We start from the raw sequence: 222,922 nt of genomic DNA, 5'->3' as shown, positions 1-222,922 counted from the left end.
GCTGCTTGCTTGAATATCTCGTTGAGCGCCTCCGTGCTCAGTAGCTCAAGACAGCCGAAGACGGCCTTTGTGAGGTCGTCTTCCTTCGAGACGTCTATGAACTCATTTACAAGCTCAAATTGAGTCATTTCCCATCTTCCAGAGTAGTCATCAAATCCTGGAAGTATAACTTCGATGGCGGCTTCATAGTGCCAAGTGGAGATGGAATTTTGAGTATTGGATCTTGGCAGCGAGATGATTCCGTGAGTCAAGTCGGTCTATGTTGGTTTGAAACGATCCGATCCATTTTTCTGATTAACGGCCAGTCTACTTTTCTGGAATCTTTGCAACTCGAGAGAGTGCAACCTTTGGTAGAACTTCGTCTAGGCTACTATTCCCGTCGAAATTATGTTTCTTTGTGCAGTCCTCGCAGAATCCGATTTTTAACGACCAGGCCTTCCCAGCCTCTCTCTTTGTCTTGTCACTCCCTTTCATCTTCCGCGCTTGATCGGATGATACCATCCTCTCGATTCCTTCTTTTGGCCCAGAGGGCACCGGTTTCTCAAGTAATCCTTTTCCGCAAATTCCACACTCAATCGGTTCGTTTTCTCGCATGACGCCCTGAGATTCAGGATGCTTCATTGTGAAGTTGCCCCTCTACATCAATTAACAGTAGATAACGAAGTCTGGTTTGCACGCAACTAGAGAATTGACCAGTGGATATGATGGTTCACAACTACCATCTTTCGTCTGTATGTGTTGCTTCTTTACATCGGGTCACAAATTCGTTGCAGGCAGCTTTGAACTGTTGAAGATTACCGTCAAGTGCGATGATTTCGATCGATGCTGTGTTCCCGTCAAGATTCCCCTCAAGTCTGGAGAATGCTTCTTGGTACTCTTCGTAAGCCTCTCGCGACCATGCGACATCTGAAGATTCACCCTCCTCATCGGGAAGAGGGTTGCTCGCCTGCCATATCTGGAGATTTGTATTAATATTGGCTGAAAACACTCCAGGATTCCCACCAGCATGCCCTTGATGTTCATCTACCAGTAGTTTGAACGAGGCATTCTGTGCCCTGTTGATCTGGACATTTCCTTGTTCTTGAGCAAAATCATACAGCTCACGATATGCCTCAGCCAGTTTCGACGTCACTTTGCCTTGCTGTAGTTTGGAATCAATGTCTGCGAAAAACTCCTCTTCGTTCTCGATTGCCCCATCGTAGCGCGAGGTTTTCTTTGTTCCACGCGCTTCCTCTGTTTGACCGTAGAGCCTAGGAACAAATGCTTTCATACCCTCCCCTTTGTACTGGGCAACCTCTACCGCGAAAACCTCGGCGTCTGAGAAGCCTTCATTGAGAAATTCAACGACACGCTTGAGCTCACTCGGGATCTGGTCTGCAACAAAAAGGATGCGAACACGTTTTGCTCGAAGATTCGACTGTGCTTGTTCCCAGAACTGGCTCGGAGAGTCGTCAACGAGCAGTTCACCAAGAACTTGATCAGGATCATGGCCCTGTTGCTCCCAAGTTTGACCAAAGTGTGTTTCCAGGGTGTCGGCATCCCAGTGGATGCAAGCATGTGATATGTAGTCAAGGGCTTGTCCAACCACTTCTCGACGAATTCTGGTGTCTGAGGCGCGCTTCACTTCAACAAGTGTCGGAATGGCATCTTGGTCAATAAATAGATGGTCAGCTGACCAACGGCCACCACCGCCCTCGTGATCCGGAATACCGGCTTCTCGAGCAATAAGTGCCCAGTTTCGGGGGGTCTCTGGGTTCATTTGATTACCAGCAAGAAGCCGGGGGAATTCAGCAAGGCGTTCTTGGAGGACGTCTTCTTCTGGATAAGAATGTTCAGTCATTTCGACGAGTTCGCCATCTTGTTCGAGGTAGATTCCACCATCCATCTTGTTCATCTCGCTACTACCACTCAGGACACAAATATTCGCGGGGCGATATGTGCTGCTACACAAGAATCGAGCTGCTATGGGAGTGGATAGTCCGATAGAACAGCGGGGAGTGAATTCAGTCAGTCGAATTAGTCACCAAAGGCCTCTCGATATACTTGAAGCCGACGTCGAGCGATCTCGTATGAATTTGCGATACCAGCATAGGCATTTGCCCAGAACACTTGCCAAATTACAAGAAACCTCCTCCAACCGTGTGCAAGAATTATCCCGGTCTCAGCTATTGCCAACCCTGTGAAAGCAAGCAATCGAAGTGCCTCGTCAATCGCTTGAATGTATCCTTCTCCATAAAGCCGGCTGAAAACACCTCCATGCTGGTAATTAGCCCATGCTCGGAGCATCAATAACGCGTCATAGAAGGTGTTTAGACCACCCTCGTTTGTCCAGTCAAATTCTTCGAGTTGACCATAGAGATTCTCCAGAGAATCTCGCGCATTCTGCTGGAGGATATCCTCTTGCCGGTCGAAATTCTGATCAGGGATTGGGAATGGTACTGTCCAGTCGAACCAGTTCGAAGAGTCGGAACCAGTCGTTGCTTGAGGGAAGAACATAAACGGGTAGGCATACAACGAATTCCCGAGTTGCGGCATCATTTCACGTCTATGCTTCTTCCACATCCGGACATGAGACCCACCAGAATCGTTTGATCTAATCTCATCAAAATTAGCGTGCATTAACGCACTTTGGGCCTTAAAAATCGCGTAGTAACACTGTGCAATTCTCCACTCTGTCGTCCTCATGCGATCCTCTCCAACGCCTTCAACAGGATCATTCAACGCAAATTCATCACGCCAAGCATTCGTGATGTTTCGAGCAATCTCATCATGCTTCTCCTGTGGGATACTATCTCGAAAGAATGATTCTATTGTGATTCTGTTATTTTTGGCATTTTGAACAACATGATAGAGAACATGATTTTGGATATCTTCGAGATTTGTTCCCCAAGTACCGGAATTACAACGAATGCGAGAGAGATCAAGTCCGAATTCGCTCCTGGAGGCACTGGGCCGCCCGAACCGGTCTTCTACTCGTGGATGATAGTCATGCCGATCCCATTCATAAGCAAGCTCGTATCCTTTATTCACGGATCGGAAGAACTCACCGACTGGGGCACCCTGCTGCATGAAATCGTTCGATGAATACGGCATCAGTTATCTTCCTCCAAGGCGTTGACAGTGCATTTGTTGCATCCAGAGTTCAATATTTTTATAATTGTATAATCATTCTTATATCCAAGGAGGCTTACCATCCAGCCCCGTCCCCGGTAAGCCTCTCATAGTAGTATGATGTCCGTTTACTGTAAACAGGACTATGTCCTTGTATTTCTACCACCTGAATAATGGTCAATCACTTTCCCGCTCCAAGCAGGAAAGAACTCGCAAATGTCCTTCATTCGCACTCCACGGTAACAGATGTCAATTTCTGTGAGGAACATTGGCTTCGAGTCACAGATTCAGAGCAATCCTTGCTCATCTGTACAAACGCCATGGCTGTTGGAGGGGCCGATCAACTAATACGAGGTGCAGAGCTACTAGAAGAAACCGATTCTGGGGTGGTTTTCGTTTCAGTACCAGCTCTGTATGCACTAGGTATTGGCGACCCCAATCGAGGAACTGTGGAGGGGTTAATGGCCCTGACTGCGGGTGCGATTGTTGAAGAAATAGTTGAGTTTACTGTCCATCTCCTAAGTGAAGGATTTGCTGGATATCCAGAACTCCATTTCTCTGACTTGGCTAAGTTCTTCGCGAGTATGTTGTCCTCCGACGAAGATGAAAACGAGCAACGACAGCAGGTGCAGTCAAATTCGCATCAAGGAGAATTCCCTGCAACTTGGCCGGCAGAAATCGAGGAAGGGGTTGTCGATCTCATCACTCGGTGGGTGTTACGAGAAAATCCACGTAATGTAGTTGACTTTTGTTCCGATGGATGGCCACTGGTACCGCGTCTAACTGAGTACTGCAACACGCGAGACAAGAATACCCAAATACAGGTCGTGGACCTGCCTACGCATACTGCACGTGTTGGCCGATTGGTTACGGCATACGGCTACCCACAGCAATACTCAGACCAGATTTCGAAGTTGAATCTCGATACTGTTCTCAGTGACTTGGATGAACAAACGGAACTGGAGGTATTCAATGACATAAACACCCCAGAAAGGCCCCACCCGCCGGATGTTGTCACTTCGGGTATTTGCTCATCAAATACTCCTGATATAATTCCCGCCCTTCGAGAGCGGGCATCAAAGTTGGGCCTTGGTATCCCACCAAGAGTTAGCCCATCAATATATCTGGCTGTAGAGGGAATGAAATCGTTAGCAGATGGCGGGTTCGGAGCATTCGTTCTTCCATTCGCACAATTATCGCGTTCTTCGTTTCTCCAATATGCTTTCGACGAAGGGCGAATCCATGCGATAATGATGTTGGAAAATTCTGAGGACGACCTTAGTGTGAATCACCGTCCAGTGCTGGAGCCTGCTCTCGTACTGTTCAAGAAAGAAGATTCCGATGTCAACTCGAACAGAGTTCGTCTAATCAAAACCAAGCCCACTGAGTTCGACCATCGCATCCATCGGTTGGTGAATGCACCAGATGATCAGGTATCTAACACCGATACTGAAGAGATTGAGGGAGTTTCGCTCGAATTGGTGTCCCCATCTGACCTCTTAGCTCTGAATCCCCGATTCATATTCAAGGAGCCCCAGCTCGCGGCCTTCCTTCGTGATGAAGACACGTATCAATTCGGAGATGTAGTAGACAAAGTGAGGAGAGGGGTTCGAACGGGTGCCAACGATTTCTTTTATTTCGCATCAGACGAACTCCCTGAAGTTGACATCCCGGATCGCTTCTTAACGCCAGCGTTGAAACGGAATCCCGATTTCACGGGAGAAGAATCATACACGATTACGACAAAACGGTCAGATTATTCTGTCCTTGATCTTCGAGAATTTCTAAGGGATTTTGATAACCCAACAGAAGAAGAAGTCTTGAAGGAATTACAAGAACAGGGTTATAATAATTTAGTCTCTTATATCCAAGACCATTCAGACCTGGCAGACCACGCGGGTTTTCAGCACTTTGATGTTTGGTTCTGCCCGTTTAACCAACCAGAAAACAAACCTCCAGACCTGGTGATCGGCCAGTTTTCAGATGGGAAGTGGTACCGATATAGAGCGGAAGGTATGATCATCGACCAGAGTTGGTACGGTGTTTGGTGCGGTGATACTGACCCCAACGCGCTTCAGAAACTGCTGAATTCAGAACCGTATCAACAACTTCTCAGCTAACTTGGCCGGACTATGTCTCCAGTTCATTCTCGATATACTGTGCGAGACCTCGAACAGCTTCCAATCAATATAGGGCCACTGAATGACGGACTGGATGATATTGTTTTCCCCCCAGATCGACGCCGAGACCAAAGGAAACTTGACCGTGCTGTAATTGAGCGCTGTAACAACAAAGCAGCGCAAGAGGCTTTCCAAACCCTTCTTGAACCAGATGACCACTTTGCGTGGGCATGGTTCCTTTCTCCGGAAGAATACGAACAGTTCCAGGGACAGTATGAAGATAGTGAGAAAGAAGCCCGTGAATTTGTGGCAGAGCGTCTCAACGAAGAGGAAATCGGAGAGATGCTTGACGATATCTCGCGGAGTCCGCTCCATGTCGAACGATGGGAGACAATAGAAGAGTTAGCTGATGAGTATCGTGATGGGCGTTATCGCCTCTTTCTGTATGGAGCTACTCCTCAGTTTGAGGGTTTCATTATGGATTGGGCGTTGAAAAACGGACATGAGGTAACGAAACGTGATGGGCGTCCATATGTCCGTATAAGTGGACAAACTAGAGAGGAGGATGACGAGTTCCCGAAGGGGCTTGGTAAGTTAATCGAGAAATTCATCCCTCGAGGATTCGGTGATTTTCTGCAAGACGATATCACAAATCTTAGGAACACAATCACTCATGGTGAAATCATCGAGGTTTCCCATGAGCGTGCAGCGGTCTGCTTACTTGCACTCCACACCTTGGCTCTTCAAGTTTCGGAAGGCCGGCTCGGTGTTTATAATCAGGAGAGGGAGATTTGAACCGGGATTATACTTCCTCAACTACTCATCAAGCGTGTCTGCTGCCTCGTCGAGGGTCGTCTCGTTCAACCACAATTCCACATCCTCGTTGGCCTCCATCGCCTCTACAGCCTCTCGGAGATTTTTCTCATCCCGCTCGAATCGGTATTTTCCCCGTATTGGAAGCTACCGTCTTCACCTCCCTCTACGAGGTCATAGCATTCTGGGCAGAAGCCTCGACAAGACGTGGTACAGCTTCTCCGATAAGAACTGCTACAATTAGCGCCCCGACAACCATCGAAATTTACCGGTCGTACCCGTGTTCGATGCCAGGCATATATCAGACGAATAAACTGGCATGAATAAGTGTATTCCCAGTAGTACCCAGTGAAGATCAGAACACTTCACCGTCCTCCCACAGAGGCTCCTTCACTACCACAAAACGACCTGGTTCTCAAGATGACTGTCGACGAGCTATTCGATTCAGGGAACCTGCTGAACTGGAAGACTGCACCAAACACGCCTACCGTGCGGCTCGCCGACCAAGGACAAACACCAACAAGGCAATCAATATTGCACCGAATGCAGTATTGACTGTGACCAACACTTGTCCGAGAATTTCTAAGGGTAGTTCACGGCGGACCGCAAACCGCTGAACTCTATTGTTTATGTACGGTGTCGGGTTACCGACTCAACCTGTCGTATTCAAGGGTTTCAGATTCGAAATAGGACTTTCTTTCGTTCGAATGTGGATCGGATTTCGGCTATCTGAACAAGGTGGAGCAACGGGAGAGCAGGTAACCGAAATCAAACAACTCCAACAGCAATGGATCGAACTCGGCGACCACCCAAACCCCCAAACGAGTCCGATGACACCGGAATAGATCCTGACCTCGAAGACCTGCAAGAAGACACGCCGAAAGGGAAAATCTGCTGTTCACAATGTGGCCACTACACCGACAGGGGAACTCAAGGATGCCCGACGTGTCGAAGCAACTCGTTCACTGACCGAGGACACTAACCTCGCTCACGCCTCACATTCACACTACACAAGTGAGTCTCACAGCACACACTCACAATCCACAATCTCTTGCAACAACCTCTTGCTAGGTAGGTTTAGACAATAGGCCTGTACTTCCTTTCTGCCTCCGCCTTATCCTCCCCCTTGAACCGAAGATACATCTCGGTATGCTCAATATCGCTATGCCCCATCAACTCCTTCAAGAACGGGATCGGCATCCCTTTTTTGACACGATGCACCGCATAGCTGTGTCTAAACGTGTGTGCCGTCACAGCACGCCGCTGCTCCCCCGCCGCATTCGGCGGACCCAAAGGCTCCTGCACACCCGCCATCTCCGCATACTCATCCACGATTTCCGTCGGGCGCCGTGGATTCAACTGCATACTCTGCCTCCCAACGAGAATATACGGTGACTCACTTGCCGACAAGAACCCATCTCGCGCACCGCCCTCAATCCACTCCCTGAGATACCGCTCCGTTTTCGGCGTGAAATACACTGTCCGATCCGTATCCTCATCGTCAATCTCTCGCCACTCACTCTCACCCTCCTGTTTCACCGTTACCGTCTCAATCGCACGTTCTTCCCAGATGATTTTGTCGAGACGCAGCGACACCAATTCCCGCGCCCGCACCCCCGTGTCCCACAACAATCTCAAAAGCACGAGATCTCTCAACTTTTCAACCACCTCGAGGATTTTTTTGTAATCTTCTATTTCGATGTACCGCGGGTCCTTATTGTCCTCTCGTTCCACGAGCAACTCCCACCCGGCTTCATCCATCGGGTTCTTGATTCCTTCAAGCTCTGGCGGTACTGTCTCGTTCGGGTCTTCGGCCCGATCCTGGAACGTCCGGAACATCTTCGACAAGTCATACACTCGATTCGAGATCGTTGAGTCGCTGTACCCATGTTTTCGCTGCTCGATTTGGAATTTCCGAATTGCGTACTTCCCGGGCGCCAGTAAATCCCGACCTGTCTCCGCACAGAACACTGCGTAGTGCCGAATACTCGACTTCCGGTTCAAATACCCGCGTTTCGACACAGTGTATTTGCTGTCCTCAATGTACTCCTGTGCCGGATCGGGTAGGGTTTCGACGTCCGGAAGCGACGCGTATGGCCCGCGTGGATCATCATCGGTGTCGTTGTTGGTGTTACTCATCCGACTCTGATTCCCCGGTTTCGTTCGAGTCGTCCATTTCTTCGAGGACGGACTGGATTTTGCTGGTGTGGAAGGCGATGGTGTCCTCGATGTCATCTTGCGTGACGTGCTGGTTCTCAAGGGATTCGAGTGAATGGTTCGCTGACATCATTAACGACTCTAAGCGTTCGTATTGACTCTCGATGTCGTAGAACATGTTCTTGATACCGTCCGGAACATCTCTGGCATCCTCGCTTTTGTCTCTCGCAATTTGCTTGCTAACGGCGGTCCGGACGAGATCGCTTAGGTGGTCGTACTGAGCATTTTGTTCTGCATGGTGTTTCCAATCGGCTTTAACACCCGCGTCCACTACTACCTCGACAGTGACGGAGTCACCCATGGAGCATCGAGATACGCTAAAATGTTGTAAAGGTATCGGGAGGGTATCCGGATAATATGACTGACTGGACAGAGAAGTATCGCCCTCGGTCGCTGTCGGCGATACGCGGCAACAACAAAGCCCGCGACCAGTTCCGCGAGTGGGCGCAGACGTGGGACGACCACGGCGACGCCGTCATCATCTACGGCAGTCCCGGCGTCGGCAAGACCTCCGCGGCGCACGCGCTGGCCAACGACATGGGGTGGGAAACCGTCGAGTTGAACGCCTCCGACCAGCGGACCGCCGCCGTCATCGAACGCTTCGCGGGTCGCGCGGCGATGAACGAGACGCTCGGCGGGTCGAGCAGAGGCGAGTCGGGGCGACAGCTAATCGTCCTCGACGAGGCGGACAACATCCACGGTAACTACGACCGCGGCGGCGCGCGCGCCATCACGAAACTCGTCAAGGAGGCGGGTCAGCCGATGGTGCTCATCGCCAACGAGTTCTACGAGATGAGCCGCGGTCTGCGTAACGCCTGCGAGTCGATCGAGTTCCGCGACGTGAGCGCGCGCTCTATCGTTCCCGTCCTCCGCGACATCTGCCGTCAGGAAGGTGTCGAGTACGAGTCTGAGGCGCTCCAGCGAATCGCCGACGTCAACAGCGGCGACCTCCGCGGCGCGGTCAACGACCTCCAGGCCGCCGCCGAGGGCCGAGACAGCATCACCGAGGAGTCCGTCGCAACGAGCGACCGGGACCGCTCCGTGGGCATCTTCGAGTTTCTGGATCAGGTGCTCAAAGAGGAGTCGCCGCGGGAGGCGCTGTACACCTCCTACGACGTAGACGAGACGCCCGACGACCTGACGAAGTGGGTCGAGGACAACATGCTCGACGTGTACGAGGGCGAAGAGGTCGCCCGCGCCTACGAGTTCCTCGCCAACGCCGACCGCTGGCTGGGTCGCGTGCGTGCGAGTCAGGATTACAGTTACTGGCGCTACGCGGGCGACAACCTCGCCGCGGGCGTCGCCGCCGCCCGCGACGGCACGAAGGGAGGGTGGACGCGCTACGGCCGCCCGCAGTTCTGGCGCTCGAAGGATAAGACCGGCGACGAGGTGGCCCGCCGCGTCGCCGAATCCAGCGGGACGAGCATGAGCATCGCCCGGCGACGCATCGTCCCGTACCTCTCGGTGATGTCCCACCACTGCAAGCCGCGCGACCTCACCGTCGAAATGGCGGCGTACTACGAATTCGAGGAGAAACACGTCGCCCACGTCACCGGCAGCGGCGAGTCGACGAAGAAGGTCCAGTCCATCGTCGAGGACGCCCAGCAACTCCGCGGGGAGGCGATGGAGGCACACTCCGGCGGCGCGTTCGCTGGCTCGCCGAGCGGGACTTCCGAGGGCGGAAGCGACGGCGACGACGACCCGAGAGAAGACGACCCGGCCGCCGTCTCGGAGACGGCCGAAGAAGACGACCCGGCCGAGTCAGCGGCCGACGGCGGCAACGAAAGCAGCGCCGGCGGTGACGACGAGGACGAGAGCGACGACGGTCAGTCGGGGCTCACCGACTTCTTCTGATCGCGGTTATCGGTTCGTCGGCCCGCCGGACTCGACCGGCAGGTCGAAGTACCGGTTCTCGTCGACGGTTCCGAGGTCCGGGTCCGACGCCAGCGCTTCGAGCGTCCGTCGGAACGCCGCCCGCGAGACGGCGACTTTTCGGGCGTAGTCGATACTGTCGCGCTCGTCGGACTGCCCGGCGACTTCGTACAGCATCCCGGCGGCGTTCGTCCTCGGAGAGAGCGCGTCGAGGTACGACCCCCAGAGCGGTTCGTAGCCGTAGCGCGTCACTCTCCCGAACCCACCCACGGACGAGAGTTGATGGGCGACGAACGAGTTGAGTCGGAGCGAGCGCCGACTCGTCTCGGCGTCGATGAACGGGTTGACGATGGTTTCGGGGGGTTCGTCCGGCTCGTAGGCGGGTGCTCGTTCGAGATACGACGGTCCGAACGGAGCCATGACGCTCAGAAGCGAGGACGTCTCGCTGCCGCGCCCCTCGGCCTCGACGCTCTTGTGGTGGTGCGCTATCGCCACGTCGGGGTTCGCACGTCGGTACGAGTCGGCGACGGCGGCGGTTTCAGGCGCGAGTTCGAGGCCGCATCCGCGGAGAGTGTACCCCCGGTAGGTCCGGTCGTGTCGCCACCGCGTCTCGCCGTCTTCGTCGTACCGCGTCCATTCGCTGGGCGCCCGAGTCTGCGACGAGCCGTCGGCATCCGGCGTCTCGGCAGTCGGGTCGAAATCGCGGTTCAGGTCGTAGCCGGGCGGTCCGTCTGCGGTGTGGTAGTCGGGTTCGTGTCGGGAGTCGCGCTCTCGCCACTGCTGGGTGTTCTCGCGACGGGTGACGCGCTCTTCGGTCCCGTCGTCGTCCTCGTCGCGGGCGAACATCGCCCCGTCGGGGTTCGCCCGGGGAACGACGGTGAGTGTGAGTCGACTCAGGAGGTCCCTGTTGGCCTCGGGGTTCGAGACCATCTCGCGGACGAGGGCGAGTATCGCTTCGGTTCCGGCGGGTTCGTCGCCGTGCAGTTGCGTCACGAGGTGGACGTTCGTCTCACCCCGCCCGACTCGAAGCTCCCAGAGAGGATCGTTTCGACCGGCGGAGCGGCCGATTCGGCGGAGCGTGACGTGCGAGGAACGGGCGAGCGCGCGGAGTTCCGCCGCGAGTTGTCGGTTCGTGAGCGACGCGGCGGAGTCCGACTGCCGAGCGCGTCGAGTGTCGGTCGCGCCGATCGCCGATTCGACGGCGCTAGGTGCCGAAATCGCCGCCAGTCCGACCGTCGCCAGATACTGCCGTCGGGTCGCCTTCGGGGAACGGTCTTGAGGGAAGATAGTTCACCCAAGGTGCGAGTCGGTGCTAAACGTTTTTCGGCCTGGGATAGAACGTACGGCTTACCGGAGTGTCGGTGGTGACGACCCGTCGTCACAGCGAAGGACACCGGCACTCCGGGACGTGTACGCGCGGCTTTTTGTGATGGCTTCGCATACCGGGGCGTGATGCGCGCCGCAGTCCTGCACGAGTACGGAGAACCGCTTGTCGTCGAAAACGTAGACGCCCCCGACCCCGACCCACACGGCGTCGTCGTCGACGTGGAAGCCTGCGGCATCTGCCGGAGCGACTGGCACGCGTGGCAAGGACACGGCGAGTGGGCCGGCGACCAGGTGCCGAAAGGCCAGATTCTCGGCCACGAACCCGCGGGTCACGTCGTCGCCGTCGGCGAGCGCGTCGACCATCTCCGCGAGGGCGACCGAATCGCCGTCCCGTTCAACCTCGGCGACGGCACCTGCCCGTACTGCCGCAACGGGCACGGGAACGTCTGCGCGGACGGCCTCTCGCTGGGCTTCCAGTCGGAAGCGCCCGGCGCGTTCGCCGAGCAGGTCCACGTCCCCTACGCCGACTACAACGCGATGCCGCTCCCAGAGGGCGTCGCCGCCCGCGACGTGGCCGCGCTCGGCTGCCGGTTCATGACCGCCTTCCACGGGCTCGCCCACCGCGCCGACCTCCGGACGGGCGACTGGGTGGCCGTCCACGGCTGCGGGGGCGTCGGCCTCTCGGCCGTTCAGGTGGCGAACGCGGTCGGCGCGCGAGTAATCGCCGTCGACATCGATAGCCAGAAACTGGACCTCGCGCGGAAGGCCGGCGCGGACGCCACCGTCGACGCCAGCGACCTCGACGGCCGCGGCGTCACGAGCGCGATTCGGGCGGAGACCGACGGCGGCGCGCACGTCTCCGTGGATGCGCTCGGCCTCGAAGAGACGTGCCGGAACTCCGTCTTTTCGCTCCGAAAGCGCGGCACGCACGTCCAACTCGGTCTGACGACCGAGAAGGAGCGCGGCGAGGTGTCGCTACCGACGGACAGGATGACGATGCAGGAGATTTCCTTCTTGGGCTCTCGCGGGATGCCGCCGACGCGCTACGAGGAACTGTTGGGGCTGCTGGCGACCGGCGACGTGGACCCCGGCGCGCTCGTGAGCCGCGAGGTGGCGCTGTCGGACGTCCCGGAGCGACTGGCGGCGATGACGAACTACGAGACGGAGGGTATCGAGGTCGTGACGGAGTTCTAGCTCGGTAGTTCGGACGAGTCCCGCTCTTCGGACCACCGCACTAACACTCGAAGAAAACCGAACCCCGAGAACGCGAGACAGAGCACGAACCCGATGCTGAACAGCACACCGTCGAGTCCGTGCATCGGGGCGATTTCGTACAGTATCAGCAGCAACCCGACTCTGTAGCCGTTCGTGATAACCTCGCTCGCACTGGAGGGCGACATGTCGTATCCCCGTCCGGACAGCCACGGTATAGTTTCGACTATCGATCGACAGAAGGGAAAAGAACCGGGCGGAGAGCGCGAATCAGAACGCCTTCTACCGCCCGCTCCCCGAGCCGAGACCCGGAATCGACGTCCGGTCTTCGACGTAGTTCATCAGCCGCGACGCCGTGATGACGAGCGCCAGGTACAGAATTGCGGTGATGGTGAACATCGCCGTGTAGCGGAAGTTCGAGGAGGCGATGTCGTTGGCGCGCTTGAACAGCTCGGGGACGGTGATAAACGCCGCCAGCGAGGAGTACTTGATGAGGTAGATGAGTTCGTTCGTCCACCCGGGGATGGCGAAGCGGAGCCCCTGCGGGAGGACGACGTACCGAATCGCGTCCACTTTCGAGAGACCGATGGCGCGGCCCGCCGTGAGCTGTCCGGTGTCGACGCTCTGGAGCGCCGAGCGGATGTACTCCGCCTGGTAGGCGGCGCTGTTGAGGATGAACCCGACGAGCGCGGCCCACGCGGCGTTGTTGGCGAACACGCCGTCGAGGAAGCCGGGGACGAGCCCCGAGAAGTTCAGCCCGTAGTAGAGCACGAACAACTGCGCGAGAAGCGGCGTCCCGCGCAGGAGTTCGGTGTAGACGAGCGAGACGTACTTCGTGACGTCGCCGTAGACGCGGGCGACGCTCAGCGGCACGGCGATGAAGAAGCCGAAGAAGATCCCCAAGACAGTGAGTACGAGCGTGAGCCACAGCCCCTCCGAGAGTATCGGTAGATACTCGGCAGCGAACGCGAGCGACTCGAACGCGCCCGCGAGAAACGGAATTCCGGTGCCGAACGACTCGATGGTCGCGGGCGCGACGAACGGCTGTCCGACCGGTACGAACAGGCCGCCGAGCCAGTCGTTGGCCCACCGCAGCAGCAGCCAGCCCCAGAACAGGACGCCGGCGGCGACGAGCAGCGCTCGTCCGACCGCGCCGGTCGAGATGCGGGTCTCGCCCTCTCCCTCCCGGGCGGCGTCGACGACGGGCTCGCTCATGAGTGCATCTCGGTGATGCGCCGGAGGAACGACGCCGTGCGGTCCTGTTCGGGGCGATCGAACAGCTGTTCGGGGGGGCCGCGCTCGACGATTTTCCCGCCGTCGAGAAACAGCATCTCGGAGGCGACCTCGCGCGCGAAGCTCATCTCGTGAGTGACGACGAGCATCGTCATCCCGCGCTCGGCGAGGTCGCGCATCACCTCCAGCACTTCCCCGATGAGCTCGGGGTCGAGCGCGCTCGTCGGTTCGTCGAACAGCATCAGTTTCGGCTCCATCACCAGCGCGCGGGCGATGCCGACGCGCTGCTGCTGCCCGCCGGAGAGTTCGCCGGGGTAGGAGTCCGCTTGCGGCGTGAGTCCGACCATCTCCAGATGCTCGTCGGCGCGTTTGCGCGCCTCCTCCTTGCTCAGGCCGAGCACGCGGCGCGGCCCGAGCATGATGTTCTGCCGCGCCGTGAGGTGCGCGAAGAGGTTGAAGTCCTGAAACACCATGCCGACCTCCTTGCGGAGTTCGTTGACGTCGACGTCCGGGCCAGTGACGCGCTCGCCGTCGAGGTAGATGTCCCCGCTGTCGACTTCGGTGAGTCGGTTGACGCACCGGAGCATCGTCGACTTCCCCGACCCGCTCGGGCCGACGAGCACCGTCACGTCGCCGCGGTCCATCTCGAAACTGATGTCGCGGAGCACTTTCTCGGTCCCGTAGCTCTGGGAGACGCGGTCCACCGTCAGTAGATGTGTCGTGTCACTCATGTGCGTCGACCTCCGTCGAACTGCCTCAAACCCGCCGTCACGCCTGCTCACCGCTCGGTATCTCGTAGTACGACCCGACGAAGTCCAGTCCCCGATTCGTCACGAACGTCAGCACGAAGTAGATGGCGCTGACGAACAGCACGACTTCTAACACCGCCGTCGTCTGGCGGACGAACAGGTCGTAGCTCCGCGTCAGCAGCTCCGCGAGGCCGATGGCGAAGACGACGCTGGTGTCCTTGAGGACGATCGTCACTTCGTTCTGGAAGCCCGGAATGGACCGTCGAAGCGCCTGCGGAACGACGACGTGGCGGATGGCCGCGAACTTGCTCATCCCGACCGAGCGTGCCGCCTCCAACTGCCCCTCGTCGACGCTTTGAATCGCGCCGCGGAAAATCTGCGACTGGTATGCCGCGCTGCGCAGTCCAAGACCCAACGCGCCCGCGATGAACGCGTCCGAGAGCGTCACGGACATATCGAACAGTCCGAGCGTGAGACTCGGCGTCGAGAAGACGAAGTACATGAAGATGAGGATGACGACGATGGGCGTGCCTCGAAGGACGATGCCGACGACTTCGACGACGAACCGGCTCACCCGGCCGCCGTACACCTCCACGATACCCGCGGGGAACCCGACGAGAAAGCCGAGAAGCATGCTGACGACGGTGAGAACCACCGTCAGCACTGCACCGACCAGAAGATACGGGGCGTTGTCGAGGACGAACGCCCAGTCGCCCGTGGCCTGTGCGACGACTGTCGGGTCCATCCGTTACTCCCCGACTGCGGACGAGTTCGAGCTGGTGCCCGTGGCGTTGCCGGAGGAGTCGTTTCCGGTCGACTCGTTGCCCGACGCCCCCTCGCCGGAGCCGCCGAACCACTCGTTGCGAATCTCCTCGTACCGGCCGCTGTCGCGGACCGCCTGCAGTCCTTCGTTGAGCGCCGACTGCACGTCGCTCTCGTTCTGGCGGAGACCGAAGCCGTAGCGCTCGCCCGTTTCGTAAACGAACGCGATTTCGACGTTGCGCTGGTCGGCGAACGTCTGCGCGACCGGCTGGTCGATGACCAACGCGTCGACGTTGCCGTTTTCGAGGTCCTGGACGGCGAGAACGTAGTTGCCGTAGGTGCGGAAGTTCGACTGTTGGATGTCGCCGTCGGCGACGAGCTCGTTCTCGATGACGCCCGCGCCGGTCGTCCCCTCTTGGGCACCGACGGTCTGCCCGGCGAGGTCGTCGAGCGACTGCGGATTGAAGTCGCCTCCTCCGGCGACCAGAATCGCCTGGTCAGCGTTGTAGTAGGGGTCCGAGAACGCGATGGTCTGTTGGCGGTCCTCGGTGATGGTCATCGCGGCGGCGATGACGTCGATGCGGTCGTTCTGCAGCGCCGGGATGAGCGAGTCGAACTCGAACTCCTGCCAGTCGCCGAGCGTGTAGTCGGTCTCTTCGACGACCGCCTCCAGCAGGTCGATGTCGAAGCCGACCAACTCGCCGGATTCGTCTTTGAACTCGAACGGCGGGAACCCTGGCGCAGTGCCGGGGACGATTTCCATGCTCCCCGCGCTGTCTCCGCCCTCGGTTCCGGTGTCGTTACCGGAGCCGCCACTGCCGCCGTCGCCGCCGTTGCCACCGTCTCCACCGCCGTCTCCGCCGGTGTCGACGCTGCATCCGGCGGTTACGGTGAGTCCCGCGACGCTCCCTGCTCCGGCCAACTTCAGATACGTCCGACGACTGACGCCAGACTGACGGTTTGACTTCATATCGATAGACGAGGCTAAGCAGACGCTTCAACTTTTCTTCCTGACCGTAAATCACCACGGGCAGTGATGTGTTTATTATACTATTGATAAAGAAGTGCAGAGAAGAATCAGGCCAGCGGTCGTCTCAATCGCCGCTGACGCTGTGCGTGGTCGCCTGTTCGGCGGCGTCGACCCGCCGTGCGAGCCACGTCGCGGCGGCGATGCTGAGCGCCGCAAGGGCGAACAGCAGCGCGTTCAGGTCGCGGATGAGCGGCGTGTAAATGACGAGATCACGACCGAGCAAGGCGATGAGGACGAGCAGACCGACGGCGGTGACGACGAGCGGACGGAGACGCGTCAGCGACGTCTGCGTCTCCGACGCCTGCGTAACCCACACCAGTGCCGCGACGAGCGCCGCGATGGCGGCGAGCGTCGACCCGATGAAAAGCGGTTGGGTCGTCGAACCGTACGGGAAGAGGTCCCAGACCCGACTCGTCAGCGCCGCGAAGACGACGAGCACCAGCGCCGCCGGAAGCGCGAGGTTCACTCGTTCGAGCGCCGACCGCCGGAACTGCCCGTCGTACGCGCGGAGCGTACCGAACGTCAGCGCGGTGAAGATGGTCAGCGCGACGACGAAGTGCGCCGCCTGCGTCGGCACCGAGTAGCCGTTCGGAATCAGTCCCGAGAGCGTCACCGTCACCGCGCCGATGCTCACCTGGAGGGGGAGGACGACGAGCGCGAGCGTCATCGGGAGTTTGACGCTCCGCTTCGCGCCGCGTCTCCACGCCCAGACGGTCGTTCCGAGGATTTGGAAGCCGACGATCATCGCGACGAGGCGGTGGAACCACTCGATGAAACTCGGAATCGTCTGCGGCAGCAGTCCGTTGTCGCACAGCGGCCACTGCGCCGAACAGGCGAGTCCGGACCCGGTCGCGGCGGTGTAGATGCCCAACATCATGAGTAGCGCCGTCGACGCGGTGGTGAAGGCCGCAAAGCGCCGGAACGAAAACCAGTTCGGGCGGGTGCGTGTTCTCAGCATAATCCCTAGCGCAGGGTCGGGGGCGGGCGTACTTAGACCTGTCCGAACGCCCGTCTGGTCCACTCTTCGAACGCTGAACCGCCGAATCGAGCGAGTCCGATCAGGCCGGGTGAATCGCGCCGAAACGAGCGCGCCGAAACGAGCGTCGAACCGGCCGAGCCGGACGAGCCGAAACGGACGGCCGACGGCGTGGCCGACCGCCTTCGACCGGTTGAAGTACGTCCCGCCGGTGTATTCGAACGTGACCGACCACACCGACGATACCGGGATTAGCGTCAGCGGAACCGCGGAGGCGGTAGATTCCAATCGACTCGACGACCGGCGACGCCGGCTCGGCGAGTATCTCGCCGACACCGGTCTCGACGCCGTCTGGTTCGCCCGCCCGAACTCCTTTGCGTGGCTCACCGGCGGCGACAACGTCGTCAGCGCGACGGCCGACCTCGGCGTCGCCGCCGCGGGCTACGTCGCTCCCGAGAACGGAGACGCCAACGCCGGCGAGTTCCGCGTCGTCACCGACAACATCGAAGCGCCGCGCCTCGTCGACGAGGAACTCCCCGACGAGTTCTCGGTCGAGACGGGACAGTGGTACGAGTCGTCGCTCGCGGACTCGGTCGCCGACCACTCGCCGGAGAACGCGGCGGCGGACTTCGACGTGCCGGGGTTCGAATCGGTCGACGCCTCGGCGCTGCGACAACCGCTCTCCAAGGCGGACGTCGAGGCGTATCGAAGCCTCGGCCGCGACACCGCCGCGGCCGTCGAGCAGGTCTGTCGCCAGCTGGAATCCGGCGACACCGAGCACGAGGCGGCGTCGGCGCTGCGCGTGACGCTCTCGGCGCGCGGCATCAACGCGCCCGTCGTCCTCGTCGGCGGGGCCGAGCGCGCGCAGTCGTATCGCCACTACACGCCGAAACTCGCCGAACTCGGCGACTACGCGCTCGTCTCGGTGACGGCCGAACGGGGCGGCTTGCACGCCAGCACGACCCGAACCGTCGCGTTCGACCCGCCGGAGTGGCTGGCGGAGCGACACGAGAAGGCGACGCGAGTCGAAGCGACGGCGCTGGCGGCGACGCGAGCAGTCGGACGCGAGAAGGGACCGGCCTCGGACGTCTTCGGTGCGGTTCGAGAGGCGTACGACGGCGTCGGCTTCCCCGACGAGTGGCAAAAACACCACCAAGGAGGCGCGGCGGGCTACGACGGACGCGAGTGGTTCGGGTCGCCGACGGCCGACGACGAGGTCCATCTCCCGATGGGGTACGCCTGGAACCCGACGATTCAGGGCGCGAAAAGCGAGGACACCGTACTCGTCACCGACGACGGGTTCGAGGTGCTCACGAGCACCGGACAGTGGCCGACCCGGGAGGTCGAGGCCGTGGGGTACGACGCGACGGTCGAACGGCCCGACGTCTTGTCGCTGTAGTCGCGCCGCGAAACCGTGTGACTGCGCAGTCGCCGCAACTCGTCCTTTTAAGGGCAACGTATTTGTCGTTTGGGTGAAATCATGCGACCGTGCCCTGGTACGCAATCGATTCAATCGACGACGCGATAGATTCGACTCGTCGGTTCCTGTTCCCGTTCAGTCTCGGTCGGTGGCTCCGACTCGCAGTGATCGTGTTCTTCCTCGGTGCGTTGAGCACCGGCGGCACGCCGCCGAACTTCGGCGGCTTCGGCAACGCCGGCGACACGCCGACGCAGCCGCAGCCGACGCCCTCGCCGGACCCGACGACCGGAGTCGACCCCGGGACGCTCGGCCAGATAGCCCTTCTCGTCGCCGGGCTCTTCGTGCTACTCGTCGTTCTCGCCCTCCTGTTCGGTCTCGTCGGCGACGTGATGCGCTTCGTCTTCCTCGACGCCCTCCGCACCGACGACGTGCGCATCCGCGGCCCGTTCCGCCGCCGACTCGGTAAGGGGGTTCGGCTGTTCGCGTTCAAGTTGCTCCTCACGCTCGCGGTGAACGTCCCGATTATCGCCGGCGTGTTGCTCTTCGTCCTCGCGTTCGCCGCACCCGAGCTCCTATCGGGGGTCGGCGTCGCTCCGGGCATCGTCACCGGACTCGGCGCTATCGGATTCGTCGCAGTGTTCGCCCTCCTCGCGGTTGTAAGCATCGTTCTCGGCCTCGTCGTGGGGTTGACGAACACGTTCGTCACCGCCGTGATGCTCGTCGACGACGTCGGCGTCGTCGAAGGGTGGCGGCGCTTCTGGCCGACGCTGCGCGGCGAGTGGAAACAGTATCTCGTCTACCTCGTCATGCGAGCCATCCTCGGCATCGGTGTCGGTATCGTCACCAGTATCGTCGTCGCCATCCCCGGACTCGTCATCGGTGCGATCACCGTGGTCGTCGTCATCGCAATCGTGAGCGTGTTCGGTGCGACGCTCTCTCCGGCCACCGTCGTTCTGGGCGGACTGACGCTTCTGGCGGCGTTTGTGGCTTTCCTGATCGTTGCACTTCCGGTCGGAATCGTCGTCCAGACGTACTTCCGGATGTACGAACTCATCGTTCTCGGGCGCTCGAACCCGTCGTTCGCCCTCGTCACGATTCCGGACGACGACAGCGACGAAAACACCGGAGACGAGTTCGGCGGCGGAGACGGACCCGGCGGCCCCGGCGGAGTCGGCGACGACCGAACCGACGACGGGCGGTCCGCCGGCGACTCCACGGACGAACCCACAGGTTACACCACGGACGAATCCACAGGTCGCTCCACGGGCGACTCGTCGTCGCGGCGGTCGACGACCGACGAGACGCCGTCTGCGGGCGGCGACGAGGCCGACGCCGACGAGGAGGAGCGCGACGACGACTCGGGGTTCAGATTCGGTCCCGATAAACGCTGATATTCGTCGTTCGTCGAACCTCGGTATCGACGCTATCCATAGTTTTTTGCTGACGGAGGGAGTCGCCGCAGCCATGGGGCTGGATGACGACGCACGGGAGTACCACCGGCAATCGCCTCCCGGCAAAATCGAAATTTCGACGACAAAGCCGACGAACACCCAACGCGACCTGAGCCTGGCGTACTCGCCGGGGGTCGCCGCGCCGTGTCTGGACATCGCTGAGGACTCGAACGAGGCGTACAACTACACGGCAAAGGGGAACCTCGTCGGCGTCGTCTCGAACGGCTCGGCCGTCCTCGGTCTCGGCAACATCGGCGCGCAGGCGTCGAAACCCGTTATGGAGGGCAAGGGCGTACTGTTCAAGCGCTTCGCCGACATCGACGTGTTCGACATCGAACTCGACCGCGCCGACCCCGACGAGATAATCGAGTGCGTCTCCGCGATGGAGCCGACGTTCGGCGGTATCAACCTCGAAGACATCAAAGCGCCGGAGTGCTTCGAGATCGAGGAGCGCCTCCGCGAGCAGATGTCGATCCCCGTCTTCCACGACGACCAGCACGGGACGGCCATCATCTCGGGGGCGGCGCTTCTGAACGCCGCGGAGATCGTCGAGAAAGACCTCTCCGAGCTCGACATCGTCTTCTCCGGGGCGGGCGCGAGCGCCATCGCCACCGCCCGCTTCTACGTCTCGCTCGGCGCGAAGCGCGAGAACATCACGATGTGTGACTCCTCGGGCATCATCACCGTCGACCGCTCCGACGAGGTCAACGAGTTCAAGCGCGAGTTCGCCGCCGACCGCCCGAACGGCGACCTCGCCGACGCGATGGAGGACGCAGACGTGTTCGTCGGCCTCTCGGTCGCCGACATCGTCTCTCAGGAGATGGTCCGGTCGATGGCCGACAACCCCGTCATCTTCGCGATGGCGAACCCCGACCCCGAGATCACCTACGAGGCGGCCAAAGACGCCCGCGACGACACCGTCATCATGGCGACGGGACGCTCCGACTACCCGAATCAGGTGAACAACGTGCTCGGCTTCCCGTTCATCTTCCGCGGCGCGCTCGACGTGCGGGCCACCGAGATCAACGAGGAGATGAAAGTCGCCGCCGCCGACGCGCTCGCGGAGCTGGCTCGACAGGACGTCCCCGACGCCGTGGTGAAGGCGTACGGCGACCAACCGCTGCAGTTCGGCTCGGAGTACATCATCCCGAAACCGCTCGACCCCCGCGTGCTGTTCGAGGTCGCCCCCGCCGTCGCGCAGGCCGCGATGACCAGCGGCGCGGCGCGGAAAGATATCGACGTGACCGACTACGAGGAGCGTCTCGAAGCCCGTCTCGGCAAGTCCCGGGAGATGATGCGCGTCGTGCTCAACAAGGCGAAATCGAACCCGAAGCGCGTCGCCCTCGCGGAGGGCACCGACGAGAAGATGATTCGCGCGGCGTACCAGATACAGGAGCAGGGAATCGCCGAACCCATCCTCCTCGGTGACGCCGACACCATCCGCGCGACCGCCGCGGACCTCGGCTTGGAGTTCGACACCACCATCGTCGACCCGGCGGGCGAGGACCACGAACAGTACGGCGACCGACTCCACGAACTCCGCAGACGCAAGGGTATCACCCGGAGCGAGGCGGGCGAACTCATTCGCCGTGACAGCAACTACTTCGGCAGCGTGATGGTCGAACAGGGCGACGCGGACGCGCTGCTCACCGGGCTCACGCACCACTACCCGAGTGCGCTGCGGCCGCCGCTGCAGGTTATCGGCACCGCCGAGGACGCCGACTACGCCGCCGGCGTGTACATGCTGACGTTCAAGAACCGCGTCATCTTCGCCGCCGACACGACAGTGAACCTCGACCCGACAGCGGACGTGCTCGCGGAGGTGACGAAACACACCGCGAGCCTCGCGCGGCGGTTCAACGTCGAACCGCGCGCAGCGATGCTGTCGTACTCGAACTTCGGCAGCGTCGAGAACGAAGGGACCCGAAAACCGCGCAACGCGGTGGACATGCTCCACGACGACCCCGAGGTCGATTTCCCCGTCGACGGCGAGATGCAGGCCGACACGGCCGTCGTCGAGGACATCCTCGAAGGCACTTACGACTTCACGGAGCTCGACGAGCCGGCGAACGTGCTCATCTTCCCGAACCTCGAAGCCGGGAACATCGGTTACAAACTGCTACAGCGCCTCGGCGGCGCGGAGGCCATCGGCCCGATGCTCGTCGGCATGGACAAACCTGTCCACGTGCTCCAGCGCGGTGACGAGGTAAAGGACATCGTGAACTTGGCTGGCGTGGCGGTCGTGGACGCGCAGGAAGAGTAACGCGAGCGAGCGCTTTTTTAGTCCAGATTTTTGCGCGAGCGGGTCGCGGAACGGTCCCGAGCGGAAAATCTGGAACTGATATCGTGAATCGGGCGGGCGTGGCGGTCGTGGACACGCAGGGAGCGTAGTACGCTACGGTGGCGAGTCATCCGAAGGTTTCGCTGTCAAGCAGCAGAGGCTTATGGACAGGGCCCCTACCTTTCGGTGAGGAAATCATAATGAGCGACCGCAACAGAGACAACGAGTACAGTCAGCGCGAAAGAACAGAGACGACCGACCCCGACCCGAACCCGAACGAACGCGGTAAGTGGATCTCGGCACTTATCGCCCTCCTCGGGCTCTGGATGCTCGTCGAGTCGGCTCTATTCGAGCTCGCGCCGGGACAGCTTTGGAACGACGTCATCGTCGGGGTCCTCCTGATCGCCGTCGGCGGTTACAACTACTACCGTCGGGGTGACGAGCAACTTGGAAACATCGCCGCGGCCTCCGTCGCCGCGGTGCTCGGGCTGTGGCTCGTCGCAGCGCCGTTCGTCCTCGGGGTCGACGCGGGCGCGACCGAAACCGCGAACGATCTCGGATTCTGGAACGACATCGTCGTCGGCTTGCTCGCGCTCGGTCTCGGTGCCTACAGCGCGTACAAAGCACGGGACCGACGCCAGAACGTTCACAGAACGGCGGGCTAACGCCCGATATCGCCCTGGCGTTCGAATTGTTATTTTACCGCGTCCACCGCCACGCGAGCTTCCTGCGTCGATACGTCGCGACGTGATACCGCGTGAGCGTCGCCGAGTACGCCACCGCGAGCCCCGCGAACGCGACGATGTAGAGGAGCTGCCCCTCGTGGACCACGCCGTTTATCAGCTGGAGTAGTGCAAACACCGGCAGGCCGAACGTGAATATCGCGGTACGCGCCGGAAATTCGCGGGCCATCTCGAAGAACGCTTCCCTGTCGTCCGTTGTGTCGCTCCGCATCGGTTTTCGTTGGCTGGCTTCGGAGGACGCATTATAGGCCCTTCGGTGTCCGCGCGGAGGCCATCGGCTCGCACACGGATAACAGCCGACGCCGAGCGAGGGAGGGCATCGTCTCGTACCGTCTAAGCCGCAGTATATGCGCTTTCCGGGGTGTAAACGAGCCACCGGCAGTTCTCTTCCTATCTCCCGCTCCCCTCTATGCACTCCCGCGTTCGTGCGACCGACCCGTCCGCCGCCGACGTGTCCCGAGAGCGAAACACCCGATAGGTCGAAACCAGCGAGTCGACGGCCGTAGCGACCTCTCCGTACACGCGGCGGAAGGAGGCGCGGTCACCGCCGTAGGGGTCGGAAATCTCGAACTCGCGGGTATTACCGAAGGCGCCGAGGCAGTAGACGCCCTCCCGCGTCCCGTGTCGTCGGCGGAGTCGCGTGACGTTCGAGACGTCCATCACGAACACCGCGTCGCTTTCGGCCAGCAGGTCCTCGTCGACGACGGTCGACCGGTGGTCGGTGAGGTCGATGCCGTACTCCCGGGCGACTTCGACGGCCGTCTCCGGACTCGGACGACCGCCGTGGTCGACGAGTCCTGCGGATTCGATCGACAGATCGGTGAGTCCCGCTTCGGCGGCGCGTCGTTCGAGATATCGTTCCGCCATCGGACTGCGGCAGATGTTCCCCAGACAGAGAAACAGGAACGTCGGCGACGCCGGAAGGTCGGCTATCGACTGCGGCCCGTTCAGCGGTTCCGGCGACCGGGCGAACCGCAGTCGTCGTCGCCGGGTAGCAGTCTCGATACGGCGCGTTCCGCAGTCGACACAGCTAACCAGCGTTTCGAGGAGTGTTTTGGTCATCGTCGTGAGAGCGGGTCGGCGAGTCGTTCTCGTCCGGACGAGCTCGCACGTCCGCTTACGGTCTACCGTCGCTGTCTCGATAAAAAGAATTGCTAATAGCACTATATAGTCTCGGGGAGCGAACCCCATCGGGACAGACGACACACGCCACTCCGTACTAGGTCATCGTACTCTCTGCTCGGAGAAGCCCCCGCGTCGCGAGCACTCACCCGAACGTCAACACGGCCAACCCGGCGACGTAGCCGCCGAGAAGCACGCCGCCGTAGACGACGAACGTCACCGAGTCCGGCGGCGAGTACAGCGAGGCGTAGCCGAGTACGCCGAGGAGGACGAACCCCCAGTCTCTGTGGAGTACCGTCGAAGAGACGATGCCGTCGCTCACGAGTGCGACCATCAGCGGCGGTAGCGAGAGGGCGACGCCGACGGCGATGGGTAGAAACAGCGCCACCTCCGCCAGCCAGTACGGGCGGTACGCCGGGACGAACCCGCTTCTGAGGACGCCGAACTTGAGCAGTTCCAGCAGTGCGGGAACGACGAGCACCGCGCCGAGGACGACGCCGAGCAGACAGAGTCCCGCTGACAGGAGATACAACCGTCTCGTCCGCGCGCCGTGCGGACGAGTCTCAGCGCGTGCTCGCCAGAGAAGCGCCGCCCCGGAAACGCCGACGCCCGCGAGCGCTGCGACCTGTAGTTCGACGCCGAGCGAGACCAACGAGTCGGTCGGGAGCGTCGTTCCGGCGGATGCGTAGACGCCGAGTGCGGCCTTCTGGAGGTCGACGCCGGTGGCTCGAAACGCGGCGAGTGTCAGCGCGACGGCGACGGAAAACAGGAGGGCGAGTTCGCGTGCCTGCGCGCGGGCAATCCGCAGAAGGACGCCACTCCCTCTGGGTCCAAGCTCCCGCGCGTGATCTGTTTCGAGGACCATGGGACCGGTATGACAAACCGTGCTATCAATCTTCTCCCCGTGACCCCCGCTCGGTTAGCGACCGTCGACGTCGTCGACGTCCGTGGCCGTCCCCGAGCCTCGGCTGTCGTCGGTGTCCGCCCCATCTCCCAGCGCTCGGGCGGGGTTCCCGGCGACGGACGTCTCGGGGGGGACGTCGTCGACGACGACGGAACCGGCCCCGACGCGGGCGTTCTCACCGACGGTGAGCGGCCCGATGAGCGTCGCGTTCGCGCCCAAGACGGCACCGTCCTCGACGGTCGGGTGGCGTTTCGTCCGGCGCATCGAGTTGCCGCCGAGCGTGACGCCGTGGTAGAGCACGACGTCGTCGCCGATTTCGGCCGTCTCGCCGACGACGACGCCCATCCCGTGGTCGATGAACACCCGCCGACCGATCGTCGCCGCCGGGTGGAGTTCGACGCCGGTGAGAAACCGCGAGAGATGCGAGAGCAGACGAGCAGGAAGGTGTAGGTGTGCGTTCCACAGCGCGTGCGCGAGCCGGTGCATCCACAGCGCGTGGACTCCGGAGTACGTCAGTAGCACTTCCGTGCGACTCAGCGCAGCGGGGTCGTTCTCAAGTGCGGCGCGTAGGTCTTCCCGGAGTCGTGTCCACGGTGACGGCATCGCTCGAACTGTCGTCGTCGCGGACGGATAGCTGTGTGCGTTTCATTCCGAGCCGGGCGTCTCAGTCGCCGGCGGGGCGCTCGGCCCGCGACGGCGGCAGGACCCCGTCGCCGACGGCGTTCGAGGTCTCCAGCGGTTCGGGGAGCACGCACCGGTCGGGTTCGTGGTTCACGTGTACGTACTCGGTGGGTGTGTTCGCCAGCACATGGGCGGGATTCTCGCGGCTGTCGATGCGCGCCGCGCGGAGGTCGGCGAACCCCGAGATGCGCGCGAGGATGCCGCGCCAGTGGTTCTCGCTCCCGTCCGGAATCGGCGGCGTCCCGGCGGGGTTCCACGACGGGTCGGCGGCGGCGAGCGTCGCGGCGTTGACGTTCGCCGCCAGGTCGTCGTGGTCGATGAGTACGCCGACGCTCGCGGTCTTGGGTGCGCGAGCGGCCAACACGTCCAAGCCGAGGTGGAGTGCGCGATACTCGGCGACGTTGTTGTTGGGGACGACGTCGGGGAGCGAAACGCGGGCGACCCGCACGCCGTCGCGCGTCTCGATGACGGCCCCGAGTCCGCCGCCGTCGGGACGATACGACCCGTCGGTCGCAACGTAGAACTCACGGTGGTGGGTCCGCGGGGGATGCGCGATGTGCGGGGTGGGTGACTGGTCGAACAGATTCCTGAGCGATGACCGACGGTGTGCGGCCATGTCGCATGCTTGGTAAGTCTCGTACTTAAATGTATGCCTGGAGTATCACGATATATACAGACCAACGGCGTACTGCGATTGGAGATACCATAGCATATATATTGGGGTAACTCCCATGTGGTTCCATGACTGAAGACAGGCAGTCACGTGTTAGCAGACGCCGATACCTCCAGCTAGCGGGCGGGGCTGCAGCGACGGCCGCGGTGGCCGGATGTTCGGGCAACTCCGACGAACTGGACACCGAGACCCCGACGGGGGACGGTGGCGGAAACCAGTCCGGCGACGACACGGGCTCCGGCGGCGACCAGGGGAACCAGGGCGACGGCGAGTTCGCCGTCACCATCACGCAGGGACAGATGGACGCGGGGTTAGACCCCCACGACCACCGGGAGACGAACACCGACATCATCCTCATGCAGATTTACGAGGGGACGCTCAACCGGAACCCGGATGGCCAAGTCACCGAGGGCCTCGCGGAGAACTACGATCAGGCGGAGCCGAACCGCGTCCGCCTCACGCTCCGTGAGGGCGTGACGTTCCACAGCGGCGACGAACTCACCCCCGAGGACGTCGCGTTCAGCATCAACCGCATCGTCAACGAGGACGTGGGGGACCTGGCCAGTCCGCAGAGCGACCAGTTGGCGGGCATCACCGAAGCGCGGCCCGTCGACGGAGAACGGGCGGTCGACGTCATCTCCGACGGCGTCAACCCGATGGCCATCGGTCTGCTCGCCAGCTACGGCGACATCATGCAGAAGTCGTGGGTCGAGTCGAGAGGTTCGAACGAGATCAACAGCGACGCGAACGGTACCGGTCCGTTCCAGCTGTCGAACTACGTCCAAGACGAGCGCATCGAGTACACGAAGTACGAAGAGTACTGGCGCGAACCGGCGGAAGTCGACACGCTCACCATCAACGCGGCGGCGGAGTCGAGCACCCGGGTCAACCAACTCGTCAGCGGCGAGACGGACATCGTCGAGAACGTCCCGCCTCAGGAAGTCAGTCGCATCAACAGCAACGACAACACGAGCGTCGAAGCGGTTCCGAGTACGCGCGTCATCTACAACGGGATGCGCTACGACGTCGAGCCGTTCTCGAGCCTGCAGTTCCGTCAGGCGATGAACTACGCTATCGACCTCGAGACCATCGTCTCGGAGGTGCTGGCGGACTTCTCGGACCCGACGGGCCAACCGACGCTCGAAGGGTTCGTCGGCTACAATCCCGACATCGACCCGTACCCGTACGACGTCGAACAGGCCGAACAGCTGGTCGAAGAGAGCGGCTTCGCCGGTGCGACCATCGAACTGCACACGCCGGTGGGTCGCTACCTCAAAGACCTCGAAATCGCACAGGCGGTCGTCGGCTACATCAACGAACTCTCGAACGTCGATGCGAGCGTGAACCAGCGCGACTTCGGTGAGCTCGCCGGACAACTGACCACGGGCAACATCGAGGATATGCCCCACTGGTACCTCATCGGCTGGGGCAACATGGCGTTCGACGCGAGCCAGACGCTCATTCCGCTGCTGTCGACGGGCGGCGCGCTGTCGAGTTGGAGCAACGAGGAGTTCGACAATCTGATGAACGAGGCGGGGGGGACGGCCGACGCTGAGCAGCGCGAACAGCTGCTTCAGGAAGCGAACCAACTCGCCCACGACGAAGCGCCGTGGATCTTCCTCAACCGGCAGTACAGCGTTTACGGTGCGAGTTCGCGTATCGACTGGCAACCACGCCGCGACGAGTCCATTAAAGCGTACGAAATCTCGCAGCCGTAACGGACGGCTCCGGACTCTCTTTCAACTCAATCATGTCATTTGCACGATTCATAATCAAGCGGAGCCTACAGGGAATCTTCGTCGTCTGGGGTGTGGTGACGGTGGTGTTTCTCCTGCGGTTCTCTACGCCGGGCGATCCAATCACGTTCATCGCCCCGTTAGACGCCAGTCCCGCACTCCGACAGCGTATCGCCGAAGAACTGGGACTGAATCAACCGCTGTACGTCCAGTACCTCGACTATCTCGCGGGATTGCTCACCGGCGACATGGGCTACTCGTACATCTCCGGAACGGAGGCGGCTACACGCATCTTCGCGCGCGTTCCGGCCACCGTCGAGCTCGCCGTCGCCGCCACCGTCGTCGCGATTCTCATCTCGATACCGCTCGGTGTCATCAGCGCGACCCGGCGGCACGAACCGGCGGACTACGCCGCGACGACGTTCTCGCTGGCGGGTATCAGCACGCCGAACTTCTGGCTCGGAATCATGCTCGTGCTCGTGTTCGCGGTGCAGCTGAACTTCCTGCCGACGAGTCGCCGTCCCATCGGATTCACCCCGGCGATGGGATATCTGGTCGCGGGCAACCCGGCCGGAATCATCCTCTGGCTGCAGCACATCACGCTTCCGGCCATCACGCTCGGGACGTACTTCACGGCGCTCGTGACGCGCCTGACGCGCAGCGGGATGCTCGACGAACTCGGCAAGGGCTACGTCGACGCCGCCCGCTCGAAGGGGCTTCCGGAGACCCTCGTACGCTACAAGCACGCGCTCCGGAACACGCTCATTCCGGTCATCACCGTCCTCGGCCTCCAGTTGGGGACGCTCATCGGCGGCGCGGTCATCACCGAGGCGGTGTTCGCGTGGCCCGGACTGGGAACGCTCGTCATCAACAGCATCAACACCCGTGACTGGCCGCTCATCCAGGGCTGTCTCATCGTCATCGGGTCGAGTTTCGTCTTCGTGAACACCGTCGTCGACGCGCTGTACGCGTACGTCAACCCGCAGGTGGTGTACGACTGATGGTCTCCCCGCGCACCTGGCGGAATCTTCGCCGCGAACTCAGAGGCAGCGCACTCGCCAAAATCGGCATCGTACTGGTTCTGGCCATCATCTTCGTGGCGATGTTCGCGCCGTTTCTCGCGCCGTACGACCCGTACCAACAGGATTTGGCGAACTCGCAAGTGCCGCCGCTCGGGTTCAGTACGACCGAAAACGAGACGCGCTCGGAGATGGTCAACGGCAGCATCGAAGTCGTCGAGGAGGAAGTGACGGTCAACGCGACGTTCGCGCACCCGCTCGGCACCGACGCACTCGGTCGCGACATGCTCTCGCGGACCATCTACGGCGCGCGCACCTCGCTTTTGGTCGGCATCTTCGGGACGCTGTTGGCGGTCATCATCGGCGTCACCGTCGGCCTCACCGCCGGTTACTACGGCGGCCGCGTCGACGACGGCCTGATGCGGATGTCCGACATCATGTTAGCGTTCCCGTCGCTCGTCCTGGCTATCACGCTCATCGGCCTGTTCGGCGGGGTGACGATACGGATACCCGACCCGTTCGTCGCGCTCGGACTCGCGCCCGAGATGCCGCCGAACATCGTGTTACCGGGCACCGTCGTGCTCGTCGTGGCGCTGGTGAACTGGGTGTGGTTCGCCCGCATCGCCCGCGGCGAGGCGCTCAGCCTCCGCAACGAGGAGTACGTGAAAGCCGCCCGTGCGCTCGGCGCGAGCGACGGGTCTATCGTGGCGCGACACATCCTCCCGAACAGCATCACCCCCATCTTGGTGTTGGCGACGATTCAGGTCGCCGCCATCATCCTCCTCGAGAGTTCGCTGTCGTACCTCGGCTTCTCGGGGGCGAACCTCTCGTGGGGACTCGACATCGCACAGGGTCGTGACTACCTGGCGTCGGCGTGGTGGATCGCGTCGATTCCCGGCGTCGCCATCGTCTTCGCCGTCATCGGGGTCAACCTCGTCGGCGACTGGCTGCGCGACGCGCTCGACCCCGGCATCGAAGGGGAAGGAGGCGTTTAGATGGACGAGATACTCAAAGTCAGAGATCTGAAGACACGGTTCTTCACCGAAGAGGGACAGATCAACGCCGTCGAGGGCGTCAGTTTCGACGTCCGCGACGGCGAGATATTCGGCATCGTCGGCGAATCGGGAAGCGGGAAATCCGTCACCGCACTGTCGGTCATCGACCTCATCGAGTCGCCCGGAAAGGTGACCGCCGGCGAGGTGTGGTACCGAAACGAGGCGCTCGCCGACGAGTTCCGCGAGAAGAACCCCGACGCCGTCGACGGCGCGTTCGTCGACTTACGGCGACTGCCCAAAGGCGTCCGTCGGTCGCTCCGGGGCCCTTCGTTCAGCATGGTGTTTCAGGACCCGATGAGCAGTCTCAACCCGTCCATCACGGTGGGCGAACAGATCGCGGAAGCGGTCGAGGTCCAGCGTCGCGCCCGCGCGAACCCGCGAAGAACTCGCTCGCGGACCCAGGGGTACGGCCTCGCGCAGTACTTCGTCGACAGCATCGTTCCCGGCCGCGAGTACACGAGCGACGAGAGCAAAGCGCACGCGATAGAACTACTCGAACAGGTCGGCATCCCCGACCCGGAGGCGCGCGCCGACGAGTACCCCCACCAGTTCTCCGGCGGGATGCTCCAGCGGGCGATGATCGCGCAGGCGCTCGCCGGCGAACCGGACGTCCTCGTCGCCGACGAACCGACGACGGCGCTCGACGTGACGATTCAGGCGCAGATTCTGAATCTGCTTCGGGACCTACAGCAGGAACAGGACATGAGCATCATCATGATCACGCACGACCTCGGCGTCATCGCGCGCATGTGCGACCGCGTCGGCGTCATGTACGCCGGGCAGGTCGTCGAACGCGGCACGCTCGAAGATATCTTCGAGCATCCCGTGCATCCGTACACCGAGGGCCTGTTGGGGTCGATTCCGGACCTCGAAGACCCCTCGCCGCGGCTCTCGCCCATCGAAGGCAACGTACCGAGTCTGCTCGACTCGGAGATGGGCGACCGCTGTTACTTCGCGGACCGCTGCCCGAAGGCGATGGAGACGTGTCTCAACCCCATCCCCGAGTACGACACCGACAGCGGCGAGGTGGTCGGCGACGGCGCGAACGCGGGGGCGGTCCACACCGCCCGCTGCGTGCTCGCCACCCGCGAGTTCGACCCCGCGGAGGCGCTCGGCGACGATTACTTCGGCGACGAAGACGAGGCGACGGAGCCGGAGACGCCTGCGGACGCCGCCGAGCAGGAGGTGGTGAGCGATGACTGACGGCCACCAGTCCGCGACGGCTGGCCGCGATCCGCTCCTTCGCGTCACCGAACTGAAGAAGTACTACGGCGAAGGGAGTTCGCTGTTCGAGACGTTGTTGGGCCGCGAGTCCGAGAGCGTCAAAGCCGTCGACGGCATCAGTTTCGACGTCCACCGGGGCGAGACGCTCGGACTCGTCGGCGAGTCCGGGTGCGGCAAGTCGACGACCGGCGAAACGCTGCTTCGTCTGCGAGAGGCGACCGACGGCCGCGTCGAGTTCGGCGGCGAGGACGTCTACGAGATGGGCGGCGACGAGCTGACCGAGTTCCGCCGTCGCGCCCAGATCGTCTTCCAGGACCCCTTCTCCAGTCTCGACCCGCGGATGACCATCGGAGAGATCATCTCCGAGCCGTACCGCATCCACGGACTGCCCGAGGAGTCGCCCGACGACGGGCGCTCGAAGCGCGAGTGGCGCATCGACCGGGCCGCCGAACTGCTCGAACGGGTCGGTCTCTCGGCGAACCACGTCGAGCGCTACCCCCACGAGTTCTCCGGCGGCCAGCGCCAGCGCGTCGGCATCGCCCGCGCGCTCGCGCTCGAACCGGAGTTCATCGTGCTCGACGAACCCGTCTCCGCGCTCGACGTGAGCGTGCAGGCGCAGGTGCTGAACCTGCTGGACGACCTCCAGGAGGAGTTCGGCCTCACCTATCTGTTCATCGCCCACGACCTCTCGGTGGTTCGCCACATCTGCGACCGGGTGGCCGTGATGTACCTCGGCAACATCGTCGAACTCGGCCCGACCGACGACCTGTTCGACGACCCCCAGCACCCGTACACGCGGGCGCTTCTGGAGAGCGTCCCCCGGGCGGCGGTGGCCGAGAGCGGCCGTCACGTCGAACCGCTGGCCGGCGACGTGCCGAGTCCGCGGAACCCGCCGAGCGGCTGTCGGTTCCGCACGCGCTGTCCGCAGGTCATCCCCCCGGCGGACGTGTCGCTCGACCAGGAGGCGTACCGAGAGGTGATGGACCTCAGAGACCGCCTCGAACGCGGTGAGTTCGAAGCGGAGGCGGTCTGGAGTCAGGTCGACGACGAGTCGGACAAACCGAAGTTCAAACAGCACCTCCGCGAGGAGTTCTTCACGCACGAGCTGACCGGCGAGGACGAAGCCACCGTCGAGCAGGCGCTGGAGGCGTTGTCGACCGACGACACCGAGGAGGCCATCGCCATCCTCCGCGAGCGGTTCGAGAGCGTCTGCGAGACGACCCGGCCGGTGCTCCAAGAGCGTGCGCACCCGTCGGCGTGCCACCTCTACGACCAACCTGCGGACGCGCCCGTCGACCGCGACCCGGTGCGTGCGCACCCGGAGACCGGCGTCGTCGGCGACGAGGAGACGGGCGCGGAGGCGGACTGAGTCTACCGGTGAGTCACCGACTGGTCACGCAGTCGGCCTCACAACCGGTCCCCTGCGCCGCAAACGAAAACTACACACTGCCCGGCCGACCAGTTTCGACGTGACTCAAACTCGGAACGCACTGCTGTTTCTCCTCTTGGCCGCCGTCTGGGGGTCGGCGTTCATGGCCATCAAGGCGGGTCTGGACGCGTTTCCACCCGTTCTCTTCGCCGCGCTTCGCTACGATATCGCGGGCGTGGTGATGCTGGCGTACGCGGCCTACGTCGTCGACGACCCGATTCCGCGAACCCGCCAGCAGTGGATCGTCGTCGCAATCGGCGCGGTGTTTCTCATCGCGCTCTACCACATACTGCTGTTCATCGGCGAGAACGGCCCCGTGACGAGCGCCGCCGCGTCGGTCATTGTCAGCCTCAGCCCCGTCCTCACGACGGTGTTCGCGCGGATGTTCCTTCCGAGCGACCGACTGACCGCCGTCGGCGTCGTCGGCCTCCTACTCGGCCTCGTCGGCGTCGTCGTGCTCTCGAATCCCGACCCGGACGCGCTGTTGACGGGGGCGACGCTGTCGAAACTGCTCGTCTTCGGCGCGGCGACGGCGTTCGCGCTCGGGAGCGTCCTCACGCAGCGCATCGACGACGGCCTCCCCATCGAGACGATGGAGGCGTGGGCGATGCTCGGCGGCGCGGTGCTGATGCACGTCGTTTCGCTGGGGATGGGTGAGACGTTCACCGAAATCACCTGGACGACGCGGGGCATCGCGGCGCTTCTGTACCTGTCGCTGGCGGCGAGCGCACTCGGCTTCCTCGTCTACTTCGATCTCCTGGACCGGCTGGGTGCCATCGAGATCAATCTCGTTTCCTACGTCGCGCCCATCTTTGCCGCGATCTCGGGGTTCCTCGTCCTGCAGGAACCGTTGAGCACGGAGACAGCGCTCGGCTTTCTGCTCATCTTCGGCGGATTCGTCCTGCTGAAACGCGACGCGATACGCGAGCAGTTGGTCGGCCGTCCGGTCGAGATGTCGTAATCGTCGCTCGTTCGCGGGTCGGTGTTACTCCGCTCGCTCGGCTTCGGTCACTTCGCCGACCATCGACCAGCCGTCGTCGTCCGGCCCTTTCCGACCGAGTAGCACCGACTCGTTGTCCTCGCTCGTGATGAGGCGGTACTCCGCGTCGTCGTTCTCGCGCGTGCCCTCGCCCTGAAACTCCCGCTGGAAGAACTGCGTCCCCGAGAACTGGTAGACGGCGCTCGACCCGTCCGAGAGCGTCAGTCGGACCGGCTTCGGCGAGACGTTGTGGATACGCTTTGCGATGGGGTTGAGGTCGGCCATCTCGCCCGAACGGTCGGCGTCACGGGGTAAAGAATCGGTCGGACGAGCGCGGAGAGCGAACGTCGGCGGAGCGGCCTCCGTCCACACGTTCGGCGGCCGATACGTGAGTCGAAACCTCAGTCGAACAGCGCCGCGAGTTCGTCGCCCTCGATGCCCGCAGAGAGCGCCAAGAGAAGTAGGATTCGGGCCTTCGACGTCGGGAGGTCGCCCGAGAACAGCGCGCCGTGTTCGCGGAGCGTGACGCCGCCGCCGCGGGTGCCGTATACCTGATCGGTCGGGCCGACGTGACAGCGCGAACTGACGACGACGGGAACCGACTCGACTGCGCGCGCGACGGCGTCGCCGAGGCTACAGGAGACGTTACCGAGACCGGTCCCCTCGACGACGACGCCGTCGGCCCCGGCATCGACCGCTCTGCTGAGTTCGTCGCCGGAGACACCGATACCCGAGTGGACGACCGGAACGGTGGTCGAGATGTCGCTGGCGGCGGCGGCCGGAAGCGAGGCTGCTCCCGAGGCCGTGCTCTCGGCGGTGCGGTGCACGTACGTCTCCGACCGAGTGAACGTCGCAACGGGACCCTTGCCGGGCGATTTGAACGTCGACAGCGCGTTCGTGTGCGTCTTCTCCACGTCGCGGGCGGCGTGGAGTTCGTCGTCGAACGCGACGAACACGCCCGAAAAGCGGGGCGAGGCGGCCGCCCTGACGGCCGTGAGGAGATTCGCCGGCGCGTCGGTTCCGACCTCGTCGAAGCGGCGCTGCGACCCCGTGACGACGACCGGAACGTCGGCGTCGAGGAGAATCGAGAGCGCGTACGCCGTGTCCGCGAGCGTGTCGGTGCCGTGGGTGACGACGAAGCCGTCGGCTTCGGACGCTTCCACCGCCTCGGCGACGGCGGCGATGGCGTCGAACTGCATGTCGAACCCCGGATAGGAGGCGATTTCCTCGGCGGTGACCGTCGCGTACTCGTCGAGTTCCGGCACCGCCTCGACCAGTTCCGCGCCCCGTTTCGCCGGGGCGGCCCCCGTCTCGCTCGGTTCACTGGCGATCGTCCCGCCGCAACTCAGCACGCGCACGTCTGGCATACTTGACTCTCACGCGCCCGCAGGTTGACTGTTTTGCCGGCGGTGGTTTTTCTGCTTCACCGGCTTCTGGCGCAGTCTCGGCGTAGTCTCGGCGTGGTTCTGGTGCGGTGTTGGTGCGGTTTTCTTGTCGTCTTGGTGCGGTGTTGGTGCGATCTCGACGCAGCTCCAGCGTAGGCTCACCGTCGCTGCCACGCCCAACCATCGTCGCGCACGAGAGCCGTCACGGTTGTTGATAGGTCAGATCGAACAGGTTACGCGCTCCAGTTCGTTCAAACGGAGGGGAACCTCCACTCTGTGAGACACTCTTTTCGGATTGGAGAAGAAGGATGAGAGAGCTCGATAAACTTTTATCTCTTCTCTCAGGCCGTCGTGAAGAGTCAATTAGGAAACTAGTCAATGCTAAAACTGACCGAACTCGGCTCAACACTCTCCCCCCTATATGACCCCGTAAGTTATACGAAAAGGTGAGAGGTCCCATGTCCAACTCCTCCCCACTCAAGAACGAACGCCCCCGCCAATCGAACAGCCTCGTCGACGAGTTCTCGGACAGTCTCGGCGGCCGCATCCTCACGCGTCCGGTGCAGTTCACCGCCTTCTGGGCCGCGATCGCGCTGCCGTTCTTCTACATCCCGCTCATCGCCCGAGGGGACTTCTTCGGCGTCGGGATGGAGCTGCTTCCGGTGCTCTTCGTCGCCAACATCGTCGCGCTCGTCGTCGGACACGGTCACAAGCAGTAGCCCTCCCACCACGGCCACGGCCTCCCGGCGCCTCCCCGCGCCTCTTGGGACCTACGGCCCTCCAGACGCAATACTCCTCTCTGCGGTTCTCGGCCTCTTTTCTCGCAGTACCCGCGGCTTCGGTCACGGGCCCGCGCCGACTCGCAATTGGTTCTCGTCGTCCAAGTAGCTCTCATTGTCCAATTAGTTCTCGTCGCCCAACCGGTTCTCGTCGTCTCCGCCGTTCTAACTCGTCGCCCGACGGTACGCGAATCGGGGTACTTTAGCGCCCGCTCGCCCCACGTTTTCGCATGTCTCTCGACACGGTTCCGCTCGGTCGCACCGGCACGAAGGTGAGCGAGCTCGCGTTCGGCACGTGGCGATTCGGGCGGAGAAACGACGACGGAGACCTGGAAGTCGGGCGCGAGCGGGCCCACGAGTTGCTCGACGCGTACGCCGACGCCGGCGGCACTTTCATCGACACCGCCGACATGTACGGCGAAGGGCGGAGCGAGGAGTACATCGGTGATTGGTTGGCCGACCGCGACCGCGAGGAGTTCGTCGTCGCCTCGAAGATCTACTGGCCGACGAGCGACCACCCGAACGGTCGAGGCCTCAACCGCAAACACCTCCGAAACAACGTCGACGAGATTCTCGACCGACTGGGGACCGACTACGTCGACGTGCTCTACGTCCACCGCTGGGACGACGACACGCCCGCCCGGGAGTTCATGCGGACGCTCGACGAGTTCGTCCGCGACGGGAAGGTGAACTACCTCGGCGCGTCGACGCTCGAACCGAACGCCTGGAAGGTGGCGATGGCGAACGAACTGGCGGACAAGCGCGGCTACGAGCCGTTCTCGCTGTCGCAACCGCGGTACAACGTGGCGAACCGCGAGATCGAGGGGAACTACCTGGAGATGTGTGACCACTACGACGTCGGCGTCGTCCCGTGGTCGCCGCTGGCCGGCGGCTTCCTCACGGGCAAGTACAGCCGAAACGAGGCCCCGCCCGCCGAGTCGCGGGCGGCCACCGACCAGCAGTTCGCCGACTCCTACCTGACGCCGGAGAACTTCGACGCGCTCGAAGCCGTCGAAGCCGTCGCCGAGGCGGTCGGCGCGACGCCCGCGCAGGTGAGTCTCGCGTGGTTGCTGCACCACGAGCAGGTGACCGCGCCCATCGTCGGCGCGCGGACCACAGCGCAGTTGGAGGAGAACCTCGTCGCGAGCGACATCACGCTCACCGACGCGCAGTTCCAGCGTCTCGCGGACGCGAAGTCGGGGAAGTAGCGAAACTCAGGCGAGGGAATCGAGAGAGCGGGCATGCGGCGCGGGCCGCCGCCACGGTACTCGCCTCGGTCCCAATCGACTTGTATCGGCGCGGGCAACGGAGTTCCATGAGCGACAGTGAGCGCGGACCCCGACTCGACGTCGACGAGTGGCGAGCGGAGGTCGAACGGCAGCGCGAACAGAAAGACGAGTTCTTCGCTGACCACCCGCAGTCACCGATTCCGCCGGAGGAACGCGAGGCGTTCGACGCCCTCGACTACTTCGACCCGGACCCAGAGTACCGCGTCGAAGCGACGGTGACGACGTACGACGAACCCGACCCCGTCGAGATGGAGACGACGAACGGTCCGAACGTCCGCTACCTCCGCGTGGTGACGTTCGAGTTCGAGGCCAGCGGCGAGACGCAGACGCTCGCGGGCTACCGCCAGGAGTCCGACGAATCGACCTCGCTTTTCGTCCCGTTCCGCGACAAGACGACCGGCCAGCAGACGTACCGCGGCGGCCGATACATGGAGTTCGAACCCAGTCGAGAGCTCGAAGACGGCGACGAAGTCGTACTCGATTTCAACCTCGCGTACAGCCCGTTTTGCGCCTACAGCGAGACGTTCGCCTGTCCGCTACCGCCCGAGGAGAACTGGCTGGACGTGGTGATTCCGGCGGGCGAGCGGTTCGAGGAGTAACGACCGAGGAGTGACCCCGGCGAAGTCAACTACAGCGTCGTCTCGTCCCGTGAGACGACGGCAGAGCGAGGGCCGTCGCCGAGCGCCGACGCGTACCCGCGTCCGTATATCCGGGCGGTAACGGTGCCGACGTAGAAGCCGACGAGCGGGGTTAGCGGCACCACCAGCACCGTGAGAATCGGGATCGCGGCGACGACGCCGACGAGGGCGTTGACGCCCACCGAGAGGACGAACGCGTAGAGCCACTGGACCACGTACTCGCGGTCGAACGCCACGCGTCTGATTCGGTCGACGTCGAACCCCGAGCGGACCGTCCCCTCGCGGGCGACGGTGAGGGTGGCAATGAGACCGACGTAGCCGAACGCGAGCGTCAGGAGCGTCGAGACGAGCAGTCCGGCGACGACGCCGAGTACGCTCACGCCCAGCGCCACGTCGCCGTTGCTCAACACCGGGATGAGCACGAAAACCGCCGTGAGCCCGAAGGCCAGAAGCGGAACGAGTTGGTAGGCCAAGAGGACGACGCCGGCTTTCGCCCCCTCGACGAGCAGCGTCCCCCACTCGGTGAACGACGGCGGCGTCTCGTCGCCCCCCATGGTCCGCCGGGCGACGCGGAGATAGTACCCCAGGACGAAGAGCAGCGGAAAGAACAACAGCAACCCGACGAAGGTGACGAGTCCGCCGAGAAGCTGCGCCATCACCCAGTCATCGCCGTTCGTCGGATACCGGAGGTCGGCCTCGATGTCGATGCCCATCGTTCTGTCTCGTGCGTGGTGGAGTGACGACATAATCGTTCCCGTCGTTCACACGACAGAGACGTCGGAACGTCGTGGTTGCCGACACGACGCCCCGCCGCGCTCGCGGAACGAAAACGAAATTCATTATGTGGCCGGCGATAGAGCCAGCGTATGGACGTAACACGCAACGGAACACTCGGCCTCGGGATGATGGTCGTCGGAACGCTCGGCTTCGTGCCGACCGCACTCCCCTCGTCGACGTTCGCCGGGGTCGTCGGCGGCATCGTCCTGGTCGTCGCCGCCGCACTGCTCACCGCTGGAACCTACCTCGTCGGCACCGACGTGACCGGCCGCGCCGTCTGAGGCCGCACCCCCACCCCGCTTTCTATCGACCGCAACACCCGCGAGAGCCGTCCGTGCTCAGTACGACCGCCGGACGACGACCGACCCTTCGTCGTTTCGGACGACCACCTCGTCGCCGTCGTTGTTCCACACCGGGCCGTTCGCTCCCCAGTACAGCGTCTCGTCGGTGTCCTCGCCGTCACCGGTCCGCAACGTCACCGTCGCGTCGGGTTCGAGTGTGAACCCGTCCGGAAACCGATACTGCTTGCCCGCCTCGTCCGTCGCGGTCCACCCCGACAGGTCGAGCGTCTCGTCGCCGTCGTTTCGGAAGACGACGTACTCGTCGGCGAGGTTCTCTCTGTCGTCGCCCGCCGCGTCGGCGTGCACCTCGGCGACGACGAGCGACGAGTCACCGCCGTCGGTCCTCGCCGTCTCCGAGTCGTCGGCGGTTCCGGCGGGCGAGTCTCCGGTGTCTGTCGCGCACTCCCACAGACCGCTCCCCTCGGCTCGGGCGGCCGCCTCGGCGTCGTCGTACCGCTCGCGGGCGGTGAACCGGCTGTCGTAGACGCGAGCGTAGCCGTCAGCGACGAGACCGTAGTTGAAGTCGGTTCCGTCCACCACCACGTAGACGAGCAGGCGGTCGTAGTAGCCGCGACGCGGTTCGTTCGCGTCGAACCGGAGCGTCACCTCGCGGTCGAGCAGCGTCTCCGTCGTGTACTCGCTGGCGCGTTCGCCGTGTTCGTCCAGACACGCGCGGCCCGCCGCGGTGTCGGAGACGCCCTCGAAGTCGGCGGGGTCGCTCTCGCCGTACGTCTCCGGCGTGTCGACGCCGAGCAGGCGGGCGGTGTCGCGGGTGCCGTTGGGGTAGGCGATTCGTATCGTGTCGCCGTCGACGACGTCGACGACGGTCGCGGATCGACCCGGTCCCTCGCCGGGCACCGGTACGTCACCAGCAGGCGCACCGTCGCTCGGCGATGGCAGCGGCGCGCCGACGCAACCGGCAGTGAAAAGCAGCGCACCGACGACGAAGACGACCGCTGGTCGGCGAAACGTGTCCACGGCTCGGACAACGAAGCGGGGCTATATCACTCCCACGTCAGTGCGGCGTCGGTGCGGCGTCACGAGAGTCTACTGTACCAGAAGCGAAGCCACTCCGACAGCGGTCCGCGCGTCCCGTCGACGTGGATACGGACCGTCCCGTCGAGTCGCCATCGGGCGATTTCGGCGTCCGGCTCCATCCGCAGGGGGACGTCCACCTCGAGTTGCTCGAACCGACACTCGATAGTCTCCTGACGGTCGATTTCGGTGTCGATAACGTCCTCTATGACGTCGAACCAGGTCTGTCCGGCCGTCGGCCGACCTGCGGGCGTTCGTTCGGCGTCCGTCGCGGTGTTCGGACCCATCGAGTACAGATAGCCCGTACCAGGGCTTGTAACTTCGCCCGAAATTCCGAGCGCCGAGGACCGCTTAGCCGGCGACAACGGGTCAGGTCTTCCCGACTCCGAGCGGCACGTTCTCGAATGCGGCAGCGAGGACGGTCTCAGACACAGCGACAGGATGAGACTGTGACTGGCGAGCTGTGACTGTCACGCACTCGCGGGAGAACGCTGGAGCTAGTCGCGGGCGTTGCCGCCGGGTCGGAGTGCGCGGTCTGTCTCGGACGCGTCGACGGTTCTGCCACCGACGAAACCCGTCGACGAACCAGTATCCGAACTCAGCAACGAAAACGTTCATACCGCACCCTGAGAGTTCGCCTACACAGTATGAGGACCGTTCTTGCGAGAATCGGAATCGGCTCCGCTACCGTCGATACTGTTCTCCCCTCCGCAGAGGTGGTGCCCGGCGACTCGGTGAACGCGGAGGTGCACATCCACGGCGGCGCGAGCGAACAACGGATCGGTCGGATGGTGTTCGCGGTGAAAACCCGCTATCGAGCCGAGGAAGGACACGAGACGACGACCATCGACCGACTGACGCTCGCGGAGGATCTGACCATCACCCCGAACCAGGACGAGGTTCGGCCGGTGACGCTCGATATCCCCTACGAGACGCCGGTCACCGTCGGCGGCGTCGAGGTGTGGATCGAGACGGAGCTCGACATCGATTGGGCGGTCGACCCCGGAGACAGAGACATCCTCGAAGTGCTACCGACGCCGCAGATGGCCGCGGTCTTCGACGCGATGGAGCGACTCGGGTTCACGCTTCGCGCCGCCGACTGCGAGGCGGACCCCTACGGACGGTACGCGACGGGACGGCGATTCGTCCAGGAGTTCGAGTTCAGACCGTCGAAGGGAGCGTTCGCCGACTCGCTCGACGAAGTCGAACTCGTCTGCCTGCCCGGCGACGACGGCCTCACCGTCTACGCGGAGGTCGACCGTCGCGCCGGCCTGCTGAGCGAACTCGCCGATACGGACGAGCGAACCACCCAGTTCACCGTGACGAGCGACGACCCCGACGCGATCTTCGAACAGATTCGTTCCGCCATCGAAGACCGGGCGTAACTCGACCCGTTCTTCACCGCCGGTCGAGAGTGACACTGGACCCGGTTCTGCACCTGATGCCAGTTTAGTGGCCTCCAAATCCCGTTTAACCGGTGGTTCGGCGTTTTCGGCCGTTCGGTATGGAGTTCAATACTATGGGGGTAACGTCGGTATGAACTATCAGAGTCGCCGTCCGGACGTGTAGTCTCACGCTACCGGGCGGCGCTCGATGGCGACCCTGAACCGGTCGCCGTGGTGTGTCAGAGTCCGGGGGCCGTGTCAGCGCCCGGCTGTTTTGTGCTAGTGGGGAGGCGGTTTCGACGCCGTCGACGCCGTTTTTTTGGAACGAATCACTCGCCGCGAGTCACGGACTCGTCTTCGGAGAGGAGCTGACGGCTCGAGATTGAAGTCGAAAGGGCAGAAATGCCCGGGGTGGGCTCCGAACCCACGATCTCCGCATATCCCAGGTCAGAGGCTCGGCAGGCCCCATGGGGCGGAGGCTTCCAAGGCGATACCGCACCGAATCTCAGAACCCTATGAGTGCGGCGCTATGTCCAGCTAAGCCACCCGGGCTCACTCGCATCTTGTCCGATGAGACTCTTGAAGCTTCCCATATCAGTCCACCGTGCGGCGGTTTCACACCGAGATTCGCGTTCGCCGCCGCACCCCCTGAATTTATCACGTGTGACCGGGACACCCCTGCCATGAGTCTGCCGGAACTCGTCCAGACCGAACTGGACGACGAACCAGTCGCTGCCCGGGTGAGCCTCAGCGGCGAAGATGGACTGTTCGTCACGCCGACCCGAACGCTCATCTACCGCTCCGAGGGCTTGCTCTCGGACGAATCCGTCGAACAGTATCCGCACGACGCCGAACGCATCTCCGTCTCCGAGGGCGGCCGCACCTCGCGGAAAGCGAAGGTGACCCTCGACTACGGCCTCGACGGCGAGCGGTCCTTCTCGATTCCGTCGAAACGCCTCCAAGAGTCGCTGCATCCCGTTCTGGCCGGCATCCTCAGCGCCGCCGGTATCACCGACCCCGGTGAGACGGTGAAACAGACGTTTCGGTTCAGTGATCTCACGCTCGTTGTCACGAGCGACCGAGTCGTCAAACACATCGGCGCGCCCGTCTGGGACGAGGACTACGAGGAGTACCACTACGCCGACGTGACCGACCTCACGTTCGAGGACGGCAGCGTCGCCACCTCCGTCGTCCTCACGCACGGCAGCCGTCAGGAGCGCTTCAAAGCGCCGAACGACGACGCGCGCGCGGTCCGCGAGACGTTGACCGACGCGCTCTGTACCTATCACGAGGTCCCGTCGCTCGACGCCTTCCGGAAGGCGAAGGCCCGAGAGTCCGAAGCCGAACCGACGCAGGACCGTAAGAACGTCTCCTTCGGCGACGGCCCCACGCCGCTGAAGGCCGACCCCGCGGAGTTGACCGAGAAGCCGAAGAACGCGACGCGGCCGGACGACCCAGTGGACCTCAACAACGGTAGCGGGGACGTGCCAAACGGAGTCGCCGCCGAAGCAGCGGTGGAGTCGAAGTCGGCCGCGTCGAGCGCGCAGGTGGAGTCAGCGGAGTCGAAATCGACGACGTTCGAGGGGTCGGGCTTCGAATCCGCCAGCGACGACACATCCGACGCCGCCGAGACGTCGGCACCGGCGTCTCCGGCGACGCCGGTTCCGGAACCGTCGGACGCGCCGACGTCGTCCGGCGCGGGCGACGACGTCGCGGAGCTACGAACGCAGCTGGCGACGCTGACGGCGACCGTCGAACGACAGAACGAAGAGCTGCGGCGGCAGGCCGAACTCATCGAGCGACTCATCGACGAACTCAGTCGCGGTCGGTAACGCCACACCTCGCCTCGGCGCATCCGCACTCGGCCTCCGACTGCGCCTCACTCCCGACCGGTGACTTTTCGGATACACGAGGAGCCGAACGGCCCCAACTCGCCGGCCTCGAATCGGATGAAGTGACCCGTCGAAATCGACGCTCCGCAGCGCCGACAGTCGAACTCGCCCTCGCGCGTGACGACCTGGCTCTCGAAGCGGACGAACGTGCCACCGCGGCGCGTTCGAATGCGTGCGCCATCGCGTTCGAGAATGCCTCGTTTCTCGGCTTCGTCGAGGATATCGCGGGTCGTCGCCGGGTCCGTCGTCACCGTCTCGATGCGGTCGATGACAGCCGGCAGCTCCAACTCGTCGTGTTCGAGATGTGCGAGCAGTTCGAGGGCGAGTTCGACGCGCTCGCTGCGGGTCGCCGCGAGACCATCCCCCTCGTTGGTCGGTCCGTCGGGCACGCTCTGCGGGTTCCGCGCCGTCGGAGTTAATGGTTCCGTGGCGGTGCGGTCGTCTGCGACGCGTCGGGCGCAAGGGGTTTGACGACGGGCGGCGAATGTTTTTGAGTGTCGCGCCGCACCTTCCTCGCTTCGACAGCCGCCGTCGTCGTCGTTGCCGCGCTCGCCGCGTGGCTCGTCTCCCCCGAAACGCTGTTCGAACGGCTTCGATGGGTCGCCGCCGACCCGATCCGCTTCGTCGCGGTTCTGACGCTCGTCGCGCTCGTCCGTCCGCTGTTGGCGTGGCCGACGACGCTTCTGGCCGTCATCGTCGGCTACACCCAGTCGCTCACCTGGGCCCCCGTCGCGCTCGCGCTCGTCGTCGTCAGCAGCGTCCCGCCGTACTTCTTCGGCCGGCACATCCGCGGCGACAGCGGCCGGTTCGCGGCCGCCGGCGAGCGGTTCGTCGACACGGCCGGCGACGTTCGCAGCGTCGCCGCGAGCCGACTGTTTCCGGCACCCTCCGACATCGTCTCCGTCGGGGCGGGAATCGCCGACGTCCGGTTCCGGTCGTACGTGCTCGGCACCGCAGTCGGCGAGACGCCGTGGGTGATCGGCGGTATTCTCGTCGGCGGCTCGCTGGGCGCGCTGACCGCCGACTCGTTGACCGGTCTGTTCGACGTTCGCCTCGTCGCGGCGGCGGCGGCAGTCGGCGTGTTGCTTCTCGCCGGGCCGCTGTACCGCTACGTGTCGAAGCGTAACGTCGAGCTCCGATAACCCACCGCCTGAACCTTATAACGGAGAACGCGGCCAGACGTCTCGTGCGCTGAGAGCGGCCGTGACCCGAACGAGGCGAGAGTGCGACGACCCGGTCACGGAGCGGTTCGAGGAGTCGTTCGTCGCCTGCTCGCCAGTCACTCCAAAAGTGACTCGCCGGTCAACTCCAGCGGTTGGTCGACGCCGATGAGCGACAGCAGCGTCGGCGCGAGGTCGCAGAGCGACCCGCCCGCGCGAACACTCTTCCCGCCGTCGTCGCCGGCCGGAGAGAGGTAGACGAGCGGTACCGGGTTGTAAGTGTGTGCCGTGTGCGGTGCCTCCGGCGTGCCCATGTCGTCGGCGTTGCCGTGGTCGGCCGTAACGAGCGCGTGTCCGCCGGCGGCGAACACGCCGTCGAGCAGTCGGCCGAGTTGCTCGTCGACGGCTTCGACGGCCGCGACGGCGGCGTCGAAGTCGCCGGTGTGACCGACCATGTCGGGGTTCGCGTAGTTGAGCACGAGCACGTCCGGGTCGTCGGACTCGATGATCGCCAACGCAGTGTCCGTCACCTCCTCGGCGCTCATCGCGGGCGTCGCGTCGTACGTCGGCACGTCGGGGCTCCGGACGATGCGTCGAATCTCGCCGTCGAACTCCACCTCGCGGCCGCCGTTGAGGAAGTAGGTGACGTGGGCGTACTTCTCGGACTCCGCGAGCCGAAGCTGCGTGAGGCCGTTGTCCGCGAGCACCTCGCCGAGCGTGTTCTGCGGTTGGTTCGGCGGGAACGCCACCGGGAACTCGAACGTCTTGTCGTACTGGGTCATCGTCGCCAGGTGAATCTCCGGCGGCGTCGTCTCGAACGCCCACTCCGGGCGAACGTCGCCGAGCATCCGGACGAGTTGCCGCGCGCGGTCCGAGCGGAAGTTGAAGAAGAACACCGCGTCGCCGTCTTCGAGCGCCGGGCCGCCGGCGACGAGCGTCGGTTCGACGAACTCGTCGGTGTCGCTGCGTTCGTAGGAGCTCTCGACCGCCCCGACTGCCGAGAGCGCTTCGTGATCGGCCTCGCGGTCGACGATGGCGTCGTAGGCGCGCTTCGTGCGCTCCCAGTTCTGGTCGCGGTCCATCGCGTAGTACCGGCCCGAGACCGTCGCTACCTCGCCGGTCCCGCAGTCGGCGACGACGCTTTCGAGCGACGCTAGGTAGTCCGCACCGGCCGTGGGGGCGGTGTCGCGGCCGTCGGTGAAGGCGTGGGTCACCGCCTCGACGCCGTAGTCGGCCGCCGCCTCGACGAGCGCGTACAGATGCTCCTGGTCGGAGTGGACGCCGCCGTCGCTGACGAGTCCCATGAAGTGGACGCGGCCGTCGTGCTCGGCGGCGTAGTCGAACGCGTCGGTGAGAACGCGGTTCTCGTAGAACGAGCCGTCGGTGACGCGGTCGTTGATTCGGGTGTACGCCTGTTTGACCACGCGGCCGCTGCCGATGTTGAGGTGGCCGACTTCGCTGTTACCCATCTGCCCCTCGGGCAGGCCGACTCGCCGGCCGCTCACGTCGAGCGTCCCGTACGCACCGCTCTCGCGGAACCGGTCGAAGTTCGGCGTCTTCGCGGCTTTTACGGCGTCTCTGCGGTCGTGGTCTCCGAGTCCCCAGCCGTCGAGAATAACGAGTGCGGCCTGCATACTCTCCGGTTCACTTTCGACGGTAACTAGCCTTTGCATCCGGACAGTCCGCCGTCGTCTCTCGTGTGACCAACAAAGTCATAACGAGCGGTCGGAAAGGCGGACCAAACCGAGGGCCATGTCCGACGACGACCGTACCGACGACGCAGACGAGGAACCGACGACGAACGAGAGACAGCCAGTCTCGGAGTCGGACGCCGAGAGACGACCGGCTACCGAGAGTTACAACGACGGCGTCACACGAGCAGAGGCCACGGAGTCGACGACCGGTGAGCGGTCCGCGGGCCACGAGAGACGAACGGACTCACGACCGGCCGCCGACGAGACGGCCGAGAGCGACGGCGTCGAACGACGCGACCTCCTGAAACTCGGCGCGCTCACGCTCGCCGTCGGCGGGGGAACCGCCGCCGGTGCGGTGCTCACCTCCGACGAGAACCGAGAGGGACTGGGCCCTGTCGACCCCTCTGCGTCGTCCGACCCCACCGCGGCGTCCGAACACCGCGCGCTCGCCGAACAGTTCGCACCGGTGGTCCACTTCGACCGCCGGGAGCTGTGGTATCCGACTGACCCGCGGCGCTACGAGAGCGAACGCGGCGGCGAGACCGTCGTCGACGGCTTTGACGTGCTCGACGGCTACACGAGCGAGCGCCGGGCGTCCGGAGCGCCACCGGCACCGACGATATTCTACAACGTCGTGGAGTACCGGGATTCGTCGCTGTCGGCCGTCCAGTACTGGCTGTACTCGGCGTTCGACCAGTTCACCACCAACTTCCACTGGCACGACTGGGAGCTGTTTCAGGTGTTCGTTGACGGCGAGACGGGCGAGCCGGTGCTGTACACCGCCAGTGCACACTCGGAGTCGGTGCCGAACAACGAGTTCGTCGACCCGGAGAACAGTCGCCCGAGCGTGCTCTCGGAAATCGGCTCTCACGCCAGCGCGCTCGGAGTCAACGGCCGTCCGCGGACGTTCCAGCGATTCGCGGGCGACGGCCTCATTGCCGACATCACGAACGAGGCGGTGGAGGTCGGCGACCGAACCGTCGGCGTTCCGGCGGCGTACGGCCTCCCGCGCGACGAGGGGCTTCGGCTTCCGTATCTCGTCCCGGAACTTGACGGCGCGCCGCTATACGACCACGAGAACCTCCCGAACGTCTCGGCCGACGACCTGCTGTCGGGGTCGCTGGTCGTGCACAGTTTCGCGGAGCTGGCGAACCCGCCGGAGGGCGTCCCCCTCCGGGAGACGGGGCTCACGTTCGGGTTCACCGCCGAGAGCCGAGGCGAGTCCGACCCGGTGGACATCGAGTACGACCTCGTCTCCGTCGAGGAACTCCGCCACATCGACGGCTTCACCGGACCGCAGCTGAGCTTCGAGTTCACGGTCCCGCAGTTCGTCGAAGACGGGTTCGCCCACCACCTCACCGCCACGACGGCCCCGTGGACGCAGCCGCGCTTCTCGGATCCGACACAGGATATCACCGACCCCCAGCACCGAAAGACGCTCGGCGAGCGCTACGGCGGCGTCGAAGCCGAGGCCAGCGACGACCGCGTTGTCGCCGTCGTCCGCGAGTTGACGACGCGGCCGCCGGAGGACGACGGTGGCGACGAGGCGGACGCGAGCGAGTCGACGCCGGCCGACGAGACGCCGGCGGAGGACGGACCGCCGACCCCGCCGAGGCATCGAGAACCGACTGTCGAGAGCGTCGCACTCCTCGAAAGCGAGAACCCGACGGCCGTCCCGACGTGGCGCGGAATCGTCTCGCTGTCGGGCGTCACGCACGAGTCGCATCGCCTCACCGTCAACGGGGCCGGACGCGCCCCCTACGCCGAGACGTTCGAGTTCGACGGCGGCACCTACACCGCGGGCGTCGACGGCGTCGTCACCGTCGTCCCGAACGAGGAGGCGGTGAAAGTCCGGGCGGACGCCTCCGAGGGGGCGGGCGTCGCCAACGTCCGGTTCGAAGAGGACGTCGCCGGAGCGGTGTACGACGGTAAACCCGACGGCGAGGGCCGCTTCGGCATCTACGTCAACCGCCACGGAACGTACACCGCCGAAATCACCGACGAGAAGGGAGAAGTCGGCGTGTTTCGCGTCACGCCCCAAGCGGACGGTGCCTCGGGCGACGAGCCGCTCACCATCGACGCGCCCGAGACGGGCAAACGCTCGTTCGTCACGTTTCTGCAGTCGCTCGTCGACGAGATTCTGGCGGGCGTGCGAGACGCCGTCGACGAGCTCGGGCCGCTGCGGGAACTGCTGTTGGCGCTCTTACGGCACGCCCGACGACTCGCCGACGACGCCCTCGAACTCGTCGAACGCGGCGACGTGGCGAGTGCGGGCGACGAACTCGGCACACTCGTCGACCTGCTGGGGGTCGCAGAGGAGGCGCTCGGGCCGCTCGGCTGGGCGCTCTCGGAGCCGACGGAGGCGCGTCTCGGCGGCCAGTTGGCGCAGGCGCGGCGGCGCGCCGAACAGGCAGTCGACGTGCCCGCCTGAGCGCGGCGGCCGCCTACGGTCCGGAGAGCCAGAGCCGAAGGAGGCGGCGAGAACGGAGCTATTCGGACGGGTGCAGACGACTCGTCCTGCCGTCGGAGCCGACTCGGAGATACGTGGCGAACAGGTCCGTCGCGCGCGTGTACGTGTACTACCACGTCTCGCTGCCACTACCACGTCTCGCTGACCGAACCGTGCGGTTCGCCGTCTCGACAACTTTTACCGCACACCCTCCCTCTCTCCGACGAATGGCGAGCGCGCGCCTCATCCCGGACCGATACGTCGAGTACTACCTCGGCAACGCGCCGAGTCTCGTCTGGTTACTCGTCGTCAACGCGGCGGCGTTTCTGGTCGGCGTGCGCTACTACGTCGAGACGATGCCCGCGATATCGACGTTCCTGTGGCCGCTGTACGGCGACTCGCCGACCGCGCTGGCGCTCGGGACGCTCTCGTTGGCGACGCTGCTGCCGAATCTCGGCCGAGGCATCGACGACGCGCCGTTGAACCGGCCGCTGGTCTACCTCCACACGCTCTCGGTCGTCTGGCTGGTGAAGTTCGGGCTCTGGACGGCCGTCGCCTTGAATCTCCGGCCCGACCTCTACTTCGGGTTCGGCCTCTCGTCGCTGTGGAGTTACTGGGGAATCCTCGTCACACATCTCGGTTTCGTCGTCGAGGCGGTGCTCATCGCGCGCATCGGGGCGACGACTCGCGGGGCGCTCGCGTTCGCACTCGTGTTAGCGTTTGCGAACGACGTGTTCGACTACGTGTTCGGCTACCATCCGCCGCTTCGGTACGACCCCGGGGCGACACTTACCGCGGCTAGCGTGGCGATTTCGGTCGTCTCGGTCGGTCTCGCGGCAGTTATGCTCGATCGGTATCGGGACCCGACGGTCCGGAAGTAAGAGGTGATTACTGTCTGGTTGCACCGCTGCGGGCCGATACGGATTCCGACTGCTCGGTTCGAAACACACTGAACAGAACGAACCCGAAGGTGAACGAAACGAACGGAGGTTCGTGTTTATGGGCGCACGCGGAGTTAGCGAAAAGCGATGAAAGCCGTCTACGTCCTCCTCGTCGCGGTGTTCGTCGTCGTCTCGTCCGTTCCCGCCGCCGCCTCCGTTTCGACGCCGTCGACGGCCGACAGCTCGTCACAAGTCGACACCGACGAGAGTCGACTCGGCGACGACGTGACGACGTTCGTCCAGTCGACCGCCGCGGAAACCCGCGGCGTCGTCGCCAACGAGAAGTGGGAAGCGGAGTTCGATCGAAACGGCGACAGAGCCGCCGTCGAACGTCGAATCGACCGCCTCGAAGCCGAACTCGCCGACCTCCGTCAGCGCCGCGACGCGCTGGCGGCGGCGGCCGAGAACGACACCATCTCGGGACCGCAGTACCACGGCCGGCTGGGCGAACTCGACGGTGAACTGAGCGCGCTGGCGGTCTCCATCGACGCGACCGAGCAAGCGGCGGAGCGAGTCGGTGCGAACACCAGTCGTCTGTCGACGCTCCGCACCGAGACGAGAGAGACTCACGCGAACGTCGCCGGCCCGACGGCGACGACGGCGCCGCTCGGAGCGCCATCGAACCGCGCCAACAGCACCGACGAGGGCGACGGCAGCGCCGAAAGTAGCCGGTTCGTCCGTACCAGCGTCGGACCGGCCGGTGAAGGCGCCGACGCGTTCGACGGTGCCGGCGGAGGCGAAGACACCCCGACCGACTCGGACCACCGCGAGACGAACGGCGGAGGCGACGAATCGCCTGTCGAACGCAAGTTCACCGCGGACGTCACCCAACCGAACGGCGAAGCGCCTGGGAAAGAGGACGTCCAGGGACTTCGCTCGTAGCGTCCCCTCCGGAGGAGCGACGATCCGTCGGCGGTAAAGCGGACGTGCCCGCTGAGCGAGGACCCGCTGAGCGAGCGAATCGGAGGTGTCCGGCGGTAGTCAGCCTTTTCAGTTCTGCCGGCCTACCAGTCGGCATGGACTCTGCGGTACTTTTAGATCTCCTCGGCAACGAGAACAGGCGACGTATCCTCCGCCTGCTCTCCCATAAGCCCTGCTACGTCACCGAGATCTCCGAGTACCTCAACGTCAGTCCGAAGGCCGTCATCGACCACCTCCGGAGACTGGAGGAGGCGGGTCTCGTCGAGAGTCGAACCGACGACCAGCGCCGGAAGTACTTCCACATCGCCCAGAACGTCCGCTTAGAGGTGAACGTCTCACCGTACGGATTCGGCACGAAGAGCGCGTATCCGGCGAGTCCGACGCTCGAACTGACGGGTCGCTGTTCGCATCTGAGCATCGACGCGGAACCCCGCCAGAACGGCGACGACCTCGAATCGCTGGCGCGGGAGTTCGGCCGCCTCGAAACCATCGAGAACGAACTCTCGCTCGCCCAGCGGTGGGTTCACGGTCGCATGACTGACGTGCTCGACCGCCTGAACGAGCGCATCGGTACCGACGCAGACAGCCGATTCTACGCGAAGGTACTCGCGGCCGTCGCCGGCGGCGCGACGAGCACGCTCGCCGTCGCCAAGGAGGTTAGCGCCCCGCCGGAGGTCGTCGAACAGGTGTTGGACGCGCTGTACGAGCGCGGACTGCTCGCTCGGAAGAATGACCAGTGGACCGTGCGGTGAGTCCGACGACGGGCCTCCTCACAGTTCTCGGGTGACGCCGTCGCGCAAGTCGCGGCCGAAGTAGTGACCGACGAGCGTGACGAACGCGCCAACGGCAGCGCCGACCCCGCCGAGTTCGACGCCGTACTGCGAGATGACGTTCACAGCGACGGGGAGAAACGCGCCGAGCGTCGAGAGGACGACGCTGAACACGCCGACGAGCGCGCCGGCGAGCGCGACTTCGACGAACCGGGGACGGTCGGCGACGAGGCCGACGACGAACGCGGCGGCGAACAGGCCGAGCGCGCGAAGCAGGAGCGAGACACCGGGAATCGCGCCGACGATCGGAACGAGACCGCCGAGAAACACGCCGACGACGGAGAGCACCAGTGCGAGAAGGAACGCCTTCGGGGCGAACAGACGGCCGAGTCGGCCGGAGGAGTCGTCGCTATCGGGGGAGGACGGATTCGGGTGCGAGGACATATCAACCGATTGGTCTGCATCCGGTATCACTCTTGTGCCGACCCCGTCGAGTGAGACATCGTGTCGAACGTCCGGCGGTCGTTCGCGTGCGCCGGCCACCTCTCCGAGTCACCGCGAACGAGTGGATTCAAGTCCGCCGCGGGGGTAGCCGCGAGTATGAACGCAGGCGACCGCATCCGCGTCGAGCGCGGAGGCGTCACGAACGAGGGCGTGTTGATGCCGTCGACGACGGCAGACCACCTCGTCGTCAAACTCGACGGCGGCTACAACGTCGGTATCGAACGCGAGGACGCCGAAATCGAGGTGCTCGAAACGGAGGTGTACGACGTCGGCGAGGAATCCTCACCGGGCAGTCAGACTTCGTCTGACGACGTCGAGGACGGTCAGGACGACGGCGATAGCTCCGAGGTCGAGTTCGACGACGACCTCCCGACGATTTCGCTCATCTCCACCGGCGGCACCATCGCCTCCACCGTCGATTATCGCACCGGTGCGGTGACCGCGCAGTTCGACGCAGAGGACGTGCTCCGCGCCGTACCGGACCTCGCCGGTCGGGCGAACTACCGCGGCCGCGTCGTCGCCAACATCCTCTCGGAGAACATGACGCCCGACGTCTGGCAGGACCTCGCGCGGGCGGTCTACGAGGAGATAGAGACGGGCGCAGACGGCGTCGTCGTCATGCACGGCACCGACACGATGCAGTTCTCCGCGTCGGCGCTGTCGTTCATGCTCGACACGCCGGTACCCATCGTCTTCACCGGCAGTCAGCGCTCGGCGGACCGACCCTCCTCGGACAACGTGATGAACGCCGTCTGCGCCGTCGAAGCGGCCAAATCCGACTGCGCGGAGGTGCTCGTCTGCATGCACGGCAGCGAGAGCGACGACATCTGCGCACTCCACCGCGGCACGCGCGTGCGCAAGAACCACACCTCGCGGCGCGACGCCTTCGAGACCGTCGGCGCGAAACCGCTCGGCGAAGTCGACTACGACGCGGAGGAAGTCACCTTCCGCCGCGAGTTCACCGAACGCGGCGCGGTAGACCTCGACATCGCCTCCGACATCGACGGCGGGGTCGAACTCGTGAAGTTCACGCCCGGCATGGACCCGGCGGCGCTCTCCTACCTCGACGGAAAATCCGGCGTCGTCGTCGAAGGGACGGGCCTCGGCCACGTCCACACCGACCTCATCCCGCGCATCGAGGAGTTAGTCGACGAGGGGACGGTCGTCGCGATGACGAGCCAGTGTGTCGCGGGCCGCGTCTGCGACCGCGTCTACGACACCGGCCGCGACCTGCTCGACGCGGGCGTCGTCGAGGCCGGCGACACCCTCCCCGGCACGGCGAAGGCGAAGCTGATGTGGGCGCTCGCCAACCTCGGCGACCCCGCCGACGCGATGGGGCGGAACCTCGTCGGCGAACTGCAAGAGGAGTCCAAGCCGTGGACCTGACTGTTCGACAGGCCCAACCCGAAGATTACGACGCGGTGGCGGCGTTCACGAGCGAGACGTGGGCCGACCGCGGTGGCTCGGACTACATCCCGCGTATCTACCACGACTGGATCGCCGGCGACGGCGACGACCAGCGGACGTTCGTCCTCGACGCCGAAGGAAACGAAGAGAGTCCCTCGGAGGAACTCGCCGGCATCTGCCAGGGCGTGCTGCTCTCCGACTACGAGGCGTGGGCGCAGGGGATGCGCGTCAACCCCGACTACCGAGGACGGGGCGCGTCGATGCTGCTGTCGAAGGCGCTGTTTCGATGGGCGAGAGACCAGGGGGCGACCGTCGCCCGAAACATGGTGTTCTCGTGGAACGTCGCGGGGCTCGGCCAGTCGCGCGCGACCGGGTTCGACCCCTGTACGGAGTTCCGTTGGGGGACGCCGACGCCTGACGCCGACGCCGAACCCGACCTCCCGATGACGGCCGACGCAGACGCCGCGTGGTCCTTCTGGACCGGGAGCGACGCCCGCGCGGAGCTGAAGGGCCTCGCGCTCGACGCCGAGGAGTCGTGGGCGGTGTCGGAACTCACGCGAGAGCGACTCCGGACGGCGGCCGACGAGGACCGCCTGTTCGTCGCGCGCGAAAACGGAACGCGTGGAGTCACGTTCCGCAACCGGACGTACGACCGGCAGAACGAGGACGGGGAACCCGAGACGTGGGCCGAGTACGCCGTCGGCGCGTGGGCCGACTACGAGGCGGCGCGGGCGCTCTACCGAGCGATTGCCCGCGACGCTGCGGATATCGACGCCGACAAGATCCGAGTGCTGATTCCTGAGGGCGTCCGGTGGGTGAGCGACACCGCCTCCGCCCGCGCCGGCGTCTCCGACGAACCGGACTTCGTGATGGCGGCGGACCTGACCGACCCGGCGGTCGTCGAGGGCTGACGACCCGCAAAAGAGTCTTTTTGGCCGCTCGTTCGGTGTTCAGTTCGACCCGAACAGTCGTTCGCGCAGCGTCCGCGTCCGCTTCTTCTCGGCGAGCAGCACCGAGCAGTCCACCTCGTCGACGACGTTCAACACGAGACTGTCGGTGAACAGCCGCGAGAGCAGGCCACGCTCGGTCGCGCCGACGACGAGCATCGTCGCGTTCTCGGCGTGGCGGCCGATGGCCGCCTCGACGTCGCCGGAGTCGACGGCCAACTCGGCGTCGTCGATGCCATGGTCGGCCGCCCACGATTCGAGGAACGCTCTCCCCTCGGCCTCGTCGTCGGCGACGTGGAGCAGCGTCACCGTCGAGCCGTACTCCGCGCGGAGCATCTTGGCGACGGCCGCCGAGAGATCCGAGTCCGGACCGCCCGCCGTCGGTACGAGAATGCGCGAGGCGTCGAAGCCGCGGTCCCTGAGCACGAGGAAGTCACAGGGGAGCGAACTGGCGAGTTCGTCTATCGCGCTCTCGGCGCGCCCCGGCGAGCCGTGGGCGTCCGGTCCCCAACCCATGACGGTCAGGTCGGCGTCGTACGTTCGCGCGGCGTCGAACACCTCCTCGAAGGTCCGGTGCGAGAGAATCGTGTGCGTCTCGACGGGGACGCCGAGCGTCTCGGCGTCGTCGCGGGCGCGTTCGAGGATTCGGTGGGCCGTCTCGTAGTCGCCCTGCCGTCGGGCGGCCTCCAGCGACGTTTGGTCGGGCACCTGCTGGATGTTGACGGCGACGACGGTGCCCTCTTCTCGCTTTGCGATGGCGCTGGCGAGCGTGATGAGGTCGGCCTGGTGTTCGGGGTTGGCGAGCGGCACCATGACGCGGTACTGGCCGCCGTCGGGTTTGACCGTGCTCGCTGCGGAGACCGCCGAGTCGGGCATCCGGTCGGGCCGACTGAGGATGTAGTCGCTGAGGACGCCCGGCCTGGTAGTCCGCGAGCGCGCATAGAACAGGTACCAGAGTACCGCGAACGCGACGAACGCAGCGCTAAAGGCGATGGTGACGCGGGGTTCGATGAACGCGATGAGTGTGAACGAGAGAATCGACCCAACGATCGGCGTCACCGGGTAGAACGGCACGATGTAGGAGGGTTCGTACTCGGCGGCGTCCGCTTCCCGCATCACGATGAGCGCGATGTTCAACAGCCCGTAGATGATGAGGTGGAGGATGCTCCCCATCGTCGCCAGCGTCTCGATGGGGGCGACGACGATGAAAAGCAGGATGAAGCCGCCGGTGACCGCGATGGAGCGGTACGGCGTGCCGAAGCGCTCGTGAATCTCGTTGAGTTCCGACGTGACGATAGCGTCGCGGCCCATCGCGAAGTTGATGCGCGAGGAGGCGAGGATGCTCGCGTTCGCGCTGGAGGCGGTCGCCAGCAACCCGCCGAGCAGCATCGCTACCGCGCCGGCCGGGCCGAGGATGAGACGGGCCACTTCGACGACGGCGATGTTCCCGGCGGCCTCCTGTGCGGCGATGAACCCCTGTTCGACGGCGGCGCTCATCACGATGAGCACCAGTCCGTAGATGAGCGAGACGATGACGACGCTGCCGATGACCGCCCGCGGCAGATTCTTATCGGGATCCTTTATCTCCTCGGCGACCGAGGTGATCTGGACGAATCCGAGGTAGGAGACGAAGATGAGGCCGGTCGTCGTGATCATCGGCGTGAGCCCGCGACCCGCCGGGAGGTTCGACGGGTCCGCACGGAGCGACCCGACGAGGGTGAACACGGCGAGAATCGCCACGAGAATGACGACGATGACGTTCTGCAGTTTTCCGGTCTCCTTCGCGCCGACGTAGTTGATGAGGACGAACAGCGCCGCGCCTCCGAGCGCGATGATTTTGACGGGGTCGACTCCGAAGCCGGCGACGCCGAGGGTGTCGGAGAGGCCGGCGATGCTCTGGACGTACTCGCCGAAGCCGACCATGTAGAACGCCGAGGCGAACGCCAGCCCCATCCAGTTTGCCCACCCGGCGACGGAGCCGAACAGCGGCCCGAGCGCGCGGTTGACGTAGAAGTACGCGCCGCCCGAGCGCGGCATCGCGGTTCCGAGTTCGGAGGCCGAAAGCGCCGTAAACAGCGCTATCACGCCGCCGAGTAGAAACGAGACGACGGCGTGCCATCCGGCCTGCTGAATCGCCGTCCCTGGAAGTACGAAGATACCCGCGCCGATCATCGTCCCGACGCCGATGGTCAATGCGGCCAGCGGGCCGAGGTCTTTGGCTAGCTCTTCGTCAGCCATAGATAGACCAGAACGATGGCGGTCGAAGCGACGCTGTTCCGGGGTATGACATAGACGTGAGATACCGCGCTATCCGTTTAAGCGGTTTGGAATCGCTCACTTCGACGCCGGGGGGCCTGCGGACGACCGGTCGGTCGTCGTCACTCGTCGGCGGGAAGGGCGACGACCGGTCGGTCGGCGTTTTCGAGGAGCGAAGAGGCGACGTCGCCCGTCAACAGTTTCATCCACTTACTGCCGCCGCGCGGCGTGAACACGACGGCGGACGCGTCTTCCTCGCGGGCGATCTCCAAGATGGTGTCAGCGACGTTCGTCCCGTACGCGACGCGGGTGGTCACGTCGACACCGGCCTCCGCGGCCAGTTCGCGGACGACCGAGAACGCCTCGGAGGCAATCTCTTCGCGCTGTTCGACGGGCGCTTTGTCCGGCGCGCCACCGGCCTTCTCGACGACGTGGAGCGCGACCATCTCTCCGCTGGCGGCCGCGATTCGTGGGAGTGCGGCCCGTGCCGTCGACTCGGCGTCGTTGACGCTGGCGACGGGGACGACCGGACGGGCGAAAAGCGACGTGTCGCGCGACGGGTCGGAGCGGCTCATAGTGGCACCTACGGCGGGGGGCGGTATATCTTTCAGCATCCAACCGGTGCCGACCCTGTCGAGAGCGGGTGCGGTTCAGACGGCGACGACCCACGCGCGGTAGTCCTCGCCGTAGCCGTACACCTCCCGAATCGTCCGGTCGAAGAAGTCCGCCAGTCGGTTCGGGTCCGCGCGGGCGGTGATTCGAACGTTCGTCCCCTCGGCCTCCTCGGGTCGCTCCAACTCGTCGATGCGGAACTCGGGGTAGTCGCCGACGAGCTTCTTGAGTCGGTCGAGTTCCGCTTCCGTGCAGTCGACGTTCACCGTCTGCTGGAAGAACTGCACCCACGGCGGCCTCGGGTCCTCGACGCCGTCGCGTTCCGGTTCCTCGGCGGCGTCGACCTGGATGGTGAGGAAGTCGCTGGCGCGGGTGCGGTGCGCGGAGACGGCGTCTGCGAACAGCTTTCGGCGTTCGGCCGGGTCGGCGGCGTCGAATCGGGTCATGTCCGAACCGACGCCGGCGGCCGGCAAAAATCCGGACCATTCGGCTTTCCGTTGGGGTGGTATCGGCGGCTTTCTTCAGTTCTTTATCCCCGGAGGGTGATGAGGCGAGTATGAGCGACAAGAAGGTGCTGTTACTCGGTGCACCCGGCGCAGGTAAAGGAACCCAGAGCAAGCGACTCGCCGAGGAGTTCTCGCTCGAACACGTGACCACCGGCGACGCGCTCCGCGCGAACAAGGACATGGAGACCGAGTACGGCACACCCCGCGAGTACATGGACGCGGGCGAACTCGTCCCCGACGGCCTCGTCAACGAGATCGTCGAGGAGGCGCTCTCGAACGCCTCCGGGTTCGTCCTCGACGGCTACCCGCGGAACCTCTCGCAGGCGGAGTATCTCGACGACATCACCGATCTCGACGCGGTCATCTACCTCGACGTGAGCGAGGACGAACTCGTACGACGTCTCACCGGCCGCCGTCTCGACCCCGAAACGGGCGATATCTACCACACGGAGTTCGACATGCCCGAGGACGACGAAGTCGCAGACCGCCTCGTCCAGCGAGAGGACGACACCGAGGACGTCGTCCGCGAGCGTCTCCGCGTCTACGACGAGAACACCGCGGAGGTCATCCAGTACTACCGTGACACCGGCGAACTCGCCGAAATCGACGGCAAACAGACGCCCGATGAGGTGTTCGAGGACGTGAAGTCCGTCGTCGCCGACGACTGAATCGGGGCCGCAGTCCCGAAGTTTTCGGCGCGAGACGATAGTAAAAGCTTCTTAACCAGTGGTGGCCAATCTCCGGCAATGGCAAGAGTCGAATCGCGAGTTCGTTCGCTCGTCTCCGAGAACTCGGAGATGGAGCGAGCGATAGAGGTCGTCTTAGAGCGCGCCGAGAACGGCGAAGTCCGCTGGGTCGACGTGCGCGACGACCTCTCGAGCGGCCAGTGGGGCCGTCTCATCGAGCAAGGTATCCTCGTCGACGGCGAGGAGGGGTTCCGGATTCGGGACCCCGACGCCGTCCGCGCGGGTCTCAACGGCAGCGCCGACGCGTCGGCGTCGGCATCGTCCTCGACGAAATCGTCCTCAACGGCATCGTCCTCGACGTCGTCTTCGTCGACGAGCGACGACATCGAGACGACGAAGTGGTCGAAGTGGGACAAGGGTGCGGCCGTCGTCACCGTCGGTCTGTTCCTCGGCTACTCGGTCGAAACAGTGCGCAACGTCGTCGGTGGCGCGTTCGACGTGTTCCTCGGCCCGCTGGCCGAGATACTCCCCTTCTACGCCGTCGTGATGATTCTCGCGATGGGGACCGGTCTCTACTCGACGATTCTGCAGGCGAACCTGATGGACATGGACAAGATGGGCCAGTATCAGGCGCGGATGAAGGACCTGCAGGACCGCCGCAAGGAGGCCCAGGAGAACGACGACGACGCCGCGCTCCAGGAGATTCAGGAAGAGCAGATGGAGGCGATGGGCGAGCAGATGGGCATGTTCAAAGAGCAGTTCCGCCCCATGGTGTGGATCATGTTCCTCACCATCCCGGTGTTCCTCTGGATGTACTGGGCGATCGGCATCGGCGGCAGCCCCGAACACGTGACGCTCCAGAACATCGTCATCCCGCTGGCCGGCGAGGTGACGTGGAAAGAGGGCGTCGTCGGGCCCATCCAGACCTGGATCGTCTGGTACTTCCTCTGTTCGATGGCGTTCTCCCAGATAATCCGCAAGGGACTGAACATCAGCACGACGCCGACGACGTCGTGATCTAATCTACGCTCCTTTCCTCGGTTCTCCGTCACCGCACCACCCGGCGAGCGACGATTCCGCCTCGAAGCCGACTCGCGCGTGACGACCGGCCGCGACGTCTCGAACGCGGCCTCCCGACCGTGTGACGCCTCGCGGTGCCGTCGGCAACGATAACACCTTTCAATTTCTCCCGCCGAGAGGGAGTATGTTGCTAACCGTCTCCGGCCCGCCGGGTAGCGGAAAGAGCACCACGGCGGCCGGACTCGCCGAGGCGTTCGGCTACGAACACATCTCTGGGGGTGACATCTTCCGCGCACTCGCCGAGGAGCGCGGGATGTCGCCCGTCGAGTTCAACGAACTCGCCGAGGAGGACGACCAGATAGACCGCGACCTCGACCGTCGGCTCTACGACATCGCCGCCGAACGGGACGACGTCGTCCTCGAATCCCGCCTCGCCGGCTGGCTCGCCGGCGACTACGCCGACTTCCGCATCTGGCTGGACGCGCCGCTGTCGGTCCGCGCCGCGCGTATCGCCGACCGCGAGGAGAAGTCCGTCGAGACCGCGAGGGAGGAGACCGACCGCCGCGAAGCCAGCGAGGCCAAGCGCTACATGGCGTACTACGACATCCCCATCGGCGACCTCTCTATCTACGACGTGGCGCTCAACACCGCCCGCTGGGGACCCGAACCGGTGCTCGACACGCTCGTCGCCGCCGTCGAGGCGTACGACGCCGACGCCGACGAGGGCAAGTATCCGATCACCGGCGTCCGCTACGAGTTCTGAGATGACGATGCGCGGCCCACCTCAGGAGCGCTCGGTCGACGAACTGCTCGAGTTCGGCGTCGTCAACCTCGACAAGCCGCCCGGCCCCTCGGCCCACCAGGTCTCGGGGTGGGTCCGCGACCTCGCGGGCGTCGATCGCGCCGCCCACGCGGGGACGCTCGACCCGAAGGTCACCGGTTGTCTGCCCATCCTCACCGGCGACGCGACCCGTCTGGCGCAGGTGTTTCTGGAAGGCTCGAAGGAGTACGTCTCGGTGTTAGAACTGCACAAACCCGCACCGAGCGACCTCGAATCCGTCGTCGCCGAGTTCGAGGGCGAACTGTACCAGAAACCGCCCCGAAAGAGCGCCGTCTCGCGTCGTCTGCGCACGCGCGAGATTTACGAATTGGAGGTGCTGGAAGCGAAGGACCGACAGGCGCTGCTTCGGATTCGCTGTGAGAGCGGGACCTACATCAGAAAGCTCTGTCACGATATCGGCCTCGCGCTCGGAACGGGCGCACACATGGGTCACCTCCGGCGGACGGCGACGGATCCGTTCGACGACACCGACCTCGTGAGTCTGTACGACCTCGCCGACGCGCTGGCGTTCGCCGACGAGGGCGACGAGTCGTTCCTCCGGGAGACCGTCGCGCCCGCCGAACGGGCGCTCACGCACCTTCCCTCTCTCACTATCGCCGACAGCGCCGCCGAACAGGTCGCCACCGGCGCGCCCGTCTACGCGCCGGGCGTTCTCGACGCCGACGACGGTATCGAACGGGACGAACTGCTCGCCTGCTACACGCCCGACGGCGCGGCGGTCTGCCTGGGTCGGCTGGTCGGTGACCCCGACGCGGAACGGGGAACCGTCGTCTCGCTCGAACGCGTGCTGGTCTGAGCGGCCGACGCGGCGTTCCGACTCAAACGAGACCTTCGTACTGCGAGAGAAGCAGCGGCAGCAGCGTCCAGTCGGTCACCGGTTGGTGGCGCGCCGCGTCGAGTGCGTCGGCGACCGACAGCCGCCGAACCCGGGTGAACTCGTCGCCGTCGGTGTCCTTCTCGGCGGGCGTGAGCCCCGTCGCAAAGACGATTCCGCGACGCTTTCGGAGCCACGCCACGGGGTAACTCGTCTCCAGCAGACGGAGCGAGTCGGCGCGGTAGCCGGTCTCCTCGCGGAGTTCGCGGGCGGCCGCCTCGACGAGCGACTCGCCGCCTTCGACCGCACCGACGGGACAGGAGAGCACCGTCTCGCCGAGGCGGGGACGGTACTCCTCGACGAGAACGATTTCTCCGTCGTGTTCGGCGACCACGCAGACCGAGTCGCGGGCGTCGACCCAGAACCGTCCTTCGGTCTCGTCGTCGGGTCGGCGGAGACGGTCGTAGCCGAGGCGTGCGTCGTCGCCGCCGACGGAGACGGTGCGGAGGACGGACCACTCGTCCGAAGTCATCGGATGACCGTCGACGCACGAGAGCATAGTTAACCAGTGCTTGCGGCCAGGTCAGGACGAGCGATCCTCGGCGAACCGTCGGTGCCGACGACGGGCCGGATACAGCTTCGAAACCGCGTGTCGTCTGCCGGCGGACGCAGTCTTTTCTCGGTGCCGCGAGACGGGCGGATATGAACGTCGGAACCGCGGAAGCGCGACCCGGAGAGCTAACCCACGGCTGGCTGAAAGCGACCGGATTGCCGACCGGCGGCGACGAACGACTCCCGGTCGTCGTCGCCAGCGGCGAACGCGACGGGCCGACGCTGTGGCTCACCGGCGGCGTCCACGGCGACGAGGCGACGGGCGTCGCCGTCGCGCAGGACGCGATGCGCGAGGAGCTCCCGGAACTGCTCTCCGGAACCGTCGTCTGCGTACCGCTGGTCAACCCCGCGGGCCTGCGTCGCAACGCTCGAACGTCGTACTACGCCGGCGACGACCCGAACCGCTACTTCCCGGACCCCGAGAGCGAGTCGACCCGGCCGCCGAAGACGCAGGAGCGAATCGACCGACGGGTGTACGAGACGCTCGTCGACTCCGCGGACGCGCTCGTCGACCTGCACACCGCCCAGGTCGGATCGGTGCCGTTCTCCATCCGCGACCGGGTGCTGTACGGCGAGCGACGAACGCAGGCAGAGGCCGAGTCGCTGGCCAACGACCTCGCCGCGCTGGTCGACGCGTTCGGCCTGCCGGTGCTCGCCGAGTACCCGGCCGCGGAGTATCTCGACCAGGGACTGCATCGCTCGACGGCGGGCGCGGCGTTGAACGCCGCCGGAATCCCGTCGTTCACGGCCGAATTAGGCGGCCACAGCGTCGTCGAGGAGGACGTCCGCGCGGCGGGTGTCGCGGGCGTGTACGGCGTGCTCCGCGAACTCGGCATGGTAGATGAGTTCCCCGACGGCGTCGACGAACCGGGAACCGGCGTGCCGCCCGCGCCGGTCGATTTCCCGGTCCGGCGGGCTGTCCACCCGCGGACGGAGACGGCCGGACTGGTCCGTCACCGCGTCGCCGCCGGAGACGTCGTCTCGGCCGGCGACGTCGTCGCCGACATCGTCACACCCCACGGCGAGCGCGTCGACACCGTCGAGTCCGAGTACGACGGTTACGTCATCGGTCGGTACGAGGGACTAGCAGTGTACGAGGGCGACGCGGTAACGAGCATGGCCGTCCGCGACGACGGCGAGTTGGTCGTCCCGCGCGAGAGCGACGAGTGAGGTAGCTCGAAGAAACGAGGCGGTGCGCGTGCGACACGCTACCGGGCCGCTGTCTGGCGGTTTTCCTTACCGTCGAAACGAAGGTGTTAAACGAGGGTCTCCCGTTAGCCAAGTTGCGGGACCGTAGGGTAGTGGTATCCTCTGCCGATGGGGTCGGTAGGACCTGAGTTCGAATCTCGGCGGTCCCACTTCTCGTGAGGAACAACGTGACGAGCGAGGCGCGGGTCCTCGGAGACGAGCGACGCGGCTCTTCGCCGGCCTCACTTTTGCGAAGCCAAATGGAGGCACGAGAACGAGCGAGTTCTCAGCGGTCTCACCGCTTCTGTTCGCCGAGCGGCAGCAACGTTTCGATAGCTCGTCGGTGACACGTGGAATCGAGCGCCGTCAGATTCGGCCGTGTACGAGCCCCCGGTCGATACTCGGACAGAGCAGACCCGCACCGAGGGGCTCGGGCCCAACAGTTGCCCGTGGCTGGTGAGGAGCCGGCGGCCGCCGTTCGGTTCCTCGAAGGCGTCGTCCGATTATCACTGGGTTAAATCCAGAGACGACCCAGATGGTGTCGGGAGATGTCCACCTCCAAACCGGTAGGGCTTCGAGAATGTTGTTCTTATAGAGTGTATAAAATTACGAACAGTCATTATTTCCTATCTATTTTGCCGTACCGAGCAAAATACCTATGAGAGTGGACACCGGAAATTCCTCCGAGTCGGATAACTCGCGTCGTCTAACCATCCCTCACGAGGAGAATATCCACATATGCGATACGTTACAACTGCCCACCACACCCGCTGTCGAACATGAATAGGGACGGACTGCTCACTATCGCCGTCGCGGCGTGCTGTCTCTTCTCGCTCGGGACGGCCGCCGGAACGCTGGACTCGTCGGTGCAGACCGACCCCGACGACGTCATCGACGTCGACTCGTCGATGCTCCCCGTCGGCTCCGACCAACTCGACGAACTGAAGCAGACGATGACGGAGCCCTCCGGGGGTGGTGGCGAGGGAGACACGCAACGTCAGCGGCAGCGAGAGACCCAATCGCAACAGCAACAGCAGCAAGAACAGTCGGTCGACCAACGCGAAGAAGAACTGGTCAACAGCGACTTCAGCTCGGACTCCGAAACCGGCGACGAGGTCCCGCCTGAAGAGTCGCTCTGGGAGAAACTGCTCGGCCTCCTCGAAGCGCTGCTCCCGTTCGCCGTCCTCGGCGCTTTGCTCCTCGCGGCACTGACTTACCGTGACCGCCTGGCCGCCCTCCTGCGTCGGTGGCTCCCGAGCGGTGACGACGGAACGCCGGCGGCCGACGAACCCGTCGGGGACCCGAAGCCGAAAGACGAGGTTTCCGCGGCCTGGTGTGAGATGCTCGCCGCCGTCGGCCTCGAACGCGAGACGAAACTCACGCCCAGAGAGCGCGGCGAGAAAGTCGTCGAGCAGCACGGGAGCGGCGCAGACAGCGAGGCGGTCTGGGGACTCACGTCGCTGTACGAGAGCGTCCGCTACGGCGGTGACGAGGTGACAGACGAGCGCCGAGAGCGCGCCCGCGATTACCTTCGCCGGTTCCGCGGCAACTCCGGAGGCGACCGATGAACGTCCGCCGTCTCCTCCTGGCGGGTGCCGGCGTGGTCGTCCTCCTGCTCGGCTTCGTGGGCGGCGACCTCCTCCCCACCGACGGACTGGTCGACCTGCTCGGCAACGACTACCTGCTGATGGCCGTCTTCGCGGCCGTCGGTCTGCTCGTCGCCGTTCCCGTGCTCGCGTCCGGCCGGAGCGCCCGCCTCGAACAGGCGGAGATGCCCGACGCCGAGCGCCCTGTGTCGGCCCCCTCGCCGGGCGAGGAGTTCGACGCGGCGCTGTCGGACTGGCGACTGTCGATTCCGATACTCGGACGCCGTCGACGTGCGGCGCTCCGCGACCGCCTCCGCCGCGCCGCCGTCGAGACGCTCCGAACGGTCGAGGGATACGACCGCGCGGAGGCCGAACGGCGCGTCGACGAGGGAACGTGGACCGACGACGAGACGGCCGCCGCGTTCCTCCGAACCGAGTCGTCGCTCCGCGCCGACGGCGGTGAGCCGAGAGGAACGAGGCGAGCCTCGTCGCAAGCGGAGCGCGGCGACAGCGGCGGTGAGCCGGCCAAACCCGAATCCGGCGTTCGCGGTGCACGCGACGCTGCACGCCGCACGGCCGAGGAGATCGCGCGACTCGCCAACGAGGGTCGACGGTGAGTCAGTACCAGACGCACCGGTGGCGCGGCGTCGTCGCGCTCTCGTTCGTCGCGGGCGCAGTCGGCTTGCTGGCCGACCGCCCGAACCTCATCGTCCTCGCGGGCGTCGGCGTCCTCTTTGCGGCGTATCCGCGACTCACCTCCTCGCCGACGCCGGTGCTGGAGCTGGACCGGCGCGTGACCGACCGGTCGCCGAATCCCGGCGACATCGTCGACGTGACGGTGACGCTTCGGAACGCCGGCGAGAACACGCTCGCGGACCTCCGCGTCGTCGACGGCGTGCCGGCGGCGCTGTCGGTCGTCGACGGTACGCCCCGCCGAGGGGCCGCGCTCCGCCCCGGCTCGTCGGTCACCTTCGAGTACAGTATCGAGGCCAAGTCCGGCCAGCACAGTTTCCTCCCGGCGACCGTCGCGGTCCGCGACATCACCGGCGAGCACGAGGTCGAGACGACCGTGAGCGAGGAGACGGAGCTCACCGTCACGGGCCGCTCGGACGCGCCCGTGGGCCGCGACGTGACGCTCGACACCGTCGGTCGAGTGGTCTCCTCGAACGAGGGGTCTGGACTGGAGTTCACCCGGACCCGCGAGTACCGCCGCGGCGACTCGATGAGCCGGGTCGACTGGAAGCGCTTCGCCCGCTCGGGCGAACTGACGACCGTCGAGTATCGGGAAGAACGGTCGATGTCGGTCGTGCTCCTCGTGGACGCTCGACCGGAGGCGTACCGCGCGCTCGACGACGAACCGAACGCGGTCGTTCGGAGCGTCGCCGCCGCGAAGCAACTGCTCGAACCGCTGTTCGCCGGCCGCAACCAGGTCGGCGTCGCCGCTTTCGGCCGCGAGTTCTGCTGGCACCCGCCCGGCGGCGGGACCAACCAGCGGGTCGAACTCCACCGCCTGTTCGACACGCACCCGGCGTTCGCCCCGACGCCGCCGCGGGACGCCCCGTCGCTCGACGAGCAGGTCGAACTGCTGCGACAGCGACTCGACTCGAACACGCAGATATTCCTGTTTTCGCCGCTTTGCGACGACGACGTCGTCACGGCCGCGCGTCGGCTCAACGCCTACGGCCACGCCGTGACGGCAGTGAGTCCGGACGTCACCGACGAGACGACGGTCGGCGAGCGCCTCGCGGCGACCGAACGCGCCGCGCGAGTGTCGACGCTCCGCCGAACCGGCATCCCGACCGTCGACTGGGGACCGGACGCGTCGCTGGAGTCCGCGCTGGCGAGTAATCGGAGGGCGATGGCGTGAGCGGGACGTTCGTCCGTAAGCCCGCGCTGTTGAGTGCGACGCTGGCGATTCTCGTCGCCGCGGCAGCGACTGCACACGTCACGGACGCAACCGTCGCCGCGCTGGCGCTCGTCGTCGGCGGTGTACTCGTCGTCGGCGTGGGAGCGACGCTCCGGAGTCGGCGGGAGACGCCGCTGCGCTGGCTCGTCGTCGGAGCCGGCATCGTCGTCTCGCTCGTCGGCGTCGCTCTCGGTGCCAGCGGGGCCACCGGTCCGGGCGCGCTCGTTCGGACGCTACCGGCGCTGCTCGGCGTCCTGGTCGTCGGCCTGGCGCTGGCACCGGTGCGCGGCAGCGGCTCCCGCGGTCTGCTCAAGGTGGGCGCGACGCTGGTGTTTCTCACCGTCCTCGTCAGCGGTCTCCTCGACCCGGAGACGCTCGAACCGCTGCTCGTCGGGACGGTGGCGACGGTGCTCGTCTACGACCTCGGCGAGCAGGCCATCAACGTCGGCGAACAGCTCGGCCGAACCGCCGAGACGAAGAGCCTCGAAGCGACGCACGCCGCCGGGAGCGTCGGCGTCGGCGTCCTCACGGTGTTTCTCGGCGGCGAGATCGCGTCGCTCGGGTCCAGTGGGCTGTCGCTGTCGGCGCTCGTGCTCGTCGTCGTCGCCGTCTTGCTGTTGGCGGCGGCACTCCACGAGTGAGCGGCTAATGTCAACTCCGTCCACCCTTCGGTATCGCTGCGTTACAGTTTACCGCGTCGCGGGTGTAGTACCACCTGACCGCCCTCCCGGCGTCGAAGCGCCGGCGACGAACCGCATCCGCCCCGAAAATCGATGAGAGAACTACCACGACGAGAACTGTTAGCGCTGCTTGCGGCCGGGGGCACCTCGATAGGGAGTCTCGACGCCGCGGCCGACGGGGGCTGGTCTCAGCTCCGACCGGGCGAACGACTCCGCATCACGGGCGGAGGCATCGACGGCGACGGTTCACCGCCCGCGTCCGCGTCGGAGTGGGACGTCTATCTCGCGACGACGCAGGCCGGCAACGTGCTCCCGTTCGTCTCGACGCGGGACGGGTGGCGACGATACGGACTGACGACGTCGTCGATGAACACCGGCCGCATTCGCGGCGTCGCCGACCACGTCGTCCGCAGCGACGGGGAACTCGAACAGGCGTTCGAGAACCTCTCGCCCGGCGAGACCATCCGTATCGACCCGAAGAACGCGCCGTACCGGACGACGAACTGGTTGGACATCGACGTCGACGGCGTCACCGTCGTCGGGCCGGGGGTGCCGACGCTCGTCAAACCCGCCGACGGGGCGAACGTCGGCGGTATCCGCATCGGACACAACGCCCGCTGTCGGGACGTGACGGTTCGAGACGTCGGCTACCACGGTAACGCCGAGAACCAAGACGACGCCGCGAAGAAGCTCCACGGAATCATCGTCCGCGACGCCTCGAACGTCGTCATCGCGGGCAACTCGGTGAGCCGGACCCATCCGTACCGCGAACACGGCAGCGGCGGCAGCGGCATCAGCGTCGAACGCGGCAGCGAGAACGTCAGAATCGTCGACAACCGCATCCGCGAGTACGGCGACCGAGGCATCCAACTCGGCGGACAGAACGTCTTCGTCTCGGGTAACATCGTCACCGAGGGGACCGACCGCTCCATCGCCTGCGACCTCTGGTCGCCCGAGGGGACGAACGAAGTCGCAAACACGGTCATCATCACGGGCAACATCGTCGGGAACTGTACGCAGGGAAGCCTGACCGGCATCGCCAGCGGGCCACCCGGCGCGTCCGGCGACGGTGCCCACGTCACTATCTCCAACAACATCGGCTTCGGCTACCACAAGTCGTTCTGTCACGTCCGCGGCCCCGGCGAAGTCCACAACGTGACGATTCGAGGGAACGTGAGCGTTCAGGCGACGGACGGACTCAGGACCAAACAGACGACGAAGTTCGCCGGCGTCGCCATCGACCCCAAAAACGGCGGAAGCAACATCACCGTCGCCGGCAACAAACTCGTCGGCTACAGCCGCCACGGCGTCAACGTCCAGAGCCCGGCCACGGACTTCGAGGTGAGGAACAACATTCTCACGGGGGCGGCGGAGACGGGAGTTCGAATCAAAGACGCGAAAAACGGTCGCGTCGACGGCAACACCGTCACAGATCCCGGCTCGGAAGGTATCCTCCTCGACGGAGCGGAGGCGGTGTCGGTCCGCAACAACCGCATCCGGGGGGCGACGCTGCCGGGGATTACCGTCGGAGGCGGGTCAGGCAGTCACGAACTCGCGGACAACCACATCCACCAGTCCGGAGACGTCGACACCGAGCTCCCCAGCGTGTTGGTCGGGAGTTCCGAGACGGTCGTCACCGGAAACACGATCCGACAGAGCGGCGACGTCGCGTTGCTCGAAACCGAGACGGCGTCGGCGAATCTGTACGCGAACAACCGTTCTATCGGCAACGATGCGGAAGGGACAGTCGGCGAATCTACCGCGGGCACTCCGTGGCGAATCCGAAGCGCCACCGCCCACGTCAGAGACCACACGCCCGCGTTCGACGTCCACCGCGGGCTGACGCCGACCGACGGCCGGATTCTACTCCAGTTCGAGAAGCCGTACCTTCAGCGCCCGAAACTCTCGTTCGGACGCCGAGGCGGCGGCATCGAGTCGGTTCAGTACCGGACGAACGACGCCGGCGAGTTCGTCGGCGCGACGCTCGCAGTCGGCGGCGACGGCCCTCTCGACTTGTTCGTCGAGAGTCCCTGACCCGTCAGCCGGCGGTCGCCGGGCGGCCTGTAGACCGTACGTTTAGGTGACTTCCTCGCGTATACGAGGGTATGGACCTCGCGAACTACGCGGACGAAATCGGACCCGGACTCGTCATCGTCGCCGGACTGATTCTCTTTCTCATCCCCGAGCCAGCGACGTCGGCGCTCGGTATCGGCCTGATGCTGTTCGGCCTCGCGTACTGGTTCTACGAGTGGGGCCGCCCCTGAACGGCGCGAAAAGTCGAAAACAGCGCCTCAGTCGTCTCGCTTCACCGCCGGGTTCGGAGACCCACCTTTTTCCGTCGTCGAGACCGCTCCGCGCTCTCTCCTCGGGAAAATCTGGACCAAAAACTCAGTCGTCTCGCTTCACCGCCGGGTTCGTGACCGCACCGTTGGCGGCCGACCCGAACGACTGCCCGTACTTCGCCAGCACGCCGGCGGTGTAGTTCGGCGGCTTCGGCTCTCGGTTCTCGCGGCGTTGCTCCAGTTCCTCGTCGCTGAGGTCGACGGCGAGCGTCCGGTTCGGGATGTCGACGGTCACCTCGTCGCCGTCTTCGAGCAGCGCAATCGCGCCGCCGGCCGCGGCCTCGGGGGCGACGTGGCCGACCATCGGCCCGCGCGTCGCGCCGGAGAACCGACCGTCGGTGAGAAGCGCCACGTCGTCCTCGTGACCCTGCCCGACGACGGCGGCGGTGACGCCGAGCATCTCGCGCATGCCGGGACCGCCCTGTGGCCCCTCGTTGCGGATGGCGATGACGTCGCCCGACTCGATTCCGCCCGACTGAACGTAGCGCATCGCGTCCTCCTCGTTCTCGAAGACGCGGGCGGGGCCGGTGTGGTGGAACGCGTCGTCGCCCGTCGCTTTGATGACCGCGCCGTCGGGCGCGAGATTCCCCTTCAGAATCTTGATCGCGCCCTCGTCGTAGAACGGGTCCGAAACCGGGTTGAGGAAGTCGACGTCGATCTCGTGGTCGTCCGGCAGGTCGAGGTGGTCGAGTTCCTCGGCTATCGTCCGGCCGGTGACGGTCATCGCGTCGCCGTGCAGCAGGTCGGCGTCGAGCAGGCGACGGAGGACGACCGGCACGCCGCCGATGTCGTGGAGGTCTTTCATCACGCGCGTGCCGCCGGGTTGGAGGTTCGCAATCTTGGGCGTGCGCCGCGAGATGTCGTCGAAGTCGTCGATGTCGAGGTCGATGCCCGCCTCGGCGGCGAGCGCCAGGAGGTGGAGCACCGCGTTCGTCGAACCGCCCATCGCCACCTGCAGCGCGATGGCGTTCTCGAACGAGTCGCGCGAGAGTACGTCGGAGGGGCGACGCTCGTTCTCGACGGCGTCGAGGGCGAGTTCACCCGCTCGTTCTGCGACTTCGTAGCGCTCGTCGGACTCGGCGGGGGCGCTCGCGCTTCCGAGCGGGGCGAGGCCGAGCGCCTCCGAGATGGAGGCCATCGTGTTCGCGGTGAACATTCCGCCGCACGACCCCGCGCCGGGGCAGGCGTGGCGTTCGAGGTCGTCCAGCTCCTCGGCGCTCATCTCGCCCTGGGCGTAGGTGCCGACGCCCTCGAAGACGTTCTGTACCGTTACGTCGCGGCCCTCGTGCTCGCCCGGAAGGATAGAGCCGCCGTAGAGGAAGACGGTCGGGAGGTCGGTTCGGATGGCGGCCATCATCATTCCCGGGAGGTTCTTGTCGCAGCCGGCAACGGTGACGAGCGCGTCCAGCCGCTCGCCGAAGGCGACGAGCTCGACCGAGTCGGCGATGAGTTCGCGGGAGATGAGCGAGGCCTTCATCCCCTCGGTCCCCATCGAGATGGCGTCGGAGATGGTGATGGTGCCGAACTCGATGGGCATTCCATCTGCACTTTCGACGCCGGCGATGGCGGCGTCGGCCACGTCGTCTAAGTGAACGTTACACGGCGTGATGTCGGCGGCGGGGTTGGCGACGCCGACCATCGGCGCGGAGAGGTCGTCGTCGTCGAACCCCATCGCGCGGAACATCGCTCGGTGCGGGGCGCGCTCTGCGCCCGACGTGACCGCCGAACTCGGGAGGTCGGGGTCCTTCTCGCCGGCGAAGCGGTCGGCGTCGGCCCCCTCTTGGCCCTCGTCGGGTTGCGGTTGCTGTTGGCTCATGTACCGCCCTTACCGCGGAGAGGCTTAAATCGCCGCGACGAAACAATGCTTGCTGTCGAACCGAAGCCGTCGCCGGCGCGTTCACCGCCACCACCGCACCGACACGGCGACGCGTTCCGCGACCAGAACCCACATGTGATGCCGTCGAGAGGAGAACCCATGACAGACCCGCTCGAACTGGACGACTTCTACGATCTCCGGCGAATCCGCGACGCGGCCGTCTCGCCGACCGGCGAGCGCGTTGCGTTCATCGTCGCCGAGAGCGACCCCAACGCCGACGAGATACGTAACTCGCTGTTCGTCGCGCCCACCGACGCCAGTCGGGAGCCGCACCGGCTCACCCGCGCCTCCAACGCCGGGTCGCCGGCGTGGGGACCAGAGGGAGAGAGACTCGCGTTCCTCGCGAGTCGGGACCGCGACGTGGCACTCGAAGTTGGACGGAGCGATGAGGCCGACGACGGATCGGAGGACGACGAAGAAAAACAGAACGGCGGAAACGACGACGAGCCCAAATCCCAGGTCTGGCTGTTCGACCTCTCGCTCGGCGGCGACGCCCGGCAGGTGACCGACTTCGACGAGGGGGTCCGCGAGTTCGACTTCTCGCCCGACGGAGAGCGCATGGTCGTCGCCGCGCGCGACCCGACCGACGAACAGAAGGAGTACCTCGAAAGCCGCCGCGACGGCGGACCGGTCGAAATCACGCGCCTCCAACACAAGCGCGACGGGATGGGCTTTCTCGACGACGTGCGGAGCTACCTGTTCGTCGTCGATTTGGAGCGCAGCGAGGCCGAGCGACTCGACGACGCCTACGCCCGTGGCGCGATGAGTACCGGCGGCCTCCACCCGGCGTGGGGCTCAGAGGGTCGAATCGCCTTCCGGTCGTACCGCGGCGAGAACCCCGACCGCACGTTCGAGCAGGACCTCTACACCGTCGGCAGCGACGGCGAGGGCCTCCGCCGACTCACCCACGGCGACATCGGCGTCTCCAACCCGCGGTGGGACGCGGCGGGCGAACGCCTCGCCTTCGACGGCGCGAACCCGACGAACACCTGCCACCCGACCGAGGTGTACGTCGTCGACGACGCGGAAGGTTCCGAAGCGCGTTCTGTCTCCGCGTCGCTGGACCGCACTCGCTCGTGGGGCGGCGCGCCCGAATGGGTGAGCGACGACGAACTGCTCGCGCCCGTCGGCGACGAGGCGCTGACCCGACTCGTCCGCCTGGACGCCGAGCGAGACGCGCCGGAACGCGTCTTCGAAAATCAGGGGACGGACCGGACCATCACACAGTTCTCGGTGGGCGGCAACCGAGTCGTCGTCTGTCTGAGCCACCCGAGCGAGGGCGCGGACCTGTACGCGCTCGACGCGACCGAGTCGGACGGGAGTGATCCGGTTCGGCTGACGCGACTGAACGACGACCTCCTCTCGGACGCCGCGCTGCCGACCTGCGAACGGGTTCGCTACGAGAACGGCGACGGCGTCGAGGTAGAGGGGCTGGCGTACCGCCCCGACGGATTCGACCCGGAGAACGAGTCGTACCCGGTCATCGCGCACATCCACGGCGGCCCCACCGCCTACGACGCCCCCGGGTTCAGTTTCGACTACAGCTACTGGACCGGCCGCGGCTACGTCGTCTTCAACGTCAACTACCGCGGATCGACCTCATACGGCCGCGAGTTCAGCGAGTCCATCCGCGGCGAGTGGGGGCCGCGCGAGGCCGACGACATCATCTCGGGCGTCGAGGAGCTCGTCGACCGCGGGTGGGCCGACGCCGACCGCCTGTTCATCTCCGGGTTCTCGCAGGGCGGCATCAACACCGCCTACGTCGTCACGCGGACGGATATGTTCGCCGCGGCCGCGCCCGAACACGGCATCTACGACTTCTACTCGCTGTTCGGCACCGCCGACCTCCACCAGTGGTACGTCCACGACATCGGCCTGCCGTGGGAGAAACCAGAGGAGTACCGCGCCATCTCCAGCATCCGCGACGTCGGCGAAATCGACACGCCGCTGCTCGTCACCGCCGGCGGCGAGGACTGGCGCTGTCCACTGTCGCAGGCCGAGCAGCTGTACGTGAGCGTTCGCCGCCGCGGCGTCGACGCCAAGCTCGTCGTCTACCCCGACGAGCACCACAACATCGGCGCTCCCGAGCGGGCGACCCACCGTCTGCGCGAGCTCACCGACTGGTTCGAGAGTCACGACCCCGGCCGCGACGACGGCGAGGAATCCGCGACCGAATGACGGCGCTCAATTCGGTCAGTTCTCGTCGTTTTCGCCGTCCTCCTCGCGCGTCGCCAACCCGGTGAGGTGGCCGGCCTCGGGGACGATAATCTCCTCCGCGCCGAGTCGGGCGGCGTTCTCGCTCCCGGGGAGGCAGAACACCGGCACGCCGTCGGTGACGCCCGCGGTAGCGCGCGTGCCGATGACGCGGGTGCCGATCTCGTCGTACGACAGCCTTCGAAACAGTTCGCCGAAGCCGGGCAGTTCCTTCTCCAGAATCGGTTCGACGGCTCCGACGGTCACGTCGTCGGGCGTGACGCCGGTTCCGCCGGTGGTGACGACCACGTCGGTGTCGTCGCGGCTGACGAGTCGGTTGACCGCGCCCTGGACGCCGTCGTAGTTGTCGCTGACGAGTTCGCGGGTCGCCAGTTCGTGACCCGCCGCCTCGAACGCGGCGGCGATGGCGTCGCCCGCCGGGTCGTCGTCGAGCGAGCGCGTGGAGGAAACAGTGACGACGGCGAATCCGAGCGTCTCGACGTCGTGGTGGTGATGGTCGTGGCTGTGATGGTGATCCTCGGTGTCTGAGTCGCGTCTGTGGTGGTCATCGATGTCTGAACCGTAGCCGAGGCGGTCGTCGCCAGTGTCCGAGTCGTGACCGTCTCCGCGGCTGTGGTCGTCGGTCTCGGAGTCGTGGCTGTGGTGATGGTCGCCGTCGCCGCTCTCGTTTTCGCTCATGTACCACGGTTCGCACGGCGGCACCAAAACTCCGGGCGACGGCAGTGGGCACCGGGTAATCTCACCGCGGCGACGCCGAATCTGTTTGATAGACAATGGTCAACCGGCAAGTCGTCGGACTGAAACACACAGTTTTGACGCGCCGGGTGCTGGGTACGAGCATGAAAGCCGTCCAGTTCACGGAGCACGGCGACCGCGACGTCATCGAGTACGGGGAGTTCTCCGACCCCGACCCGGGTCCCGACGAGGTACTCGTCGACGTCAAGGCGGGCGCGTTGAACCACCTCGACATCTGGACGCGAAAGGGGATGCCCGGCATCGATCTGGAGATGCCGCACATCCCCGGCAGCGACGCGGCCGGCGTCGTCGAAGCGGTCGGCGAGAAAGTCACTCGGTTCGAGGAGGGTGACCACGTCGCCGTCAGCGCGGGCGTCTGGTGCGGCCAGTGCGAGTTCTGCCGCGACGGCGACGTCGCCCGCTGCGTCCGTTTCCACATCATCGGCGAGCACGTCCGCGGCGTCCACGCCGAGAAGGCGGCCGTGCCCGAACGGAATCTCGTCTCCGTCCCCGACCACGTCGACTGGGAAATCGCCGGGTCGGCGTCGCTCGTCTTTCAGACGGCGTGGCGGATGCTCCTCGACCGCGGTGAGCTGCAGGCGGGCGAGAAGGTGCTCGTTCTCGGGGCCTCCGGCGGCGTCGGCCACGCGGCGGTCCAGATAGCCGACTACGCCGGCGCAGAGGTGTACGCCACCGCCTCGAGCGAGGAGAAACTGGGGTACGCGAAGGAGTGCGGCGCAGACCACGTCATCAACTACGAGGAGGAGGATTTCGCGTCCGAAATCCGCGAGTTGACCGGCAAGCGCGGCGTCGACATGGTCGTCGACCACGTCGGCGAGGCGACCTACCCCGACTCGTTGAAGAGCCTCGCCAAAGGGGGCCGCATCGTCACCTGCGGGGCGACGACGGGCGGCAATCCGGGGGCGGGACTGAACCGCATCTTCTGGAACCAGCTGTCGGTCATCGGGTCAACGATGGCGACGCCCGGGCAGGTCGACGACGTGCTCGAACTCGTCTGGGACGGCACGTTCGAACCGCGCATCCGGGAGACGCTGCCGATGAGCGAGGCCGAACGCGCTCACGAGATGATAGAGAACCGTGAGGGCTTTGGCAAGGTGGTCGTAATACCCGACAGTGAGTACGAGTAACGAAGGTCCAGCGGAGAGAGAACCCGACGGGGTTCGTGACTCTGAGGAGTCGAAGGTCGGTCGGACCACGTCCGAGCGCGGGTACGTCCACCGGCCGAACGGCGAACCCAGCGCGGAACCCGAGCCGGCGGGGTTCGGCGACCGCGGGTGGGCGCTCGTCGCCGCCGTGGTCCTCTCGTTTCTCGTGGTGCCCGGCGTCATCTACCTGGTCCCCAGCGCGCCGGGCGAACTGGGTCTCTCGTTTTTCGCCGCGATGCTCGCGCTGCCGCTGGCACCGGCGGTCATCTTGGGGTTGACGGCGGTCTGGTCGATGACGGCCGCCACGCGCGGCGAGAACTGACGCTCGCGGCAAGCAGCTATTTGGAGGCGTGCGCCGTACGTAGTCCATGAACGAGCAGTATCGACGCCACGGACTCCCGCAACCGACGCCCCGATTCTCGCCCGAGGAGGTCCGCTACGAGTCCCACCTCTCGCGCCAGCGCGGCGGCGAACGCGATGGCTGCTGGTTGACCGACGATATCGTCCCGATGGAGTGAGGATGACAGGCAACGCAGACATCGAGAGCGCACCTGTGACCGAGATACCCGGCGACTCCGTCTACGTCGAGGCCAACGGCGTCCGGTTGCACACGATTCAAGCAGGACCGGAAGACGGGCCACTCGTCGTCTTACTCCACGGTTTCCCGGAGTTCTGGTACGGCTGGTGCGATCAGATTCGGCCGCTGGCGAACGCCGGCTACCGCGTCGTCGTCCCCGACCAGCGCGGCTACAACCTCAGCGACAAGCCCGACGACCTCTCGGCGTACCGAATCGAGGAACTCGCCGCCGACGTGGTCGGTATCCTCGACGACGCGGGGCGCGAGACGGCCGCCATCGTCGGCCACGACTGGGGCGCGGCCGTGGCGTGGTGGGTGGCGCTTCACTACCCCGACAGGGTCGACCACCTGGGCATCCTCAACGTCCCGCATCCGACGGTGTTCCGCCGGACGCTCAAGCGGAGCTTCGGGCAGAAACTCCGAAGTTGGTACGTCGGTTTCTTCCAAGTGCCGTTCGTCCCCGAACGGTTGTCGAAGGCGGGCGACTGGCGGCTGCTCGTCCGGACGATGCGCCAGTCGAGCGAACCGGGGACGTTCTCGCCGTCGGATTTCGAGCGCTATCGACGGGCGTGGGGCCAACCCGGCGCGTTCACCGGCATGGTAAACTGGTATCGCGCCGTCGCCCGGTCGCGGCCCACGCCCGAAAACGGTCACGTCAAACCGCCGACGCTCGTCATCTGGGGGGCGAAAGACCAGTTCCTCAAGAAGTCGATGGCCCGTGAGAGCGTCGACATGTGCGAGCACGGACGGTTGGTGATGCTCGACGACGCGACCCACTGGGTGCAGCACGAAGAACCCGTCCGCGTCAGCGAGCTGCTCAAGGAGTTCCTCGCCGAGTAGGCTGTCGGTTGCTGTTTTGCCGCCTGTTACCAGCCGATGACATCTCTGTCGCGCCAGAACTTCCCGGCGGGACTCCCCGGGCGGAAGCGACAGAGCCACAGCGGCGTCTCCGCGCCCTTCTCGACCGGCCGATTCGCGTTCTCGCCGCCCATCTCCGTCCGGACCCACCCGGGACACACCGAGTTCGCCAGCAGTCCGTCGTCGCCGTACTCGCCGTGGAGGTACGCCGTTAGCCCGTTCAGTCCTGTTTTCGAGATTCGATACGCCGCCGACCCGCCCGACTGCGGTTCGCCGAGCGCGCCCATCCCCGAGGAGAGGTTGACGACGCGGCCGCCGGGTTCGGCGGTGAGCGCCGGCAGCGCGTACTTCGTGACGAGCATCGGCCCGCGGAGGTTCGTCGCGAGCGTCCGGTCGAGTTCGGGCGTCCGCGACGCCGCCAGCGAGTCGCTCGGACCGATGATTCCGGCGTTGTTCACGAGGATATCGAGTCCGCCTTCCTCGTCGTCGATAGTCGCCATCGCCTCGTGAACGTCGCCCTCCTGGGTCACGTCCAACAGCACACGCCGCTGGTCGTCGGGTATCTCGTGGCCGACGCTCCGAACGCCGGCGTACACCGTCGCGCCGAGGTCGGTCAGTCGGGCGGCGAGTTCCCGGCCGATGCCGCGGTTCGCGCCGGTGACGAGCGCTACCTGTCCGTCCAGCGAGTCGTACAACTCGGGGTCGGGGGTCATCTATCGCCGCTTGGTCGCGCCCGTGGTTAGGGGTTTTTGAATCTCCGCCGCGCCGCTCCGGTATGGCTGTGGTCTACGTCGACCTCGACGGCACGCTCGTCCGGTACGACCGCTCCTTCGCGGATATGTTCGCTTCGGCCGCCGAGTCGACCGGCGTCCCAGCCGGTGAGGCGGCGGAAGCGTACTACACCGAACGGTTCTTCGAGCAGTTCGCCGCGTTCGACGACGATCCGTATCTCGCCGCCGCGAGAGAGCTCTGTGCGGAGTATGCCCCCGAGGCCAACCCCGAAGCGTTCGCGGAAGCGCGCATCGAAGCCGAACTTCGTGCGTCCGTCGTCGCCCCGAGTGCCGTCGACGCACTCGAATCACTCGCCGCCGAGCACCGGCTCGGGGTGCTCTCGAACGGCGTCGGCGACGTCCAGCGCGCGAAACTCGACCGACACGGACTCTCTCCGCTGTTCGACGAGGTGCTCGTCTCGCACGACGTGGGCGTGACGAAACCCGACCGGCGAATCTTCGAGATGGCCCGCGACCGACTTCCCGGCGACGAGCACGTCTACGTCGCCGACGACCCCGAGGACGACATCGCGCCCGCGAACGAGGCGGGCTTTCGGACGATACTCGTCGGCGACCCGATGCGGGAGAGCGGTGAGGTTACGAACGGCGAGACCGAGTCCGCCGACCACCGCATCGCCCCTGACGGGTTCGGTCGAATCGAGTCGATTTTGGCCGATTAACCGATTTCGACGTCGAGGGGGTCGAACCGCTCGCCGGTCCAGCGCCACGCGCGCAGTTCGTCGAACGCCGGCGAGACGATGAGGTAGACGTACCCCTCCCACGTCGCCTCGCGGCGGTCGGTCTCGCTCGGATGCGCCGGACTCTCGGGATGGGAGTGATAGAAGCCGACTACGTCGTCACCCGCGGCCTCGGCCGATTCGACGGCTTCGAGCGTCGCTTCTGGGTCGAGTTCGTAGCTCGTTCGCGGGTCGGCGGCGACGTTCGCCACCCGACGAACGCCGGTTACGGTGTGGGGGCTCGTCTCTTCCCCTCGCTCGCCGATTAGCACGCCGCACACTTCTCGGGGTCCGTCGTCGTGGTGTACGCCCTCGCGGGCGTGCGAGCGTATCGCGTCGGATGCCGTCGTCGTCAGAGAGAGTCGCGTCGACGGCATCGTCGCTCAGTCGAGGTCGCGGCGCATCGCGATTTCGAACCAGGGACAGAGGCGGAGTTGGCGGTACCAGTCGGGGTGGTCGTGGAGGTGCTCGTAGTCCACCCAGAGCAGGCCGGCGATCTCGTCCTCGTCGGGGTCGAGCGAGACGTCGTCGAGCGTCACTTTCAGCACCGAGCAGACCTCCCACTCGACGCCGTCGGCACCGGAGACCGAGGGGTAGTAGCGTTTGTACTCGAACTTGTCCGTCACGCGGAGGTCCGAGTACTGGTCGGGCGTGACGCCGAGTTCCTCTTCGAGGCGTTGGCGGGTCGCTTCCTCCTGGCTCTGGCCGTCCTCGGGGTGGGAGGCGACGGTGCCGTCCCAGTGGGTATCCCAGAGGCGTTTGGTGGGTGCGCGCTGACCGAGGAGGATGCGGCCCTGGTGGTCGAAGACGAGTGCGGTGAACGCCCGGTGGCGGACGCCGTCACCGGTGTGTGCAGTGAGACGGTTGACGACTTCCTCTCTCTCGTCGTTCTCGTCGACGGCGACGACGTTCTGGCGAGCGTTCTTGTGAACCTCGTCCTTGGCGGTGGTCGCTTCCGACCCCGTACCACTCGGATTCGTACTCATACGTGTCCCATCTGCGACGGGGGTCAAGGACTCTTCGATGCGCTCGGACACCCGCACACAGCACGCACCACACCCCAACTGCCGGCGGATGACGGGGCCGAATCGTGGCAGTTGATCGACAGCAGACTCGAATCGGGGGAAGAACAAAGAGTTTGTAGCGACGTTATACAGTGTGTTCTCCGTCGACCTGCACTCACACAGCCGGTTTTTCCACGGGTGGCGCGGACGCGCGACTCGCTACGACCCGCTCGGGCTGAAACTACACGCGATGTTCGCTCGACTCCGGGGACTCGACGGGTTCGCCGTGACGAACCACGACTACACCTACTCCGCGGAGGGCGGCTTTCCGACGATACCCGGAAACGAGGTGACGACGACGGAAGGCCACGTCCTCGTCGTCGGCCCGAACCCGCCGAGTCGGACCGAGCCGAACGCACTCACGCCGGGTGAACTGGTCGACTTGGCTCACGACCGCGGCTGTGCGACGATTCTCGCGCACCCGTTCCGCAACAGTTCCGCGCGCGACTCCGGTGCCGAGTTCGACGCGGTCGAACTCAACGGGAAGAACACCGAGCACATCGCGCGGACGCGCCGACTCGCAGAGGAGCTCGACCTGCCGCTGGTCGGCGGCAGCGACGCGCACTACCCCATCGAGGTCGGACGGGCGTACACCGAGATCGACGCCCCCGACCTCTCGCCGGAGTCGGTCGCGGCCGCCATCCGCGACGGACGAGTCGAACCGGTCGTGAAACTGAGTCCGCTCGACAAACTGCTGGCCGAAGCGTACACCCGCATTCACGCGCGCAAAAAGTGGCTCGAACCAACGCCGCCGACGAGCGGCCGCAGAGCCGACGACTGACGCCGCGTTCGACTGCTACGGACCGCCCTTAGTCGTCCGGGTCCGGTTGGTAGGCGTCGCCGACCGGCAGCTCGACGGCACTTTCCACCGTCTCGACCGTCAGCGACGCCGTTTCTATCATCTCGCCGTCGAGGCTGAACCGCAGCGTCTCCCCGGAGAGAACGTCGAGATGCATCGCGGGCGTTTTGAAGCGGTCGATATGTTCGGTGTCGCGGCCGAACAGCCTGGAGACGGCCGCCTCCCCCATCAGGTCGACCGTCGGCCGCTCTTCGACGACGGTGACGTCGAGTTGGCCGTCCTCCATGTTGGCCTGGGTTCGCCCTTCGACGGGGAAGCGACGACCGTTGCCGATGAGCACCGAGACGGCGTCGCCGGACCACGGCTCGTGTCGACCGTGAGTGTCGAGGTGCATGCGGACGCCGTCGAACTCCGTCATCACCCGGAGCGTGCTGACGACGTAGGCGGCGACGCCGAACCGCTCTTTCATCTCCGAGGAGGTTTCGCCGCTGGCCTCGGCGGTGAACCCGCCGACGCAGGAGTTGAGGAACGCTCGGGTTCCGCTCTGTTCGTCGACTTCGTCGGTACCGTCGCTCTCGACGACGTCTCCGCGGGCCGCCGAGGGCTCTTTCGCCTCCGTCGCCCACGACGGCTCGTCGCCTCCCCACTCGACGATACCGAGGTCGATTCGCCGTCGTTCGCCCGACTCGAACAGCTCGAAGGCGTGTTCGATGCTCTCGATTCCGACGTTCTCGGCGAAGTTGTTACCCGTCCCGCAGGGCACGACGCCGAAGGTGACCTGCTCGAACCCGTCGGCGCGGCGGACGCCCTCGATGACCTCGTTGAGGGTGCCGTCGCCCCCGGCGGCGGCGACGAACTCGGCCCCGCTCTCGACGGCGTCGCTTGCGAGACGAATCGCGTCGTCCGCTTCGTCGGTCTCGCGCACGGAGAACCCGTGTTCGACGGCGAGACGGCGAACTTCGTGGGCGTGTTCCCCGTTCCCGCTGCCGGGGTGGAGGACGAGCGTCCGGTCGCTGTGTGCGGGGTGACCACCGTCGCTGCGCGCTGCTTGCGACGAGGCTCGCCTCACTTCGTTCGGCTCATCACCAGCACTTCGCTTCCCTTGTGATGAGATTCGCCTCACTTCGTTCGGCTCATCGCCGTCCGTGCGGACGCGTCGGTCACTGGCTCGGGTCGTGGTCGTCGACGTATCCGGGATAGAGTTCTCTGAGGACGGCATGCAGTTCGCTCGGGGATACGTCAGCGAGCGCGAAAACGTTAGGGGCCGTTATCCCTGCCCGAGGCGTTCGTCGAGGATGAGTCGCGTCTTCGTGCCCTTTATCACTTCCATCTCGCGCGCCCGCGTGATGAGGTCGTTCACCGCGCGCGTGTCGGCGGCGTCGACGATGAGGACGATGTCCTCCTCGCCGGAGACCTGCCAGACGAAGTCGACCGTCTCCCAGTCGGCGAGCTGTTCGGACACCTCGCTCGTGTTGACGTTCATCTCGACGGAAATCTCGACCATCGCCTTGATGTTGCCCGTCCGGGTGGAGATGGTGAAGCGTTCGATGACCCCCTCGGTGGTCATCCGCTCGACGCGGTTTCGAATCGTCCCTTCGGAGGTGCCCACCCGCTCGGCGATCTCAGTGTAGGGCGTTCGTGCATCCCGTCGAAGGACGTTGAGGATGCGGCGGTCCAGGTCGTCCATACACGGACGTGTACTGGTGGGGTTATACCGATTACGAAATTCGTAGTCTCGCTACGAAAGAAGCACTTATTACCCCGGCTCCCATGTGTTTCTCGTAATGTCGGACGCCTACATCGCGCTGGCTGACGGACGCGTCGTGAAAGGACGCGGTCGTGCGCCAGGACGCGCCCGCGGAGAACTGGTGTTCACGACCGCCTACACAGGATACGAGGAGAGCCTCACCGACCCCTCCTACGAGGAGCAGGTTCTCACTTTCTCGTACCCCCTCATCGGAAACTACGGCGTCCGGCGAGAGCGATTCGAATCCTCTCGCGTTCACCCGTGCGCGGCGCTCGCCCGGGAGCTCACCGACGACGTTGCGAAGTGGCTCACCGCCGAGGGCGTGCCCGCCATCGACCACCTCGACACGCGCGACCTCGTCACGACGGTCCGTGAGGAGGGAGCGATGAAGTGCGGTATCGCCGTCGGCCCCGACGCCACGCCCGAGGACGCCCGCGCGGAACTGGAGAACTGCAAGGGCATGAGCGAGCACACCGATATCGGCTCGCAGGTGACAGTTTCCGAAGCCCGCCACTACGAGGGTGACGGACCGACCGTCGCACTCGTCGACTGCGGGGCGAAAGGCTCCATCGTCTCCTCGCTGCGCGAACGCGGCGCGGACGTCCACGTGCTCCCCTACGACGCCTCCGAGAGTACCGTCGCGGACATCGACCCGGACGTGCTGTTCATCTCAAACGGTCCGGGTGACCCCGCGAACTTCTCGAACGCGCAGTCGCTCGTCGAAGCGTTCGTCGAGGCCGACGACGTCGCCGTCGCGGGAATCTGTCTCGGCCAGCAGATCGTCGCCCGCGCGCTCGGCGGCGACACCGAGAAGATGGCGTTCGGTCACCGCGGCGTCAACCAGCCCGTCCGCGACCTCGAGAGCGGAACGGTCGTGATGACGACCCAGAACCACGGCTACACCGTCGCCGACCCCGGCGACCTCGACGTGACGCAGGTGAACGTCAACGACGACACCGCCGAAGGGTTGGCGAACGAGGAACTGAGCGTCATCACCCGCCAGTACCACCCCGAGGCGAACCCCGGCCCGAACGACTCCCTGGAGTTCTTCGATGACGTGCTCGAACTCGGCGAGACGGCCGGAAAACGTCACCTCGTCGCGGACTGAGGCCAGACCGGATCCGACGCCTTCTTCTTTCGCCCCCGAACGGACAGGGACGTATCACACACGTCAATTCAGGGGGTTCTTTTTAGCCGCTCGTCGCGGTATCCACGCCGATGGCCGACGTACCCGATATCCAAACCGTCGAAGCGGGCGACGACTACTATCACGTCCGTTTCCGCGACCCCGACGAGTTCGACGAGATCCGAACGCCCGACTGGGCCGCGAACGCCGCTCAGTCGGTCGCAGAGGGCAGCGAAGTCCGGACCGGTAAACGAGAGAACAGCGACGAGTGGGAGGTCGAAAGCGTCCTCATCAAGAAACAGGCCGGCGAGGAGACGGCGCGCGACGAGGCGAAACGAATCGTCGAAAAGATAGAGTCGTAAGCGTCGACGCGCCCGGTCAGTCGACGATGACGATGGCGTCTCTACTGACGGTTATTTCGTAGCCGGCGTACTCGAACGTGAGCGACACGCCGCGTCCGCGACCGGCGACGAGAGCGTCCAACGCGTCCGGGTCGAGAACTTCGTACAGCGGAGGCGTAGTCAACGAAACTTCGGCGGGACAGTCACAGCGAACGCGACAGCGGCGAGAGGTTCGAGAGCAGGCGCGCGCCCCGCATCGCTCCGAGCACGGCGTAGCGCCGCCCGAGGGAGGCGCTCGTCTTGGCCGCTCGGCCGCCGAGCAGCGCACCGGTCTTCGCCGCCTTCCCACTGATGATCGCGCCCGCCTTCGCCGCTTTGCCGCTGCGAAGCGCACCGATCTTGGCGTAGTAGCCGCTCTGTCTGGCCGCGCCGATGGCGTAGTGGCGCGCGGAGATGGAAATCGGCGTCCGCCGCCCCTGAACCTCCGTCGACCCACCGCGAATGGCGTCGAGAATCAACGACGCGTCGAGGTCCGCGCGCGTCGCGTCGGGAATCGTGAGCTCGGTGTACGCTCGGCCGACGAGCGACAGCGAGTGCGCGTCGCTGGCGGCGACGCCGGGGTAGCCGTGGACGTCCGCGAACCGGCGCGCGCGTCGGTTCTTGTACCCCGTGAACAGCCACGAGTTGTACACCTCGACGGCGTCGGGCGTCTGAGCTGCCGCCATCTCTTCGTCGACGCCACCGTCGGCGGTGACAGCACCGGCGTCGGCGGGGTCGCCCGCCTCGATGGACGTCCCCGGTTCGTCGTCGTCGACGAGGAGGGTGTCGAGAACCCGTTTTCTGACGCCGTGGCGACTGCGCTGGAACGGATGCGGGACGATGGCGACGCCGCCGCGGTCGTGGACCCACTCGATGGTCTCGCCGTAGGATCGACGTTTCGGCGGCATCTCCTCGACGCCGATAGCCAACAGGTGGCCCTCGGCGGTCGAAACCTCGACGCCGGGGATGCCGACGAGGCCGTACAACGGCGCGAGCTCGGCCGCGCGAAGCGACTCCTCGATAGTGTCGTGGTCGGTGATGACCACTGCGTCGAGGCCGATCTCGGCCGCCTGCTCCAGGATGAGCTCGACCGGATCGGTCGCGTCGTACGACGCCTCGGAGTGGACGTGCGGGTCGATGTGGAGGGTTAGCGACACGGTTATAGGAACTACGCGTCCTGCCATATAAATCATCGCGTCGCCGAACTGTCTTTGACACCGAACCGGTCTGCGGCGCGCTAAACAGCCTCTCGGTCCGCTTCGCCGCTACCACATTCGTGACAGACTCGTTGCAAAAATTCGCTCCAGCGAACGGTTTTGTGTCTGCTACTCGTCACCGTCTCACATGAGCACCGACACGCCGGATGCCGGGTCCGAACTCGTCGAAGTCGGAAGCGAACGCGAACTGGTCGATGCGGGTCGAAAACTGGTGAACGTGCGGGGCCGAGCCATCGCGCTGTTTCACCACGAGGGCGAGGTGCGCGCCGTCGACAACCGCTGTCCGCACATGGGCTTCCCGTTGACCGAGGGCAGCGTCGACGACGGCATCCTCACCTGCCACTGGCACCACGCGCGGTTCGAACTCTCCTGCGGCGACACGTTCGACCCGTGGGCCGACGATGTCGAGAGCTACCCCGTCGAACTGCGCGACGGCACCGTTTACGTCGATCCCCGACCAAGACGCGACGAACCCCCGGCCGAGCGCTGGGCGAACAGGCTCGAAGACGGCCTCGAACAGAACCTCCGCCTCGTGCTCGCAAAATCCGCTATCGGCCTCGTCGACGCGGACGTCGATCCCGCAGAGCAGGTCCGGACGGGGGTCCTGTTCGGCACGCGCTACCGCGAGGGCGGGTGGAGTTCCGGACTCACGATTCTGACGGCGTTGGCGAACGTGCTCCCGAGCCTCCGCGACGAGGACGAGAAGCGCGCGCTGTATCAGGGCCTCGTCCACGTCGCCGCCGACTGCGCGGACCAACCGCCGAAGTTCGACCAGGAGTCGTTCGAGGCGCGGGATCTCTCGCACTCGCGGCTGAAATCGTGGTTCCGCGACTGCATCGAGGTGCGCGACGCCGACGGCGCGGAGCGCTGTCTCCGGACGGCTATCGCCTCCGGGGCGTCGCAAGCGGAGCTCACCGACATGCTCGTCTCGGCGGCGACGGACCACCGCTACCTCGACACGGGGCACACGATGGACTTCGTCAACAAGGCCTGCGAGTCGCTCGACGCCATCGGATGGGAGCACGCCGAACACGTGCTCCCGAGTCTGGTCGACGGCCTCGCCACCGCCGCGCGGAGCGAGGAACGCTCCTCGTGGCGACAGCCGGTCGACCTCGCGGGGATGCTCGACGACTCCTTCGCCCGTCTAGACGAGCTGCGCGCCGAAGGCGAGGGGAGGGCGTGGACCGAACCTGACGAGTTCACCGAGACGCTGCGCAGCGACGACCCCGAGCGCATCGTCTCGTCGCTCGAAGACGCGATTCGCGGCGGTGCGACCGTCGAACAACTGGCACGGTCAGTTGCCTACGCCGCCGGAACGCGCGTGGCGCAGTTCTCGACGGCCAACGAGTTCTCTGACTGGAACACCGTCCACCACACGTTCACCTACGCGAACGCGGTTCACCAGGCGAGTCAGCGGACCGACGCGCCGGAACTCTATCGGGGAGTGTTCGACGCGGCGGTCAACGTCTACCTCGACCGCTTTCTCAACACGCCCGCCGCGCCGATTCCCGAGCGCGGACGCGAGAGCGCCGACCCCGACGAACTGCTCGGCAACCTCCGGATGACGTTCGAGATGGAGGGCGGGGTGAACGACGCCGGACGCGCCGCGGCGCACTATCTCGACGCCGACGGCGAACTGGCGACACTCCGGGAGCGACTGGGCGAGGCGCTGCTCCGCGAAGATTCGGGGTTCCACACGTACCAGGCGTTGGAGGCTGGGTTCGCCCAGATGGACGAGCGCGACGACGACGAGGAGGTTCGCACGCTCGCCGTCGCCGTCGCCCGGTATCTGGCGGCGCACTTCCCGACGCGCCGCGAACGCGAGCAGACGTTCACCATCGCCTCGCGGTTACAGCGCGGCGAGAAGATTCACGAAGGGGTCGGAAACGAGTAGTTCGAACTCCCAACGTCGATGTGTCGACGTTTCGACGCGCATCGCGCGTCAGTGGAAAAATGGAGCGGTGAGAGAAATCCGCCAGCCGGGGGAACGGCCAGGAGGCGACGCGTTCGTTCTACTCGTCGTCTTCGTCGTCTTTGTGGTCTTCACCGTCTTCGTCGTCGCCGCGTCCGCGACCACGACCTTTCTCCTTGCCGCGTCCTTTCCCGGGGTTGTCCTCGTCGTCGCCGTCGGCGTCGTTCCCGTGACCTCGGTCGTCTCCGTTCTCGCTGTCTCCGTCGTCGGGCGTCCAGCCCTCCGGCGTGTAGACGTACAGACAGTCGTTGGGGTAGGAGCGACTGAACTGGTCGGCGTCCTCACAGCAGAGCACGCGGCCGTCGTTGAGGACGAACACGTTGTCGATGTTCAGGAGCGCGTCGTTTGCGACGTTCGTCGGGTCGGTGGCGTCGGCGCCGACAATGACCGGTTCGAGCGTCGAGATGTCGTAGTCGTCTTCGATTTCGGCGCGGTAGACCATCCCGCCGTCGACGCGGTCGAGTTGAAGGTGCCCTTCGTCGTCGGTCATGCCGTCGTTGACCTCCGAGATGCCGAGGTAGATGTAGTCGCCGGGTCCGGCGTCGTCCTTGCTGTCGATTCCTTCGCTCTTTCTGAACTCGACGGTCGCGCCTACCTCCTTCGCTGCCGCCCGGGTTTCGAGGAACGGGACTCGCCTGAGTTCCTCGTCGACGCCGTCGGGACCGTGTTCGTCGTACTGCTCGGCCCACGCGACGATCTCCTCGTCGGAGATGTAGTCGCTGTTTCCGTTCTCGACGACTTCGCGGTCGGCCTCCGCGAGCGCGGCTTCGAGGTCCTCCTCCCAGTCGGTCTCCGAGTGGGATTCGAGGTAGTCGACCTGGCTGACGTCGTCGTACTCGGCGATCCAGGACTCGACTTCCCCGTTTTTCGCGTGGCCCAGCGGAATCCAGTCGAGTTCGAGGGCGACCTCCGCCGGCGGCTTCCTCTTCGCCGCCTCCTCGTTCGTCACCTCGACCGCGTACAGCGTCCCCCGAACGTCCATCGGGTCGTCGTAGCTCGGAATCGGCTCGTCGGCGACGAACTTGTAGAAGCCCTTGTTGTCGCCGTCGGAACTGAGGTACATCGTCTTCTCGTCGGACTGAACGTCCGGACACTCCCAGGACGCGCGGCCGCCGACGTAGTACTTTATCGGCGTCGGCTCCTCGCCGTCGGAGCCGCAGATGTCCACGATGTAGCCGTAGCGGTACGGGTTCGGGTAGGGGCTGTCGATGGGCGTCCGCCCGAGTTCGATGTCGACGTCGTCGCTGAGGCTGTCGTTCTGGTCGACCGCGTCTGCTCCGAGATAGTACGCTTGCAGTTCGAGACCGGCGAGCGCGAACGCTCCCTGCAGGTACGCGCCGTCGTTGTACTCCTCGGCCCACTCGGTGCTGCCGACTTCGGTGGGGTTCGGTCGGTTGTAGAACTGCGACGCCCCGCGGAGGCCGACGCCGCTACCGGCCTCGACGATGTCGCTCGTCGTCGCGGTGAGCGAGAGCCGCGTGTGCGAGTACTCCTCTTCCGCCGATAGGTAGGTGTTCCACGGGCTGATATCGCCGTAGCAGTTGATTCGGGTGCCGCCGATTTCGCGGAACGCCTCGGTGCTCGCGAGGTTCGCCGCGCCGTCGAGGTCGGCCTCCCACTCGCCGTCGTCGTCCTGACAGATCGGGATCCGACTGATCTCGCCGGGGCTCTGCTCGAAGTTCGTAAAGAGGTAGCCCTCGGTCTCCTTCTCGTTCAGCGGGATGAAGCGGTTGCAGTCGGGGTTGTAGCCCAGGTTGCCGTAGCGCGGACCGGGATACTCGTCGAGTCCCAGGCCGTCGGGTGTGGTCGGGACGCCGAGGTCGGCGTTGTCCCCGATGTTGTCGCCCTCGCGGGCGAGCAGCACGTACTCGCCGTTCGCGACTCTCACTCGCCCCTGCTGCTCGTCGGTCGAGGGGATACCCAGTTCGTCGAACTCCGTCTCCTCGACGATGTTGTAGCCGCTCACGTAGCCGATACCGCCGCTGTTGAACGGTTCCGGATTCTTTCTGCTCGGGTGCTGGAGGCTGAAGAACAGCGTCCCGCTCTTCGTGACCTCCGGCCCGGTGACCTCCGCTCCGAGCGCCGTCGTCGCGAACCGCTCTATTTGCCCGTCGACCATCGGTGCCATCGGGCTGTCTGTGTCCTCGTCGGCCGCGCTCACGACGCCCGTGACGCTCGCGCCCAGCGATGCCGCCAGCGACGTTGCCATCAGTTGCCGTCTGGTGAATTCTACCATCCAGATGTATCGTTACCCGGTTATTAGATGTAATTTTATAATAGTGAGATGATAGCAAATATACTGTGTGTGGTGGTACTGTGTGATATATACGTATTATGCGCATAATTGGTTAAAATATGAGGGTGTATTGATACTTGTCTCATTTCGAGATAGCTCTTTCGCCGACTACGCCAGTGTCTCATAGACGGTTGGGTTGCACTGCAGAGACCTCCCTGAACTCGCATCAGACAACGCTCTCAAGCGAGAAGGAGTATCCGAGACCGACCCGCACTCGACGTCGTCGATTACAGGGAGCTGTTCTGCTGAGACGCGACTTTCCCTTTCGTCATCCTGTAACGAAATGCGACGACCAGTGTAGCAGGAAAAGCAGCGTTCTGGACTGCTACTCCACGCCTCGCTCCGCCGCGCCCTCGCGAATCTTCTCGGCGCGTTCGCGGACCCAGCTGACGTAGCGTTCGACTTTGCTCGTCTTGACGCCGTAGAACGAGGCCACCCAGTTGACGTCCGTTCCGGGTTGCGTGAGGAAGTACGCCGCGAGCGTGTCCCGTCCCGCTTGAATGATTTCGGGCGGCACGCCGCGCTCGCCGGTTCCCGCCTCCTCGAAGCCGTTCACGTCGAAGTAGATATCCGCGTACAGTGTCGCCATCTCCGGGTCTTCGAACTCGACGCCTTCGTGGTGGGGTGCCTCGAATCGATATCGGGTGTCGCCGTCGGCAGTCGAACGTTCGACGATTCGAACGCCCAGAATGTACTCTTCGCGTATCGAGTCCGCCTCGTCCGTCGGAGTCGGTCGGTCTGTCTGAGACATTGGTAGGGTGACGAATGGTCCTGTCAGTCGAGGGGGCTCGACCCGCCGAACTGAACAGGACGCATTACGATTGTTGCGTGTCCGCCGGATTTGTTAAGTCTGCTGCAAGTGAGTAATATACTCCCCTGTACCGCTATTGAGGGGGTTCTCCGAATATCCGACAGTGCATGCTGTCGAGTCATCGAAGCGGCGAAACGGAGCCGACGGGCGTTAGAACGCCTCCGAAATCCGCTCGCCCGCCTCGACGCCGTTCCACAGCGCCGAGTGAACACGGCCCTCGCCGGCGACCCAGTCGCCCGCGAAGTAGAGGCCGTCGTCCTCGCCGCGGCGCAAAATCTCCTCGTTCGCGCCTCCGTTCGGTTGTGCGTAGCGCCATCCTTGGTCGTCGGTCCAGTCGAATTCGGTGAGTCGGTCGTCGTCCAGCAGTTTCGCCACCTTCGTGGCGACGACACCGGCCGCTTCGTCCAAGGGGTCGTCGTAGTGCTCCTCGGACCAGTCGGGGGCCATCTGGACCACGAAGAGACTCTCGTCGTCGGGGACGTGCCCGCGCTTGCACTCCTCGCGCGACGCCCACCCGACGTCGTGTTCCTTGTCGGTGTTGACGAGCGCGTAGTAGGGGACGTCCACCTCGAAGGGGTAGTGCAGTATCACCGAGCGGATCGGCCGGTAGCGAACCGCGCCGACGACCTCGCGCAGCGCGGGGAGGTGTTCGCTGTGCCACTTCGTCTCCGCGAGGAGCCCGGCGGTCTGCGGCGCGGGCGGCGTCAGTACGACCGCATCGAAGGGACCGTACGACTCGCCGTCGGTGTCGACGAGGTACCAGCGGTCGCCGCTGGCGTCCTCGTCGACGTGTTCGCGTCCGCTGCCGCGCTGGATGCGTTCGACGCACGTCTCCCGGTAGACTGCCGCGTCGGTTCGCGCGAGGAGGCGTTTCGCGAGTTGCGTGAGGCCGTCTTCCCAGCTGTACTTCGTCTCCGTGTCGCGGTCGGATTCGGCGATCTCGCCGTCGGCGTCGAACGTCCACACCGGGTCGTCGAAGGCGACGAGTCCGTCGTCACCGAGCTCCTCGACGAGTTCGACGGTGCGGTCGTCGGCGTCTTTCAGATAGTTCGCGCCGTGGTCGTACAGACAGTCGCCGCGGCGACGCGTCGCCGCGCGGCCGCAGACGCCGCGGCTCTTCTCCAGAATCGTCACGCCGAAGTCGGTGTCTCGGAGCGCGTACGCAGCGCCGACCCCCGCCGCACCCGCGCCGACGATGCCGACGGTTCGGGTCATCGTCCCTCCCAGTCGGTGTCGACCGTTGTGGACTTCGCCATCGCCAAAACGGTTGGCCGCGAGGCGCTAAAAGATTCGTTTGACGGTGAGTTCGACGGCGGGCCGTTTTACGCCCTCCGGACGGCGAGTGCTTTTTGACATCTCGCTCGTCAGTTCACGGCAGTGTACGACGCAATCATCTTCGACAACGACGGCGTGCTGGTGAGCCTCGTCGAGGTCGCCGTGCTCGAACGCGCCGCCCGCGAGGCGTTCGTCGACTGCGGCGTCGACGACCCCCACGACGACCACGTGGACGCGATGACCCTCGGCGTGACGCCGGAGAGCCTGACGAGCGTCACCGACGCGTACGGCTTCGACGCCGAGACGTTCTTCGCCGCCCGCGACCGATTCGCCTCCCGCGCCCAGCAGGCCGAGATTCGCGCCGGTCGGAAGGCGCTGTACGACGACTTCGACACGGTGCGCTCGCTCGACCACCCGCTCGGCATCGTCTCCTCGAACCAGCAGGAGACGGTCGACTTCGTCCTCTCGCACTTCGGGGTGACCGACCTGTTCGAGACGGCGTACGGCCGCGAACCCATCCCCGAGAGCGTGACGCGGAAGAAGCCGAGCACCTACTACGTCGACAGAGCACTCGCCGACCTCGACGCCGAACGCGCGCTGTTCGTCGGCGACAGCGACACGGACGTACTGGCGGCGCACAACGCCGGACTCGACTCGGCGTTCATCTGCCGCGAACACCGCGCGGAGTACCCCCTCGACGTCGAACCGACGTACGAGATCGAGACGCTCGCCGGACTGCTCGACATCGACGGCGTCGAGGTCCGCGAGCCGACCTCGGGGGCTTCGACTCCCGAGAGAGGTACCGGCGCGTGAGCGACCGCGAGACGACGCTTCCGGCGGTGGGCCTCGGCACGATGGGCCTCGACGGCGAACCGGGCGTCGAGAGCGTCCACACCGCCCTCGACGTCGGCTACCGCCACCTCGACACCGCCCAGATTTACGACAACGAGGAGGTCGTCGGCCGGGGTCTCGCCGAGAGCGGTGTGTCGCGCGAGGACGTCGTCGTCGCCACGAAAGTGTGGGCCGACAAACTCGGCTACGACGACGTGCTGTCGAGTACGACCGAGAGCCTCGAACGACTACAGATCGACTACGCAGACCTGCTGTACGTCCACCGACCCATCGACGCGTACGACCCCGAGCGGACGCTCGCGGCGTTCGACGAACTCGTCGACGCGGGTCGGGTTCGACACGTCGGCGTGAGCAACTTTTCGCTCTCGGAACTCGACGAGGCGCGCGACCTGCTGGGCGCGCCGCTTTTCGCCCACCAGACAGAGTTGCACCCGCTGTTCTACGAGCCGGAGCTCGTCTCCCACGCGCAAGAGCACGGCTACCACCTCGTCGCCTACTCGCCGCTGGCCGCCGGGAAGGTGTTCGACCTGCCGGAACTGACCGAAGTAGCGGAGAAGCACGACACCGACGAGGCGAGCGTCAGCATCGCGTGGCTGGCGGGCAAGGAGAACGTCGTCACCATCCCGAAAGCGAGCGGCGAGGACCACATACGGGCGAACCTCGCGGCGGCCGATCTCGAACTGGACGACGAGGACGTGGCGAAAATCGAGTCCGTCGAACGCGAGGAGGAACTGTTCCCGGAGTGAGCGACGAGCGGCGAGCGCGCGGAAGACGAGGGAAGCGGCTCCGGGAGACGCGAGTACGACACACTCGTCCGTGACGACGTTCCCGAGAGAATCCGCGGGAGCGGTGAACGTCTCGTGACGTACGTCCACGCCGACGGACTGGAACGCCTGCGGCGCGAGAAACGCGAGGCGCGCGATGGGTTCGAGAACGGAACCGTGCTGGAGCGCGCCGGCGGCAATGGTGCCGAGACCGAGGCTGACGCCCGCGAACAGAACCCCTAACCGGCGTCGTCCCTTACTCCGAGCCATGAGCGAACAACAGTCCGACCTCCCGAAATCCGACGCCGAGTGGCGCGAGCGACTCACCGACGAGGAGTACCAGATCCTCCGCGAGAGCGGCACTGAACCGCGATTCAGCGGCGAACACGTCGACCGCGACGACGACGGCGTGTACAAATGCGCCGGCTGTGGCGAGGTGCTGTTCGACTCGGAGACGAAGTACGACTCGTCCTGCGGGTGGCCGAGTTTTTACGCCGCGGACGAGGAGAAGATCACGAAGTTGGAGGACAACAGCCACGGGATGCGCCGCATCGAGGTTCGGTGTGCGAACTGCGACGGCCACCTCGGCCACGTCTTCTCGGACGGCCCCCAGCCAACTGGAAAGCGGTTCTGCATCAACTCCGTCGCCCTCGACTTCGAGGAGAGCGACTGAGCGATTCGGCCGTTTAGTTTCCGCCGCCTACGTCGAATTCCTCCGGCGGTCGCTGGCGCTCGGTCCACTCGACCGACCGGTCGGCCGTCTCCCCCCGTGACTCCGTCCGTGCGGAGTCTGCGAGCGCGTTCGCGTCCGCGGCCGAGAACACCGCGCCGTCGGCGTGAAACAGCCCGTTGATACGACCCTTCTTCCGCTGCTTTCGCATGTACGCCGGTTTGAGCATCAACTGCCAGAAGAAGTCTCCGTCGAGCGCGCTCTCGCCGATTATCGGCGCGAGCGAGGCGTAGTTCGGGCGGAGGTTCGAGCGCGGACTCTGCCGGAGTCGCTGCCACTCGGTGAGCCAGACGGGCTTGCCGTGCGCTCGGGCGAACGTCACGGCGTCTCGAATCTCTCTGCGCGCCTGTTTCTCGGTCGGCGGCAGGTTCATGTGGAACTGGTAGACGTCGAGTTCCGGGTCCGAAAACTGCGTGTTGAGTCGGATGTCCTTACAGCCGACGGTGAGCGGAACGACGGGGGCCGCTTGGTTTGCGACCTGTAGCATCTCGCGGACGAAGTTCACTCGCGGTTCGTACTCGCCGGGTTCGTTCATGATTTCGAGCGCGAGCACGACGTCGGGGTCGATACAGCGGTTTGCGACCCAGCGAGTGAACTTTCGGGGACCGTCCCACCGCCACGGTCGTCGAATCGTCGCGCCCGAGGGGGATTTCAGCGCCGGCGCGTCCCCGGTCGGCCGTCGCCGAGCTTTCGTCGGTTGCTCGCCGATGCTCTCGAAGAGGACCGGAAGCACTCGGATGCCGCGGTTCTCCGCCTTGAGGAGGAAGTCGTCGAACGCGTCCGCGAAGGCGCGGCGGTTCTCCCGCCACCAGTGGTAGCTGAGGATGACGCGAACGGCGTTGAGGTTCAGCCGTTTCGCGTAGTCGAGGTCGTTCGCGGCGGCCTGTGGGTCGTAGGCGGCCCACGACTGGTAATGGTTGTGCGAGTGCGTCGGAAAGTAGATCGCGCCACGGACGGCCGTCAACGATACCATCGGGAGGTCGTTGGGGGCGAGAGGGTAAAATTTCACCCCCACCGGTTTCACGCTCGGCGTCGTACTCGGTGTATGTTCGCCGACACCGACACGTCACTCTCGCGGACCACCGCCGGGTGGTGGCTGCTCACGCTCGTACTCGCGGCGACGCTGGCGTTCGTCGCGTACTCGTTCGTCGGAACGCTCGTTCTCGGCCTGTTCGCGTACTACGGGACGCGTCCGCTGTATCGGCGCGTTCGGGCGGTGACGCCGTCGGACGGCCTCGCGGCCATCTCGACGCTGCTGCTCACGCTGCTGCCCCTGTTTCTCGTCGTCGTCGTCGTCGCCGTCGTCGGACTCAACGAACTCAGTTCGGTCGCTGGCGGGCAGATGCAAGCGCTGCTGGGGGCGTTGCCGGGGAGTCAGAATCCGGAGCAGTTGCAGTCGATTCTCGACCAGCCGAGCCAGGTCGTCGACGCCGCCCGCGGCGGACAGGTGCAGGGGATGCTCACCGCGGGTGTCGGCGTACTGGGCGCGATTGCGAACGGGTTGTTGCATCTCTCGCTCTCCTTCGCCATCGGCTACTTTCTGCTCCGCGACGGCGACCGGGTCGCCGACTGGTTCCGCTCGGACGTCGCCGAACCCGGAACGGCGGCGTACGGCTACGTGACCGCCGTCGACAAGGATTTGGAGACGCTGTACTTCGGCAACATCCTGCTCATCTTCGTCGTCGCGGTGCTGGCGACAGCCGTCTACCACGCCTACAACCTCGTCGCGCCGGATCCCGTCACGGTTCCGCTCGCCGCGCTTCTCGCGCTCCTGACCGGGCTGGCGACGCTCGTTCCCATCGTCGTCGGCAAACTCGTCTACATCCCGCTCGTACTGATGCTTCTCGCCCGGGCGTTTCAGGCCTCCGGCAGTCTCGTCGTCTACCCGCTCGGCCTCCTCGTGGTCTGCTTTCTGCTCCTCGACATCCTCCCGCAGACGGTTCTGCGGCCGTACATCTCCGGACGGAAGATTCACACCGGTCTCGTGATGTTCTCGTACATCATGGGGACGCTGCTGTTCGGGTGGTACGGACTGTTCCTCGGGCCGCTCGTGCTGGTGCTGTCGTTGCAGTTGATTCGAATCGCCTTCGCCGAACTGCTCCACGGGGAGTCGGTGTCTCCCGAGACGACGATGGAATCACTCGGGTCGAGTCCGGAGACCGGAGGGGAGGCGAGCGGAGAGTGACTCGGGGAGACGTGAGCCGAGAGCGAGCACGGGAGATACGTGCCGAGAACGCCGGTGACGCAGCCCGTCCGAACGCCGCCGGAACATCGACGGGCCGTAGTCGGCGGGGGAGTCGCAGGTACACTCGCGGCTCGGTCGCGTCGTGTTAGAATTTCGTCAGGCCGGACCAGCTATTTCGACTTGGCTCCGGTACGTCCCCGTATGGCCGTCGAACCCTACGTCGTCGCACTCACCGTCCTCGGTGTTGCGCTGCTCGGTGTCGCCGTTCTGCCCAGAATCATCTCCGAGCAACCGATCTCGTTGCCGATATTCTACGTCGTCTTAGGTGCGGTCGTGTTCTCGCTTCCGGTCGGGTTGCCCACGCCGGACCCGCTGGAGTACGGCAGCGTCGCGGAGAAACTCGCCGAACTCGGCGTCATCATCGCGCTGATGAGCGCCGGCCTGAAACTCGACCGCGCCCCGACGCTCGGCGGCTGGTCATCGACGTGGCGACTGCTCGCCGTCACGATGCCGCTGTCCATCGCGGCCGCCGCGTTGCTCGGGTGGGGCGTCGTCGGCCTCGCTATCCCGACGGCCGCGCTGCTCGGGGCGGTCATCGCGCCGACGGACCCCGTGCTCGCGTCGGAGATACAGGTCGAACCGCCCGGCGAGGGCGACGAGGCCGAGATGGCGGAAGGACAACCGGGGAAAGCCGACGAGGTTCGGTTCGCGCTCACCTCCGAGGCGGGCCTCAACGACAGCCTCGCGTTCCCCTTCACCTACCTCGCCATCGCCCTCGCCGCGAAGGGTCTCGCACCCGAGAACTGGGTCGCAGATTGGTTCGCCGTCGACGTCGCCTACCGAATCGTCGTGGGGCTGGTCTGCGGCGTGGTCATCGGTTATCTGCTCGCGACGCTCGTCTTCCGCGTCACCGCCGAGACGCGACTCGCCCAGAGCGTCGAGGGACTCGAAGCGCTCGCCGGGACGTTCATCGCCTACGGAGCGACGGAGTTGGTCGGCGGATACGGATTCCTCGCCGTCTTCGTTGCGGCGCTGGTGCTCAGAGGAGTCGAGCGCCGCCACGACTACAACGAGACGCTCCACAGCGTCGCCGAGAAGGGCGAACAGTCGCTGATGACGATCATGATGGTGCTGTTCGGCGGCGCGCTCGTCACGGGACTGCTCGACCCACTCACGCTCGTCGACGTAGCCGTCGCGCTGGCTATCGTCTTCCTCGTCCGCCCGCTGGCCGGCGTCGTCGGACTCCTCGGCTTCGACCGCGACTGGCGTGAGCGTGCCGTCATCGCGTTCTTCGGCATCCGCGGCATCGGGTCGTTCTACTACCTCGCGTACGCGATGGAAAGCGCCACGTTCCCCGGCGAGCCGAGGCTGTGGGCGCTCGTCGGCTGTATCGTGCTCATCTCCGTGGCCGTCCACGGCGTGACGGCGACGCCGGCCGTCGACTGGGTGTCGGACCGCATCGCGGCCCGCAACCGCAGTTCGCACGCCGAAGAGGGACCCGTCTGAGGGGTCGCGAGTACCCAGTTCGAGCCGTTCAGCCCCGTCGCTTACGTGGCTGGAAGCCGTATCCTGTCGTATGACGAACGAGAACACGAGCGGCGGAAAGAAAGACGGAAGCACGCTCGACCGACTCAACCTGCTGTCGCTGCTCACGCAGGCAGGAATGGCGTGGAAGCGCGGCGACAAAAAGCGCGCGGGGTTGCTCCTGGGTGCCGCCACCATCGCGCGGAAGAGCCGGAAGCTCTCGTACGCGATACAGGGAGCGCTGACGCTCGATAGCCTCCGCAAACGAATGAAGTAGCGACGGAGCGAGAGAGTCGAGCACCGGAGTTCGGAGTGATTCTCATCGTCTGCGGACCGCCGGGGGCGGGTAAGACGACCGTCTCGGCGCGGGCCGCCGAGCGACTGGCTGCGGTGGGTACGCCGTTCGAGGTGCTGCACTCGGACGACTTCTCGCGGCGGACGTACGAGCGACTGTACGACCGCGTCGCCGAGCGGCCCGACGACGATTGGCTGCTCGACGGTACCTTCTACCGCCGTGAGTGGCAGGAGCGGTTTCTGCGGCTTCCGGACGTCCATCTCGTTCACGTGACCGCATCGCTGGAGACGTGTCTGGAGCGCAACCGCGCCCGCGAGAACGGCATCGACGAACGGGGGGTCTACGTCGTCCACGGCGAGTTCGACGACCCCGGAGCGCGCGCAGACCTGGCGCTCGATACCGACGAACTCGGCATCGACGAAGCGGTCGACGCGCTCGCCAGTGCGGTTCGACGGTGGCGAGACGACAAGTGAAGGCAGGTGACGACTGACCCGCCCGCGGTCACCGGTCGACAGTCGGTGCCGGTGCGACGCGACTCGGCGTCTCCGTCGGGACGGTCGGCCACCCGCCGTTCCACGCCAGTTGGTCGAGCATCAGCACCCGTCGCGGCACTTCGCCCGACCACGCCCACGGGTTCGACCGCTTGTAGGCGTGGTAAACGAGCCACCAGTCGCCGCTGTCGTCGACGACGACGGCGTTGTGGCCGGGTGCGGCGAACGTGTCGTCGCCGCGGAGAATCGTCGTTCCCGGCGCGTCGAGCAGCCGATTTCCAGCCCGATTACGATACGGCCCCCGTAGTGAGTCCGCGCGGCCGACGACGAGATGGTACGTGCTCGCGAGCCCGTCGCAACACGTTCCGCGCGAGCCGAACAGGTAGTACCGGCCGTTCCGCCGGACGACGTACGCCGCCTCGACCCCGTCGCCCGTGATTTGGAAGGGATCGCCCGCGACCGACAGTCCGTTCGGTGTCAGGCGGACGCCGTAGATACCCCGGTGGCTCCCGAAGAGGAGGTACGGCGTCCCGTCCTCGACGTACGGACACGGGTCGATGGTGTTCGGGAGACCGACGCCGTCGCTCTGCAGCACTCTCCCGCGGTCCTCGAACGGACCGCCGGGCGTCTCTGCGACGGCGGCACCGATGGCGGGGTTGTCGTCGCCGAAGCGCGTGAGCGAGTAGTAGAGAACGTACCGTCCGCCGATTCGCCGCACGTCCGGCGCCCAGAGTCCGAGCTCTCGGGAGCCTCGCCACGCCGGAATGCGCCGGAGCGCCTCGCCGACGTACGTCCAGCGGACGAGGTTCTCGGAGCGAAGAATCGGAATCAGTCGCCGCGGACGAGCGCTTCCCCAGTCGTTGTACGTCCCGTAGGCGTAGAAGCCGCCGTCGTCGCCGCGGACGACCGCCGGGTCGGCGAAAACGCGGTCGTGGACGGGGTTTCGGTACGTCGGCTGCGCGCCGTCGACGGTGTCTGCGGTAGCGCTGCCGACGATGGCGTCGGCGTCGACGCCGTCGGTCCCGGCGCGGCGACCCGGAACCGCTATCTGCGCGGCGGCGAGCGCCGCAGCGCCCTTCCGAAGCAGTGTCCGTCGAAACACGTGTCGGCGGACGACCCGAGACGGCAAAGTCGCTCGGCGAACGTCGCGTTCGACGGACAGTCACTACGAGCGAAATTCGTCCTCTCGCTCGGTCCGCTACGCGTCCGAGCCGAGGGTCTCGTACGCCGTGAGCGCCAGCGTCTCGGGGTCGAGCGAATAGTACCGTCGCCACGCGGGTGCGAGGCTGACGACCCGCGTGTCGCCGAGCGACTCCTCGGCGTGGCGGTGGTAGTGGCCGACGAGACAGAGCTCCGGCGAGAGCGCTCGCAGCACCTCGTCGACGGGGTCGCAGCCGGCGTCGCGGCCACCGATTTTGAGGAGGCCGTGCGGCGCTTGGTGGCAGAGCAGGACGTCCGCGTCGCCGAGCGCTTTCGCGCGCGCTACGTCCTCTCGGACGAAGTGGCGGCGGCGCTCGCCGCGCAGTTCGGCCCGCGGTTTCGCGTACTGCGTCGGCGCGTACGTCCCTGAGAGGCCGACGACGCGCAGGCCATCGAGTTCGACCGCGGTACTCGCCAGTAGGTGCGGCCGCGACGCGGTGAGCGAGGCGTCGCCGCGACGGATCGATTCGACGACGTCGAACGCCTCGTTGTTCCCGACGACGAACCAGGTCGGAACCGGGAGGTCGTAGTGGTGCAAGTCGCCGAGTTGCAGCGCCGTTCCGGCGTCTACGTCGGGATTTTCCTGGGCCGCACGGTACGCGGCTAACAGCGCGCGGCGGTTCGCCGCGTCGTCGGCGTGGGCGTCTCCGAGAACGAGCATCAGGGGTGAACTCTCTAGCGGCGGTCAAACGGGCGGTTCGTCGAGTCGCGTTTCGGGGCTTGCGCGTCGTCTTCCGACCCGAAGGGTGTGACGAGCGCGAGACCCGTTTCCGAGGGCCTAGTGACCGGTCTCTACTCGCCGCCGTAGTCGGCGCGCAGGCGTATCACCTCTTCGGTCACTCGGTCGATAGCGTCGTGTCGGAGCGAGTACGTCTCCGACTCCGAGGGTCCCCACCCCAGTCGTTGCTTCAGCTCGTCGTCGAGGTCGCGGTCGGGGTCGACGTGGGCGGTTCCGTCCTCCACGTCGGCCACGAAGCCGACGTGCTCTCCCGATCCGTCGAGAAGCGGTTTCCCCTCGTCGTCGTCGGTCAGGTCTGTCGACATGGCGTGGGAGGGACCGACGGTCAGTCCCGTATAGGTAGGGTTCGCCGGCGGTGTTCACCGGAGTCGAGTGGCGCGCTGGGTACGGCTACTCGCGGCTTCGAAACGCCTCGTGGATGGCTCGCGCCCGCACCTCGCCGACACCCTCGATTCGCTGGAGGTCCGAGACGGTCGCCGAGAGAACCGATTCGACCGTTGGGTAGGCGTCGTACAGCGCCGCCGCCGTCTCGGTGCCGACCCCGGCGATACAGCCGTACATCCGCTTCGTCACCGGTTCGTTCAGATTCGCCACCGCGCCGGCGCGGAGCGGCCGAGTCGACGGCGATTCGAGGTGCTTGCGCCCGATTCGAACCGCGACGTCGACGAGGAGTCGCTGCGTCCCGCACGGAATCACGGGCGTCGCGTCGCGGGCGGTGATGGAGGCCATCGACCCGCGAACCGCGCTGGCGCGGTCGCCGAGCGCGTCCACGTCGGTGAGGTTCCCCTCGAGCAGGACGTACGAGTGCGGGTAGGCCGCGTTCATGTGCTCGACTTGGTCACCCAGCGTAGTTCCGGAGCGCCGAAACACCGAGCTGGCGTAGTCGCGCACCGTCTTTCGCTCGAACGCCACGAGGACCGCCGCGTCGGAGTCGAGCGACCCGTCGGCGCGGACCGGCGTCTCGCGGGCGTCGCCGACGACGATGTCGCCCGAGGCGAGTCGTGAGACGTTCACTGCCGCGACGTCCTCGTGTGCACGGACTGCCGAGACGAGCGTCGACGGCTCCCTGTCGTCGACCGAAATCGACACCTGCATTCGCCGATAGCTACGGCCGCCACCGCCACGAATGTTCCGTCCGCTGCGAACCGCCTGCCGCCGAGCGCCGACCGAGTTGGTGAGACGGCCGCCGACCCCGAACCGCCTACAGAATCCGTCGGTAGTCGTGCTCGCCGCGAACGTTTTCGTGGAAGTATCGTCCGCGAGAGGACGCGTGGAGGAGTTCTTCGTACGTCTCCTCGGCGACGCCCTCGTACTCGTAGACGCCGCCGCTGTGGAACTCGAGTTCGAGCGTTTCCTCGTCTTCGTCGTAACCGACGCTCCGAAGACTGCTGGAACTGACCGGCAACCGGGTCCGCACGACGTGTTCGAGGCTCTCGTACGGGACGTACCCGACCTGCCGGTCGTCGCCGTCGTACAGCATCACCCCGTGGTCGTGTTCGCGTACCTCGGCGCACTCTACTTCGCGTCCGTCCTTCGTCACCGCTTTCATACGTTGGACGCCAGCGCCGAGACCCGTCAAACGTCGCCCTGACCGCCGGTTTAGTCTCCGCCAGAGAGCGTCAGAAAACAGAGAGAACAGATAGTGGTATCTACTCGGGGGTTCACCCCACGAGTATGAGTGTCAACGTCACGTTCACCGTCCCGACGCAGGCCTGCGCGTTGGGTCGATCGATCGGCGACGACCCGCAGACACGTATCGAAATCGACAGAATCGTTCCCACGGGTGACACGGTGATGCCCTTCTTCTGGCTGCTCGACGGCGAGTTGGACGCCTTCGTATCGGCGGCGCGGCGCGAACCGGCCATCGACCGCATCAGCATCATCGACCGAGTGGACAACGGGGCACTCCTCAGCGCGCGGTGGAACCACGGGGCCGCCGGGACGCTCCGCGGTATCGTACGGAACGACGGAACGCTTCTCGAGGCACGAGCCACCCCCGTCGAGTGGCACTTTTCGGTCCGGTTCGCCGGCGGCGACAGGGCGACGGCGTTCACGCAGTTCTGCCGCGAGAACGACGTCCCCATCTCGCTCACGCGCGTCTCTCCGTCCGCCGACCGGCGGAACGATCCGCTCGGCGGCATGACGCCCGAGCAGCGCGAAACGATAGCCGTCGCGTACCGCGCCGGTTACTTCGACGAACCCCGCCGAACCACACTTGACGAACTCGCCTCGAATTTCGATATTTCGCCGCGCGCCGTCGCCGGACGCCTTCGACGCGGCCAAGCCAAGCTCATCGAAGCTACGGGACTCGCCGACATCATTCAGCCGAAACGCGCGTAATCGGTGATTCGAGGCTTCTATCGGCCTTCCGTATAAACGTCTTCACCGGTGAATGGCCGAACACAACCGGACTCGTCACTAACTACCGAACGACGATGACGCCAACCGACGACGATTTCAGTCGTACGCGGTCCTCCGGGGGAGACGACGGGAGCGACGGTCCGTCGAACGGTCCCCTCGGCGAGTCCGACTACAGCACAGCCGTGAACGACGACCCGCCGACGACCGCCGTCAGGTATAGCGTAAACGACGACCAGCCAGTGAGCGAAGCGGTCGTATTTGCCATCGCCCAAGCCGAGGGGTGTTCGCCGCACGAACTCGACGAACCGATGTACAACTGGATAGATCTGGATGCGCTCGACGCCGTGTTCAGACTGCCGAGGGAGGAGGTCGCCGACGACCGACTGCTTTCGTTCCGCGCCTACGGCAGAGAAGTCACCATCGTCGACACTCGGGACGTGTACGTCTCACATCCGCTCGAGAGCTGAATCCCGAATCACTCATCCGCAGCATCGGCGTCATCTGCGGCGACGGCAACGACGGTAGCAGCGACAGCGGCAGGAGAGCGACGGCAACGGCGACCGTAGCATCGAACCCCAAAGCGAACCCGTCGAAGCGAACACCCACGAACATGACTCTGCAGGCCCACTGCCTTTACGGCGTCTCGTCGTTCCGTCGGTATGGACGAACTCTTGCAGCGACTGACCGAGGGCTCGGGAGCCGACAAGGGAGAAAACGGGAGAGTCGGCGTCATCGCCGGGAGTATCGACTTCACGAATCAGCCCGCACTCGTCGGCGAGGCGGCGCTGCGGACCGGGTCTGACGTCGTCCGGGCGCTCACCCCCGAAGAGATATTCCCCATCGTCGCCGGGCACTCGAAGAACCTGCTCGTCAGTCGGTACGCCAGCGACCGTTTCTCGGAGATGTCGCTGGACGCCGCGCAGACGCTGGCCGACTGGAGCGACGCGCTCGTCATCGGACCGGGATTGTACGACCCGGACCCCGAGACGGTACAGCGACTCGTCTCCGACGCGGACGTCCCCGTCGTCGTCGACGCCGACGCCATCCGCCCGGCGACCGATGCGGACCTCGACGGGACGATTTTCACCCCCGACACCGACGAGACCGACCGCATCGAGGACCAGTACGGTTCGCTCGACGAGTTCGCGACGGAGACGAGCGCGACGGTCGTACTGACCGGCGAGACGGACGAGGTGTTCGCCGAGGGCGTCCACTGGACGAACGAGACGGGGACGCCCGCGATGACCGTCGCCGGAACCGGCGACGTGCTCTGCGGTATCGTCGGGTCGCTTCTCGGACGGGGGTTCGACCGCGTCGAGGCGGCGAAACTGGGAACCTGGCTCGTCGGCCAGGCGGGCGAGCTCGCCGACGAGGAGTACGGAGACGGCTTGCTCGCGACCGACATCATCGAACGGATTCCGGCCGCGATGAACTGACGAGACGAGCGCAAACGCGGGGGAGACAGTCCGCGCGTCGGAGACGTCCTCGACGCGGCCGAGTGCGGCGAATCAGCGAGGCCTCAGTAGCCGGAGAGGTCGAACCACCGCGTCCACAGCGACTGGAGGGGGCCGATGAGAAACGGCGTGGCGTAGGCGAAGGTGACGTCGACGGCGGCGACGCCGATGGAGAGTATGAACACGGTCGGCGCGATAAGCGTACGGAGGACGACGAATCTGGCCGCGCGGGGGCGGAGTTCGGGTTCGAGCAGGTCGCGCGAAGCCGTGTACCACCACAGAACCGTCGTGAGCAGGCCGATTACGGCCAGGTTGAGCGCGTAGAGCGTCCATGCAACTACCCCGCCGTAGGTGCCGAGCAGTTCCGTGGGAAACGGGAGAAACGAGACGAAGAGCAGGTAGACGAAGTTCAGGTAGAGGAGGCGTCGGTCGTAGTCGACGACGTGGCGAAAGAGGTCGTGGTGGACGAGCCAGTAGAGGCTGACGCTGAAGAAACTCAGGAGGTAGCTGAAGACGAGCGAGCGCATCTCCCACAGAGTCGCCAACACCTCCGCCTCGCTCCGCCCGCGAGGGGCGGCCGGTACCTCGAACTGGAGGACGAGCAGCGTGAGGACAATGGCGAACAGACCGTCGCTCAGTGCGTCGATTCGACCTCTCGCGTCGGGTGCGTCGTGTCGGGCCATCGCTGAGAGCGTCCACCGCGAGCGGCAAGCCACTACCGTCGAAGTGGTCGGGTCGACGACCGAAGCGTCGAGCGCGAGCGCCGGGACGCGAACACCAGCGTCTTGTGCCACACGGTCCGAGAGAGAGCCATGTCGTGGTTACTCCTCCTCGTCGCGGGCGCGTTCGAGATGGTGTGGGCGCTCGGACTGAAGTACACCGACGGGTTCACGAACTTCTGGCCGAGCGTCGGCACCCTCGCGGCGATGGCGGTGAGCGTCTACCTGCTCTCGCTGGCCGTCGAGGACCTCCCCGTCGGCACGGCGTACGCCGTCTGGACCGGCATCGGCGCGGCCGGCACCGCCATCGCGGGCATCTACCTGTTCGACGAACCGTTCACCGCCGCGCGCGTCGGCTTCGTCGGGCTCATCGTCCTCGGCGTCGTCGGCCTGCAGGCGACCGGTGCGGGCCACTGACGACAGATTCGGCCACCGGTGACGGGGTCGGTATCGACGACAGAACGGCTCGCCGACGGCGGGCAAACGCTCTTTTTCCCCCTCGTGGACCAGAGCGTATGAACGGGGGTCGCGGCTGAAATGACGGGCATCAAACTCGCTCTCGTCGTCGCCGCCGTCTGCCTCTCACAGGCGTGTCTCGGCGTCGGCCCGACGCAGGTCGACGCGGGAGCCACGCCCGTCGGCGACTGTACCGAACTCGACGAACCGGGACGGTACGAACTGACACAGGACCTCACGACCGACGCCGGACAGTGTCTCGTCGTCAGTGCGAACGACGTCGTCGTCGACGGCGGCGGTCACGCGGTGCGCGGCGAGGGCCGGTTCGGTACCGCGGGCGTCGTCGTCGGATCCTGGGAGCGACAGACGAGAAACGTCACCGTACGTAATCTCACCGTTGCGAACTGGGACGACTCGGTGCGCGCGACTCGGGTCTCGAACCTGCGCGTCGACGGAGTCGTGACGCGGGAGAGTCGGGTCGGCCTCGCGCTCCGAGCGGTCAATCAGAGCGTCGTCGCGTCCGCGACGGCGACGCGAAACAGCGTCTACGGCGTCTCGCTGTCGGACCGAAGTCGCTCGAACCGCCTGCGAAACGTCACCGCGACCGAGAACGCGCTGTTCGGCGTCCACCTCGTCGGCGACGCGACGAACACGACGCTCACGGGCGTGCTGGCGGCCCGAAACGACCACGGTATTGCGCTCGTCGGGAGTCGAAACACCACGGTTCGGGACAGTCGCGCCGTCTCGAACCGCGTCGCCGGTGTCTGGAGTTCCGCCGCGCGCGGGACGCGCGTGACGAACACGACGCTGACGAACCGACTGTACGGCGTCGCGTTGGCCGACGGAACCACCGAGACGACGCTCGACGGTAACACCGTCGTCGGCAACGCCGTCGGCGTTCGACTCCGCGACAGCGACGGTAACCGGGTTCTGGACAACGACGTCCGAGACAACCGCGACGGCGTCCTCCTCATCGAGAGCAACGGCGCGCTCGTCGCGCGCAACGACCTGCGGAACAACGGGCGCGCCGTCACGCTTCTGTCGTCCGACGACGGCCGCGTTGTGGAGAGCTCGCTGGCCGGCAACGAACGAGGAGTCGCCGTTCGACGCGGAAGTCGAAACGTCACGGTCGCGGCCAACTGAGCCCGGCACGCGATGGAGGACTGTTTTCCCGTCGGCACACCTATCTCCGGTATGAGCGAGACGGTTCCGCCGGCAGTCGAGGAGCGAATCACCGCGAAGCCGATGATGGCGCACTTTGCGACCTGCGTCGACGGACGGCCGCACGTCGCACCCGTCTGGTACCACTACGACGACGGGACGCTCGAACTCCTGACGACGGGGAAGAAACTCGAAAACGTCCGGCGAAATCCGCGCGTCGCCGTCTCGGTACAGGAAGACGACGCCGGCGAGGCGAAGTGGCGCGTCACGCTGCTCGGAACGGCGACGGTAGTCGACGACGACGAGGAGACCGCCGCCGCCGCGCGTCGTGTCAATCCGAAGTACGGCGCGGAACCGGACGCGTGGCCCGAGAACAGCCTCGTCCGCGTCGACGTCGGGACGGCGACGTACGAGTCGTACGAGTGAGACGACGTCGGCGACCCGAACACGCGAGAGTCACTCGGTATCGAGCGTCTCGTCAAGCCAATCGTACAGTTCGCCGTGCGCCAAAGAGAGGTTCCCGACCTGACAGTGCTCGCCCGCGCCTTCCTCGGTCGTGAACACCCGAGTCGTCGTCGGTCCGGCGACGGCGTCGGCGAACTCGCAGACGAGCGAGAGCGGTATCAGGTGGTCGTCCTCACCCGCGAGCGCGAGCGTCGGACAGGTGATTCGGTCGGCCACATCGCGTAGCGAGTACTCCCGGAGTGTCCGCCGGAGGTTCGCGGCGTCGGTGCCGAACACCCACCGGGAGTTCTCCATCCGCCAGCGCGACCCGGCGTCGAAACGCGCTCCGAGCGCGGCGAGGGCGTTTACGGCGACGGCGGGTGCCCGGTCGACGAGCGCGGCGAGCCGTTCTTGGCCGTCCGCCGCCGCCGCCCAGAGGTCGAAACAGTGGTCGAACGCGACTACCGCGGCGATCCGGTCGTCGAACGCCGCCGCCCGCGGCGCGTAGTACCCACCCATGCTCGCGCCGACGACGCCGATTCGGTCGGCGGCGACGCGCGGGTCGTCGACGAGCGCGTCGAGCACCGGGCCGAGGACGTTCTCCCAGTCGGGTCGTGCCTTCAGCGATTCGAGACGGAGCGGCGCGCCCTGCCCCGGTCCGTCGAAGGTGAAACAGGCGTACCCGCGTTCGAGCGCCGCCGGGACGCCGCAGAGAGAGTACAGTTCCTCGGCGAGCGAGTCGAACCCGCCGAGACAGACGACGGTCGGCCGTTCGGCCTCGTCCGTCGAATCCGCCGGCGTGAAGAGGTAGCCCGGCAGTGTCGTCTCTTCGTACGGCACTTCGACCTGTTCGACAGATGCGTCGAGATAGCGGAGGGCGCGTCGGAACGTCTTCCGGCTGCGTTCGTACGTCGGAACGCGCCGGGCGTCGTCGCCGTCCAGAAAGAACTCGGCCGTCCGATAGTAGTTGTGCGCTCGCAAAAACGCGTCTCGGGCCGTCTCGTCGCGGTCCTGCGCATCGGCGTACTCACCGACGACGGCGACCCGGTCTGCGGTCCGTCGCCACTCGGAGTACCACGCCTCGAAGTCGCCGTCGTCGATGCGCTCGACGGTCGCCAGACACTCGCCGGGCTCGGCCCCTCGGTACGTCGCGTACGCCATCGTGCGGAGTGTCTGGTAGTCGAACGTCGGGTCCGAGAAGTGAACGCGCATGAGATTCCTACCCGGCAACGGGTGATAACAGTTCATGCTGGGCAGAACACTCGTCAGAGCGGTAACGTGCGTGCGATTAACCGATGTCCGGACGTAACGGTGCTGACCCCCGATGAAGTGTACGTAACACGCGGTGACATTTCCCATATATTTCATTCTGCGATACTAAATTCAGCTGTGACCTTCCAGAGCCGACCGCACCGTACACACTCGGCGAGGACGGAGCGAACCCATCTCCGACCGGAGAAACCACTGCCTTCCCGTCGATAAGTTGCGCATACTGAAACGGGCGTAGGTTGCAGTCGAAGCAGTGAGTTCAGCGACCAACGCCGTCGTCGTCGACATCGGGAGCACCCGTCTGCGATACGGCAGGGGAACCGAGAGAGGTCCCGTAGCGGTTCGCGCGGAACCGACCCGCGCCGACGCGCTGGCCGAGCAGTTGCTAAACGCCGTCGAGGATGTCCGCGCTCGGTCGCCGGGACCGATTCAGGGAGTGTCGGTCTCGACGACGGGACTGGTCGACGCCGAGCGCGGCGTCATCGCCGAGTTCGACGCCGACGACGGTACGAGACGGTACGATATTCCGCTGGCCGAGGCCGTGGAGGACGCGTTCGGCCTGCCGACGACTATCCAGAACGACTGCACCGCCGCCGCGTTGGGCGAGTACCGCTTTGGCGAGGGCCGCGGTTACGACTCCGTCGCACACGTCACCTTCGGAACCGGCATCGGCGCGGGCGTCGTCGAAGACGGTCAGCCGATCCGCGGCGAGCGCGGCTACGCCGCCGAAGTCGGGCTGTTCTCCATTCTCGCCGACGGTGAGTTGTCGAGCACGGGCGTCCGCGGCGCGTGGGAAGCGTACTGCTCGGGGCGCGGGATTCCGAACTTCGCTCGGCAACTGCTCGCCGAAACCGAGCAGGCGTCGCCGTTGCGCGAACTCGACGAGATAACCGCACCCGACGTGTTCGCCGCCGACGACGACGACGACGACGTGGCCCGGACGCTGCTCGACCGAATCGCCCGCTACAACGCTGCGGGAATCGGCACGCTCGTCAACGCGTACGACCCGGGCGTGGTGACGCTCGGCGGGTCGGTTGCGCTCGAAAACGCCGAGTGGATGCTCACGGGGATCCGCCGACACCTCGACGACTACGTGCTCGCCGCCGACCCTCCGTCGGTGAGACTCACTACCCTCGGCGAGGATATCGAACTGTACGGTGCGGCTGCGGGGTTGCTCGGCTCGACTCCCGAGCAATCGTCGGTCGAACAGGCCGGCGACTGAATCCGATTACGGCGTTTCGAGTCACTTCTCCGTCTCGTCGAGCGCACGGCGATACTCCTCGTACAGGTCGTCGTCGAGCAGTTCCCGCAGCGCTCCCTCGTCCGCTCCGTCGGGTCCTCCTGTCAGCCCGTACGCGAGGCCGAGCCCGCCGCCCAGAAGCGCGCCGGTCCGGGCACTTCCGAGGCCGAGTTCCTCGTCTGTCGCGCGACCCGCCCCCAGTTCGGCCCCGCGGGCGACGAGGTCCGCGTCGACGCCGGCGAGCCAGTGGGCGTACTCCTCGGGCGTCACCGTCTCGGCGAGATACGTCGACGCGCCGAGGAGGCTTCCGAGCGCGGCACCGTTGAGATTCGTCCGATGCGCGTTCGCCGCCGCCATCCCGCGGGAGCGACGAGCCATCTCCAAGGGGTCGACGTCGTCGAAGACGGTGTTCTCGTGACTACTCGCGTACGCGCCGACCGCGCCACCACTCAACACCGCACCCGAGAGCAGGACGGCCGTCGAGTAGCCGGCGGCGATCGCGGGGTTTGCGAGCGTCACGCCCGTCGCCAACCCCCACAGCGCCGCCTGTTTCGGGTCGGCGTTCCGAGCGGTGTACTTCAGCTCTGCCACCCCCGATCGGGCGCGCCCTCGGACGCGAGCGAGCGGTCGACCGTTCGGTTCGGCGCGCCGCGCTGGGAGAGGTACCTCGTCGTCGGGGTCGACCGTCTCCTCGGTCGTCTCCGTGGTCGCGGCGTCGTCTCGGTCGAGCGACGGCGTCGAGGACCCGATGGTGCCGAGTCCACTCGCGACCCGGTCTCGAAGGCCGCCGACGGTCGACTGGAGGCGGTCGACCGCGCCGCCGTCGGCGAGCTCGGTCGTCACCGGGACGACCTCCTCGTCGTCGCCGAGTTCGGAGATGCCGGGTCGCTCCCCTCGCTGGATGGAGAGTTCGACGAGCCGACCCCGGAGGTCGGCGACGTCGGTCGACTGTTTTATCGCGTCGTCGACCGCCTTGCGGCGGTCTTCGGAGAGCCCGCCGAGCAGCGTCGAAATCGTCTCCAGTGGCGTGGTGTCGGTCATCGTGGTGTGTACAGTCTCGCGGGAGGTAAGCGCGAGGGTCGCACGAACCCGGGCGACCGCGTTCGACTGCCTACGACCTACGGCCTTCGGCCCTTGACCACCCGAAAGCCGACTCGTCAAACAGTTATGGCGACGCGCCCCTTTCGCTGTGTCATGAGCACGTCTCGCTCCTTCGACGCCCTCCGACTCTCGAAGCCGGAACTGGCGGTGTTCGTCTCCGGGGTCGCCAGTATGGGGCTGGAGATCCTCGCCGGACGCATGATCGCGCCGCAGTTCGGCAGCAGTATCTACACGTGGGGCGGCATTATCGGCGTCTTTCTCGCCGCGCTCAGCTACGGCTACTACCGCGGCGGCAAACTCGCGGCCCGGCGGGCGACGAACGACCGCATGGCGCGGGTGTTCCTCCTGACGGCGGCGTACGTCGCCGGTCTCATCTTCCTCGGTGACCTGCTGTTGCGGGCGACATCCGGCTTTCCGCTACCGAGCCGATTCGCCTCGCTGCCGGCTATCACGTTGCTTTTCGGCCCGCCGACGTACTTCCTCGGCTACATCAGTCCCTATGCGGCCGAACTCTCCACGAAAGAGGGTCTGGGCGAAGCCTCGGGCCACGTCTACGCGCTCGGAACCATCGGGAGCATCGTCGGCGCGTTTGCGACGACGTACCTTCTCATCCCCTCGCTCGGCGTCGAACAGATTGCGTTCGTCTTCGGCCTCCTGTCGGTGGTGACCGCGTTCGTTCTCGCTCGCCCTGGTATCGCCCGTGACCAGACGGTAGCCAGCGTGCTCGTCGTCGCGGTCCTCGTCGCCGCGGTCGGAAGCGGGGCGGCCGGGCTCTCCGTCGAAGGTCGTGTCGTCTACGAGACGCAGACGCCGTATCAGGAACTGCAGGTCGTCGACCTCGGCGACACGCGGACGCTGTACCTCGACGGCCAGCGACACAGCGCGATGGATAAGAGCGACCCCGACCGCCACGTCTTCGACTACACCCGCTACTTCCACCTCCCGCTCCTGATGACCGACGACGTCGACCGCGTGCTGTTCATCGGCGGCGGCGGCTTCACGGGGCCGAAGCGGTTCGCCGAAGACTACGACGTCACCGTCGACGTCGCCGAGATCGACCCCGTGGTCATCGATACGGCCGAGCAGTACTTCCGAGTCGAGGAGTCCGAGAACCTGAATATCTACAACACCGGTGGACGACAGTTCCTCCAGGAGACGAACCAGACGTACGACCTCATCGTCCTCGACGCCTACCAGAAGGACAAGGTGCCGTTCGAGCTGACCACCGAGGAGTTCATGCGACTCGCCGACAGTCGGCTCTCGGAGGACGGTATCCTGTTCGCCAACGTCATCTCCGCACCCACCGGTCCGGCGTCGAGGTTCTACCGCGCGGAGTACAAAACGATGTCACAGGTGTTCCCGCAACTGTACAGTTTCCCGACGGCAGGCGGCGGGGTCGTACAGAACATCGAGGTCGTCGCCACGAAGAACGAGTCGGTGGTCACCGAAGAACAACTGCTCGCGCGGAACGACCGCCGAGACATCGGTATCGACCTCGACCACGAGATTCGTAACTACCAGCGGACGACCGAGACCGACGACGTGCCCGTGTTGCGCGACGACCGCGCGCCCGTCGACAGCCTGCTGGACCCGATGGTCGGCCAGCGGTACGTGATTCAGCAGTCGAACGGGTCGGGACCCTCGAACGCGACGGGGTCTCTGGTCGCGCCGGGTGACTCGGGACCGTACGCGGTCGGCGCTCAGACCACACCGACACCACCGGTCGCCGCCCCGGTTCGAGAGCGGTAGGTCGGTGCCGAAACGCAGCGGTGGCTTCGACTTCTCAGCGAAGGTTCATCTGTCTCGCCGTCTCGGCGGCGTGTTCCGTGATCTGGTCGATGCTCGCGTCCGACTGTTCGGCGAGGACGCGCGTCAGCATCCCGAGCTGCTGGCTGGCCATCTCCTGTAGTCGCTCCTCGTCGACGTCGTTGGCGAAGTAGAACTCGTTGTCACCGCTGTCGCCGACGAGACCGACGTAAAGCGAGACGGCGTCGGTCCCGCTCACGGCGTCGGCGGCTCGTTGTTTCACACGCTCGAACTCCGGTTCGTCGCTCGCGTCACTCATGGTCTTCGTTGGCGTCGCTCGCCCAAAAGACTCCGTACTGAGGGTCGGGATGCGCCGAAGCACGCCGACTCCGGCGGAGCAGTCGCTCTCGAAGAGTAGCGTCGGAAGAAATGAACTCACGTCGTACCGTCTCTCGACGGTGTGAGAACTTCGTTAGTTGCGGACGACGTTCGTCGCGCGCGGGCCCTTCGGGGCCTGTTCGATGTCGAATTCGATCTCGGTACCTTCCGTCAGATCCTCGCCGCCGACGTCTTCCATGTGGAAGAACACGTCATCGTCAGAGTCGTCCGTCGAAATGAAACCGTAGCCGCCAGTGTCGTTGAAGAAATCAACCTTACCGTTTGCCATTGCAACTAAACCCAACCGATGCGTAGGGATAAGGGTTGTCATTCGTATCTAAATATCCAAATTTGGATTACGAATATCCAACACCGGTATATTTTCGTAATCAATCGGCTATAAATGTGGATAGCGACCGATATGGTGTCCGGTTCGGCACAACGAGCGACAGGTTCCGTCGTATCCCCGATTCTCGCTTCGAAATCCATCGACAGGCGACACGAGCGGTTCATGCTGGCATATTCACGGCGAAGCCCCGTTCGGAGACGAGGCGCAGATGGCCGCTCTGTCACGCCGTCAGGGGTGAGCCGTCGGATTAGCTATCCGACGAACTGCCGGACGAGCTACCGAACGAACTGCTATCTCCGTCCACCTTTTCGCTAGCTTCTTCGGTCTTTTCGGCGGCTTTCTCGCCTGCCTTTTCGGTCTTATCGGCAGCTTGTTCGCTAGCTTCTTCGGTCTTTTCGGCGGCTTTCTCGCCTGCCTTTTCGGTCTTATCGGCAGCTTGTTCGCTAGCCTTCTGGGTCTTTTCGGCGGCTTTCTCGCCTGCCTTTTCGGTCTTATCGGCAGCTTGTTCGCTAGCCTTCTGGGTCTTTTCGGCGGCCTTCTCGCCCATCTTCTGGACCTGTTCGCCGGTCCTCTGCGACTCCTTCTCGACGCGTTCGGCCGCCGTCTCGCCGCTTTTCTTGATGGTCTCGGCGGTCCGCTTGGACATCTTCTCGGTCCGATCGGCGGTCTTACTCATCATGCTCTTGAGATCCTTCGTCGCGTTCTTGGACCTCGCCATCCAGTAGCCGACCGCGAGGGCGCCGCCGATGAGCAGCATCCTCGGGATCGTCGCGAAACCTTTCGACTCGTCCGCCGGTCTGATTTCGACTGTCTTGTTATTTGAGTCTTTGATGACATCTACCACTGCTTGCTGAATCTCCTCGTCCATGCTGGTCTCCGAAGAGCCGGATGAACTTCTGAGCGTTGGGCGTTTCATGTATGCTTGTAAACTAGAGGGAGGCCACATCGAAAAATGTTGTTGACGAGATAAAACCGTTGCGTGCCCCTAGGCGTGGGGAGGGGAGACGAAGGAGAACAGACACACGAATCGAAGGCCTCGGCACTCATAGGGTTCGTCACCGTCGGGTGCCACCCCGACTCGGAACGGTGCCGTCGTCATCGGCCGTCCGAGACTACCCAACGGCGATAGAAGTCAGTTCCCTTCCATCCACTCAGTATCCCACTCGCTCAAGCGTTTCGTCCAACTCCGCCGGATACTCCCCGCCGAACAGGTGGACGTGGACCAACAGCGGATACAGCCGGTAGACGAACCGTCGGCGCTCGAAGAATCCCGATTCGATGCCGCGAGACTCCCGATACCGAGTGAAAAACGGCTCGTCGAAGGTGTCGGTCCAATCGACGTAGGCCAACTCGACCTCCGGGTGCGCGTAGTAGCACGCCGGGTCGAGGAACGCTCGAATCTCGTCGTCGCGGGCGAGGAGGTTCGTCGCCCACACGTCGCCGTGGATCAGCGAGGGTGCGTCCGGTTCCGTCAGCAACGAGTCGAGGTCGGTGGCGACGGCGTCGACGCGCCGGTGCAACGCCGCCGAGAGCGTCTCGCCTTCGACGGCGAGATCGGCGACGTACCGAAGCCGATGTTCGCCGAAGAACTCGGGCCACGAGTCGGTCCACGGGTTCGGTTGGCGAACCGGGCCGGTGAGCGTGTCGCGCGGAAAGCCGAATGCGTCGGCGTTCACGTCGTGGAGGCGGCAGAGGTGCTCGGCGGCGTCGCGTTCGGCCGTCGCCGAAAACGTCGACTCGCCGTCGACGTGCGAGAGAACGAGCAGTTCGGGGTCGGCGTACAAGACGGCGGGAACCGGGAGGTCGCTCTCGTCGGCGAGATAGCGGAGCATGAACGCCTCTACCTCCAGTGGCGTGTCGCCAACTTTCGCAACTACCGTTCGGCCGTCGTCGATCCCGACACGGTACACCGAGCCGATCATCCCGCCGTCGAGTTCGGTCACCTCGGTGATGGCGCTGGTGTCGACGTTGAGGGCAGCGGCGACGCGTGCGGAGTGGTCTCCGAGCATCTCTCACAGTTGACTCCTTGCGAGTCCGCTTAAACGGTGGCATCGCGGGCATCTTCGGCACTGGAATCGAGAACCGGTGTGTGACCGCCTCTCGGCGCATTGCTCTCACCCCTCTGCAGTCGCTTACCCCCCGAAGAGTCCGCGAATCCGTGTCATCAGACCGCCGTCGTCTTCCACTTCGCTCGGGTCGTTGAACGACTGCGTTTCGCCCGTCTCGGCGTCCACGACGGTCACGCCGTCGATGGCATCGTCTTCGTCGGAGTCGACAGGTCCGTACGTCTCGCCGTAAACGTACTTGTCGTCGTCCGCGGGGTCGTCCCGAAGGAGCGCGAGCCCTTCCTCAGTAGGGGCGACGCCGGTAGGACCTTCTAAGTCGTCGATGAAGGCGTCGATGTCGCCTACGACGGTGAATGCGTGCGGGTGTGGCGTAATCTGATTCGTCGGTGACTGTGCCGAGTACGACCGGAAGCGGAACCGATGAACCATCGCCAGCACGTACATCACGTCGTTCCCACCGAATCCTTCGATACCCTCGAACCGGACTCCCGCGACTTCACCCTCGCCACCCGCGTCGCTGTCGACGACGAAGGTCACGTCTGTCGCCGTCTCGGTTCGGCTATCGAACTCTGCGACGGCGACACGTTCGAACCGGTCCGCCGTCTCATGGACGAGGTTCTCCGGCTCACCCATCACCGTGATGTACAGGTACCGGTCGACCCACGCGTAATCCGCGCCAGCGGTCCCGGAGTCGGTTTCGATTTCAGCGAAGACGGAGTAACGGTTCTGGGGAAACGCGACGGGATGATTCGTCTCGAACCACTCCATCAGCGCCTCACGGTCGGCAACGGATTCGCACTCGAAATTGTAGACGCTCCACGACGGCATACAAGACACGATACACATATCAGTAATAAAGTCTATCATAAAGACGGCAGGATTCATCGGGGTCTCAGCGGGCAAGACTGTTAAGCACGTACCGCGTGACGTGGGAGCCATGGCACGCAGACTCATCGTCGACACGGACACCGCAGGTGACGACACGCAGGCCATCCTCATGGCCGCGCTGGCCGACTCTATCGAACTGGAGGCGCTCACTATCGTCGCCGGAAACGTCGAGTTCGACTACGAAGTCGAGAACGCCAAACACACCCTCGACCTTGCGGACGCCGCCGACGAGGTGCCGGTGTACGAGGGGTCGCGCCGGCCGCTCGTCAAGGAGTTCGAACACGTCGACCACGTCCACGGTGATGGGGGACTGGGCGGCGAGCTCTACCCGGACACCGGAATTCCCTCCGCCGACGGCCACGCCGTCGACAAGATCGTCGAGACGGCGCGCGAGTCGCCCGGCGAGGTGAGCCTCGCCTGTATCGGCCCGCTGACGAACGTCGCGCTGGCGGTCCGCCGCGAACCCGAGTTGAACGACCTGCTCGACGAGGTGTGGGTGATGGGCGGCGCGGTGAACACGCTCGGCAACGACACGCCCTCCGCGGAGTTCAACTTCTGGGTCGACCCCGACGCGGCGAAGATCGTGATGCACGAACTCGACGTGAATCTCGTCGACTGGGGACTGACGATTCGACAGGGGTCGTTCGAGGCCGACGAACTGGAAGCGTTCGAGGCGGCCGACACCCCCTACGCCGATTTCTTCACGACGATCACGCGCCACGCCCGCGAGTTCTCGAAGGAACGTCTCGGCGTCGACGCGACGACCCAACCGGACTCGCTGGCGCTCGCCTGCTTTCTGAATCCGGACCTCGTGACCGAGGCGGAGACGCACTTCGTCGACGTCGACGAGCGGGAGGGGATGACCCGCGGCTACAGCCTCGTCGACGAACTCGGCATCACCGACGGCGAACCGCGGACGCGAGTCGTCGAAACCATCGACGAAGCGGGGTTCAAGCGGATGTTCTCAGATATGCTCTTACACGGGAATCCGGAGCGGTCGCTGTAGTCGGCGAACCGGTGAAAACGGCAGAAAACGGTGGAAAACGTCGAACCGGAACGCGACTCAGACGGGACGGGCGAACGCGAGCGAGCCGCTGATGTTGTAGACGGAGGCTTCCACGGTCTGGCCCTCCTGTGCGCCGGAGACGAAGACGGTGTATTTGCCGCGTTCGGCGACGCCGTCGCCCTTGCGGCCGGTGCCGGTGATCTCGAACTCGTACGTCTTCCCCTTTTCGAGCGTCGGCGCGTTGCGCGAGCGCGAGGAGGTACGCTTCTGGACGGGGCGGAACGCACCGCAGGCTTCACATCGCAGCATCTCGACGCCGTCCTCGGTGCGGAGGACGGTGTCCGGCAGGCCGCACTCCGAGCAGATGACGAACTCGTCGGCGTACTCGCGGATGGCCGTGTCGAAGTCGGCGACGCTGAACGACCCGTTGTAGCGGGCGCGCTGGCCGTCGAACTGCCCGTTCGTCGCGAACTGGCGTTGAATCGCGCTGTGGAGATGTTCGGGGTCCCGCGAGAGCGCGTCGGCGATGTCGCCGAGGTTCGTCAGGCGCGTGAACGCGCCGTCGGTCTCGCCGACGGGGTCGGGGAATCGAAGTCGCTTGTCTTCGGTCGTCCGTGAGTCGGTGGCGTCCATCGCCCGGTCCAGAGATGACTCGTAGTTCATACACGTTCGAGTGCCCAGGCACGTATAGGCATTCCGAGTACGGTGGCGACGATGCACACCCACCGAGCGACCGAACCGCCGGCGTGACGAAAGCGACCGTCCCGACCGACCTGACCGACTCGGCGGAAAGCGTCGAATCGTGTTTTCTGCGCAGAAATTCACCGTTTTGGAAGTTTATTTCGAAGTTGACAATCGAAATACGGACAAGCTCATAGTGATTCAGAAACGCTACTGTTCCCTGTGAGAGAAAACGACGACCAGGTCGACGAACACGGTGAGGGGGCGACGGAAGACGGGCAGTCCTCCGGGGGTCGCTCTCGCCGGGGCGTGTTGGCGTTGCTCGCGGCCGGAACTGTCGGGACCGGACTCGGTGTAGCCATCCTCAACGAACGGTCCGACGGCGAGATGGAGATCCCGATGTCACCGCCGGGAACGGGAACCGACGAGCGCTCCGAAGGAACCTCCGCGTCCGAAACGGACGAATCGCCGGAGACGACCGGAACGGACGAACCGTCGGCGACCACGGCCACGACGTCCGGCCTCACCGAGACCGAGACGACCGACACGCCGGCGCAGACCGGCGACGCGACGGAATCGGGAACGTCGACGGAGACCGACACGTCGTCGGGAACCGGAACGGCCACCGGCACCGAAACCGAGACGGAGACTGGCACGGAGAGCGTAACGTCGCCGGAGACGACGACAACGACCGACGCACCGCCTGAGACCAGCACACCGAGAGGGACCGACACGCCGACGGTGACCGACACCGAGACCCCGACAGGGCCGGAGTCACAGTGGCGCAGCGAGACCTCCCTCCCGCTGGCGCACAGCGATGCCGGCGGTGGCGTCGTCGACGGTAAACTACTGTACTTCGGCGGCTTCGACTCCGGCGTCGACACGAGCGCGGTCGCCCAGACCTTCACGTACGAACCCGCCGAGGAGGGCGAGGGAACGTGGACCCGCGCCGAAGACATGCCGAAGGCGGTGTGGGGACCGTGCGGCGTCGCCGTCGACGACCGGGTGTACAGTTTCGGCGGGGTGCTCACTTCCGAGGGCGGCGACAACGTGCCCACCGACGACATCTTCGTCTACGAAGCCGACGAGGGCTGGCGCAACCTCACCGCCGAGACGGGCGTCAGCTGCCCGTACACGAACTGGGGGATGGGCGGTGTCTACGACCCCGAGAGCAGACTCGTCTACTGCGTCGCCGGCGGCACTGGCGACACGGATTCGGAGACGGCGACAAACCACGGCACCGGTGGCACGACCCACTGGGCGTTCGACGAGCGCCGACTGTGGTCGTTCGACCCCGACGCCGAGGAGGTCGTCGACGCGAACCTCGCGCTGATACCCGAGGCCAAGCGCTGGCCCGCCGTCGCACGCGTCGTCGTCGACGGCCGGACGAAGATTCACGCGATAGGCGGCGTCCGCAGCACGGCGGGGTCGACGGACACGAACTTCCGCTACGACCCCGTCGACGACGAGTGGGAAGCGGCGACGCCGACGCCCATCCCGGGTCACTATGCGACCACCGACGACCCCGTCATCGACAATCAGGTTTATCTCTCGCACGGCCTGTTCCGCGAGGAGGGAGAGTCGCTCTCGGTCGACTCGTTCCGGTCGTTCTGTCACCGCTACGATCCCGAGGCCGACGAGTTCGATACGTCGTTACCCGACGAAGACACGCCGCGAGTCGGCTGCGTCGACGGCGTCATCGACGGTCGGCTGTACGTTGCGGGAGGTCACGTCAAACGCTACGACCAGCAGGGCTACCACGACTGCCTGACCGTCACCTCGTCGTTCCTGCCGTAAAGCGGCGCGACCGGCGGGTGTCACCGAACTCAGTTCCCGATTCGCTCTCTCGCCGCCGCGACGAGCAGCGGCAGGTACACTGTCGCGTCGCCCTGCACGGTGACGTTCTGCGCTTCCTTCGTCAACTTCCCCCACGAGCGCGCCTCGTCGAGCGTCGCGCCCGAGAGTCCGCCCGTCGAAGCGGGGTCCATCGTAATCTGGACCGCGTAGTCGTACGCGCCGGGGGTGACGAGCATCGTCTGGAGCGTGAAGTTCTTCGGGACGCCGCCGCCGACGAGCAGACAGCCCGCTCTGTCGGCGTGGTAGGCGAGGTCCGTCAGCGGCGTCATGTCCTTCAGCGCGTCGAGCGTGAACGCCGACGTTTGCGAGTACATCCACGCCTGCAGGCCGAACACCGAGTCCTGGACGGCCGGGCAGTAGATCGGCACGTCCGACTCGTAGGCGGCGGCGGCGACGCCCGCGTCCTCCTCGATACCCTCGCGCTCGTTCACCTCGCTGTTCGCGCGGCCGAGTTCCCGGCAGAGGCGTTCGATACCGACCGAGCCTTCCTCCTCCAGCGGCGGGAACACCTCCGCGCGGAGGTGCGACTCGAACAGCGCGAAGTGTTCTTGGGGGAGGTAGACGTTGTAGATACGGTCGACCTCCTCGTCGCGCAGCGTCTCGTCGTGCTCGCGGGGCGTCTTCCCCTCGGCGTGTTCGGTTCCGTGGTGGTGTTTGCCGCCGATGGCCTCGATGGAGTCGTGAGTGAGGTTCGCGCCCGTCGTCACCAGCGCGTCGACGTGGCCGTCGCGGATGAGGTCGGAGACGACCTTCCGCATCCCGGTCGGCACCATCGCCCCCGCGAGCGAGAGAAAGACGGTGCAGTCGTCGTCGGCCAACATCTCGGCGTACACGTCGACGGCCTCGTGGACCGCCGCCGCGCCGATACCCGCCTTCCCGTACTCGTCGACGAGTTCCGAGACGGTCATCCCGGCGCGGACGTCGGTGTGACCCACGGGGTCGTGGTCGAACTCCTCGCGGTGCGGTGGGTGGTACTCGGCGTGGCCGTCGCCATCTCCGTCGTCGCTTCCGTGGTCGCGTCCGTCGTCGCTCATATCTCTCGATGCGTCGGGAAGTCGTTTCAATAACGCGGTCCGTCGACGGGCGACGACGCGGTTAGTCACCGCCGTTGAATGTCTGTTATTCGACACTAAAGAGACTTAACTGTACTCCGGCTACCATCGCTTGTGGGTAGAGTCGAAAATAGTCACGGAGAGTCGGACGTTACGCTCATCTCGGAAGCAACGACTGTCGACGACGAGATGTTCGCCGTCCTCTCGGACGAGCACCGACGGTTCGCGCTCTACGCGCTCCTGCAGTTCCAGCGGTTGACGATCGAGGAGTTGACGGATATCGTCACCGGGTGGACGAACGCCGACGGTTGGCGGGGCGTCACGTCCGACGAGCGGGACACCGTCCTCTCGATGCTCTATCACAACCACGTCCCGATGCTCGAAGACGCGGGCTACGTCGAGTACGATACCGACACTAAGGAACTGTCGCTCGCCGCGCTCCCGGCGTCGTTGTACGACCTCGTGACGTACGCTCGGCGACACGAACGCAAAAACGACGGGGAGCGGGAGCGACGCGATTCGACGGAGAACAACGGCGACGGTTCCGAGGCGGACGATGTCAGCGATGTCGTAGGCGACGAACGTGACGACGGTAACGGCGACAACGGCAACGGCGAAACGTAACCACGGTGGACCGACTGTGGCCGACGCTCCGCCCCGAAACGGAGATTTCGATGACACTCAGACAGTTCATCTCTGCGGTGGCGGTGAAGCGAAAGCAGATTATCGCGTACGCGGCCGACGACGAGCCGGTGCCGGTCGAACAGTTCGAAACGCGCAACGTGACCGTCAAACGGCGTAAACTCCCCCGCGATGGACCGCCGGGGTTCGTCGTCATCCGCGACGACGACGGGTTCGCAGGCTCGCTGAGTCTCGACGAACTCCGTCACCTGGTGACGCCGCCGATTCGCCGTCCTTGGTCCGACGGGGGCGAGACGAGCTACCGGGCCCTGTTCGAGATTCTCGACAATACGGTTTTCACGTCGTTCGAGAAGAAACAGATGGTTGCGATGTCGCGGGAGATCGAGGAACGAGCGTGGCGCGTCGGTCACGGAACGCTCAGATGCGGATTTCAGTCGTTGGAGGCGCTCCGGAAACAGCGGTCGGTTTACTCGCGGTTGGTCGAAGAGACCGATCTCGACGTTCACGTCTACCTCGCCGACGAGCAAGGGGAGTGGCCGGTCGACGGCGTCACCGCCCACGTCGAGTCGAGTGACGAAATCGGACGGACGTGGCTCGTCGTCTACGACGGCAGTACGTACACGATGGCCGCCTGCGCGCTCATCGCCGAGGAAGTCGAAGCGGGACGGTTTCGGGGCTTCTGGACCTACGACGAGGAACTCGTCGACGAACTACTGACGTATCTCACGACGACGTACGAGTGAACGTCGTGCGAGCGGGCACCGAACGGGGAGACGAACGTTTATCACCCGGAACGCGGCCACTTCGCCGCGTGACCTGAGCCATCGACGCGGTCAGGGCAGCGCGGGTGTACGACGACCCGGCCGCGCCTCGCAGCGCGTCGTCTGTTCGCCATTCACGCCGAATCTACGGTTCCGCTCCTCCAGTTCTACCCTCACAGCCCCGTCGGGTGGTCGACGAACGTCGTCTCGACGCCCCAGTCGGCGAGTCGCGACGAGAGAGCCCGCACGCCGAACGTCTCCGTCGCGTAGTGACCGGCCAAGAAGACGTGGATTCCGGCCTCCCGCGCCTCGTGGTACGCCTTCTGCTTTCCTTCGCCGGTCACCAGCGCGTCGACACCGGCGTCGACGGCTTCGTCCAGCCAGTCGACGCCGCTGCCGGTGACGACGGCGACGTCTTCGATTTCGTCGGGGCCGAACTCGAGCACCTGGACGCCGCGGCCGCCCGTGTCCAGTTCGGCGTCGAGCGTCGTCGCCAGTTCCGTCGCGTCGAAAGGCTCGCTCGCGCGCCCGCGCTGGCCGATGTACTCGGGCCCGAGGCTTCCGAACGGTTCGCGCTCGGAGAGGTCGAGGAGGTCGCCGATTCCGGCGGCGTTGCCGAGTTCCTGGTGACCGTCGAGCGGGAGGTGCGAGACGTACAGCGCCAGGTCGTTCTCGACGAGCGGCGCGATTCGTCGGTACTGCTTGCCGGTCACGCGCTCGATGCCGCCCCACGAGAGTCCGTGGTGGGTGACGAGGAGGTCGGCATCTGCCGCCGCCGCGGCGTCGACGGTGGCGACGGCGGCGTCTACGGCGACGGCGACCCGAGTTATCTCGGCGTCGTCGGGGCCGACCTGTAGGCCGTTCGCGCTCGCGTCGATATCCGCGTAGGCGTCGGTTCGAAGGGTCTCGTCGAGTCGGTCGGTCAGCTTCGAGAGGCGCATATCCGAACCGAGAACGGCCGGTCGCTTGTAACCCTCGCTACGGGAGCGCCGCCTGCAGTCGCGCTCTGACGTCGCTTTGCGCTAGCATCCCGAGGCCGTAGATACTCGCTCCGACGGCGACGAGCGCAGCGCGCGTAGCGGCGAAAAGACCCGACCAACGCGACTGTGTTCGTCCGAGTAGGGCCGCGCTACTCGAACCGTTCCCCGTCCGGTTCTGAGCAAGAGTCTCGGGCGATGCGCGGTCACCGAGGGCCGTGGGGTTCGTTGTACTCGTCGCGTTTGTCATGTCCGTCACGTTCCTCATATCCGTCCCGTTCGGCGCGTTCGGCGCACGCACTGCTGCCGTCGGTGAACCGCTCCGACGGCGCCCACCAGTCGCGCTCGTCGTTCGACGGGTCGCGTTTGTGACCGCTCGCCGAACCGTCGCCTGCGGCGGTTCGTATACTCTATCGGCGACCGAGTGTCGGCGCTCGTAACTCGACGGCGACAGACACAGTTCGACTTGCGAATGCAGCCACCGCGATTATACGTCTGTCTCACGAACAGTGTGACGCGAGCGAAAACGAGGTGACTTACTATGGGTAAGTTCCGCAGTGCGCTTCGCGTCTGGCGTCGATTACCGCGTCGAACCAAACGCAGTATCACGCGCAAGATGCGACGCGTGCTTCGCCGCTGAGCAGGCGGCGTCGCTCGCGTTTCTACGAAGTCGACGAAAAACGACTCCGACGGAGGGAGTGAGCGACGGCTACTCGTCCGTCGCCGCGCGCTCGTAGACGAACTCCTTGAGAAGTTTCCCGGCGAGCGACGCGGCTTGGCCATCGTCTCGGTCGTTCACCTCGACGACGTCGAAGCCGTCGGCGGTCGGAGCGACGGCCCGAACGACGTCGCGCATCTCCCGCGGCGTCAGTCCGAACGGCTCCATCGTCCCCGTCCCGGGCGCGAAGCCGGGGTCCGCCCCGTCGATGTCGACGCTCAGGTAGACCGAATCGTCGGCGTCGAACGCGGGTTCCCAGTCGGCGACGTCTTTGGGCGCGACGACGGTCACGTCGTCGCTTTCTGCGCGTTCCCACTCGTCGGGTGATCCGGTGCGTGCGCCGAGGATAATCGCCTCGTCTGCGGTGTCGAGGACGCGTCTGGTGACGCAGGCGTGGCTCCACTCGTCGCCGGCGTACTCGCGTCTGAGGTCGAGGTGGGCGTCGAGGCAGACGAAGACGTCCGGGTCGACGGCGCGGACGCCGGCGGCGGTGACGGTGTGTTCGCCGCCGAGGGTGATGGGAACGGCGTCGTCGCGGACGGCGTCGCCGAGTTCGCCGCTCAGGAACTCGACGTACTCGGCGGCGTCGCTCCAGGCGTGGAGGTCGCCCGCGTCGTGCACTGAGAGATCGGAAAAGAACTGGTCGGTTCGACGGTCGTAGTCGTCGAACGTTTCGGCGAACCGTCTGATGCGGTCGGGGCCGAAACGGGCCCCCGGTTGAAAACTCGTGGAGATGTCCAGGGGCGCACCGAGGATGACGAAGTTCGCGTCACAGCGTTCGGCAGTCGCCCCGGGGAACATTACACGACCTTTCGGTTGCCCTCGTACTCGAGGTACTCGATTTCGCTCTCGGGGGAGAAGTCCTCGCCGTCGGGGATACGCATCGTGAACGTCTCGTAGGTGTCGAGGTCCATCACCTGCGCGTCGTCGCCGGTGACCGAGACGACCTGGCCCTGCTTTCGATCGATGATCGGGACCCACACTTTGGCGTCGACAGGCTGGCTGAGGCTGCGCTTCTTCCCGTCGAAGACGCCGCGTCCCTCGACGCGGGCCTTCGCGCTGCCGTGTTTGCCGGGTTTGGCGGTGCTGTAATGATTGATCTTACACGGGGCGTCGTCCATCATGACGTAGCTGCCTTCCTGCAGTTCGCGAACCTGCTTCTGCTGTTTCGCCATACCAGCGACTTACCGAGGCGGCGGTATAAACGGTTTGGAAACGAGTCGTGAGGGCGCGTCTCCCCGCCGATATAAGTGGTTCGGCGAAACGGTACTCGCGGCGTAGTAGTGACCCGACGACGTCAGTCACCGCGGCGTTCGCGCATGCTCTGTCGGGTGAACTGCGGACGGGCGCGGATACCCTTTCGCCGCTTTCGAAGCGACCGATAAAGCAGCAACCCCATCGGAATCGTGACACCGATGGCGGCGGCGGCGAAGCGCCAGTCGTTGCCGAACGAGTAGAGGATAGACGCCGACAGCAATCCGACGGAGAACAGCATGCTGTAGGCGATACGCCGCGATAGCTGGTCGAACACGTCGTTTTTGTCCTCGATGCGAATGTTGACCGTGACGTTCTCGCGTTCGAGTTTGTCGAGCGTCCGGTCGAGCTTCGGCGGGACGGTGACGAGCGCCTCCGACGTCCGCTGGAGTTGCCGTCCGGCGTCCTGGACGAACTGTTTGGCCGTCTCTTCTCGATATCCGGTCTCCGAGAGGTAGTTCGTAGCGACCTCGATGAAGTCGAAGTCGGGGTCGAGCGTCACGCAGACGCCCTCGACGACGGTGGCGACCCGGAGGACGAGTGCCATGTTCTGGGGAAGACGAAGCGGGAACTCGTAGATGGTGTCCTCGACCTGCTGGATGACCTGCTGGACGCGGTACTGTTCGATGTCTTCGCCGCGGACGTCGGCGATGGCTAACTCCATCACGCTCGCCATCACCTCGCGGTCGGCCTCCGGCGAGAGCGTCCCCATCTCGACGAGCGAGTCGAGGATGCCGTCGATGTTCTGGTTGGCGACGGCGATGTAGAACTCGACGATCTTGTCCTGGACGAACGGGTCGACGGTGCCGCTCATCCCGAAGTCGTAGAAGATAATCGAGCCGTTCTCGTCGACCGCGAGATTCCCCGGGTGGGGGTCGGCGTGGAAGACGCCGTCCTCGATTATCATCTGGAGGTACACCTCCTGGAGCGTCACCGCCAGGTCGTGGCGGTCGATACCCATCTCGTCGAGCGTCTCTACGTTGCTGATTTTCACGCCCGGTTCGTACTCCATCGTGAGTACGCGCCGCCCCGACACGTCGTCTATCGGCCGCGGGATGACGATGTCGCGGTTGTCCTCGAAGTTCGAGCGAATCCGGACGAGCATGTCGCGTTCCCGGCCGTAGTCCATCTCCTCGCGGATGGTCTTGGCGAACTCGTCGGCGAGGCTGTCGAGCGAGAACGCCTGGCCCTCGCCGACGAACCGCGAGGCGAACGGAATCGACCACTTGATGACCCGAAGGTCGGCGTTGACCAGGTCCTCGATGCCGGGGCGGCGAATCTTGACGGCGACGCGTTCGCCCTCGTACTCGGCGAGGTACACCTGTCCGAGACTCGCGCCGCTGATGGAGTCGCGGTCGAAGGCGTCGAACGCCTCGTCGACGGGACCGAGTTCGTCCTCGATGACGACTCGGGACTTCTCCCAGGGGGCGGGCGGCACGTCGTCTTGCAGACTCGACAGCACGTCGATGTAGGCGGGCGGGAGGATGTCGGGTCGCGTCGACAGCAGTTGCCCGAGTTTGATGAACGTCGGCCCGAGCGTCAACAGCGTGTCGAGCAGTAGCTCCGCCCGCTCGATCTGCTTCTCGGTGGTGACCCGTCGTGACCGACCGAACAGGAGAAACCGATTTCGGTCTCTCGTGTAGGCGACGATGAGCGGGAGGAATCGGCGAAAGACGACGAGGAATCGCCAGTACGCCCGCAGATTGACCAGTGTGACCACCTACTCCGCGGAGTCGTCCGTTATCGGGATCGACCGCTCGGGGGTGGCTGTCCGCTTGGGGAGGTGAAGTTCGAGGACGCCGCGGTCCATCGACGCCTCGGCACCGTCGCCGGAGGCGTCCGGCGGCAGGGGGAGTTCCGCGTCGAGGAACAGCGAGCGGTCTTCGCGGAGGTAGCGGAACTCCTGTGGAAGACTCTTCTCGCGTCGGGCTTCGATGACGAGGCGACCCTCCTCGAAACGCACGTCAGCCGTCTCGGCGGTCACGCCGGGTAAGTCTACGACGAGCAGGTACGCGTCGTCGCTCTCCAACAGGTCGGCGAACACCGCTTTCGGCAGTTCCCGCAACGCGTCGCGCAGCGCTGACATGGACGTAGCTACGGGTTGGGGGTCGAAAAACCCGGCGGTCGAAACCCCGGGGCACGACAGACGACGGGTGCGACAGTCGACGGGCGCGACAGACGACAGGGCGGCGCGGAGACCACAGGACGGCGCGGAGACGGCGAGACAGCGTGCAGACGACAGAACGGCGTCGCGGGCGCTCGGTCGGGTCACCGGGAGGTGTTGACCGCTGACCGCCCGTAGGTGGAGGCTTTTGTCCCCCCGGTTACAACGAGACGTATGAGCCACGACGACCTGCGACGCGCCGGATTCAAAGACCGGACCCGCGTCGCCGACGCCCGCGAGCGACTGCTCGCGGCGGTCACGCCCCACGACCGAACGGGACGCCTCCCGCTGGTCGACGCCGACGGCCGAGCGCTCGCCGAGACGGTCGCCGCCGCCCGCGACGTTCCCGGCTACGACCGGGCGGCGATGGACGGCTACGCGGTCCGCGCCGAGGACACCTTCGGCGCGTCCGGACGCTCTCCCGCCGTCCTCCGACTCGCCGCGGCGGACGACGACGGGGACGGCGAAAGCGACGAGGCGGCCGTGAACCCCGGCGAGGCCGCTCGCGTCCACACCGGGAGCGAACTGCCCGACGGTGCCGACGCCGTCGTGATGGTCGAACACACCGAGCAGTTCGGCGACGAAGTCGAGGTGTTCGACGCCCTCGCCGAGGGCGAGAACGTCGGCGACGCCGACGAAGACGTGCGAGACGGCCAGTCGCTGTACGACCCCGGTCACCGCCTCCGGCCGTCGGACCTCGGGCTGTTGAAATCGGTCGGCGTCCGCGAAGTCGAGGCGTACGAACGACCCCGAGTGGCCGTGATTCCGACCGGCGAGGAGCTCGTCCAGCGCGACCCCGAACCCGGTGAAGTCGTCGAAACGAACGGCCTCACAGTCTCGAAACTCGTCGAACGATGGGGCGGCGACGCCAGCTATCGGGACGTCGTGACCGACGACGAAGACGCGCTCCGCGAGGCCGTCGAGTCGAACCTCGACCACGACGTGGTGGTGACCACGGGCGGCTCGTCGGTCGGCGAACGGGACCTGACGTACGAGGTCGTCGACGACCTCGGCGAGGTGTTCGTCCACGGCGTCGCGCTGAAACCCGGCCACCCCGTCGCGCTCGGCGACGTCGACGGCACGGCGGTCGTGATGCTCCCCGGCTACCCCGTCGCCTGCGTCATCAACGCCGTGCAGTTCCTCCGCCCGGCGCTCAAGCGCGCGGGCCACCTCCCGTCTGAACCCTTCCCGACCCGGGAGGCGACGCTGACCAGAAAGATTCCGAGCGAACCCGGCGTTCGGACGTTCGCCCGCGTTCGCACGGAACCGGGTGAGGACGGAGAGGGACTCGAAGCGACGCCGACGCGCGCCAGCGGTTCCGGCATCCTGTCGAGCGTCGCGCTCGCCGACGGCTGGGTCGTCGTCCCCGAGGAGCGCGAAGGAATAGAAGAGGGCGCGACCGTCGCCGTCGAGAACTGGGAGTGGTCCGCATGAGAGAGAGAAAGGAGTTCCGCGACCTCGCCGACCCCGAGGAAGCACACGCCGCCATCGCGTCGCTGGACCTCGAACCCGAAGCCGAATCGGTGCCGCTGGCGGAGGCGCGCGGACGGGTGCTCGCCGAGCGCGTCGACGCCGAACTCGACGTCCCGGGGTTCGACCGGGCATCGATGGACGGCTACGCGGTCCGGGCGAAGGACACCTTCGGCGCGGACGAGGCCGACCCCGAGACGCTCGACCTAATCGGCGAAGTCCACGCCGGCGCGGAGCCCGACGTGACCGTCGAACCCGGCACGTGCGCCGAGATCTCGACGGGCGCGGTGATGCCGCCGGGTGCGGACGCCGTCGTCATCGTCGAGCGAACGGACGAGCGCGGAGAGAACGAAATCGAAGTTCGGACGGCCGTCGCCCCCGGCGACAGCGTGATGTTCGCCGGGGCGGACATCGCCGCCGGCGCGCGGGCGCTGGGTCCGGGGACCCTCCTGACGCCGCGTGAGATCGGCTTGCTGTCGGCGCTCGGCCGAGACGAGGTGCCGGTACGGGGTCGTCCCCGAGTGGGCATCGTCTCGACCGGAGACGAACTCGTCCGCCCGGGTGAGACGTTGCACAGCGCCCGCGGCCAGATTTACGACGTGAACAGCTACACCATCGCTACGGGCGTCGAGGAGGCCGGCGGCGAAGCCGTGCTCTACCCGCACGCCGGCGACGACTACGACGAGATGGAGCGGTTGCTCTTGCGGGCCTCCGAGGAGTGTGACCTCGTGCTCTCGTCTGGTTCGACCTCCGCGTCTGCGGTCGACGTCATCTACCGCGTCATCGAGGACAGAGGCGAGTTGTTGCTCCACGGCGTCGCGGTCAAACCCGGGAAACCGATGCTCGTCGGGCGACTCGACAACAGCGCCTACGTCGGTCTCCCCGGGTACCCCGTCTCGGCGCTCACCATCTTCCGGACGTTCGTCGCGCCCGCGGTTCGCCGCGCGGCGGGCGTCCCGGAACCGCAGACGGCGACGGTGAGCGGGAGGATGGCCGTCCGCGAGCGTTACGGCGAGGGGCGGATGCGACTGATGCCGGTCGGGTTGCTGGAAGACGAGTCCGGTGAGACGCTCGTCTACCCCGTCGACAAGGGAAGCGGCGCGACGACGAGTCTCGTCGAGGCCGACGGCATCGTCGAGGTTCACCCCGACACCGAGTATCTCGCCGAGGGCGAGGCGGTGGACGTGATACTGTTCTCGCCGGACGTCCGCCCGCCGTCGCTACTCGGCGTCGGCGAGGACGACCCGCTTTTGAACCGCCTGCTCGACCGCCTCGGGACGCCGCGGTATCTCCCGGTCGGCAGCAGAGAGGGAGTTCGACGCCTCCGCGACGGCGTCCCCGACGTCGCCGTCGTCGCCGGTCGGGTCGAGCGAGACGTCGACTCCGTGGACCTCGGCGGGTGGCGGCGCGAGTGGGGCCTCGTCGTCCCCGACGGCAACCCGTCGGGCGTCGAGGGCGTTTCGAGCCTCGTCGACGACGACCTCCGCTTCGTCAACCGTGACACGAACTCAGGGCTGCGGACGAGCTTGAGCGGCCTCGTCGACGACCTCGCCGACGACCGCGGCGTCTCGCGTCACGACCTCGTCTCCGCGATCGACGGCTTCGACCGGTCGGTGAAGGCCTCGGAGAGTCCGGCCCGACGCGTGCTCGCCGGCGACGCGGACGTAGGCGTCGGCCTCCGGGCGACCGCCGACCGCCTCGGCCTCGGATTCGTCTCACTGGGGTGGCAGGACGTCCGCGTCCGCGCCAACCCCGACCGAACGGAGAAGCCGAGCGTCGACGCCTTCCGGACGGTGCTCGACGAAGTGAGCGACCGTCTCGGGGGCCTCTCCGGCTACGACGCCTCGTAGCCGCGAGGCCGTCGTTCGGTAGATTTTCCCACCGAATCTCTCCATTTCATGATAGGTCGATAGTTCAAACTGTGAGAATAGTAGGAACGTATTTTGCCTCACTCCCGAAAAGGCGGCTATGTCAAGCGGGGCGAGGGTGCTTCACGTCGACGACGACCCGGATATCATAGATCTCACGAACCAGTTGCTCGACCCGGCAGGAGACCGGTTCGAGCTGACGAACACCGAGAACGGCGAGGAAGGGTTGGAGCTGCTCGAAAATGGAGGGTTCGACTGCGTCATCAGCGACTCGGTGACGCTGCCGGACGGGCGACTGTTCGCTTCCGTCGTCCGCGAGAAAGACGCGTCGTTGCCGTTGGTGCTGTTCTCGGGGAAGTCGAACGCTGAGATTCTCGACGAAGCGCGACGGACCGACGCGAACGGCTACGTCCGGAAGTCCGGCACGGAGAGCTTCGAGCGTCTCGAACGCGTCGTCGACGAATCGATACTGCTGGCCGACGACGGCTGGGAGCCGCTCGCGCACCACGACTGGGCGGGACCGCAGGAGTTGGTGACGACCATCGCCTCCGCGCTGGAGACGTACAGCGGCGTGGTCGCAACGGAGGGCGTGCCGCTGTTCGATGCCGTCGACCCCGACGCGCTCGGTGGCCTCCTCGGTCCCGCCGCCGACGGCACCCACCGCGAATCGGTGTCGGTCAGATTCGTGTACCGAGACCTCGTTTTAGCGCTGTTCGGCGACGGACGCGTGCTCGTCCGTCCCCAGTAATCTGGACGCAGCGCTACCGACCTGATAGCTCCTCGAACGAGCGAATGCGATAATCGGCGAGCACGCACTGTCCGCGACGTTCGGGGTCGTGTCGTTCGACGTGGATACCGTCGAGGCCGGCGTTCCAGGCCGCGCCCACGTCGTTGGCACCGTCGCCGGCGAGGACGCCGCGGTCGGAGTCGCCGACGCCGAGTTCAGCCATCGCGTGCGTCACCGGACCGGGGTCGGGTTTCCACCCCGTGTCGTCGGTACAGCAGACGACGGCGTCGAACCAGTCGCGGATGTCGAGGTGGTCCAACACCGGGTCGGCGAGAAACTGCTGGCAGTGCGTCACCAGTCCGACCGGCGCGTCGAGGTCGGCGACGAACGCCGCGTCGGGGTGGAGGTACGTCGCCTCCGCGCGGTCGAGAGGGTCTTCGACGGCGTGGAAGGCGGGCCAGAACTCCGCCGGGTCGATGCCCCACTCGCGGAGTTGGACGTTGCGCGCGCCGCCGAGACCGTGCCACAGGATCTCCGCCTCCCGGTCGGAGAACCTCCGCCCGAGACGCTCGCCGACCAAGTCGAACGTCCGTCGCGTGTACGACCAGTCGGCGTCGATGAGCGTCCCGTCGAGGTCGAACAACCAGAAGTCGTAGCCATCGGAGACCATATCGGACGGATATCTACTCGATTCGCGGATAAAACGGTTCCGGCGAGCGTCAGCAGTTCCGAACGTTCGGCCCTCAACGGGCCTCAAACGACGGCCGGCGGCGACACGTCCCGTCGTTCGCGGCGGCTCACCGAACGCGAATCGAACTGCCGAAGTACTTGTTCAGAACTTCGCTCACGTTGTCGGCGTTGAACCGGCCGAGGTCGGCGGCGATTTCGCTCTTCAGCGCGTCGAGGTACGCCTCGTCGGTGTCGAGTTCGCTGAAACTGACGTCGACGACGGGCACCGAGAGCCACGACTCGGCCAGCGACTGGGCGTGACTGTCGTCGTTGACGTCGCCGCGCCACAGGTTGTGCAGGAAGAACAGCCAGCCGTCGTCGCCGGGCGCGGCGGCGGGGTTGCGAACGACCGTCTCGAACTCGTCGGGGGTCGCTGTGACCGGCGCCGGATCGAGGCGGAACCGAACCCGGAACACGTACGCCGCGTCCATCAGTACTCGTCGTTGAACAGCGAAGCGAGGCGCGTATCCTGGTCGGTGATACCGCCCGCCTCGTGGCTGGTCAGACGGACCTCCACCTCGTCGTAGCGGATGACCATCTCGGGGTGGTGGAACTCCTCGTCGGCGACCTCAGCGACCTGCGTGGCGAACTGCACGCCCGAGAGATAATCCTCGAACTCGTAGGCGCGCACGATCTCGTCGTCGTCGCGCTCCCAGCCGTCGGGCAGTTGGCGTTCTATCTCGTCATCGTCCAGTCGTTCGGCCATGCGCTGAAAATCGTACGGTGGCTGGTTAACGTTTACTCGCGTTTGCAGCCATTGGACTCCGGATGGGGGTCAGTCGTCGGAGCACTGCTCGAAGACGTGCGGCGCGTCCTCCTCGTCGGACACCTCGCCCGTCTCGAACGCCGACGCGTCGGGGGTCGCGCCGTCGCCGAACGACGGATTGAACAGGTGCATCGCCGTCTGGATGGTCGTCCAGTCGTCGTCGGCCGCGGCGTCGCGCAGCGACTTCGTCGGCGCGGCGAGCAGTTGTCCGACGAGGGCGTCCGCGAGCGCTTCGACCGTCTCTCGCTGTTCGTCGGTCAGCCCCCCCTGCGCGTCGAGTTTCGACAGCGCCGTCTGCACCTCGCGGCGCTTGACGGCCTCGGCGCTCTCGTACATGGCGCTGATGGCGTCGTCGGCGCGCTTGCGCTTGTAGGCGTCGAGCAGGCGCGCGAGTTCGTCGTCTATCATCGCCTCGACCACGTCGGTCTCGGAGCGACGGCGTTCGCGCGTCTCGGCGGTGACGGTTTCGAGCGCGTCGATGTCGCGGACGACCACCTCGGGGAGGCCGTCGGCCGCCGGGTCGACGTCGCGGGGTTGAGCGATGTCGATGAGCACCGTCTCGCCCGCGTCGGCGAGCGTCTCGACGTCGAGGACGTAGTCGGTGCTGCTGGTCGCGGTGATAACCACGTCGGCTTCGCTCGCGGCGGCGGCGGTGGCGTCGAGGGCGACGGCAGACGCGTCGGCGTCGACCTCGGCGGCGATGTGCTCGGCGTGCGGGACCGTCCGGTTGGCGACGAGCATCCGCCCGACGTTCGCCGAATCGAGCGCGCGCGCCGCGAGCGTCCCCATCTCGCCCGCGCCGACGACGAGCGCCGTCGAACCCTCGACGGCCGTCTCGGTCTCGACGAGGCGGACGGCGGCGCTGCCGAGCGACACCGCACCCTCGTTTATCTTCGTCTCCGCGCGTGCGCGTTCGCCGACGTGAATCGCTTTCCGGAGCGCGTCTTCGAGCATCGTTCCGATGGCGTCGACGGCGCGGGCCTCGGCCTCGGCGCGGCGGAGTTGGCCGAGAATCTGGTCCTCGCCGAGGACGAGCGACTCCAGTCCGGCGGCGACGCGCATCAGGTGGCGCAGGCTCTCCTCGTGGTCGAGCGTGACGACCGCGCCGTCGCGGACGTCGGGGGCGAAGTCGGCCAGCGCCGCCGCGCCGAGCGCGGGTCGCTCGGTGACGACGTACGCCTCCGCGCGGTTGCACGTCTGGATGACGAACGCCTCCTCGACGCCGTCGCGTGCGAGAAAGGTCGAGATGGTCGTCCGGACGTCGTCGTGACTGGCCGCCTCGATCTCGTCGACGGTCGCGTTGACGTGCGAGACGCTCACGCCTGAGATGACGCCGGTTTCCTCCATCACGGGGACTCGCCTCTGTTACGTATCACGCGCTGGGCCTCTTCTCGGGCGTTAGATTCGCCCGTACGTAAAGCCTTCCAAACAGGAGACGAGTCGACAACCGCCCGAACCGCCTCGCGTCGGTCGTTTGGGGGAACGCCCTCGGCTTTCATCTCGGCGCGAATCTCGCCGGTCAGTTCGGCCATCGCGCCCGCCCCCTCCAGTTCCGTCTTGATTCGCTCGCGGAGGTGTTTCGAGAGCGCCGGACTCCGCCCGCCCGTCGAGACGGCGACGGTGACGGGGTCGTCGTCGACGGTCGCGGGCACGACGACGCTGCCGGCGTCGCGGCCGCCCGCGAGGTCGGTTCGATTGACGAGAGTGCCGGCCTCGCGCGCCGCCGTTTCGACCGCTTCGTTCACCGCTCCGTCGTTCGTCGCCGCGACGACGAGCGCCGGGTGGAACCGGTTGACCCACTCGGCTATCTCGTCGGGGGCGGGAGCGGCGCGAATCAGTTCCGCGCCGCCGAACTCGCGGTCTCCGAACTCCGGGCCGACGACGACGACGCGGGCCTCGTCGGCGAAGCGCCGCGCCTTCCGCGCGCCTACCGACCCGCCGCCGAAGACCAGAACCGTTTCGTCGGTGAAGTCGTGAAACAGCGGAATCATCTCGCGTAACCGTGCTCCCGTCGATCCGCTCGGCACACCACGTACCGAGTGAATCCGTTCGTCAGTTGCTCACTCACTGGTGTTCGCCTCCGCACGTTCGGCCAGTCTGATGCCGGTCTTCTTCAGGATACGCGTCGAGAACAGCGAGTCCCAGTCGTCGTCGCCGACCGCCCAGTACTCGCTCATCGTCTCGCGGACCTCCTGAATACGGCGCTGGCTCTCCTCCTCGTTTCGGCCGTGGGTCATCGCGAAGAAGTTGTACGGCCAGACGCCCTCGTGTCTCGGACGGCGGTAGCAGTGGGTGACGAAGTCGAGGGAGGCGACGGCGGGGCCGACCGTCTCGACCACCTCATCGGGGACGTTCCAGACGGTCATCCCGTTCTCGGTGTACCCGAGCGCGTAGTGGTTCGGGATGACGCCGACCCGACGGACCTTCCCTTCGAGGTCGAACCGTTTTATGGTCTCGACGACCCACTCGGTCTCCGCACCGATCGCGTCGGCCACGTCCGCGTAGGGCGTCTCCGTAATCGGCAGACCGCCCTGAATTTCGACGACCAGGTCGCGTTCGTCGGGCGTGAGCGTCGTTCTGTCGGCGGGTTCGACGTCGGGGCCGAGGTTCGAGAGGTCCACGTCGCCGTCGGCGATCGGCCCGTCGAGCATGAACTTGGCCTCGACGCGGAACTCGTTCATCTTGGGGAGGTTGTACGTTTCTTGCCCGGTTTCGGCCTCGATTTCGGCGAGCACTTCGTCAACTCGTTCCTCGTCGGCGACGCTGACGACGAACCACATGTTGAGGTGCGGGTGCTCGCGCTCGTAGTTGTGCGCGACTTCGCGGTGGGCGTTCACCCGGTCGGCGACTTCCTCGAAGCGTTCCGGCGGCGCGTGCATGGCGACGAGCGTCGCTGCGCCGCCGATCTTCTCGGCGTTAACGAGCGCGCCGAAGCGCGTGAGGACGCCCTCCTCGTCGAGCGTCTGCACGCGCGCGAGAAGTTCGTCCGCCGTCACGTCGACGCCGCGTTCGCGCAACGCGGCCGCCGCCGGGTCGAACGGACGCTCCACGACCGGAAATCCGCCCTGAAACGCGTTGATGATGGCGCGGTCGAGCGTCGAAAGCGTCGCGTCCGCATCCGCCTGTCTCATGGGCGACACTCCGAACGGAGGGTGAATAAGCGTCTCGAAGCCGCGCCGGTCGCGGCGGACTCGACGCCACCGGCTTCGACGCCGCCAGCTTCGACGCCGCCGGCTTCGACGTTCGAACCACGAGCCGGCGCCAGCTGCGTCGATACGGTTTTATTCGTCCGATAGTTACGTCCAACTGAAAATGCAGCGTCGCACGTTCCTCGCCGCCACCGGTGCCGCGGGCATCACGGCACTCGCTGGCTGTTCGAACTCGTCCTCGGAGCCGACGAACAACAGCACCAACGGCTACGAGACCATCTCTGTCGACGGGTCGAACGCCCAAGTTCCGCTCGCCCCGATAGACGACGTCTATCAGTGGTTCCAAGACGACTCGGCGAAGTTCGCCGACGCCCGCGGGCAGCGGCAGTACGACGCCTCCCACATCGAGGGGGCGGTGCTCTCGCCCGCCCCGGACGGTCGGGCGAACGACCCTACCGGTGCTTGGGACAAATCCCAGCGCATCGTCACCTACTGTGGCTGTCCGCACCACCTCTCGTCGATGCGCGCCGCGTCGCTCATCGATTCGGGCTACACCGAGGTGTTCGCGCTCGACGAGGGCTTCTTCGAGTGGCGCGACCGCGGCTATCCGTTGCAGGGCGCGGAGGTCGACGTGGAACCGCCGTCGTACACGATTCGCGGGCGGACCGACGCCTCGCTCGCCGGCAAGAACGCGTGGGCGCGACACGAGGAGTCCGGACAGCGCGAGGCCGGCCCCATCGCCGAGGACGGCAGTTTCGAGCTCGTGTTGCACTTCCTCGACGTGACCGAATCCTCGCCCATCGTCGTCGAGACGCCCGAGTACCGCATCGAGCGACCGCTCGGCGAACTCGCGGGCACCGTCGTCACGAACGTCGAAGGATAACTCGGCCGCAGCGGGCAGTCCGCCGGCGGCGGTCGCCGCGAACCGTCGCCGCGGCCCGTTATCGAGTCAGTCGCCGAATCAGTCGCCACGAACCGACGCCGAATCAGTCACCGCGGCTCGTCGCCGGAGTCAGTCGCCGCGGACGCCGGTCACGCGGTAGCCCATCTCCTCGATGTCCTCGATGATGGCCTCGTGGTCGGCGTCGGCCTCGTAGTAGAACACGAGGTTGAACGCGCCGTTTCGCAGGAGCTGTTGACACTCCCAGACGAACTCCTCGTCCTCCAGCGTCAGCCCTTGGAACTGATTGGAGGCGAAGTCGCTGTTGTCGTTTCCGGCGTAGATGTACGTCTCGCCCTTGCCGGCGTGCTCGGCGATCACGTCGTTCAGGTCGACGGTGAGTTCGTGCATCTCCAGGTCCTCGCGGCCCGAGAGGTCGGTGTGGACGATGACACCGTTGAGTTGAATCTCGCCGGGTTCCAGCAGCGCTTTCGTCCGCTTGTAGAGGTCGTCGTCGAGCGTTTTGCTCATGGAAACACCGTCGGGGGGACCGGATAAACCCCTCACGGTTCGCGCAGGCGGACCAATGACGTGTTCGCGGGCGCGGCGGCGCGCGTGGGCAATCGCCGACTGTGAGTAACCGTCGACTGGGGTGTGTGTCGGTGTGACGAGGTCGAATGCGTCGAAACCAGTACACAAGACACATGTGGTGCGAGCGTGACGGTGCGTACATGTTTCGGCGGGTCCGCCAGGAGTTCGCATCGGGATACGAGCGGTTGCTACGCGGTGAAGTCGGCGAGGGACCCACACACGTCGCCATCATCCAGGATGGAAACCGCCGGTACGCGAGGCGGAACGGCGAGGACGCGCCGGACGGCCACCACGCGGGTGCGGAGACGACGGAACGCGTCCTCGACTGGTGTCAGGAGCTCGGCATCGCCGAACTGACGCTGTACACCTTCTCGACGGAGAACTTCGAGCGCCCGCCCGAGGAACGCGAACCGCTGTTCGACCTCATCGAGTCGAAACTGTACGAGTTCGCCGACGCCGACCGCGTCCACGACAACGAGGTGTGCATCCGTGCCATCGGTGCGATAAACCGTCTCCCCGAGCGGGTCAGAGACGCCGTCGAGTACGCCGAACGCCGGACCCGCGGCTACGACAAGTTCACGCTGAACATCGCGCTGGCGTACGGCGGCCGCGCCGAACTGCTGGAGGCGGCCCGCGACGTCGCCCGCGCCGTCGACGACGGCGACCTCTCGCCCGACGAGATCGACGTGGAAGCGGTCGAGAGTCGCCTCTACCGCCGGCCGGTCCGCGACGTCGACCTCATCATCCGCACCGGCGGCGACGAGCGAACCTCGAACTTCCTACCGTGGCACGCCAACGGCAACGAAGCTGCGGTGTTCTTCTGTGCGCCCTACTGGCCGGAGTTCTCGAAAGTCGATTTCCTCCGCGGCATCCGGACGTACGAGTCCCGGGAGGCGTCGTGGCAGCGCCACCGCACCAACCGGGCCGTCGCGTTGGTCCGCTCGCTCGCCGAGGCGGAACTGGCGGAGGCCAAGACCGTCGCCAAACGACTCCGCGACCAACTGACGAGCGCCGGTGCCGCCGAGATAGACGAGGCGCTGGCGAACCACGAGACCGAACTGGCCGACTGAGCCGGTCGGGGAGATTCCGGCGTCGCCACCGACGCCGGGCCGACGATTCAGACGGTGAGCGTCCGCCGTAGCACGACCGTTCGACCGTCGTCGCGGACCGCAGTGACGGTGACGTGTATCTCGTCGCCGTCGTCGATGTCCAAGGCGTCCGAGTAGGAGTTCTCCGTGCCCGTCTTCGTGATGCCGTCGCCGTCGAGACGGAGTGCGTCGCCGGGTTCCGACAGCGCCGTCGAGTAATGGTCGCCGTCGACGACGACGGCCACGTCGAGATAGTCGGCCGCGTCGTGCGAAAGCCACGTGACGGTGAGACGGTCCTCGTCGGTGGAGACGTCGGCGTCGGCGGTCGCGTAGACGGGTGCCGAGAGGGTCGAGTCCCCGAACTCCAGGAGCGGCCCGGCGGCAGTCGCCGCCAGAAGCACGGTGATTCCGGCCATCAGAACGACCCCGATGGCGGGCGAGACGGCGTCGTCTGCGTCGACGAACGTCGAGATGTCCATACCGCTCCTCAGCGACGTGTGTACATCGTAATAGGCGGACTACGGCTGCAGTGCCGCGAGTAATTGTCACCTACTTGATTGGTGTAGAGAGTGGAGAGCTACCGCGGTGACCTTCGGGCTAGTGTCGAAACTTCCGCCGCTACGCGGCGACCTGCTATCGCCCGAACATCCGTCGGGGAGCGAACGGAGTGAGCAGACCGACGGCGTTTGAGCGCTTCACTACGTTCAGCGCCCAAACCGCCGCTTTCGGTCCTGATAATCCAGCACCGCGCGGAGGTAGTCGCGCTTGCGGAAGTCCCGCCAGTTCACGTCGGTGAAGTACAGTTCCGAGTACACCGATTGCCAGATCATGAAGTCAGAGAGCCGTTCGGCACCCGTCTTGAGCACCAGGTCGGGTTCGTCGGGGAAGACGAGACGGCCCTCGATGTCGTCACCGTCGATGTCCTCGGGGTCGAGTTCCCCCGCCTCGACCTCGCGGGCGAGCGAGCGGACCGCCTCGGCGAACTCGTGTTTACCGCCGAGGCCGATGCTCACCTGGATGGGTGCGTCGGCGCGTTCGGTGTCCTCGGGACCGCGGACGACCAGCGGGCGCGGAGCGTCCACGTCGCGCAACTCGCGTTCGAGCGTCGGCACGACCGCCGGGTCGAGGACGCTCACCGAGATGGTGACGCGCTCGGCCCCGTACTCGAACGCCCACTCGAGGAACTGTTCGAGCGTCTCGTACGCGCCCTTCTCCAACAAGTCGCGTTCGGTGATGACGACGGCGACGCGTCGGGGAGACTCCGCCGTCGAGCGACGGTGGCGAAGCGCGAGATACGTATCGTACAGGGCCACGAAGGAGAGTCGTCGTCGGGCCTCAAAAGCGCATCTCTCTGCCGTCCGCCCGCTCGAACGAGGCGACCGGGCGACGGCGACTCCGACACGTCTCCGCCGGCGCGAGGCGGAGCGAAGTCTGCGATGTCGGGAGGGTTAAGTGGTCATCGTGGATACCGAGTGATGTGACTTCGACTCTCCGACGCGCGGCCGGGTTTGCCGCCGTCGGATCCCTCGCGTTCGCCACGCCGGTTCTCGGAATCGCAGCGGCGGTTCCGTTCGCCGCCGTCGCCGCCATCGCCGCGTTCGTCGGCGACGACGGCCGCCTCTTCGAGTTGTTCGCCCGCCCGGGCGACCGCCAGGACGGCCGTCTGACCGGGCTCCTGGGCTTTGCGCTCGCCGCGGCGGCGCTGGCGGTGCTGGCGACGGTGCCCGAGACGCGGATGCCCGTCAGCGCGTTCGTCGCCGCCGTCGTCATCGTCGCCTACGGCAACCTGGGCGAGCAACTCGTCTCCCGCTGGAACGACGGGGCGTTTCACGCCGTCGCCGGATTCACCCTCGCCGGATATCTGGCGGCCGTTGGCGGACAGGCACTCGTCCTCTCGGTGACGGACGAGACGCTCTCGCTCCCGAAACTCGCGTTTCTGGCGGCCGTCGGCGCGTTCGTCGCCGCACTCCTCCGAGAGGTGCTTTTCAAACACGACGACCCGTTGGTGCTCGTCTCGACCGGCCTGCTGCTGTGGCTGTTCCACGAACTCCCAATCGACGTGTCGCCGCTCGAGGTCGGCGCGGCGCTCGCGCTGACTATCGTCCTCGGCTACGTCTCGTACGCGCTCGGCACGGCGTCGGTAGCGGGGATGCTCACCGGCATCCTCCTGGGCGTGCTCACCATCGTTCTCGGCGGGTTCGGCTGGTTCGCCGTCCTCATCACGTTCTTCGGCGTCGGCGCGCTCTCGACGAAGTTCAGGTACGAATCGAAGCGTCGTCGCGGCGTCGCCGAGGATAACGACGGGGCGCGCGGCAGCGGTAACGTGCTCGGCAACGCTGCCGTTGCGATGGTGGCGGTTCTCGGCTTCGCCGCGACGGAGCAGCCGGGCGTCGAGCTGTTGTTTCTGTTCGCGTTCGCCGGGTCGCTGGCGGCGGCGATGAGCGACACGCTGTCGAGCGAAGTCGGGGGCCTGTTCGATCCGCCGCGACTCATCACGACGTTTCGTCGGGTCGAACCCGGAACCGACGGCGCGGTGACCTGGCAGGGCGAACTCGCCGGACTGCTCGGGGCCGTGCTCGTCGCCGCCGTCGCAGCGCTCACCTTACCGCTGAGCTCGCCGCTCGTAGGCGCGCTCATCATCGCGCTCGGCGGCCTCGGCGGCATGACCGTCGACAGCCTCCTCGGTGCGACGGTGGAAGGCAAACACGTCGGCAATCAGGCGGTGAACTTTCTGGCGACGCTGTCGGGTGCGATCGTGAGCATCGCGCTCGCAGTCGTACTCCTGTGATGTCGGTTCGACCGGCCCGCCCCACCGAGCGCCGTGCACTCGCGTCGGTACAGGCGTCGCTCTCGGAGCCGAATCCGGAACTGCTTCGCTGGGCCATCGACGCCGGCAACGTGTTGGTCTCGACTGCCGACGACCGGCCGGTCGGCTATCTGCTCGCGGTGTACGGTGATTCGGTGCACGTGGCCGAGATTGCGGTCCGTCCCGACCACCGCCGGGAAGGGCGCGCGAGCGCGCTGCTGTCGCGGCTGGTCTCGTCGCTCGAAACGGGTAGCCGAATCACCGTCGCCGTCGAACCGGGAAACGAGGCGGCGAGGGAGCTGTATCGCTCGACGGGATTCGAGCGGCTGAGACGAGACGAGTCGTACTTCGAGAGCGGAGCGGCGCTGATACTCGCTCGACGGGCGTGAGTACCCGCCTGTCGGGGAAGCGCGAGCGAAACTGTGAGAGAGCGTCACGTCACAAAGGCTATCAGGCCGGGACGGATAGCGGGAGGTATGCGGACTCGCTGGATAATCGTGCTGCTGTTGCTCATCCCCCTGAGCGACGCGCTGTTGCTCGTCCCCGTCGCAGGCGAGTTGGGCTATCTCCCCACCGTCGCGCTCGTCGTCCTCACCGGTCTCGTGGGAATGATGCTCGTCCGCGCGGAGGGCCGGACGACGCTCAGACGGATCCAACAGCGACTGGCGATCGGCGAACTTCCGGCGAACCAACTGCTCGACGGCGGCCTGCTCATCGCCGCGGGCGCGTTCCTGCTCACGCCGGGGCTCGTCACCGACGTACTCGGGTTCATGCTGGCGATTCCGGTGACGCGCTACCCGATTCGGACGGTCATCAAGCGCTACGTCGTGAAGCCGTATCTCGACAAGCAGGCCGACGGCTTCGTCTCTGGCGGCGTCTGGACCGGCGGCTTCCCCTACCCCGACGAGGGTGACGACGTGTACGACGTCGACGGGAGCTCCTACCGCTTCGACGACGACGACGCGGGGACCGACCGGTCGAACTGATTCTTCGGCGAGTGGCGGCAAAGTTCTCCGGCGATAATCGACAGACGGCAGTGCCACACACTACCGCTGTTGTGGTAAACAGAAACCCTTAAACAAAACACCGCGCAACTACTGGATGCGCTCATCTGGGCCAATAGCTCAGTTAGGTTGAGCGCTCGGCTGATAACCGGGAGGTCCGCGGTTCAAATCCGCGTTGGCCCACCTTCCAAACGGTCGGTCTCTGACCGACCGTAACGCGGGCTCAGAACTCCCCAGCCACCTAATTTCGGCGTTTCCCACTTGCCGAGAGCGACCGGTTTCTGATGAGTCCATAAGTGGAGCATGCGCGCATCCGCTACATCTGGCGATTGTTGTAGCCGGAGGTGCATGCTAAATGGCAGTTCGGTTTGGACTGCCGGAAGACGAGAATAGCTGTATCCACTGCGGATCCCACGTCACAGACGGATTCCGCCGTGTCTTCGGTGACCGGAATCACCGCGTTCACCGCTGCAACAGCTGTGATTCCTACGCACGTCTCTCCCGCGGCAGCGGAGCCGGACGTGAGGTTCGAATTCCTGACCCCGAGACTGCTGAAGGTCGCCACGGGAACACACCGAAAACGGAGCGGTCCCAATGAGTCCGTCTCGCGAGACGTATGAGGCCACAGAGGTGGTGGCGTGACTCAACGCGATCTCTCCAGCTGGGGAGTTGATGTTGAGGAAGTAGTGCGTGACCGTCGCCCCCGCGACGATCACGCCGAAAGCCATGTCAGGAATTCCGAGCCGGAGCACATCGAGTATGATGTTTGCTCCGATTGTGAGCGACGAACCCCGACAGTTCGGGAACGTCCGCTTATCGCGAGTGATGTGTCGTTGTGCGGGGGATGCGCCCTCCACCGGGAGGGATTGCTGTGACCCACGTCGCCACAGCGCCTCACGAGGCTGAGGGGCATCTTATCTTCCCGGAACATGGCCTCAGTCCCTACTGGGCAGTGTCCAAACTGTTGCACCAAGGTTTCAACGGCTACTCTGGAGAAGTCAACTTCGAGCACGACGGTGACCCGTGGCACGTGAAACTCGCCTACTCGGATTCGAACATCGCCCCGCGCCCATCAGACGGAATCACGCGCTCGACGCTCTACGAGTACGAGATTCACTGTGAGGGGCTTGGACAGAAGAAGGCACACTTCAATGTCTCACCTCGATTCGAGGAGATGTGCAACCCCGACGGAGAGAAGTTGCGCATTCCGTGGCAACCTGGCGGCGAGGGCGTCGACGTTGACTTCCACGGCTCAAACCTCGAACCCGAGGAGTACCCACCTCTACTGCGCGCGGCGTTCTGCGCGCTCGCTGACGAGGCCGCGTTGATGGTCCGGCGCGACTACTTTACCGAGGTTCACGAGTCGTCGAACCTCTACACCTACGAGCGATACGTCCGGCTCTCACGCGACATGGCTCAGAAGCTGGTTCGCGCCGGAGGGACGTTCTACCGCCTGTTCTTCCTCTTGTCGAGTGAACAAGGGACGAAATGGATTTTCGCTGGTGACAACGAGGAGATCATCGGGAAGAACCACCGGCTGAAACTCTGGCCTGAAGCCGCGCAGAAGCTCATGCCGACGAACTCACGCGGAAAGCAGCTGAAATGCTATCATCCGAAGTACGTTCGTTCAGACGAGACTGAGGATGACGCATTGTTTCACCCGAAATTCGGTGTGCTGTTGAAGAAGGCGTTCAACGACGGGCGAGCATTCGCCTGGAACGACCTCCGCGAACTGCGCCGTGAGATCGAGGAAACGGTGATTAACGTTCTCTCTTGGGCGGGAATCCCGGTCGATCCACACTCGCCAGGAACGTACATCGAGGACGACCACTTCTCGCCGGCAGAATCCGAGATTCGGATTGCTCGCTACGACGATCCGTCGCCGGAGATCGAGGCTCACGAAGAAGCGCTCCTGGTGACGACACTACGCGAGTTGAGCGAAGGCGCTGAGGATGTCGTCTACGAACTGGCGACCGACGGCGGCCGTCACTACGAGGACTTAGCTGACGACACCGGTTACTCGGTGAGTACGATCTACCGCTACCTCCAGGAACTCGGTGAGCTAGTCCGAAACGACAACGGCGATCTCGACCTCCGTTCACTCAAGTTCAAGCAAGAGGTGGCCGCGATTGCTGAGCAGACAGATCGGTTCGTCCGGTCGAAGGCTGACCGCGCCGCGAAGGTGCTCAACTCTGAGACGCGAGCAGCGGCAGACAGCGCGTTGCAAAATTGGATGACCAAGTGGGCGGTGGACCTCGCCCGAGACGACCATGGGGCTGTTGACGGCTTCAGAATTGGAACGTTGGTCTCAGTCGCCAAGTCGGACCCACTACTGCCACACATCAGCGAGGCGATTCGGGAAGGACGTCGAGCATGGGTCCAGGCAGGTCGTGATGCTGTGCAGTACGAACGGATGATGTTCGAGTCGTCTGCTGACGGTGAGGACTGGTTCACGCGGCGAGTGAGCAACTGGATCGGCTGACCAGCGGTCCTCGTGAGTGGCAACGCTATTTCTGAGTCAAATATCCGGCAATCGAAGCCTCATTTTCTCCCTCGAATCTGTCCGAACCACGATTTCGGGTGGATGCATTGAGTCGTCGCGAACTGCGCTTCGCGCCGATCGAGTCGGAAATCTTCCCAGTGGATGGGAAGATCCCCTTAGGGAGTGTGCCTAAGGGCACTTGCTGAAAATGTACTCCGCCTTCGGTGGTGGCTGGTTTTCTCCATATGAAACCGTCGAGATTCCATCTCCGGCCACCCCGACTGGATTCTCCGGATTTAGTTTTGCTCTGGTTAGTAAAACTCCTTTTTGACGTTACCTCGTTCTTATTGTCTCTTGCGTGGATTACTGACTAATGGTTGAACTGTTTGGACGGAGATCCATACTCAGGGCTATCTGTGGAATTGTCACAGGGGCCAGCGCAGGATGTATGAGTCGATTGTCTACCGGACAGACACAGTCGCCAACACCGACTTCATCTCCTACTAAAAGAGAGGAATCAGACCAAGAGCAGAGAAATTGCGAGCCATTACCCACTGGACGTGATGGTGCCCCACCACCGTGGTTCGATCCGGATAGTTCGGCAGATATCGAGATTGACAACGGCGTACAGTCGGATTTAGAGGTAGTTCTAACCATTGACGATGATCAAAAAGAGATCTCGATACCTGAGGGTGATCACTGGCTCTCCGATGACATAATTGACGACGGGGAGCGCCCGACGATTACCGTTGCAACAAAAAACCTGGAAGCACGGTTGGAGTGGAAAGGAGAACAGGACAATATGGGTGTCGCGACGTTCGTAATCCGAGAGGACACTATTGACAAGCGGTTCCGTTATAAATTCTGTTCAAAATTCAGCACCTCAAATATCTGAATTAGTAGGAGGATTCGTCCGGTTACGGTATTCCTCCGTCTTCGCGCTAGTGTAGACAGTGCTGAACCCAAACTTTTCATCAGCACGCACGTGTTCCCTTGCGTGCGCGTCTTATATACTCCAACCCCGTCCCTGATCACAGCGCCCATCGCGTCGAGGACGACCGGAGGGAAGTCCGCCATGGGCATGGGCCGGAGTATCTGGTTAGTAAATAGGACCCGGTATCCAAATCCAACAATCCACCTTGCCGCGGTCTCTTGATTTGACTCCGCACTGTGGATAGCATCGTGAGACAGCTACTAACCCCGATCACCGTAGCGAGAACAGAGAAACTCAAAAGAACCAGTGAGACATCGAAATCTCGGGGTTTCAGACTCCGCTGAAATCCCCAAATCGTGACAGAAGTTGCGTGCTGAATACAGAGGGTGAGTTCAGCAAGCCATTGATGTTTGTTTCACTCGACCAGTGATGAAACAGCCCTCAGGTAGTGTGCATTTACCGCTTCAATCTCGCACCGCTGTCTGCTCCGGAGGATATAGGTCGCATCACAGACATACAGTAGACAGTTCAATATGCACGACGCTATAGCCGAGGCACTTCCGGGGTGGGCCACCTATCTTGCGGTGGTTTTCACCGTCGTCCTTGGTTTTCTTGTGGGCGATTTCTTTGGACTCGGTATTCTAAGTCGGGTTGTAGTAACTCTAGCTCTGTATGTGACATTTAGTAAGACACTCGGCCTCATTTTGAACTAAAGAAGTATATACAGTTGCTTTTATTGAGTCTGAGAACTCTCTGGATCTAACATCAAGACCAGCGGGGGTCGAGTGACCGACTCGCGCTGTGTATCTCGCAGAATACGATTCACCTGCCTATTCCCTTCCAGAATTGGCGTGACCGATACAGAGGATGAGTTCAGCACGGGTGCGCCGTTTGTTTCACGTTGGTGGCAGCGAACTAACCGTTCGGTAGGCCTGCAAATCTATCGAATTACGTACTCACTCTCGATTGCGGTAATGGGCAGCGAACATTTCTACAAAAATGCCGATGACAGGGACGAGTTGAGCTACCGTTGCGGTACGTTCGCCCATCGAGGTCAGCAGGTACAAAGCATAGGTGAATCCACCGAGTATCAGCAGACAGCCTGCAGCCACGGTCAGGGAATCTCCTGCTCCATAGAAATAGAACCGAGACGCGCCGCCGAGAACAAGACACACCGGAATAGCCCACCTGATTACGGGCAGTATCTGCGGATACATCGTCAGCACCCCAGCTACGAATCCCCCACCAACGAGAAGGGACAAAAGACGCCCAGTCGGGTGTTTCCAGACCCTACTGGCCGATTGACCAACAGTCATTGTCCAACTATTCTTACAGTTTACAATAAGTCTTCCCTGTGTATGATGTGGTACGTCCACCATCTATACTGAGCAATCGGAATCGTTCAAATCATGCATTGAATTGGTGACCGATACGCGCCCTGTATTCAGCACGACTGTAGACACCTCCCCATTCCCTATCAGAAGTTGTGTGTTGGATACAGAGGTTGGATCTACCAGAGAGTCCAAATTCTATTCGCGAGTTCACATCACTGACAAACGCTAACACGGTGTCAATAAAAAGGTCAGGCGCGGTAGTCATGGTGACGTGTTCACTGACCGCCAATCCTCGTCAGGCCACTCAGAATTCAGAAATAAGGCTCCCTTCGCTGCTTGGAACTCGTAGAACTCCCTCTGACTCCCGCCGTGGTTGAGGTGGCACTCCTTCAGGAGATCGCAGTACGTACCCTTCACGACCGCGCCGGGCGCTACGCCAGAGACTTCGTGGAGTTCCTTCGCGCTACCGGCGATTACGTCCTCATCATAGGTGGCGATTTCTTACTCAGTTGTTTCCGTCGTCATCATCGTCGCCTCCAGTGACACAGGAATTGTAAATACAGTGATATTACGACCACCAGCGTACTCCTGGGAAAACAACACAGCTCCGAATAGTCACGTCAGTCGAATAGAATTAAATAGCGGTGCTGAAAATCCGTTAGCAACCCTCCATGATACGCGACGTTTCTCGGTGGTTCGAGTCGAAATCGTTCTCGGTACAGATCATCATCTTGGCGCTCGTTCTCGACCCATTCGGATTCGTTTCCGGGTATCTGCTCGCACCCTCTCTGGGTGTCGACCCGCTGATGGGTGGCGTGTACGGTCTCGTGGCGGCAAGTCTCCCGATGTCGTTATTCGTGATGCGACAAAACGCCTGAATCGTCGGTTTGTATCCGCCGAACGACGAGTTACTTCGCTTGACGTGTCCTCGAGTCGCCGCAGGGTGACTCGAATCGAATGTTGACAGCGCCGAAAATAGTCAACGTACCGGAACTACTATCAGGAATTGAGTTAGAGAAGTGACCGATGGCTGTCCTGAATGCCCTCCGAAAGGTGCCTGGTGCACTAGCCCAAAATCCGATCCTCATCGCGTTGGTTGGATTGCTTGGTCTCATGCAAGCACCGCAGTTGCTCGCACAGTACGTCAGTCCAATACTCTCGCTCGCCGTTTCGGCACTGCTCTTCGTCGTGTACATCTTCGGCGTTCCGTTCGCCCAAGGTGGGATTATCGGCATGGCCGACGAGGCGCTCAGAACGAAAACAAAACTCGGGACGTTCGTCCAGACCGGCAAAGAGAATTATGTCTCACTACTGGCCGCGTACCTCGCCGTTACCGGGGTCGTTCTCGTGTTGATGTTCGTCGTCTTCGCCGGCATCTTCGCCGGCATCTTCTCCGCCGCGACTGGCAGCCAGACTGGATTACTCATCGGCCTCGGCGTCGGTCTCGTCGTCGGCCTCGTCTACCTCGTGTTCGCCTTCTTCATACAGTTCTACAGCCACGAAATCGTCCTGAACGACGCAAGCGCTGTTTCGGGTCTCAAAGGGAGTGTCGGCCTCGTCCGACGGAACCTTCTGAGCACCGCCGGGTTCTTCCTCGTCACGATGGCTGGTGCCCTCGCGGTCGGCGGCGTCGTCGCCGGTGCGCAGTTCTTCTTGCTGCCGCAATCGACGACGACTGCGACGACCGTACCCGCACAACTTCCGTTGACGAGCGTCCTCGCACAGATCGTGCTTACCACCGTCCTCACGGCGCTCGCCGGGAGTCTGGGCGCACTGTACTCGGTCGCGTTCTACGAGGAGATTCGAGACCGAAAGCCCGCCACCGACTCGGCCACGACTCTCTAAATCGTCGGCTCTCACTCAGAACATAGCGCATTTTTGAGGTGCTGTGGGTGAACCCGAGGAGCAGCTCTGTTGAAATCCTCAGCCGATGATAGAACTGATATGCAAGATACAGAGGGTGTACCCAGCAAGCAGCCATCGTCTGTTTCAACCGTTTGATGACGAAATACCCGATACGAAGGTGGGCGAAGCGCTCATTTTGAAACGTGAGGCTGACTCAAACAAATACCTATGTCGACGTGTACTCTATCGGAACCTGTCCGTGCACCTGAGTAAGTCCACCGTTTTCGGGCCCGTACTCCTTATATTACTCATCGCATTCGGAGCTGCGGTCACTAATCAGTTTCCAACACTATCGGTCGGTGGTGTAATTGTCTCGAAGCCCGTCATAGTCGGCCTTATTGGTGGACTCCTGCTTGTAGCACTCATCATCTCTCATTACCGCTCCGGAGAACCTCGAGAGTGGACACAGTGGGTTCTGTTCGGAGTTGGGATTGTGCTCGCGCTCGCTCAACAGCCGCCTTTCAACTGGATTGGCGTGTTGGCCATCTTCTTGAGCTTCGCTGTGAAATGGGAAATTGACCAGCGTCTCTTCAAGATCGTTCCTCGATAGGTCTATTAGCTATACCGAGCAGTTCGAGTAGTCCACAGAAAGACTGAGCCAAGATGACCGATACGCGCTCTGTATTCAGCAGCCAGTATATGAATTCCTCAACCACTGTCAGTAACGGAGTGCAAGATACAGAGGATGTATTCAGCACCCGACTGCCGTTCGTTTCACGCCTTTAGTTGTGAAACAGCCGTTCAGTAGAAGCGTGCTTAGCTATCGAAACAGTCTTGGGTAAATCCTCTCAAAACTGTCTGTGGATAGAAATGAACTTTACCACATTGTCGGACTATTTCTTTTGGCGATGATGACGCTGACGAGTGATTTCTCATCGCTCACGTTCCCCGCCAGCATATTCGGCTCCATAGCGTTCTTTATCTCCTTTGCAGTGATGATTCTCGCTCCGTCATATGTTATCGCAGATGCTGTGGTGGGATTGACCCAGAGATAGTTCGTCTGTACATAACAACGAGACCGGGAAGTTCGAGTGACCGACTCGCGCCCTCTATTCAGCAGTCGGTGAGCGAACTCCTCAACGGCTGTCAGTAACGGAATGCGAGATACAGAGGATGCGTTCAGCACAGTGGTATCAACAGAGGGCTACTGACCAGCTTCTTGTGGATTGTAATAGTAATATATGGAGAAGCCAGCGTACACGGTAATCAATCCAAGAAGGATTGCCAATAATGGGTGGAGACTCGCACCAATCGCTCCAATTCCGACGGCAAGTACGAATGTCGTCAAATAAACGAGTACACCTACTACAAGTGTTCGACCTATTCGGTCAATAATATCGAGGTTTTCGGAGGGCATAGATTGTCAGTAGCAAACATGGATTGAATACCTATCGGTGACAGACACACGATGGTGTTACGGCCCAGTCCACCGAAACTGCCCCTGCAAGACACGCGCCTTGTATTCAGCAGAACCTCTACGAACTACCAAGATTCAGTCAGAAATACCGTGCGAGATACAGAGGATGTATTCATCACGGAGGGCTTGTTTATTCCATCTCGCCAACGCTGAACCAACCGTTAAGTAGGAGTGCTTATTTTGCAGATGGTGGTCGCGGACGCAGTTCGTCTCTGGATGAAAAGGGGTAGCCCTCGATGGAGAGTTCCTCGATATTTTCCTCGCCTATAGAATATGTTACCGTGTAAGAGTGCGAGGTTGGCTGAATAAGTCGGTAAACATCCTCAATCTCTCCTCGGCATTGGAGTTGGATACGGAACTCATCGGTGGCTGTCTGATTAACTGAGCTTGCTGTGCAGTCTGCACGTATGTCATCCCCGTCATCAATCGAATATCCCCGTGAACCAAGTAGGCCGTTATAGAGGCGGGTCTGTTCATAGTCGATGAGATGTGTAGTCGCTGTTGTGCGATTGAGGGTTGCTGGTCGGTCAGGGGCAAACGGATTCTGTTCACTCACTATTGTCGGACTATAGGGTGAATCTGCCACCAGTACTGTACTCACCGCAAGCGTGCCTGCAACGATGAGAACTACAGTGAGTCGTCGCATGTAACCACTACTACCGAGAATACTCTGATAATTGTAAGGAAGACACAAAGAGCGGTTTGTCTTATTAATACTAATCTTAAGCGGTCAGTCACCGGGGGACGGTTGCGAAGTAGAACCCCTGTACTCACCGACCACCGTCCTTCGGAGATTGACTCTCTCCTCATGCTGCATTCGCGCACTGTATTCAGCAGTGGGAGATCGAACTCCTCAACCACTGTCAGTAACGGAGTGCGAGATACAGAGGGTGCTGTGCAGCACAGAATCGTGGTGTGTCACTCGTTCAGATTTCAGCAACTTTGTATAGTGTATTGTTATTTGTCGTGTCCAGAAGACATATAGATAAACAAGATTCTCTGTCAGGTATGGGATTTGAGTCGGGTTGGAGGGAAGCGATGAATCTTATCGGAGCGTTGATTCTCGGGTTCGTCTTTTTCCTTCTCGTACAATATCTCAACCTATTTTCGATAATCGAGTTATCTTCAATACTCAATGAGATGTGGTTCCACATCACCGTCGGTATCTTCATTGGATATGTTGTTGCGCGGATAACTACATAATTCGTCCACCATTTGTTTGTTCGAGAAACCCTCTGTGTCTACCGCTCCAATCTGTTCGTTATGACCACTTACTCGTGACCGACTCGCGCTGTGTATTCAGCAGCACCTCTGCGAACTCTCACTGATTGAGGGTTTCAACAGAGCGGGGTATCTCTAATCCACTTCTCGGGGGACCATGTACAGTTAAGTACCATGGGATGGCCGCGGTGGTGGACATAACAATGCCAATCCGTAAACTCAGCAACCGAGCCGGTACACCGACGATCTCACTCGACAAAGGCGACCTCGCGCTTGACGGGATCATGGACGAGGATGGGACAATCCCAGATTGCCAAATGATGCATCTCCAGCGGATGGGAGAAGGCGTCTACGTCGTGCGCGCAATCCCTGACGGCCACGAGGATCTGAAGCCGCTTCGAGAAACTGAGATGGTGCAGGGACTCGCCGCGATGAAACTCCACCAGGAGCAACAACGTACCGAAGAGAAAGTCAGCAAGCGCTTGGAAGCGGGTGCTCAACTCTAACCCCTCCCAGTTGAGCGCAGATGTATACAGTATCCTCGATGTATGCACCCTCCCGCTCACTTCGGTGAGCGCAGGTGCATAGAAATCGGCTCACCGTTCGGCGTGATCGAGACGGCCGCGACGGTCGAGCGGATCCGATTGATAACGAATCGCTGTTGAGTGACTGCAAATTCACGCATCGGACCCCCCGGTGCATACCCTCGTTTATATGACTAAGAGAACCAGCCTGAAGTTGACTGACGACCGCCAGCTGTTGTTAGAGCAAGCCAGTGAGATCGTGGCGAGTGACCCGAGTGACGACCCACCGATGTCGGTGGTGATCGACGCGGCGCTGACGCACTTGGTGCAGAGTCACGAGAATTTGGAAGAGGTTCGAGGCAAGTATCCGCCGCAGACGGTGAAGGACTGCTGTAATACTGACGTGGTTGGGTTGAGGTATCGGACGAGTATTGAGAGTCGCTGGCGGTAGAATCAGATTTCTAGTAACCCGCCTTCCGGTTCGACACAACCCTACGAGCCGCCATTCTAACCTCTTTGGCTGGTAGAGATCCTAGGTTGAAGAATACTGAATTAGCGCGCAGATAGAGAGATTAGTGGGAACATTGAGTCGAAGCATTGCGGTTCAACGTCGACGATGCTTTCCGCGAAATTGTACGTGCGCTAACCGAGAGTATGTAATTCATCATACGAAGGCGCACTCTACTCACTTCGAATTGACGACGCATGTTTTAGTCGAATTCCACTAGATTGTATCTCCTAGTGTACCGAGAAGGATCAAAGTCTCCAGTTTCCGCAGAGGCCAGTATTATTTGATAATCTGGGAGAATTTCGGGAAGAGCGGTGATAAAATCTGCAATATCTCTTGCGTTACGTTCGTCAACTTCGTTGGCGAACGGTGAGTCGACGACGAATAGTTTGAGCGGTAGTGTATTGATCGACTCACTAAGTAGCTTCAAAACGGCAGTATGGAAAAGTAGTGCATGAAGATTGATCTCGGCTGTGCTCTCATCGGCAACTGACGAGTCCAATCTACCGGAAGAAGTAACGATTTCGAAATGGTAGGATCCTCCGGATTTGAACTCAACATTATGAGCGTCCCTAAGAGTGCCCTCGGAGAAATGACTGAAGAGGTGTCGCATCTCCTCTCCTATTCTCGACTTGATTTTTTTCCGTTGACTTTGCCGAGCCTTTGCAATGATTCCTTTCAGCCGACGGAAGGCTTGACGCCGGTTATCTTTCTCTTTCGCGATATCAACGAGGTGAGCGTTTGCCTTCCGTTCGTAGGTAACATGGGCAAGTTGTTGCTCAAGTGTTTCTTCTTTAACTCGAAGCTCAACTGTTTCGTCTCGTAGATTGCGAACCTCTCGCTGGAGCTTGTCTTTTTCGTCAGCTATGTCAGATAGATCATTCGATTGAATATCTCTTGAGAGGCCCTGTATCCTCGCCTCAATAATTCCTATTGAATCGCTAAGATGATGGTTTCTCCCAATCAACTCTTGTTCTTGTTCACGAAGTTCTTCTAAGCTCTCTTCGTACTGAACACCATCTGTTTCCGTGGCCTTTTCTGACTGTGCATATTCAACCTCTGTTCGATAACGGTCGCCAGGCATCTCCTTCTGACACAGAGGGCAAGCATGATCGTGTAGCATCGCCTCTCGTTGTTCTGTGTCCACCTTGTTGGTACAAATCGGACATCTATCTGGAATCGTCATGAAATTCCGCAGTTCGTCGGCAATTCCACCCATATCGCTTACCAGTTCTGTATCTTGGTATCGCTCAATGGTTCTGCGGATGCTGGCCAGGTCTTCAACAACTTCGCTCCGTTCCGTTTTTAGGTCCGCTAAACGCCCTCTCAGTTCGTTTCGTTTGTCTCTGAATTTTTCTAGTTGATTCTCGCCCTCAAGAGCAGATCTCAGATTTTCGAGCTCATCTTCTTTCTCTTTTAACTGGTGCAGTTTCTCCTGCAGGAGGGTCTTTGTAGATTCCAGATCCTCCCGTAGATTAGCCTGCTCGCTCTCATATCGACGTAATTCCTGCGCTGCTTTATCTTCCTCATCCTCCAGTTCCAGCTCCTCAATTTTATTCTCAATAGCCGAGATTACAGTTGTGATATTGATTCCGAACAGGAGGTCTAGCAATTCTGAATGTTTCTCTCCAAGGAATCTGGTGAAGTCCTCCGACATTAAGAAAAATAGCGACAGTACGGAGTATGGATCGTGGCCCCTCTGCTTGAGAGACTGCAGACCAAATGTCTCAAGTACGTCCGATGGATCAGTGAATTTCCCCGAAATGGTTGCCTCTGTGGTGTGTCCTTCGGAAAGGTACGGCTGTTGATGTCCAGACAACGAACTTCCCTGACCACTTTGGCGAAGTGCCCTTTCAAGCGTAGCAGGGGAATCATCAATTGTCCAGTACCCCGTCGTGGAAAGCACGCTTTTCCTCTTGTTGACGAGGTTCGTCATATCGAAGGCTGATGGATTCTTGGGCAAACCTGCAATATTATACAATAGTGCCTTGACCAAGCTGGTTTTCCCCTTAGAGTTACGGCCGTAAAGAATCGTATCTGCCCGGTTAAACGCGACATCTGCTTCATCAATCGTTCTAAAGTTTTTTGCAAAAAATCTGTCTAACCGGATGTCATCTGCCTCGAAGTGAAACTCTGCATAATACTCTCGGAAAAATTCTTTGAACTTCTTTTTTTGTTCCTCTGAGAATTTATCCTCTTGCTCGATTCGCTGGTCAACACGCTCGAAAACTGGTGGCTGCTCAGACATTGATCTGGGATTTCTTCTGGTCTCGCTCCGATTTGAACTTCTTTGGCCGTCCGTTCAATACGACTTTGCCGTCTCCACAAGTGCTGAACCGCTCAAGGGATTCCAAGTGGCTGCTGATTCCGGCCTTAGAAGACGTAGCAAAGTCCTCAAGAACGGTATTCTGCTGGATCTCCCACTCGTTCAACAAGAAACTATCAAAGTTGTTCAGACGTTTCTCAAACCGCGTCAGGAATAGTTCGGCCGCCTCTCCAAGAGAAACCGAGTATGTAATGTCCCACTCTGGCTGAGGATCGTCGATTGTCTCTCTATCGAGTATCTGCCAGGCAGCGAGACGGTCTTGATCTCTCTGCAAACTATCCGACCAGACGTAATCGCCTCTACGCTCGAAGGTGTACCTGAATCCAGTCTTTTCTAACATTCCGAATCCATGGTCATCCGAAACTGCATATGAATCTGATTCGGAGAGCCGGTAGTTAACCAGATACGCAAGCGAGTGTAGGTTCTCTAAAGGCTCAACCGCAATTTCTGCTCTCTCCTGATACTGTTCAAGTAGTTTGAGGAGCATTACGAAGTCAACGATCTCGTCAAGGCCGTAATCAATGACGCTCAACGCTCTGAATGCATCTTTGACCGGTACAGATCCCGTCTCAAATCGTTTAACTATCTGATTATCAATTTGGTTTTGCTGGAGGAACGAGACGATAGGTTCTGCCGGAAAGACAGCCTCATTCAGAAAGTCAAAATACTCAGCCCGCAGATCGCTCTTCGAACTTTCTTCCTTCCGGGCTTGGAGGGCCTGATTATGGACTGGACGAGCAGTAGCGAGGTAGTTTGTGAGCTGATCGCTCTCTAGTCCCGCCCATTCTCCGACACGACGGAGCGCGAGCCATCTGTCCGGCATTATATTCTTATGTCGTCTATCATTTCTGCAGCTTCATTACTCCACTCAATTACAGTCTGCTCGCTGCCGTTAGGATTCACTCCAAAGTCCAAGTAGCTTGCCACCCATGCTTCGATGTCCTCTACGGTGTCTGCAACGCGGATACTGAGATACTGGCTTTCTATCTCAGCGCGTGTTTTGTCAGGGTTACTTTGTTGTTCATCAATCCACGTAAACACCCTTGCTTCGGCGGGTAGCGTTGCAAGTTGATATCTAAAGCCTACTCGGAGCTCTTTCTCAAGCAACGTTTGAGGGTCAATAATCCAAAGGCTATGTGCCAAGAGTCGACACTGGGCGTCGCGTTGCTCTTCAGGCGAACTCCAGACAGACTGTTCGAACAATTGGTATCCGTCTTTGGTCTCTCTGGAGCCAATTGAGTCTCCGTAGTCAACGACTTTCTTGCAGGCTCGGTTGACGATATCTATGACCGGATCGCCAAAGCAATCTGCGTTTTGCTGGCAGATAATCAGAATATTCTCTATGTGTTCGTCGCAATCCTCATCCCGTGGGTGCGGATCGAGATATTGGCCGCCAGCCATCAGAAATCCAAATTAACCCAGGATATATAAATCATTGGCTAATTCTGAAAATTCCTCTGATCGAATCTGTTCCTCTCGACCGACAAAGTCGTCTTCATCTTCGAATTTTGCTGCCCACCTAGTCAGCCGTTCAGCTACCTCCTCGGTCCCTGATGCAGGCTCTTCCCTAATTGAGTCCGCTATTGATCGGGCTAACTGAACAAGCCTTTTCGGTGCGTCTTCCTCAACGTCTCTTGTCCCTTTTTCTATCCTCGTGGAAAGGTTAAGAAACTCCTCGATATTTTCAGATACTTGCTTAGTTCGCACCTCTGATCGGATTGTCGTTACTAATCCGACTGCCGCCAATTGTGCGTACAGTAGAGAATATACGATTCCGAGAGTGACATCTGCAACTGAGAAATCCAGGTATGCACGAGGTGCGACGAAGGCAATATAACCCCCGCTGATAATCCCCATGCCTAATAGTGAATAGGCACAGACTGATACGATTCGTGAGCGAATATTCCTGAGGCCTATCGAATACGTACGTTCGGAAAGCCAACTAATCGTCAGATATAGAGATACGAGGAGGATGAGTGAAATCATTCCAAATAGAATAGATTGAATGAACTCTCTCAGTGGTAGTAAGAGAATAGGGGCCGACCCGATAATCAACGACATCAAGACCGGTAGCGTCTGAGTGAATAGGTTCCCAAAGAACTCTGCGTCACGGCCGTAGGTCAGATAATCGATTTTCCTCATCTGTAATCAAGTGCTTCTGAATGAGCTCTGCCACTTCATCTCAGGCCAGCATATAATCTGATCTTTTCGACTCAGTTCGGAGGCAAGGTGGCCGCGAAGTCGAGATCGAGAAACTAGCTCCACTTTTTCCACAGTCATAAGCAGTCTGGACGAGGCGGATCCGCTCAAGTGCACTCCGACACGTATCGCTCATCTCGCCCTAAACAGCAGTTAGTCTCTAACGTCCAAATCACTTGCATCCAGGTTGCCATCTAAATATTGATGTCCCAATTCAGAAATGACATAATATCCCCGTTCGATACGCTCTACTAGTCCATAATCTACGAGAATAGCTAATCGACGGGTAACTTCCTCTCGACTTCTATCGATATTCTTCGCGATAACTGCAGGAGATAATATCATTTTAGAGTCCCCGAGAGCCTCTAAAATCCGTTCATCGGTCGGTAGTTGCATCCAATTCCCCGGTTTCCGCATTGAGTTACCCACGTAGAACCAGAATGTTACAGGTGCCGATTCTGCAAATTCTACTCAACTAACATTGAGGTATAGCTCAACAATTAGTGAGGTAGATTTATGTGGAGTCCGTTCTCACCTGTTGCTCAACGGGAACAACACGCGGTCTCGACTGTCCGTCGGGTTCGCTTTGAAAGCATGCGGACCGGTGTAGGGACCAGGTCCGCGTCAGCTCCCGTAGAACCGGTACGGAAGCCATGTACGCAAACCAAGCGCGGGATATTGAAACTCCCGCACGACGAGCGGATAGCACGTCAATCGCCTGCCCGACATGCGGACGGACAACCGTCGGGATCTCCACACGCGGACCGTCGAGCCACCATCTCATTCCGTATGGCCACCGCGCCCGCACGGTGACCGCCCGCGATCTCGCGGAGGGTCGACAGTGAGTTTCGGAACGTATCGGAACGCGCTGAGACGTATCGGAAATCCGCGTAGGGCGACTAATAGCCGAAAAATCGGGCGACAAAGACGAGTTCGGTCGAGTATCGGAACTGACAGCCCCTCGCTTATGGCGCTGACAGTCTTGCCTTCGTCACGTTGGGTAATGACGCGAAAGCCGCAGGTGAGAAGATGACCGACTCCCTTGATCCGATCACGCCGGAGGCGGCGTTGAGCTACTATCTCGATACGCGCCGGTACGATCTCGCCGACAACACGTACCAGAGCCACCGCTACCGACTCGAATCGTTCGTGCAGTGGCTCGAATCGCCGGACCACGGAGACGAGGCGATTGTCAACATGAACGATGTGGACCTCCGAACGATCCACGCCTACCGCGTGTTCAAGCGCGAGGAGAACTGGGAGGGAGACGAGCCCTGCAACTCGGTGACGATGCAGGGACAGGTCTCGACCCTCCGAACGTTCCTCGACCACATCTCGGATATCGACGGCGTTCCGGACGAGCTGCCCTCTCGCGTTCGACTCCCGCGCCTTCTCGACGGCGAGGACGTAGACGAAAGAGCGCTCGACGCCGAACGCGCACACGCGATTTTGGAGCATATGCAGAACTGGGAGTACGCGACGACCGAACACATCGCGATGCTCCTGCTCTGGCGGACCTCCTGTCGGATGGGCGGGCTTCGCGCGCTCGACCTCGATGATTTCGACGCTGACGACCGCGCGCTCTGTTTCCGTCACCGTCCCGAGACGGGGACAGCGTTGAAGAACAAGGCGCGAGGCGAGCGGGACGTGTCGATCAAACCTCGCGTGGCGTCTGTCCTCCAGGACTACATCGACGGTCCGCATCGAAATCGGGTCACCGACGATCACGGCCGAGATCCACTGCTCACGACAAGATACGGTCGTCCGAGTACGACGACGATTCGGACATGGGTCTACAAGTGGACGCGGCCGTGCGCAATCGGGCAGAAGTGTCCCGACGACCGCGACCTCGACGAGTGCGAGGCGACATATCGCCAGCACGCGAGCAAGTGTCCGTATTCCGTTTCCTCACACCCGGTCCGGGCAGGCTCGATCACTGCGTATCGAGACGCCGGGACGCCGCGCGACGTAGTGAGCGACCGCGGCGACGTGAGCGAGAAGATTCTTGAGAAGCACTACGACCGAGCCTCGAACCGTCAGCGAATGCGACGGCGCGAGCAATTCATCCCAGATAACCTGTAACAATGCAATTCCACGGCCCAGTTTCGACTACGACGGCAGCTGCAGAGTCAAATACGATACCCGCGTTGGCCCACCTTCCAAACGGTCGGTCTCTGACCGACCGTAACGCGGGCTCAGAACTCCCCAGCCACCTAATCTCGTTCCTGTACCTGAGAGTTGCGACGCCCGAAATCCGACTGCTCCGAGAATCTACCCCGTCACGTCGAACGGCGGTTCCGCATCCTCGGGCAGCGGCGTCTCGTACGCGTCACTCCCGATTTCCGCCTCGAACTCCTCGCGCGCCGCCTCCACTCGCTCGGGACTCGTCAGTAGGTCGTACGTCGCCCCGGCGAGCACCTTCGCGGTGAACGCGACGCCCTTCAGCCCGAAGTCGCCGTTGGCGGCGACGACCTGCCAGGAGTGGCCGGGCGCGCCGACGGGCCACGTCGCCGCCGTGAACTGGCTGGTCGGCGTAATCCAACTCACGTCGGACACCTCCGTCGACCCGTGGGTCTGGTGGTCGTGGTCGAACGGCTCGACCGGGTCGGGGTGCAGCGACTTCTCTCTGATTTCGTCGTACAGCTCCTCCGGAACGGTCAAGAGCCCCGACTCGATTCGGTCGTCTGGGACCGTCGCCTTCAACTCCGCTGCGAACTCGTAATCGGCGTCGTCGTACGGAATCGGGCCGACCGCCCGCATGTTCTGCCAGATGACGTCGGAGACGACGCCGTTGGCGCGGTAGTCGTAGCAGCCGGTGAGGAAGCGCTCGGAGACGTCGGTCTGTGTCATCAGCGCCGCCGCCTCTGCGATGTCGCGGAGCCACTCGGTGTTGCGTTCGACCTCCTCGCGGTCCGGCGCGCGGACGTAGTGCCACACCGTCGCCTCCGCGGGGACGACGTTCGGGGCATCGCCGCCGTCGGTGATGACGTAGTGCATCCGCGCGTCGTCGGAGATGTGTTCGCGCATGTACTCGACGCCGGTGTTCATCAGTTCGACGGCGTCGAGCGCGCTCCGTCCGGAGTCGGGCGACCCGCCCGCGTGCGCCGCCTCGCCCTCGAAGGTGAACATGATGGAGTCGAGCGCGTTCGACGAGCCCATCCGCGGCGTACTGAGGTCGCCCGGGTGCCACGTCAGCGCCGCGTCGAGGTCGTCGAAGACGCCCGCTCGCGCCATGTACGTCTTACCGACGAGCGTCTCTTCGGCCGGACAGCCGTAGAACGCGACGGTTCCGGGGACGCCGGACTCGTCGATGGCCTCCTTCACCGCGATGGCCGCACCCGCCCCGGCGGTGCCGAAGAGGTTGTGGCCACAGCCGTGCCCGGGGCCGCCCTCCTCGATCGGGTCGCGTTCGGATTCGACCTTCTGCGAGAGCCCCGGAAGCGCGTCGTACTCGCCGAGGATGCCGATTTTCGGTCCGCCGTCGCCGTAGGACGCGACGAACGCCGTCGGCATCCCGCCGACGCCGCTTTCGACCTCGAACCCCTCGCCTTCGAGGAGTTCGATGAGCGTCGCCGCCGACTGTTCCTCGTGAAGTCCCAACTCCGGCGTCTCCCAGATTCGCTCCGCGACGTCGACGAGGCGCGATTCGTTCTCGTCGACCCAGTCGAACACCGTCTCCTTGTTCATAGCTCACACAGGACAAAACCCCTCATAAGGCTGCGTGCCCCGGAACACGTCGCCGGTTCGCGGGGGTCGTCGTTTCGTCCCCAAGCCGCGCTAGACAGTTTCACGGTCACGACAAGACTATTATACCGGCACCTGTAGTCGAGAGTACACCAACCGAACATGTCGTCTCGAACCACCTCACACCGGACGCTCGCTCCCGCTCGGAGCGAGCAGTCCGTCTTACGCGAACGCCCGAAACAGGGCGAACGCGAACTACGTGAGTCGCTGTCACACAGAGAGTGGCAGCGCGGTTCGGGCGACGTTCGGTATCTCCGGCCCCAACCCACGTACGTCGCGTAAGGCTGTCGACGCCAACGACGACGCGATACGTCGGCGGACGATTCTCCGCGTTCTCATCCGAGACCGGAGCCGACGCTGCGGCGTGGGTCGAGTCGGAGTCCGACTCTTCTCCCCGTTGTCACTTCGCCCGTTTCGTCGCTGGCTGCCACCGCCGAGCGTACTACGTGTCCAGATTCGGTCGCCGTACCGGTCGTCGTGACGGCCGCAGTCCCATGGTGTAGTTGGCCAAACACGCGGGGCCTTGGACCCCGAACCCCACGTTCGAGTCGTGGTGGGACTATCGAACCCGCGGCGCAACGGCGTCGCGGTCACGTCCATCGAGGGCGTGTCGTCTCCAGCGGTCGGAGACGAGTGGACGCGCAGTCCACCGAGAGGTATCGCTGTCGAACGCCCGGGGTTCGCCATCGCAGACGGCGGTAGTTGCCGCCCGAGGTGCGCGAATCCCGACTCCATGCGGGAGTGGCGCCCCACGCCACCGCGGCGACGGAGTCGGAGTACGCCCGTCTCCTCGCCACCAACACAGCTCCCGTGGGGTAGTGGACGATCCTCCGGCCCTTTCGAGGCCGGGACGCGCGTTCGAATCGCGCCGGGAGCGTATGGCACAGGCCATGCCCGCAGTCACGGTGACCGCGGACGTCACGGTACTCGTCTCGCGTGGCGCGGGCAGTGACCTGTCCGTCGCCGCCCGCGACGTACTCGCGCGAGCCGACGCCGTCGAGGCGGTTCGAACGGTCGCACCGACCGGGTTCCGGCCGCGGGCGACGGACATCGCGGTACGGCTCACCGCGACGGCCACCGTCGCCGTCGAACCGGACGCCGACGCGGCCCCCACCGATGCGGCCGCCGTCGCCGATGCGCTCTGCGACGGCTTCGGCGTCCAGTCCGCGACGGTGACTGCTATGAGGGCAGAACAGTAGATGAACGAACATCGACCCGCGTCAGGGTCGTTCTCCGTGGTCGAGCGGTACGACGCCGGGCTCTCGGGACTCCCGTGACCCGAAGACGCAGGTTCGACTCCTGCCGGAGAGCGTGACGGCGATGACGCTCGCGAGCGACGTTTCGCGGGGCGAGCCGTCTCGGAGCGGTGGTGTAGTGGCAGCACGCCTATGACAACCCCGCCGCAGTTATTCACCGCATTCGCGGTGCGATGCGGCGGGTTCCTTCTCAGGTTCCACTCCGGATACGGGGGTTCGATTCCCTCCCGCTCCACTGGGACGGTGACCTGCGATGCGGACGCCCTGTGCGGGTTTTCGCCGCGTTTCAATGCGGTGCGACGCGCAGGGTTACTTCAGTGGCCCAAACGTGGTTCCCGGATGCCCGCAGGTGCCCGGGACGAGCGACTCGTCGCTCGGTTCGAATCCCACCCGTCCCGTCGGGCACGTGGTCCAACGGCAAGACGCGCGGTTCCAGACCGCGAGATGGCTGTTCGATTCGGTCCGTACCCATCGCCGACGCGACGAGCGCTCCGATAGTGTAGTCCGGACAATCACTCGAGCTTCTCGGGCTCGAAACCGGGGTTCGAATCCCCGTCGGAGCATTTGGTGAGATCCACTTGGGCTGGAAGCACAGCCAGGTCGTGCAGTCGGCTTTTAACCGATCGGTCGCGGGTTCGAATCCCGCCCAGCCCTTCCGGGGCGAGCGACGGGGTTCCTTCTCACTGGCTCGAGCGACCGAACGGTCGTTGACGAGTTCGAGTCCCGCACCTCCGTCGCGGCATTCCCCGTCTTTCCGTATCGGGGCGAGCGGGAGCGTTCCTTCGTTGTCCGACGAACCCAGGGACCACTGCGTCCGTCGCTCCCGCGGTTTTCCCCGACCAGCGCGGGCGAGCGGACGGGGTCCTTCTCCACGAACCACCCCCGTCCGCACCCTTTCCCGCGCGGTGATACAGATGAAGTTCAACCGACTCAAGAATCGACTCACGGACAAACAGCGAACGACCAACTACGAGGGTGGCGAGGCATACCAGCCGGCGACGCCCGAAATGGGACTGTACACCGTCGTCGTCAACAACCTCGTCGAAGACACGTTTTACCGCGAGGACACGGACGCCCTCGTGGCGGTCGTCGAGCGATTCGAACCGGTCGCAGAGTCGAATCCGGAGTTCACGCTCAAACTCGCGGCTCACGCGCGAAACGAGATGTACCTCCGCGACATCTCACAGGTGCTTCTCGTCCTCGCAGCGAACCACGACGCGACGAAACCGTTCGTCCGCGAATACGCGCCGCGCGTCATCCGTCGTGCGGACGAACTGAACACCGTGGTCGCCGTCCAACTCACGCTGTTCGGAAAACCGATTCCGAAACCGCTGAAGAAGGGCATCGCCGACGCGTTCCACAGGTTCGACCGCTACCAGTTCGCGAAGTACAACAACCTCCGGCGCGACGTAACGTTCCGCGACGTGATGAACCTCGTTCACCCCAAACCGCGGGATGACGAGGAGCGCGAGGTGTTCGAGCGCCTCGTACGCGGCGGCCTCGACGACTACCCGGACGTCGAACCGCTGGACGCACCGAAGACGTGGGAAGTCGTCATCTCCGAGCGGGGCAACACCGCCGACGCGTGGCGCGACGTCCTGCCCGAGATGGGGCTGTTCGCGACGATTCGTAACCTTCGGAACATGCTCGACGCGGGGCTGGAGGGGGCGGAGATACTCGGCATCGCGGACCTCGACTACGTCCGCGAGTCGAAACTCTACCCGTTCCGGTTCTACCAGGCGCACGAGGCGCTTCTGGCGGCCGGTATCGAAGACGACCACGTCCAAAACTGGCTCTCGGACGCTATCGAACGGGCGGCCGAGAATCTCGACGACGAGCTCGGCGAGACGTTCGTCGCCGTCGACCTCTCGGGGTCGATGACTGCCCGCCTCTCCGCTCGGAGCACGATGACGTACCGGGAACTGTCCGCGTTCTTCGGTGCGGTACTGATGCGGAAGGGGGCGACGACCGGTGTCTTCGCCGACGAGTTCGAGGAGGTGCGTGCCCACCACGAGACGCCCGTCCTCGAACTGGTGAAGAAGATTCTCGCCCGCGACGTCGGCGGCAGCACGAACGGCTGGAAGGCGCTTCGACACCTCGTCGAGGAGGACGAGGCCTACGACCGCGTCGTCGTACTGACCGACATGCAGCTGTGGGACTCGACGTGGGGCAGCGAAGAGACGGTCAAACGGTGGTACGAGGTGTATCGAGAGACCGTCGCCCCCGACACGCACCTGTACGTGGTCGACCTGAGTTCGTACGGCGACCTCGTCACGCCGGAAGGATACGAGGACGTGTACAACATCTCGGGGTGGTCCGAGCGCGTACTCGACTTGGTCGCGTACGCCGAACACCCCGACGAGGTACTCGGGGAAATCGAGGCATACTGAGCGCACGGCGGACCTCGCGCCTTCAGGGAGTGCCGTTAGGTACGAGCCGAAGATTTGGCACGAACGTCGCACTCGCAGTCGGGTGAGGCGTCGGTGAGGCGGTCGCGGGTAACGCTCGACAGCGCGTCGGCCTCTACCGACGGCACTGCGCATCTCCAGAAGGGACAGGTTGATACTGTCGGGCGAGAGATAGAAGGCGACGATGCGGCGTCTCGACGTGACTCCCTCCGAGCGGGCCCGCCAGTTTCACAGACGAGCGGTTCGTCTCCCGATGCCGACCGTCGAGGCCGAAGTGGAGTTCCACCACAACATGTGGCGAGTCGCCGAGTCGGTCGAGCGGAAAGCCGAGATGATCGCCGACCCGCGAGTTTCGATTCACGACGCGTGCGACCAGCAGTTCGAGCGTATCAGAGCCAGTTACGAGACCACGCTCGAGCGGTTCGTCGGCGACGAGTACGAGTCGGTCGCTCACGCGTACTTCGAGGGCGAGCGAACCGACGGAGGGGCGGTGCTCGCGGGGTATCTCTACGAAGCGCTGTGGCGACTCCAACAGCTGTACTCCGTCTCCGATTTGACCTTCTTTCCGGTCGTCCTTCGGTATCCGCGGTGCTGTACAATCAACACGCGGTTCGTCCACGGGCAGGTGGTCGAAAACACCGTTCTGTACGAGTCACCCGAGCACTCGGCCGTCTGTCCGGACGAGTCGTACGCCGAGATCTATCACGACGACAGTCGCTGGTCGCAGAAGCAGGCGGCCGAACACCTCGCGGCGAGCGCGCAGGCGATCCGTGACCGGTTCCCCGACCCCCGGGAGGCGCCGGACGACGAGCGACGCGCCGGCGGCGTCGTGAGCGTGTTCGGACGCCGCGGGTCGGCGTTCACCACGGGACTAGAACTCGTCGACACCGACCCGGACCGCTTCGACGACGAGGTGGACGAACCCACGCTCGTCGGGGAGAGTCCGGTCGCCAGACGCACGGAACGCGAGTGGCTCCCGCGCGGTGCGACGCTTCTGTGACCGGCGACCGGGCGTACAGAGCAAAAGACCTACTACAGTCTCCTTCTGATGAACGAGAGAACTGCATGACACACCTGCGGAGCACGCGAGGAGAAACAGGGGGGACCGACGCAGCGCAACGGTCCGAAGGGGGAGAACGATGAGCGACTCGCCGTCATTTTACGACCCGCCCGACGCCCGCTCTGACGTCCACATCCCGGACTGCGAAGTCTGTGGATGCGACGTGAGATTCATCGGCGTGACGCCCGCCGACTACGAGTACCACCTCATCCGGGATCACGACTACTTCCGCGGCTTCACGGCGTCGCAACTGCGGTACGCCGTCGAGCGCGGCGTCGAACGAGCGAAGGCCCAAGCGGGCGAGCGAACCGACGACTGAGTCGGAGCGCCCGGTCGGCGCGGAAGGCAACCCCTACCGTCCGCCCGTCTCCAGACTCGTGTATTGGTCAGCCCTTCGAAATGAACTCGGAGGGTTGTCCCGAATTTCGGGACGTAGACCGCTTAACGAGCGATAGTAATCTCTAAAGAAAGTATTTATGACGACACTGTTCAAGCACTAAATTTATAGGTAATGAGTTCTTTCGGAGGAGTAAGACACACCAATGAGACAGAACGTATCCGGGCAGGGTGTCACCTCCCGCGGCACACGGGTCCCTCGCATGGCGGGGTACAGTGCCTCCACTCAGACGGTGTGTTCGAGACAATCATGAACATCAAAAAATTGTTTAACGACGAACGGGCTGTTTCGCCGGTTATCGGTGTAATTTTGATGGTTGCCATTACCGTAATTTTGGCGGCTGTCATCGGCACGTTCGTTCTCGGATTGGGGGATCAGGTAGGAAACAGCGCGCCGCAGGCGAGCTTCGACTTCAGTTACAGTGAAAACGGGGAGGGCGAAACTGTTGTCACCATTGTTCACGCTGGCGGTGCAGACATCAGCGGTGAGGAAATCTCTGTTCAGGGTGCTCCAGAGGCTTACAACAGTGACTCCACCCTCACGTCCGGTAGCGTCATTTCTGACGGAGTAGTTGATGGAGACACGGATACCATCCGCGTCGTGTGGGAGAACCCAGCAGGCGGTTCCTCCACCATCATCGCAGAGTCGCAGGTCCCGTAGACTTCCACAACTGAACTAGCAGCTTTCGTTTTTTATCACGCAACCAACAAGAGTGACAACCCAAATACTCTGAGTCCCTACATCCACTGTGGCTAAGGACAAAGACCTCGGTTCGATCTCCGGACTCCCGGACGAACTCGGCATCGACGACGACCTCGAACGCACCCAGCAGGTGCTCACCGTCTCCGTCGACACGCGGCGCTACGGCAAACCCGTCACGCTCGTCAAAGGCTTCGAGGGCGATACGAACGTGAAGGAACTCGCCTCGACGCTGAAGCGGAAACTCGCCTGCGGCGGCACCGTCGAAGACGGCGTCATCGAGTTGCAGGGGAACCACAAAGAGAGAGTGCCGGATATCCTGCGCGAGCAGGGGTACACCGTCGAAACCTGAGCGACGTCAGGCGACTCCCGAGCGCGCCGAGTCAGAAGGACTCGCGGAGAGACACGTTTTCGGTCGGATACAGCGCGTCGAGCGTCGCAACCGCCTCCATCGCGTCGGCGTCGGCGACGCCGTCGGGCAGTTCGAGTCGGCCGTCGGTCCACAGCTGCCGCGCGGAGCGGGCCCCGACGAGAACCTGCGAGAGCGCGCCGATACCGAGCCGAATCGAGGGGGCGGTGTCGATCCGTCTGCACGTGACTCCGGACTCGTCGGCGCGCACCTCGAACGTGCCGTCGTTCCACGCGCAGTGGGCGTCGGTCACCGCGAGCACCACCGCGCCGGCCGCGTCCGCCGGCGGCGACGCCGATTCGACGGCGTCGACCACGTCGACGGCCCGAATCATCGGTCCCGGGCGACGTTCGACTGTCGCCGCGCGGGGGTCGGCGAGACGGAACAGCAGGTCGCCGCCGAGCGGTCCGTCCAGGCGGACGTGGTGGACCTGCGAGTCGTGGTCGCGGCAGAACCGGAGCAGGTTGCGCTCGGCGACGGCGTCGACGCCGACGAGTTCGCGGACCGCCATCGTCTTCTCGTCCTCGGCGTCGTTTTTCTCGACCGTGTAGACGAGATACCCCCGGAGGTCGCCGTCGGCGTCCTCCCACCCGTAGACGTACGGTTCGGTCCCCCAGAGGTCGAAGACGCGGTGACGCCACCAGCCCTCGGTCCGTCTGAGCGCGAGCGTCTCCGTCGCCGCCTCGCGGTGGACGGCGTCGACGAGCTCGTACTCCTCGACGTCGATGCGTCGGAATCGGCCGGGGTCGGCGTCCGCGTCGCCGACGACGGCCAACAGCTCGTCCGGCGGCACGGTCGTTCGCTGGTAGGTGTTCGTCGTCGCCCAGCCGAATCGCCCGTAGAAGGCGTACTCGAACGGCCACAGCGCCGAAAACGGTATCTCTTCGTCTCGCAGCTCGGTGAGAAACGCGTCGAGCATCCACCCGATGTGGCCCCGTCGACGCGTCTCCGGCGGGGAGGCGACGGCGGCGAGACCCCCGACGCGGCGGGGAGAGCCGCGAACCAGCATCGAGAAGTCGTACCAACCGCAGACCGCCCGGATGTCGTCGGCGTCGAGCGCTTCCTCGGGCGTCTCCGCGTCGCCGGTGGCGTACACCGCGCGAGGCGAGAAACTGTCGGGGCGTTCCGGCGGATCGTCGTCGAGTCCGGGGCCCTCCTCGGGCCGGAACGCGTATCGCAGCGTCCGTCGGAAGGCGTCTTCGTGCGCCTCCGGCAACGGTCTGTAATCCATGCGGTGGCGTCGGAGTCGGCGTACAAAACCTTCGTGGTGGCGTGCGACCGACGCTCACGGGGGAGGTCGGTGCCGTGGACGGGACCCGAACGGGCCCCGGAAACCGAGTGATTCAGGGACGCCGAGCGCCAATCGGGGGCATGGCCGACAGTGACGGCGGACACATCACGCACAACAACCTGCTCCTGATACTGATTCTGTTCACCGGCATCGTCGGGACGGGCGTCGTCCGGCGGGTGCTGGGCGAACTCGGCTACAACAGTATCGGGAGCGTCGTCTTCACAGTCGGTTACGGGGCGATGATAGTCGTGCTCTGGTACGGGTGGATTCGACCGTTGGACATCACCGGTCCCGCCGAACGTGAGCGCTCGGAGCACGAACGCAGCGAGCGGTAGAACGGAACTTTAATGCCCAGTTCCGGGCCACTTACGGGTAAGGATGCTCCTGCAGATCATCGACAGTTTCCTGCTCAATTACAACGTGGGGCAGGCGCTTCTGCTCGGCTTCGTCGTGTTGACCCTCGGGGCGCTACCGCTGGGGTCGCGCCGGATTCTGGGAATCAACTTCATCGTGTTCGGCCTCGTCTTCGCGCTCACGCCGACGGACCTCGTACCGGTGCATTACCTCTTTCTCGGTATCACGCTGATGGTCATCGGCCCGATGCTGTACGTGACCGCCAGCGAGTGAGTAACGGCCCGACCGCGAGCGTGCGACCGATGCTCCACGCTTCGCCACCTTTTTCTCTCGACTCCGGATACCGCAGGCTATGATTACCGTGCGCGCGCCCGCGACCAGTGCGAACCTCGGCAGCGGCTTCGACGTCTTCGGCGTCGCGCTCGGTCGGCCGGCGGACGTCGTTCGCGTCGAACGCGCCGACGAGACGACCATCGACGTGACCGGCACCGGCAGCCAGTACATCCCCCAGAACCCGAAGAAAAACACCGTCGGAGCCGTCGCCGAGGCGCTCGACGCCCCCGCACACATCCAGATCGACAAAGGCGTGCGACCCTCCTCGGGACTGGGGTCGTCGGCCGCGAGCGCAGCGGCCGCCGCCCTGGCACTCAACGAGCTGTACAATCGCGGCCTCAGCCGCGAGGAACTCGTCTCCGTCGCCGCGAAGGGCGAGGCCGTCGCCTCCGGCGAAGCCCACGCCGACAACGTCGCGCCCGCGCTGCTCGGCGGCTTCACCGTCGCCACCGACGACGGCGTGACGAGCGTCGACGCCGACGTGCCGCTGGTCGCCTGCCTCCCCGACATCGCCGTCTCGACGCGCGACGCCCGCGGCGTCCTCCCGACGGAGACGACGCTCGACGAACTCGTCTCGACAGTCGGCAACGCGTCGACGCTCACCGTCGGGATGTGCCGAAGCGACCCCGAACTCGTCGGCCGCGGGATGAACGACACGGTGGTCACGCCCGCCCGCACGACGCTCATCACCGGCTACGACGACGTGCGCGCCGCCGCACTCAGAGCGGGCGCGACGGGCGTCACCGTCAGCGGTGCGGGCCCGTCGATTCTCGCCGTCTGTCGCGGGAGTGACCGCAGACGCATCGCCGCGGCGATGGTCGAGACCTTCGGCGAGTTCGGCGTCGACGCGCGGGCGTACCAGACCGAAATCGGCGACGGTGCGACGGTTCTCTGAGCAGGGCACCCGAAGGCGGTGACTGTTCTCGCGGTCGGAATATTTTTGTTAGTTTTCTAATATTTTTGGGTACTGAAACGCGCACTCGTCGCCGTCGCGGAGTCGGAGCGCCCGAAACGATTTCTCCGCAAAACGGGCGAATTCGCCGCCGAACTCGGCTGTGACCATCTCTTTCTGTCCGGACAACAGCGCTTGCCGACCGAGAAGCGCTGTTCGGCGACGCAACCCGAGAACTGCTGTTGTCGTTTGACGGCCCCGTGACCGTGAGTCTCGGCGACGACTGAGCGGTCGTCAGCGTCGCCTCCGTCGATACCCTTCGATTCGCGTTCAGACGCCGCGACCCTGCAGCTTCTCCTCGTCGGCCATCTCGCTGTTCGACTGGCCTTTCATCCCGCGACCCACGTCGGTGGCGATGTCTGCGAGGCGCTCGGGGTCGTCCCAGTTGTTGACGGCTTCGACGATGGCTTCGCCCATCTTCTCGGGGTTCTCCGCGCCGAAGATACCGGAGCCGACGAAGATGCCGTCACAGCCGTGGTGCATCATCAACGCCGCGTCGGCGGGCGTCGCGATGCCGCCGGCGGCGAAGTTCACCACGGGCAAGCGGCCCATCTCGGCGGTCTCGTGGACGAGGGCGGCGGGCGCTTCGTGCTCGCGGGCCCACTTCTCGCGCTCCTCGAAGTTCTTGCCGACGAGTTCGCGGATGGAGCCCCTGATGGTGCGCTGGTGCTGGACGGCCTGGTTGACGTCGCCGGTGCCGGCCTCGCCCTTCGTCCGAATCATCGCCGCGCCCTCGTCGATGCGGCGGAGCGCTTCGCCGAGGTTCCGCGCGCCGCAGACGAACGGCGAGGTGAACTCGCGTTTGTCGATGTGGTACTCGTCGTCGGCGGGCGTCAGCACCTCCGACTCGTCTATCATGTCGACGCCGAGCGCTTCGAGGATCTGCGCCTCGGTGTGGTGGCCGATGCGCGCCTTCCCCATCACCGGGATGGAGACTTCGTCGATGATGTCGGTGACGTTCGCCGGGTCGGGCATCCGCGCGACACCGCCGCGCTTTCGGATGTCGGCCGGGACCGCCTCCAGCGCCATCACGGCGACTGCACCGGCGTCTTCGGCGATTCGGGCCTGCTCGCGCGTGACGACGTCCATAATGACGCCGCCTTTCTGCATCTGTGCGAAGCCTCGCTTGACGAGGTCGGTGCCGCGTTTGAGTTCGGTGAGGTTCGTCTCCTCGGCCATGGCTGGACGTTAAGTCGCGGTCACTTATCGGTGTCCTTCCGGCGAAATGCGCCGCGAGAGCGTCCTGACGTCGAATGACGTCGAACGGCACGTGCGAGTGTCGACGACGAGGGCCCCGAAATCGAGCGCCGGCGGTGACGAACCGCTGAGTTCAGGCGGTGTCGACCGTTCGCTCGAACTCCTGTATGGCCTCGTCGCTGCCGGCAACGAACATCTCGTCGCCCGACTCGATGACAGTCTCTTCGGCGGTGCGAACGTCGCCGTTGCGAGCGACGGCCACCACCGTCCACTCCCGGTCCGCGTCGCTGCGGACGTCCCGCAGCGCCTCGCCCGCGAACGCCGACGCGTCGGCCCGGACGAGCCGAATCTGGCCGACGGGGTCCATCACCCGTTCGCCGTGGACCTCCGCCGCCACGAGTCTGGCGCAGAGTTGCTGAATCGAGAGAACGTAGTCGGCTCCGGCCCTGAACGCCGGTGCCGTCTTCTCGGTGTCGGTCACGCGAACGAGTATCTCGACGTCCGGGGCCAGAGCGCGAGCCATCGCGGTGGTCAGAAGCGCGTCGGCGTCGTCGTCGACGGTGACGATGAGCGCCGAGGCGACCTCGATGTCGGCTTCGCGGAGCGTCTCCGGTTCGGTCACGTCACCGACTACGTCGGGGTCGGCGTCCGTCGATTCGTCGACGGTCGTCACGGAGACGCGTTCGGGCAGCGCCTCGAGGGCGGCATCGCCGCCCTCGCCGAGTCCTGCGACGACAATTCGGTCGTGCGGGGAACGGGAGGGGCTTCGAACGCCCGCCACCTCGTTCGCCGCTTCGTCGAGCGTGTTCTCCGGACCTGCGACGACGAGGACGGTGTTGGGCGTGAGCCGGTCCGTCGGCGACGGCGGCACTCGGAGTTCGCCGTCGAACCAACCCGCGACCAGCGTGAGATTCGGATGCGCGGCGAGCGGCGAGTCCGCTATCCGGACGCCGTGAAGCGAGCTCCCGCGGCGGACGAGCACCTCTCGAATCGTGACCGAGGCGGCGTCGACGGGGGTGTCGACGGTGACCGGCGTGGTCGCCTTCTCGGCCAGACGGCGACCGATGAGCGCGTGCGGCGCAACGCTCCGGTCGACGCCGATCTCGGCGAGCGCGGCCTTGCGACGCGTCGAGCCGGTGAAGCTAATCACTCGGAGATCTTCGTTCGCTTCCAGCGCCGTCAAGACGATGCTCGCGGTGCGCTTTCCGGCGTCGGTGATGAGCATCGACGCCTCCTCTATGGTGGCCCGTTCGAGGTCCTCGCGGTCCTCGGGGTCGCCGTTTATCGCCTGATACCCCTCGTCGGAGAGCCGTTTGGCCTCCTCCTGGTCGGACTCGACGAGCACGTAGTCGATGTCGAGCTCTTCGAGTTCGTCGAGAAGCACCTCGGAATCCCGCTCGTATTCGGCGACGACGACGTGGTCCCGCTTGACCGAGAGGCGGTCGTCCAGCATCAGCGGCGCGCGCTCGAACAGCGGGATGACGAGCACCCGCAGCGTGACGAAGCCGATGACGACGCCGGTGACCTGCATCGTGGACACGAAGAGGTTCATCGCGGGCGTCGTCCACAGGGAGTCGGCGCCGTATCCGGTGGTCGTCATCGTCTCGATGACCGTGTTGAACGCCTGGAAGATGGTTCGTGGACGGTTTTCGAGCGTCGCCATTCCCCAGTGATACAGGAGGGTGAACGCGACGATGATGGAGACGAGACCGACTCCGTAGGCGAGAACGAGGCGCTGACGACGGGTGAGGTCGCGCGGGTGGAGTCCCTTCATGTTGCGGAGTTCGCGCATTCCTGAATCTACCTCTCAGTTGGCGTTCCAGCACGAGGTAGTTTGGGGCGGTGAGAACGAGCGAAAGAATCACAGTCGACCCGGCGGGAGACCGCTACGCCTTTGGCGGCTCCATCCAACCCACGGGCATGTCTCTCGCGCGCGACGCCCGCGGACTGTTCGGCGGCGACGGCCTCCCGTCGCCGGAGGGGCTTCCGCGGTGGCTCGCCCCCCTCCCCCGGTGGGTGGAGAACTTCGGCCTGAACCTCGCGTGGGTCGTCGTCGCCATCAACCTCGCCGGAACGGCGTTCGGCTTCTGGTACTACCGGTTCCAGTTCGCGGAGACGCCGCTCGTGATGTGGCCGTTCGTCCCCGACAGTCCCGTGGCGACGCTATTTATCGCGCTGTCGCTCGCGCTGTGGAAACTCGGACGCAACAACGAGTATCTGAACGCGCTCGCGTTCTTCGGCTGTTGGAAACTCGGCTTCTGGACGCCGTTTACCCTCGTCGTCTTCGCCGACGGCTTCCTCGCGTACACGGCGACCGCGATGTACCTCTTCCTGTTCTTCAGCCACCTCGCGATGGTCGTCCAGGCGTTTCTCGTCCACCGCTACTCGGATTTCCCCGTCGGGGCGGTGTTCGTCGCACTCGTCTGGTACGGCGTCAACGACGTCGTCGACTACTTCGTCCCCATCGTCGGCGACCCCCACCACACGAACCTGCCGTTCGCCGACTTCGCGGCCGTCTACGGCGACGTGACCGCGCTCCAACTCGCCGCGGCGGGGGCGGTGACGCTGACGCTCACCGCGACGTTCCTCGCGCTGTCGACCCGAATCAAGAAGTTCGAGGTCGGCGCGCTGGGCGTCGACGACTGACCGTCGGCGGCTCTCGGGCGCGTACAGTTAACAGAGCGGCGACCCAACTGCGCCCATGAGCCTCTACGACCGACTCGCGGAACTCCCGCTCGTCGTCGACGATACGTCTCGTTCCCGGCGCGAGCGGGCGACGTCGAGCGGATTCGTCCGCGCGACCACCGTGTTCGCGCTGCTCGGCGACGACGAGACGGGCCGCGGCGAGGACGTGACGTACGACGCCGAGGACCACGACGCCCTCGCGGACGTCCCGCCGTTCGACTTCGCCGGCGAGTTCACCTTCGGGGAGTTCTCGGCGATGCTCGACGATACGGATTTGTTCCCGACGAAGCCGCCGGAACGAGAGACAGGCCGCCACTACCGTCGGTGGGCCGTCGAGAGCGCCGCGTTGGACCTCGCGCTCAAGCAATCGGGGACGACGCTCGGCGAGGCGCTGGGCCGGGAGTACGACCCGGTTCGGTTCGTCGTGAGCACGCGATTGGACGGCGAGGAGGGGACGAGCACCCGACGGGTCGACGAGCTGCTCGCCGCCTACTCCGACTCGGAGTTCAAACTCGACCCGACGAGCGACTGGGACGGCGAACTCGTCGCCGACCTCGCGGAGACCGAGGCGGTTCGAATCCTCGATCTGAAGGGCTACTACAGCGGGACGACCGTCGACCAGAGCGCCGACCCCGACCTGTACGAGCGCATCTTCTCGGGCTTTCCCGACGCCGTCGTCGAGGACCCCGCCGTCACCGACGAGACGGAGGCGATGCTCGAAGCGGAGACGAGGCGGCTCTCGTGGGACGCACCCGTCACCGGCGTCGAGGGCGTCGAGTCGCTTCCGTTCGAACCGCGGTGGCTCAACGTCAAACCCTCGCGGTTCGGCACCGTCGAGTCGCTGCTGGAGACCATCGAGTACGCCGAGGAACGCGACATCTCGCTGTACGGCGGCGGCCAGTTCGAGTTGGACGTCGGCCGCCCGCAGATCCAGCAACTCGCCTCGCTGTTCTACCCGACCGGACCGAACGACGTCGCCCCCGGCGAGTACAACGACCCGGAGGTTCCGGCGGCGGCCCCGACGAGTCCGCTCGCGGATGTCGAGCCGGCGCGCGGGTTCGGAACGGTCGAAGAACGCTAGAGAGCCTAAGGGACCAGCGCGTCGTCAGCGGGTGCCGAGCCCCGCGTCGTCGTCGGCGTGGGCGCGAACCCACAGTTCACCGATGCGCGAGAGCCGCGTCCGGTGCGACTTCCCGCGTTCGTCGCGCTCGATGTACCCCTTCCCGCCGGGGCCGAGGCGGTCGACGTTGTAGATGACTTTCGAGCGGAAACTGTCGGTGTACTCCTCGTTGAGCTCGCCCGCCAGCGTCTCGGCGAGTTCGGAGACGGACTCGAAGACGCCGTGCTCGCCGAGCGTGAAGAGGATGAGTTCCTCGAACGGCTTGACGTTCGAGAACGATGCCACGGGAAGTTCGACGATGTGACGCTCGCCGATGCGCTTCGCGCCGATGGTGGTTCCGCGCTCGTCGAACTCCGACAGCAGTTCGGTTGCGGCGTCAAGGCGCTCGCGGATGCGGTCCTCGTCGACGTCGCCGTCGGCAAGCAGGTCCGCGAGCGCTTCTCTGTGGGTGCGGAGTTCCTCTGCCAACTCGGTCTCCAGATACTTCTCGGGGGCGGTGTAGTAGGTGTGGATGCGCTCTCTGTCGTCCTGGCGTTCGACCATAATGGAGTGGGCGGCGGTGGCGAACGCGAAGGAGACGGGGCGGGGCATCGCACTGACGTTCACCCACACCTCACCGGGCGTCGTCCCCTCGCGCGTCTCGGCGGTGTCGGCGTCGTCGACGACGTCCGCGCCGCGGTCCAGTTCCGCGTTGATAAGGTCGTACGCCTGTTCGAAGGCGGCGTCGTAGTCGTAGACGTCCGCGAGAACGAGGCGCTCGGTGGTCGCGCCGAGCAGGTTCTGGAAGTCCTTCTCGAGTTTCCCCGAGAGGCGTTGCGAGTACTCGACGTTGGCCTCGCTACCGACCGCGCCCTCGAGGAGGATCACCCGGTCGACGTCCAACTGGTCGCGGATGAGAGGCGCGATGAGCCGGTCGTAGTCGAAGCCGACCGGCACGATATGCGTCTGCATGGCTCATCGTTGACGGGAGCGCGGTTAAACGAATGCGGTTCGGGAGACGGCCGGTGTTCTCAGTCGAGCGCGGCCAACAGCTCCTCGCTGTCGACGACGCGGGCGAACTCGCCGTGAAGGTGCGCCAACGCGGTTCGGTGCATCGTCTCGGCGTCGTAGTACTCTCCATCGATGCCCTTGCGGTCGAACGTCGCCGTCGCGTCCGCGACGACGACGGGCGAGAAGCCGAGGTTCTCGGCCATCCGGGTCGTTGTCGAGACGCAGTGGTCGGTCGTGAGGCCGACGACGACGACGGTGCCGTACTCTCGCTCGCGGAGCCAACGTTCCAAATCGGTGCCGACGAACGCGCTGTTGACCCGTTTTTCGAACGTCTGTTCGCCCGCTGTGGGTGCAGTTTCGTCGAGGTAGGCGAACCCGGGCCGGCTCGGTCGAAGCGGCGAGCCGTTTTCTTGCGAGCGGTGGCGGACGTGGACGACGGGCATCCCGCGCTCGCGCCACGCGGAGAGGAGGGCCGCCACACGCGATTCGGCATCGGGGTTGTTTCGCTCGCCCCACGCCGGGTCGGCAAAGCCCGTCTGGAGGTCGACGAGTAGTAAGACGGCGTCGTCGGGCAGCGAGAGTTCGTCGTCCGAACTCACGCCTCCGCCCTCGGCTTCAGCAGTTCGGGGTCGACTTTCGGGTGGACGCGACTGACCGTCATCGGGCACTCGCCAGGCGCTTGCTCGGAATCGGCCGAGAGCATGTACTGGTGCCACTCGTGTTCACCGTCGACGCCCCAGTCGCCGATGTCGGCGTGGGGGCAGACGCCGTCGTACGCCTCGATTCGGCGCTGGATGACCTCGCGGGCCTGCTGACCGGCTTCGGTGTCGGCGGTGATGCCCTCGAATATCTTCCGCGGCTGGAAGGTGATTTCGAGGCCGAGCGGGCAGTAGCGACTCATCCGCCGGTCATAGAACGGCGCGCGGGTCGTCGGGAACATCGGTTCGCCGCCGAAGGAGAACTCCCAGTGGGGGTCGTCGGGGTCCGTCGGAATCCTCTCGGGCCACGGCTCGGGGTCGTGGACGTGCAGAAACTGCAGAATGTGCCAGAGCTGTTCGTGGTACTCCGCCTCCGTGAGCTGTTCGTCGGGTGGTTTGAAGAACGCGACGAGCGAGGCGCGCTCGGAGAACTCCGAGAACTCCTCGACGTATTCGAGCAGCGTATCGCGGAAGCGCAGCAGGGCGTCCGGATGCGTCGTCGAGGGTACGAACGTGTACAGCGCGTCGCCCTGCCGCTCTGACTCGATGCCGAAGTAGCAGGGGAACGGCTCGCCGTTTCGGTCGTCGAGCATCGTCTCCCGAAACGTCCCATAGTGCAAGGCGGCCCAGTCGGGGAGGTCGCCGCGGCGGATACGGTCTCGGAGCGTCGATTGGTCCACGAGCGCTTGTAGCCCGGGGTCGTTCATGCCTCGCCTTGGAAGCGACGGGAATTGTATGCTTCGGACGTGTTCGAGAAGTGACCGGACGTAACGTCGCGCGCTCAGTCCGCGCTCAGTCCGTCGGTGAACGTCGCGCGCTTCTCGTCGGGCGCGGGCGAGGTGACCGCCGAGACGCCGACGGTGAGCGCGAGTCCGAGCACCATCCCGTAGAGCGCGGCGTCCCACCCGAGGTACGTCGCCGGGAGCGGGCCGAGCGAGTGGAGCACGTAGAACGCCTGACTGCCGACGATGCCGGCGTACATCCCGTTTCGGTTCGTCTTCGTCCAGTACAGCGAGACGAGGACGGGGAGCGCGAGTTGAGCGAAGCCGCTGAACGCGAGGTCGCCGACGTCGATGAGTGAACCCGGCCGGAACAGGCTGGCGACGAACGTGCCGACGGCGAAGACGGCGACGCCGACGCGGGCGACCCACCCTTCCTTGGCCTCGCTGGCGTCGGGGTCGACGAGCGGGCGGTAGAGGTCGCGCGTCAGGTACGACGACCCCGACAGCAGCATCGAATCGGAGGAGGACATCATCGCCGCCATCGCGCCCGCGACGACGAGCGCCGCGAACCAGACGGGCGTGTACTGGTTGAGGAGCACGGGGATGACGTTCGCGCCCTCGGGCACCTCGACGCCGAGGCCCGCGGCCCACGTCCCGAGCATGAACGCCGGGACGAACAGCAGCACGACCAGAATCGGCCACAACGCGAACGACCGCTTCAGCACGCGGCCTGATTTGGCGACGAAGAAGCGCTGGTTTATCTGCGGGAACATCGCCACGCCGAAGGCGATGGTGACAGCCGTCGAGACGATGTACTGCGGCGTGTAGAGGCCGCCGCCGAGCGCGAGCGCGTCGGCGTCGAACCCGGCGTACGCGGTCGCCGGACCGTCGATGGCGACGAGCACCCAGCCGACGGCGACCCAGACGATGCCGAGCATGAAGATGCCCTGCACCGTGTCGGTCCACGCGACGCCGCGGAGTCCGGCGGCGGCGACGTACACCACCATGAAGACGGTGATGAGCGCCGCGCCCGCCCAGTACGGTATCGCTCCCTCCGTGAGACCGACGATGGCCGTCCCCGCGCCCATCTGCTGGAGCATGATGTACGGGAAGAGCCAGAAGAGGCTGATACCGGCGACGAGTGCGCGGAGGCCGGTCGACCCGAAGCGGTCGCCGAGCATCTCGCCGAGCGTCACGTAACCGCGGGCGCGCCCGACGAGCCACTGTTTGTAGCCGAGCACGTACCAGAGGATGGCAAAGAGGACGCCGTCCATCAGCCCCATAACGAGAATCCACTCGGGGCCTGCCGCGTACGCGAGATTCGGGCCGCCGAAGAACGTGAACGCCGACAGCAGCGTCGCAAACGTCGTAAAGAGGAGGACGACGGTGCCGAGTGACCGACTGGCGAGATAGTAATCCTCCGCCGCGCGGTCGGTCAGCCGATAGGCGACCAGACCGACCGCGAGCGCGACGACGAGGTACGCGCCGACGACGCCCAACTGGACGGCGAGCGAACTAACCACGGGTCACCCCCATGCCACGGTCCCAGGCCCCGCGGGTGAAGGCGTAGAACGCGACGCTTGCGACGCCCATCCAGCCGACGTGCCACCAGAGCCACAGCGGGAGTCCGGCGACGACACGGCCGTCCCCCCAGAGGAACCACGGCACGGCGAAGACGACAAGGACTGCGAACACCACGACCCAAAGATAATCGGCTTGCTGTCGAGTCATATCTAACGGTGAACAACCGAACTATGATAAACACTACTGATTTAGCTTCGATGCGACCTTTTGAAGAATATTTTCCTTAATATCGAAAAACTGTCTCTACGGCAGCTTCCGGCGGTTTCGGTCCGAACGGGGCCGGAAGTGCGACAGCTATATCCCGCCTGCGAAACTTATATACGGGGGTGTGGACGGGCGGACCGTTCGCATTTCACATCAACATCAATCATTGGTGATTCAATTATGGAAGACACTGCGAAATATCTCATTCACGCTTCGGTGACCGCCGACGGGGTGGTCGAACGAAGCGACGTGGTCGGGGCGGTCTTCGGACAGACCGAAGGCCTCCTCGGCGACGACCTGGACCTCCGTGACCTCCAGCAAGGGTCGAAGATCGGACGGATAGACGTCGAAATCGACAGCGAGAACGGGCAGTCGTTCGGACAGATAACCATAGCCAGCAGTCTCGACAAAGTAGAGACGGCAATCCTCGCGGCCGCGCTAGAGAGTATCACTCGTGTCGGACCGTGTCAAGCACACGCCGAAGTCATCGACATCGAGGACGTGCGCAGCGCCAAGCGGCGCGAGGTCGTCGACCGCGCGAAGGAACTGCTCTCGGAGGCGTTCGACGACAGCGTGATGACGAGCCGCGAAATCCTCGAAGAGGTGCGTGAGAGCGTCCGAGTCGAGGACATCACGGAGTACCATGGGTTGCCCGCGGGCCCGCGAGTCGCCGACTCCGACGCGATCGTCGTCGTCGAGGGGCGTGCGGACATCCTGACGCTGCTTCGCTACGGCATCAAAAACGGCGTCGCCGTCGAGGGGACGAACGTGCCCGACGACGTCGCCGACCTCACCGAGAACCGGACCGTCACCGCCTTTCTCGACGGCGACCGCGGCGGCGAACTCATCCTCCGCGAACTGGCGCAGGTCGGCAACGTCGACTACGTCGCCTTCGCGCCGCCGGGCCGCTCCGTCGAGGACCTCGCGCGTCACGAGGTGATGTCGGCGCTGCGCGGCAAGGTGCCGTACGACGCCGTCGCCGGCGACACCGACGTCCGGTCGACCGTCGCGGCGACCGACGGCAGTTCGACGCCCGCGCCGGAGCCGCCGTCGGACCCTCGAACGGAGTCGCCGGAGACGACTGACGCTCCCGCGACTCCCTCCTCCGCTGTAGGGGAGAGGACCGACGACCCGGCCCCCGAGGACCGTTCCGACGGTACCGAGGCGAACCGCGACGAGACCGCAAACGGCGAGGGGAGCGATACCGGCGGCGTCGACGCCTCGGTCGACAGCGACACGGACACTGACGCGGACGACGGCGGCTCGCAGTCGTCGCTCCCGCCGGAACCGAAGAGCCTCAGAGAACACGTCGCCGAGGTCATCGGCGAGTCGAGCGGCCTCGTTCGACTGCTCGACGCCGACCTAGACCCGCTGGCGGAAGTCGAGCAGTCGGCGGCGTTCGACGCGCTCGTCGACGCCGACCGGGTGCCGTACGCCGTCGTCGTCGACGGCGAACTCGACCAGCGCCTGCTCGACGTGGCCGCCCAGCGCGGCATCGACCACGTCGTCGCCCGGTCGACCGGCGAGTTCGTCAAGAAACCCGTCGACGTTCGGGTTCGAACCGCCGCGCAGTTGCAGCGCGCGAACCCGTAGACAACCTCGAAGCGCTTACCCTCGGCGCTCACCGATGGTGGGTATGGACGACGAGACACGCGTCGAGTGGCGCGAGTGGGGACCGGCCGCGTTCGCCGAGGCGGCCGAAGCCGAGCAACCGCTGTTACTGTCGCTGTCGGCGACGTGGTGCGCCGGCTGTCACGAGATGGACGTCGAGACGTACGCCGAACCGCGCATCGCCGCGAACGTCAACGACGATTTCGTTCCCGTCCGTATCGACGTCGACCGTCAGCCGCGCGTCCGCGAGCGGTACAACATGGGCGGCTTTCCCTCGACGGTGTTTGCGACGCCCTCCGGGGCGGTCATCTCGGGGGCCGGTTATCTCGGCCCCGAGGGGATGCGGCAGGTTCTCGACAGCGTCCGCGAGACGTGGGCCGACCGCGGAAGCGACGCCGGCCGGGTGCCGCGCGCGCTCGGCGGCGACCCCACCCCGGTCGGCGACCTCTCGCCGGCTATCGAGGCGTACCTCGCGGGTCAACTCGGCGAGAAGTACGACGACGTCCACGCCGGGTGGGGCGACGACGCGAAGTTCCCGCTGCCGCGGACCGTCGAGTTCGCGCTGAAGCGCGATCGGAGCCAGGCGCTTCGGACGCTCGATGCGGTCCGCGACCACCTGTTCGACGACGTTTCCGGAGGCTTCTTCCGCTACGCGAGCGGCCGCGACTGGAGCGGCGTCCACCACGAGAAACTGCTGGACACGAACGCGGCGCTCGTCCGCGCGTTCGCCAACGCCTACCTCTACACCGGCGACGACGCCTACCGCCGACCCGCCGAGCGAACCATCGGCTTTCTCACCGACGACCTCTGGACCGGCGTCGCCGTCGGCGGGAGCGTCGGCCCGGCGGCGGGCCGCGACTACTACTCGCTGCCGGCCGACGACCGGGCGGAGACCACTCAACCGCGCGTCGACCTCACCGCGTTCGCGGGCGGCAACGCGCTGGCCGCCGACGCGATGCTCACCTACGCGGGCTACACCGACGACGAGCGCGCTCGAGAGTACGCCGAACGCGTCCTCGACTTCCTCGAAACCGACCTCGTCGACGACGACGGGACGGTGACACACTACCGGGGGGGCGACGACGTCGGCGAATCGCTGCTTGTAGGCGACCACGCTCGCGTCGTCGCCGCCTTCACCCGCGCACAGCAGGTGCTCGGAGAGGGTCTCGGCGTCGCCGAACGCGTCGCCGACAGGGCGATAGCCGAACTCCGCGACGACGGGTCGTTTCTCGACGGCCCGCGCGAGGGACCGGGCCTCCTCGACAGACCGTTCCGGCCGCTGGACGACAACGTCGAGATGGCCGGGGCGCTCTGTGACCTCGCGGTGCTGGCCGGCGACGACCGCTACCGGGAGGTCGCCCGCGGGACGGTCGAGGCGTTCGCCGGGGCCGCCGACCGAATCGGCGTGCAGGCAGCCGACTACGGCGCGGTGGCGGCGCGGCTCTGCGGCGATCCGTTGGTCGTCGCCGTCGCCGACGACCCCGGAAGCGACCTCCACCGAGCGGCGCTCCGCGTCGCCGACCACGAGAAGATCGTCGTACCGGACGCCGACGTCCTCCTCGACGACCGCGACCTCGAACGCGGCACGGCGACCGTGCTCGTCGGCGAGACGGCGCTGTCGGCGTCGACGCCCGACGAACTGATGGCGCGGGTGTCGGCGGCGACTCAAAACCTCGGCGGCAACAACTGACCGCGGCGAGTTTCCCGTGTAAACGTCCGGTGTGTTTATGTCCCGGGCGTGTGATTCACCCGCATGGCGAGTCTCCGAGACCTTGGATTGTCCGAGTACGAGGCACGTTCGTATCGAGCGCTCCTTCGGACGGGACCGACAACGGCCAAACAGTTGTCACGGGCTAGTGACGTTCCGATGGGGCGCATCTACGACGTGCTCAACAGTCTCGAACAGTACAGTCTCGTCCGGAGTCAGGCGGCGAGTCGACCGAAGAAGTACGTCGCCGTCGAACCCGACGCCGCGCTGGACCGTCTGCTCGAAGACAAGCGCCGGGAGCTCGAAGAGAAAGCCCAACAGTACGAGGGCATCGTCGACGAGTTGGTCGGCGAACTCGACGCCGGCGAACCCGTCGAAGGGCAGTTCTGGACGGCCGCCGTCGGGCCGAGCGAGACGATGGACCTGCTCGTCGAGCGCCTCGCGACGGCCGACGACCACGTCGTGATGGTCGCGGCGACGCCCTCGCCGCAGTTCGACCTCGGTACGGTGAGCGAGGCCGTCGTCGACGAACTGGCCGCGGCGTTGGACCGCGGCGTCTCGGTGTCGCTTCTGATGACGCCGGAGCTGGTGACGACGCTGCCGCCGAGCGTCGGCGAGCGCTACACGGAGGGGTTGTCGAAGCATCCCGAGTTCGAGGTGCGAACGAGCGAGAACGTGACGGGGACGTTCAACCTCATCGACGACGTGGAAGTATGTATCGAGGTGCCAAATCCGCTGGACCCGGGGGAGGCGCTGGCGATGATAGATCTGAAGGACCCGGAGTTCGCCGCCGACGTCCGGGCGGTGTTCGACCCGCGCTGGGAGTCGGCCGACCCGCTCTCGTTCTAGATGTCGAGTTCGCTGCGCAGCTGCTGCATCGTCACTTCTCGCTCGGCGTGGGCGTTGTGCTGGTGGATGGACTCGTCGTTCGACTGCTTCATGTGGATGACGGCGTCGTCCGGTAGCTGGTCGAACCGGTCGACGGCGTCCTCGGCCATCGAGCGCACGCAGTCCTCGACGAACTTCGCGTTCGCGTGCGCGTGGTAGGTCATGTGGTCCTCGTCGGGGCGCTTGGCGAGGTTGTAGATGCGCGCGCTCATCGAGTCGCGGGCGACGTCGATGATGTCCATCAGGTCCACGTCGGGCGACCCCTCGCTCGTCACGGTGAACGTGGCGTGACCGCGCTGGGAGTGACCCGGCTGCGGGACGGCGTCGAGAAACGCCTCGACCGTCTCGTCGTCGACGCCGAGGTCGACGAGTTCCTCGCGGGCGCGGGATGCGGACATCCCCTGCGAGCAGGGACAGACGGTCATGCCGGTGACGCGCGCGCCGATCTCCTCGTGAGTCCCCTCCTCGGTGGCGACGGCGCTGGCGATGATGGTCGCGGTACCCTGGGTCTGTTTGTCGCTGGCGGGGGTCCGCTCGCGCATGACGAGTTCGGCGGTCATCCGAATCTCGGCGGTGGAGGTGTAGTCGTGTTTTTCGAGCAGTCGTTCGGCGGCGTCGCCGCAGACGTCTTCGACTCGGTAACTCGGTTCCTCGACGGCCGCTTCCAGAGTCTCGTCGATGACCTCCATGTTGCGGCTCATGTCCGCACCCTTGCGGCTCGCCGGCAGGTCGACGAACACCTCGAAGTCGGCCATCAGGACGATGGGTCGCTTGCCGTCTCGGGCGAGTTTGACGAGTTTCTCGACGCCCGTGACGCCGACCTGACTGAGTCCGACGGTGACGTCGGGCTGGCTTGCCTGTACGTCAGGTAACTGGTGGCTCATTATCGGTGTCCAAGAACCGTCCGCGATTAGTGCTTTCGATACTGTCACTCGATGGATGTGCGGCGGTAGCCACCGTCGGTCGGAAGTCAGAGCGGAGCTTCGACCGCCTACGGCCAGTCGTCGCGCGTCTCGCCGTCGAAGGGGTCCTCCTCGGGGGCGTCGCCCGCGAGGTCCCACCCCGCCGCCTCCGTGGCCTGTTCGAGCGGGAGATACTCCCAGTCGGTCGCCTCCGCGAGTTCGCGGTCCTCGTCGGTCGTGCCGACGAACACGTGCCGGTCGGTGTCGAACTGGCGCTTGACGTTTTCGAGACTCTCCTCGACACCGCGCGGCCCCGAGAAGAAATCCTGTCGGATGCGCTCTTTGCGCGTGAAGTTCGTCACGACGTACGTCGGTTTCTCGCTGACGACGCCGACGTATTTGGTCCACTGTCTGGCGTCGTTGAACACCATGTTCGGGTCGGCCAGGCGCTTCAGCGCCTCCAACTCGAACGCGAGGGTCATGTCGGTTGAGCCACCGCCTTGCATACCTCCCTGTCGTCGTCGTCGTCCGAAAACGGCTTCGGTCCGGCGTGACTCGGTCAGTGAACCCGGTAGTAGTCGGTGAAAACGACGATGTCTCCGCTCCGGAGGTCGGAGACGGTGGCGGTGTTCGTTAGCTGGCCGTTCGCTGCTTCGAGGACGAGTTGCTGGGCGCTCTCGTCTAGTTCGTCGAAATGACGCACGCGCGCACCGGCCGGAACCGTCTCCGTTCGCGTCGCGGCGACCGTCGTATTCGTCGACTGTGCCATGTGGCAACTATTAACACGGACAATTATGAATCTTTTGGCAGCGCTAACGGTTGCGAAAGAGAGAGAGAGAACCGGCGGAGAGAGGCGGCTTACTGCTCTTGGGTGGCCGCGAGGTCGTCGAGGTCGATTTGCTTTTCGAGGAGGACCTCGGCCTGGTCGGCGACGACGCGCTCTTCGCGCATCAGTTTCTTCAGCGCGCTCTGCGCGGAGAGGTCGCCGATGAGGACGCCGCCGACGACTTTGCCGTCCTTGAACGCGATGCGCCGCCACTCGGTGTCGGAGTACTTGCGCTCTGCTTCCTCGTCGCCGATGGTCGGGTGGCCGAACGAGAGAAACGGGAAGTCGAAGTGAGTGATGGAGTACGACGAGACCCAGCGGAACTCCTTCTCCTCGCCGTGGACCATGTTGTAGCCCGCGATGGAACCCTGTTCGCGCGCGCTCCCCCACGACCCGTTCTGGGCGTACTCGCCGAGGAGGGTGTCGTAGAAGCGCGTCAGGTCACCCGCCGCGTAGATGTCGTCGACGCTCGACTGCATGTACTGGTCGACGACGACGCCGTCGTCCTGCTTGACGTCCGTGCCCTGCAGAATCTCGGTGTTGAAGTTCAGACCAATGGCGACGCCCGCCCAGTCGCAGTCGTAGTGGTCGCCGTTCGGGTCGACTGCACCGGTGATATGCCCGTCGTCGTCGACCTCGAAGTGGTCGACGCCGCTGTCGAAGACGGGTTCGACGCCCACGTCGCGCATCGCCTCGTGCATAATCTCTGCGCCCTCCTCCGAGAGCGCGTAGCGCCACCAGGCGTTGCCGCGCATCAGGTACTTCGCGGAGACGCCCTGCGCGCCGCAGATGGCAGCGAGGTCGATGCCGAGGAGGCCGGCACCGACGATGACGGCGCTCTCGCCCGCGTCGGCGCTCTCGCGGATTCGCCGGGCGTCCTGGAACGTCCAGAAGTGGTGGATGCCCTCGGCGTCGGAGTTGTCGACGGGCAGTTGCGTCGGCGTGCCGCCGGTGGCGACGAGCAGTTTGTCGTACGCCAGCGTCTCCTCTTCGTGCGTCGTGATCTCGTGGGCGTCGGGGTCGATGTTCTTGACGTGCGTGTTGAGGCGCAGGTCGATGTCGCGCTCGTCGTACCACGACTCGTCGTGAATCGAGATGGGTGCCTCCGGCAGTTTGCCTTTGGCGAACTCTTTGATGAGAATTCGATTGTAGAGGGCTTCACCCTCGTCCGTGATAACGGTGACTTCGGCGTCCGGTGCCTCCTCGCGGAGCGTCTCCGCCGCGGAACTCCCCGCGATACCGTCGCCGATAATCACGTACGATTCGGTCATGTGAGAGAGGTTCGTAACGAGGGTTAATGTGGGTTGCTATCCACTTATGCAGATTTCACCCCCGAACGCCTCGAAACGAGGGTGAGACGGTGACACTCGGGAGATGAGGCTACGTTGACGGCGACCGCCTCTCACTGTCTTCGACCGAGGAACCGTTCGGCCCGGCGCATCAACACACCCGGAAGCGCGAAGGCGAGGGGGAACCCGACGAGAAGCGCCAGGGCGAACGACCCGGGTCTGTCGAGGTACGGCATCGTCACTGCGACCGTCGCTCCGAGTCCGAGCACGCAAACGACGGTTAACCCGATATAAAGGACGAGCACGACGAGCGGGTCGCTATCGGTCGGCGCGGCCGTCGAATCGAGGAGGTCGCGCGCCGTCCGTAGAGTGTTTGCCACGACAGACGGAACGCGGGTGACGGTCAAAAAGATGACCAGAACACAGTTTCTGTTGTTCGTTCGTCATTTTCCGGAAGGTCCTCTCGTTTGACGAATCGGCCTGCAAAGTCGGCCAGTACGCCGTCCGCGCGGATACGCGTGTAGTTGAAGTCAATCGGGTTCTAACGGCCCGCTATGAAACTCCGTCAGAACGTCCGCCACTTCGCCGCCAAGCAGGCGCTCACTATGCCGGTCGTCGGCGACATCGCCACGAGAAAACTCGTCGACCTTCACGTGAACATCTTCGGCAAGAAAGCCGAGGAAGGCCGGCGCGAGGAGCGCGAACCGCACATGGAGGCGTTCTTCGACTGCACGTTCGACACGTACGTCGCCGCGCTCGACGCTGGCTTCCCCGAGGCGGAGGCGCGCGAAATCACCCACGTTCAAGCGAACTTCGACTTCTACAACCACGGCTGGACCGAGATGATGGAGATTCCGACCGACGAACTCGAAGCTCACTACGAGCGCTACGAGGAGTTCTTCCAGCGGTACGACATCACTATCGCCGACCCGCTGGGCACGTTCCGGAGCCGCGAGATTCCCGACGCGCCGTCGACGCCGGAGAAACTCGACGACCCAGAACACCCGTACGCCCAAGGCGGCTTCGCCGACGACGTGTACGTCGAAGGCGACGACGGCGAACTCCGCGTCGGCGGCCAAGAGGAACCCGAGGACGTCGACGTTCGCGCCGCGCCGGGGCTGCAGGACCTCGACGACGAAGACGAGGACGTTCGCGCGTAGCCACAATATGACAACTGAATAGGAGTCCCGACGCCGAAACGTCTCCGATAGTGAGGCGTTAACCGTCGAACGGGCCCGATATCGACCTGCGACAGCCACTACATCTTTTGTGCCCGACGCTCGTTTAGCGTACATGGACGCGCACACCGACGGTGGGAGACCGACTGAGGACACCGTCGTGTCACTGTCGGGGGCGTACAAAGTCTACGAACTCGGCGAACCGGTGCCGGTGCTCGACGACGTCTCCCTGAAAGTGCCGCGGGGGTCGTACACGAGCATCATGGGACCGAGCGGCTCCGGCAAAAGTACGCTTCTCAACCTCATCGGCTGTTTAGACACGCCCACGGCGGGCGAGATACGTATCGACGGGACGAACGTGACGAAGCTTTCGGACTCCGAGCGGGCGAACATTCGCGGCGAAAAGATCGGATTCGTCTTTCAGACGTTCAACTTGATGCCGCGGTTGACGGCGCTGGAGAACGTCGCCATGCCGCTGTCGTTCCGCAACGTTCCGCGGGAGGAACGGACGGAGCGAGCCGAATCGCTCTTAGCCGACGTCGGACTGGCGGACCGGGTCGACCACAAGCCGACGGAGCTCTCCGGCGGCCAGCGTCAGCGCGTCTCCATCGCCCGCGCGCTCGTCAACGACCCGGCGATCATCCTTGCGGACGAGCCGACCGGCAGCCTCGACAGCGAGACGAGTCGGCAGATAATGCATCTGTTCGAGGAGCTGTACCAGCGCGGGAACACGATTCTGATGGTAACTCACGAACGGGACATCGCCGAACACGCCGAGCGAATCGTCCACGTCCTCGACGGCGAGATAGAACGCGTCGAGGAACTCAGAGACCAACGTCGGATTCCATCCGTAGACGAGACCGAGCCCGTCCAGAACCCCGGTGAGGAAGCCACGGAGGGTGAAGCGTGGACCTCCTAGAGTGCCTCCGGATGAGCTGGCGGAGCATCGTCGGACACAAACTCCGCTCGACGCTGACAACGCTCGGCGTCATCATCGGCGTCGCCGCGGTCATCGCGTTCGTCACCCTCGGGGCGAGCCTGCAGGCGGACATCGTCAACACCATCGCCGGCAACAATCAGGACGTGATGTACGTCTCGGCGTCCTCGCAGACGCAAGGCGACATCCCGCAGCTCGGCCAGGGCGGACAGGCGGTGTTCACGCAGTACGACGTCGACCAGATTCGGCAGGTAGAGGGCGTCGCCGCCGCCGTCCCCGTCGGGGGTATCGCGACCGCGCAGGTGCGGTACAGAAACGATTCGGTGGGAAGACAGTGGGTGACGGTGTCGAGGCCGCAGTACTTCGAGCTGAAAGGCCAGCAGATCGTCGAGGGGAGAGCGTTTCGTCCCGGTCAACGGGAGGTGGTGTTGAACCGTCCGGCGGCGCAGATGTTCGCCGAGAACGTCACCGTCGGCGAGAACATCACACTCACGCGCGCGGCGAACGGCCAACCCATAAACGCCACCGTCGTCGGTATCGCGGAGACGTCCCAAGACGGGGCGGGCGCACTCACCGGCGGCGCACAGCCGAGTATCTACGGGCCGACGAATCCGTTCTACGAGCGGACGGTCATCAGCCCGAACACGCAACAGCAACAGCGAGTGTACTCGCAGGTGCTCGTCAGCGCCGGCAGCATCCAGGAGATAGAAGCGGTACAAGGTCGCATCATCTCGTATCTCACCGAACGCTCCGACGCGCGGGTGCTCAAAGCCGAGGGCTACCAGTTCGAGGTGACGACGTACGACCAGCTCGTCGACCAGATTCGACAGGTCAGCAGCACGTTCACCGCCTACATCACCGGTATCGCGGTCATCTCGCTCGTCGTCGGTGCTATCGGCATCGCGAACATCATGCTCGTCAGCGTCACCGAGCGGACTCGAGAAATCGGCATCATGAAAGCCGTCGGTGCCAAGCGCCGCGACATCATGGAGTTGTTCCTCCTGGAGGCGATACTGCTGGGGCTGTTCGGTTCCGTCTTCGGCGCGCTGGTGGGTATCAGCGGCGGCTACGCCGCGACGGTGCTCATAGACCTCCCCCTTCGGATTCGACCGCTCTGGTTCGTCGTCGCCGTCGTGGTCGGGCCTCTCGTCGGCGTGTTCGCCGGCCTCTACCCCGCCTGGAGCGCGTCGACAGTCGACCCGATAGATGCACTCAGACACGAGTAAACGACCGCAACGCGCCGTTTCCGGGCGAAGGTGTGGTGAGACTGCGGACGGACCGAACGGACGGCACCACGGAGACGGGGTGAACCCCCCGGCCCGAGAGACGGCGTGCGTCGCCGCGTCAGTCGCTCTCTACGGGTCGTTGCCGCGTCCGGGCGAAACGACGGGTCCGCCTCCGGCCGGGCGTAGGGAGTTCCTACGACGGGCCGAGCGACGACAGCGCCTCAAACCGGACTCTGACCGCGACTCGCTCGCGCCTCAATTGGACGTTTCCCGAAACGGGTGTCCTCCGCAGGCTGAGTGAAACAGGAGAAAACTCACGGCAACGATAGGGTCGATTATTATGTCGAAAGACGAAACGGGGAGTGAATGAGTGAACGTCTTCGACCGACGGGAAAGCGTCCCGTCGCGCATCGGCGGCGGACCCCTCCCGTCGCCGCCCGCGCTCGTCGGTCCGCAACTCGCATCGGCGGAGCGCGGACGAGGAGACGCAGCCGTCCCGAACGTCTTCGGTCGCTCCGGGTCGGTGTCTGAGATGACGTCCAGAACGGCCTCTCGTCTGGTGCTCGCGTCCGTCGTCGTTCTCTCGGCGCTGACGCTCGTCGTCGGCCAACAGACTGCCGGCGCGAGCGGCGGCGACGCCGCCGGCGTGTTCCTCGACGGCGCGAGCACCGAGGTCCCGCCCGCGAACGGGACGACCGTCATCGCGACCGATTCGAGCGCCGTTCTCGCCGACGAGGGCGACACGCCGCGGACGAACTCCGAACTCGTTGCGTTCGACGCCGACGGGTCGACGCTGTACTACAATGACACGTACAACCGGTACTGGGACGTCGACCCCAGTCCGGAGGGCGAGTACACGGTGCTGTACACCGCGTCGATGCACCTCAGCGGCGAGGAGTGCTCGGCGACGACCGTCTGCACCCGAAACGTCGTCGAACGGGTGAACCTCTCGACGGATGAGACGGAGCGCATCTACTCGCGTATCACGCCGCACAAGCACTCGACGCGGTGGCACGACGTCGACCGTGTCAACGAGACCCATTACGCCGTCGCCGACATCCACCGCGACCGGGTATTCGTCTTCGACGCCGAGACGGGGCTGACGACCTGGGAGTGGGAGGCCCAACAGGAGTTCCCGCTCGAGAGCGGCGGGGAGTTCCCCCGCGACTGGACCCACATCAACGACGTCGAGGTACTCGACGACGGTCGCCTGATGGTCAGCCTCCGCAATCAGGACCGCGTCGTCTTCTTGGACCCCCAGACCGGCCTGCAGGAGAACTGGACGCTCGGTGCCGAGGACGACTACGAGACGCTGTACGAGCAGCACAACCCCGACTACATCCCCGAGGAGAATGGCGGACCGGCCGTCCTGGTCGCCGACTCCGAGAACAACCGCGTGGTCGAGTACCAGCGCGAAGGGGAGTCGTGGAACCGGACGTGGACGTGGCAGGATTCGCGGATGCAGTGGGCCCGCGACGCCGACCGCTTGCCGAACGGCCACACGCTCGTCTCCGACTCCAACGGTAACCGCGTCTTCGAGGTGGACCGAAACGGCGAGATAATCTGGCAGGTCGACGTAGCGTTCCCCTACGAGGCCGAACGCCTCGAAACCGGCGACGAGTCCGAAGGCGGCGAGAGCGCCGCGAGTCTCGGCCTCCCCTCGCGGACCGTCGACGATGCCGGCGACGACGAGACGCTCTCGACGCGGGCGTGGCTCGCGGTCAGGGGCGTCGTCCCGGGGTCGCTACTCAACGGTGTCGTCTATCTGACTCCCGGCTGGATGGGACCGCTCGAAGCCGGCGCACTGCTCGCGTTCGCGCTCGTCGGCACCGGATGGGCCGTCCTCGAACTGCGCTGGTCGCCGTACCGACTCGAACTCCGAACACCCGCGCGCCTCCGGAAGAAGTAACTGACGATGATGGACCCACGAAAACTGACGAACACGGACAGTGTACGGCGACGACAGGCGTCGAGATTCGGCCGTATCGAGGCCGTCGCCAGCGAGTTCGCGTGGCTCGCACCCGCGATTATCGTCGCGTTGGCGACGTACACCGCCTACGTCGTCACGCACCCGTTCCCCGCCTTCGGTGCCGGCCTCTTTCTGTACATGGCCGAGCATATCATCCGCGAGGGGTACGCGCTGCCGGCGGTCATCCCGCACTACACGCCGGAGGGAATCCCCTTCGCCTACCCGCCGTTGGGGTTCTACATCGCCGCGGTGCTGCACGACGCGTTCGGCCTCTCGTATCTGACGATAAGCCGCTATCTGCCCGGATTCCTGACCGTCGTCTATCTCGTGCCGTTCTACCTGCTCGCGTGCGAACTGCTGCGGTCCGAACGGCAGGCCGGACTCGCCGCCATCCTCGTCGCCGTCGGGCCGCCGATTCTGCAGTGGCACATCTCCGGCGGCGGGTTCGTCCGGTCGCTCGGCGCGGTGTGGCTCTACAGCGGTCTCTACACCGGGTTGAAGCTGTTTACGACGCGGGACCGACGGTGGTTGTGGCCGTCGGTACTGCTGTTCGCGCTGACGATACTGACACATCCGGTGTACACGGCCTTCTTCGGCCTATCGTACATTTGGCTGTTCGTCTACTTCGACCGAAGCCTCACCGGACTGCTCGAAGGAGCGGCCGTCGCTCTCGGCGGTATCACGCTCACTTCACCGTGGTGGCTGACGGTGATTTCGCACCACGGCGTCAGCATCTTCGCCGGCGCGGCGGGGACCCACGGCGGTATCGGCAAGCAACTGTTCGAGCTAGTTCCGACGTTCGTCCCCGGGTCGGCGTCGTTCAACCCGCCGGCGGTGCTGTTCTCCATCCGTCCGGGACTGTTCAACCTCCAGTCGTTCGGGATGATCATCATCTCGTTGTTCTTCGTGCTGTACATCTTCTCGGGCGTCTACCTCGCCTGGCGGCGCGAGTTCTTCCTCCCCGGCTGGTTCGCGCTCTGTGTCATCTTCGTCTCGAAGCCGCGGTTCGTCTTCACCCTCGGGCCGCTGATGTCCGCCGTCGTCATCTTCGACGTGCTTCGGCTGACGTACCGTCGGCTCTCGATCTCGCCGCAGCGTCGGAAGCGGGCCGAACTGGCGACGATATTCATCGTGGCGATTCTCGGGATGAGCGTCTCGGTGTTCTACGCGGGCGGACATCTCGACTCACACGCCGGGAGTACCTCGCAACCGGCGTTCATCAACGGTTCGGACGTCGAGGCGATGGAGTGGGTCGACGCCAACACCGAACCCGACGCCACCTTCGTCGTCGTCGGCGACGCCGCCGAGTGGTTCCCGCTGTACACCGACCGGACGATTCTCGTCGGTCCGTGGGGGGTGGAGTGGCGCGGGCAGGCGCAGTACCAACACCAACTCGGCCTGTTCAATCGGTTCTCGACCTGTCGGAGCGAAGCGTGTCTCACGAAGTATCTCACCGAATCGGGCACGACGCCGGATTATCTGTACGTCCCGAAGGGCGAGTACTCGGTGCGCGGGATGGAGAACATCCAGTCCGCGGAGATGCAACAGGAGCTCATCGACTCGGGACGGTACGAACTCGCCTACGAGAACCGCGGGGTCATGGTGTTCAAGCTCGTCGAGTGACGCCACGAGGGTCTCGGTCTCGCTGTACCCCCGTCGCCGCTTGGCCCTCGTAGCCGGAGGTGGCGAGTCGACGCGGCAGGACGAAACTGTCGACCGGAAGACGTATTTCGACGGTCGCGGTCGCTCTCGTATGCCCGGAGCACTCGTCGCGCGTGGCGAACGCGTCACCGTACGAACGTTCGAGACCGAGGACGTCCCGTTTCTCCAGCGGTCGCACGCGAACCCCGAGATTCGATACCCGATGGGAACGCCGCTGAAGAGTCAGGCGGAACTCGAACCGTGGACCGACGACGAAACGGACCGCCTCGTGGTCTGTCTCGACGACGAGGACGCCCACCCCGGCGACGCCGACGCGAACCACGTCACGCCGCTCGGCGTCGTCGCCGTCGAAGACGCCGACTGGCGTCGCCCGGAACTCACCTACTGGCTGGTCCCCGAAGCCCACGGCGAGGGGTACGGAAAAGAGGCGGTGTCGCTGGCTATCGACTACGTCTTCCGCAGCTACGCCCACCCGGCGGTCGGCGCGTGCGCCTACGAGTCCAACGACGCGTCGCGTGGACTGCTGGAGTCGCTCGGCTTCGACGAGGAGGGACGGACGCGCATGGCCTACTTCGTCGACGGCGAGTACGTCGATACGATTCAGTACGGGCTGCTTCGCCGCGAGTGGGACGAGTCGCGCCGGCGACGCGACGACGGCGCGTAGTCAGTCGGTTCGCCCTTTCTCGTCGATTCGGTCGGCGCACTCGTAACCCGCGACGATGCCGCCGTTGAGGCTCCGTTCAGGGTACTGGGCGGCGCTGGCCATCCCCGCGTAGTAGATGCCCTCGCCGATGTCGTCGCTCAGGTCGTAGGGGACGACCATGTCGCGGTAGCCGCGCTCGTAGACGGGCGCGGCGCGGGGGTTGCGCGCGAGACGGAACTCGCTGACGAGGCGGCGGTGGAAGTTCGGGAACATCGTCTCCAACTCCGAGAGCCACGTCTCCTCGACCTCCTCGTCGGACATCTGCCAGAGCTCCTCCTCGTAATCTTGGATGTAGCTGGCGACGTACATGAGGTGGTCGCCGCCGTAGCGCTCCGGCGGGACGAAGTTCGTGTGTTCGATGAGCGCCCCGAACGGCGCGTCGTGGGCGACGTTGAGCCAGTACGTGTCGGTCAGTTGCTCGTCCATCGTCAGCACCGCGCAGACCGCACCCTGGAAGTCGATGTCGCAGTGGTAGCCGGTGAGCTCTTCGAGGACGTTCGGCATCGTCGCGCAGACGACGGCGTCGGTCTCGTACGTCGTCGCGGTCGCATCCGATTCCGCCGCTTCCGCGGCCGCGCTACCTACGGCCCCGCCGTCGGCGGCCACAGCGTCGTCAGCGCCGTCCTGCTCGACGGTTATCGAGTCGACGCCGTCGTCGCCCATCTCCAGTTCGGTCACGCGGGCGTTCGTGACGATGTTCTCGCGGCCGACGGCGTCGACGAGCGCGTCGATGAAGGGAGCGAACCCGCCCCGGAAGTAGCCGAGAATCTCGCCGCGCAGCAGGTCGCGCTCGCCGCGGAACTTCACGCGACCGAGCAGCCACGCCGCGCTCACGTCGTCCTTCCGACTGCCGAACTTCGCGTCGAGGAGGGGTTCGAAGAAGTTGTCGTAGACGCCCTGGGTCGTGTGCTCGACGATAAACTCCTTCAGCGGGACGTGCTCGAAATCTTCGAGGCTCTCGTAGGTGTCGAACTTCGGCTTCCCCTCGCGCACGTCTATCTCCTGGGTGAGCATGGCGAGGCGGAACTTGTCGTACACGCTCAGATGCGGGAAGGCGAGAATCTCCCAGGGGGTGTCCATCGGGTACACCGCGCCGTCGAAGTAGTAGCCGTTCTTGCCGACGAGCCACTCCAGTCGGTCGCCGACGCCGAGTTCCTCGGCGAGTTCGACGATAGTCTCCTCGGACTTCGAGAGGTGGTGGTAGAACTTCTCTATCGGGTCGCCTTTCGTCTCGTAGACGGCCGCGAGACCGCCGACCTGGTCGCTGGCCTCGAAGACGCGCACGTCGTGACCGTGCTGTTGGAGGCGATACGCGCAGGCGAGTCCGGCGATGCCGCCGCCGACGACGCTTATCATATCCACTACTGCGGCGTATCGAGGTAAGTCGCTTATGGCTGGTTCGGGTCGGTAGGCGCTGGTTACCACCCCGTGGGCGGTTCTGTGACCACCGAGCTATTTGGCGCTCTCTCACGTATCTCGCTCCATGGCAGATCAACCGGACGTCGACGTGGACGTCGAAGTGGAAGTGGAAGTCGACCGGCAGGAGCTCGAGATCGAGGTGGGCGAGACGCGCAGCGCCGAGGCCGAACTGGAAGTCGACGGCGTCTCCATCGAGGTGGAACTCGAAATCGAGGGCGTCGAATTCGAGGCCGGCGAGGAGGACGCCGAACTGAGCGAGTTCGAGGAGTCGACCGAGGACGTCGCCCCCGGGGGCGTCGACGCGGCGAGCGAAAGCGAGAGCGACATCGAGGAGGCGGAGTCGGAGGACGAGAACGACGAAGACGACGAGGAGTGAGCAAGCGCGTTTTTTAAACCTTCGAGGCTGCAATCGGAGGTATGGCACAACCGCGCGTCCCCGGAGGCGGGGGCGACGAACTCGAACTCCCCTGCGGCGAGACCAAACGCGTCAGAGACCTCGACCTGGGGCTGCGCGAGTTCGACTGCGCGTGCGGCGAGACGCACGCCGTCGTCACCGACTCCCATCCCCCCGAGCGGTTTCTCCCCGAGTTCCTCGTCGAGGTGCTGCGCGAGGCCATCGAGACGACCAGCGAGGAGATGCCGGAGTTCGGCACGCCGCACCTGATGGGTATCGTCCTCGAAGAGTTCCCCGGTCGCGTCGTCAGCGAGGACGTGAGCGAAGACCAGCAGGTGGGCTACGCGATGGTGTGGGTCACCGACTTCGACTCGCGTCGACTGCACGAGATAATCATCGAGCTCGTCGTCGAACTGATGGAGCACGCCGTCAGTCACGCCGACGACGACGCCGCGCTCTCGCAGTTCGAGACGGAGATGCTCCAGTTCGACGTCGGCGAGTTCGTCGAACAGTACCGCGCCGAGCGCGACTTTTCGTCGGACGACGTGTACGCGCAGTGAGCGTCCGGCGCGACGCGGAGTCGAGTCGAGACGCGCGTCGGGAGAGACCGAACGTCAGTAGGTGTCCGACCAGTCGCCGTACTGAAAAGTGACATCTAGTTCTTCGCATCCGGAGGCCGCGAGCGACGTGTCCCATACACACCGCTTCTGGCGCGTCTCAGGCCGCGTGAGGCGGTGGCATCGGTCCGAGCGACCAACTCGGTCAGTGGTAGCTCCGGCGATTCCGCAACTGTGCTCTGACTGACGGTCGCCCGTCGCGTCGGCGCTGCGATATTCGAAAAGTGGTTACGTATATCGCATTGTTTCGCCGGGCTTATTACGATGTGCGAACTTCCATGGAACGATGACCGACGAGGAACCCTCGACAGACCAGCAGGCGACGTCCGACGACCGGACCATCCTGCTCATCGGTAGCGGCCCCATCCAGATCGGACAGGCGGCGGAGTTCGACTACTCTGGCGCGCAAGCGTGCCGGGCGCTCCGAGAGGAGGGGGCGCGAGTCGTCCTCGTCAACTCGAACCCGGCGACCATCATGACCGACCCGGAGATGGCCGACCGCGTCTACATCGAACCCATCACGACCGAGGCCATCTCGGAGATAATCGAGAAGGAGCAACCCGACGGCGTCATCGCCGGCCTCGGCGGCCAGACGGGACTGAACGTCACCGCCGAACTCGCCGAGGAGGGCGTGTTGGAGGAACACGACGTCGAAATCATGGGCACGCCGCTGGACACCATCTACGCGACGGAGGACCGCGACCTCTTCCGTCAGCGCATGGAGAAGATCGGCCAGCCCGTCCCGCGCTCGACGACCATCTCGCTCGGCGAGGGCGAAACGGTGACGAACCTCGACGAGGCGGCGCTGCGCGACCGCATCGACGCCGCCGTCGAGGAAGTCGGCGGCCTCCCCGTCATCGCGCGCACGACCTACACCCTCGGCGGATCGGGGTCGGGCGTCGTCGACGAGATGGAGGAGCTGGTCGAGCGCGTCCGCAAGGGGCTTCGCCTCTCGCGCAACAGCGAGGTGCTCGTCACCGAGTCCATCGCCGGCTGGGTCGAACTCGAATACGAGGTGATGCGCGACGCCGACGACTCCTGCATCATCATCTGCAACATGGAGAACCTCGACCCGATGGGAATCCACACCGGCGAGTCGGTCGTCGTGACGCCCTCGCAGGTGATTCCCGACGACGGCCACCAGGAGATGCGCGACGCCGCGCTCGAAGTTATCCGTGAGCTGGGCATCCAGGGCGGCTGTAACATCCAGTTCGCCTGGCGCGACGACGGTACCCCCGGCGGCGAGTACCGCGTCGTCGAGGTGAACCCGCGCGTCTCGCGCTCCTCGGCGCTGGCGTCGAAGGCGACGGGCTACCCCATCGCCCGCGTGACGGCGAAAGTCGCCCTCGGTAAGCGCCTCCACGAGATCGAAAACGAGATCACCGGCGAGACGACCGCCGCCTTCGAGCCGGCCATCGACTACATTGTGACGAAGGTGCCGCGCTGGCCCAAGGACAAGTTCGAGGACGTCGACTTCACGCTCGGAACGGCGATGAAGTCGACCGGCGAGGCGATGGCCATCGGCCGGACGTTCGAGGAGTCGCTGCTGAAGGCGCTCCGCTCCTCGGAGTACGAACCCGCCGTCGACTGGGCCGACGTGACAGACGAGCAATTAGAGGCAGAGTACCTCGAGAAGCCGACGCCGGACCGCCCGTACGCGATGTTCGAGGCGTTCGAGCGCGGTTACACCGTCGCCGACGTGGCGGAACTGACGGGTATCGAGTCGTGGTACGTCGAACGGTACGGCCGCGTCGTCGAATCGACCGTCGCCGCCGCGGAGGGTGACTTCTCCGCGGCCGCGTCGGCGGGGCTCACGAACGCCACCGTCGCCGCGACGGCGGGCGTCGGCGTCGAGGAAGTCGAGATGAGCGTCCCGGACCGCTCGTTCAAGCAGGTCGACACCTGCGCCGGCGAGTTCGAGGCGTCGACACCGTACTACTACTCGGCGAGGCAACCCGAGTTCCTCAACGGCGATCCGCTCGACGAGGTCCGCGTCGACCGCGACGCGACCAGCGTCGTCGTCGTCGGCGGCGGCCCCATCCGTATCGGCCAGGGCGTCGAGTTCGACTACTGCGCGGTGCACGCGGTCCGCGCGCTCCGCGAGATGGGTAGCGAGGCGCTACGCGCCTCGGGCGATTCGAGCGGGCAAGGCCCGCGAGAACACATCGACGCCCACGTCGTCAACAACAATCCCGAGACGGTCTCCACCGATTACGACACCTCCGACGGCCTGTTCTTCGAGCCGATAACCGCCGAGGAGGTCGCCGACGTCATCGAGGCGACCGGCGCCGACGGCGTGATGGTGCAGTTCGGCGGGCAGACCTCGGTGAACGTCGGCGAACCGCTGGAGAGAGAGCTCCAGCGCAGAGGTCTCGACTGCGAGATTCTCGGCACCACCGTCGAGGCGATGGACCTCGCGGAGGACCGCGACCGGTTCAACGCGCTGATGGAGGAGATGGGCATCGCCCAACCGCGCGGTGGGACGGCGACGACGAAGACCGAGGCGCTGGAACTCGCCAACGACATCGGCTACCCCGTGCTCGTCCGCCCGAGCTACGTCCTCGGCGGCCGCGCGATGCGCGTCGTCGACGACGACGACGAGCTGGAGACCTATATCCAAGAAGCCGTCCGCGTCAGTCCCGACAAACCCATCCTCGTCGACGAGTTCCTCGACGGCGCGGTGGAGCTCGACGTCGACGCCGTCGCCGACGGCGAGGACGTGATAATCGGCGGCGTGATGGAACACGTCGAGTCCGCGGGCGTCCACTCCGGCGACTCCGCCTGCGTCATCCCGCCGCAGTCGCTCGACGCCGAGACGATGGGTCGCGTGCGCGAGGTCACCGAAGACATCGCCCGCGCGTTGGAGACGGTGGGTCTGTTGAACGTCCAGTTGGCCGTGAAAGACGGCGAGGTGTACGTTCTCGAAGCGAACCCGCGCTCCTCGCGGACGGTGCCGTTCGTCTCGAAGGCCGCCGGCGTCCCCATCGCCAAACTCGCGGCGAAGGTGATGGCGGGCGCGTCGCTCGCCGACCTCGACACCGAAGAGCGGATTCCCGAGCACCCGAGCGTCAAGGAGGTCGTCCTGCCGTTCGACCGCCTGCCGGGGAGCGACCCGCGCCTCGGCCCGGAGATGAAGTCGACCGGCGAGGTGATGGGGACCGCGCGCTCGTTCGGCAAGGCGTACGAGAAGGCGCAGTCGGCCGCCGGGTCGCCGATTCCCGAAGGCGGGACGGCGGTCGTCTCGTTCCTTGGCGACTCGTTCCCCGCGCCGGAGAGCGAGGAAGCCGACGCCCTCCGCGAGGAACTCGCCGCCGCCTACGACCTCGGCGAGTTCGGCGACGTGACCGCGGCGATCCGTAAAGGCGACGTGGACCTCGTCGTCTCCGACGACCGCGACCTGCTCGAAACATGCGTCTCCGAGGAGGTGCCGTACTTCTCGACGGCGGCGAGCACGGAGGCGGCGCTGGCGGCGCTGGACGTCCGCGACGAACCGCTCGACGTGATGGCCGTCTCGGACCGCCCGCGTCGGACGGCCGAGTGGGGCCGTAACTGAGCGGTCCGACGACCGTCTCGGCGTTCTCTTGCCTCTGCAGCCTTCGCCGAGCGGACTGTCCGTCGCTCGTGTAAAAGCCGTTATGCGACCCGAACGCGTAGGTTAACTCACAGGGGCGACCGTTGCACGGGGATTGGTGACCTGGTCACCTGCAAATCGCGTGCCCGCAGCGGTCGTTCCTGACTTTTCGTCCGAGAGCTGAGCGACGAGAGAGCGGCGGCAATCGCCTGCTCAGTCGAGTTTGTTGAGCGCCTCGAAGAAGTCCGAGGAGGGTCCGGCGATGCGCAGCGGCGTCTCCGCCCGGCGAATCTCGACCTCCGTCGGCGGTTCGACGGGGTAAGAGTGCTTGCCGTCGCTGACGACGACGGCGTCGTCGGTGGTGCCGTCGTCGTTTCCGAGTCGTCCGCCGGACGCACCCCACCCGCCGACGGCGTTCACCGTCACGGTCACCGTGGCGTCGGGGGCGACGAGAAGCGGCGGCATCCCCTCGTCGGGGCACATCTCGTTGACGACGAGGCCGCCGACGCTCGGGTGGACGAGCGGCCCGCGCTCGCTCAGGTTGTACGCCGTGCTCCCCGTCGGCGTCGACACGAGGAGCCCGTCGGCGTGGCCGCTGGTGTACAGCGAGCCGTCGAGTCTCACTTCGAGGTCGACGCCGCCGCCGCGGCCTCGACGACCGCCCTGGACGACGATCTCGTTCGTCGCGGGGTCGCTTCGCCATCCGTCGCCGACGGCGACGAGCCGGGGGACGACGCGGACGCGCTGGTCGCCGTCGCGGACGGCGGCGACTTCCGCGAGCACCGCTTCGACGGCGTCGTCGGGGCCGACGGCGTTCAGAAAGCCGACCTCACCGAGGTTGACGCCGAGAATCGGCGTGCCGTCGGCACCGCTGGCCGCGAAGAGAAACGTCCCGTCGCCGCCGATACTGACGATGAGGTCGCAGTCGCCGAGCGTCTCGACCGGTCGACCGTCGAGACCGAGCGACCGGCCCGTCGCTTCGTCGAGCGTCACGGAGGCGTCTACGGCCGAGAGCTGCTCTCGAAGTTCTTCGGCGAGCGCGGTCGCTCTGGTGTTTCCCTTCTGAGCGACGATGCCGACGTTCATGACACGGCTTCGCCCGCGGCCGTCAAAAGCGCACCGTACGGGCAACATTGATAGCGGCGGCATCCGAGAGACGGACGATGAGCAGTCGACCGCCAGGGGGGAGTCGCCGCATCGGACACGATGGTGACGAACGCGCGACGGAGAGACGATGAGCGACGACGACTGGTTCGAACGGGCGCTCCGAGACGAGGAGGGCGGAGGCGATGGAGACGACGGAGGCGACGCACGCAGCGAAGGCGACGAGAGCGCCGACGCGAAAGACGGCGAGAGCGCCGGGAGAACACCCGACTCGACCGACCGCGCCGCGAACGAGGGGAACACCGGTCGGCCGACGGCATCCGAGACGTCCGCCGGTGGTGACTTCGGGTTCGGAGGCGTCGGAGACGACGAGTTCGAGGCCGGAGGCGGCGGCGGTGGAAACGGCGAGTTCGGCTTCGGAAGCGGTCCCGGCGGCGGCGGAGACGACGACTTCGGCTTCGGAGAGTTCGGCGACGCCGGGGCGGGCGGCGAGGAGTTCGGGTTCGGCGGCGGAGGCGACGACTTCGGCGGCGACGCGGAGTTCGACTCCAGTATCGAGCGCGTCAGAATCGGTATCGACGGCCTCGACGAGATGATTCTCGGCGGCGTCCCAAAACGGTCGCTCATGGTGGCCATCGGCAGCGCCGGCACCGGAAAGACGACGTTCGGCCTCCAGTTCCTCGACGAGGCGCTGCGGAACGACGGTCGGGCCGTGTTCATCACCCTCGAACAGAGCCGCGAGGCGGTGCTGGCGACCGCCGAGGAGAAAGGGTGGCCGTTCCGGCAGTACGTCGAGGAGGACCGCCTGGCCGTCGTCGAACTCGACCCCATCGAGATGGCCAACAGTCTGGCGAGCATCCGCAACGACCTCCCCGAACTCGTCGAGGAGTTCGGTGCCGACAGACTCGTCCTCGACTCGGTGTCGCTCCTGGAGATGATGTACGACCACCCCTCGAAACGCCGCAGCGAGGTGTTCGAGTTCGCCCGCTCGCTCAAGGAGGTCGGCGTGACGACGATGCTCACCTCCGAGGCGAAGGAGGACAGCCCCTACACCTCCAAACACGGTATCGTGGAGTATCTCACCGACGCGGTGTTCGTCCTCCAGTACGTCCGTCCGTCGAACTTCCGCGAGACGCGGCTCGCCATCGAGATTCAGAAGATACGCGACGCCAACCACTCTCGAGAGACGAAGCCGTACGAAATCACCCAAAACGGCATCAGTGTCTACCGGCAGGCGAACATCTTCTGAGCGAACGGTTTCCTGTGGTGAATTTCCGCTTTAACTGACAGTCGGCCGACTTTTATCTCCTTTTGCGTTGTACAGAGAAACACGTATGGCCGACAAAACAGAGAGTAAACAGGAGCAGACCAGATCGCAGTTCGCGAGCTATCTGCGAAGTCTGGCCGACCAGTTGGAGTCGGGCGACGAAGTCCGACTGACCGTCGGAAACAAAGATGTGACCGTACACCCGCCGGAGTCGTTCGACACCGAAGTGTCGGTGGTCGAGCGGTCCGCGGCACTTCGAGGGAACAAAGAGACGATCGAGCTCACCGCCGAGTGGAAGGTGAAGTGAGATGGCGCTCGTCGACAGCATCCTCATCGTGCTCGTCAACCTGCTCGTCGGGGGACTGGGTCTCTACCTCGGGGTGAGACTGCTCATCGACAAGCAGGCGAGTTTCGCTTACGCCGTCGTGACGGCGGCCATCGGCGCGCTCGTCTGGGGACTCGTCAGTTTCTTCTTCGGCTGGCTCCCGATACTCGGGCCGGTGTTGACGCTTCTGGCCTGGATCGGCGTCATCAATTGGCGTTACCCCGGCGGATGGGGTAGCGCCACCGCCATCGGTGTCGTCGCGTGGGTGGCCGCCGTCGTGGTACTGTACGTCCTCGGTATCTTCGGACTCGTCGAACTCACCGCACTGGGCATCCCCGGTGCCTAAGCGAGACGAGCGACGAACCGTCGGCCCCGTTTTCGCAGACCTCCGATCTCGTGTCGAAATCCGCAGGATTCGGACGCTGCCGTGAGCCACGACTCCCTATAGCTCGCAGTTAGCGTCTCCGTCGGCTCGCCTGCGGCAAACATCCAGATGACAGCCGCGTCGACGCCACCCACTCCAGCGCCAGGAGCGCGGCGTATCGACGCCTCGTCTACGGCGCGAACGGCTCGTAGTGGACTATCTCGTCCACCGAGCGTCGCCAACGTCACGGGTTCGTACTCGTCGCCGATGCCGAACGCCTCGACGAACGCGTCGGCGTCGAACCGAGTCGGTCACCTGACGACGGTCACGGGCACCGGCGACTCGCGGACGACGGCCTCGGTGACGCTCCCGAGGAGGATTCGCGAGACGCCGCTTCGGCCGTGACTGCCCATCACCACGTGGTCGAACTCCCCGTCCTCGACGGCGTCGAGAATCGTTCTGGTCGGACGTCCGACCCCCGTCCGCGTCCGTACCGAGTGGTCAACGATCGACGACGCGTCGGCGAGAAGCAACGCCGAGCGCTCCTTCTCGCTCTCGAACCACTCCTCCGCGCCACTGGGTATCCCGGTGCTCGGGTTGCCGCCCCCCTCTGCGGGGTTGATGACGTGCAGTATCGTCACCTCCGCGTCGGGCCACTCGTCGGCGACGAACGAGAGCGCCGCCGTCGACTGCGGTGACCCGTCGACCGGAATCAAGATATGTTTTGGCATGGCACGATATACGGCCTGCAGCGGGTAAAATGCGTTTCGGCGGTGCGGGCGACTAGCCGGGCGACTACCGCCCGTGCCGCGTCAGGCAGTTCGACAGGCCGATGAGTTCGACGGGTTCGGAGTTGTCCGGCGAGTAGACGACCATCTGGCCCTTCTCCATGTACGGCACCTTGCTCTCGAGGTTCGGCGGGATGTTCACCGACTTGATGGCGTCCTCGTCGCCGAGATTCAACACGAGTTTCGTGTTTATCTGCTTGAACACCGACTCGGCGATGTCCTGGGGGTCCTGCGTGATGAGGAACAGCCCGAGACGCTCCTTTCGGCCCTGTTTGGCCGCCTCAGTGAACTTCCCGATGACGTTTCGGGCCTGGACGCTGTCGGCGTCGGCGAGGAAGTTGTGCGCCTCGTCCATGCCGAGAATCACGGGCGTCTCGTCGATGCGGTCGTACTCGGGGTCGTTCGAGAGCTTCTCGTCGATGAGCAGACTCGACACCGCGAGGACGACCATCTCCGCCGCGCGGCTGTTGGAGACGTGGTACGTCGGCACCACCGTGAGTCCGCCGGGTCGGACGAGCTGGTGAACCAACTCGGTGATGGGCCGGGCGTCGCCGTCGAACACGTCGTTGGCCGCCTTGGTCCGCGTCTTCCGCTTGACCGCGTCGAACGTCGCTTCGTGGACGTGGCCCGACTCGTTCAGTTCCTCGCGCAGCGCCGGGTCGTCGAGAAACGACTGGAAGCCGCGGTACGTCCCGGACGGGTTCTGCCGGAAGTACCGGTCCAGAAGGAGCGTGAGCGCGTTGTACTGGTTGTCATTGAGCGCCGCGCCCGCGACGAGCCACGGCCAGCGCCGCACCATCGAGAACGGGACGGTGAAGCGGACGCGTTCGGCGCGGTGGCCCTCGCCGGGGTAAGAGGCGTCGCCGACCTGCGGAACGAACGCGAGAGTGTCGTTGTGGCCGCCGTAGGCGACGCCCTCGCGTTCGAGGCGGCGGGCGAACTCCGAGTCGAGTTCGCCGTTGTCGTCGTGCATCTGCGCGTACTCGTCCTGCGGGTCGAACTGGACCACCGCCGGGCGCGCCGTCCGGCCGTCACCCATCTCGTAGGTGCGCTCTTCGGCGAGATACTGCCGAAGCACGTTCTTCGAGGCGTGGGTCTTGCCGGACCCGGTTCCCCCGGCGACGAGCGTGTGCCGGAAGACGAGCGGGTCGCCCTCGCTGTAGTCGTCTTTCACCCGGTAGTCGATGGTCGGCGGGTCCGCCGCGGTACGGACCTTCTCGCCGCCGACCGAGAGATGGCCGAGGAAGACGCCGTCACCCGGAATCTTCAGTCCCGTCTTTATCTCGTCGGCGTCGGTCGCCTCCGTCACCGTCGCGCCCGGTTTGGGCACGCGGTCGGTCATCCGGCGCTTCAGTTCGCCCCCGTCGTCGTACAGCACCGCGACGGGGTCCAGCGCCGCGACGAACTTGTAGTCGCGCTCGGGGAACTCGGTCCGCCGCATCGCGCGGCGGGCGTGGATCTCGGTCGCGTCGTCGGCCTGGAACTCCTGGGCGTACTCCAGTCCCGTGATACGGCAAAAGAGCGTCTCTGCGTCCGGATAGGGGACGAGCAGGTACTTGCCGAGGCGGACGGAGTCACGGTTGCCGGTCGTGACGAACGCGCGGAGGGCGGTGTCGCGCTCGTCTTCGGCGACGCAGAGCCCCTGTGACACCGAGAGCGCGCCGATACCGCGGTCGGCGGTCGTCGGTTCGACGTCGAGGCGGTCGAAGGACTGTTCGGCGGCGTCGAGTTCGGGAGACCCGCGGCCGCCGGTGCCGTCGACGCCGGTGGTGTCGGCGTCGGAGACGTCCGCACCGGCGTCGGTCCGCGACTCGGTGGTCGAGTCACCGCTGTCGTCGTCGGGGTCGAAGTCAGTGAAGTCACCGAGGTTAGACATATCTCGGCACACGACGGCCCCCTTGATGGACCTTTCCCTCCGGCGGACGACGGAGGCGTCCGTCGGACTACCGCTTTTTACGCTCGCCTGCGTACGTCGAGTATGCTTCTGGTTCGCGGCTGCGGCGGCGGGACGGCGCTCACTGGGACGGTTTTCGAGCGTGGTGAGGTTGCGCCGTCGTTCAAAGGCGCGCCCGACGAGGACGCGCCGTACGTCTGGGTCTGCGACGAGTTCTACGAGGTCGAAAGCGGCGGGTCGCCCACCCAAATCAACGGCGAGACGATTCGCGTCGCCTTCGAGTCGCCGATGCCCCGCGGATTCGACACGCGAAACCAGGCGTTGGCAGCGGCGAAAGAACACATCCGGACGCAGTTCGCGCGCGTCGGCGTCACCGAAGGCGACGTCGAGATAGCAGTCGAGAAAACCGAGCCCGGCCCTCGGTGAACGCCTCCGGGTTCAGAACAGCTCTCCCCAGCGGATACCGTTGTAAGTGCGGACGTACTCGGTGCCGACGTCTTCGGCCAACTTCCGTCGGAGCGACGCCTTCTCGTGGGCGCTGATGCGGGCGAGTTCGTCGGCTTTCGTGACCGCGGGCGGCGGTCCGCGGGCCCCGGCGACGTCGTGGAGGATCTGTCGCGTGAGTCTCGCGCGGCGGTCGGCGTCTCGGGTGAACGCGTACGGTGCTTCGACTTTGTAGAGCACGCCGTGTCGCGGGTCGTAGAGGACGAAGAACGTCACCTCGTACAGTTCCGGGTCGAGTCGCCGTTCGACGCCGAGGGCGTCGCCGTCGGCGGCGAGGGTTCGGTCGGACCCGCCGCGGGAGACGAACCACGAGGTGAACGTGAGGTCGTCGGTTCGGCGCGCCGTCTCCCCGGCGGCGTCCGGCGGGGTTCGACGCTCTAAGAGCCGAGAGAACAGCGCCGTATCGTCGGCCCACGGCGCGTCGACGCCTTTCGTCTGGAGCGTCCGGGTGACGAGCTTCGAAATCGGGTTCTTGACGAAGCCGACCAGCGGCACGTCGCGTTCGACGAATCGCTCGACGAGACGGACGTAGTTCTCGACGATATGCCGTGGTTTCGCCTCCTCGGCGAGTTCGCGGAGTTCGGCGTCGCGGTCCCGCCAGTTGAACAGTTCTTTCGGGTAGATGGGACCGTCGAGAATCAGGAGGTCGGAGACGTCGTCGGCGTGTCGGAGTGCGTGCTCGCTCTCGGCGAGGTACAGCGACAGCGCGTGGACGACGCCCTCGGCGTAGCGGTTCACGTTGGGCGCTTGGAGCACGCGGAGGCGGCTGTACGCCTCGTCGTGGGTCTGCCACTCGGTGCCGAGTTTCGCGTAGCGGTCGTTTGTGTGCGTCGTGAGGACGATGCTGCGCGAGCGATGCAGATCGAGGTCCGAGGGGACGCTCGCCATCGCGGCGTGCGCCATGTCGAGAACCAGTCCGTTCTCGAACGTGGTCGGGTTGATTGTCCCCGAATCGAGACCGTGGACCGTCTCGAACGGCCGCTCCGCGAGGGCTACGTCGTCGACGGCGGCGGCGCGGAGCGACTGCTCGCCGAGCGGTTCGACGACCGCTCGGCCGTCGTATCGAAGCGGGTCCAACCACTCCTCCCACACCGTCCGCGCGAGGTCCGTGTGGTCACCGTCGTCGACGTTCTCGGCGAGCACGCGGGCCAGCGCCGCGATGCCGTCGACGTGGACGGGGTCGAGGGTCATACCCCGAGTGGGTGTCTCATCCGATAAAAAGCCACGCGGTCGGTGGACGCCGCGGACGTCGGCAGAGAAAAGCGTCGTCGGATACCGCGTCTCGTCTTCGGAGGGTCCTCAGTCGGCGTTCTGCGGGGCCGAACGCGGCGATGGTGACTCTGCGCCGACGCCGAACTGGTCGCTGAACCGATGGGGCGAACGCATCAGCGCGATGAGGCTCCACATGACGCCGGTCAAGAGCGACCCGACCGCAGAGAGCGTCATGCCGAGCGTGAAGAACGTGGTTCCGTAGACGATACCGATAGTGGCGGAGGGGAGTGTCGTCCCGAGCGGGACGTTCGCCATCGAGTCGCGCAGCGTCGGCACGAGGACGAGAAGCGAGAACACGCTTCCGGCGAGGAAGATGAGGTCCTGCCACATCATCGTACGAACACCTTAACGATCGAGTTTTTGGAGGGGGTGGTGATCATCGAATAGAGAGAAACGACGCCCCCTGAAAAGACTTACTCATTATAGAGTAAATACAATCATGACGGATAAATCGGTCGTTAACCCACGTGTCGGTTCGTTTAACGAGTCCCAAGCACCGCCTCGAACACCGGAAGAGTCCACTTCACCTGCGCGCCGTCTTCGACGAACACGAGCGTTCGGGGCGGCCGGACTGCCTTCGGCCGGACGCGGAGATTCGCGTCTTCGGCAGCGTCGACCGCGGCCGCCGGGCCGACGATAAACTCCACGCGCGCGCGATCCGACTGGACGTACACCTCGGCGAGACGGGTTCGGTTCTCGGTGGCGTCACCATGGTCGCCATGGTCGCTATCCGCGGGGGCGTCCGACTCAGTGGCGTCGACAGTGTCGACGGCATAGGCGAACGCGCCGTCGGCCGTCGCTTCGACGTCCGGGTCGGCGTCCACGACGCGAAGCCGCTCAGAGGAGCCGCCGCCTTCGAGTTCGGAAGCAAGTAGCTGTGCGATACGCTTTCCATCGGCGAGTCGGTCGTCGGCCATACCGACTGAAGAAGCGTCGCGGGTTACTCGGTTTCGGTCAGGTCGGCTCGGACGGCGTCGGCGACATCGGCGACGTCGACACCCTCGTTGTGAGCGGTGAGTACCGCCGCGGTCTCCAACGTCACGCCGAGACGGTGCTGGCGCTCGTTGGCCGTCGCCACCGCGTGTTGTTTGTCGACGCCGGCGGCGACCAGCGCGTCGAGGACGCGCTCGAACGTCGACTGTTCTTGGAGGATGGACTCGTCGGGAACGAACTCGCGCGGGATCTCGACGTCGTCGGGGTCGAACGTGGGGACGAGGTCGTCGCTCTCGTCGTCGCGGTCGAGTAGGCCGCGGCCGACCGCCACGTCGACGAGCCGTTTCGCCTGGTCCGGCGAAAACCACCCGCGGTCCAGCGACAGCACGACGACGAACTCCCCCTCGCCGAGGCGTTCGCTCCCGCGCTGGCGAAACGGGACAGCCGTTGCGGTCCGCAGACTCATAGACGAGACCACGGGTTGGGCGGTCAGTAAAGCTTGCTACTCGCGGCGAGTTCGGCGTCGAGAGCCGGCCACGTGCGACCCTTCGACGCGCGTCGACGCGGACCGGCGATACAAGTTCGAGCGATTCAAGTAGTTGCTGGCAGTTCTTCGGGGTATGAAAGACCAAGGACGCTCCCAGCGAAAGCGAACCGGCGGTCGCCTCCGACCGTCCAGCAACAAGAAGCGCTACCAACTCGGCCGCGAACCGGCGGAGACCACCGTCGGCGAACCTCGATTCCAGATCATCGACTCCCGCGGCAGTAACACCAAAACCCGTGCGCTGGCGACGAACGTCGCGCAGGTCGCACAGGGCGGAGAGGTCAGCGAGGCCGACATCGAGACCGTCGTCGACAACCCCTCGAACGTCAACTACGCCCGCCGGAACATCATCACGAAGGGCGCGGTCATCGAAACCTCCGCCGGCCGCGCCCGCGTGACCTCCCGTCCGGGCCAGACCGGACAGGTCAACGCCGTCCTCGTTGACGAGTAACGAGCTTTCTACTCCACCTTTTACGCTGCGCGGACGGCTTCGCCGTCCGCTCGGTAAAAGCTGGACCAAAAGCACAGCGTCACCCCCTCAGGCGCTCCGCGCCTTCGAGGCTTCCTCGGCCCACTCGCTCGGGCTACGCCCTCGCTCGTGGTAGAGCTGCTTGTCTGCGGCTTCCGAAATTTGTTGTCTCCAAGTCACAGTTCCGCGAGCGAACGGAGTGAGCGAGCGGGCCGACGATTGAGTGGAGGCGCGAAGCGCCGAAACGAATGAGGAGTGCTTTAGGCCGAGCTTTTGCCGAGGAGCGGCGAAGCCGTCCGCGCAGCGTAAAAGGTGGCGTTACGGTGTGGGCGCGGCCTTCTGCAGCGCCGTCTCGGCGATGTTGCCGCCGTAGTCGGCGCTCCGGGACAGCGAGTCGACGATGAGGCCGAGCATCTGCGCGCGGACGGGGTCGAGGTCGCGGAGTAGTTCGTCGATGGTGCGCGCGTGTGCGTCGATATCCTGGACGGACTCGCGGGCCTCGTTAGCGATTTCGGTCGCCTCGACGCTGTCGTCGGAGAACAGCGCGTCCATACCCGCGTCGACGACGGTAGTCGCGTCCTCGTGCAGTTCCCAGAGCGCGTCGAGGACATCCTCCTGAACCGGTTGTTCGATATTGAGCGTGAGATGTGCAATCTTCGTCGCGTGGTCCGCGACGCGTTCGAGCTGTCGGGCCGAGGAGTGGTAATCGAAGCAGACCTCGCGCGGGAGGCCAAGTTCCTCGGCGGCTTTCGGCGTGCGGAGCGTCGCGCGGAAGATGCGCGAGACGACCATGTAGAGGCGGTCGACGTCGTCGTCGCGCTGGATGACGTCCTGGGCCATGTCCATGTCGAGTTCGGCGAGGGCACTCACCGCGTCTTCGAGCATCGACAGCGCGATGAGTCGCATCCGAGTGACGGCGTTGTGAATCGAAAGCTCAGAGGAGTCCAACAGGTCGCGGATGACGATTCGGTCGCGGGTCTCCTCTAACACTTCGAGACCGACGAGTCCCTGCGTCGCCTGCCGGACCGTCCGACGCTGGTCGTTCGTGATACGACCGCTTTCGAGGGCGATAACGTCGAATCCGCTGACGTACATCGTCATCACCGCGCGTACGAGTTCCTGGCCTTCGAGCTGCGAGATGTCGAGCGTGCCCTCGGTTCGCTCCTCCTCGCTGCGAGGCGTCAAGAACAGCGAGTCGCCTTCGGGGTAGAACTCGACTTCGCTTCCGGCGCTGACGCCGTTTTCGGTCGCCCACTCCTTCGGAATCGATACTGTGTACGTCGACCCGCCCGTCACCTGCACCTTTCGCGTTTCGACCATGTGGGGAGATGGGTGTATCCACATGATAAATCTGTCCTTCAACTATATACTGAACTGCTAAGATATGGTGTGATAGCTATCCCGAAGGAACGGAAGCCGCCAAAGACTTTTTCGCGACGCCTCCTGATTACTCATTACGCAGTGATAGGCGAAATATACGTCCGACGAAACCCGATAAAAGGCCTCTCTGGACGAGTTATCGCCCCAATTCGAATATAGAGTAAGTTTAATGACATTTTTTCAGCACTGGATTCTATCGGTACTATTTCTCATACCTATTTCTATATAGCTGTCATAGCAGGCTACTTATGTCTCAGTCGGTCATGAATGGTTGATGACGCAGCAGACGTCGAAGGGGACGGACGGCGTATCACGGCGCAAATTCATTATCGGTGCAGGCGCGGCCGGTGTCGCCGGTCTCGCGGGCTGTACTGGCAATCCCGGTTCGGATGACAACTCCGGTGGAAACGGTGGTGGCTCCAACAACGGCGGGTCCGGTAACGGGTCCGACAACGGTGGCTCCAACGGCTCCGGGAATCTCTCGGGCGAAGTCATCATCAAGGGAAGCAGTACCGTCTACCCCGTCTCCGAGGCGATGGCCGAGGAGTTCATGAAGGAACACGACGTGAACGTCTCTGTCGACTCGACCGGCAGCGGTGGCGGGTTCCAGAACCACTTCTGCCCCGGCAACGCCGACATCAACGGCGCATCGCGTCCGATTAAGGACAGCGAGGTGCAGCTCTGCAACGACAACGGCGTCGAACCCATCGAGTTCCAGGTCGCGAGCGACGCGCTCACCGTCGCAGTCAACAACAACGCCGACTGGGTCGACTGCCTGAGCTTCGAGCAGCTCTCGCAGATTTGGCGTCCCGACGGCGCGCAGAAGTGGAGTGACATCAACTCCGACTGGCCCGACGAGGAGTTCGAGCTCTACGGCCCGGCCTCGTCTTCGGGGACGTTCGACTGGTTCATCGACAACGTCATCCAAGACGCCGACGCGATGCGGGATGACTACGAACCCACCGAGGACGACAACCGCATCATCCAGGGTATCCAGGGCTCCGAGTATGCGATGGGCTTCTTCGGATTCGCCTACTACGAGGAGAACAAGAACAACGTCAAAGCGGTACAGATCAAGGAGAACGCGGACGGCCAGTGCACAGAACCCAGCCTCGAGAACGCCAAGAGCGGCGACTACCCGATGGCGCGGCCGCTGTTCATCTACGCGTCGCAGTCCTCGCTCGAGGAGAAAGAGCAGGTCTACGCGTTTACGGAGTACTACCTCGAACAGGCCGAGACGGACCTCGTCAGCCAGATCGGCTACGTCCCCAGCAGCCAACAACTGCGCGACGAGAACCTGAGCAAGCTCGAACAGTACAGCGGCAACTGAGCCGATACATCGACGCTCCCTAATTTCAGGAGGGAGACACGTTCACACGGATAAACAACACGAATCATGCCGCTTTTGAGGACGCACAACACAGTCACCACAAGATGAGCCAGGAAACCAACACTCCCGACTTCGTCGGACAGTCGGGCATCCGCTCCGCGCGGGAGCAAAGCATCAAGTGGCTGTTGTTCGGTTGTGCGGCGCTTTCGGTCGCGGTCACGGCCGCTATCGTCGCGACGCTCCTGTTCGACGCGATCGATTTCTTCCTCGAAGTATCGCCGGTGGGATTCTTCCTTGGGACCGAGTGGAGTCCGACCATCAAAGAGGAGTTCGGCGTTCTTCCGCTGGTCGCCGGGACGCTGTTCGTCACCGCCCTGTCCGCGCTGATCGCGATTCCCGTCGGCGTCGCCTCCGCGACGTACCTGAGCGAGTACGCGAGCCCCCAAACGCGATCGATAATCAAGCCCGCACTCGAAATCCTGGCTGGCATTCCGACCGTCGTCTACGGGTACTTCGCACTCGTCTACCTCACTCCCGCGCTCGAGTGGCTCGGACTCCCGCTGAGCACGTTCAACGCCCTCAGCGCGTCCATCATGATCGGAATCATGATTATCCCGATGGTTTCGAGTCTGAGCGAGGACGCGATGAGCGCCGTCCCCGACTCGCTCCGACAGGCCGGGTACGGCATCGGGGCGACGAAACTGGAGGTTTCGACCGGCATCGTCATTCCAGCGGCGGCGTCCGGCATCTTCTCCTCGTTCATTCTCGCGCTCTCGCGGGCCATCGGGGAGACGATGATCGTCGTCGTCGCCGCCGGGATGCGACCCCGGCTCGTCCCGAGTCCGTTCGAGTCGCTCGAAGTGATGACCGCCGCGATGGTCCAACTCGTGACGACGGACATCGCGGGGGGTTCGACCGCCTACAGGGCGATGTTCGCCATCGGCATCACGCTGTTCACTATCACGTTCGCAATGAATCTCGCCAGTTCGTTCGTCGCGTCTCGGTACCGGGAGGAGTACCAATGAATCGTCGTCGGAACGACGGCACGTCCGCGGGGGTGAACTGTTGATGGCGACCGAACAGGAGGGAGCGACCGGCGGTTGGTTCGGCGAAACCGGACAGATTAGCCGCCTGCCCGGAAAGGCGTTCGCAGCGGTCTGTCTATCGGCGACGCTGTTCGGCATCGTGATGGTCGCCGGACTACTCGTCTACGTGACGAAGGACGCTATCCGGCCGCTCACCGCGAACCCGGGATGGTTCCTCGTCTTCTTCCTCACGCTCGTCGCGCCCTCGGTCGCGGCGCTCGGCTACTACAGGCGACGAGGCGACGGCGAGGCGACGGTCGCGCTAACCGCCCTCGGCATTCCGTTCTTCGGACTGCTGCTCGGCAGCGGCGTGCTGCTGCTGTTTATCGACGTGCTCAGCGTCGTCGAATGGTTCGCGTTCGTCGTCGCCGCCGTCGTCGCCGGAGGCGTCATCGCCGGTCACCGACGGCTCCGAGCGGGCGCGTCGTTCGCCGAGGAGTTCGTCGTCGCGGCGGCCTCCCTCGTCGCGCTCGCACCGCTTACGTTCGAGTTCGTCTCAACCTTTCCCACAATCCCGGAAGCATGGCTCATCTACCTGTTCACGTTCGGACTGGGCGGGGCGGTCGTCGGCGGTCTGGTCGTCGCCCGACGTCGAAACGACCGGCGAACGGGAGCCATCACAGCCGGTGCGTTGTTCGCGGTCGCGACTGCAGGCGTGTTCATCGATCCCTCGACCGGAATAACGCCGCAGATCTGGGTCATCCTCTTCACGTTCGCCGGGATGCCGACGGTGCTGTACGTCGAATCCGTCGTCCGTAGCCGTCAGCGACGACCGCTCGGACTGCTGTTCCCGTTCATCGTCGTCGCCGGGATGCTCCTCGGTGCCGCGCTGGTCGACCTGCTCGGATTCGCCGGCCCGGAGGCGTGGCTCGACTTCCAGTTCCTTACTAGCGCCAACTCGCGGTTCCCCGAGGAGGCCGGCATCTACCCGGCGCTCATCGGATCGGTGATGATGATGGTCGTCGTCGCCGTCTCGTCGTTCCCCATCGGCGTCGGCGCGGCGCTCTACCTCGAAGAGTACGCACCCAACGACGGTCCGCTCGGGGTCCTCGTCCGGTTCATCGAGATAAATATCTCGAATCTCGCGGGCGTCCCCTCGGTCGTCTACGGGCTACTGGGGCTGGCGCTGTTCGTCAACTGGCTCAACTTCGGCAGCGGTATCGTCGTCGTCGGCGGGATGACCATCGGACTGCTCATCCTGCCCATCATTATCATCTCGGCGCAGGAGGCGATTCGGGCGGTCCCGAGTTCGCTCCGCCAGGCGTCCTATGGAATGGGCGCAACACGCTGGCAGACGATTCGGCGCGTCGTCCTCCCGGAGGCGCTGCCGGGCATCCTCACCGGGAGCATCCTCGCGTTCGGCCGCGCCATCGGCGAGACGGCCCCGCTGCTGATGATCGGGGCCGCCGCGTCGGTGTTCCAACCGCCGGACGGCTTCTTCGACATCTTCAGCGCGATGCCGCGGCAGATATACGCGTGGGTCGGACAGCCGGCCTACGAGTTCCAGTACGGCGTGATGGCCGCCGGCGTCGTCACGCTCATCACCGTGATGATCTCTATGAACGCCGCTGCGATACTTATCCGGAACAAATATCAGCGGAGGTCGTAAACAATGAGTAAGGATAATATGACTACTTCCGAACCGAACACCGAGAGCGACAGTAGCGTCGAATCGCAGATGTCGCCGCGGCCCGGCTCGGAAGTGGTCGACAGCGACAAACTGAACCGTCCGAAGCAAACCGAGACTGTCGTCTCGTCGAAAAATCTCAACGTCTTCTACGGCGAGACGCAGGCGCTGCAGAACATCGACATCGAGATTCCGAAACAGCAGGTGACCGCGATGATCGGTCCCTCCGGCTGCGGGAAGTCGACGTTCCTCCGATGTATCAACCGGATGAACGACCTCATCGACTCCTGCCGAATCGACGGCGAACTCCACTTCGAGGGAAAGAACGTCTACGACGACGACGTCGACCCCGTCGCGCTCCGGCGACGCATCGGGATGGTGTTCCAGTCGCCGAACCCGTTCCCGAAGAGCATCTACGACAACGTCGCCTACGGTCTCAAGATACAGGGCAAGACCGAGAACATGGACGAGGCGGTCGAACAGGCGCTCAGATCGGCGGCGCTGTGGGACGAGGTGCAAGACCGCCTCGACGAGTCCGGGCTCGACCTCTCCGGCGGCCAACAGCAGCGACTCTGCATCGCCCGCGCCATCGCCGTCGACCCCGACGTCATCCTGATGGACGAACCGGCGTCGGCGCTCGACCCCGTCGCCACCTCGCAGGTCGAAGACCTCATCGCCGACCTCGCAGAGGAGTACACCGTCGTCATCGTCACGCACAACATGCAGCAGGCCGCACGGATCTCCGATAAGACCGCGGTGTTTCTCACCGGCGGCGAACTCGTCGAGTTCGACGACACGCAGAAGATATTCGAGAACCCCGAGAATCAGCGCGTCGAAGATTACATCACGGGTAAGTTCGGGTAACCCACCGTGCCGCGCGAGCAGTTCCAGCGTGAGCTCGACGAGTTGCGCGACGAGGTACTCGCGATGGGTGAAGCCGTCGTCGCCCGATTTCGGAAGGCGCTTTCTGCGCTCGACGACCGCGATGTCGAAAAAGCGCGCTCGCTCGTCGAGGGCGATCACGAGATAAACGAGTGGTATCTCCGCCTCGAAAGCCAGTGTGTCGACCTTCTCGCGCTCCAGCAGCCCGTCGCAGGCGACTTGCGGGTCGTCGTCGCCTCGTTCAAGATCATCACCGACCTCGAACGCATCGCCGACCTGGCGGCGAATCTCTGTGGCTACGTGCTCTCGCGGGAGCGCGAACTGTTCCCGGAGGTAAACCTCCAGGACCTCGGCGATCTCGCCGCCGAGATGGTCGAACGAGCCCTGTCGGCGTACGCGCGTGAGGACGCGGACGCCTGCCACGCGGTCGCCGACCGCGACGACGAACTCGACGGTCTCTGCGAACGCGTCGGTGAGCTCGTGGTCCGCGACCTCGTCGAATCCGACCCGGCCAAGCGAGACGAACCGATGTTCGGCGAGGTGAACCGGTTTCTGCTCACGATTCGCGACATCGAGCGAGTCGGCGACCACGCGGTCAACATCGCCGCCCGCGCGCTCTACATGGTCGAAAACGACGACGCGCTCATTTACTAGCGCCCACCCTTTACGCTGCGTTCGGTCGACTCCGTCGCCCTCGCTCGGCTTTCAGCCTCGCTTGCGATACTACGGCTAGTCACTCCTCCGGCTGTCACTGGTCCACGTACACGGCTACCCTCCCAAACGCCCCGTCGAATCGACCAGATCGCATCCCGTGTTTCGAAAATCCCCAAGCAACCACCCCAGGCACAACATACATTACTCTTACCGACGCATGTCGGAGATATGCCGCGAAACGAATATCAATCTCAGCTCGAATCTCTCCGCGAGGACGTTCTCTATATGAGCGAAGTCGTCAGCGAACGCCTCCGGATGGGGATGGACGCGCTCGAGCAGAAAGACGAGCAGCTCGCCGAAGAGATCATCAAAGGCGACGCCGAGATAAACCGGATGTACCTCGACCTCGAACAGCAGTGTATCGACCTCATCGCGCTGCAGCAGCCCGTCGCGGGCGATCTCCGCTTCATCGCCGCGTCGTTCAAAATCATCACCGACCTCGAACGCATCGCCGACCTCGCGACAAACCTCGGTGGGTACGCCAAGAGCGCCGAGCGCGACGTGTTCCCAGACGTCGACATCCAACGAATCGGCGACTTGACGCTGGAGATGCTCAGCGAGGCGATGGACGCGTACGACCGCAGCGACACCGACGCCTGTTACGCCATCGCCGAACGCGACGACGAACTCGACGCGATGTGTGAGGCGGCCAGCGAAACCGTCGTCCGCGACCTCATCGAAGGTGAGAACGACGGCGCGAACATCGAAAGCCGGATGCAGGACGTCTCCAGGCTACTGCTGACCGTTCGGGACCTCGAACGGGTCGGCGACCACGCGGTCAACATCGCCGCCCGTACGCTCTACATGATCGAAAACGACGACGCGCTCATCTACTAAACTCCGATCTTTTTACTGCGTCGGGAGTGCTCGCTCCGCTCGCACACCACTCCTTGCAAAAATCTCGACCAAAAACAGCCGCTCGCTCCGCTCGCGATACACTACTCGAACACATACCGCAAACGCACCGCCCCGGCCCGCATGCCGCCGGACCAACGCTTAATCAGCCGTAGAACGCAGTAGGGACATGGACGTGGCGATTCTCACGGTCGGCGACGAACTGCTGGCAGGGGATACGGAGAACACGAACGCGACGTGGCTGGCGCGGCAGTTGACCGGACGAGGCGCGACGGTGACGCGCATCCTCACCGTCCCCGACGTGGAGTCGGTCATCGCCAAGACAGTTCGGGAGTGGAGCGACGCCTACGACGGCGTCGTCGTCACCGGCGGCCTCGGCGGCACCCACGACGACCTGACGATGGACGGCGTCGCCGCCGCGTTCGGCGTCTCGCTCGTCGTCGACGAGGACGCGAGAGAAGACGTGATAGAGACCGTCGCCGCGTTCCGCGAGGCGAATCCGGAGCTCGCCGAGAAGTACGACCTCCAGATCGACGCCGACGCGCAAGCGTCGATTCCCGACGGGGCTCGCCCGCTTCTCAACCCGACGGGTCTCTCACCGGGCTGTGTGATGCAGAACGTCTACGTGTTTCCGGGCATCCCCGACGAGATGCACGCGATGTTCGAGCTCGTCGCCGACGAGTTCGGCGGCGACGTGACCTCCGAGACGCTTCGTACGCCCGCGCCCGAGGGTGCGGTAACGTCGCAACTCGCGCAGGTCCGCGACCAGTTCGACGTCGCCGTCGGCAGCTACCCCACCCGCGGCGGGGAGTACAACCGCATCAAGGTGACCGGTCAGGACCCCGGGGCCGTCGACGCGGCGGTGACGTGGCTCCGCGAGCACGTGGAGATCACCGAGGAGTAGGCGCTGTGCGGTTTTAGAGCAAGTAATCGTACCGCAGGCGAACAAAGTGAGCGAACGGGCCGAGGAGTGAACGGAAGCCGCGAAGCGGCTGAAGTGAACGACGAGTGCTTTTGGTCCGAGAGCAGACGCTTCGCGTCTGCTAAGCCTTCGCGGTTTTACCGCGAAGAGAGCTTTTGCCGAGGGCGCGCGGAGCGCGCCCGCAGCGCAAAAGGTCGTGGTTTACTGGAACCCGATACGACCGCCGCCGCGTTCGGCGAACTGGTCGCGGCCGCCGCCTTTGAACTGGTCCTGCATCTGCTCGTAGTAGTCCATCAGGTCGTCGGTGATTGTCGGGCGGACGTTCTCCATCGCTTTGCGGAAGTGCCGCATCTCGATTTCGGTGGCGTCGTCGTCCTCGCGGAGCGCCTCGATGGCCGCCTCGCGGGCGATGCTCTCGAGGTCGGAGCCGACGTAGCCGTCGGTGATCTCGGCGATCTCGCGGAGGCTCACGTCGGGTGCGAGCGGGCTGTTCTGCGTGTGAATCTTCAAAATCTGCTCGCGGCCCTCCTCGTCGGGCTCGCCGATGAGTACGAGGCGGTCGAACCGACCCGAACGGATGAGCGCCGGGTCGATCATATCCGGACGGTTGGTCGCGCCGATGACCATTACGTCGCCCATCTCCTCGAGGCCGTCCAGCTCGGTGAGGAGCTGGTTGACGACGCGCTCGGAGACGTTGTTGCCCATCTCCTGGCCTCTGCTGGGCGCGAGGCTGTCGAGCTCGTCGAAGAAGATGACCGTCGGGTTCACCTGCCGCGCCTTGCGGAAGGTCTGCCGGATGGCCTTCTCCGACTCACCGACCCACTTCGACAGCAGTTGCGGGCCGCGCACCGAGATGAAGTTCGCGTTCGTCTCGTTCGCGACGGCCTTCGCCATCAGCGTCTTGCCGGTGCCGGGCGGACCGTACAGCAGCACGCCTTTCGGCGCTTCGATGCCCATTCGGTTGAACTTCTCCGGCGAGGAGAGCGGCCACTCGACGGACTCCTTGACCGACTGCTTGGCGTCGGAGAGGCCGCCGACGTCGTCCCACGATATCTTGGGCAGTTCGACGAGCACCTCGCGCATCGCGCTCGGTTCGACCTCGCCGAGCGCGCCGTTGAAGTCCTCGCGCTTGACGATCATCCGGTCGATGAGGCTCGGCGGGATGTCCTCCTCGTCGAGGTCGATTTCGGGTAGGTAGCGCCGCAGCGCCTTCATCGCCGCCTCCTTCGTGAGGCTCTCGATGTCCGCGCCGACGAAGCCGTGGGTCTCGTCGGCGAGGTGGTCGAGGTTCACGTCGTCGGAGAGCGGCATGCCCCGAGTGTGGATCTGGAGGATCTCCTTGCGGCCGACCTCGTCCGGCACGCCGATCTCTATCTCGCGGTCGAACCGGCCGGGGCGGCGCAGCGCCGGGTCGACGGAGTCGACGCGGTTCGTCGCCGCGATGACGATGACCTGCCCGTGAGCTTCGAGGCCGTCCATCATCGTCAGCAGTTGGGCGACGACGCGGCGTTCGACCTCGCCGGTGACGTCCTCGCGTTTGGGGGCGATGGAGTCGAGTTCGTCGATGAAGATGATCGCGGGCGACTCCTCCTTGGCGTCCTCGAATATCTCGCGGAGTTGCTGTTCGGACTCGCCGTAGTACTTCGAGATGATCTCGGGACCGGCGATGGAGAAGAAACTCGCCGACGTCTCGTTGGCGACGGCCTTCGCCAGCAGCGTCTTCCCCGTGCCCGGCGGGCCGTGCAAGAGCACCCCTTGCGGCGGCTCGATGCCGAGTTTCTTGAAGATCTGGGGGTGCTTCATCGGCAGTTCGACCATCTCGCGGACGCGCTGAATCTCACCCTGAAGGCCGCCGATATCCTCGTAGGTGATGCCGCCCTGCGCGCGCTCGAAGCCCGAGATCGGTTCCTCGCGGAGTTCGACCTCGGTGTCTTCGGTGATGAGACAGACGCCAGAGGGGTCGGTCTCGACGGCGATGAGCGGGATCGCTTGGCCCGGCGAGCGCATGAACGGGTGGTTCGTGCTCGACATCACCGGAACGATGTCGCGCTCGACGACCGGCCGCTTCAGAATCTGGCGTTTCACCATGCCGGCGGCGTCGGAGCCGAACTGGACGCTCGCCTCCTCGGGCGGGGCGAGCACCAGTTTGTTCGCCTTCTTGGCCTCGGCTTTTCGAATCGTCACGCGCTCGCCGATGCCGACGTCGGCGTTCTGTCGGGTGAAGCCGTCGATACGGACGGTGTCGGTGTTCCAGTCCTGGCGGTCAGCGCGCCAGACCTTCGCAGCGGTCGTCTCACCTCCTTCGATTTCGATGATGTCTCCCGGTGAGAGCTTCAGATGGAGAAGCGTGTCCGGGTCGAGACGGGCGATACCGCGCCCCGAGTCGTTCGGGTACGCTTTCGCCACTTCGAGTTGGACTTCGTTCATAATGTACTCGCGGGGATACGTGCAATTCGGCGGTCACACGGGATAAGTTCTTTGCTCCCGGGGGTTTCAGCCGTACTCAGCCCCGCTGAACGTATCAATGTCACTGTGTAGCACGGTACGACGCCGTCGTACATATCGCTACCGCCCGAACAGGTCGTCTGTCACCTCCGAAACGGCGAGCGGACTGTCGGGTGACGGGGGATTTTTCTCTCTGCAAAGGGCTCGTTCTGCATGGACACACTCGCGTTCGACGGACGGATGGGTGCGAGCGGCGATATGATTCTCGCCGCGTTGCTGGCGGCCGGGGCGGACCCCGGTGCGCTGTCGCCGGTCGAAGAGACGCTCGACGTTCGATACGAAGTGGGGAACACGGTGAAAAACGGTATCAGTTCGACGACGGTCGACGTGTTGCTCGTCGACGACGAGGCTGGAGGCGACCACAGCGGCGACTCGCACGACAGGGGCAGTCGTCGACACCACGAACACGATGACGACGGCGACCACCATCACCACCACGACCACAGCGACGGGCACCACGGGCATCACGAACACGACGACCATCCCGAGCACGGCCACACCCACGCCGAGGGCTCGGGACCGCACCGAAAGTACACCGAGGTCGTCGACATCGTGGAGTCGATGGACCTGCCGACCGACGTGGAGACCGACGCGTTGGCGGTCTTCCGCATCCTCGGCGAGGCGGAGGCGGCGGTCCACGACACCGACCTCGACGAGACGCATTTCCACGAAGTCGGTGCCGACGATGCGATCGCCGACATCGTCGGCGCGTGCCTGTTGATAGACGAGTTAGGCGTCGAACGCGTGGTCACGACGCCGCTTTCGACCGGCGGGGGCGAGGCGTCGATGAGCCACGGTATCTACCCCGTACCGACGCCCGCGGTGGTCGAAATCGCCGAACGCGCCGACTGGTCGTTGAGGGGCGGCCCCGTCGAGGCCGAACTGCTGACGCCGACGGGCGCGGCGACTCTCGCCCACTTCGCCGAGGGCGTCGACCACCTCCCGCCGGTTCGGGTTCGGGAATCGGGCTACGGTGCGGGCGGCTACGACTTCCCTGACCACCCGAACGTGCTCCGTGCGCTTGTCGGCGACGGCGGCGGTCGGCTCACCCGCGAGGAGATCACCGTGTTGGAGACGAATCTCGACGACGCGCCGCCGGAGGTCCTCGGTGGATTACAGGAGACGCTCGCCGACGCGGGCGCACGCGATGTCTCCATCCTCCCGGCGACGATGAAGAAATCCCGGCCCGGACACCTCGTGAAAGTCATCGTCCGTCCGGCCGACGCCGAACGCGTCGCCCGAAAGCTCGCCGAGGAGACGGGGACGCTCGGCGTCCGCGAACACGGCGCGGGTCACCGCTGGGTCGCTTCTCGGTCCTTCGAGACGGCGACGCTCGACCTCGACGGCGGAGAGTACGAGGTGAGCGTGAAGGTCGCCAGCGACGCCGACGGCGTCGTCTACGACCGCAGCGCCGAGTTCGACGACGCGATGGCGGTGGCGCAGGAGACGGGGCTCGCGGTTCGCGAGGTGATGCGGCGCGCGGAGAACGCGGTATCCGAACGGTCCGAGACGTAGTCAGTTCTCGTCGCCGTCGGCTGACTCGGTGTCGTCGGCCCCGCCGTTTCGGTGCTCTTCCAACGCCTCGTCGATACTCAACTCGCCGGTGGCGACGCGGCGTGCCAGCGACTCGTCGATGCTTCGGTTCTCGGCGGACCGTTCCCGAGAGCGGTCTTTGATGACCTGTATCTCGCCGGCGGTCGGCTCGATCTCCCGCGAATCCACGCGTTCGCCCTCCAAATGCGCGATGTTGACCGCCGCGAGCACGTCGCCCATACCGCGAGCGCCTGAACCGAGATACGGCGTCGTCCCCGTCTCGTCGACGAGTTCGACGGGCACGCCTTCGAGGTCGTTGACGAGCTGGGCGCTCTGGAGGCGCGCCCCGTCGCCGACGCGGACGAGCGGATCGACCGTATCGTCGGCCTCGCGGCGAATCATGTCGACCGCCTCCGAGAGCGGGACCTGAAACGCGGCGACGACCATCTCACCGGAGAGAACGGCGATGCCGGGCCGCGTCCCGGGGTCGACGCCGATGACCGTCCGCCGGTCGCCGCCGCGGAGGATGGTGAGCGCCTCTTCGACGGCTTTCCGAACGTCGTCGGCGGTCGTTCGGATGTGGGTCATCTCCGCCGGCAGGTCGACGACGTCGTCGTCGGTGGCCGTGACGAGGACGTCCGTGGTGTCCGGGAGCTTCTCGCCCGGGCGGACCGTCGTGAACGTCACGCCGCGCTCGCGCAGCGCGGAGACCGCCTCGTGGTACAGCTCGAAGTCCTCCGTCGCGACGACTATCACGGGTTTCGTTGGACGCCGGGAAGGTAAAAAGTGCAGTTCGAATCGCCCGCGTCGAGACGGTATCTCTGTCGCGGTACGTCTCGGTCGGGGGCACCGTCATTCACCCGCCGGACGCCGCAGATCGCGCGTCTCGGGGGCGGACCGGGGTCTTTTTCCGCGGACCACGCCAACGCCGACTGTGACCGAAACACTCTCCACGGGGTGCGCACCGCTCGACGACCTGCTCGGGGGCGGTCTCGAACGCGGGACCGTGACGCAGGTGTACGGCGCACCGGCGGCGGGGAAGACGAACG

The 222,922-nt window shown here is 64.5% G+C and carries 225 protein-coding genes and 10 tRNA genes (2 of these 235 only partly in view); 131 read left to right on the top strand and 104 right to left on the bottom strand.

Going from position 1 to position 222,922, the window contains the following annotated elements; translation table 11 throughout:
- From LAQ73_RS11960 to LAQ73_RS11945, 4 genes are all read right to left on the bottom strand, one after another.
- Positions 1-251, bottom strand: the beginning of a protein-coding gene (locus LAQ73_RS11960) for a hypothetical protein (RefSeq protein WP_224268508.1). Its footprint begins 1,138 nt before the window's first position; the window shows 251 of its 1,389 coding nt (coding positions 1-251); its start codon is at positions 249-251; its stop codon lies beyond the left edge, outside the window.
- 55 nt (positions 252-306) lie between these two features.
- Positions 307-621, bottom strand: a complete 315-nt coding sequence (locus LAQ73_RS11955) for a hypothetical protein (RefSeq protein ID WP_224268507.1) — start codon at positions 619-621, stop codon at positions 307-309.
- Between the two features lie 94 nt (positions 622-715).
- Positions 716-1,894, bottom strand: coding sequence for an HAD family hydrolase (locus LAQ73_RS11950; protein ID WP_224268506.1), 1,179 nt, complete (start codon positions 1,892-1,894; stop codon positions 716-718).
- Positions 1,895-2,016: 122 nt separating this feature from the next.
- Positions 2,017-3,093 (bottom strand): hypothetical protein, encoded by a 1,077-nt coding sequence (locus LAQ73_RS11945; protein WP_224268505.1) that lies wholly within the window; start codon positions 3,091-3,093, stop codon positions 2,017-2,019.
- A 191-nt stretch (positions 3,094-3,284) separates the two neighbouring features.
- Here LAQ73_RS11945 and LAQ73_RS11940 point away from each other — a divergent pair, with 191 nt between their 5' ends.
- Both LAQ73_RS11940 and LAQ73_RS11935 read left to right on the top strand, forming a co-directional pair.
- Positions 3,285-5,231, top strand: a complete 1,947-nt coding sequence (locus LAQ73_RS11940) for a hypothetical protein (protein WP_224268504.1) — start codon at positions 3,285-3,287, stop codon at positions 5,229-5,231.
- 39 nt (positions 5,232-5,270) lie between these two features.
- Positions 5,271-6,026, top strand: coding sequence for a hypothetical protein (locus LAQ73_RS11935; protein WP_224268503.1), 756 nt, complete (start codon positions 5,271-5,273; stop codon positions 6,024-6,026).
- A gap of 1,095 nt (positions 6,027-7,121) precedes the next feature.
- Here the strand turns inward: LAQ73_RS11935 and LAQ73_RS11930 are convergent.
- Positions 7,122-8,183, bottom strand: coding sequence for a tyrosine-type recombinase/integrase (locus LAQ73_RS11930; RefSeq protein ID WP_224268502.1), 1,062 nt, complete (start codon positions 8,181-8,183; stop codon positions 7,122-7,124).
- Positions 8,176-8,562, bottom strand: a complete 387-nt coding sequence (locus LAQ73_RS11925; protein WP_224268501.1) for a hypothetical protein — start codon at positions 8,560-8,562, stop codon at positions 8,176-8,178. The genes LAQ73_RS11930 and LAQ73_RS11925 overlap by 8 nt, the downstream gene beginning before the upstream one ends.
- Positions 8,563-8,618: 56 nt before the next feature.
- Here LAQ73_RS11925 and LAQ73_RS11920 point away from each other — a divergent pair, with 56 nt between their 5' ends.
- On the top strand, positions 8,619-10,115 hold the full coding sequence (locus LAQ73_RS11920) for a replication factor C large subunit (protein WP_224268500.1): 1,497 nt from the start codon (positions 8,619-8,621) through the stop codon (positions 10,113-10,115).
- Positions 10,116-10,121: 6 nt separating this feature from the next.
- On the opposite strand, the gene LAQ73_RS11915 is transcribed toward LAQ73_RS11920, so the two are convergent.
- The gene (locus tag LAQ73_RS11915; RefSeq protein WP_224270756.1) at positions 10,122-11,321 is read right to left on the bottom strand and encodes a M14 family zinc carboxypeptidase; all 1,200 of its coding nucleotides are present in this window, start codon (positions 11,319-11,321) and stop codon (positions 10,122-10,124) included.
- A 264-nt stretch (positions 11,322-11,585) separates the two neighbouring features.
- Here LAQ73_RS11915 and LAQ73_RS11910 point away from each other — a divergent pair, with 264 nt between their 5' ends.
- Positions 11,586-12,653: a zinc-dependent alcohol dehydrogenase family protein gene (locus LAQ73_RS11910; protein WP_224268499.1), complete on the top strand. Its 1,068-nt coding sequence runs from the start codon at positions 11,586-11,588 to the stop codon at positions 12,651-12,653.
- Here LAQ73_RS11910 and LAQ73_RS11905 read toward each other — a convergent pair.
- The 6 genes from LAQ73_RS11905 to LAQ73_RS11880 all read right to left on the bottom strand — a co-directional run bounded on the left by LAQ73_RS11905 (position 12,650) and on the right by LAQ73_RS11880 (position 17,403).
- The gene (locus LAQ73_RS11905) at positions 12,650-12,859 is read right to left on the bottom strand and encodes a hypothetical protein (protein ID WP_224268498.1); all 210 of its coding nucleotides are present in this window, start codon (positions 12,857-12,859) and stop codon (positions 12,650-12,652) included. The genes LAQ73_RS11910 and LAQ73_RS11905 overlap by 4 nt on opposite strands.
- Positions 12,860-12,953: 94 nt before the next feature.
- Positions 12,954-13,886 (bottom strand): amino acid ABC transporter permease, encoded by a 933-nt coding sequence (locus LAQ73_RS11900; protein WP_224268497.1) that lies wholly within the window; start codon positions 13,884-13,886, stop codon positions 12,954-12,956.
- Positions 13,883-14,635, bottom strand: a complete 753-nt coding sequence (locus LAQ73_RS11895; protein ID WP_224268496.1) for an amino acid ABC transporter ATP-binding protein — start codon at positions 14,633-14,635, stop codon at positions 13,883-13,885. Before LAQ73_RS11895 ends, LAQ73_RS11900 begins: the two co-directional genes overlap by 4 nt.
- Before the next feature lie 37 nt (positions 14,636-14,672).
- Positions 14,673-15,398, bottom strand: a complete 726-nt coding sequence (locus tag LAQ73_RS11890) for an amino acid ABC transporter permease (RefSeq protein WP_224268495.1) — start codon at positions 15,396-15,398, stop codon at positions 14,673-14,675.
- A 3-nt stretch (positions 15,399-15,401) separates the two neighbouring features.
- Positions 15,402-16,385, bottom strand: coding sequence for a basic amino acid ABC transporter substrate-binding protein (locus LAQ73_RS11885; RefSeq protein WP_224268494.1), 984 nt, complete (start codon positions 16,383-16,385; stop codon positions 15,402-15,404).
- Between the two features lie 124 nt (positions 16,386-16,509).
- Positions 16,510-17,403 (bottom strand): COX15/CtaA family protein, encoded by an 894-nt coding sequence (locus tag LAQ73_RS11880; protein ID WP_486606348.1) that lies wholly within the window; start codon positions 17,401-17,403, stop codon positions 16,510-16,512.
- A gap of 268 nt (positions 17,404-17,671) precedes the next feature.
- Here LAQ73_RS11880 and LAQ73_RS11875 point away from each other — a divergent pair, with 268 nt between their 5' ends.
- The 4 genes from LAQ73_RS11875 (at position 17,672) to LAQ73_RS11860 (ending at position 23,238) form a co-directional block, all read left to right on the top strand.
- Positions 17,672-18,820, top strand: coding sequence for a M24 family metallopeptidase (locus LAQ73_RS11875; RefSeq protein ID WP_224270755.1), 1,149 nt, complete (start codon positions 17,672-17,674; stop codon positions 18,818-18,820).
- A gap of 89 nt (positions 18,821-18,909) precedes the next feature.
- Positions 18,910-20,232, top strand: coding sequence for a DUF7544 domain-containing protein (locus tag LAQ73_RS11870; RefSeq protein WP_224268492.1), 1,323 nt, complete (start codon positions 18,910-18,912; stop codon positions 20,230-20,232).
- Between the two features lie 73 nt (positions 20,233-20,305).
- Positions 20,306-22,555 carry an NADP-dependent malic enzyme gene (locus tag LAQ73_RS11865; protein ID WP_224268491.1) on the top strand — a complete coding sequence of 750 codons (2,250 nt, stop codon included), beginning with the start codon at positions 20,306-20,308 and terminating at the stop codon, positions 22,553-22,555.
- Positions 22,556-22,773: 218 nt separating this feature from the next.
- Complete coding sequence (locus LAQ73_RS11860) at positions 22,774-23,238, top strand: SPW repeat protein (protein WP_224268490.1); 465 nt, start codon at positions 22,774-22,776, stop codon at positions 23,236-23,238.
- A gap of 34 nt (positions 23,239-23,272) precedes the next feature.
- Here LAQ73_RS11860 and LAQ73_RS11855 read toward each other — a convergent pair whose 3' ends face one another.
- From LAQ73_RS11855 to LAQ73_RS11835, 5 genes are all read right to left on the bottom strand, one after another.
- Positions 23,273-23,527, bottom strand: coding sequence for a hypothetical protein (locus LAQ73_RS11855; RefSeq protein WP_224268489.1), 255 nt, complete (start codon positions 23,525-23,527; stop codon positions 23,273-23,275).
- A gap of 179 nt (positions 23,528-23,706) precedes the next feature.
- Complete coding sequence (locus LAQ73_RS11850) at positions 23,707-24,378, bottom strand: low molecular weight protein-tyrosine-phosphatase (protein WP_224268488.1); 672 nt, start codon at positions 24,376-24,378, stop codon at positions 23,707-23,709.
- Between the two features lie 205 nt (positions 24,379-24,583).
- Positions 24,584-25,303, bottom strand: coding sequence for a twin-arginine translocase subunit TatC (locus LAQ73_RS11845; protein WP_224268487.1), 720 nt, complete (start codon positions 25,301-25,303; stop codon positions 24,584-24,586).
- Positions 25,304-25,357: 54 nt separating this feature from the next.
- Positions 25,358-25,945 (bottom strand): serine O-acetyltransferase, encoded by a 588-nt coding sequence (gene cysE / locus LAQ73_RS11840; protein WP_224268486.1) that lies wholly within the window; start codon positions 25,943-25,945, stop codon positions 25,358-25,360.
- Positions 25,946-26,006: 61 nt separating this feature from the next.
- On the bottom strand, positions 26,007-26,639 hold the full coding sequence (locus LAQ73_RS11835) for a ribonuclease H family protein (RefSeq protein ID WP_224268485.1): 633 nt from the start codon (positions 26,637-26,639) through the stop codon (positions 26,007-26,009).
- Between the two features lie 125 nt (positions 26,640-26,764).
- On the opposite strand from LAQ73_RS11835, the gene LAQ73_RS11830 reads away from it, so the two are divergent.
- The 6 genes from LAQ73_RS11830 (at position 26,765) to LAQ73_RS11805 (ending at position 34,120) form a co-directional block, all read left to right on the top strand.
- Positions 26,765-28,414, top strand: coding sequence for an ABC transporter substrate-binding protein (locus LAQ73_RS11830; protein WP_224268484.1), 1,650 nt, complete (start codon positions 26,765-26,767; stop codon positions 28,412-28,414).
- 32 nt (positions 28,415-28,446) lie between these two features.
- The gene (locus tag LAQ73_RS11825) at positions 28,447-29,433 is read left to right on the top strand and encodes an ABC transporter permease (RefSeq protein ID WP_224268483.1); all 987 of its coding nucleotides are present in this window, start codon (positions 28,447-28,449) and stop codon (positions 29,431-29,433) included.
- A complete protein-coding gene (locus LAQ73_RS11820; RefSeq protein WP_224268482.1) occupies positions 29,433-30,446 on the top strand; it encodes an ABC transporter permease in 1,014 nt (337 codons plus the stop codon). Before LAQ73_RS11825 ends, LAQ73_RS11820 begins: the two co-directional genes overlap by 1 nt.
- Complete coding sequence (locus tag LAQ73_RS11815; RefSeq protein ID WP_224268481.1) at positions 30,447-31,709, top strand: ABC transporter ATP-binding protein; 1,263 nt, start codon at positions 30,447-30,449, stop codon at positions 31,707-31,709.
- On the top strand, positions 31,702-33,099 hold the full coding sequence (locus tag LAQ73_RS11810; RefSeq protein ID WP_317988506.1) for an ABC transporter ATP-binding protein: 1,398 nt from the start codon (positions 31,702-31,704) through the stop codon (positions 33,097-33,099). Before LAQ73_RS11815 ends, LAQ73_RS11810 begins: the two co-directional genes overlap by 8 nt.
- A 100-nt stretch (positions 33,100-33,199) precedes the next feature.
- Positions 33,200-34,120 (top strand): DMT family transporter, encoded by a 921-nt coding sequence (locus LAQ73_RS11805; protein WP_224268480.1) that lies wholly within the window; start codon positions 33,200-33,202, stop codon positions 34,118-34,120.
- 24 nt (positions 34,121-34,144) lie between these two features.
- On the opposite strand, the gene LAQ73_RS11800 is transcribed toward LAQ73_RS11805, so the two are convergent.
- A complete protein-coding gene (locus tag LAQ73_RS11800) occupies positions 34,145-34,423 on the bottom strand; it encodes a DUF8072 family protein (RefSeq protein WP_224268479.1) in 279 nt (92 codons plus the stop codon).
- A gap of 116 nt (positions 34,424-34,539) precedes the next feature.
- Complete coding sequence (locus LAQ73_RS11795) at positions 34,540-35,505, bottom strand: asparaginase (RefSeq protein WP_224268478.1); 966 nt, start codon at positions 35,503-35,505, stop codon at positions 34,540-34,542.
- A gap of 476 nt (positions 35,506-35,981) precedes the next feature.
- On the opposite strand from LAQ73_RS11795, the gene LAQ73_RS11790 reads away from it, so the two are divergent.
- The 3 genes from LAQ73_RS11790 (at position 35,982) to LAQ73_RS11780 (ending at position 38,190) form a co-directional block, all read left to right on the top strand.
- Positions 35,982-36,242 carry a DUF8028 family protein gene (locus tag LAQ73_RS11790; protein ID WP_224268477.1) on the top strand — a complete coding sequence of 87 codons (261 nt, stop codon included), beginning with the start codon at positions 35,982-35,984 and terminating at the stop codon, positions 36,240-36,242.
- 290 nt (positions 36,243-36,532) lie between these two features.
- The gene (locus tag LAQ73_RS11785; protein WP_224268476.1) at positions 36,533-37,510 is read left to right on the top strand and encodes an aldo/keto reductase; all 978 of its coding nucleotides are present in this window, start codon (positions 36,533-36,535) and stop codon (positions 37,508-37,510) included.
- Positions 37,511-37,617: 107 nt separating this feature from the next.
- Entirely contained in the window at positions 37,618-38,190 is a 573-nt protein-coding gene (locus tag LAQ73_RS11780) for a DUF1684 domain-containing protein (RefSeq protein ID WP_224268475.1), read from the top strand.
- A gap of 29 nt (positions 38,191-38,219) precedes the next feature.
- On the opposite strand, the gene LAQ73_RS11775 is transcribed toward LAQ73_RS11780, so the two are convergent.
- Positions 38,220-38,942, bottom strand: a complete 723-nt coding sequence (locus tag LAQ73_RS11775) for a DUF4013 domain-containing protein (RefSeq protein WP_224268474.1) — start codon at positions 38,940-38,942, stop codon at positions 38,220-38,222.
- 153 nt (positions 38,943-39,095) lie between these two features.
- Here LAQ73_RS11775 and LAQ73_RS11770 point away from each other — a divergent pair, with 153 nt between their 5' ends.
- The gene (locus LAQ73_RS11770) at positions 39,096-39,287 is read left to right on the top strand and encodes a DUF8178 family membrane protein (protein WP_224268473.1); all 192 of its coding nucleotides are present in this window, start codon (positions 39,096-39,098) and stop codon (positions 39,285-39,287) included.
- Positions 39,288-39,344: 57 nt separating this feature from the next.
- Here LAQ73_RS11770 and LAQ73_RS11765 read toward each other — a convergent pair whose 3' ends face one another.
- Complete coding sequence (locus tag LAQ73_RS11765) at positions 39,345-40,325, bottom strand: lamin tail domain-containing protein (protein ID WP_224268472.1); 981 nt, start codon at positions 40,323-40,325, stop codon at positions 39,345-39,347.
- A gap of 59 nt (positions 40,326-40,384) precedes the next feature.
- Positions 40,385-40,669, bottom strand: a complete 285-nt coding sequence (locus tag LAQ73_RS11760) for a hypothetical protein (protein ID WP_224268471.1) — start codon at positions 40,667-40,669, stop codon at positions 40,385-40,387.
- A 360-nt stretch (positions 40,670-41,029) separates the two neighbouring features.
- Here LAQ73_RS11760 and LAQ73_RS11755 point away from each other — a divergent pair, with 360 nt between their 5' ends.
- Positions 41,030-41,767 carry a sporulation protein gene (locus tag LAQ73_RS11755; protein WP_224268470.1) on the top strand — a complete coding sequence of 246 codons (738 nt, stop codon included), beginning with the start codon at positions 41,030-41,032 and terminating at the stop codon, positions 41,765-41,767.
- A 403-nt stretch (positions 41,768-42,170) separates the two neighbouring features.
- Here the strand turns inward: LAQ73_RS11755 and LAQ73_RS11750 are convergent.
- A tRNA-Met gene (locus LAQ73_RS11750) sits at positions 42,171-42,319 on the bottom strand.
- Positions 42,320-42,450: 131 nt separating this feature from the next.
- Between LAQ73_RS11750 and LAQ73_RS11745 the strand changes: the two genes are divergently transcribed.
- Complete coding sequence (locus tag LAQ73_RS11745; protein ID WP_224268469.1) at positions 42,451-43,599, top strand: DUF7115 domain-containing protein; 1,149 nt, start codon at positions 42,451-42,453, stop codon at positions 43,597-43,599.
- A 47-nt stretch (positions 43,600-43,646) separates the two neighbouring features.
- On the opposite strand, the gene LAQ73_RS11740 is transcribed toward LAQ73_RS11745, so the two are convergent.
- Positions 43,647-44,048 (bottom strand): DUF5830 family protein, encoded by a 402-nt coding sequence (locus LAQ73_RS11740; RefSeq protein ID WP_224268468.1) that lies wholly within the window; start codon positions 44,046-44,048, stop codon positions 43,647-43,649.
- Positions 44,049-44,153: 105 nt separating this feature from the next.
- Here LAQ73_RS11740 and LAQ73_RS11735 point away from each other — a divergent pair, with 105 nt between their 5' ends.
- Complete coding sequence (locus LAQ73_RS11735) at positions 44,154-44,801, top strand: TVP38/TMEM64 family protein (protein WP_224268467.1); 648 nt, start codon at positions 44,154-44,156, stop codon at positions 44,799-44,801.
- A 137-nt stretch (positions 44,802-44,938) separates the two neighbouring features.
- Here LAQ73_RS11735 and gpmI read toward each other — a convergent pair whose 3' ends face one another.
- Positions 44,939-46,453: a 2,3-bisphosphoglycerate-independent phosphoglycerate mutase gene (gpmI, locus tag LAQ73_RS11730; protein WP_224268466.1), complete on the bottom strand. Its 1,515-nt coding sequence runs from the start codon at positions 46,451-46,453 to the stop codon at positions 44,939-44,941.
- 118 nt (positions 46,454-46,571) lie between these two features.
- Between gpmI and LAQ73_RS11725 the strand changes: the two genes are divergently transcribed.
- From LAQ73_RS11725 to LAQ73_RS11710, 4 genes are all read left to right on the top strand, one after another.
- Positions 46,572-48,944, top strand: a complete 2,373-nt coding sequence (locus LAQ73_RS11725) for a hypothetical protein (RefSeq protein ID WP_224268465.1) — start codon at positions 46,572-46,574, stop codon at positions 48,942-48,944.
- Between the two features lie 245 nt (positions 48,945-49,189).
- Positions 49,190-49,843, top strand: a complete 654-nt coding sequence (locus LAQ73_RS11720) for a DUF1405 domain-containing protein (protein ID WP_224268464.1) — start codon at positions 49,190-49,192, stop codon at positions 49,841-49,843.
- 147 nt (positions 49,844-49,990) lie between these two features.
- On the top strand, positions 49,991-50,785 hold the full coding sequence (locus LAQ73_RS11715; RefSeq protein WP_224268463.1) for a hypothetical protein: 795 nt from the start codon (positions 49,991-49,993) through the stop codon (positions 50,783-50,785).
- Between the two features lie 134 nt (positions 50,786-50,919).
- Positions 50,920-51,576, top strand: coding sequence for an ArsR/SmtB family transcription factor (locus tag LAQ73_RS11710; RefSeq protein ID WP_224268462.1), 657 nt, complete (start codon positions 50,920-50,922; stop codon positions 51,574-51,576).
- Between the two features lie 18 nt (positions 51,577-51,594).
- On the opposite strand, the gene LAQ73_RS11705 is transcribed toward LAQ73_RS11710, so the two are convergent.
- The gene (locus LAQ73_RS11705; RefSeq protein ID WP_224268461.1) at positions 51,595-52,038 is read right to left on the bottom strand and encodes a hypothetical protein; all 444 of its coding nucleotides are present in this window, start codon (positions 52,036-52,038) and stop codon (positions 51,595-51,597) included.
- A 156-nt stretch (positions 52,039-52,194) separates the two neighbouring features.
- On the opposite strand from LAQ73_RS11705, the gene gatD reads away from it, so the two are divergent.
- Entirely contained in the window at positions 52,195-53,484 is a 1,290-nt protein-coding gene (gene gatD / locus LAQ73_RS11700) for a Glu-tRNA(Gln) amidotransferase subunit GatD (RefSeq protein ID WP_224268460.1), read from the top strand.
- Positions 53,481-54,416 (top strand): GNAT family N-acetyltransferase, encoded by a 936-nt coding sequence (locus LAQ73_RS11695; RefSeq protein ID WP_224270753.1) that lies wholly within the window; start codon positions 53,481-53,483, stop codon positions 54,414-54,416. Before gatD ends, LAQ73_RS11695 begins: the two co-directional genes overlap by 4 nt.
- A gap of 39 nt (positions 54,417-54,455) precedes the next feature.
- Here the strand turns inward: LAQ73_RS11695 and LAQ73_RS11690 are convergent, their stop codons facing one another.
- The 3 genes from LAQ73_RS11690 to LAQ73_RS11680 form a co-directional block, all read right to left on the bottom strand.
- On the bottom strand, positions 54,456-56,690 hold the full coding sequence (locus LAQ73_RS11690) for an amino acid permease (protein ID WP_224268459.1): 2,235 nt from the start codon (positions 56,688-56,690) through the stop codon (positions 54,456-54,458).
- 140 nt (positions 56,691-56,830) lie between these two features.
- Positions 56,831-57,283: a universal stress protein gene (locus LAQ73_RS11685; RefSeq protein ID WP_224268458.1), complete on the bottom strand. Its 453-nt coding sequence runs from the start codon at positions 57,281-57,283 to the stop codon at positions 56,831-56,833.
- A gap of 75 nt (positions 57,284-57,358) precedes the next feature.
- Entirely contained in the window at positions 57,359-57,766 is a 408-nt protein-coding gene (locus LAQ73_RS11680; protein ID WP_224268457.1) for a DUF7975 family protein, read from the bottom strand.
- A gap of 110 nt (positions 57,767-57,876) precedes the next feature.
- Between LAQ73_RS11680 and LAQ73_RS11675 the strand changes: the two genes are divergently transcribed.
- The 4 genes from LAQ73_RS11675 (at position 57,877) to LAQ73_RS11660 (ending at position 61,169) form a co-directional block, all read left to right on the top strand.
- Positions 57,877-58,494, top strand: a complete 618-nt coding sequence (locus tag LAQ73_RS11675) for an adenylate kinase (RefSeq protein ID WP_224268456.1) — start codon at positions 57,877-57,879, stop codon at positions 58,492-58,494.
- A 78-nt stretch (positions 58,495-58,572) separates the two neighbouring features.
- The gene (locus LAQ73_RS11670; protein WP_224268455.1) at positions 58,573-59,529 is read left to right on the top strand and encodes a DUF106 domain-containing protein; all 957 of its coding nucleotides are present in this window, start codon (positions 58,573-58,575) and stop codon (positions 59,527-59,529) included.
- A gap of 187 nt (positions 59,530-59,716) precedes the next feature.
- On the top strand, positions 59,717-60,295 hold the full coding sequence (gene cmk / locus LAQ73_RS11665) for a (d)CMP kinase (protein WP_224268454.1): 579 nt from the start codon (positions 59,717-59,719) through the stop codon (positions 60,293-60,295).
- A gap of 7 nt (positions 60,296-60,302) precedes the next feature.
- A complete protein-coding gene (locus LAQ73_RS11660; protein WP_425601109.1) occupies positions 60,303-61,169 on the top strand; it encodes an RNA-guided pseudouridylation complex pseudouridine synthase subunit Cbf5 in 867 nt (288 codons plus the stop codon).
- A 22-nt stretch (positions 61,170-61,191) separates the two neighbouring features.
- Here LAQ73_RS11660 and LAQ73_RS11655 read toward each other — a convergent pair whose 3' ends face one another.
- Positions 61,192-61,719: an NUDIX hydrolase gene (locus LAQ73_RS11655; RefSeq protein WP_224268452.1), complete on the bottom strand. Its 528-nt coding sequence runs from the start codon at positions 61,717-61,719 to the stop codon at positions 61,192-61,194.
- Between the two features lie 170 nt (positions 61,720-61,889).
- Between LAQ73_RS11655 and LAQ73_RS11650 the strand changes: the two genes are divergently transcribed.
- The 8 genes from LAQ73_RS11650 to LAQ73_RS11615 all read left to right on the top strand — a co-directional run bounded on the left by LAQ73_RS11650 (position 61,890) and on the right by LAQ73_RS11615 (position 69,423).
- Positions 61,890-62,969 (top strand): succinylglutamate desuccinylase/aspartoacylase family protein, encoded by a 1,080-nt coding sequence (locus tag LAQ73_RS11650; protein ID WP_224268451.1) that lies wholly within the window; start codon positions 61,890-61,892, stop codon positions 62,967-62,969.
- 117 nt (positions 62,970-63,086) lie between these two features.
- Positions 63,087-63,157, top strand: a tRNA-Pro gene (locus LAQ73_RS11645).
- Between the two features lie 609 nt (positions 63,158-63,766).
- Positions 63,767-64,555 (top strand): DUF4129 domain-containing protein, encoded by a 789-nt coding sequence (locus tag LAQ73_RS11640; protein ID WP_224268450.1) that lies wholly within the window; start codon positions 63,767-63,769, stop codon positions 64,553-64,555.
- Positions 64,552-65,190: a DUF7269 family protein gene (locus LAQ73_RS11635; protein ID WP_224268449.1), complete on the top strand. Its 639-nt coding sequence runs from the start codon at positions 64,552-64,554 to the stop codon at positions 65,188-65,190. The genes LAQ73_RS11640 and LAQ73_RS11635 overlap by 4 nt, the downstream gene beginning before the upstream one ends.
- Positions 65,187-66,440 carry a DUF58 domain-containing protein gene (locus tag LAQ73_RS11630; RefSeq protein ID WP_224268448.1) on the top strand — a complete coding sequence of 418 codons (1,254 nt, stop codon included), beginning with the start codon at positions 65,187-65,189 and terminating at the stop codon, positions 66,438-66,440. The genes LAQ73_RS11635 and LAQ73_RS11630 overlap by 4 nt, the downstream gene beginning before the upstream one ends.
- Entirely contained in the window at positions 66,437-67,120 is a 684-nt protein-coding gene (locus tag LAQ73_RS11625) for a DUF7519 family protein (protein WP_224268447.1), read from the top strand. The genes LAQ73_RS11630 and LAQ73_RS11625 overlap by 4 nt, the downstream gene beginning before the upstream one ends.
- Before the next feature lie 132 nt (positions 67,121-67,252).
- On the top strand, positions 67,253-69,193 hold the full coding sequence (locus LAQ73_RS11620; RefSeq protein ID WP_224268446.1) for a right-handed parallel beta-helix repeat-containing protein: 1,941 nt from the start codon (positions 67,253-67,255) through the stop codon (positions 69,191-69,193).
- A 71-nt stretch (positions 69,194-69,264) separates the two neighbouring features.
- Positions 69,265-69,423 carry a hypothetical protein gene (locus LAQ73_RS11615; protein ID WP_224268445.1) on the top strand — a complete coding sequence of 53 codons (159 nt, stop codon included), beginning with the start codon at positions 69,265-69,267 and terminating at the stop codon, positions 69,421-69,423.
- Between the two features lie 124 nt (positions 69,424-69,547).
- On the opposite strand, the gene ilvD is transcribed toward LAQ73_RS11615, so the two are convergent.
- A complete protein-coding gene (ilvD, locus tag LAQ73_RS11610) occupies positions 69,548-71,317 on the bottom strand; it encodes a dihydroxy-acid dehydratase (protein WP_224268444.1) in 1,770 nt (589 codons plus the stop codon).
- 159 nt (positions 71,318-71,476) lie between these two features.
- Between ilvD and LAQ73_RS11605 the strand changes: the two genes are divergently transcribed.
- Positions 71,477-73,555 (top strand): S9 family peptidase, encoded by a 2,079-nt coding sequence (locus tag LAQ73_RS11605; protein WP_224268443.1) that lies wholly within the window; start codon positions 71,477-71,479, stop codon positions 73,553-73,555.
- 15 nt (positions 73,556-73,570) lie between these two features.
- Here LAQ73_RS11605 and LAQ73_RS11600 read toward each other — a convergent pair whose 3' ends face one another.
- Positions 73,571-74,269 (bottom strand): MogA/MoaB family molybdenum cofactor biosynthesis protein, encoded by a 699-nt coding sequence (locus LAQ73_RS11600; protein WP_224268442.1) that lies wholly within the window; start codon positions 74,267-74,269, stop codon positions 73,571-73,573.
- Between the two features lie 161 nt (positions 74,270-74,430).
- Between LAQ73_RS11600 and LAQ73_RS11595 the strand changes: the two genes are divergently transcribed.
- From LAQ73_RS11595 to LAQ73_RS11580, 4 genes are read left to right on the top strand one after another with little or no spacing between them, the layout of a single operon-like run.
- A complete protein-coding gene (locus LAQ73_RS11595) occupies positions 74,431-75,474 on the top strand; it encodes a zinc-binding dehydrogenase (RefSeq protein ID WP_224268441.1) in 1,044 nt (347 codons plus the stop codon).
- Complete coding sequence (locus LAQ73_RS11590; protein ID WP_224268440.1) at positions 75,461-75,814, top strand: DUF7977 family protein; 354 nt, start codon at positions 75,461-75,463, stop codon at positions 75,812-75,814. The genes LAQ73_RS11595 and LAQ73_RS11590 overlap by 14 nt, the downstream gene beginning before the upstream one ends.
- A gap of 46 nt (positions 75,815-75,860) precedes the next feature.
- Positions 75,861-76,010 (top strand): hypothetical protein, encoded by a 150-nt coding sequence (locus LAQ73_RS11585; RefSeq protein ID WP_224268439.1) that lies wholly within the window; start codon positions 75,861-75,863, stop codon positions 76,008-76,010.
- A gap of 2 nt (positions 76,011-76,012) precedes the next feature.
- Complete coding sequence (locus LAQ73_RS11580; RefSeq protein WP_224268438.1) at positions 76,013-76,909, top strand: alpha/beta fold hydrolase; 897 nt, start codon at positions 76,013-76,015, stop codon at positions 76,907-76,909.
- A 26-nt stretch (positions 76,910-76,935) separates the two neighbouring features.
- Here LAQ73_RS11580 and LAQ73_RS11575 read toward each other — a convergent pair whose 3' ends face one another.
- Positions 76,936-77,640: an SDR family NAD(P)-dependent oxidoreductase gene (locus tag LAQ73_RS11575; protein ID WP_224268437.1), complete on the bottom strand. Its 705-nt coding sequence runs from the start codon at positions 77,638-77,640 to the stop codon at positions 76,936-76,938.
- Between the two features lie 62 nt (positions 77,641-77,702).
- Here LAQ73_RS11575 and LAQ73_RS11570 point away from each other — a divergent pair, with 62 nt between their 5' ends.
- Entirely contained in the window at positions 77,703-78,377 is a 675-nt protein-coding gene (locus LAQ73_RS11570; RefSeq protein ID WP_224268436.1) for an HAD family hydrolase, read from the top strand.
- On the opposite strand, the gene LAQ73_RS11565 is transcribed toward LAQ73_RS11570, so the two are convergent.
- Positions 78,374-78,811, bottom strand: coding sequence for a desampylase (locus LAQ73_RS11565; protein WP_224268435.1), 438 nt, complete (start codon positions 78,809-78,811; stop codon positions 78,374-78,376). The genes LAQ73_RS11570 and LAQ73_RS11565 overlap by 4 nt on opposite strands.
- 6 nt (positions 78,812-78,817) lie before the next feature.
- The gene (locus LAQ73_RS11560) at positions 78,818-79,420 is read right to left on the bottom strand and encodes an NUDIX hydrolase (protein ID WP_224268434.1); all 603 of its coding nucleotides are present in this window, start codon (positions 79,418-79,420) and stop codon (positions 78,818-78,820) included.
- Between the two features lie 172 nt (positions 79,421-79,592).
- Between LAQ73_RS11560 and LAQ73_RS11555 the strand changes: the two genes are divergently transcribed.
- Positions 79,593-80,279 (top strand): PHP-associated domain-containing protein, encoded by a 687-nt coding sequence (locus tag LAQ73_RS11555; protein ID WP_224268433.1) that lies wholly within the window; start codon positions 79,593-79,595, stop codon positions 80,277-80,279.
- Positions 80,280-80,307: 28 nt separating this feature from the next.
- On the opposite strand, the gene LAQ73_RS11550 is transcribed toward LAQ73_RS11555, so the two are convergent.
- Positions 80,308-81,366 carry a diacylglycerol/lipid kinase family protein gene (locus LAQ73_RS11550; protein WP_224268432.1) on the bottom strand — a complete coding sequence of 353 codons (1,059 nt, stop codon included), beginning with the start codon at positions 81,364-81,366 and terminating at the stop codon, positions 80,308-80,310.
- Positions 81,367-81,564: 198 nt separating this feature from the next.
- Positions 81,565-81,984, bottom strand: coding sequence for an Lrp/AsnC family transcriptional regulator (locus LAQ73_RS11545; protein WP_224268431.1), 420 nt, complete (start codon positions 81,982-81,984; stop codon positions 81,565-81,567).
- 97 nt (positions 81,985-82,081) lie between these two features.
- Here LAQ73_RS11545 and carA point away from each other — a divergent pair, with 97 nt between their 5' ends.
- Positions 82,082-83,152, top strand: a complete 1,071-nt coding sequence (gene carA / locus LAQ73_RS11540) for a glutamine-hydrolyzing carbamoyl-phosphate synthase small subunit (protein WP_224268430.1) — start codon at positions 82,082-82,084, stop codon at positions 83,150-83,152.
- Between the two features lie 110 nt (positions 83,153-83,262).
- Complete coding sequence (locus LAQ73_RS11535) at positions 83,263-83,532, top strand: hypothetical protein (protein WP_224268429.1); 270 nt, start codon at positions 83,263-83,265, stop codon at positions 83,530-83,532.
- Positions 83,533-83,548: 16 nt separating this feature from the next.
- Here the strand turns inward: LAQ73_RS11535 and LAQ73_RS11530 are convergent, their stop codons facing one another.
- Both LAQ73_RS11530 and LAQ73_RS11525 read right to left on the bottom strand, forming a co-directional pair.
- Positions 83,549-83,695, bottom strand: a complete 147-nt coding sequence (locus LAQ73_RS11530) for a HalOD1 output domain-containing protein (RefSeq protein ID WP_224268428.1) — start codon at positions 83,693-83,695, stop codon at positions 83,549-83,551.
- Between the two features lie 19 nt (positions 83,696-83,714).
- A complete protein-coding gene (locus tag LAQ73_RS11525) occupies positions 83,715-84,734 on the bottom strand; it encodes a PHP-associated domain-containing protein (protein WP_224268427.1) in 1,020 nt (339 codons plus the stop codon).
- Positions 84,735-84,894: 160 nt separating this feature from the next.
- On the opposite strand from LAQ73_RS11525, the gene LAQ73_RS11520 reads away from it, so the two are divergent.
- Complete coding sequence (locus tag LAQ73_RS11520; RefSeq protein ID WP_224268426.1) at positions 84,895-86,661, top strand: Rieske (2Fe-2S) protein; 1,767 nt, start codon at positions 84,895-84,897, stop codon at positions 86,659-86,661.
- A 118-nt stretch (positions 86,662-86,779) separates the two neighbouring features.
- Here the strand turns inward: LAQ73_RS11520 and LAQ73_RS11515 are convergent, their stop codons facing one another.
- From LAQ73_RS11515 to LAQ73_RS11505, 3 genes are all read right to left on the bottom strand, one after another.
- Entirely contained in the window at positions 86,780-88,975 is a 2,196-nt protein-coding gene (locus LAQ73_RS11515; RefSeq protein ID WP_224268425.1) for an alkaline phosphatase PhoX, read from the bottom strand.
- Positions 88,976-89,360: 385 nt separating this feature from the next.
- A complete protein-coding gene (locus tag LAQ73_RS11510) occupies positions 89,361-89,786 on the bottom strand; it encodes a hypothetical protein (protein WP_224268424.1) in 426 nt (141 codons plus the stop codon).
- A gap of 210 nt (positions 89,787-89,996) precedes the next feature.
- The gene (locus LAQ73_RS11505) at positions 89,997-91,061 is read right to left on the bottom strand and encodes an NAD(P)/FAD-dependent oxidoreductase (RefSeq protein WP_224268423.1); all 1,065 of its coding nucleotides are present in this window, start codon (positions 91,059-91,061) and stop codon (positions 89,997-89,999) included.
- Positions 91,062-91,223: 162 nt separating this feature from the next.
- Between LAQ73_RS11505 and LAQ73_RS11500 the strand changes: the two genes are divergently transcribed.
- The 4 genes from LAQ73_RS11500 (at position 91,224) to msrB (ending at position 93,410) form a co-directional block, all read left to right on the top strand.
- Complete coding sequence (locus LAQ73_RS11500) at positions 91,224-91,934, top strand: HAD family hydrolase (RefSeq protein ID WP_224268422.1); 711 nt, start codon at positions 91,224-91,226, stop codon at positions 91,932-91,934.
- Positions 91,931-92,719, top strand: a complete 789-nt coding sequence (locus tag LAQ73_RS11495) for an aldo/keto reductase (RefSeq protein WP_255634800.1) — start codon at positions 91,931-91,933, stop codon at positions 92,717-92,719. The genes LAQ73_RS11500 and LAQ73_RS11495 overlap by 4 nt, the downstream gene beginning before the upstream one ends.
- 114 nt (positions 92,720-92,833) lie before the next feature.
- Positions 92,834-92,980 carry a hypothetical protein gene (locus LAQ73_RS11490; protein WP_224268421.1) on the top strand — a complete coding sequence of 49 codons (147 nt, stop codon included), beginning with the start codon at positions 92,834-92,836 and terminating at the stop codon, positions 92,978-92,980.
- Between the two features lie 25 nt (positions 92,981-93,005).
- Positions 93,006-93,410 (top strand): peptide-methionine (R)-S-oxide reductase MsrB, encoded by a 405-nt coding sequence (gene msrB, locus LAQ73_RS11485; RefSeq protein WP_224268420.1) that lies wholly within the window; start codon positions 93,006-93,008, stop codon positions 93,408-93,410.
- Positions 93,411-93,423: 13 nt separating this feature from the next.
- Here msrB and LAQ73_RS11480 read toward each other — a convergent pair whose 3' ends face one another.
- Positions 93,424-94,440: a glycoside hydrolase family 5 protein gene (locus LAQ73_RS11480; RefSeq protein WP_224268419.1), complete on the bottom strand. Its 1,017-nt coding sequence runs from the start codon at positions 94,438-94,440 to the stop codon at positions 93,424-93,426.
- Positions 94,441-94,512: 72 nt separating this feature from the next.
- Here LAQ73_RS11480 and LAQ73_RS11475 point away from each other — a divergent pair, with 72 nt between their 5' ends.
- The 4 genes from LAQ73_RS11475 to LAQ73_RS11460 all read left to right on the top strand — a co-directional run bounded on the left by LAQ73_RS11475 (position 94,513) and on the right by LAQ73_RS11460 (position 97,944).
- The gene (locus LAQ73_RS11475) at positions 94,513-95,652 is read left to right on the top strand and encodes an AI-2E family transporter (RefSeq protein ID WP_224268418.1); all 1,140 of its coding nucleotides are present in this window, start codon (positions 94,513-94,515) and stop codon (positions 95,650-95,652) included.
- Between the two features lie 201 nt (positions 95,653-95,853).
- Complete coding sequence (locus LAQ73_RS11470; RefSeq protein WP_224268417.1) at positions 95,854-97,158, top strand: cation:proton antiporter; 1,305 nt, start codon at positions 95,854-95,856, stop codon at positions 97,156-97,158.
- 70 nt (positions 97,159-97,228) lie between these two features.
- Positions 97,229-97,453 carry a hypothetical protein gene (locus tag LAQ73_RS11465; RefSeq protein WP_224268416.1) on the top strand — a complete coding sequence of 75 codons (225 nt, stop codon included), beginning with the start codon at positions 97,229-97,231 and terminating at the stop codon, positions 97,451-97,453.
- A gap of 35 nt (positions 97,454-97,488) precedes the next feature.
- Positions 97,489-97,944, top strand: a complete 456-nt coding sequence (locus LAQ73_RS11460) for an AAA family ATPase (RefSeq protein WP_224268415.1) — start codon at positions 97,489-97,491, stop codon at positions 97,942-97,944.
- A gap of 28 nt (positions 97,945-97,972) precedes the next feature.
- On the opposite strand, the gene LAQ73_RS11455 is transcribed toward LAQ73_RS11460, so the two are convergent.
- The 5 genes from LAQ73_RS11455 to LAQ73_RS11435 form a co-directional block, all read right to left on the bottom strand.
- Positions 97,973-99,064 carry a family 43 glycosylhydrolase gene (locus LAQ73_RS11455; protein WP_224268414.1) on the bottom strand — a complete coding sequence of 364 codons (1,092 nt, stop codon included), beginning with the start codon at positions 99,062-99,064 and terminating at the stop codon, positions 97,973-97,975.
- A 96-nt stretch (positions 99,065-99,160) separates the two neighbouring features.
- On the bottom strand, positions 99,161-99,823 hold the full coding sequence (locus tag LAQ73_RS11450) for a metallophosphoesterase family protein (RefSeq protein WP_224268413.1): 663 nt from the start codon (positions 99,821-99,823) through the stop codon (positions 99,161-99,163).
- Between the two features lie 131 nt (positions 99,824-99,954).
- Positions 99,955-100,206 carry a PRC-barrel domain containing protein gene (locus LAQ73_RS11445; RefSeq protein ID WP_224268412.1) on the bottom strand — a complete coding sequence of 84 codons (252 nt, stop codon included), beginning with the start codon at positions 100,204-100,206 and terminating at the stop codon, positions 99,955-99,957.
- 85 nt (positions 100,207-100,291) lie between these two features.
- On the bottom strand, positions 100,292-100,996 hold the full coding sequence (locus LAQ73_RS11440) for an ERCC4 domain-containing protein (protein ID WP_224268411.1): 705 nt from the start codon (positions 100,994-100,996) through the stop codon (positions 100,292-100,294).
- Positions 100,997-101,102: 106 nt separating this feature from the next.
- A complete protein-coding gene (locus tag LAQ73_RS11435; RefSeq protein ID WP_224268410.1) occupies positions 101,103-101,450 on the bottom strand; it encodes a KTSC domain-containing protein in 348 nt (115 codons plus the stop codon).
- Between the two features lie 125 nt (positions 101,451-101,575).
- Here LAQ73_RS11435 and LAQ73_RS11430 point away from each other — a divergent pair, with 125 nt between their 5' ends.
- From LAQ73_RS11430 to LAQ73_RS11420, 3 genes are all read left to right on the top strand, one after another.
- Entirely contained in the window at positions 101,576-102,241 is a 666-nt protein-coding gene (locus LAQ73_RS11430; protein WP_224268409.1) for a helix-turn-helix domain-containing protein, read from the top strand.
- Between the two features lie 260 nt (positions 102,242-102,501).
- Positions 102,502-102,729: a HalOD1 output domain-containing protein gene (locus LAQ73_RS17635; RefSeq protein ID WP_255634793.1), complete on the top strand. Its 228-nt coding sequence runs from the start codon at positions 102,502-102,504 to the stop codon at positions 102,727-102,729.
- A gap of 192 nt (positions 102,730-102,921) precedes the next feature.
- Entirely contained in the window at positions 102,922-103,698 is a 777-nt protein-coding gene (locus tag LAQ73_RS11420; protein WP_224268407.1) for an NAD(P)H-hydrate dehydratase, read from the top strand.
- Positions 103,699-103,781: 83 nt separating this feature from the next.
- On the opposite strand, the gene LAQ73_RS11415 is transcribed toward LAQ73_RS11420, so the two are convergent.
- Positions 103,782-104,510: a TMEM175 family protein gene (locus LAQ73_RS11415; RefSeq protein WP_224268406.1), complete on the bottom strand. Its 729-nt coding sequence runs from the start codon at positions 104,508-104,510 to the stop codon at positions 103,782-103,784.
- Positions 104,511-104,528: 18 nt separating this feature from the next.
- Here LAQ73_RS11415 and LAQ73_RS11410 point away from each other — a divergent pair, with 18 nt between their 5' ends.
- From LAQ73_RS11410 to LAQ73_RS11400, 3 genes are all read left to right on the top strand, one after another.
- Complete coding sequence (locus LAQ73_RS11410; RefSeq protein WP_224268405.1) at positions 104,529-104,852, top strand: DMT family transporter; 324 nt, start codon at positions 104,529-104,531, stop codon at positions 104,850-104,852.
- Between the two features lie 120 nt (positions 104,853-104,972).
- Positions 104,973-106,034 carry a right-handed parallel beta-helix repeat-containing protein gene (locus LAQ73_RS11405; RefSeq protein WP_224268404.1) on the top strand — a complete coding sequence of 354 codons (1,062 nt, stop codon included), beginning with the start codon at positions 104,973-104,975 and terminating at the stop codon, positions 106,032-106,034.
- 51 nt (positions 106,035-106,085) lie between these two features.
- Positions 106,086-106,478: a pyridoxamine 5'-phosphate oxidase family protein gene (locus LAQ73_RS11400; protein ID WP_224268403.1), complete on the top strand. Its 393-nt coding sequence runs from the start codon at positions 106,086-106,088 to the stop codon at positions 106,476-106,478.
- 30 nt (positions 106,479-106,508) lie between these two features.
- Here the strand turns inward: LAQ73_RS11400 and LAQ73_RS11395 are convergent, their stop codons facing one another.
- Positions 106,509-107,708, bottom strand: a complete 1,200-nt coding sequence (locus tag LAQ73_RS11395; RefSeq protein ID WP_224268402.1) for an alpha/beta hydrolase family protein — start codon at positions 107,706-107,708, stop codon at positions 106,509-106,511.
- Between the two features lie 310 nt (positions 107,709-108,018).
- Between LAQ73_RS11395 and LAQ73_RS11390 the strand changes: the two genes are divergently transcribed.
- Complete coding sequence (locus tag LAQ73_RS11390) at positions 108,019-108,987, top strand: ROK family protein (protein ID WP_224268401.1); 969 nt, start codon at positions 108,019-108,021, stop codon at positions 108,985-108,987.
- Positions 108,988-109,008: 21 nt separating this feature from the next.
- Here LAQ73_RS11390 and LAQ73_RS11385 read toward each other — a convergent pair whose 3' ends face one another.
- Entirely contained in the window at positions 109,009-110,046 is a 1,038-nt protein-coding gene (locus LAQ73_RS11385; protein ID WP_224268400.1) for a hypothetical protein, read from the bottom strand.
- A 153-nt stretch (positions 110,047-110,199) separates the two neighbouring features.
- Here LAQ73_RS11385 and LAQ73_RS11380 point away from each other — a divergent pair, with 153 nt between their 5' ends.
- Positions 110,200-111,855: a spermidine synthase gene (locus tag LAQ73_RS11380; protein ID WP_224268399.1), complete on the top strand. Its 1,656-nt coding sequence runs from the start codon at positions 110,200-110,202 to the stop codon at positions 111,853-111,855.
- 34 nt (positions 111,856-111,889) lie between these two features.
- On the opposite strand, the gene LAQ73_RS11375 is transcribed toward LAQ73_RS11380, so the two are convergent.
- The 5 genes from LAQ73_RS11375 to LAQ73_RS11355 form a co-directional block, all read right to left on the bottom strand.
- On the bottom strand, positions 111,890-112,171 hold the full coding sequence (locus LAQ73_RS11375; RefSeq protein ID WP_224268398.1) for a DUF8113 family protein: 282 nt from the start codon (positions 112,169-112,171) through the stop codon (positions 111,890-111,892).
- A gap of 153 nt (positions 112,172-112,324) precedes the next feature.
- Positions 112,325-112,519 (bottom strand): cold-shock protein, encoded by a 195-nt coding sequence (locus LAQ73_RS11370; RefSeq protein ID WP_224268397.1) that lies wholly within the window; start codon positions 112,517-112,519, stop codon positions 112,325-112,327.
- Positions 112,520-112,826: 307 nt separating this feature from the next.
- Complete coding sequence (locus tag LAQ73_RS11365) at positions 112,827-113,447, bottom strand: hypothetical protein (protein ID WP_224268396.1); 621 nt, start codon at positions 113,445-113,447, stop codon at positions 112,827-112,829.
- Between the two features lie 283 nt (positions 113,448-113,730).
- Positions 113,731-114,588 (bottom strand): fructosamine kinase family protein, encoded by an 858-nt coding sequence (locus LAQ73_RS11360; protein ID WP_224268395.1) that lies wholly within the window; start codon positions 114,586-114,588, stop codon positions 113,731-113,733.
- Positions 114,589-114,711: 123 nt separating this feature from the next.
- Positions 114,712-115,473 (bottom strand): hypothetical protein, encoded by a 762-nt coding sequence (locus tag LAQ73_RS11355; RefSeq protein WP_224268394.1) that lies wholly within the window; start codon positions 115,471-115,473, stop codon positions 114,712-114,714.
- A gap of 109 nt (positions 115,474-115,582) precedes the next feature.
- Here LAQ73_RS11355 and LAQ73_RS11350 point away from each other — a divergent pair, with 109 nt between their 5' ends.
- A complete protein-coding gene (locus tag LAQ73_RS11350) occupies positions 115,583-116,539 on the top strand; it encodes a nucleoside hydrolase (protein WP_224268393.1) in 957 nt (318 codons plus the stop codon).
- 57 nt (positions 116,540-116,596) lie between these two features.
- Here LAQ73_RS11350 and LAQ73_RS11345 read toward each other — a convergent pair whose 3' ends face one another.
- Positions 116,597-117,202, bottom strand: coding sequence for a translation initiation factor IF-2 subunit beta (locus LAQ73_RS11345; RefSeq protein ID WP_224268392.1), 606 nt, complete (start codon positions 117,200-117,202; stop codon positions 116,597-116,599).
- Between the two features lie 240 nt (positions 117,203-117,442).
- Here LAQ73_RS11345 and LAQ73_RS11340 point away from each other — a divergent pair, with 240 nt between their 5' ends.
- Complete coding sequence (locus LAQ73_RS11340) at positions 117,443-119,017, top strand: hypothetical protein (RefSeq protein ID WP_224268391.1); 1,575 nt, start codon at positions 117,443-117,445, stop codon at positions 119,015-119,017.
- Positions 119,018-119,046: 29 nt separating this feature from the next.
- Here LAQ73_RS11340 and LAQ73_RS11335 read toward each other — a convergent pair whose 3' ends face one another.
- Positions 119,047-120,111 carry a deoxyhypusine synthase gene (locus LAQ73_RS11335; RefSeq protein WP_224268390.1) on the bottom strand — a complete coding sequence of 355 codons (1,065 nt, stop codon included), beginning with the start codon at positions 120,109-120,111 and terminating at the stop codon, positions 119,047-119,049.
- 132 nt (positions 120,112-120,243) lie between these two features.
- On the opposite strand from LAQ73_RS11335, the gene LAQ73_RS11330 reads away from it, so the two are divergent.
- Entirely contained in the window at positions 120,244-120,753 is a 510-nt protein-coding gene (locus LAQ73_RS11330) for a DUF7344 domain-containing protein (RefSeq protein WP_224268389.1), read from the top strand.
- A gap of 50 nt (positions 120,754-120,803) precedes the next feature.
- Positions 120,804-121,514: a DICT sensory domain-containing protein gene (locus tag LAQ73_RS11325; RefSeq protein ID WP_224268388.1), complete on the top strand. Its 711-nt coding sequence runs from the start codon at positions 120,804-120,806 to the stop codon at positions 121,512-121,514.
- Between the two features lie 191 nt (positions 121,515-121,705).
- On the opposite strand, the gene LAQ73_RS11320 is transcribed toward LAQ73_RS11325, so the two are convergent.
- From LAQ73_RS11320 to LAQ73_RS11300, 5 genes are all read right to left on the bottom strand, one after another.
- Entirely contained in the window at positions 121,706-122,473 is a 768-nt protein-coding gene (locus LAQ73_RS11320) for a Nif3-like dinuclear metal center hexameric protein (protein ID WP_224268387.1), read from the bottom strand.
- Positions 122,474-123,218: 745 nt separating this feature from the next.
- Complete coding sequence (gene speB / locus LAQ73_RS11315) at positions 123,219-124,028, bottom strand: agmatinase (RefSeq protein ID WP_224268386.1); 810 nt, start codon at positions 124,026-124,028, stop codon at positions 123,219-123,221.
- Complete coding sequence (locus LAQ73_RS11310; RefSeq protein WP_224268385.1) at positions 124,028-124,402, bottom strand: translation initiation factor IF-5A; 375 nt, start codon at positions 124,400-124,402, stop codon at positions 124,028-124,030. Before LAQ73_RS11310 ends, speB begins: the two co-directional genes overlap by 1 nt.
- A gap of 122 nt (positions 124,403-124,524) precedes the next feature.
- Complete coding sequence (locus LAQ73_RS11305) at positions 124,525-126,201, bottom strand: AarF/UbiB family protein (RefSeq protein ID WP_224268384.1); 1,677 nt, start codon at positions 126,199-126,201, stop codon at positions 124,525-124,527.
- On the bottom strand, positions 126,202-126,567 hold the full coding sequence (locus tag LAQ73_RS11300) for an Hsp20/alpha crystallin family protein (protein WP_224268383.1): 366 nt from the start codon (positions 126,565-126,567) through the stop codon (positions 126,202-126,204).
- Between the two features lie 252 nt (positions 126,568-126,819).
- Between LAQ73_RS11300 and LAQ73_RS11295 the strand changes: the two genes are divergently transcribed.
- From LAQ73_RS11295 to LAQ73_RS11285, 3 genes are all read left to right on the top strand, one after another.
- Complete coding sequence (locus LAQ73_RS11295) at positions 126,820-128,079, top strand: molybdopterin molybdotransferase MoeA (protein WP_224268382.1); 1,260 nt, start codon at positions 126,820-126,822, stop codon at positions 128,077-128,079.
- Positions 128,076-129,965 (top strand): molybdopterin biosynthesis protein, encoded by a 1,890-nt coding sequence (locus LAQ73_RS11290; RefSeq protein ID WP_224268381.1) that lies wholly within the window; start codon positions 128,076-128,078, stop codon positions 129,963-129,965. Before LAQ73_RS11295 ends, LAQ73_RS11290 begins: the two co-directional genes overlap by 4 nt.
- A 118-nt stretch (positions 129,966-130,083) precedes the next feature.
- Positions 130,084-130,731 carry a HalOD1 output domain-containing protein gene (locus tag LAQ73_RS11285; RefSeq protein ID WP_224268380.1) on the top strand — a complete coding sequence of 216 codons (648 nt, stop codon included), beginning with the start codon at positions 130,084-130,086 and terminating at the stop codon, positions 130,729-130,731.
- A gap of 13 nt (positions 130,732-130,744) precedes the next feature.
- Here LAQ73_RS11285 and LAQ73_RS11280 read toward each other — a convergent pair whose 3' ends face one another.
- The 6 genes from LAQ73_RS11280 to ahbB all read right to left on the bottom strand — a co-directional run bounded on the left by LAQ73_RS11280 (position 130,745) and on the right by ahbB (position 135,336).
- Positions 130,745-131,380 (bottom strand): HAD family hydrolase, encoded by a 636-nt coding sequence (locus tag LAQ73_RS11280; protein WP_224268379.1) that lies wholly within the window; start codon positions 131,378-131,380, stop codon positions 130,745-130,747.
- Positions 131,381-131,507: 127 nt separating this feature from the next.
- The gene (gene lwrS, locus LAQ73_RS11275; protein ID WP_224268378.1) at positions 131,508-131,870 is read right to left on the bottom strand and encodes an LWR-salt protein; all 363 of its coding nucleotides are present in this window, start codon (positions 131,868-131,870) and stop codon (positions 131,508-131,510) included.
- Entirely contained in the window at positions 131,870-132,145 is a 276-nt protein-coding gene (locus LAQ73_RS11270; RefSeq protein WP_224268377.1) for a 4a-hydroxytetrahydrobiopterin dehydratase, read from the bottom strand. Before LAQ73_RS11270 ends, lwrS begins: the two co-directional genes overlap by 1 nt.
- Positions 132,146-132,214: 69 nt before the next feature.
- The gene (hemA, locus tag LAQ73_RS11265) at positions 132,215-133,552 is read right to left on the bottom strand and encodes a glutamyl-tRNA reductase (protein ID WP_224268376.1); all 1,338 of its coding nucleotides are present in this window, start codon (positions 133,550-133,552) and stop codon (positions 132,215-132,217) included.
- A complete protein-coding gene (locus tag LAQ73_RS11260) occupies positions 133,552-134,196 on the bottom strand; it encodes a precorrin-2 dehydrogenase/sirohydrochlorin ferrochelatase family protein (protein ID WP_224270751.1) in 645 nt (214 codons plus the stop codon). Before LAQ73_RS11260 ends, hemA begins: the two co-directional genes overlap by 1 nt.
- Positions 134,197-134,265: 69 nt before the next feature.
- The gene (gene ahbB / locus LAQ73_RS11255) at positions 134,266-135,336 is read right to left on the bottom strand and encodes a siroheme decarboxylase subunit beta (RefSeq protein WP_224268375.1); all 1,071 of its coding nucleotides are present in this window, start codon (positions 135,334-135,336) and stop codon (positions 134,266-134,268) included.
- 181 nt (positions 135,337-135,517) lie between these two features.
- On the opposite strand from ahbB, the gene LAQ73_RS11250 reads away from it, so the two are divergent.
- Positions 135,518-136,237, top strand: a complete 720-nt coding sequence (locus tag LAQ73_RS11250) for a rhodanese-like domain-containing protein (protein ID WP_224268374.1) — start codon at positions 135,518-135,520, stop codon at positions 136,235-136,237.
- Between the two features lie 129 nt (positions 136,238-136,366).
- Here LAQ73_RS11250 and LAQ73_RS11245 read toward each other — a convergent pair whose 3' ends face one another.
- Complete coding sequence (locus LAQ73_RS11245) at positions 136,367-136,765, bottom strand: DUF5778 family protein (protein WP_224268373.1); 399 nt, start codon at positions 136,763-136,765, stop codon at positions 136,367-136,369.
- Positions 136,766-136,965: 200 nt separating this feature from the next.
- On the opposite strand from LAQ73_RS11245, the gene uppS reads away from it, so the two are divergent.
- Positions 136,966-137,895 carry a polyprenyl diphosphate synthase gene (gene uppS / locus LAQ73_RS11240; protein ID WP_224268372.1) on the top strand — a complete coding sequence of 310 codons (930 nt, stop codon included), beginning with the start codon at positions 136,966-136,968 and terminating at the stop codon, positions 137,893-137,895.
- A gap of 47 nt (positions 137,896-137,942) precedes the next feature.
- On the opposite strand, the gene LAQ73_RS11235 is transcribed toward uppS, so the two are convergent.
- Both LAQ73_RS11235 and LAQ73_RS11230 read right to left on the bottom strand, forming a co-directional pair.
- Positions 137,943-138,392, bottom strand: a complete 450-nt coding sequence (locus LAQ73_RS11235) for a type IV pilin domain-containing protein (protein WP_224268371.1) — start codon at positions 138,390-138,392, stop codon at positions 137,943-137,945.
- Between the two features lie 225 nt (positions 138,393-138,617).
- The gene (locus LAQ73_RS11230; protein ID WP_224268370.1) at positions 138,618-139,226 is read right to left on the bottom strand and encodes an undecaprenyl diphosphate synthase family protein; all 609 of its coding nucleotides are present in this window, start codon (positions 139,224-139,226) and stop codon (positions 138,618-138,620) included.
- Positions 139,227-139,390: 164 nt separating this feature from the next.
- On the opposite strand from LAQ73_RS11230, the gene LAQ73_RS11225 reads away from it, so the two are divergent.
- From LAQ73_RS11225 to LAQ73_RS11200, 7 genes are all read left to right on the top strand, one after another.
- Positions 139,391-140,701 (top strand): DUF92 domain-containing protein, encoded by a 1,311-nt coding sequence (locus LAQ73_RS11225; RefSeq protein ID WP_224268369.1) that lies wholly within the window; start codon positions 139,391-139,393, stop codon positions 140,699-140,701.
- Complete coding sequence (locus LAQ73_RS11220) at positions 140,701-141,108, top strand: GNAT family N-acetyltransferase (protein WP_224268368.1); 408 nt, start codon at positions 140,701-140,703, stop codon at positions 141,106-141,108. Before LAQ73_RS11225 ends, LAQ73_RS11220 begins: the two co-directional genes overlap by 1 nt.
- Positions 141,109-141,195: 87 nt before the next feature.
- Positions 141,196-141,705 (top strand): FxsA family protein, encoded by a 510-nt coding sequence (locus LAQ73_RS11215; RefSeq protein WP_224268367.1) that lies wholly within the window; start codon positions 141,196-141,198, stop codon positions 141,703-141,705.
- Positions 141,706-141,832: 127 nt separating this feature from the next.
- Positions 141,833-141,906 (top strand) — tRNA-Ile (locus tag LAQ73_RS11210).
- 172 nt (positions 141,907-142,078) lie between these two features.
- Positions 142,079-142,321: a DUF7563 family protein gene (locus LAQ73_RS17755; protein WP_345778385.1), complete on the top strand. Its 243-nt coding sequence runs from the start codon at positions 142,079-142,081 to the stop codon at positions 142,319-142,321.
- Positions 142,322-142,594: 273 nt separating this feature from the next.
- On the top strand, positions 142,595-144,205 hold the full coding sequence (locus LAQ73_RS11205; protein WP_224268366.1) for a DUF7845 domain-containing protein: 1,611 nt from the start codon (positions 142,595-142,597) through the stop codon (positions 144,203-144,205).
- Positions 144,206-144,578: 373 nt separating this feature from the next.
- On the top strand, positions 144,579-145,100 hold the full coding sequence (locus LAQ73_RS11200; RefSeq protein ID WP_224268365.1) for a hypothetical protein: 522 nt from the start codon (positions 144,579-144,581) through the stop codon (positions 145,098-145,100).
- A 995-nt stretch (positions 145,101-146,095) separates the two neighbouring features.
- Here LAQ73_RS11200 and LAQ73_RS11195 read toward each other — a convergent pair.
- Complete coding sequence (locus tag LAQ73_RS11195) at positions 146,096-146,518, bottom strand: hypothetical protein (protein WP_224268364.1); 423 nt, start codon at positions 146,516-146,518, stop codon at positions 146,096-146,098.
- Between the two features lie 626 nt (positions 146,519-147,144).
- On the opposite strand from LAQ73_RS11195, the gene LAQ73_RS11190 reads away from it, so the two are divergent.
- The 5 genes from LAQ73_RS11190 to LAQ73_RS11170 all read left to right on the top strand — a co-directional run bounded on the left by LAQ73_RS11190 (position 147,145) and on the right by LAQ73_RS11170 (position 151,991).
- The gene (locus LAQ73_RS11190) at positions 147,145-147,351 is read left to right on the top strand and encodes a DUF8141 family membrane protein (RefSeq protein ID WP_425601108.1); all 207 of its coding nucleotides are present in this window, start codon (positions 147,145-147,147) and stop codon (positions 147,349-147,351) included.
- Positions 147,352-147,499: 148 nt separating this feature from the next.
- Positions 147,500-148,318, top strand: coding sequence for a DUF7847 domain-containing protein (locus tag LAQ73_RS11185; protein ID WP_486606347.1), 819 nt, complete (start codon positions 147,500-147,502; stop codon positions 148,316-148,318).
- A gap of 860 nt (positions 148,319-149,178) precedes the next feature.
- Positions 149,179-149,373, top strand: a complete 195-nt coding sequence (locus LAQ73_RS11180) for a hypothetical protein (protein WP_224268362.1) — start codon at positions 149,179-149,181, stop codon at positions 149,371-149,373.
- A 1,846-nt stretch (positions 149,374-151,219) separates the two neighbouring features.
- On the top strand, positions 151,220-151,522 hold the full coding sequence (locus tag LAQ73_RS11175; protein WP_224268361.1) for a DUF8053 family protein: 303 nt from the start codon (positions 151,220-151,222) through the stop codon (positions 151,520-151,522).
- Between the two features lie 208 nt (positions 151,523-151,730).
- A complete protein-coding gene (locus tag LAQ73_RS11170; RefSeq protein ID WP_317988505.1) occupies positions 151,731-151,991 on the top strand; it encodes a DUF7386 family protein in 261 nt (86 codons plus the stop codon).
- Positions 151,992-152,250: 259 nt separating this feature from the next.
- Here LAQ73_RS11170 and LAQ73_RS11165 read toward each other — a convergent pair whose 3' ends face one another.
- From LAQ73_RS11165 to LAQ73_RS11145, 5 genes are all read right to left on the bottom strand, one after another.
- The gene (locus LAQ73_RS11165; RefSeq protein WP_224268359.1) at positions 152,251-154,296 is read right to left on the bottom strand and encodes an AAA family ATPase; all 2,046 of its coding nucleotides are present in this window, start codon (positions 154,294-154,296) and stop codon (positions 152,251-152,253) included.
- On the bottom strand, positions 154,289-155,197 hold the full coding sequence (locus tag LAQ73_RS11160) for a hypothetical protein (RefSeq protein ID WP_224268358.1): 909 nt from the start codon (positions 155,195-155,197) through the stop codon (positions 154,289-154,291). Before LAQ73_RS11160 ends, LAQ73_RS11165 begins: the two co-directional genes overlap by 8 nt.
- Positions 155,197-155,775, bottom strand: coding sequence for a hypothetical protein (locus LAQ73_RS11155; RefSeq protein WP_224268357.1), 579 nt, complete (start codon positions 155,773-155,775; stop codon positions 155,197-155,199). The genes LAQ73_RS11160 and LAQ73_RS11155 overlap by 1 nt, the downstream gene beginning before the upstream one ends.
- Before the next feature lie 12 nt (positions 155,776-155,787).
- Positions 155,788-156,231 (bottom strand): hypothetical protein, encoded by a 444-nt coding sequence (locus tag LAQ73_RS11150; protein WP_224268356.1) that lies wholly within the window; start codon positions 156,229-156,231, stop codon positions 155,788-155,790.
- Between the two features lie 495 nt (positions 156,232-156,726).
- Complete coding sequence (locus LAQ73_RS11145) at positions 156,727-156,990, bottom strand: transcriptional regulator (RefSeq protein ID WP_224268355.1); 264 nt, start codon at positions 156,988-156,990, stop codon at positions 156,727-156,729.
- Between the two features lie 612 nt (positions 156,991-157,602).
- Between LAQ73_RS11145 and LAQ73_RS11140 the strand changes: the two genes are divergently transcribed.
- Positions 157,603-158,655, top strand: a complete 1,053-nt coding sequence (locus LAQ73_RS11140; RefSeq protein ID WP_224268354.1) for an integrase — start codon at positions 157,603-157,605, stop codon at positions 158,653-158,655.
- Between the two features lie 189 nt (positions 158,656-158,844).
- Here the strand turns inward: LAQ73_RS11140 and LAQ73_RS11135 are convergent, their stop codons facing one another.
- Positions 158,845-160,260, bottom strand: a complete 1,416-nt coding sequence (locus LAQ73_RS11135; RefSeq protein ID WP_224268353.1) for an amidohydrolase — start codon at positions 160,258-160,260, stop codon at positions 158,845-158,847.
- Between the two features lie 545 nt (positions 160,261-160,805).
- Between LAQ73_RS11135 and LAQ73_RS11130 the strand changes: the two genes are divergently transcribed.
- The 13 genes from LAQ73_RS11130 to yciH all read left to right on the top strand — a co-directional run bounded on the left by LAQ73_RS11130 (position 160,806) and on the right by yciH (position 166,489).
- Positions 160,806-160,879, top strand: a tRNA-Gln gene (locus LAQ73_RS11130).
- A 242-nt stretch (positions 160,880-161,121) separates the two neighbouring features.
- Positions 161,122-161,194, top strand: a tRNA-Glu gene (locus LAQ73_RS11125).
- Between the two features lies 1 nt (position 161,195).
- Positions 161,196-161,516: a hypothetical protein gene (locus LAQ73_RS11120; protein ID WP_224268352.1), complete on the top strand. Its 321-nt coding sequence runs from the start codon at positions 161,196-161,198 to the stop codon at positions 161,514-161,516.
- 29 nt (positions 161,517-161,545) lie between these two features.
- Positions 161,546-161,629: transfer RNA gene (locus LAQ73_RS11115), tRNA-Glu, on the top strand.
- Positions 161,630-161,677: 48 nt separating this feature from the next.
- Positions 161,678-161,808: transfer RNA gene (locus tag LAQ73_RS11110), tRNA-OTHER, on the top strand.
- A 165-nt stretch (positions 161,809-161,973) separates the two neighbouring features.
- A tRNA-Trp gene (locus tag LAQ73_RS11105) sits at positions 161,974-162,044 on the top strand.
- Between the two features lie 17 nt (positions 162,045-162,061).
- Positions 162,062-162,136 (top strand) — tRNA-Glu (locus LAQ73_RS11100).
- Between the two features lie 17 nt (positions 162,137-162,153).
- Positions 162,154-162,227, top strand: a tRNA-Lys gene (locus LAQ73_RS11095).
- 260 nt (positions 162,228-162,487) lie between these two features.
- Complete coding sequence (locus LAQ73_RS11090) at positions 162,488-163,963, top strand: TROVE domain-containing protein (protein WP_224268351.1); 1,476 nt, start codon at positions 162,488-162,490, stop codon at positions 163,961-163,963.
- 202 nt (positions 163,964-164,165) lie between these two features.
- Entirely contained in the window at positions 164,166-164,981 is an 816-nt protein-coding gene (locus tag LAQ73_RS11085) for a hypothetical protein (RefSeq protein WP_224268350.1), read from the top strand.
- A 139-nt stretch (positions 164,982-165,120) separates the two neighbouring features.
- Entirely contained in the window at positions 165,121-165,360 is a 240-nt protein-coding gene (locus LAQ73_RS11080; protein WP_224268349.1) for a hypothetical protein, read from the top strand.
- 327 nt (positions 165,361-165,687) lie between these two features.
- Positions 165,688-166,098 carry a type IV pilin domain-containing protein gene (locus LAQ73_RS11075; protein WP_224268348.1) on the top strand — a complete coding sequence of 137 codons (411 nt, stop codon included), beginning with the start codon at positions 165,688-165,690 and terminating at the stop codon, positions 166,096-166,098.
- 88 nt (positions 166,099-166,186) lie between these two features.
- Positions 166,187-166,489 (top strand): stress response translation initiation inhibitor YciH, encoded by a 303-nt coding sequence (yciH, locus tag LAQ73_RS11070; RefSeq protein ID WP_224268347.1) that lies wholly within the window; start codon positions 166,187-166,189, stop codon positions 166,487-166,489.
- Positions 166,490-166,520: 31 nt separating this feature from the next.
- On the opposite strand, the gene LAQ73_RS11065 is transcribed toward yciH, so the two are convergent.
- The gene (locus LAQ73_RS11065; protein ID WP_224268346.1) at positions 166,521-167,777 is read right to left on the bottom strand and encodes a GNAT family N-acetyltransferase; all 1,257 of its coding nucleotides are present in this window, start codon (positions 167,775-167,777) and stop codon (positions 166,521-166,523) included.
- A 140-nt stretch (positions 167,778-167,917) separates the two neighbouring features.
- Here LAQ73_RS11065 and LAQ73_RS11060 point away from each other — a divergent pair, with 140 nt between their 5' ends.
- The 3 genes from LAQ73_RS11060 to LAQ73_RS11050 all read left to right on the top strand — a co-directional run bounded on the left by LAQ73_RS11060 (position 167,918) and on the right by LAQ73_RS11050 (position 169,419).
- Positions 167,918-168,172, top strand: coding sequence for a DUF7996 family protein (locus LAQ73_RS11060; RefSeq protein ID WP_224268345.1), 255 nt, complete (start codon positions 167,918-167,920; stop codon positions 168,170-168,172).
- Positions 168,173-168,215: 43 nt separating this feature from the next.
- Positions 168,216-168,464 (top strand): DUF8006 family protein, encoded by a 249-nt coding sequence (locus tag LAQ73_RS11055; protein WP_224268344.1) that lies wholly within the window; start codon positions 168,216-168,218, stop codon positions 168,462-168,464.
- 79 nt (positions 168,465-168,543) lie between these two features.
- On the top strand, positions 168,544-169,419 hold the full coding sequence (locus LAQ73_RS11050; protein ID WP_224268343.1) for a homoserine kinase: 876 nt from the start codon (positions 168,544-168,546) through the stop codon (positions 169,417-169,419).
- Positions 169,420-169,746: 327 nt separating this feature from the next.
- Here the strand turns inward: LAQ73_RS11050 and pdxS are convergent, their stop codons facing one another.
- Positions 169,747-170,655, bottom strand: a complete 909-nt coding sequence (gene pdxS / locus LAQ73_RS11045; RefSeq protein ID WP_224268342.1) for a pyridoxal 5'-phosphate synthase lyase subunit PdxS — start codon at positions 170,653-170,655, stop codon at positions 169,747-169,749.
- A gap of 151 nt (positions 170,656-170,806) precedes the next feature.
- Positions 170,807-172,465, bottom strand: coding sequence for a potassium channel family protein (locus tag LAQ73_RS11040; RefSeq protein WP_345778384.1), 1,659 nt, complete (start codon positions 172,463-172,465; stop codon positions 170,807-170,809).
- Positions 172,466-172,593: 128 nt separating this feature from the next.
- Between LAQ73_RS11040 and LAQ73_RS11035 the strand changes: the two genes are divergently transcribed.
- Positions 172,594-173,319: a DUF1405 domain-containing protein gene (locus LAQ73_RS11035; protein WP_224268340.1), complete on the top strand. Its 726-nt coding sequence runs from the start codon at positions 172,594-172,596 to the stop codon at positions 173,317-173,319.
- Between the two features lie 55 nt (positions 173,320-173,374).
- Positions 173,375-174,439, top strand: a complete 1,065-nt coding sequence (locus LAQ73_RS11030; RefSeq protein ID WP_224268339.1) for an enolase-like domain-containing protein — start codon at positions 173,375-173,377, stop codon at positions 174,437-174,439.
- Between the two features lie 24 nt (positions 174,440-174,463).
- On the opposite strand, the gene LAQ73_RS11025 is transcribed toward LAQ73_RS11030, so the two are convergent.
- The 5 genes from LAQ73_RS11025 to LAQ73_RS11005 all read right to left on the bottom strand — a co-directional run bounded on the left by LAQ73_RS11025 (position 174,464) and on the right by LAQ73_RS11005 (position 178,619).
- A complete protein-coding gene (locus tag LAQ73_RS11025) occupies positions 174,464-175,429 on the bottom strand; it encodes an HFX_2341 family transcriptional regulator (protein WP_224268338.1) in 966 nt (321 codons plus the stop codon).
- A 59-nt stretch (positions 175,430-175,488) separates the two neighbouring features.
- Positions 175,489-176,067 carry a cysteine hydrolase family protein gene (locus LAQ73_RS11020; RefSeq protein ID WP_224268337.1) on the bottom strand — a complete coding sequence of 193 codons (579 nt, stop codon included), beginning with the start codon at positions 176,065-176,067 and terminating at the stop codon, positions 175,489-175,491.
- Positions 176,064-176,873, bottom strand: a complete 810-nt coding sequence (locus tag LAQ73_RS11015; RefSeq protein ID WP_224268336.1) for a YqcI/YcgG family protein — start codon at positions 176,871-176,873, stop codon at positions 176,064-176,066. Before LAQ73_RS11015 ends, LAQ73_RS11020 begins: the two co-directional genes overlap by 4 nt.
- 74 nt (positions 176,874-176,947) lie before the next feature.
- On the bottom strand, positions 176,948-178,411 hold the full coding sequence (locus LAQ73_RS11010) for a sodium:solute symporter family protein (RefSeq protein ID WP_224268335.1): 1,464 nt from the start codon (positions 178,409-178,411) through the stop codon (positions 176,948-176,950).
- Complete coding sequence (locus LAQ73_RS11005) at positions 178,404-178,619, bottom strand: DUF3311 domain-containing protein (RefSeq protein ID WP_224268334.1); 216 nt, start codon at positions 178,617-178,619, stop codon at positions 178,404-178,406. Before LAQ73_RS11005 ends, LAQ73_RS11010 begins: the two co-directional genes overlap by 8 nt.
- 237 nt (positions 178,620-178,856) lie before the next feature.
- Here LAQ73_RS11005 and dnaG point away from each other — a divergent pair, with 237 nt between their 5' ends.
- The 3 genes from dnaG to LAQ73_RS10990 all read left to right on the top strand — a co-directional run bounded on the left by dnaG (position 178,857) and on the right by LAQ73_RS10990 (position 182,844).
- Positions 178,857-180,269 (top strand): DNA primase DnaG, encoded by a 1,413-nt coding sequence (gene dnaG, locus LAQ73_RS11000; protein WP_224268333.1) that lies wholly within the window; start codon positions 178,857-178,859, stop codon positions 180,267-180,269.
- Between the two features lie 34 nt (positions 180,270-180,303).
- Positions 180,304-181,977 carry a DUF255 domain-containing protein gene (locus LAQ73_RS10995; protein ID WP_224268332.1) on the top strand — a complete coding sequence of 558 codons (1,674 nt, stop codon included), beginning with the start codon at positions 180,304-180,306 and terminating at the stop codon, positions 181,975-181,977.
- Between the two features lie 63 nt (positions 181,978-182,040).
- Positions 182,041-182,844 carry a TrmB family transcriptional regulator gene (locus LAQ73_RS10990; protein ID WP_224268331.1) on the top strand — a complete coding sequence of 268 codons (804 nt, stop codon included), beginning with the start codon at positions 182,041-182,043 and terminating at the stop codon, positions 182,842-182,844.
- Here LAQ73_RS10990 and mptA read toward each other — a convergent pair.
- The 5 genes from mptA to LAQ73_RS10965 form a co-directional block, all read right to left on the bottom strand.
- Positions 182,841-183,767, bottom strand: coding sequence for a GTP cyclohydrolase MptA (gene mptA, locus LAQ73_RS10985; protein ID WP_224268330.1), 927 nt, complete (start codon positions 183,765-183,767; stop codon positions 182,841-182,843). The genes LAQ73_RS10990 and mptA overlap by 4 nt on opposite strands.
- Positions 183,768-183,874: 107 nt before the next feature.
- Positions 183,875-184,291, bottom strand: coding sequence for a DUF7124 domain-containing protein (locus LAQ73_RS10980; RefSeq protein ID WP_224268329.1), 417 nt, complete (start codon positions 184,289-184,291; stop codon positions 183,875-183,877).
- 53 nt (positions 184,292-184,344) lie between these two features.
- Positions 184,345-184,554 (bottom strand): DUF7979 domain-containing protein, encoded by a 210-nt coding sequence (locus tag LAQ73_RS10975; protein ID WP_224268328.1) that lies wholly within the window; start codon positions 184,552-184,554, stop codon positions 184,345-184,347.
- Positions 184,555-184,643: 89 nt separating this feature from the next.
- Entirely contained in the window at positions 184,644-185,882 is a 1,239-nt protein-coding gene (locus tag LAQ73_RS10970; protein ID WP_224268327.1) for an NAD(P)/FAD-dependent oxidoreductase, read from the bottom strand.
- Between the two features lie 131 nt (positions 185,883-186,013).
- Positions 186,014-186,280, bottom strand: a complete 267-nt coding sequence (locus LAQ73_RS10965) for a hypothetical protein (RefSeq protein ID WP_224268326.1) — start codon at positions 186,278-186,280, stop codon at positions 186,014-186,016.
- Positions 186,281-186,454: 174 nt separating this feature from the next.
- Here LAQ73_RS10965 and LAQ73_RS10960 point away from each other — a divergent pair, with 174 nt between their 5' ends.
- The 6 genes from LAQ73_RS10960 (at position 186,455) to LAQ73_RS10935 (ending at position 193,536) form a co-directional block, all read left to right on the top strand.
- Positions 186,455-187,060, top strand: coding sequence for a DUF6149 family protein (locus LAQ73_RS10960; protein ID WP_224268325.1), 606 nt, complete (start codon positions 186,455-186,457; stop codon positions 187,058-187,060).
- Positions 187,061-187,193: 133 nt separating this feature from the next.
- Positions 187,194-187,997, top strand: coding sequence for an ABC transporter ATP-binding protein (locus LAQ73_RS10955; protein WP_224268324.1), 804 nt, complete (start codon positions 187,194-187,196; stop codon positions 187,995-187,997).
- A complete protein-coding gene (locus tag LAQ73_RS10950; protein WP_224268323.1) occupies positions 187,985-189,241 on the top strand; it encodes an ABC transporter permease in 1,257 nt (418 codons plus the stop codon). The genes LAQ73_RS10955 and LAQ73_RS10950 overlap by 13 nt, the downstream gene beginning before the upstream one ends.
- A 370-nt stretch (positions 189,242-189,611) precedes the next feature.
- Positions 189,612-191,150, top strand: coding sequence for an arylsulfotransferase family protein (locus LAQ73_RS10945; RefSeq protein ID WP_224268322.1), 1,539 nt, complete (start codon positions 189,612-189,614; stop codon positions 191,148-191,150).
- 6 nt (positions 191,151-191,156) lie between these two features.
- Positions 191,157-192,833, top strand: coding sequence for a glycosyltransferase family protein (locus tag LAQ73_RS10940; RefSeq protein WP_224268321.1), 1,677 nt, complete (start codon positions 191,157-191,159; stop codon positions 192,831-192,833).
- A 130-nt stretch (positions 192,834-192,963) separates the two neighbouring features.
- Positions 192,964-193,536 (top strand): GNAT family N-acetyltransferase, encoded by a 573-nt coding sequence (locus LAQ73_RS10935; protein ID WP_224268320.1) that lies wholly within the window; start codon positions 192,964-192,966, stop codon positions 193,534-193,536.
- Here the strand turns inward: LAQ73_RS10935 and LAQ73_RS10930 are convergent, their stop codons facing one another.
- Positions 193,537-194,931 (bottom strand): NAD(P)/FAD-dependent oxidoreductase, encoded by a 1,395-nt coding sequence (locus tag LAQ73_RS10930; protein WP_224268319.1) that lies wholly within the window; start codon positions 194,929-194,931, stop codon positions 193,537-193,539. It lies immediately after the preceding gene.
- A 127-nt stretch (positions 194,932-195,058) separates the two neighbouring features.
- Here LAQ73_RS10930 and LAQ73_RS10925 point away from each other — a divergent pair, with 127 nt between their 5' ends.
- The 3 genes from LAQ73_RS10925 (at position 195,059) to carB (ending at position 199,558) form a co-directional block, all read left to right on the top strand.
- Entirely contained in the window at positions 195,059-195,370 is a 312-nt protein-coding gene (locus LAQ73_RS10925) for a hypothetical protein (RefSeq protein ID WP_224268318.1), read from the top strand.
- Positions 195,371-195,411: 41 nt separating this feature from the next.
- Positions 195,412-195,948: a DUF5815 family protein gene (locus LAQ73_RS10920; RefSeq protein ID WP_224268317.1), complete on the top strand. Its 537-nt coding sequence runs from the start codon at positions 195,412-195,414 to the stop codon at positions 195,946-195,948.
- A gap of 343 nt (positions 195,949-196,291) precedes the next feature.
- Positions 196,292-199,558 (top strand): carbamoyl-phosphate synthase large subunit, encoded by a 3,267-nt coding sequence (carB, locus tag LAQ73_RS10915; protein ID WP_224268316.1) that lies wholly within the window; start codon positions 196,292-196,294, stop codon positions 199,556-199,558.
- 231 nt (positions 199,559-199,789) lie between these two features.
- Here the strand turns inward: carB and LAQ73_RS10910 are convergent, their stop codons facing one another.
- The gene (locus LAQ73_RS10910) at positions 199,790-200,662 is read right to left on the bottom strand and encodes an NAD(+)/NADH kinase (protein ID WP_224268315.1); all 873 of its coding nucleotides are present in this window, start codon (positions 200,660-200,662) and stop codon (positions 199,790-199,792) included.
- Between the two features lie 148 nt (positions 200,663-200,810).
- Between LAQ73_RS10910 and LAQ73_RS10905 the strand changes: the two genes are divergently transcribed.
- From LAQ73_RS10905 to LAQ73_RS10895, 3 genes are all read left to right on the top strand, one after another.
- Positions 200,811-201,929 carry a KaiC domain-containing protein gene (locus tag LAQ73_RS10905; RefSeq protein WP_224268314.1) on the top strand — a complete coding sequence of 373 codons (1,119 nt, stop codon included), beginning with the start codon at positions 200,811-200,813 and terminating at the stop codon, positions 201,927-201,929.
- An 85-nt stretch (positions 201,930-202,014) separates the two neighbouring features.
- The gene (locus LAQ73_RS10900) at positions 202,015-202,254 is read left to right on the top strand and encodes an amphi-Trp domain-containing protein (protein WP_224268313.1); all 240 of its coding nucleotides are present in this window, start codon (positions 202,015-202,017) and stop codon (positions 202,252-202,254) included.
- 1 nt (position 202,255) lies between these two features.
- Positions 202,256-202,618, top strand: coding sequence for a hypothetical protein (locus LAQ73_RS10895; RefSeq protein ID WP_224268312.1), 363 nt, complete (start codon positions 202,256-202,258; stop codon positions 202,616-202,618).
- A gap of 329 nt (positions 202,619-202,947) precedes the next feature.
- Here LAQ73_RS10895 and LAQ73_RS10890 read toward each other — a convergent pair whose 3' ends face one another.
- A complete protein-coding gene (locus LAQ73_RS10890; protein ID WP_224268311.1) occupies positions 202,948-203,367 on the bottom strand; it encodes a universal stress protein in 420 nt (139 codons plus the stop codon).
- A gap of 64 nt (positions 203,368-203,431) precedes the next feature.
- Positions 203,432-205,300 carry an ATP-binding protein gene (locus LAQ73_RS10885; protein ID WP_224268310.1) on the bottom strand — a complete coding sequence of 623 codons (1,869 nt, stop codon included), beginning with the start codon at positions 205,298-205,300 and terminating at the stop codon, positions 203,432-203,434.
- Between the two features lie 102 nt (positions 205,301-205,402).
- Here LAQ73_RS10885 and LAQ73_RS10880 point away from each other — a divergent pair, with 102 nt between their 5' ends.
- A complete protein-coding gene (locus tag LAQ73_RS10880; RefSeq protein ID WP_224268309.1) occupies positions 205,403-205,744 on the top strand; it encodes a DUF7113 family protein in 342 nt (113 codons plus the stop codon).
- A gap of 12 nt (positions 205,745-205,756) precedes the next feature.
- Here LAQ73_RS10880 and LAQ73_RS10875 read toward each other — a convergent pair whose 3' ends face one another.
- The 4 genes from LAQ73_RS10875 to LAQ73_RS10860 form a co-directional block, all read right to left on the bottom strand.
- On the bottom strand, positions 205,757-207,013 hold the full coding sequence (locus LAQ73_RS10875) for a DNA double-strand break repair nuclease NurA (protein WP_224268308.1): 1,257 nt from the start codon (positions 207,011-207,013) through the stop codon (positions 205,757-205,759).
- Positions 207,014-207,121: 108 nt separating this feature from the next.
- The gene (locus LAQ73_RS10870; RefSeq protein WP_224268307.1) at positions 207,122-207,427 is read right to left on the bottom strand and encodes a hypothetical protein; all 306 of its coding nucleotides are present in this window, start codon (positions 207,425-207,427) and stop codon (positions 207,122-207,124) included.
- A 146-nt stretch (positions 207,428-207,573) separates the two neighbouring features.
- Positions 207,574-208,011: a DUF7993 family protein gene (locus LAQ73_RS10865; protein WP_224268306.1), complete on the bottom strand. Its 438-nt coding sequence runs from the start codon at positions 208,009-208,011 to the stop codon at positions 207,574-207,576.
- A 23-nt stretch (positions 208,012-208,034) separates the two neighbouring features.
- The gene (locus LAQ73_RS10860) at positions 208,035-208,493 is read right to left on the bottom strand and encodes a DUF2240 family protein (RefSeq protein WP_224268305.1); all 459 of its coding nucleotides are present in this window, start codon (positions 208,491-208,493) and stop codon (positions 208,035-208,037) included.
- Positions 208,494-208,647: 154 nt separating this feature from the next.
- Here LAQ73_RS10860 and LAQ73_RS10855 point away from each other — a divergent pair, with 154 nt between their 5' ends.
- A complete protein-coding gene (locus LAQ73_RS10855) occupies positions 208,648-209,022 on the top strand; it encodes a 30S ribosomal protein S8e (protein ID WP_224268304.1) in 375 nt (124 codons plus the stop codon).
- A 336-nt stretch (positions 209,023-209,358) separates the two neighbouring features.
- Here LAQ73_RS10855 and LAQ73_RS10850 read toward each other — a convergent pair whose 3' ends face one another.
- Positions 209,359-210,360 carry a phosphate signaling complex PhoU family protein gene (locus LAQ73_RS10850; RefSeq protein ID WP_224268303.1) on the bottom strand — a complete coding sequence of 334 codons (1,002 nt, stop codon included), beginning with the start codon at positions 210,358-210,360 and terminating at the stop codon, positions 209,359-209,361.
- A 334-nt stretch (positions 210,361-210,694) separates the two neighbouring features.
- Here LAQ73_RS10850 and LAQ73_RS10845 point away from each other — a divergent pair, with 334 nt between their 5' ends.
- The 7 genes from LAQ73_RS10845 (at position 210,695) to LAQ73_RS10815 (ending at position 217,817) form a co-directional block, all read left to right on the top strand.
- The gene (locus tag LAQ73_RS10845) at positions 210,695-211,750 is read left to right on the top strand and encodes a PstS family phosphate ABC transporter substrate-binding protein (RefSeq protein ID WP_224268302.1); all 1,056 of its coding nucleotides are present in this window, start codon (positions 210,695-210,697) and stop codon (positions 211,748-211,750) included.
- A gap of 104 nt (positions 211,751-211,854) precedes the next feature.
- On the top strand, positions 211,855-212,775 hold the full coding sequence (gene pstC / locus LAQ73_RS10840) for a phosphate ABC transporter permease subunit PstC (protein WP_224268301.1): 921 nt from the start codon (positions 211,855-211,857) through the stop codon (positions 212,773-212,775).
- A 43-nt stretch (positions 212,776-212,818) separates the two neighbouring features.
- Positions 212,819-214,444, top strand: coding sequence for a phosphate ABC transporter permease PstA (pstA, locus tag LAQ73_RS10835; protein WP_224268300.1), 1,626 nt, complete (start codon positions 212,819-212,821; stop codon positions 214,442-214,444).
- Positions 214,445-214,447: 3 nt separating this feature from the next.
- Complete coding sequence (pstB, locus tag LAQ73_RS10830; protein WP_345778383.1) at positions 214,448-215,326, top strand: phosphate ABC transporter ATP-binding protein PstB; 879 nt, start codon at positions 214,448-214,450, stop codon at positions 215,324-215,326.
- A 6-nt stretch (positions 215,327-215,332) separates the two neighbouring features.
- On the top strand, positions 215,333-215,998 hold the full coding sequence (gene phoU, locus LAQ73_RS10825) for a phosphate signaling complex protein PhoU (RefSeq protein WP_224268299.1): 666 nt from the start codon (positions 215,333-215,335) through the stop codon (positions 215,996-215,998).
- 228 nt (positions 215,999-216,226) lie between these two features.
- A complete protein-coding gene (gene phoU, locus LAQ73_RS10820; RefSeq protein WP_224268298.1) occupies positions 216,227-216,895 on the top strand; it encodes a phosphate signaling complex protein PhoU in 669 nt (222 codons plus the stop codon).
- Between the two features lie 187 nt (positions 216,896-217,082).
- Positions 217,083-217,817 (top strand): competence/damage-inducible protein A, encoded by a 735-nt coding sequence (locus LAQ73_RS10815; RefSeq protein ID WP_224268297.1) that lies wholly within the window; start codon positions 217,083-217,085, stop codon positions 217,815-217,817.
- A gap of 219 nt (positions 217,818-218,036) precedes the next feature.
- On the opposite strand, the gene LAQ73_RS10810 is transcribed toward LAQ73_RS10815, so the two are convergent.
- Positions 218,037-220,262, bottom strand: coding sequence for a CDC48 family AAA ATPase (locus LAQ73_RS10810; protein ID WP_224268296.1), 2,226 nt, complete (start codon positions 220,260-220,262; stop codon positions 218,037-218,039).
- A gap of 231 nt (positions 220,263-220,493) precedes the next feature.
- Between LAQ73_RS10810 and larC the strand changes: the two genes are divergently transcribed.
- Entirely contained in the window at positions 220,494-221,855 is a 1,362-nt protein-coding gene (gene larC / locus LAQ73_RS10805) for a nickel pincer cofactor biosynthesis protein LarC (RefSeq protein WP_224268295.1), read from the top strand.
- Here the strand turns inward: larC and LAQ73_RS10800 are convergent, their stop codons facing one another.
- Positions 221,856-222,629, bottom strand: coding sequence for a hypothetical protein (locus tag LAQ73_RS10800; protein WP_224268294.1), 774 nt, complete (start codon positions 222,627-222,629; stop codon positions 221,856-221,858). It lies immediately after the preceding gene.
- 178 nt (positions 222,630-222,807) lie between these two features.
- Here LAQ73_RS10800 and radB point away from each other — a divergent pair, with 178 nt between their 5' ends.
- Positions 222,808-222,922: the beginning of a DNA repair and recombination protein RadB gene (radB, locus tag LAQ73_RS10795; protein ID WP_224268293.1), read on the top strand. Its footprint extends 584 nt past the window's final position; only the first 115 of its 699 coding nucleotides appear in the window; it begins with the start codon at positions 222,808-222,810; its stop codon lies beyond the right edge, outside the window.

Source organism: Haloprofundus salinisoli (assembly GCF_020097815.1).
GTDB lineage: Archaea > Halobacteriota > Halobacteria > Halobacteriales > Haloferacaceae > Haloprofundus > Haloprofundus salinisoli.
Note: the sequence above shows the minus strand (reverse complement) of the source record. Positions and strands in the feature narration are given on the sequence as shown.

What these genes read in the sequence shown, in the direction of transcription:
- LAQ73_RS11955 (WP_224268507.1), bottom strand. Translation starts at nt 621, where the DNA reads ATGAAGCATCCTGAATCTCAGGGCGTCATGCGAGAAAACGAACCGATT.
- LAQ73_RS11950 (WP_224268506.1), bottom strand. Translation starts at nt 1,894, where the DNA reads ATGAACAAGATGGATGGTGGAATCTACCTCGAACAAGATGGCGAACTC.
- LAQ73_RS11945 (WP_224268505.1), bottom strand. Translation starts at nt 3,093, where the DNA reads ATGCCGTATTCATCGAACGATTTCATGCAGCAGGGTGCCCCAGTCGGT.
- LAQ73_RS11940 (WP_224268504.1), top strand. Translation starts at nt 3,285, where the DNA reads ATGGTCAATCACTTTCCCGCTCCAAGCAGGAAAGAACTCGCAAATGTC.
- LAQ73_RS11930 (WP_224268502.1), bottom strand. Translation starts at nt 8,183, where the DNA reads ATGAGTAACACCAACAACGACACCGATGATGATCCACGCGGGCCATAC.
- LAQ73_RS11925 (WP_224268501.1), bottom strand. Translation starts at nt 8,562, where the DNA reads ATGGGTGACTCCGTCACTGTCGAGGTAGTAGTGGACGCGGGTGTTAAA.
- LAQ73_RS11920 (WP_224268500.1), top strand. Translation starts at nt 8,619, where the DNA reads ATGACTGACTGGACAGAGAAGTATCGCCCTCGGTCGCTGTCGGCGATA.
- LAQ73_RS11910 (WP_224268499.1), top strand. Translation starts at nt 11,586, where the DNA reads ATGCGCGCCGCAGTCCTGCACGAGTACGGAGAACCGCTTGTCGTCGAA.
- LAQ73_RS11905 (WP_224268498.1), bottom strand. Translation starts at nt 12,859, where the DNA reads ATGTCGCCCTCCAGTGCGAGCGAGGTTATCACGAACGGCTACAGAGTC.
- LAQ73_RS11900 (WP_224268497.1), bottom strand. Translation starts at nt 13,886, where the DNA reads ATGAGCGAGCCCGTCGTCGACGCCGCCCGGGAGGGAGAGGGCGAGACC.
- LAQ73_RS11895 (WP_224268496.1), bottom strand. Translation starts at nt 14,635, where the DNA reads ATGAGTGACACGACACATCTACTGACGGTGGACCGCGTCTCCCAGAGC.
- LAQ73_RS11890 (WP_224268495.1), bottom strand. Translation starts at nt 15,398, where the DNA reads ATGGACCCGACAGTCGTCGCACAGGCCACGGGCGACTGGGCGTTCGTC.
- LAQ73_RS11885 (WP_224268494.1), bottom strand. Translation starts at nt 16,385, where the DNA reads ATGAAGTCAAACCGTCAGTCTGGCGTCAGTCGTCGGACGTATCTGAAG.
- LAQ73_RS11880 (WP_486606348.1), bottom strand. Translation starts at nt 17,403, where the DNA reads ATGCTGAGAACACGCACCCGCCCGAACTGGTTTTCGTTCCGGCGCTTT.
- LAQ73_RS11865 (WP_224268491.1), top strand. Translation starts at nt 20,306, where the DNA reads ATGGGGCTGGATGACGACGCACGGGAGTACCACCGGCAATCGCCTCCC.
- LAQ73_RS11860 (WP_224268490.1), top strand. Translation starts at nt 22,774, where the DNA reads ATGAGCGACCGCAACAGAGACAACGAGTACAGTCAGCGCGAAAGAACA.
- LAQ73_RS11855 (WP_224268489.1), bottom strand. Translation starts at nt 23,527, where the DNA reads ATGCGGAGCGACACAACGGACGACAGGGAAGCGTTCTTCGAGATGGCC.
- LAQ73_RS11850 (WP_224268488.1), bottom strand. Translation starts at nt 24,378, where the DNA reads ATGACCAAAACACTCCTCGAAACGCTGGTTAGCTGTGTCGACTGCGGA.
- LAQ73_RS11845 (WP_224268487.1), bottom strand. Translation starts at nt 25,303, where the DNA reads ATGGTCCTCGAAACAGATCACGCGCGGGAGCTTGGACCCAGAGGGAGT.
- cysE (WP_224268486.1), bottom strand. Translation starts at nt 25,945, where the DNA reads ATGCCGTCACCGTGGACACGACTCCGGGAAGACCTACGCGCCGCACTT.
- LAQ73_RS11835 (WP_224268485.1), bottom strand. Translation starts at nt 26,639, where the DNA reads ATGGCCGCACACCGTCGGTCATCGCTCAGGAATCTGTTCGACCAGTCA.
- LAQ73_RS11830 (WP_224268484.1), top strand. Translation starts at nt 26,765, where the DNA reads ATGACTGAAGACAGGCAGTCACGTGTTAGCAGACGCCGATACCTCCAG.
- LAQ73_RS11825 (WP_224268483.1), top strand. Translation starts at nt 28,447, where the DNA reads ATGTCATTTGCACGATTCATAATCAAGCGGAGCCTACAGGGAATCTTC.
- LAQ73_RS11820 (WP_224268482.1), top strand. Translation starts at nt 29,433, where the DNA reads ATGGTCTCCCCGCGCACCTGGCGGAATCTTCGCCGCGAACTCAGAGGC.
- LAQ73_RS11815 (WP_224268481.1), top strand. Translation starts at nt 30,447, where the DNA reads ATGGACGAGATACTCAAAGTCAGAGATCTGAAGACACGGTTCTTCACC.
- LAQ73_RS11810 (WP_317988506.1), top strand. Translation starts at nt 31,702, where the DNA reads ATGACTGACGGCCACCAGTCCGCGACGGCTGGCCGCGATCCGCTCCTT.
- LAQ73_RS11800 (WP_224268479.1), bottom strand. Translation starts at nt 34,423, where the DNA reads ATGGCCGACCTCAACCCCATCGCAAAGCGTATCCACAACGTCTCGCCG.
- LAQ73_RS11795 (WP_224268478.1), bottom strand. Translation starts at nt 35,505, where the DNA reads ATGCCAGACGTGCGCGTGCTGAGTTGCGGCGGGACGATCGCCAGTGAA.
- LAQ73_RS11790 (WP_224268477.1), top strand. Translation starts at nt 35,982, where the DNA reads ATGTCCAACTCCTCCCCACTCAAGAACGAACGCCCCCGCCAATCGAAC.
- LAQ73_RS11785 (WP_224268476.1), top strand. Translation starts at nt 36,533, where the DNA reads ATGTCTCTCGACACGGTTCCGCTCGGTCGCACCGGCACGAAGGTGAGC.
- LAQ73_RS11780 (WP_224268475.1), top strand. Translation starts at nt 37,618, where the DNA reads ATGAGCGACAGTGAGCGCGGACCCCGACTCGACGTCGACGAGTGGCGA.
- LAQ73_RS11775 (WP_224268474.1), bottom strand. Translation starts at nt 38,942, where the DNA reads ATGGGCATCGACATCGAGGCCGACCTCCGGTATCCGACGAACGGCGAT.
- LAQ73_RS11770 (WP_224268473.1), top strand. Translation starts at nt 39,096, where the DNA reads ATGGACGTAACACGCAACGGAACACTCGGCCTCGGGATGATGGTCGTC.
- LAQ73_RS11760 (WP_224268471.1), bottom strand. Translation starts at nt 40,669, where the DNA reads ATGGGTCCGAACACCGCGACGGACGCCGAACGAACGCCCGCAGGTCGG.
- LAQ73_RS11755 (WP_224268470.1), top strand. Translation starts at nt 41,030, where the DNA reads ATGAGGACCGTTCTTGCGAGAATCGGAATCGGCTCCGCTACCGTCGAT.
- LAQ73_RS11745 (WP_224268469.1), top strand. Translation starts at nt 42,451, where the DNA reads ATGAGTCTGCCGGAACTCGTCCAGACCGAACTGGACGACGAACCAGTC.
- gpmI (WP_224268466.1), bottom strand. Translation starts at nt 46,453, where the DNA reads ATGCAGGCCGCACTCGTTATTCTCGACGGCTGGGGACTCGGAGACCAC.
- LAQ73_RS11725 (WP_224268465.1), top strand. Translation starts at nt 46,572, where the DNA reads ATGTCCGACGACGACCGTACCGACGACGCAGACGAGGAACCGACGACG.
- LAQ73_RS11720 (WP_224268464.1), top strand. Translation starts at nt 49,190, where the DNA reads ATGGCGAGCGCGCGCCTCATCCCGGACCGATACGTCGAGTACTACCTC.
- LAQ73_RS11715 (WP_224268463.1), top strand. Translation starts at nt 49,991, where the DNA reads ATGAAAGCCGTCTACGTCCTCCTCGTCGCGGTGTTCGTCGTCGTCTCG.
- LAQ73_RS11710 (WP_224268462.1), top strand. Translation starts at nt 50,920, where the DNA reads ATGGACTCTGCGGTACTTTTAGATCTCCTCGGCAACGAGAACAGGCGA.
- LAQ73_RS11705 (WP_224268461.1), bottom strand. Translation starts at nt 52,038, where the DNA reads ATGTCCTCGCACCCGAATCCGTCCTCCCCCGATAGCGACGACTCCTCC.
- gatD (WP_224268460.1), top strand. Translation starts at nt 52,195, where the DNA reads ATGAACGCAGGCGACCGCATCCGCGTCGAGCGCGGAGGCGTCACGAAC.
- LAQ73_RS11690 (WP_224268459.1), bottom strand. Translation starts at nt 56,690, where the DNA reads ATGGCTGACGAAGAGCTAGCCAAAGACCTCGGCCCGCTGGCCGCATTG.
- LAQ73_RS11685 (WP_224268458.1), bottom strand. Translation starts at nt 57,283, where the DNA reads ATGAGCCGCTCCGACCCGTCGCGCGACACGTCGCTTTTCGCCCGTCCG.
- LAQ73_RS11680 (WP_224268457.1), bottom strand. Translation starts at nt 57,766, where the DNA reads ATGACCCGATTCGACGCCGCCGACCCGGCCGAACGCCGAAAGCTGTTC.
- LAQ73_RS11675 (WP_224268456.1), top strand. Translation starts at nt 57,877, where the DNA reads ATGAGCGACAAGAAGGTGCTGTTACTCGGTGCACCCGGCGCAGGTAAA.
- LAQ73_RS11670 (WP_224268455.1), top strand. Translation starts at nt 58,573, where the DNA reads ATGGCAAGAGTCGAATCGCGAGTTCGTTCGCTCGTCTCCGAGAACTCG.
- cmk (WP_224268454.1), top strand. Translation starts at nt 59,717, where the DNA reads ATGTTGCTAACCGTCTCCGGCCCGCCGGGTAGCGGAAAGAGCACCACG.
- LAQ73_RS11660 (WP_425601109.1), top strand. Translation starts at nt 60,303, where the DNA reads ATGCGCGGCCCACCTCAGGAGCGCTCGGTCGACGAACTGCTCGAGTTC.
- LAQ73_RS11655 (WP_224268452.1), bottom strand. Translation starts at nt 61,719, where the DNA reads ATGACTTCGGACGAGTGGTCCGTCCTCCGCACCGTCTCCGTCGGCGGC.
- LAQ73_RS11650 (WP_224268451.1), top strand. Translation starts at nt 61,890, where the DNA reads ATGAACGTCGGAACCGCGGAAGCGCGACCCGGAGAGCTAACCCACGGC.
- LAQ73_RS11640 (WP_224268450.1), top strand. Translation starts at nt 63,767, where the DNA reads ATGAATAGGGACGGACTGCTCACTATCGCCGTCGCGGCGTGCTGTCTC.
- LAQ73_RS11635 (WP_224268449.1), top strand. Translation starts at nt 64,552, where the DNA reads ATGAACGTCCGCCGTCTCCTCCTGGCGGGTGCCGGCGTGGTCGTCCTC.
- LAQ73_RS11620 (WP_224268446.1), top strand. Translation starts at nt 67,253, where the DNA reads ATGAGAGAACTACCACGACGAGAACTGTTAGCGCTGCTTGCGGCCGGG.
- LAQ73_RS11615 (WP_224268445.1), top strand. Translation starts at nt 69,265, where the DNA reads ATGGACCTCGCGAACTACGCGGACGAAATCGGACCCGGACTCGTCATC.
- ilvD (WP_224268444.1), bottom strand. Translation starts at nt 71,317, where the DNA reads ATGAGCCAACAGCAACCGCAACCCGACGAGGGCCAAGAGGGGGCCGAC.
- LAQ73_RS11605 (WP_224268443.1), top strand. Translation starts at nt 71,477, where the DNA reads ATGACAGACCCGCTCGAACTGGACGACTTCTACGATCTCCGGCGAATC.
- LAQ73_RS11600 (WP_224268442.1), bottom strand. Translation starts at nt 74,269, where the DNA reads ATGAGCGAAAACGAGAGCGGCGACGGCGACCATCACCACAGCCACGAC.
- LAQ73_RS11595 (WP_224268441.1), top strand. Translation starts at nt 74,431, where the DNA reads ATGAAAGCCGTCCAGTTCACGGAGCACGGCGACCGCGACGTCATCGAG.
- LAQ73_RS11585 (WP_224268439.1), top strand. Translation starts at nt 75,861, where the DNA reads ATGAACGAGCAGTATCGACGCCACGGACTCCCGCAACCGACGCCCCGA.
- LAQ73_RS11580 (WP_224268438.1), top strand. Translation starts at nt 76,013, where the DNA reads ATGACAGGCAACGCAGACATCGAGAGCGCACCTGTGACCGAGATACCC.
- LAQ73_RS11575 (WP_224268437.1), bottom strand. Translation starts at nt 77,640, where the DNA reads ATGACCCCCGACCCCGAGTTGTACGACTCGCTGGACGGACAGGTAGCG.
- LAQ73_RS11570 (WP_224268436.1), top strand. Translation starts at nt 77,703, where the DNA reads ATGGCTGTGGTCTACGTCGACCTCGACGGCACGCTCGTCCGGTACGAC.
- LAQ73_RS11565 (WP_224268435.1), bottom strand. Translation starts at nt 78,811, where the DNA reads ATGCCGTCGACGCGACTCTCTCTGACGACGACGGCATCCGACGCGATA.
- LAQ73_RS11560 (WP_224268434.1), bottom strand. Translation starts at nt 79,420, where the DNA reads ATGAGTACGAATCCGAGTGGTACGGGGTCGGAAGCGACCACCGCCAAG.
- LAQ73_RS11545 (WP_224268431.1), bottom strand. Translation starts at nt 81,984, where the DNA reads ATGGACGACCTGGACCGCCGCATCCTCAACGTCCTTCGACGGGATGCA.
- carA (WP_224268430.1), top strand. Translation starts at nt 82,082, where the DNA reads ATGTCGGACGCCTACATCGCGCTGGCTGACGGACGCGTCGTGAAAGGA.
- LAQ73_RS11535 (WP_224268429.1), top strand. Translation starts at nt 83,263, where the DNA reads ATGGCCGACGTACCCGATATCCAAACCGTCGAAGCGGGCGACGACTAC.
- LAQ73_RS11525 (WP_224268427.1), bottom strand. Translation starts at nt 84,734, where the DNA reads ATGGCAGGACGCGTAGTTCCTATAACCGTGTCGCTAACCCTCCACATC.
- LAQ73_RS11520 (WP_224268426.1), top strand. Translation starts at nt 84,895, where the DNA reads ATGAGCACCGACACGCCGGATGCCGGGTCCGAACTCGTCGAAGTCGGA.
- LAQ73_RS11515 (WP_224268425.1), bottom strand. Translation starts at nt 88,975, where the DNA reads ATGGTAGAATTCACCAGACGGCAACTGATGGCAACGTCGCTGGCGGCA.
- LAQ73_RS11510 (WP_224268424.1), bottom strand. Translation starts at nt 89,786, where the DNA reads ATGTCTCAGACAGACCGACCGACTCCGACGGACGAGGCGGACTCGATA.
- LAQ73_RS11505 (WP_224268423.1), bottom strand. Translation starts at nt 91,061, where the DNA reads ATGACCCGAACCGTCGGCATCGTCGGCGCGGGTGCGGCGGGGGTCGGC.
- msrB (WP_224268420.1), top strand. Translation starts at nt 93,006, where the DNA reads ATGAGCGAACAACAGTCCGACCTCCCGAAATCCGACGCCGAGTGGCGC.
- LAQ73_RS11480 (WP_224268419.1), bottom strand. Translation starts at nt 94,440, where the DNA reads ATGGTATCGTTGACGGCCGTCCGTGGCGCGATCTACTTTCCGACGCAC.
- LAQ73_RS11475 (WP_224268418.1), top strand. Translation starts at nt 94,513, where the DNA reads ATGTTCGCCGACACCGACACGTCACTCTCGCGGACCACCGCCGGGTGG.
- LAQ73_RS11470 (WP_224268417.1), top strand. Translation starts at nt 95,854, where the DNA reads ATGGCCGTCGAACCCTACGTCGTCGCACTCACCGTCCTCGGTGTTGCG.
- LAQ73_RS11465 (WP_224268416.1), top strand. Translation starts at nt 97,229, where the DNA reads ATGACGAACGAGAACACGAGCGGCGGAAAGAAAGACGGAAGCACGCTC.
- LAQ73_RS11450 (WP_224268413.1), bottom strand. Translation starts at nt 99,823, where the DNA reads ATGCTCGTTCTCGGAGACGCCCACGCCGACGACGCGGCGAACCGCCGC.
- LAQ73_RS11445 (WP_224268412.1), bottom strand. Translation starts at nt 100,206, where the DNA reads ATGTCGACAGACCTGACCGACGACGACGAGGGGAAACCGCTTCTCGAC.
- LAQ73_RS11440 (WP_224268411.1), bottom strand. Translation starts at nt 100,996, where the DNA reads ATGCAGGTGTCGATTTCGGTCGACGACAGGGAGCCGTCGACGCTCGTC.
- LAQ73_RS11435 (WP_224268410.1), bottom strand. Translation starts at nt 101,450, where the DNA reads ATGAAAGCGGTGACGAAGGACGGACGCGAAGTAGAGTGCGCCGAGGTA.
- LAQ73_RS11430 (WP_224268409.1), top strand. Translation starts at nt 101,576, where the DNA reads ATGAGTGTCAACGTCACGTTCACCGTCCCGACGCAGGCCTGCGCGTTG.
- LAQ73_RS11420 (WP_224268407.1), top strand. Translation starts at nt 102,922, where the DNA reads ATGGACGAACTCTTGCAGCGACTGACCGAGGGCTCGGGAGCCGACAAG.
- LAQ73_RS11410 (WP_224268405.1), top strand. Translation starts at nt 104,529, where the DNA reads ATGTCGTGGTTACTCCTCCTCGTCGCGGGCGCGTTCGAGATGGTGTGG.
- LAQ73_RS11405 (WP_224268404.1), top strand. Translation starts at nt 104,973, where the DNA reads ATGACGGGCATCAAACTCGCTCTCGTCGTCGCCGCCGTCTGCCTCTCA.
- LAQ73_RS11400 (WP_224268403.1), top strand. Translation starts at nt 106,086, where the DNA reads ATGAGCGAGACGGTTCCGCCGGCAGTCGAGGAGCGAATCACCGCGAAG.
- LAQ73_RS11395 (WP_224268402.1), bottom strand. Translation starts at nt 107,708, where the DNA reads ATGCGCGTTCACTTCTCGGACCCGACGTTCGACTACCAGACACTCCGC.
- LAQ73_RS11385 (WP_224268400.1), bottom strand. Translation starts at nt 110,046, where the DNA reads ATGACCGACACCACGCCACTGGAGACGATTTCGACGCTGCTCGGCGGG.
- LAQ73_RS11380 (WP_224268399.1), top strand. Translation starts at nt 110,200, where the DNA reads ATGAGCACGTCTCGCTCCTTCGACGCCCTCCGACTCTCGAAGCCGGAA.
- LAQ73_RS11375 (WP_224268398.1), bottom strand. Translation starts at nt 112,171, where the DNA reads ATGAGTGACGCGAGCGACGAACCGGAGTTCGAGCGTGTGAAACAACGA.
- LAQ73_RS11370 (WP_224268397.1), bottom strand. Translation starts at nt 112,519, where the DNA reads ATGGCAAACGGTAAGGTTGATTTCTTCAACGACACTGGCGGCTACGGT.
- LAQ73_RS11365 (WP_224268396.1), bottom strand. Translation starts at nt 113,447, where the DNA reads ATGGACGAGGAGATTCAGCAAGCAGTGGTAGATGTCATCAAAGACTCA.
- LAQ73_RS11360 (WP_224268395.1), bottom strand. Translation starts at nt 114,588, where the DNA reads ATGCTCGGAGACCACTCCGCACGCGTCGCCGCTGCCCTCAACGTCGAC.
- LAQ73_RS11355 (WP_224268394.1), bottom strand. Translation starts at nt 115,473, where the DNA reads ATGCCGTCGTGGAGCGTCTACAATTTCGAGTGCGAATCCGTTGCCGAC.
- LAQ73_RS11350 (WP_224268393.1), top strand. Translation starts at nt 115,583, where the DNA reads ATGGCACGCAGACTCATCGTCGACACGGACACCGCAGGTGACGACACG.
- LAQ73_RS11345 (WP_224268392.1), bottom strand. Translation starts at nt 117,202, where the DNA reads ATGAACTACGAGTCATCTCTGGACCGGGCGATGGACGCCACCGACTCA.
- LAQ73_RS11335 (WP_224268390.1), bottom strand. Translation starts at nt 120,111, where the DNA reads ATGAGCGACGACGGACGCGACCACGGAAGCGACGACGGAGATGGCGAC.
- LAQ73_RS11325 (WP_224268388.1), top strand. Translation starts at nt 120,804, where the DNA reads ATGACACTCAGACAGTTCATCTCTGCGGTGGCGGTGAAGCGAAAGCAG.
- LAQ73_RS11320 (WP_224268387.1), bottom strand. Translation starts at nt 122,473, where the DNA reads ATGCGCCTCTCGAAGCTGACCGACCGACTCGACGAGACCCTTCGAACC.
- speB (WP_224268386.1), bottom strand. Translation starts at nt 124,028, where the DNA reads ATGTTCCCCGGGGCGACTGCCGAACGCTGTGACGCGAACTTCGTCATC.
- LAQ73_RS11310 (WP_224268385.1), bottom strand. Translation starts at nt 124,402, where the DNA reads ATGGCGAAACAGCAGAAGCAGGTTCGCGAACTGCAGGAAGGCAGCTAC.
- LAQ73_RS11300 (WP_224268383.1), bottom strand. Translation starts at nt 126,567, where the DNA reads ATGTCAGCGCTGCGCGACGCGTTGCGGGAACTGCCGAAAGCGGTGTTC.
- LAQ73_RS11295 (WP_224268382.1), top strand. Translation starts at nt 126,820, where the DNA reads ATGAGCCACGACGACCTGCGACGCGCCGGATTCAAAGACCGGACCCGC.
- LAQ73_RS11290 (WP_224268381.1), top strand. Translation starts at nt 128,076, where the DNA reads ATGAGAGAGAGAAAGGAGTTCCGCGACCTCGCCGACCCCGAGGAAGCA.
- LAQ73_RS11285 (WP_224268380.1), top strand. Translation starts at nt 130,084, where the DNA reads ATGTCAAGCGGGGCGAGGGTGCTTCACGTCGACGACGACCCGGATATC.
- LAQ73_RS11280 (WP_224268379.1), bottom strand. Translation starts at nt 131,380, where the DNA reads ATGGTCTCCGATGGCTACGACTTCTGGTTGTTCGACCTCGACGGGACG.
- lwrS (WP_224268378.1), bottom strand. Translation starts at nt 131,870, where the DNA reads ATGGACGCGGCGTACGTGTTCCGGGTTCGGTTCCGCCTCGATCCGGCG.
- LAQ73_RS11270 (WP_224268377.1), bottom strand. Translation starts at nt 132,145, where the DNA reads ATGGCCGAACGACTGGACGATGACGAGATAGAACGCCAACTGCCCGAC.
- hemA (WP_224268376.1), bottom strand. Translation starts at nt 133,552, where the DNA reads ATGGAGGAAACCGGCGTCATCTCAGGCGTGAGCGTCTCGCACGTCAAC.
- LAQ73_RS11260 (WP_224270751.1), bottom strand. Translation starts at nt 134,196, where the DNA reads ATGATTCCGCTGTTTCACGACTTCACCGACGAAACGGTTCTGGTCTTC.
- ahbB (WP_224268375.1), bottom strand. Translation starts at nt 135,336, where the DNA reads ATGAGACAGGCGGATGCGGACGCGACGCTTTCGACGCTCGACCGCGCC.
- LAQ73_RS11250 (WP_224268374.1), top strand. Translation starts at nt 135,518, where the DNA reads ATGCAGCGTCGCACGTTCCTCGCCGCCACCGGTGCCGCGGGCATCACG.
- LAQ73_RS11245 (WP_224268373.1), bottom strand. Translation starts at nt 136,765, where the DNA reads ATGAGCAAAACGCTCGACGACGACCTCTACAAGCGGACGAAAGCGCTG.
- uppS (WP_224268372.1), top strand. Translation starts at nt 136,966, where the DNA reads ATGTTTCGGCGGGTCCGCCAGGAGTTCGCATCGGGATACGAGCGGTTG.
- LAQ73_RS11235 (WP_224268371.1), bottom strand. Translation starts at nt 138,392, where the DNA reads ATGGACATCTCGACGTTCGTCGACGCAGACGACGCCGTCTCGCCCGCC.
- LAQ73_RS11220 (WP_224268368.1), top strand. Translation starts at nt 140,701, where the DNA reads ATGTCGGTTCGACCGGCCCGCCCCACCGAGCGCCGTGCACTCGCGTCG.
- LAQ73_RS11215 (WP_224268367.1), top strand. Translation starts at nt 141,196, where the DNA reads ATGCGGACTCGCTGGATAATCGTGCTGCTGTTGCTCATCCCCCTGAGC.
- LAQ73_RS17755 (WP_345778385.1), top strand. Translation starts at nt 142,079, where the DNA reads ATGGCAGTTCGGTTTGGACTGCCGGAAGACGAGAATAGCTGTATCCAC.
- LAQ73_RS11200 (WP_224268365.1), top strand. Translation starts at nt 144,579, where the DNA reads ATGGTTGAACTGTTTGGACGGAGATCCATACTCAGGGCTATCTGTGGA.
- LAQ73_RS11195 (WP_224268364.1), bottom strand. Translation starts at nt 146,518, where the DNA reads ATGGTGGACGTACCACATCATACACAGGGAAGACTTATTGTAAACTGT.
- LAQ73_RS11190 (WP_425601108.1), top strand. Translation starts at nt 147,145, where the DNA reads ATGATACGCGACGTTTCTCGGTGGTTCGAGTCGAAATCGTTCTCGGTA.
- LAQ73_RS11185 (WP_486606347.1), top strand. Translation starts at nt 147,500, where the DNA reads ATGGCTGTCCTGAATGCCCTCCGAAAGGTGCCTGGTGCACTAGCCCAA.
- LAQ73_RS11175 (WP_224268361.1), top strand. Translation starts at nt 151,220, where the DNA reads ATGCCAATCCGTAAACTCAGCAACCGAGCCGGTACACCGACGATCTCA.
- LAQ73_RS11170 (WP_317988505.1), top strand. Translation starts at nt 151,731, where the DNA reads ATGACTAAGAGAACCAGCCTGAAGTTGACTGACGACCGCCAGCTGTTG.
- LAQ73_RS11165 (WP_224268359.1), bottom strand. Translation starts at nt 154,296, where the DNA reads ATGTCTGAGCAGCCACCAGTTTTCGAGCGTGTTGACCAGCGAATCGAG.
- LAQ73_RS11160 (WP_224268358.1), bottom strand. Translation starts at nt 155,197, where the DNA reads ATGCCGGACAGATGGCTCGCGCTCCGTCGTGTCGGAGAATGGGCGGGA.
- LAQ73_RS11155 (WP_224268357.1), bottom strand. Translation starts at nt 155,775, where the DNA reads ATGGCTGGCGGCCAATATCTCGATCCGCACCCACGGGATGAGGATTGC.
- LAQ73_RS11150 (WP_224268356.1), bottom strand. Translation starts at nt 156,231, where the DNA reads ATGGGGATTATCAGCGGGGGTTATATTGCCTTCGTCGCACCTCGTGCA.
- LAQ73_RS11145 (WP_224268355.1), bottom strand. Translation starts at nt 156,990, where the DNA reads ATGCGGAAACCGGGGAATTGGATGCAACTACCGACCGATGAACGGATT.
- LAQ73_RS11140 (WP_224268354.1), top strand. Translation starts at nt 157,603, where the DNA reads ATGACCGACTCCCTTGATCCGATCACGCCGGAGGCGGCGTTGAGCTAC.
- LAQ73_RS11135 (WP_224268353.1), bottom strand. Translation starts at nt 160,260, where the DNA reads ATGAACAAGGAGACGGTGTTCGACTGGGTCGACGAGAACGAATCGCGC.
- LAQ73_RS11120 (WP_224268352.1), top strand. Translation starts at nt 161,196, where the DNA reads ATGGCACAGGCCATGCCCGCAGTCACGGTGACCGCGGACGTCACGGTA.
- LAQ73_RS11090 (WP_224268351.1), top strand. Translation starts at nt 162,488, where the DNA reads ATGAAGTTCAACCGACTCAAGAATCGACTCACGGACAAACAGCGAACG.
- LAQ73_RS11085 (WP_224268350.1), top strand. Translation starts at nt 164,166, where the DNA reads ATGCGGCGTCTCGACGTGACTCCCTCCGAGCGGGCCCGCCAGTTTCAC.
- LAQ73_RS11080 (WP_224268349.1), top strand. Translation starts at nt 165,121, where the DNA reads ATGAGCGACTCGCCGTCATTTTACGACCCGCCCGACGCCCGCTCTGAC.
- LAQ73_RS11075 (WP_224268348.1), top strand. Translation starts at nt 165,688, where the DNA reads ATGAACATCAAAAAATTGTTTAACGACGAACGGGCTGTTTCGCCGGTT.
- LAQ73_RS11065 (WP_224268346.1), bottom strand. Translation starts at nt 167,777, where the DNA reads ATGGATTACAGACCGTTGCCGGAGGCGCACGAAGACGCCTTCCGACGG.
- LAQ73_RS11060 (WP_224268345.1), top strand. Translation starts at nt 167,918, where the DNA reads ATGGCCGACAGTGACGGCGGACACATCACGCACAACAACCTGCTCCTG.
- LAQ73_RS11055 (WP_224268344.1), top strand. Translation starts at nt 168,216, where the DNA reads ATGCTCCTGCAGATCATCGACAGTTTCCTGCTCAATTACAACGTGGGG.
- LAQ73_RS11050 (WP_224268343.1), top strand. Translation starts at nt 168,544, where the DNA reads ATGATTACCGTGCGCGCGCCCGCGACCAGTGCGAACCTCGGCAGCGGC.
- pdxS (WP_224268342.1), bottom strand. Translation starts at nt 170,655, where the DNA reads ATGGCCGAGGAGACGAACCTCACCGAACTCAAACGCGGCACCGACCTC.
- LAQ73_RS11040 (WP_345778384.1), bottom strand. Translation starts at nt 172,465, where the DNA reads ATGCGCGAACTCCGCAACATGAAGGGACTCCACCCGCGCGACCTCACC.
- LAQ73_RS11035 (WP_224268340.1), top strand. Translation starts at nt 172,594, where the DNA reads ATGTCTCTCGCGCGCGACGCCCGCGGACTGTTCGGCGGCGACGGCCTC.
- LAQ73_RS11030 (WP_224268339.1), top strand. Translation starts at nt 173,375, where the DNA reads ATGAGCCTCTACGACCGACTCGCGGAACTCCCGCTCGTCGTCGACGAT.
- LAQ73_RS11025 (WP_224268338.1), bottom strand. Translation starts at nt 175,429, where the DNA reads ATGCAGACGCATATCGTGCCGGTCGGCTTCGACTACGACCGGCTCATC.
- LAQ73_RS11015 (WP_224268336.1), bottom strand. Translation starts at nt 176,873, where the DNA reads ATGAACGACCCCGGGCTACAAGCGCTCGTGGACCAATCGACGCTCCGA.
- LAQ73_RS11005 (WP_224268334.1), bottom strand. Translation starts at nt 178,619, where the DNA reads ATGACTCGACAGCAAGCCGATTATCTTTGGGTCGTGGTGTTCGCAGTC.
- dnaG (WP_224268333.1), top strand. Translation starts at nt 178,857, where the DNA reads ATGGAAGACACTGCGAAATATCTCATTCACGCTTCGGTGACCGCCGAC.
- LAQ73_RS10995 (WP_224268332.1), top strand. Translation starts at nt 180,304, where the DNA reads ATGGTGGGTATGGACGACGAGACACGCGTCGAGTGGCGCGAGTGGGGA.
- LAQ73_RS10990 (WP_224268331.1), top strand. Translation starts at nt 182,041, where the DNA reads ATGGCGAGTCTCCGAGACCTTGGATTGTCCGAGTACGAGGCACGTTCG.
- mptA (WP_224268330.1), bottom strand. Translation starts at nt 183,767, where the DNA reads ATGAGCCACCAGTTACCTGACGTACAGGCAAGCCAGCCCGACGTCACC.
- LAQ73_RS10980 (WP_224268329.1), bottom strand. Translation starts at nt 184,291, where the DNA reads ATGCAAGGCGGTGGCTCAACCGACATGACCCTCGCGTTCGAGTTGGAG.
- LAQ73_RS10975 (WP_224268328.1), bottom strand. Translation starts at nt 184,554, where the DNA reads ATGGCACAGTCGACGAATACGACGGTCGCCGCGACGCGAACGGAGACG.
- LAQ73_RS10970 (WP_224268327.1), bottom strand. Translation starts at nt 185,882, where the DNA reads ATGACCGAATCGTACGTGATTATCGGCGACGGTATCGCGGGGAGTTCC.
- LAQ73_RS10960 (WP_224268325.1), top strand. Translation starts at nt 186,455, where the DNA reads ATGAAACTCCGTCAGAACGTCCGCCACTTCGCCGCCAAGCAGGCGCTC.
- LAQ73_RS10955 (WP_224268324.1), top strand. Translation starts at nt 187,194, where the DNA reads ATGGACGCGCACACCGACGGTGGGAGACCGACTGAGGACACCGTCGTG.
- LAQ73_RS10940 (WP_224268321.1), top strand. Translation starts at nt 191,157, where the DNA reads ATGATGGACCCACGAAAACTGACGAACACGGACAGTGTACGGCGACGA.
- LAQ73_RS10935 (WP_224268320.1), top strand. Translation starts at nt 192,964, where the DNA reads ATGCCCGGAGCACTCGTCGCGCGTGGCGAACGCGTCACCGTACGAACG.
- LAQ73_RS10930 (WP_224268319.1), bottom strand. Translation starts at nt 194,931, where the DNA reads ATGATAAGCGTCGTCGGCGGCGGCATCGCCGGACTCGCCTGCGCGTAT.
- LAQ73_RS10925 (WP_224268318.1), top strand. Translation starts at nt 195,059, where the DNA reads ATGGCAGATCAACCGGACGTCGACGTGGACGTCGAAGTGGAAGTGGAA.
- LAQ73_RS10920 (WP_224268317.1), top strand. Translation starts at nt 195,412, where the DNA reads ATGGCACAACCGCGCGTCCCCGGAGGCGGGGGCGACGAACTCGAACTC.
- carB (WP_224268316.1), top strand. Translation starts at nt 196,292, where the DNA reads ATGACCGACGAGGAACCCTCGACAGACCAGCAGGCGACGTCCGACGAC.
- LAQ73_RS10910 (WP_224268315.1), bottom strand. Translation starts at nt 200,662, where the DNA reads ATGAACGTCGGCATCGTCGCTCAGAAGGGAAACACCAGAGCGACCGCG.
- LAQ73_RS10905 (WP_224268314.1), top strand. Translation starts at nt 200,811, where the DNA reads ATGAGCGACGACGACTGGTTCGAACGGGCGCTCCGAGACGAGGAGGGC.
- LAQ73_RS10900 (WP_224268313.1), top strand. Translation starts at nt 202,015, where the DNA reads ATGGCCGACAAAACAGAGAGTAAACAGGAGCAGACCAGATCGCAGTTC.
- LAQ73_RS10895 (WP_224268312.1), top strand. Translation starts at nt 202,256, where the DNA reads ATGGCGCTCGTCGACAGCATCCTCATCGTGCTCGTCAACCTGCTCGTC.
- LAQ73_RS10890 (WP_224268311.1), bottom strand. Translation starts at nt 203,367, where the DNA reads ATGCCAAAACATATCTTGATTCCGGTCGACGGGTCACCGCAGTCGACG.
- LAQ73_RS10885 (WP_224268310.1), bottom strand. Translation starts at nt 205,300, where the DNA reads ATGTCTAACCTCGGTGACTTCACTGACTTCGACCCCGACGACGACAGC.
- LAQ73_RS10880 (WP_224268309.1), top strand. Translation starts at nt 205,403, where the DNA reads ATGCTTCTGGTTCGCGGCTGCGGCGGCGGGACGGCGCTCACTGGGACG.
- LAQ73_RS10875 (WP_224268308.1), bottom strand. Translation starts at nt 207,013, where the DNA reads ATGACCCTCGACCCCGTCCACGTCGACGGCATCGCGGCGCTGGCCCGC.
- LAQ73_RS10870 (WP_224268307.1), bottom strand. Translation starts at nt 207,427, where the DNA reads ATGATGTGGCAGGACCTCATCTTCCTCGCCGGAAGCGTGTTCTCGCTT.
- LAQ73_RS10865 (WP_224268306.1), bottom strand. Translation starts at nt 208,011, where the DNA reads ATGGCCGACGACCGACTCGCCGATGGAAAGCGTATCGCACAGCTACTT.
- LAQ73_RS10860 (WP_224268305.1), bottom strand. Translation starts at nt 208,493, where the DNA reads ATGAGTCTGCGGACCGCAACGGCTGTCCCGTTTCGCCAGCGCGGGAGC.
- LAQ73_RS10855 (WP_224268304.1), top strand. Translation starts at nt 208,648, where the DNA reads ATGAAAGACCAAGGACGCTCCCAGCGAAAGCGAACCGGCGGTCGCCTC.
- LAQ73_RS10850 (WP_224268303.1), bottom strand. Translation starts at nt 210,360, where the DNA reads ATGGTCGAAACGCGAAAGGTGCAGGTGACGGGCGGGTCGACGTACACA.
- LAQ73_RS10845 (WP_224268302.1), top strand. Translation starts at nt 210,695, where the DNA reads ATGACGCAGCAGACGTCGAAGGGGACGGACGGCGTATCACGGCGCAAA.
- pstC (WP_224268301.1), top strand. Translation starts at nt 211,855, where the DNA reads ATGAGCCAGGAAACCAACACTCCCGACTTCGTCGGACAGTCGGGCATC.
- pstA (WP_224268300.1), top strand. Translation starts at nt 212,819, where the DNA reads ATGGCGACCGAACAGGAGGGAGCGACCGGCGGTTGGTTCGGCGAAACC.
- pstB (WP_345778383.1), top strand. Translation starts at nt 214,448, where the DNA reads ATGAGTAAGGATAATATGACTACTTCCGAACCGAACACCGAGAGCGAC.
- phoU (WP_224268298.1), top strand. Translation starts at nt 216,227, where the DNA reads ATGCCGCGAAACGAATATCAATCTCAGCTCGAATCTCTCCGCGAGGAC.
- LAQ73_RS10815 (WP_224268297.1), top strand. Translation starts at nt 217,083, where the DNA reads ATGGACGTGGCGATTCTCACGGTCGGCGACGAACTGCTGGCAGGGGAT.
- LAQ73_RS10810 (WP_224268296.1), bottom strand. Translation starts at nt 220,262, where the DNA reads ATGAACGAAGTCCAACTCGAAGTGGCGAAAGCGTACCCGAACGACTCG.
- larC (WP_224268295.1), top strand. Translation starts at nt 220,494, where the DNA reads ATGGACACACTCGCGTTCGACGGACGGATGGGTGCGAGCGGCGATATG.